This window comes from Streptomyces griseus, from assembly GCF_900460065.1.
Taxonomy (GTDB): domain Bacteria; phylum Actinomycetota; class Actinomycetes; order Streptomycetales; family Streptomycetaceae; genus Streptomyces; species Streptomyces griseus.
The window spans coordinates 1-166,807 of record NZ_UAVD01000009.1 but is presented as its reverse complement, the minus strand read 5'-3'; the positions used below and the strand labels follow the sequence as shown (position 1 = coordinate 166,807).

Sequence of the window (166,807 nt, the reverse complement as noted above, 5' to 3'; positions counted from 1 at the left end):
GGGGGCCTGGGCGACCTCCGGGACCTCGGCTCCGTCAACGCCGACCTGCCCACGGAGTCCCCCGGGGACCTCGGCGACCGGGAGACCGTCGAGGACCTGGGCGACCTCGGGAACCTCAACACCGACGGCGCGGGCCTCACCTCCGCCACGGGCAGCGTGACCGGACGGGAGAACGGCGACTTCGCCACGTCCTTCCCGGACGGCGGCAAAGCCGTCTTCGACCCGGACACGGGGCAGCTCACCAGCATCGCCCCGGACGGATCCAGGGTCACCACCGACCTCACCCACGGGGCCGACGTGACCAACCCGGACGGCTCCGTCTCCTCGCTGGACAACGGCCGGTTCGTCAACTCCTTCCCGGACGGCTCCCGCCACTCCATCGACCCGGACACCGGCCTCGCCACCGTCACCGACCCGCAGGGCAGGACCGAAACGGTCACCCTCGACGAGCTCAACGCGCGCGGGAGCGACGGCAGGCCCGATTTCCTCGACGACCTCCGGGATCTCGGCGAGAACCGCGATCCGGGCAACCTCGGCGAGCTCAACGGGAACCGGGACGCCGCCGGGCCCGGCACCGGCCGGGACCTCGACCTCGAAGCCCTCCGGCAAGTCGGCGGCAGTGGCAGTGGCATCGGGGGCGCGGGCGGGGGCGGCGACGGGGGTACCACCCGGGAGGTCTCCTTCTCCGACCTGGGACTCGGCGCGGCCCAGGGCGGCGCGGCCCCCTCCGCCGGCGGCACCGCCGGGGTCGGCCTCCCGTCCTCGGAGATCCCCGGCCAGGTCGCCCCGCTCTCCGACGGCGCTCCGGCCGGCGCGGCGACCCCCGGCCCCGGCGGCAGCACCCCGGGCGCCCCCGGAGCCCCGGGCATGCCGGGCAGCCCCGGTATGCCGATGGGCGGCGGGATGGGGGGCATGGGCGCGGGCGGCGAGAAGGGCAACGGCGAGCGCGTGCGCGCCGTCCTGGTCGACGCGGCCGAGGAAAGCGAGCGCCGCAACCGGCGTCGGCGCAGCCCGTGGAACCGGCAGGAGGACAACGACACCTTCCTGGCCCCCGCCTCCCGGGTGGCGACCACCGGCGGCGGCAACTCCCCCGAGGAGGAGCCGGATCAGGAGCGCAGGCCCGCCACCTCCGCCGACTACTTGGAGGAGGACGCGGACGTATGGGGAACGGAAGAGGGCGGCACCCCGGCCGTCATCGGCAGATGACGGAACGGCAACTCCACTCGCCGGGACCGGATGTGGCGCCCGGAGCACAGGACCGTACGGTCGTCCGTACGGAGGGGAAGACCGAGGCAGAAGGAGGGGAGCGGGCGTGACGGAACCGCTGGAGAAGCGCCTGGAGAAGGCCATGGCCGAACTGCAGGCTGCCCAGGAGGCGGTCGCTCGCACCGAGCGCGAGCTGCGGACTGCGTCGTTCGCCGCGCTCTCCTCCGACCGCGCGGTCCGGGCCACCGCGGGCCCGCAGGGCGAGCTGAGCGGGATCGAGTTCCTGGAGAACAAGTACCGCGACATGTCACCGCAGGAGCTGGCCGCCAGCGTCCTGGAGGCGGCGAGCGCGGCCCGGCTGAAGATGAACCGCCATGTGATGAAGGCGATGGCACCCTTCGCCGAGCCCAGCAGCAACGTACCGGAGCTGAAGGGGTTCGAGCTGGACTGGGAGCGCATCTTCGGCCCCGAGGTGCTGCGCGAGGACGACGGGGATCCGGCACGGGGCGGCCCGGCCACCCCCGCCTGGCGGGACGCGCTCGGCGACGAGGGAGAGGACTGACGGATGGGACAGCGGTACTACGTCGACCCGCAGCGCATCGAGGCCCTGGCAGGGCAGTTGGAGGAGATCTCCACGCTCACCAGGAGCATGACCGAGGAGTTCCTCGACGAGCTGGCCCCCACGGTCTCGTGGCCCGGCACCAACAGCGAGTTCTCGGAGAAGGCCGGGCCGCAGGAGCAGAAGGAGCGGCAGACCACCAAGGACACCATGCTGTCCATCCGCGACGCGCTGGTGGGCATCACCGACGCCACGGTCAGCAACGTCCGGATGATGAAGGACACCCGGGACCGGAACATCGACGAGATCGAGCACGGCAACAGCCGCCTCGAAACCGATGGATTCGACGGCCCGGGCGGGCATGGCCGCCGCTGAGCCGCGTGTCGCCGGCCGCTCCCGCACGCGACCGGGAGCGGCCGCTTCGCCCTGCCCGCAGTCCCTTCGTGGTGGCCGCCGGTGAGCATCCAGGTATCGCCCGAGGTCAACGCAATGATCTTCATCCTCACGGGGGAGAAGCTCATGGACGCCGACGAGGACCTCGCCTTCGAGAGCCGACGGCCCTACTCCGGCCTCGGGCGCAAACTGGAGCGGCTGTCCTCGCTGATCGACAAGTCGATCCACGACATCGGTGAGTCCATGCCGGACGACCTCGCCACGTCCTACGGCCGGGCGATGGGCATGCTCGTCGACGACGGCGGCAAGAACTACCTGCGCGACTTCGCCGAACAGCTCGACAGGATCGCCGAAGGCCGGCGCAAGACCTCCATGGACATCATGGAGTCCAAGTGGCAGGTCATCGCCGAGATCATCCGGCTGCTCATCGAGATCGCCATCTACCTGGCGATGTCCTTCTTCACCGGCGGAGCCTCCGCGAGCCAGATCATGATGGCCAAGCTCCGCAGCCGCTTCTTCATCCTCACCACGCTCAGCCATCTGCTCCAACGGCTGCACCTGACGCCCTCCCTGACCGAGGCGTTCGCCGAGGCGTTCACCACCTTCGCCGTGCGGCTGGCGATGATGAACTTCGCCCCGGACGGCCGCCGCCCCGACGGGATCGACTGGAGCGACATCGGCAAGGCCGCGGCGTTCGGCGCGGCGGCGGGCCTCTTCACGAGCGTCTTCGACAAGTTCGCGAAGGACATCGTCCGGAGCTTCGACGGCAACTTCCTGAAGACCGGACCGGACTTCAAGAACAACCCCAACCTGCGGGACACCCCGGACATCGACCTGAAGAACAACGGGCCGGCCCCCACCCCCAAGCCCGGCCCCGAGGCCACGCCGGGCCCCGACCGCCCCGGCCCCACCCCGAGCGGCAACGGCCCCACGCCTCCGCCCGGGCCACCGGTCACCTTCCGGGACGGCCCGCTCGCCTTCCGGAACAACCCCGAACTGTGGCGGAACAACCAGCTCCTGCGCCACAACGCGGACCGGCCGGGCGCGCTGGCCGGGCACTACGGGCTGAAGGGAACGGCCGACTTCCTCGCCGCAGGGTCCGGCGAGGCGCTCGCGGAGATCCTCGTGAAGGGGGCCTTCGACGGCGACTGGTCCACCAGTTGGTCGACCTTCGTCGGCGCGGGCATCAGCAGCCAGGTCGAGTCCTCGCTCACCGGCACGGCCCTGAACACTGGCGCCGAACTGCGCCACGCCATGGACAAGTTGCGCAACCAGCCGCCGCCCACGGTCTCCGGCGCCGGCGACTCCGGTACACGGGGTTCCGGGGACTCCTCAGGCTCCGAGGGCCCCGACCGCTCCGGCGGCCCCGCGCGGCAGGACCCCACCGGAGGTATCTCGCCCGCACACGGCGGGCCGCCGCCGGCCGTCCCGCGGACCACCGGCCAGGGAACCCTCCCCGGCAGCGAGCCGCCCCCGTCCGCCGTCGCGCCGGAGCCGCCGCCGTACGTCCCGGTGGACCCGCCGCCGTACTCCCCGGGCCCGATGCCCGTGACCGCCGCCGAGAACGAGCTGTGGCAACAGGTCCACCAAGGCCCCGGAGAGGCGCGCGAGCAGGCGCTGCGCGACCTCGCCGCCCTACGGGGCGGCCTGCCGCCCAGCAGCACCGAGACCGGTGTGCGCGACAGCCTGAACGCCCACCTGGCGCACCGGCCCGAGGTCCGGGTGGTGCCCGTCGGGAACAGCCCATCGGCCCAGCTGGACGCCGAGGAGGTCCGCAGGGCTTTGAAGGGCTTCGGCACACCGGCGACGGTGGACCGGCCGACGGGGGTGGACGCCCCCGTGCCGGGAGGAGCGGGCCCGGCTGTCGGCACCGGCACCGAGGCGCCGGAGCTGACGATCGTGGTCTCGGAGACGCCGCCGCCGGGCGCGGGGTCTCCGGAGGCCGCCGAACTGCTGGACGGCGCCGGGGCCGACCGGGCCGTCGTGCTCGGTCCGCCGGTCGCGCCGGTCGCGTCCGACGTGGCGGGGGAGACCGGGGAGCCGGTACGCAGTGCCGTCGAGCTGACCCGCCAGGGTCCCGGCGACCCGGTCCAGGTCCGTCCGCTCACCGGACCGGGCCCCGATGTGGTGCCGGGCGGCACGGGGGAGACCGCGTTTCCCGACGCCGACGTGCTGCTGCCGCTCGCGGCCGCCCTCGGCCCGCCGCCCGTCGCGCCGGCCCCGTCGCCGGTCGGCTCGGCACCCATGCCTGCCACGTCCGCCGGGCCGACGCCTGCCGTGCCCGTCGCGACGACCGCGCCCACGCCCGTGCCCGCCACGTCGGCGACGCCTGCGCCGACCACGTCGGCCACTGCGCCCCCCGGGGAGAAGCCCGCGGGCAGGGACGGCGGCGCGCCCGCACCGGGCGACCCGGACCCGCTGCCCGTACGGGTGCTTTCGAGCGAGCCGACCCCGGTGACCGGCCCCGAGGGCACGGCGGACATCGAGCCGACGTCGTCCACGGCCACCGAGAACCCCCGAACCGGGCACGACACCCCCGCCGTGTTCACACCGGCCACCCCGTCCGGCCCCTGGACCGGGACGGCCACCGATCTGCACCTGGAGTCGGGGCGCGCCGACGGAACCCATGCCGCCCCCGGTACGAGCACCGGGAACGGCGGGCCCGCCACGGACCAGGCGCCGCCGGGGCGGCCCGGGACCCTGCGGGACTTCCTGCCGGAGGACGCGTGGTGGCGGTTCTACATCGACCCCAAGGACCACGAAGCCGCGCTGGCCGCCTTCCCCGACGACCCCGGCTCCTTCTACGACCACGACCGGTCCCCGGGCTTCCGGGCGGGCATGGTCGAGGCGTACACCCGGTTCCTCGGGGACCCCGACACCGTCGAGGCCCCCATGGACGCCTCCGCGTACCGCACCATGCACGCCCTGGCGACCGGCCACCTCGGCCGGACGATCGGCTGGTCCGGCGACGGCACCACCCAGTTCCCGCTGCGCGGTGACGCCCTCGCTCCCGACGTCTTCGACGAGCGCGTCGGGGGCCGGGCGCTGGTCTACGACATGACCACGCACAACTGGGCCGACCCCCTGCCCTCACCCCGGCCGGTCACCATCCTCACCCGCTTCCTGCACAGCAATCCGGCGCTGGCGACCAACTACACGAAGGCGGCGGCGCCCGGTCTCGTCGACGCGCTGTTCCAGCAGCACTACGCGCGGGTCGGGCGGCCCGACGCCGACGACGCGGCCCGACTCGCCTCCATCGTCCGCACCGTGCGCGCGCTGCATGTGGTCCACCCCTTCCAGGACGGCAATCTCCGCTCCAACGTCCAGATCCTGCTGCCCAGACTCCTCCTGGAGCAGGGCTTCCGGCCCGTCGTGCCCGACACCATGTACAGCCTGTTCCAGGGCGGCCATTCGGTACCGCAGATGGTCGATGCCCTGGTGCGCGACGGGGCGCTGGACACCGTCCGGCCCCGCCCGGCCCCCGCGCAGGACGCCGTGGACCCGCACCTGGAGTCGGGCCGCGGCACCATCGACACCACCGGGGGAGGAGGCCCCACGCCGCCCGAGGGCCGGCAGCCGGTCGTCACCACCCTGAGCGGCCACGCGGTGCCCTTCGCGCAGCTGCGGCGCTGGGTTCCGGAGGGACCACACCAGCCCCGTCCGGGCCGTGCGGTGCGGACGCTGACCATCTCGCAGAGCCCCGCCGAGGACGGTACGGGGCAGAGCGCGGGGCGCCGGGCCCTGCTCGGGCAGGACACCTTCCGCGGCGTGCGCACCACCTCTTCCGAGGGCGCGGCCCCCGGAGCCGGCGAGACCCCGCCCACCCCCCGTACGGTGTTCACCGGACCGCCGACCGCGCTCCCCGGCTCCGGCACAAAGCGGGGCGCCGACTACTTCGCGGGACACGGCACGTCCCGCACCGTCACGCTCGGCACCGACGACCCGGCGCACCCCAGTGTGAAGATCAGCGGGGTACAGCTCGGCGAGGTCCTCAAGTCGTGGGCCCAGGACGGCGATCAGGACCGGCCGCTGGTGCTGTTCTCCTGCGAGACCGGCCGGCAGCCGCAGATCGCCGGACTGCCGGTGGCCCAGCACGTGGCGAACCGCACCGGGCGGCCGGTGTACGCGCCGACCACCGAGGCGGGCACGGCCAAGGACCGGGACGGCAACGTCCGCGCGGTGCTCACCGAAGGCCCGGACGGGCCGGGCCGGTGGCGGCTGTTCACCCCGGAGCCCGGCGGTGCCGAACTGGACGGGCTGGCGCGCGAGGCCGGACTGCACACGGGCCCGGACCCGGCCGACGCCTTCGCCCGGGCCCGAACCCTCCAGCAGATCCGGACGCTGCGCGATGTGCTCGGCACCGATGCCGAACAGCGCCCCGGCGGCCACGAGTCGCTCGCCGCTCTCGCGTACGTGGACGGGCTGCGCTGGGTCGATCAGGGCACGGCGGCCCGGTACGGCGACGGTCGGATGACCCCGGACCTCCTGCGGCGGATGGTCATCGACCGGCGCGGCGCGACGGGTGCCAGGACCGCCGGCACCGAGGCGGCCCCGGCACGCACCGCCACGACCACCCAGAACCCCTCGGCCGACCCCACGCCCGAGGAGTACCGGGAATTCCTGCGCTCCGCAGCCCGGTTGCGGGCCACCGCGGGGCCCGGCACCACGCTCGACGCCCTGTTGCCCCCGCCGCCCCCCGAACTCCCGCCGACCACCCCGGTCTCGCCCCAGGACGTGGCCGGCCTCGCCTACGCGCCCGCCGCGCGGATCACTTGGTCCCTCTCCACCGCGCCGCTGCCCCTCGCCGACCTGGCGCTGAGCCCCGAGGACACCGCGGAACTCCTGCGCCGACGACCCGATCTGGCGCCCGCACGGAGCCGGCCGGAGAGCCTCGCCGAAGGCCTGGCCCTGTTCAGCAAGGACCCGGTGACGCCCGGTCCCGCGAACGCCGTACGCGCGGACGGGCTGGCCTTTCGCCGGTTGCGCACCCCGGGCGGCGGCGACTGCCTCTTCCGGGCGCTGCTCGACAGCGCGCGCAGCCGGCCCGTGCCCCCGGCCTGGGCCGCGCGGAACGTCACCCGCCTCCGCGAACTGCTGCGCGAGCGGCTCACCGGGTCCGAACTGCTCGCCTCGGCCGCCGAGGCGAACCCCGATCCGGTGCTCGCCGTCGTCGACGACCTGCGGATGACCGCCATCGCCGGAGTACGGGACCCGGACGCGCTCGGCCGGATCAACCGGCGCTGGGACCTGATCGCGCAGGCGGTCGTCACCGACGGAGACGGCCGGCGGTGGCGGCGGCTGCTCCGGGACGGCGGCTACCCGCACCTCGCCGAAGTGGCGCCGACCCCCGCCGACGCGCGGCGGCTCGGCACCGACGGGCTGATCCTCGCGGCGGCGGAGCGCCCCGCGCTCTGGGCGTCCCCCTTCGCCGACGTGCTCCCGCAGGCGCTGGCGCACATCCTCGGCCTCGACCTGCGGCTCGTGCAGCCGGACCCGCGGGCTCCGGGGAGCACCTTCGTCACCCCCCTCAACCCGGGTGGCCCGGGAGGGGCCCTGCACCTGTCCTACAACGGGACCGACCACTTCGACGCCCTGGTCCCCGCGTCGGCCCTCCCCGCCCCGGCCTCGGCACCCGCCCCCACCTCGGCACCCGCCCCCGCGCCGGCGACCGAGGACCCGGTCGGCTCCGACGTCTTCGGTCAGTGGCTGCGGAGCATGGGCGGGGTCACCGACCTGGACACCCCCGGCACCCCGGCCCCGGACCGCGGCGATCCCGTGCCGCTGGAGACCCAGCTCGAACGGCACCGCCCCGCGCGGCTGTTGACAGGCGAGGACGCCCGGCCGCCGGGACCCCCGCCGCAGACCGTCACCTTCGACGACGGCGGCCGGCTGCCCACCGTCCTGATCAGCCCGGACGCCGACCCCGGCGACGGGGGACCGGGCCCCCGCACGGCCGCCACCCCCCGCCCGGGCCTCCTGAACGGCGTCGGCGTCCTCACGCTCCGCTCGCCCGATCAGGTGGCCCGGGAGATCCTCGGCAAGCTGCCCGGGAAGCTGCGCGCCCAGTTCGACGAGGCGGAACTGCTGCGCCTGCTCACCGACCAGCCCGGCGCCTTCACCGCCCCCCGGGGGGCCCGTCTCGTGGGCCGGGAGAAGTCCGGCGTCGGCCACGAGATGACCGTGGAAGCCATCCCGTACCACCGCTGGGAACGCTTCTCCGACGTCGACGGCTCCACCGTCCGCGTGGACACCATGCGGCGCGGACAGGCCGGTACGGGCGGCGGGCGCAGTGTGGGCGTCGGACGTCGGGTGGCCGCCGCGCTGGGCATGGGGCCGCCGCTCAACTGGATGCTGAAGATCGGCGTTTCGCTCGGCTGGACCCGCCGGACCGACTACACGCTGGGCACCCAGGCGTACCACCAGTCCGAGTACCGGGCCGTGGACGGCTCGCATCTGCACCTGGACGACGTCCACTACCGGGTGCGGGTGGAGCGGGTCACCGAGGCGCCGAAGACCACCGGGCCGGACACCACCTCGCCCGCCCCCGCCGTCCCCTGGCGGCGCACCCCCGTGCACGCCGCGGCGTTCGCCGTGCGGGACGGGCTGAGCTGGCGGCTGCCGGACGATCTCACCGTTCCCTTCAGTGGGCCCGGGCGGGCGCCCCGGACGCTCACCTTCCCGGACGGCGTCGAGCCGCGGGTCAGTGACACCACCGCACTGCATCTGACGGACCCGCCGGAGGAGGTGGCGCTCGCCATCTCCGGTGCGCGTCCCGGAAGTTCGGCACACCGAACGCTGATCTCCTACGTCCGGCCCGGCCGGCTGCACGGTCTGTTCGGGCGGTTCTCCGGACCGGTCAGCGGGCCCGAACTGACCCGTGGCAGTGGCCGGCACCCGCTCGGGCACCTGGTCGTCGAGCGGTCGATCCCGCACCGGGCCACCCTGGTCACGGAGTCGGTCAAGGCGGAGGTGCGCGACCTCGCCCAGACCACGTACCAGAACCAGCGCGCCCACGTCCGCGACACCCGTTTCGGGGTCCAGGTCACCGCGGGCCCCAACCACACGCTCATCGGCCCGGAGACCGACGTACGCCTCCAGGGCGGCCCGCTCGTCCGCGCGGACCTCAGCACCGGCCGGGGCCACTACCTGGGCAACGACGCGGCCCGCAAGGTCACCGGCCGGGTCCGCAACCACCCGCTCGCGCTCTACCGGGTGGAACGCACCCTGATGGTCCGGGGGGCCGGCGAACCGGCCTCGGCCGCCCGCCCGGTCCGGGTGGTCAGCCTGGACTGGATCTCCACCCAGGACGCGCGCCGACTGGCGGGGTGGGACAGCCGTACACCCGGCGCGACGGGCCCGAACCCGGACGCCGAGCCGCCGGTGCCGTGGTACCTCACCCGCGAGGACCCGGTCCACCTGGGCGGCCAGATCCGCGCCGAGGGGTTCCGGCCGGACCAGCGGCCTCCCGCCCGCCCGGCCCGGGACGGGCAGCCGCTCCCGGCCCCCGCGCCTCAGGACCCCTTGCGGGCCTTCGCGGACTCGGTGCTGGACACGCTCCACCGCTCCTACCCGTCCCTCTTCGTCCCGCCGCTGATGCTGCGGCACCCGCGACTGGCCAAGCTCTGGTACGGCGACGGGCGCCTCCGGACCGCGCTGCACAACGACCGCCAGGTGCGCGAGGCGCTCAACCGGCCCAGCCTGGCGCAGAGTCTGGACGACCTGACGACCACCGGGGTGCCGGTCACCCTCACCGAGGACGGCAAGGTGCGGCGCGGCCACCACACCCTGATCCTGCGGGCACGCCTCACGGACCGGCGGTTCGAGACGACCATGAGCGAACGCTCGCTGCGCAACGCGGTGATCGGCACCGAGGTCTCCGGCCAGGGGCAGCAGGCCTCCACCACCCTCTCCGCCGGTGTCGAACTGGGCATCTCGCCACGCGACCACGACAAGGCGCCGGAGGCCGGACTGCCGCGCCGAACGGGCAACCTCTCGCTCGGCGGCCGTTACGCGAGGACCGACGCCAAGGCCACCCGGAACACCGTCGCGGTCGCCCACGACCAGCTGACGTTCCAGAGCGGAGCCGATCTCTACAGCTACCGGGTGGAGCTGGGCGCCACCTTCGAGGGGCACCGCCGCCCCCGCGGCTGGGCCCGGCTCGCCTCGGTCGGCCTGCTGGGCGCGGGCCTGTTCGTCAGCAAGGTCGAGGAGCGTCCGCTGTTCAGCCGGGGGACGGAGACCGTGGGCCGGGTGGAGCTCGCCGTGCCCGCGGCACACGGCTCCGACCGCTACGCCCCCACCGACCCGCCGGCCACCGGCCCGGCCACCGGCCCGGCGGCGGCCACCTCCACGGCCCCCGCGCCCACCCCCGCGCCGCGCCCCCTGTCCGCCACCGAAGCGGACCAACTGCTCGACGGAACACGCCCGTTGCCCCACGGGCAACCGTCCGAGCGGCAGCTCGTCCGCAGGCTCCTGAGCGCCCCGCACGTGGTCCTCAGCGCCGAGGGAGGCCGGCAGCGCCAGCGGCTCGTCCAGGACACCGCCGACCGGGCCTCCGGCACCTCCTGGCACGTGAGCGCCCCCGGCGCCCCGATACGCACCGCCCTGCGCCGGGCGATGGCCGATCTCAGCATCGCCGGACAACTCGGCCAGTACCTAGGCCCGTTCGGCTCCCGCATCACCGGACTGAGCGGCGCGGGCCCCCTCGCCACCCACTACCTGAAGGCCGCGGTCCGCGGCGAACTCGGCAACGTACGGGTGATGAGCGACCCGAAGCCCGGCAGCCTCGAAGCCACCATCGGCAACGAGCACCGCGTCGCGGGAACCTCCAGCACCGTCTCCCGCACCACCCTGGGCCTCCAGGGCGCCACCATGCCCTTGCAGCAGGCGCCGGGGGAGCAGGCCGTCGTCGGCTCGTACGCGACGGCCCTCCAGTACGCCTGGGGCAAGGGCCGCAGCGCCTCGCAGACCCTCACCCGGGGCCGCAACACCACCCTCGCCTACGCGGGGCGGATGTACCTCGTGGTCGCCGACGCCGTCGAGACCGTCGCGGTTCGCGACCGCTGGACGGCCGCGATGGGGGCGGTCGGCACCCGTCCCGGGGCCGGGATCGGGGCCGCCGCCGGGCGGATCTCGGAGCGCCTCGGGCGGAAGCTCGCGCCGCGCCGGGCCGCCGCAGCGCTCCAGCGCGTCCGCGACGCGGTGATGTTCCACCTGCCGATGCAGGACGCCATCGAAGCCGGGCTCGCGCCGGACGGCCTCGGCGCCACCACACCGGACAACCTCGGCGGCGGCTACCGGCTGCCCCCCTTCCTGCGCGGCCGCCGCTTCCCCTCCCACCCCAGCGGCCAACTCGACGCCGGCCCGGCGGCGCAGCGGCTGATGGGGCAGCTGGAGAGGATCGGCGTCCCCTCGCACGACCGCGAACAGGTCCTCCAACGCCTCTCGCCGGACTTCCTCCGCTCCCATCTGCACGAGCTGACGACCGACGGGATGACCCTGCCGGTCCGCTACCGCGCCTGGTCCCGCCCGCACCACCTGCCGGTCGGCGGCAGCCCCGGGCAGCTCCGGTTCACGCTGACCCCGGTCACGACCACCGTGCAACGGCTCCGCACCGGCTACGAGTTGGAGGACTACCGCACCACCGCCCGGGACGACGCCGCCGGCACCACCCAGGACCGCGGGGCCGACGTGACGCTCAGCGCGAGCCAGCGCGCGGCGGGCAGCGGCGTGCTGGTCGCCAACCCCGCGCTCCAGGGCACCGCAGCCAGGCAGCGGTCGAGCGCCCGCACCGAGACCGCAGGCAGCACCGCGATGCCGAACATCGCCACCACCCAGACGCACGCCGAGATCGTCACCTCCTACACCCTGACCGTCACCATGACGGACGCCTCCGGCGAACCGCTCGGCCCCACCGCCACCGCCCCGGTCGGCAGCCTCGGCGAGATCCTCCCGACGAGCCTGCTCACCCCGGAGGGCGACGGCGCGGCGGGCGCGCTCACCGAACAGGAGATCCCGGAACCGGAACGCGCGGTCACGCTGCTGACCGCTGATCAGGCGCGCCCGGAGGCCGTCGCGAAGTGGCGCCGCCCCACCGTCGGGGAGACCGGAGCCCCCGATCCGGACGTCCTGCTCGTCGACGACCGGATCGGGTCCGGCATCCTCGCCGTGGACGTGCTGGGCGCGGTCAACGTGCACGACGCCCTCACGCTCGCCACCGCGCGCGCCGACGGCTCGCCGGGCGACAGCGACCTCGGCCGACGGCACTCGGGAGCGGTGCTCGCGGAGCGTGTGCGGATGGCCCGTCACACGCCGCTCACGGGCCTCGGCACCGCCCCCGCCGAGGCCCAGCGGGAGGCCGCCGGCCAGGTCGGCCTGACCGCCGGATTCCGCGAGGCCCTCGGCGCGGAGGGTTCGCCGCTGCCCACCCAGGCCTCCGCCCACCTCTTCGGCCAGTCCCACACCGCCGACTCCCGCCTCTACGCGAGGATGCACCGCCGGGGCGCCCGCCTGCTCGCCGTGGAGAACAAGCCGCGGATGGAGGCGATGCGGCGGCGCAAGGCCTCCGACGCACTGGAGAGCGGCATCGTCGACAACGTCGAGGGCGCCGTGAGTTCCTCGCCGATGGCGGGCAACAGCAACGCGGGGGTGACCAACCCCGGCGCCACGGTGCCGATCGGCGGGGCGAACGACGGCACCACGCTCAAGGGCGCCACGGACACCACCCTGGGCACCCACGTCAAGGTCGTCACGGACCGCAGCATGCTCTTCGCGATCCCGGTGAGCTGGCTCTCGGTGGCCGAGGTGGACCACCGGTTCACCGACAGCCGCCCCGCGCGGGCCCTGGGCAAGCCCCGGCGGGGCCCCCGCGCCGCCGAGGCCGAGACCACCGCCCTGGTCTGGCTGCGCGAGGACATCGCCCGCGACCACGGACTCCTGGACGACACCACGTTCCCCGACGAGGCCCGCACCGCCTGGGACGACCAGGCCAAGGCGGCGGCCGACCTCGCCGCCGCCGAGAAGAACTACTACGACGCCCGCGCCAGGGCCCGGGAGGCCTGGCTCGACCTGAGCGCGGACGAGCGGGCCGCGCTCGGTGACGGCCACCCCGACCTGGCCACCGTCCTGCCCCGGTCCATGGACCGGTCCCCGGCCGTCGCCGCCTGGCGGACGGCCCGCGAGGAGGTACGCCGGTGGCGGCGGCACACCGACGCCGCCGCCGCGGACCACCATCGCCTCCACCTCGCCGCGACCCGTCTCACCGCACACCACCAGGGCTCCGTCTCGGCCGAGGTGAAGGACCCGCCGCAGGAGTACACCGCCCCCGACTGGCGCTCCGAGGCGCCGGAGCCGTACACGATCACCGACGCCACCGACTCCGCTCCCCGCACCCTCACCTCGCCGGACGGCGCCACGGTGCGCGACGTCCACGCCGTACCGCACGACGGCGCCTCCTTCTTCCACGCGCTGCTCGCCGTGGCCCGGGACCGTGGACGCCTGCCCCACCTCCTCGGCACCGACCTCGCCGAACGGTTCGCGGCCCGGCCCGCGGATCCGGAGGTCACGGCCGAGGCCGTCGCCGCCGCGCGCGACCGCCTCGCCTGGGCGCTGGCCGACCACGGCAACGAGGATCTGCTCGACGCCCTGGCGCTGGACGCCGCCGACACGTTCACGCGCGACGAACTCGACCTGTCCGGAGTGAGGTTGACCGCCGCGCAGCAGGCGGAGTTCGACGCGTTCGGCCGTCTGCCGCAGACGTTCTGGCCGACGCCCGAACAGCGGGTCGCGCTGGCCGTCGCGGCCCTGTCCCGCCCTTTCGCCGCCGAGCCGCCGGCGGCGGACGCCACGGACCGGGACGCCGGAGAGACGGCCCCGCCCGAGCGCCGCGCAGGCGACCACGGGGGCGCCGACCTCCTGCCCGCGCTCGCCGCCCGGGTCCTGGGCACCCCGCTGACGGTGGTGACGGGGGAGGGCCGCCAGCAGGTCTTCCTCCCGCACGGCGCGGACCCGGCGGCGGTCGACGCGGCCACCGACCCGGTGCTCCTCGCCGAGCAGGGCTTCTTCCACGCCACGCTCCCGGCCGGCACCCCGCCCCCGGTCGCGACGCCACTGCCGACGCCCACGACGACGTCCGCGGCGGGCGGGAGCACAACGGGCGCGGTCGCGACGGGCACGGCGACGCCTCCCGCGAAGCCCCTCACCCACCGCGGCCACACCACCGCCCCCTGGCTGCCGCCCGCCGACGCCACCGTCCCGCGCTACCGTCTGGACCGCGACGGCGTACTCACCGCCCCCGACGGTGCGACCTACACCCAAGGCGCCCCCACCGGCCGGGGCAACGGCTTCTTCGGCGCGCTCTCCACGGCCTTGCGCCAGGCAGCCGCGCAACCCGGCCCGGACCGCCGGGAGGCCTCGCGCCTGCGCACCCGCGCCGACGCATCGCCCGCCCTGCTGATGCGGCTGAACGGCCTGCCCGGCAAACCGGCGGAGCGCGACGCGCTGTTCGCCCCACCCCCCTTGCCCGCCCGCCCGGGCGTTCCCGAACCGAGCCGGGACGCCCGCGACGGCCATCTGCGCCGCCACCTGGCCGAGGCCCCGTGGGGACCGGACGCCGACCGCGCGGTGGCCGAGTGGGCCGCCGCCGCGACCGGTGCCACCGTCACGCTGGTCGAGGAGAACGGCACCGTCCACACCTACGCCGGCCCGTCCCCGGACGCCCCCACCCTCCGGCTCCGTCGCCGCGGCGGCGACCTCGTCCCCCTGCTCCCGCGCACCCCGGCCCCCGCGCCGAAGGCCGGGAGCCCCGCGCGGCCCGATCCGGCCGACGTTCCGCTGCCGCCGTCCCCCACCGGCAGCGGCCTCCCGGCGCCGCCGGATGACGAAGAGGCGTACGAACTGAGCACGTTCTCCGGTGCGGAGCCCCCGTCCCCGGACCGAGCGATCCACCCCGGGGACGGGGACGGGGGAAGGGGTCCGGACTCCGAGGACGGGGACGAGGTCACCCCTCCGGCCTGGGCCGACCCGCGGTGGCTGAGCACGGTGTTCGGCCCCCAGTGGAGCAGGGCGCCGCGCTCCCGGCTCCAGGAGACCTCCGAGGCGCTGTACGCGCTGGTCGAGCGGGCCGCGGGCGGCCGTCCGCTCCGGGCCGGCCTGACCGGCCTCACCCACGAGGTCCTGCACCTGCCGCGCCGGACCCGGGTGAGCCCCCAGGACGTGCTGGACCTCGGAGCGCTGGCGCTGGAGGCGTCGTCGGACGACCTGGAGAGCGCCGAGGACCTCGCCGCGTACTTCATCGACCGTCAGATCGAGACCCGGCGGGACGCCCTGGCCGAGGAGACCCTGCTGCACACCGAGGACCGGAGCCCGGCCGGCCGTGACTTCACCGGGACGGGCCACCGCCCCCCGGAGCCGGACTCCTACCTGGCCGAACGCTCCGGCGCCGTCGACCGGCAGCCCGCGCCGTGGCGCGGCCCGTACGTGATCGTGGCCGAGGAAGCCGACGGCGGCGGCGTCGAGATCGTCACGCCGTGGCGGACCTTCGTGGTCCGCGACCCCGTGGAGATGGCCCGGATCATCTCCTACGACTCCCGGCGCCCGCGCGGCGCGGACATCGTCCTGGTGCTTCCCGAGACGTTCGCCGCGCAGGTCGCCAACCTGGTCTCCGGTACGACCGCCCGCCCCACCTGGTACCCGCGGCGCCCGGTCGAGGTGGCCGACCACCCCACCACCGGCGAGCGCCGCCTGGTAGTCCACCGGAGCCCGGGGGAGACCGGGCCGGACTGGGCCGCGCCGCCACCACCGCGGGACCCCGGACTGACCGGCGCCCGCGACCTCACCAGCGACAGCGACCCGGGCGGCGACTCCGAGAGCGACAGCGACTCCACCGACGACGGGGACGCCGAGTTCGACCGGCTCGCCGACCTGGCCCAGTGGGAACGCCGGATCGACGCCCTGCGCCCCCGGCCCCTGATCACCCGCGACTACCGGGTCGTCGACGAGAGCGGCACCGGAGTCCTGTTCACCGAGCTTCACCCCCGGGCGGTCGGCGAGGTACGGGCAGGGGACGGACCCGACGCGCCCGCCCTGATCCTGCCGCACCAGGACCAGGGGTTCGTCCACACCACCGACCGGCCGCCGCTGCACATCTCCGAGGACCGGACGCTCGCCCTGCACTCGGCCGGCGACGACACCACCGGCAGGAGCCGGCAGGTGTACGCGACCCGGGCGGCGATCGAGCGTTCCGCCGCGCTCCTGGCCGCCACCGGCGCCGGGGTGCGGCTGACGGCCGACACCTCCGTGCGCCTGCTGCTGCCCCGGGAGGACGGTTCCACGGGCGAGCCGCTGTTCCGGGTGGAAGCACGGTTCCTGACCGCGTCCGGCGCCTCCGAGCACGCCTTCACCCGGGACTTCGCCCGGACGGTCGCCGGGGCCGACGCCCCACCGCTCTCCCACCTCGCCTTCCGCGGCCCCGACGGCACCGCCGCCACGGCCCCGGTCAACGGACTGCACGGCCGCGAGGTCACCGGCACCCACCACCTGGCCCAGGCCCTGACGGAGGCCGCCCGGGGCGTTCGCCCGGCCGCCGGCGTCACACCCGACTGGGCGGCCCGCCGGGCGGGTTCGGACCCGCGCTTCACCGGCGGCGTGGTGGGCGCGCCCACCCCGGGCGAGCCGTACGGCCGGGCCCTGAGCCACACGCCGGACAACACGCTGCGCGGGCCGCTGAACGCGGCCGCCGCCCGCACCGGGGTCAACCAGTTCGCCTGGGCGGAGGTCGGCGAGGGCTATCTCATCCAGTCGGTCAGCACCACGAACGACGGCGGGGCGCAGCTGTTCACCCACAACCACGCCAAGCCCGGCGCCCCGGCCGGTCCGCACGCCCCCTACCACTTCGCCCAGGTGGTGCTGGCCAGTGAGGACGGCGCCCACCAGATCACCCTGGAGAACGCGACCCACTCCCGTGCCGACCTCCCGGCGGACCGGCTCGACGACATCGTCGACGACAACCTCGACCGCTACGACGCGGACGAACTCGGCCGACTGGCCCGGGAGACCGACCGGCGGGCCGAGGAGGCGCGGCGCGGTGGCGCCGAAGCGGCGGAGATCGTACGGCTGGAGGGCTTCGCGCACGCGGCCCGGGCGCTGGCCGGCGTACACGAGGCGGAACAGGTCCGCTGGTACTTTGCCGAGGACCGCCCCGAGCACGCGACGGCACAGCGCGAGGTGGACCGGGCCCGCGCCCGCGCCCGGGACGCGGTCCGGGCCGCGGCGCCCGTCACCGACGACAAGGACCTGTGGTTCTTCCGCGCCTACAGCAGGCGCCCGGGGGAGTCGGCGCACGCGGTCAACGCGGCCCTGCTGTCGGAGGGGCCGTCCGCCGTCTCCAACCCGCTCACCACGGTGGTCCTGCACGGACACACGCCCCGCCCGCACCAGCGGACCCTGCGGTTCGCGGAGCAGCGGCACAACCCGGCGTCCGACCAGGACGAGAACCTGGACGCCCTGGCACTGTCGTTGGCCCGGGCGGGCCTGTGGAACAGGGCCAACGGGCTGCCCCTGCCGACGGTCACCGTCACCGGGCACGGCAACCGTTCGCGGGCCAGCGGCCGCAAACGGGCGGAGGCGGTCACCGGCGCGCTCGGCGACCGGCTCGGCCGGCTGCTCAGGACGTTCCAGGAAGGCGCCCCCGGACCGCACGTCACACTCTCGGACTTCCGGCTCACGCAGGACGCGAAGCGGGTCCGGGGCGCCACGGACCCGGACCGGGGACGGGTGGTGACGGTCGACATCGACGACCGCCGCCGGACCCCGGCACCGCGCCCGCACCGCCCCGAACCCCTCGGCGAGCCGACCGAGCCCGGGACACCCGCCCCGCCCCGCCCCGCCTCCGGCCCCGCCCCGGCCACCGGGTCCCCGACGGAACCGCCCGGGAGCGCCGGGTCCGCCCCCGGCCGGGCCGGGTCCCGAACGTCTCGCCGGTCCGTCGGGACGAGCCCCGACCGCGGTGTCGAGGTGCCCGCGTGGGTCCGGGCCCGCATCCGCTACGCCGAGGAGTCCCTCGCCTTCGAACGGCGCCTGGCCGACCACCTCGCCGAGAACGAGGCGGTGACCGAGGAGTTCCGGAAGATGGCCCGCGCCGCGTGGGAGCGGGCCCGGCAGCAGTTCCCGCGCCACCTGGCCACGTTCGGCAGCGAGAACCCGAGCCTGGCCGGTTCCGTCGGCACCGGCAGGCCGGCCCTCCAGCAGGTGCTGCGGAGCGGGAATCTGCGGGAGCTCGTGACCTTCCTGTTCCAGGGCATCTCCAGCGACCTGGTGCCGGAGATGCTCGGCGGACGCGAGGACCAGCACCCGGAGATCGAGGCGGAGCGGCCCAGCCGCCGACAGGCCGAGGGCCGCGCCGAACTGGAGCGGCTCGCCGAGGAGCTCCGGCTGGACGACCGTCTCACCGCGCAGGAGAAGCAGGCGGCGCTCGCCAGGGCCACCAGGGCCCACCTGGTCCGGACCCGCCCGGACGACGTGCGTCCGCCGTTGAGCCGGGCGGAGCGGCTGCTCGCGGTCGACGACCAGGGGCTCACCTGGATGCCGGCGACCTCGGTGTACGACCTCGCGATGAGCTCCGGCTTCCAGGGAGCGTCCGAGGACTCGGGCGGCCTCGTCGCGACCGGCACCGCGGGTTCGACCTACCGCTTCCTGGTGCACGCCGCCCGGATGCGGGACCGGTGGGGCATCGACCTGGACCTCGGGCTGATCCGGGCCGGCATGATCGCCACCTCGATGTCGGCGGGCCACCACTCGTTCCACGAGGTGATGCGCGGCGCCCAGTTGGCGCTCGACGGCCTTCCCGGCCACGACCCGGCACTGGACTACCAGGACAACTGGGGCCGGTACTGGAACGTGTACCCGCTCACCGAGCGGGAACTGCGCGACCACGTCGCCCGGGACGGCCTCTTCCCCGACGAGCACGCCCGGGCCCTGCTCGACACCCGGTGAGGGGGTGTCGGCCCGCCCGGGCGACGACGATGCCCGCTACCCGCGCCCGAGGCGGGAGAAAAGCCCCCGGTGCGCCCAGCCGGTGCGGCGCAGCCCTGTCCAGACACAGCCGGCGGCGACGCAGACGGCAACCACCGCCGCACCGGCCGCGGACGGCAGCGCGGCCATCAGGGCGACCCCCATCAGCACGACGACGAACCCGTCGAACTGCCAGGCGATGACCCGCAGCCCGGAGAGGTCCCCGAACGGCGTGATGACGGGGAGGAGCAGTTCGAGCGGGAGATCCAGCTTCATCTCGCGCAGGAACCTGGCCCCCAGCGCCATGACCACCGACCCGGCGACGAGAAGGGCCGTGCCACCGAGCTGCCCGCTGTGGTGGTCCCACCGGACGAGGACGGCGAAGCCGCCCCCCAGGAGAGCGCCGACCGTCACCGCGACGACGGGCCAGGTCAGTGTGCGGGCCAGGGTTCCGCCCCACCGCTCGCCGAACAGCGGAGCCAGGGTCAGCTCGTCCCGCAGCCCGCGCCACGTCTCGCCGACCCACCCCGAGCCCAGGTACACGCACAGCGCCCCCAGGGCCCACAGCCATGACCCCGGACCCTGGCCCCGCCCGGCCACCCCGTGCGTCAGCACGGCGGAGCCGATCAGCAGGAGCGCCGCGCCCGCGCTCGCGCGCCCGGGTGTCCGCAGCGCCCGGATCGCACCCTGGGCGAGATACCCGCGAAGACGCCCGTCCGGACGGATCAGGGCCGAGGTGAGACCGGACGGCTCCGGCCGGTACAGATCCAGCGCGTGATGGAGTGTCCCGGTCCAGGCGTAGGTCTGGGCCTGGGACGCGCGGGCCGACTCCCGGGCGAGCCGGGCGAGGTCGACGGCGCCGATCGCCCGGAGTGCCGCCGGCCCCAGGACCGCCGCGGTGGCCGCCAGCACTCCGGCGAGGAGCCACAGACCCACTCCGCTGTCCGGAGCCACTCGGCTCACCCCGGCGACCAGCGCGGCCCCGCCGCCGACGGCGGAAGCCACCAGGAGATTGTCGCGCAACGGCCGCACCTGGCCCCAGAGCCACGCGAACGCGGCGAGGGCGCTGAGCCCCACCCCGGACGCCAAGCCCTGCACCGCGGAGTCGAGGTGGTCGAAGAGATCGGTCGCGAGGTAGGCCGCCGCGCAGGCCGACAGCAGTCCGGTCGCACCGACGTACGTCAGCCGGCGCCGTGCGATCGTGCCGAGATAGCGCGTCGGGGGGATGTCCGTGGACATGAACACGTGCAGCAGGAACGGCTGGACCACCACCGGCCCCCAGAACCGCCCGGCGACCTGGGCCCCCCAGCACACCGCCACCGCGAGCGCGCAGACCAGGGGCGCCGCCTCCGTGAGGGAGCCCACGGAGACCGACGCGGGCGAAGTGCTCCGGGCGTGGACCACCGGCACCAGGTAGAACGCGGCGAACAGGGCGACGAGATAGAGGGTGTACGCGTGCCCGCGCACGGTGCCGCGGTCACCTCGGCGGGCGTGACGCTGCCGTACGGCACGGACGCGGTCCGCGGCGTCGGGCCCGGCTGCCGCGAGCGTGTCCACCGTCATCCCAGCTCCACCCGGCCGTCGCGCGCCTCCACCAGGGCGGGTTCATGGGTGGCGACCAGGAAGGCCGTGCCCGCCGCCGCCCGCTCCGTGAGGAGGTCCGCCACCAGTTCGACGCGGTCGCCGTCGAGGTGCCGCTCGGGTTCGTCGAGCAGCACCACGTCCGCGGGGCGCACCAACGTCAGGGCGAGGCTGAAGAGTTGAAGCTGGCCCGAAGAGACCTGGTGGGGGAACCGCTCGCCCAGCGAGGACAGTCCCAGTCGCTCGACGACCTCTTCGGCGGCTTCGGCGGTCGTCGCGCTGTTGCCGTACCAGGACGCGGCGACCAGGGTCACCTGTTCGCGCAGCGTCATGTCACGGGCGAACGGGATGGCGTCGACCAGGGAGGCCATGAGACGCCGGTGCCGCGGCTTGGCCATGTCGGCGGGTTCGCCCCGCACCGAACACGAACCGCCCGTGAGACTCCGGCTGCCCAGGAAGGCCCGCAGGAGGGTCGTCTTCCCCGACCCGTTGCCGCCGGTGAGGCACCAGACCTCGCCCGGCATCACCGCGAACGAGGTCGGCTCCAACAGGGTGACGTCGCCCATGGTGACCGTCGCGCCCTCGGCGGCGAGGATGGGAACAGCGGTCACTTCGCCTCCAGAACCACAAGCATCTCCCGTGAACGAGCAGTGTATGCGTCGCCCGCGTACGATCCGTCGACGGCCGTCACCTCCAAGCCGGCCGCCCGTGCCAGGAGCCGGATCTCCGGCAGCGACGCCCACGTGGCCATCTCGTGGAACGAGGTGAGGGTCGAAGCGCTCTGGACCATGAAGATGCTCATGATGGCCTGGGTCGCGCGGTCCGCGTTCTGAGTGATCGTCACCATCTGCTCGCGGCCCAGGGGATAGGTGACGGTGTGCGCGGCCCCGTCCGCACGGAGGTACTCCACCGGGTCGGTGCAGTCGAGGAAGACCGCGCCTCCCGGCTTGAGATGCCGCCCGATGGCACGGAGGAGCTCGATCTTCTCGTCGTGGCTCTGCGCCAGGAAGAAGGTGTTCTTGGACATGGTGACGACGTCGAAGGCGGAATCGAGCCGGAGGTCCCGGAAATCGGCTTCGACCGTGTCGACCTTGCGCTCACCGCGCCTGCTCTCCAGCAGGTCCAGCGACGGGCGTGAGGCGTCGACGGCCACGACCTGCGCACCGGCGTCGGCGAGAGCGAACGACGACACGCCCGTTCCCGCGCCCAGGTCCAGCACGGTCCGTCCGGCCAGCGGGCGGTGCGACGACACCCACGCCGCGAGTCCGGCGCCCGGGGAGAGCATCGACGAGATCAGGTCGTAGGCGTCAATGGCCGCCGCGTCGTAAACGGTCGGTTCACTCATGGACAGAGCCTTTCTTCACCATCTCATTGGCAACGGCGATGGCGCCGGGGAGATTGAATCCCACCTCGGCCGCCGCGCGATTGCTGGCGCGCACTCCGGTCACCCGTGGTGCGAACGCGATATTCGGACGGAGCCGCAGGGTCTTGAGGTTGCTCTCCACGATCTCGTTGGATCCGGGAAGCGTGTCGGCGATCACGATGGGGCGGTCCGTCACCTGGAGCATCAGCAGAGCGGGCGAATCCGCCCGGCCCTGAGCCAGCCGCATCAGGGTGTCCAGGGTCGCGGGGAACACGATGAAGCACTCGGCCGCGCCGCTCTGCCCGGAATTGACCTCGGCCGGCAGGCTCGGATCATCCCACGCGTCCGTCCACACCTGGCCGTTGGCGAGGTGCCGCAAGGCCTTGACCGTCACGAACTGCGTGGCGGACCGGGATACGGAGACATTCACGACCACGTCGGGATTCAGCTGTCGCAGCCAGTGAATCCACCAGGGAACCAGTGCCGCGCTGATGGATCCCGTCACATGAAGGTGCAACTCCGCACCCTCGAACTGCTCCACGTTCATCCAGCGGTTTCCTTGTGTTCGGACGCGGAGTCGAGCGGGATCCACTCGGATGTCAGAATCGGTTTCATGCGTCTTTCCGGCGGTGCGCTCGGGAAGACGTTCATGAGGAGGAACTGCAGAGCCTGCGCATCGGCCGCCGCCGACGCCCGGCTGGCCGAGAACACCAACTGGTACGGCACGCTCTGCGTCACCCACGTGAATCCGGCCTGGTTCGCGCTCATCACGGAAAGCTGCTGCATGGCGTCGAACAGGGCCTTGGGGCCCCGGCTCGCGGGGTTCCAGATGACCTGCGTCCACCCGTGCGGGACTTCCGGGGTCACGTCGCGCCAGGGGCTCGGCTGCGCGTCACCCGCCTTGGTGTCGCGCACCAGCAGGTGGACGTTCTGGACCCCGGGGTTCGGGGCGAAGAAACGCCAGCCCGGGATGGGCCAGCCCCCGGTGAACTGGCGAAGATCCTGGTTGTAGGAGTCGGGGGTGTTCTGCAGAACGGTCGAGACCAGGTGCGTCGCGACCGCCCCCACGGCCAGTACGCCCACCGCACCACGAATCCGGCTACTTGGCATGTATGAACCTTCGGATGGCGCCTTCGACCTTCTCGGCGTGATGTCTGTATCCAATGACCGACCGGTGTGCCGAGCCGTGGACGACCTCGATACCGGCCCCGATCTTCTTGGCGAACGTCTGCTGCTGTTCGGCGTGCTCGCCCGACGAGATCACCAGGACCTCCGCGACCGCCCCCAGGCTGTCCAGGGCGCCCTCGGTGCTCACCTTCGCGTACTCGCTGATCGAGTTGATGACGTTCCGCGGCGCGAAGGCGAACTGGACGTGGCTGAACTGGGTGTCGGGCGTGTAGCCCGCCTGGCGCTCCACCCCGTTCGGCGCCCACAGGTAGATGCCGGTCACGGCGGCGAAGAGGGAGTGCACCTGGATCTGGAGGAAGTTGCCGAACCTCCGCCGGTCGGACCGGTCCGCGTCGAGCAGTTCGGGGTCGGTGCCGTCGACGACGACGAGCTTGCCGATCCGGTGGGCGAAGCGGGGGTCCTGGACGTAGGAGGCGGCGCTCAGGGAGCCGATCGAGTGGGTCACCACCACGATCTCACCCTTCGCCCCGACCTCTTCGAGGACGGCTTCGAGGATGTCGCCGCTGGAGGCGCGGGACTTCGTGAGGCCGTATCCGGCCCGGTGGTAGCGGACGACCGTGTGGTCCAGGGCCAGGCTCTCCGCGACCCACTCCCACGATTCGAGGGACTGGCCGAGCCCGCACTCCATCACGACGACGGGCCTGCTCCGGTCCGGGCCCCCCGGCGGATGGTTCACGACGTACTCGACGGCGCCGATCTCGCCGTCGAGCCGCATGACGCCCTTGGGGCCGAGCCGCCGCTGTTCGGCGACCTTCCGCTTCTCGCGGGCGATGAGCGCACTCGCGAGGGCCACCCCGCCGGCCGTGCCCAGCACGGCCTTCTCGAACGTTCGCGGTTCGCCCCGGGTGTCCAGCACATGGCCGACCGCTCCGTGGGAACCGAAGAATCCCCAGACGAACCGGGGGAGTTCCATCGTGGCCGCGACACCGACGTGGAACGACTTCACCGCGGCGAGCGCGTAGGAGGCCTGCTTGCGCGGCAGGAGATAGATCAGCGGGAAGGAGCCCTCCCACACGATCGTGCCGACGGTCACCGCTCTGGAGAACCTCGGATAGCGGCGCAGGATCTGTGCGGCCGGCCCGCGGCCGTAGGCCTCGGTCTCCAGGATCTCCGGAAGCGCGTGGCCCTGCACCCAGCTGCTGCCGAAGGCCTTGGAGATTCCCGAGACCGCGTAGCTGAGTGCCGTCTGGAAGTTCACCGCGCGCAGGAAGAGGTCGTCGGACACCTTCTGGTCGGGTATCAGCGCCGTGAGCGCGCGGTACTGCGTGATGACCGCCGTCATCTGGTCGGCGCCGTCCCGGCCGTACGGCGTTCGGATCTCGCTCAGCCGGTTGCACGCGCCGATGACCGCCGACGCCGCGATCTGGAGCTTGCGGTTGCCGCGCCCGAGGGCCAGCCCGGTCGCCGCCGCGAGTGTCACCCCGGCGAGCACTTTCGGGGTACGCGGATGGTCGAGCGTGCGGCCGAGCCGGTGTCGCAGACTTCCCGGAGGGTATTCCTGGGCCGATACGCCTCGGAGATATCCGTCGTCGTCGAAAACGTGCTTGAGGCTCAAGGTCTCGGCAGAAGCGAGAATCTGTCCGATCGCGATCGGCAAGAAGACGCGATCGGCAGCCCTTTGGGCAGCGGTCGTGCTCGCAGCGCGCCGCGTCCCCCGTCGAAATCTCACGAAGCTCTTCAACTTCTTTCCGTTGCGAACTCGAACGTCCCTGTGAGCCAACCGGACGCGCGTGCCGGAGGAGCCGCCCCAGGGCGGACCCCTCCGACACGCGAGTCAGCCCACCATCAGCAGACGAGACAGATGGTGCTGCCCTGGATGACGAACTGGGCCACGGCCGGGGTGGCCATCGCGGGGGTCTCGGCGTCCGAGTGGAAACCCGGAACCGCACCGGCGAGAACACTGTTGGCGAAGTCCTGAGTCGCCATCGACTCCGGCAGTGCTGTGGCCGTCTCCTGCGTTGCAATCGAATCGAGTCGCATTTCGCTGTCCTTCCTCGGAACCTATGCTGAGCGAAAGGGACTTGGCGGTCCCATCTTGCCCATCCCCCGCCGCCAGCTCTGAATTGAACGCGCTATGCACTACGTCGGCCACCCGATCTGCGGGAATCCCGCAAAGCTGGTGATCAACATCGCCGACCCAGCGTAAACAGACGTTCGAGTACCGTCAACACCCCACCCGTCACATGAGTATCAGCTTTACAAGCCTCAAGTCCCGCTGAATTTGGACAAGTTGCCACGCGCCTGTCGGGCGATTTCGTGACGATGCCGGTTTCGACGAACGCCCGGTCGTTCCCCCGGTCCTTCCCGTGTCGGTCGGTGTCCCGGCGCCGGACGCCTCGCATGTGCCGAGGCCCCCGAGCAAGGCCCGCTCCTTGTCCGAGTTTTGTGTGGGCTTGGACCGAGCCCCTGCACGATGAGCGGGAATCCGGAGGCCGGACCGCCGGAAGCCGGGGTCGTACGCGGCCACGCGGGTGTCGACTTGGGGGAGTAGTGCTGTTCCGAATGCTGGGTCCGATGCAGCTCGTCGACAACGGCCGCACGGTGGGACTGGGGGGCATGAAGCAGCGCGCCACACTCGGCTTCCTGCTGCTCCGGGCCAACGAGGTGGTGGCCACCAGCCACCTGCTGAACGTGCTGTGGGGGGTGGACGGCACGCCCACCACGGCACGCAAGATCCTCCAGAACGCGGTGCACGGGCTGCGCGGCGTCCTGTCCGCCACCGGGACCGCCCATGGCCCCGCGCCGGGGCCCACACCCGAACTGCTCACCCAGCCGCCCGGCTACATGATGCGGGTGGATCCCGAACAGGTGGATCTGTATCTGTTCCACCGGTGGGCCGGCCAGGGGCGGGAGCGACTGGCCCGGGGCGACGCCGACGGGGCGTCCGTGCTGCTGAGCGACGCGCTGGCGCTGTGGCGCGGGCCCGTCCTGGCCGACCTGGTGGAGGCGGGCATCCGGTGGCCGGAGCTGGCCGCGGTCCGGAGCGCCCGGCTGGACGCCATGGAGGACTACTTCGACGCCCAGCTCGCCCGCGGGCGCCACCAGGCGATCCTGCCCGAGCTGGAGGAGATGGTGCGCGCCGACCCGCTCAGGGAGCGGTGCTGCGGCCAGTTGGTGCTCGCCCTGTACCGGTGCGGACGGCAGGCGGACGCGCTCGACGCCTACAAGCGGGTACGGGCCGCCCTGGTGGAGAACCTGGGCCTGGAGCCCGGCCGCGGTCTGCAACGGCTCCAGCAGGCGATCCTCGCCCAGGACCCCGCGCTCTCCCTCGCCGGCGCGGAGACGTACGCCCCCCTGACCCCGCCGACGTACCCCGAGCCCGTCCTGGTCGGGCCGGCCGGTGAGCCGGCTGGGCGGTTCGGAGGACCGGTGGCCGCCGCCGAGGACGCGCGGAGCGGTGCGTACGAACTCGACGTCCTGCGCGGTCTGGCCGAGCGGGCCCGGCACCGGGGCGTCCCGCATCTGGTCACGGTCCTCGGGCGGCGCGGCACCGGGAAGAGCGGGCTGCTGCGCGACTTCGGGCGCTCGGTGGGCGTGCGTCCCGGCGAGCAACGCGTGCTCGGCGGGCGGGTCTCCCCGGCCGGAGCCGGCACCCCGCTGGCGGCCCCGCGGCAGATCCTCGCGGCCTACTGCGGCATCGGCCCGGATACGGACGGGGCGACGGCGCGCGCCGTGCTCGCCCGGACCGTCCGGCGGCTGTTCCCCCCGGGGCCGACGTCGGAGCTGCTGCTGTCCCGGCTGGGCCGACTGCTCGTCGCCGACCCCGCCGACGCCCTCCCCACCGCCGCCTTCCCCACCGGGGAGCCGCACCACGCCCGAGTGCTGGGCGCCTGGGCCCAGTTCCTCCGGGAGGCGGCCCAGCACGAGCTGCTGGTGCTGTGCGTCGACGACCTGCACCGAGCCGACGACCCCGTGCTGGACGCCTTCGAGGAGATCGCCGAGGTCCCGACGCCGGGGGCGCTGTTCGTGGTCGCCGCGGCCGGCCCCGAACTGCTGGTCCGCCGCCCCCACTGGGGCGGCGGAAAGAGACATGTCACCACGGTCACCCTGGACCCGCCGGAGCGCGTCACCCGCGAACAGCTCCTGGAGCCGGGCCGGTCGCAGAGGCCGAGGACCGGCCGCGTACCCCACCCGGTCGTGACCCGCCGGTGAGATGCCGCCCCCGAAGGCGTGGAGGAAGGAGTCCGGCGTACGGATTCCGGGGCCGGACGCGGACGGTGTACGGCGCCGTGGCGCGCCGCGCCCCGGTGTGGGTGACCGGTTACCCAGGGATGAGAGTGCGGGAGATTCCCCGATCTATGTTCTCCGTATGAGTCTGAGGAAGGGTTTGGCATGAGGTTCGTGTCCGCTGAGAACACCGCTTACCGGATTCCGATGAAACCGTCATCCCTACGGGATTCCATGTCGCGCTTCGCCACCGGTGTCATCGTGTTGAGCGTGGGCGGTGAGAACATTCACGGAATGACCGCGAACGCGTTCACGTCCGTTTCCCTGGATCCGCCGCAGGTGCTGTGCTGTGTCGCCCGCAGCGCCGTCATGCACAAGGCGCTCATGGCGGAGAAGCACTTCGCCGTGTCGATTCTCGGATCCGAGCAGGAGCAGCTGGCGCGCTACTTCGCCGACAAGAAGAGGCCGCTGGGACCCGAGCAGTACGACGACCTCGCGTGGGAACCGGGCATCAGGACCCGGGCCCCGTTGCTGCACGGGGCGCTGGCATGGCTGGAGTGCGAGCTGTCGGAGCTCCACGACTCCGGTGACCACTCCATCTTCATCGGGAACGTGATCGAGGCGAGCAGCGGCGCCCCGGGACCCGCCCTGGTCTTCTTCGGCGGAGGGTTCCAGCAGACCGGCACAGCCGGCACATGACCGATGCGTGGGGGTGGACGCGTGATGCCGAACGACCAGGGAAGTGACACGGACCGCGGCGACACCACGATGACGACTCTCGGGCAGGACTTCGTACGGGCGCTGAACGAGGGCCTGAAACGATCGGCGGCGGGGCACGCTCCCGCACGCCCGGGACGCCTTTCCCGTACCGCTGAGCTGTCCGACCCCTACGCGGCCGCCGTGCTCAGCCGCTTCCGGGCGTCGCTGACGGCCGTGGTGGGGCCCGCGGGACAGCACGACGCGACCGTCCGCTCCGCGCTGGTGTGCCGCGCCCTGTACCTGTTGGCCGACGCCTTCGGCCTGCCCGCCCCGCCGGAGCCGCCGGGGCCGGCGCCGCTGCCCGCCCGGCAGGAGGCGCTGGTCGGCACCCTGCTCCTGGAGTGCGCCGCCACGGTGGGCCTGGCCGACGGGCCCTGTCCGGGCTCCCGCCGCACGCCGGCCGAACTGGTCCGGATACTGGGCCGGTCCGTGCGGGAGCCCTCCGTCCTCGCCGAGTAGCCCGCACGCCGGCGGCCGAAGAGGCCCCCGGCCCCCTTTCCCGACGCGCCCACGGGCCCGCCGGGACAGCGGCACGAGAAAGCCGGTTCGCCCTCGGACGGCCCACCGGAACCCGCCTCGCCCGCGATTTGTGCGCGCTTTGTGCGGGGCTGGACGACGTGCCCCCACCATGGGTGGTGAACAAGAGACCGGACCGCGCACAGGGTCGTGCGCACACCACGATCCGGTGAGACCTGCGACAAGCCGGCCCGGTGAGTGCGGAATACCGCTGCCAGCCCTTGGGTAAAGATTTCGCGCGCCGCTCCGGGGGGAGCACGGCGATGTTCGGCAGCGAAATTCCACCGTACTTCGAAAGACCTGTGCCGGTTTTCCGGACCGTGAACGGAAATCCTGACTTCAGTATGCGGAACTTTGAAGAAACTTCGTGGAAAGGGGGCGACGGCGATGTTCCGGGTCTTGGGGCATCTGGATGTGTCCGAGGAGGAGGGCGCGTCGGGCGTGCGCGGGCTGCGGCAGAGGGCCGTGCTCGGCTACATCCTGCTCCACCACGGCTCCCCGGTCACGGTGGCCAGGCTGGAGCAGGCACTGTGGCCCTCCGACGCTCCGCCCACCGGCAGGCAGGTGGTATACAACGCGGTGCACGCGCTGCGCAGGGCGGGGCTGCCGTTGGAGAAGCGAGCCGGGGGATACCAGCTCGGCGTCTCCCCCGACCGGCTTGACGCGGTGCGCTTCCAGATGCTGCTGGCCCGGGGGAGGACGGAGCTGGCGAGCGGCCGCTGGGAAGCCGCCTCGCGCGTGCTGCGCGAGGCCCTGTCGCTGTGGCGCGGCCAGGCACTCGCCGACCTGGCCGAACAAGGCCTGTACTGGCGGGAGATGGCCGCGCTCGACGACTCCAGGCTGACCGCGCTGGAGTACCGCGTGGAGGCGGAGTTCCGGATGGGCCGCCACCGCGATGTGCTCGGCGAGCTGGAGGCTGTGGTCGAGGCGGAACCGCTGCGGGAGCGCCTGTGCGGCCAGCTGATGGAGGCTCTCTACCACTCCGGCAGGCAGGCGGACGCGCTGCGGCTGTACCGCCGTACGCGCACCGGCCTCAACGAGCAGCTCGGCCTGGAGCCGAGCCCCGCGCTGCGCGAACTGGAGCACGCGATCCTCAACCACGAACTGCGGCCCGAGCCGGCCTCCCCGGTGGTCCCCGCGCCCCGGGCCCCCGCGGGCCTGCCCGCCCCCGTCTCCGACTCCTTCGCCGCCCCCGTCTCGGCCTCCGCCTCCGTGAGGTCCCTCAGGACGGGCCGGCACGCCGAGTCCGAGCGGCTCGTGAGGGAACACGCCGGCATCGACCCGGACGACTGCGACGAGATCGTGGCGGCCAAGATCCGCTGGGTGGTGCGCCGCGCACTCGACTCCGGCGACCTGGCCACCGTCGTGCGCTGCGGGGTGATCGATCTGCTGGCGGGCGTCCGTAACGACGAGACGCTGCGGGCCGGTTCACTCCTGCTGGACCGGATCTCCCAACTGCACCAGGCCGAAGCCGTCTCCCGCTGATCCTCCCCGCCTCCTTCGCCGCGCCCGGTCCGAGGGGCCACCGGAACACCGGTGGCCCCTCGGCGCGTCACCTCACGGGGCGGGCAGGTAACCGACTTCGGTGAAGAAGTCCAGGTAGGTCTCCAGCAGGTCGCTCCGCACGGGCGGGCAGACGACCGAGGTGTCCGCCAGCGCGGCATCGGCCTTGGAGCAGTCGATGCTCGGGTAGGTGCCGCCCGGCAGCCCCACGAGCCCCACGAACTGGTCGAGCAGCGGCTGCATCGCGTTGGACCGGTCCGAGCGGACCTTGCGGGTCCACGCCGTGAGGTCCAGGTCGTCGATGCGGTGGCCCCGGGCCCGCAGCGCGTCGATGATCTCCCCGAACGTCAACCGCTCCGGGTTCGAGAGGTTGTAGGTGTCACCGGTGCCGGTGAGCCGCCACGCCAGTTGGAGCATCGCGCCGCTGACGTAGTCGGCGGGCGTCGGGTGGAAGTGGCTCTCCAGACTGTCCGGCACGGCCTGCGCCTCCACGATGCCGCGGATACTCAGCCAGACGAAGTCCTGTGTCTGGCAGGCGCCGTTGACCTGATCGCCCGTCACCACGTCGACCCGGTACGACGACACCGGGACACCGCGCTCGCGGGCGATGCCGATGATCTCCTCGCACACCCACTTCGACTGCCGGTAGCCGCTGAGGAGCTGCTCCGGCGGACCGATCGGCGCGTCCTCGGAGAGGCGTACACCCTCCTCCGGCAGGTTCGCGTAGACACCGGTGGACGAGATGTAGTGCACCGGCACCGTGCGGTGCTTCGCCGCGATCCGCAGGATCTCCTCCGTCGCGGTGACGTTGGCCGCCTTCAGCTTCGCGTACGGATAGAGCCAGTTGACATGGGCGCCGATGTGGAACACCACGTCGGCCTCGCGGGCCAGCCGGTCCGCCGTCGCCGCGTCGAGCCCCAGCCCCGGCGCACCGAGGTCGCCCAGGACCACGCGCACCCGGTCCAGTTCGATGCCCGTCCGGTAGTACGCGGAAGCGGCACGGATCTTGGCGTACGCCGCCTCCTCGTCGGCGGCCCGCACCAGGCAGTGCACGGTGGCGGAGGTGGTACGCAGCAGGTCGCGCAGCACGAACGAGCCGATGAAGCCGGTGGCGCCGGTCAGCAGCACCTGCCGCGGATCGTCCGTCCTGTGCACGGTGTCCGCGGCCCGGATGTCGTCGGCCAGCCGCACCTCGGCCGCGAAGTCCACGACCCTGCCGCCGCCCGGTGCGCCCAGCAGTTCGGAGAGCAGCCGGTCGGTGAGGTCGTCGGGCGTGGGGTGGTCGAAGACGAGGGACACGGGCAGCTGCACACCCGTCTCGGCGAGCAGGCCTCCCCGCAGGTCCACGGCGGTCAGCGAGTCGAACCCGAGGTCGCCGAAGTTCTGGCCGGCGGTCACCGAACCGGTGGTGTCGTGGCCGAGCACCGTCGACGTCGTGTCGAGGACGACGCGCAGCACCACTTCGCGCTGCTCGTCGGCGGGCAGTCCGGCCAGCCGGTCCAGGAGCGCACCGCCCGAGGACTGCCGGGCCGCGGCCGTGCGGCGGTTCTGGGTACGGAGCACCTTGCGCATCAGCGCCGGGACGTTCGCGTGCGCGGCGTGCTCGCGGGCCAGTGTCGCGTCGAAGGGCTGGCCGATCACCAGCGACCGGCCCAGCGACAGCGCCGTGTCCAGGATCGCCGTACCGAGCGGTGTGGGGATCTGCCGCATGCCCTCCCGGGCCATCCGGCTCAGGATCACCGGGGTGAGGTGGGCGGAGACGGCACTGGCCTCCTCCCACAGACCCCATTCGATCGAGACGGCGGGCAGCCCGAGCCCGGCACGGTGCTGTGCGAGGCCGTCGAGGAAGCAGTTCGCCGCGGCGTAGTTGCCCTGGCCGGGTCCGCCGACCGTGGCCGCCATCGACGAGAACAGCACGAACGCGTCGAGGTCGAGGTCCTTGGTCAGCTCGTGCAGATGCCAGGCCGCGTCGACCTTCGGCCGCAGCACCGCGTGCAGCTGCTCGGCGGTCATGGTCGCGATCATGCCGTCCTCGGTGATGCCGGCGGTGTGCACGACGGCCTTCAGCGGGTGCTCCAGGCCGCCCAGCAGCGCTTCCAGCGCGTCCCGGTCGGTGGTGTCGCACGCCTCGACGCGCACCTCGGCGCCGAGCGCGGACAACTCCGCGACCAGCTCGGGCGCCCGACCGCTCCTGCTCACCAACAGCAGGTGCTTGACGCCCCGCGCGGTCACCAGGTGCCGGGCGACGACCTTGCCCAGGGCGCCGGTGCCACCGGTGATCAGTACGGTGCCCTCGCCGCCGAGGCGGGGGGCGCGGACCGTCGAGGCAGGGGTCCGCACGAGCCTCGGTACGAACGCCCGGCCGTCCCTGACCGCTATCTGCGGTTCGTTGTCACTGGCCGCGGCGGCCAGCACCGCCGGCAGGCTGTCGCGCGCCGGGGTGTCGGTGTCCACCAGCACGATGCGGCCCGGGTACTCGTTCTGCGCGGACCGCACCAGGCCCCACACCGCCGTCGCCGCAGGGTCCACGGCATCGGTGTGCACGGCGCCGCGGGTGAGGACGACCAGCTTGACGTCCTCACCCAGCAGCAGCCAGCGCTGGAGCAGGTCGAGCGTCCGGCCTGCCGCGTCGTGTGTCACGGCGACCGGACCGTCACCCTCCCGCACCGGCTCGAACAGCAGCGTCTCCGCGTCGTAGGGGAGTTCGTCCTCGACGAAGGCCCACCGCCCCTCCACGGGCGACGGCAGGTTGACCGGCGCCCACTCGACGCCCAGCAGTGCCTCGCGGACCTCGGTGTCCTCCCCCTGGAGGAGGAACGGCCGGGTGCGCAGCGAGTCGACGGTCAGCACCGGCTGTCCCGCGGCGTCCGTGGCGAGGAGCGACGTACCCCCGTCACCGTCCGGCGTCAGCCGGACGTTCAGCGCGCTCGCGCCGACCGCGTGCAGGTGCACGCCGGACCACTCCGACGGCAGACCCGACGTGGCGGCGACGTACGGGCGCAGGGCGGAGACGAGCAGCGCCGGGTGGATGGCGAAGCCGTCGCCCGGCACCGACTCCGGCAGCCGTACCGTCGCGTACAGCGCGGCTCCGTCGCGCCACAGCCCTTCGACGCCCAGGAAAGCGGGGCCGTAGCCGAGCCCGAGGCCGTCCAGCGCGGCATCGACCTCCTCGGCTGTCACGGCGACGGCGCCCGCCGGCGGCCACTCGGCGTCCGCCGGCGGCGCGGCGGCCAGCGCGGTGCTGGTGAGCACGCCGGTCGCGTGCAGGGTCCACGCCCCCTCGGAACCGTCCGGGCGGGACCGGATCACCACCGTGCGGCTGCTGTCGCTCTCCGCGGCCCCGGCGCACACCTGGAGCTGTACGGGAGCGTGCTCGGGGAGCTCGACCTGGCTGTGCACGGTCAGCTGCCGCAGCTGGTTGCAGTCGACCTCGTCGCCCGTGTGGATCGCGAGCTCCAGCAGCGCGGAGCTCGGCAGCACGGTCCTGCCCGCCACCGTGAACTCGGCGAGCCACGGCAGGGTCGTGCGGGTCAGCCGCGCGGTGAACATGACCGAGTCGTCCTCGGTGTGGACGGTTGCCCCGAGCAGCGGGTGCTCGGCGGCGTGCACGCCCGCACCGGCGACGTCGGTCATCGCGCTGCCGGGGTCGAGCCAGAAGCGTTTGCGCTGGAACGCGTAGGTCGGCAGGTCGACCGGCCGGGCGCCGTCGCCGAAGACCGCCGCCCAGTCGGCCGGGTGGCCGTTGACGTACGCCGTGGCGAGCGCGGTGAGCACGGTGGTGACCTCGCCGTTGCCCGAACGCAGCGCGGGGGCGAACGCGTGCCCGGCCGGCGACTGCCGGGCCTGAGCGGTCAGCACCCCGTCCGGGCCGAGTTCGATGAACGTCGTCGTGCCCAGCTCGTCCAGGTGCGTCACCGCGTGGTGGAACCGGACCGCCCGGCGCACCTGCTTGACCCAGTACTCGGGCGTGGAGATCGTCTCGGCGTCGGCGAGCTTGCCGGTGAGCGTGGAGACGATCGGGATCGACGGCGGCTGATAGCTCAGCGTGCGGGCCACGGCGCGGAAGTCGTCCAGCATCGGGTCCATGCGGTGCGAGTGGAACGCGTGGCTCACCACCAGCGCCTTGGTACGGCGGCCCCGCGCGGCGATCGTCGACGCCACCTCCGTGGTCGCGTCGTGGTCACCGGACACCACCACGGAGGCGGGGCCGTTGACCGCGGCGATGCTCACGCTCCCGTCGGCGGGCAGCAGGGCCGTGACCTCGTCCTCGTCCGCCTCGACGGCGATCATCGTGCCGCCGCGCGGCAGCTCGTTCATGAGCCGCGCACGGGCGGCGACGAGCCGGGCGGCGTCACCGAGTCCGAACACGCCGGCGACGTGTGCGGCGGCCAGCTCCCCGATCGAGTGCCCCACCAGGTGGTCGGGGGTGACCCCCCAGTGCTCGAACAGCCGGAACAGCGCGGTCTCCAGGCAGAACAGCGACGTCTGGGTGTACAGCGTCCGGTCGAGCAGCCCCGCCTCGGGTGTGCCCTCCGGGGCGAAGAAGACGGTGCGCAGCGACACCGGAACCCGGTCGCCGAGCGCGCCGTCGACGGCCTCGATCGCGGCGTCGAGCGCCGCGGCGAACACGGGTTGCGCCGCGTACAGCTCACGCCCCATGCCGAACCGCTGCGCACCCTGCCCGGTGAACATCAGGGCGAGCCCGCCCATGCCCGCGACGCCCCTGGCCGTCACGGTGCCGCCCAGCAGCACCGCCCGGTGCGGGAACTGCGTACGGGTCGTGGCCAGGGAGAAGCCGACGTCCGCCGGGCGCAGGTCCGGACGCCGCCCGAGGTGTTCGACGAGCCGGGCCGTCTGCTCCTCCAGCGCCTCGGCGCTCTTGGCGCTGACGGGCAGCGGCACGGACCCGCTGTCCGCGAGGCCCCCCTCCGGCACGCCGGACGCCGGGAGTTCCGGGGCGAAGCCGTCGGGCGCCTGTTCCAGCACCAGGTGCGCGTTGGTGCCGCTGAGGCCGAACGCGGAGACGGCGGCCCGGCGCGGCCGGTCCACCTCGGGCCAGGGCCGGGCCTCGGTGAGCAGCCGGGCGTTGCCCGCCGTCCAGTCGACGTGCGGGGTGGGCTCCTGAACGTGCAGCGTCCGCGGCATGACCCCGTGGCGCAGCGCCATCACCGTCTTGATGATGCCGCCGACGCCCGCGGCGGCCTGCGTGTGGCCGATGTTGGACTTCAGCGACCCCAGCCAGATCGGCCGGTCGGCCGGCCGGTTCTGCCCGTACGTCGCCAGCAGCGCCTGCGCCTCGATCGGGTCGCCCAGCGTGGTGGCCGTGCCGTGCGCCTCCACGAGGTCCACGTCCGACGTCGTCAGCCGGGCGTCGGCGAGCGCCTGCTGGATGACCCGTTCCTGGGCCGGGCCGTTGGGCGCGGTGAGTCCGTTGGACGCGCCGTCGGAGTTCACCGCACTGCCCCGGATGACCGCGTGGATCGTGTGCCCCTTGCGGCGGGCGTCGGAGAGCCGCTCCAGCACGACCATGCCGACGCCCTCGCTCCAGCTCGTCCCCCCGGCGCCTGCGTCGAACGTCCGGCACCGGCCGTCGGCCGAGAGGTTGCCCTGGCGGCTGAACTCCACCCAGCTCTCGATCGAACCGATCACGGTCGAGCCGCCCGCCAGCGCGAACTCGCACTCGTCGTTGCGCAGCGACTGCACGGCGCTGTGCGTGGCGACCAGCGACGACGAGCAGGCCGTGTCGATGGTGACGGCGGGTCCCTCGAGCCCCAGCGAGTAGGCGATCCGGCCGGAGGCGATGCTGCCGACCATGCCGGTGATGACGTACCCGGCCAGCTCCTCGCTCGTGAAGTGGGCACGGTGGAGGTAGGACTGGCCCGCGAGGCCGGCGAACACACCGACCTGACGGCCCTTGAGGGACGCCGGGTCGATCCGGGCGTTCTCGACCGCCTCGTACGCGACCTCCAGCAGCAGCCGCTGCTGCGGGTCCATCGCGAGGGCCTCGCGCTGGTTGATCCGGAAGAACTCGGCGTCGAACCGCGGTGCGGAGCCGATGAACCCGCCGTGCTTGGTGTAGGTCTTGCCGGGCCTGCCCGGATCCGGGTCGTACGTGCCCGCCACGTCCCAGCCGCGGTCGGAGGGGAACTCGGTGATGGCGTCCCGCCCGTTCGCGACGAGGTCCCACAGCTCGTCGGCGCTGGTGACGCCGCCGGGGAACCGCGCGGCCAGGCCGACGATCGCGATGGGCTCGTGCTTCGCGGACTCCAGTTCGTCGACGCGCTGTCTGCTCTTCTTCAGGTCGGCCGTCACCCACTTCAGGTACTCCACGGCCTTCTTCTCATCGGACACGGTGATCACGTTTCCCTTCGTGCGTCGCGACAGGCGTCAGTTGGTGGAGCGTCCGAGCTGGTTGTCGATGAAGTCGAAGATGTCCTCGGCCGACGCGGACGCGAAGTTCTCGTCCTCGCCGTCGGTGTTCTCGTCCGGGTCCTCGGTCCACTTCGCGAGCATCGCCCGCAACCGGTTGGCGACCGCGGCGGCGTGCGGCGACGTCGTGGCCGAGGCGGCGGCGAGGCTGGCCTCCAGCCGGTCCAGATCGGACTGGACCGCCTGGTGCGCCCGGTTCTCCGGGCCGAGCCGTTCGAGCAGGACCTCGGCGAGCGCGGCCGGGGTCGGGTGGTCGAACACGAGCGTCGTGGAGAGATCGAGGCCGGTGGCGGTGAACAGCTGGTTGCGCAGCTCGACCGCGGTCATCGACGTGAACCCGAGGTCGGAGAACGGGTACTCCGCCTCGATCTCCTTCGGGTCGTCGTGCCCGAGCACCTCGGCGATCGCCTCCCGCAGCACCTCCAGCACCACGGCGCCCCGGGCCGCTTCGTCCAGCCCGACGAGCCGGGCGGCGAGCGTCCGGCCGCGCTGCGGCAGCGGCTTCACCAGCCCGCGCAGCACGGCGGGCACCGGGCCGGCCGCCCGGATCGCGGACGGGTCGAGCACGTTCGCCACCACCGCCGGCCGCCCGGCCGTCACGGCGGCGTCGAACAGCTCCTGGCTCCGCTCCGGCCCCCAGGCGACGGCGATCGCGGGCAGACCGGCGGCGTTGCGGTGCCGGGCCAGCGCCTCCAGGTACGCGGCGGTCGCGGCGTCGGCGCCCCGACCGGTGCGCCCGACGGTGCCGGCCATCGAGGAGCTGAGGACGAACGCCACCAGTTCACGGCCCTCGGTGAGCCGGTGCAGGTGCCGGGCCAGGTCGGCCGCAGCACGCACGGTTTTGACCAGGCGCTCGGGCGTGAGCTGCGCGACCAGCTCCTCGGCGCCGGGCTCCGGCACGTGCACGACGGCCGTGACGTCGTGGGCGTCGAGCACCTGCCGCAGTTCCTCCGGGTCGTCGCCGGTCCAGGTGACGACGTCCTTGACGGGCAGGTGGCGGACGAAGGGCGCGTCCCCGGTGGCGAGAACCGTGCCGTGCCAGTCGGGGGCGGGCGCGGACGCGGTGATGCGGGCCAGCCGGGCCACCAGGGTCTCGTGGCCGCGCACGACGACCTGCGGCTCGTCGTCGGGCAGGGCCGCGGGCACCGTTTCCCCGTCGACCAGGACGAACCGCCCGGGCTCCTCGTGCTGTGCGGTGCGCACCAGACCCCAGACGGCCGCCGCGACGGGGTCGGGGTCCTCGGTGTGGACGGCGTCGTGCGTGTGGACCACGAGCGGCCCGGAACGCTCGGACCGCAGGGCGTGCAGCACCGTGGTGAGCACCCCGTCCAGTTCGCCGAACCGCGGTACCTCCAGTACGTCGAACCCGGTCATCCCGGACTTCGCGGACGGCACCCAGGTGAGGTCGAACAGCGCGTGCTGCGCGGCGCTGACCGGTGCCGTGGTGACCTGTTCGGCGGTGAGCACCGGCACGCCGTCCTCGTCCGTCGCGAGGAGACCGCCGTCGAATCGGACGCGCAGGGTCGTCGCCCCCGCACGGTGCAGCCGTACGTTGCGCCAGTGCACGGGCTGCACCGGCACGCCGCCCCGCTGGAGCACGGCGGTGAGCAGCCCCGGGTCGATGCCGTGCTCCGTCGCGTCCTTGGCGGCCTCGGCGTAGAAGGTGTCGCCGTCGCGCCACGCCTGCGTGACGCCGTCCGCGGGGGCGTCGGCCTCGACGGCGTTCGGCGGCCAGGTCAGGCCCGGCGTGTCGGATTCCACCGTGGCGAGCGTGCCGGTGGCGTGGCGCTGCCACGGCGTGTCGTCCGCACGGGAGTGGATCGTGAGGCGCGTGCCGTCGACGGCGACCTGGAGCAGCAGGGCCTCGCCGGACGGCAGGGGCGACTCGACGGTCAGCTCCGCCAGCCCGCCGTCCGCCGCGTGCAGGGCGAGATCGAGCAGGGTCGCCGCGCCGTGCTCGACGTCGGTCACACGGCCGGTGAACAGGACCGTGTCGCTGTCCGCCTGCCGTATCTCACCGCCGAGCAGCGGGTGCCCGCCCGGCAGGAGCCCGAGCCCGGCGGCGTCGACCGGGCCGCCGAGGTCGGTCAGCCAGTAACTCTGCTGCTGGAAGGCGTAGTTCGGCAGCTCCACGGTGTTGCCCGCGGGGAGCACCGGAGACCCGCCGTGCACATAGGCCGTCCCGAGCGCCGTGAGCACGCCGGTGACCTCGGACTGGCCGGTACGGAGCGTCGCGGCGAACGACCCCTTCACGAACTGCTGTGCGGCGGCGCTGAGTACGGGGTCGGGCCCGAGCTCGATGAAGACCGTGCCCTCCGGGAGAGCCGTCACGGCGTGGTGGAAGCGGACGGCCTCACGGATCTGGGTGACCCAGTACTCGGGGTCGGTCATGGCGAGGTGGGTGGCGGCGGTGGGGACGATCGGGATGGTGGGTTCCCCGTAGGTCAGTTGCTCCGCTGTGGTGCGGAAGTCGTCGAGCATCGGTTCCATGTGGTGCGAGTGGAACGCGTGGCTGACGGTGAGTGCTTTGGTGCGGCGGCCCTGGGTGCGGAAGTGCTCGGTGATCCTTTCGGTGGCGTCGGTGTCGCCGGAGATGACGACGGAGGTGGGGCCGTTGACGGCGGCGATGCTCACGCCGTCGGTGATGTGGGGGGTGATTTCCTCTTCGGTGGCTTCGATGGCGGTCATGGTGCCGGTGTGGGGGAGGGCGTCCATGAGGGTGGCGCGGGCGGTGACGAGGCGGGCGGCGTCGGGGAGAGTGAGGATGCCGGCGACGTGGGCGGCGGTGATTTCGCCGATGGAGTGGCCGACCAGGTGGTCCGGCGTGATGCCCCAGGATTCGTAGAGGCGGTAGAGGGCCGTTTCGAGGGCGAAGAGTGCGGGTTGGGTGAGGCGGGTGCGGTCGAGGTCGCCGGTGAAGAACTCGTCCTGGATGCCGAGCGCGGTGAGCGCGGCGTCCAGTGCCTCCCGGAACACCGGGTAGGTCTCGTAGAGCTCGCGGCCCATGCCGGTGCGCTGTGATCCCTGGCCGGTGAACAGGAACGCCAGACCGCCGCTCCCGACCGCACCGCTCGCCAGCACCTCCGTACCGAGCAGCAGCGCCCGGTGGTCGAACCGCGCACGCCCGGCAAGGGTGTGGGCGACATCGGACGCGGCCAGCTCGGGGTGGTCGGCCAGATGCCGCTCCAGCCGGGCGACCTGCGCCGTGAGGGCCTCGGGCGTCCGCGCCGACACCAGGTACGGCACCGGCCCCGGCTGCGCCGCGGACGACTCCTCCACGGGGGAGCCGACGGAATCCGACGGGCCGGGAGAGTCCGGCGCGTGCGCCGGAGGCTCCTCGATGATCAGGTGCGCGTTCGTGCCGGAGATGCCGAAGGACGAGATGCCCGCCCTGCGCGGCCGGTCCCCGGCCGGCCACGGACGGGCCTCCGCCAGAAGCGCCACCGAGCCCGTCGACCAGTCGACCTCGGGCGTCGGTTCGTCGACGTTCAGGGTGCGCGGCAGCAGGTCGTGCTTCATCGCCATCACCATCTTGATGACTCCGGCGACGCCGGCCGCGCCCTGCGTGTGCCCCAGGTTCGACTTGAGCGATCCCATCAGCAGCGGAGACGTGCGGTTCTGCCCGTACGTGGCGAGGACGGCCTGCGCCTCGATCGGGTCGCCGAGCACGGTTCCCGTGCCGTGCGCCTCCAGGGCGTCCACGTCGGCGGGGACGAGGCCGCCGGAGGCGAGCGCCTCCTGGATCACCCGTTCCTGGGCAGGGCCGTTGGGGGCGGTGAGCCCGTTGGAGGCCCCGTCGGAGTTCACCGCGGAGCCGCGGATGACGGCGTGGACGGTGTGCCCGTTGCGCACCGCGTCCGACAGCCGCTCCAGCAGCAGCAGACCCGCGCCCTCGGCGAAGCTGGTGCCGTCCGCGCCGGCGCCGAACGACTTCACCCGGCCGTCCCGCGCGAGACCGCCCTGACGGCTGAACTCGGTGAAGATGTCGGGCTGCGCGATCACCGTGACACCGCCGGCCAACGCCAGGTCGCACTCACCGGACCGCAGCGCCCGCAGCGCGATGTGCGTGGCCATCAGCGAGGAGGAGCACGAGGTGTCGACCGTCAGCGCCGGCCCCTCGAACCCGTACGCGTAGGCGATGCGGCCGGAGGCGACGGCGTTGGAGATGCCCGTCATCACATGGCCCTCCACCTCGTCGAACGCCTGCGGCCCGCGGGGCGCGTAGTCCTGACCGAGCAGCCCGACGTACGTGGCGGTCCTGCTGCCGCGCAGCGCCTTCGGGTTGATGCCCGCGTTCTCGAACAGCTCCCACGACGTCTCCATCAGCACGCGCTGCTGCGGGTCCATCGCCAGCGCTTCCTTGGGCGAGATGCCGAAGAACGCGGCGTCGAAGCGGTCGGCATCGTGCAGGAACCCGCCGGCGCTGATGTAGGAGGTACGAGACCGGGTGCGCTCGGGGTCGTGGAGACCGTCGAGGTCCCACCCCCGGTTCGTCGGGAACCCGGTGATCGCGTCCCGCTCGTCCGCGACGAGCCGCCACAGGTCCTCCGGCGTGCGCACGTCGCCGGGGAGGCGGCAGGCCATGGAGACGATGGCGATCGGCTCGTCGTCGGTCACGACCGCGCGCACGACCGGTGCGGCGGCACTGGCCCCGCCGGTGAGCTTCGACCGCAGGAACGCTGCCATGGCGGCGGCCGTCGGGTGGTCGAAGATGATCGTCGCGGGCAGCCGGACCCCGGTCGCCGCACTCAGGCGGTTGCGCAGCTCCACGGCGGTGAGCGAGTCGAAACCGATCTCCTTGAAGGGAGTCTCGGGGTCGACCGCGTCGCCGCCGCTGTGGCCGAGCGTGTACGCGACGTGCTCCCGCACGATGCCGAGCAGCAGTTCCAGCCGGCCGGCCTCGTCGCGGGCGGCCAGCGCACTCGCCAGGGCGTCGGTGTCCGCGGTCCGGGCGCTCGCGGTCCGCCGCGACGGCGTACGGACGAGGGCCCGCAGCACCGGCGCCACCTCACCGCGCAGCGACGACAGGGTGATCGGCGCGGTGAGCACCGCGGCCTGGCCGAGCGTGAGAGCGGCGTCGAACATCTCGACGCCCTGCGCGGCGCTGATCGCGGGGAAGCCCTCGCGGGCCATCCGGGCCAGGTCGGTCGCCGTGAGGTGCGCGCTCATCGCGCTCGCGTCCTCCCACAGGCCCCACGCCATGGACACCGCGGGCAGCCCCCGCTCACGGCGGTGGTGCGCGAGGGCGTCGAGGTAGGCGTTGGCGGCGGCGTAGTTGCCCTGGCCGGGACCACCCAACGTACCGGCCATCGAGGAGTACAGGACGAACGCGGCGAGGTCGCGGTCCCGGGTCAGCTCGTGCAGGTGCCACGCGGCGTCCGCCTTGTTGCGCAGCACCACGTGCAGCTGCTCGGGCGTCAGGTTGGTGACCATCGCATCGTCCAGCACACCCGCCGTGTGCACGACGCCCGTGAGGTTCTCCACCCCCGCCAGGAGCGCGGCGAGCGCCTCCCGGTCACTGGCGTCGCACGCCGCGACCGTCACCTCGGCGCCCAGCCCGGTGAGCTCCGCCGCCAGCTCCGGGGCGTGCCCGCGCCGACTGGTCAGCAGCAGCCGGCGGACGCCGTGCCGCTCCACCAGGTGCTTCGCGAGGATCGCGCCGAGCGTGCCGGTACCACCGGTGATGAGCACCGTGCCCTCGGGGTCGAGCGGCCGGTCGACGGTGAGGGCGATCTTGCCGGTGTGCTTGGCCTGCCCCATGTACCGGAAGACGGCGGGCGCCTGGGGCACCGGCCAGGCCCGCACCGGCAGCGCGGTGAGCACCTGCCGCTCGAACAGGTCGTACAGCTCGGCGAGCAGCGCCTGGAGGGTGTCCGGGTCGCTGGCGTTGAGGTCGTAGGCGGTGTACGCGACGCCGGTGTGCCGCAGCGCCACCTCGTCGGCGTCCCGGATGTCGGTCTTGCCGATCTCCAGGAAGCGGCCGCCGCGCGGCAGCAGCCGCAGCGAGGCGTCCACGAAGTCGCCCGCGAGCGAGTCCAGCACCACGTCGACACCGCTGCCGCCGGTCTCACGGAGGATGTGCTCCTCGAAGTCCAGCGTGCGGGAGTCGGCGATGTGACGGTCGTCGACGCCCAGCGACCGCAGCACGTCCCACTTCGGCAGGCTGGCCGTCGCGTACACCTCCGCGCCGTAGTGGCGGGCCAGCTGGATCGCCGCCATGCCGACGCCGCCGGTACCGGCGTGGATGAGGACCTTCTCGCCCGCCGACAGTCCGGCGATGTTCTTGAGACCCAGCAGCGCGGTCATCCAGACGATCGGAGCGGTCGCCGCCTGGGTGAACGTCCAGCAGCCCGGCATCGCGTGCAGCGCCCGGTGGTCCCCGACGGCCTGCCGCGAGAACGTCCCCTCCGCGAGACCGAACACCCGGTCGCCCACGGCCATCGTGGTGACGTCCGGCGCGACCTCGATCACGATGCCCGCGACCTCACCGCCGAGCGGCGGCAGCGGGTCGTGCGGGTACATGCCCAGCGCGATCAGCACGTCACGGAAGTTGACGCCGGACGCACGGACCTCCAGTCGCACCTCACCCGGGAGCAGCGGCCGGGACACCCGCTCGTCCGCGGTGATGGCCAGCGTCTCCAGCGTGCCCGCCCCCGTCGACACCAGTTGCCAGGGGCCGTCCGGCACGGGCAGCAGCGCGTCCGTGTCGGGCCGGATCAGCCGGGCGGCCCTGACCTCGTCGCCGCGCACGAGCAGTTGGTTCTCCTCGACGGCGACGGCACCGCCGATCACGGTGGCGTCGAAGCCACCGTCGAGCAGCACGATCCGCCCGGGGTTCTCCGTCTGGGCCGACCTCACCAGACCCCACACCGCCGCCGCGGCCAGGTCCGGCGTGCCGGTGTCCACCGCGTCGTGCGTGTGGACCACGAGAACGTCATCGGTGTCGAGCGCCAGCCATTCCCGCAACGCGGTCAGCACGTACTCGGTGACCTCGTGCAGCTCCCCGCCGCGGGGCACGGACAGCACCTGGTGGGGCGCCTCGGGCGCGTCGACCGGCAGGGTGAGGGGCTGCCAGCTCGGCACGAGCAGCTGTTCGGCGGACGACGTGCGCATCTGGAGCTGATCGGCGCTGACCGGCCGGGTCGCGAGCTGCGCGACCGAGACGACCGGCTGACCGGCGTGGTCCACGGCGTGCAGGGCGAGCCCGCCCTCGCCGGCCGGGGTGATCCGGGCGCGGAGCGCCGTGGCACCCGAGGCGTGCAGCCGTACGCCGTTCCAGGAGAACGGCAGGCTGATGCCGCCGTCGACGGCGTGCTGGTGCGCGTACGCGTGCAGCGCCGAGTCGAGGAGCGCCGGGTGGATACCGAAGGCCGCGTCGTGCACCGCCTCCGGCAGCGCGATCTCGACGAACAGCGCGTCGCCGGACCGCCAGGCGGCGGTCAGCCCCTGGAACGCGGGCCCGTAGCCGAGCCCGATGCGCTCCAGCGCGGGGTACACGTCCTCGATCGGCACGGGCTGCCCCTGGGGCGGCCACGCGAGGGTCTCGGCGGACGCCGCGGTGGTGCTGAGCGTCGCCGTGGCGTGCAGATCCCACGCGCGGTCGCCCGAACGCGAGTGGATGGAGACCGTGTTGTCCTTGAGCGCCACCTGGAGCTGCACGGCCTCGTCGGTGAGGAACAGCGGCGCCGCGATCAGCATCTCGTCGACGGTGTCGAACCCGGCCCGGTCCCCGGCGTGGATCGCCAGCTCGATGAGCGCGGTGCCGGGCACGATCACGTTGCCCATCACCGTGTGATCGGCGAGCCACGGGTGCGAGCTCCGTGAGATCTGCCCGGTGAACAGGGTCGTTTCGCTGTCCACCGCGTGGATCAGGCTGGACAGCAGCGGATGCTCCACCGAGGTCTGGCCGAGCGCCGCGGCGTTCTGGGCGCTCCGGGGGGCCTCCATCCAGTAGCTCTGTCGCTGGAAGGCGTAGCCGGGGAGGTCGCTGAGCTGTGCGCCGTGGGGTGTGGTGAGGGTGCGGCCGTGGACGTAGGCGGCGCCGAGTGCGGTGAGGGCGGTGGTGGTCTCGTCGCGTCCCCGGCGCAGTGCGGCGGTGAAGGTGCCCTCGGCGGATTGCTGGGCCTGTGCGGTGAGGACGCCGTCGGGGCCGAGTTCGATGAAGGTGGTGGTGCCGTGGTTCGCCAGTTCCACCACGGCGTGGTGGAAGCGGACGGCCTCACGGATCTGGGTGACCCAGTAGTCGGGGTCGGTCAGGTCGCTGTCGACGGCCACGGTCGAGACGATGGGGATCCGTGGTGGGGTGTAGGTGAGGGTACGGGCCACGGTGCGGAAGTCGTCGAGCATCGGTTCCATGTGGTGCGAGTGGAAGGCGTGGCTGACGGTGAGTGCTTTGGTGCGGCGTCCCTGGGTGCGGAAGTGCTCGGTGATTCTTTGGGTGGCGTCGGTGTCGCCGGAGATGACGATGGAGCGGGGGCCGTTGACGGCGGCGATGCCGACCGTGTCGTCGAGGTGGGGGGTGATTTCTTCTTCGGTGGCTTCGATGGCGGTCATGGTGCCGGTGTGGGGGAGGGCGTCCATGAGGGTGGCGCGGGCGGTGACGAGGCGGGCTGCGTCGGGGAGGGTGAGGATGCCGGCGACGTGGGCGGCGGTGATTTCGCCGATGGAGTGGCCGACGAGGTGGTCCGGCGTGATGCCCCAGGACTCGTACAGGCGGTAGAGGGCGGTTTCCAGGGCGAAGAGTGCGGGTTGGGTGAGGCGGGTGCGGTCGAGGTCGCCGGTGAAGAACTCGTCCTGGATGCCGAGTGCGGTGAGCGCGGCGTCCAGCGCCTCCCGGAACACCGGGTAGGTCTCGTACAGCTCGCGGCCCATACCCGAGTGCTGTGCACCCTGGCCGGTGAAGAGGTAGGCGAGTCGGCCGGTGCCGACGGCCCCCCGGGTGAGTTCCTCGGTGCCGAGGAGGAGGGCTCGGTGGTCGAACTGGGTGCGGTGGTTGAGGGTGTGGGCGATGTCGGCGGGGGCCAGTTCGGGGTGTTCGGTGAGGTGGTGCTGGAGGGCGGTGATCTGGGCCTGGAGGGCTTGGGGGGTCTTGGCGGAGACGGGGTAGGGGGTGGGTTCGGTGGTGGCCGGGGTGGCCGGGGTGGGGGTGGGTTGTTCGAGGATGAGGTGGGCGTTGGTGCCGGAGATGCCGAAGGAGGAGACGGCGGCGCGGCGGGGTCGGTCGGTGTCCGGCCAGGGCTGGTTTTCGGTGAGCAGGGTGACTGCTCCGGTGGTCCAGTCGACGTGGGGGGTGGGCTGGGAGACGTGGAGGGTTCGGGGCAGGGTGCCGTGGCGCATGGCCATGATCATTTTGATGATGCCGCCGACGCCGGCTGCCGCTTGGGTGTGGCCGATGTTGGACTTGAGGGAGCCGAGGTGCAGGGGGCGGTTGGCGGGTCGGCCCTGGCCGTAGGTGGCGAGGAGGGCCTGGGCCTCGATCGGGTCGCCGAGGGTGGTGCCGGTGCCGTGCGCTTCCACCACGTCCACATCGGACACCGACAGGCGCGCGTTCTTCAGCGCCGACTGGATGACCCGCTCCTGTGACGGCCCGTTGGGCGCGGTCAGTCCGTTGGACGCCCCGTCCTGGTTGACCGCCGAACCCCGGATGACCGCGTGGACGGTGTGCCCGTTGCGCACCGCGTCCGACAGCCGCTCCAGCATCAGCAGCCCGACCCCTTCGCCCCAGATGGTGCCGTCCGCGTCGCCGGAGAACGCCTTGCAGCGCCCGTCGGCCGCGAGCCCCCGCTGCCGGCTGAACTCCACGAACGTCTCCGGCGTCGCCATGACCGCGATGCCGCCGCTCAGCGCGTAGGACACCTCACCCGTACGCAGCGCCTGCACCGCCAGGTGCGTCGCCACCAGCGACGAGGAGCACGCCGTGTCGATCGTCACGGCCGGACCCTCCAGGCCCAGCGTGTAGGAGATGCGACCGGACGCGATCGACCCCGCGTTGCCCGGGCCGATCAGGCCCTCCAGCGCCGCCGGCACCTCGCTGACCCGTGAGGAGTAGTCGTGGTACATCACGCCCGTGTAGACGCCGGTCTTGCTGCCGTGCAACGACTGCGGGGCGATGCCCGCGTCCTCCAGCGTCTCCCATGCCGTCTCCAGCAGCAGCCGGTGCTGCGGATCCATCGCCGTCGCCTCGCGGGGCGAGATCCCGAAGAACTCGGGGTCGAACGCGTCGGCGTCGTGCAGGAACCCGCCCGTGCGCACATAGGTCGTGCCGACCGCCTCCGGGTTCGGATCGTAGATGCCCTCGTTGTCCCAGCCGCGGTTGACCGGGAAGTCCGTCATGCCGTCCCGGCCATCGGCCACCAGCCGCCAGAGGCCCTCCGGGTCCGTCACACCCCCGGGGAACCTGCACGCCATGCCGATGACCGCGATCGGCTCGCTCGCCGCACCCTGCACCTCCTGCAACTCGTGCTGGGCCTGGCGGGTGTCGGCGATCGCCTTCTTGAGGTACTCGCGGAGCTTCGCTTCGTTCGCCATTGCCGGTCAGGCCTTCCTGTTCGATTCGACGAGGCTGAACAGCTCTTCGTCACTCGCTGCGTTGAGATCGGAGTCGTCGGCGGGGGAGGCGGGACCGTCCCCCGTACCGCGCCACTGGGCGAGGAGATCCTCGATGTGCTCGGTGATGAGCGAGTGGTCGTCGGCTTCCACGACGAGCGTCGACAGCAGCGCCGCGACCTCGTCGAGCTTGGCCCGGGCGGCCTTGCGGCCACTGGGCGCGAGCGTGTCGCGCAGGTGCCCGGCCAGCGCCGTCGCCGTGGGGTGGTCGAAGACCAGCGTCGCCGACAGCTGTACGCCGGTGGCCCTGGTGAGCTGGTTGCGCAGCTCCACCGCGGTGAGCGAGTCGAAGCCGAGCTGCTCGAACGCGATGTCCGGAGGGATCGCGCCGGCGTCGTTGTGGCCCAGTACGGCCGCGACCTGCGACCGCACCAGGTCCAGCACCCGGGCCTGCTGCTCCGCCTCGTCGAGACCGACGAGCGAGGCGCCGAACGCCCTGCTGTCCTCCTGCCGCACGGTGGTGGTGGGGGTGCGGCGGGGGATGAGGTTGCGGAGGAGTGGGTGGGTGGTGGGGTTTTTGCTGATGGTGGTGAGGTTGAGGGGGGTGGCGATGGTGGTGGGGGTGTTGAGGCCGAGTGCGGCGTCGAAGAGTGCGGTGCCGTGTTCGGTGGTGATGGGGGTGATGCCGTCGCGGGTGAGGCGGGCGTGGTCGGTGGTGGTGAGGTGTTGGGTGGTGCCGCTGGTGTTGGCCCAGAGTCCCCAGGCGATGGAGGTGGCGGGGAGTCCTTGGGTGTGGCGGTGTTGGGCGAGTGCGTCGAGGTAGGCGTTGGCGGCGGCGTAGTTGGCTTGTCCGGGGTTGCCGAGGGTGCCGGCGAGTGAGGAGTAGAGGACGAAGGCTTTGAGGTTGAGGTGTTGGGTGAGTTCGTGGAGGTGGTGGGCGGTGTCGGTTTTGGTGGCGAGGACGGTGTGGAGTTGTTGGGGGGTGAGGTTGGTGAGGAGTGCGTCGTCGACGATGCCTGCGGTGTGGATGACGGCGGTGAGGTTGGGGGTGTTGGTGATGAGTTGGTGGAGTGCTTCGCGGTTGGTGGTGTCGCAGGCGGTGGTGGTGATGTTGGCGTTGAGGTCGGTGAGGGTGTGGGGGGTTTTGCCTTGTCGGCTGACGAGGATGATGTTTTTGATGTGGTGGGTTTCGATGAGGTGGCGGGTGAGGATGGTGCCGAGGGTGCCGGTGCCGCCGGTGATGAGGACGGTGTCGTCGGGGTGCCAGGTGGGGGGTTGTGGGGTGGGGGTTTTGGTGAGGCGGGGTGCGTGGGTTTTGCCGTTGCGGATGGTGAGTTGGGGTTCGTTGCCGGTGAGGGTGGTGGGGTCGAGGGTGTCGTCGGTGTCGATGAGGGTGATGCGGTCGGGGTGTTCGGTTTGTGCGGTGCGGACGAGTCCCCAGACGGCGGCGGCTGCGAGGTCGGGTGTGGGGGTGTTGACGGCGTTGCGGGTGAGGATGATGAGGTGGTTGTCGGTGGTGTCGGTGAGGTGGGTCTGGAGGGTGGTGAGGATGTGTTCGGTGACGTCGTGGACGTTGCCGGTGGGGACTTCGATGAGGGTGTGTTCGGTGGTTCGGGTCGTGGGGGTGACCTGAGGCCAGGACAACTGGAACAGGCCGTCGGTGGGTGCGGTGAGCTCGGTGCCGACGGGGCGGGTGACGAGGCGCTCGACCGTGATGACGGGGGCGCCGTTCTCGTCGACGGCGTGGAGGCTCAGTCCGTCGCCGGCCTCGGGCGCCAGCCGGACGCGCAGGGTCCCGGCCTCCCTGGTGTGCAGGGTGACGCCGTTCCAGGAGAACGGCAGCGCCAGGGTGTCCGCGGTGGCCGCGGACGGGTGCAGCGCGGCGTCCAGCAGCGCCGGGTGCAGGCCGAAACCGTGCTCCGGAACCCGGACTTCGGCGTAGAGCACCTCACCGTCGCGCCACGCCTGGGTGAGGCCCTGGAACACCGGGCCGTACTCCAGTCCGCGCTGGGTGAGCGTGACGTACAGCTCGTCCACGTCGAGCGGCGAGCCGGTGGGGGGCCAGGTGAATTCCTGGGGTGTGACGGGGGTGGAGCCGAGGGTGCCGGTGGCGTGGAGGGTCCAGTCGGCGTCGGTGCGGGAGTGGATGGTCACGGTGTCGTCGACGACCTTGACCTGGACCTGGAGGGCCTCGGTGAGCAGCATCGGGGCTTCGATGACCAGTTCGTCCAGGGTGCTGAGGCCGGCGAGTTCGCCCGCGTGCAGGGCCAGGTCGACCAGGGCCGTGCCGGGGACGACGACCGTGCCGCGTACCTGGTGGTCCGCGAGCCATGACGACGGTGACAACCGCCCGGTCAGCACCGTGCTCTCACCGTCCGCCAGTCGGAGCAGTCCGCCCAGCAACGGGTGCCCGCTCTCGCCCAGGCCGAGCTCGGTCGCGTTGCCGCCGCCTGTCGGCACCAGCCAGTAGCGCTCGTGCTGGAACGCGTACGTCGGCAGGTCGACCAGATCCCCCTGGGGGGCGGTGATCGTGTGCCCGTGGACGTAGGCGGTGCCGAGTGCGGTGAGAACGGTGGTCGTCTCGTCGCGTCCCCGGCGCAGTGCGGCGGTGAAGGTGCCCTCGGCCGACTGCTGGGCCTGTGCGGTGAGAACGCCGTCGGGGCCGAGCTCGATGAACGTGGTCACGCCACGCGTCTCCAGCTCCTGGACGGCGTGGTGGAAACGGACCGCCGCGCGGACCTGGGTGACCCAGTACTCGGGGTCGGTCAGGTCGCTGTCGACGGCCACGGTCGAGACGACCGGGATCCGCGGTGCGGAGTAGGTGAGGGTACGGGCCACGGCGCGGAAGTCGTCGAGCATCGGATCCATGTGGTGCGAGTGGAACGCGTGGCTGACCGTCAGTTGCTTGGTCTTGCGGTCGGCGAAGTGGGCGGCGATCTTCGCCGTGTTGTCGCCGGAGATGACGATGGAGCGGGGGCCGTTGACGGCGGCGATGCCGACCGTGTCGTCGAGGTGGGGGGTGATTTCTTCTTCGGTGGCTTCGATGGCGGTCATGGTGCCGGTGTGGGGGAGGGCGTCCATGAGGGTGGCGCGGGCGGTGACGAGCTTGGCCGCGTCGGGGAGGGTGAGGATGCCGGCGACGTGGGCGGCGGTGATCTCGCCGATGGAGTGGCCGACCAGGTGGTCGGGGGTGATGCCCCACGACTCGTACAGGCGGTAGAGGGCCGTTTCCAGCGCGAAGAGTGCGGTCTGTGTGTAGAGCGTTCGGTCGAGGAGGCTGGTCTCTCCGAAGAAGACCGTCCGCAGGCTCTGGTCACCGAGGTGGGCGTCCACCGCGTCGATCGCCGCTTCGAGGGCTTCGCGGAACACCGGGTACGTCGCGTGGAGTTCCTGGCCCATGCCGGTGCGCTGTGATCCCTGGCCGGTGAAGAGGAACGCCAGACCGCCGGTGCCGATCGTACCGCTGGCCAGCACCTCGGTGTCGAGGAGGAGGGCTCGGTGGTCGAACTGGGTGCGGTGGTTGAGGGTGTGGGCGATGTCGGCGGGGGCCAGTTCGGGGTGTTCGGTGAGGTGGTGCTGGAGGGCGGTGATCTGGGCCTGGAGTGCTTGGGGGGTCTTGGCGGAGACGGGGTAGGGGATGGGTTCGGTGGTGGCCGGGGTGGCCGGGGTGGGGGTGGGTTGTTCGAGGATGAGGTGGGCGTTGGTGCCGGAGATGCCGAAGGAGGAGACGGCGGCGCGGCGGGGTCGTTCGAGTTCCGGCCAGGGCTGGTTTTCGGTGAGCAGGGTGACTGCTCCGGTGGTCCAGTCGACGTGGGGGGTGGGCTGGGAGACGTGGAGGGTTCGGGGCAGGGTGCCGTGGCGCATGGCCATGATCATTTTGATGATGCCGCCGACGCCGGCTGCCGCTTGGGTGTGGCCGATGTTGGACTTGAGGGAGCCGAGGTGCAGGGGGCGGTTGGCGGGTCGGCCCTGGCCGTAGGTGGCGAGGAGGGCCTGGGCCTCGATCGGGTCGCCGAGGGTGGTTCCGGTGCCGTGCGCCTCCACGACGTCCACATCGGCGGATTCCAGGCGGGCGTTGGCCAGCGCCTGGAGGATGACGCGCTCCTGTGACGGCCCGTTGGGCGCGGTCAGTCCGTTGGACGCCCCGTCCTGGTTGACCGCCGAACCCCGCACGACTCCGAGGATCCGGCGGCCGTTGCGCTCCGCGTCGGACAGCCGCTCCAGCAGGAGCAGGCCGACCCCTTCGGAGATGCCGGTGCCGTCGGCGTCGCCGGAGAACGCCTTGCAACGCCCGTCCGTCGCCAGTCCCCGCTGACGGCTGAACTCCACGAACGGATCCGGCGTCGCCATGATCGTCACACCGCCGGCGAGCGCCAGCGAGCATTCGCCCGACCGCAGCGCCTGGGCGGCAAGGTGTGTGGCCACCAACGAGGAGGAGCACGCGGTGTCGACCGTCATCGACGGCCCTTCCAGGCCGAGCCCGTACGAGACGCGACCGGACGTCACGGCTCCGGCGTTGCCGGTGCCCACCACGTCCTCGTTGCCCTTGGGGGCGGTGGTGAACCGGCTGGCGTAGTCGCGGTACATCGCGCCGGCGAACACACCGGTGTCGCTGCCGCGCAACGAGACCGGGTCGACGCCGGCGCTCTCCAGCGCCTCCCAGGAGGTCTCCAGCAGCAACCGCTGCTGCGGGTCCATCGCGGCGGCCTCGCGCGGGCTGATGCCGAAGAACGCCGGATCGAAGTCGCCCGCGTCGTGCAGGAACCCGCCCACGGCCGAGTAGGTCGTGCCCGCCCGGGAACTCTCCGGGTCGTACACCGCGTCCAGGTCCCAACCACGGTCCGCGGGGAATTCCGAGATGCCCTCCGAACCCGAGACCAGCATGTTCCACAGGTCCTCCGGCGTGTTCACGTCGCCCGGGTACCGGCAGGCCATGCCGACGATCGCGATCGGCTCGTCCGCCGACGCCCGCGCCTCCACCTGGCGGCCGGTCCGCTGCCCCGACAGCTTGCCGTGCAGGAACTCCGCGAGCGCCACGGGCGACGGATGGTCGAACGTCACCGTGGCGGGCAGCCGCAGACCGGTGGCCGCGCCGAGACGGTTGCGCAGCTCCACCGCGGTGAGCGAGTCGAAGCCGAGGCTCTGGAACGCCGTCCCCGCGTCGACCGCGCCCGCGTCCGCGTGCCCCAGGGTCGTCGCCACGTTCTCCAGCACCAGCGTCAGCAGCGACGCCTGGTCCGTCGCGACCACGGTGGTGGTGGGGGTGCGGCGGGGGATGAGGTTGCGGAGGAGTGGGTGGGTGGTGGGGTTTTTGCTGATGGTGGTGAGGTTGAGGGGGGTGGCGATGGTGGTGGGGGTGTTGAGGCCGAGTGCGGCGTCGAAGAGTGCGGTGCCGTGTTCGGTGGTGATGGGGGTGATGCCGTCGCGGGTGAGGCGGGCGTGGTCGGTGGTGGTGAGGTGTTGGGTGGTGCCGCTGGTGTTGGCCCAGAGTCCCCAGGCGATGGAGGTGGCGGGGAGTCCTTGGGTGTGGCGGTGTTGGGCGAGTGCGTCGAGGTAGGCGTTGGCGGCGGCGTAGTTGGCTTGTCCGGGGTTGCCGAGGGTGCCGGCGAGTGAGGAGTAGAGGACGAAGGCTTTGAGGTTGAGGTGTTGGGTGAGTTCGTGGAGGTGGTGGGCGGTGTCGGTTTTGGTGGCGAGGACGGTGTGGAGTTGTTGGGGGGTGAGGTTGGTGAGGAGTGCGTCGTCGACGATGCCTGCGGTGTGGATGACGGCGGTGAGGTTGGGGGTGTTGGTGATGAGTTGGTGGAGTGCTTCGCGGTTGGTGGTGTCGCAGGCGGTGGTGGTGATGTTGGCGTTGAGGTCGGTGAGGGTGTGGGGGGTTTTGCCTTGTCGGCTGACGAGGATGATGTTTTTGATGTGGTGGGTTTCGATGAGGTGGCGGGTGAGGATGGTGCCGAGGGTGCCGGTGCCGCCGGTGATGAGGACGGTGTCGTCGGGGTGCCAGGTGGGGGGTTGTGGGGTGGGGGTTTTGGTGAGGCGGGGTGCGTGGGTTTTGCCGTTGCGGATGGTGAGTTGGGGTTCGTTGCCGGTGAGGGTGGTGGGGTCGAGGGTGTCGTCGGTGTCGATGAGGGTGATGCGGTCGGGGTGTTCGGTTTGTGCGGTGCGGACGAGTCCCCAGACGGCGGCGGCTGCGAGGTCGGGTGTGGGGGTGTTGACGGCGTTGCGGGTGAGGATGATGAGGTGGTTGTCGGTGGTGTCGGTGAGGTGGGTCTGGAGGGTGGTGAGGATGTGTTCGGTGACGTCGTGGACGTTGCCGGTGGGGACTTCGATGAGGGTGTGTTCGGTGGTACGGGTCGTGGGGGTGACCTGAGGCCAGGACAACTGGAACAGGCCGTCCGTACGGGCCGTCAGCTCGGCGCCGACAGGCCGGGTGACCAGACGGTCGACCGTGAGCACCGGCTGACCGGACGGGTCGACGGCGTGCAGTGCGAGCCCCTCGTCCGACGGAGTGATCCGCACGCGCAGCGTCGTCGCGCCGGTCGCGTAGAGAGTGACGCCGTTCCAGGAGAACGGCAGCGCCAGGGTGTCCGCGGTGGCCGCGGACGGGTGCAGCGCGGCGTCCAGCAGCGCCGGGTGCAGGCCGAAACCGTGCTCCGGAACCTCCACCTCCGCGTAGAGCACCTCACCGTCGCGCCACGCACGGGTCAGGCCCTGGAACACCGGGCCGTAGTCGAGACCGAGGTCCGCCAGCATCGCGTAGATGCCGGAGGTGTCGAGCTCCTGACCCTGCGGCCAGGTGAATTCCTGGGGTGTGACGGGGGTGGAGCCGAGGGTGCCGGTGGCGTGGAGGGTCCAGTCGGCGTCGGTGCGGGAGTGGATGGTCACGGTGTCGTCGACGACCTTGACCTGGACCTGGAGGGCCTCGGTGAGCAGCATCGGGGCTTCGATGACCAGTTCGTCCAGGGTGCTGAGGCCGGCGAGTTCGCCCGCGTGCAGGGCCAGGTCGACCAGGGCCGTGCCGGGGACGACGACCGTGCCGCGTACCTGGTGGTCCGCGAGCCATGACGACGGCGACAACCGCCCGGTCAGCACCGTGCTCTCACCGTCCGTGCTCTCACCGTCCGCGAGCCGCAGCAGTCCGCCCAGCAACGGGTGCCCGCTCGCCCCGACGCCGAGGCCGGCCGCGTTGCCGCTGGTACGCGTGAGCCAGTAGCTCTGTCGCTGGAAGGCGTAGCCGGGGAGGTCGCTGAGCTGTGCGCCGTGGGGTGTGGTGAGGGCGCGGCCGTGGACGTAGGCGGTACCGAGTGCGGTGAGGGCAGTGGTGGTCTCGTCGCGTCCCCGGCGCAGCGCGGCGGTGAAGGTGCCCTCGGCCGACTGCTGGGCCTGTGCGGTGAGGACGCCGTCGGGGCCGAGCTCGATGAACGTGGTGACACCGCGGTTCTCCAGTTCCACCACGGCGTGGTGGAAGCGGACCGCCGAGCGGATCTGGGTGACCCAGTACTCGGGGTCGGTCATGGCGAGGTCGGTGGCGACCGTCGGAACGATCGGGATCGACGGCTGCTCGTACGTCAGTTGCTCCGCCGTCACGCGGAAGTCGTCCAGCATCGCGTCCATGTGGTGCGAGTGGAACGCGTGACTGACGGTGAGCTTCTTCGTCCTGCGGTCCGGGAACCGCGCGGCCACGCCGGCGGTGTCGTCGCCGGAGATGACGATCGAGCGGGGGCCGTTGACGGCGGCGATGCCGACCGTGTCGTCGAGGTGGGGGGTGATTTCTTCTTCGGTGGCTTCGATGGCGGTCATGGTGCCGGTGTGGGGGAGGGCGTCCATGAGGGTGGCGCGGGCGGTGACGAGGCGGGCCGCGTCGGGGAGGGTGAGGATGCCGGCGACGTGGGCTGCGGTGATCTCACCGATGGAGTGGCCGACGAGGTGGTCCGGCGTGATGCCCCAGGACTCGTACAGGCGGTAGAGGGCCGTTTCCAGCGCGAAGAGTGCGGGTTGGGTGAGGCGGGTGCGGTCGAGGTCGCCGGTGAAGAACTCGTCCTGGATGCCGAGTGCGGTGAGCGCGGCGTCCAGTGCCTCCCGGAACACCGGGTAGGTCTCGTAGAGCTCGCGGCCCATGCCGGTGCGCTGTGATCCCTGGCCGGTGAAGAGGAACGCCAGACCGCCGGTGCCGATCGTACCGCTGGCCAGCACCTCGGTGTCGAGGAGGAGGGCTCGGTGGTCGAACTGGGTGCGGTGGTTGAGGGTGTGGGCGATGTCGGCGGGGGCCAGGTCGGGGTGTTCGGTGAGGTGGTGCTGGAGGGCGGTGATCTGGGCCTGGAGGGCTTGGGGGGTCTTGGCGGAGACGGGGTAGGGGGTGGGCTCGGTGGTGAGGGGGGTCGCCGGGGCCGCCGGGGTGGGTTCGGTGGTGGCCGGGGTGGCCGGGGTGGGGGTGGGTTGTTCGAGGATGAGGTGGGCGTTGGTGCCGGAGATGCCGAAGGAGGAGACGGCGGCGCGGCGGGGTCGTTCGAGTTCCGGCCAGGGCTGGTTTTCGGTGAGCAGGGTGACTGCTCCGGTGGTCCAGTCGACGTGGGGGGTGGGCTGGGAGACGTGGAGGGTTCGGGGCAGGGTGCCGTGGCGCATGGCCATGATCATTTTGATGATGCCGCCGACGCCGGCCGCTGCCTGGGTGTGGCCGATGTTGGACTTGAGGGAGCCGAGGTGCAGGGGGCGGTTGGCGGGTCGGCCCTGGCCGTAGGTGGCGAGGAGGGCCTGGGCCTCGATCGGGTCGCCGAGGGTGGTTCCGGTGCCGTGCGCCTCCACGACGTCCACATCGGCGGATTCCAGGCGGGCGTTGGCCAGCGCCTGGAGGATGACGCGCTCCTGTGACGGCCCGTTGGGCGCGGTCAGTCCGTTGGACGCCCCGTCCTGGTTGACCGCCGAACCCCGGATGACCGCGTGCACGGTGTGCCCGTTGCGCACCGCGTCCGACAGCCGCTCCAGCACCAGCACCCCGGCGCCCTCGCTCCAGCTCGTACCGTCAGCGTCGGCGCTGAACGGCTTGCTGCGCCCGTCCTGGGCCAGGCCGCGCTGGCGGCTGAACTCCACGAACACGTCCGGGTTCGCCATGACCGTCGCACCACCGGCCAGCGCCAGCGAGACCTCACCGGTACGCAGCGCCTGCGCCGCGAGGTGCGTCGCCGTGATGGAAGAGGAGCACGCCGTGTCGATCGTCACGGCCGGACCCTCCAGGCCCAGCGTGTAGGAGATGCGACCGGAGGCGACCGACGCGGCCGAACTCGTGCTGACGAACCCCTCCATCGCGGCGGCGTACTGGCCGACGCGCGGTGCGTAGTCGTAGTGCATCAGCCCGGTGTAGACACCGGTCCGCGAGCCGCGCAGGGAGGCCGGCGCGATGCCCGTGCCCTCCAGCGCGTGCCAGGCGGTCTCCAGCAGCAACCGGTGCTGCGGGTCCATCGCCGTCGCCTCGCGGGGCGAGATCCCGAAGAACTCGGGGTCGAACGCGTCGGCCTCGTAAAGGAATCCGCCGTGCTTCACGTACGAGGTGCCGGTGCGCTCGGCGTCCGGGTGGTACAGGTCGGGCCAGCCGCGGTCGGCCGGGAACTCGCCGATCGCGTCGACCCCGTCGGCGACCAGCCGCCACAGGTCCTCGGGCGATGTCACACCGCCGGGGAACCGGCAGGCCATGCCCACCACGGCGATCGGGTCGTCGGTCACCGCCGTCGTCGCCACCGCCGCCGCCCGGACGACCCGCGAGCCGGTCAGGGTGACGCGCACGAACTCCGCCAGCGCGTCGGGCGTCGGGTGGTCGAAGATCACCGTGCCCGACAGTTTCGTGCCCGTCGCCGCGCTCAGCTTGTTGCGCAGCTCGATCGACATCAGCGAGTCGAAGCCGAGCGCGCCGAACTGCGCGTCCGCGTCGATCGCGCCCGGATCCGTGTGGCCGAGCACCGCCGCGACGTTCTCGCGCACGACGTCCAGCACCACCGCGCGCTGCTCGTCCTCGGACAGCCCGGTGACCCTGTCGGCGAGATTGCCGGCCGGGACGGCCCGCCGCGTCGTGCGGACCAGCCCGCGCAGCAGCGCGGGCGCCTCGTCGCGGAACGCCGCCAGATTCAGCGGCGACGCGACCAGCGTGGGCACGTCGAGGCCCAGCGCCGTGTCGAGCATCGCGAGGCCGTGCTCGGCGGTGATCGGCAGGAAGCCCTCACGGGCCAGCCGGGCGCGGTCGGCGTCGGACAGCTCCGACGCCATCCCGTCGTCCCACATGCCCCAGGCCAGCGACACCGCCGGCAGCCCCTCACGGTGCCGCAGCCGGGCCAGCGCGTCCAGGTAGGAATTGGCGGCCGCGTAGTTGGCCTGGCCGGCCGTGCCGAACGTACCGGCGACCGACGAGTACAGCACGAACGCCTTCAGATCACGCTCACGTGTCAGGTCGTGCAGGTGCCAGGCTGCGGTCTTGGGACGCAGGACCGCGTCCAGCCGCTGCGGGGTCAGCGTGTCGATCGGGCCGTCGTCCAGGACGCCGGCCGTGTGCACGACCGCGGCCAGGTCCGGAAGCCCGTCGAGCAGTGCCTTCAGCGCCTCTCGGTCCGTGACGTCGCACGCCACGCCGCGTACGTGCGCCATCCCCGGGTCGCGTCCGCTGCGGCTCGCCAGCACGACGTCGCGTACACCGTGACGCTCCACCAGATGCCGTGCCAGCAGTGTGCCGAGGGCGCCACCGGTGATCAGGACCGTGCCGTCCCACGTGGGGGCGGGGCCCCGGCCCGTGCTGCGGGCGAGCCTCGGGGCCAGCACCGCGCCCGCGCGGACGGACACGTGCGGCTCGTCGCCGACGACCGTGGCCAGGTCGACACTGCCGTCGGTGTCCACCAGCACGATCCGGCCGGGGTGCTCGGCCTGGGCCGACCGCACCAGTCCCTCGACCGCCGCGGCCGAGAGGTCGTCGCCGCGCCGGACCACCGCCACGGTCCCGTCGCCCGCCAGCTTCTCCTGCAACGCCGACAGAACCCGCGCCGTCACGTCGTGGACGGTGCCGTCCGGAACGTCGAGCACGGTGTGGGGAACGGGCACCGGGGTGACCGGCACCCACGTCCGCTCGTAGAGGCCGTCGGTGCGGGTGGCGAGCTGGTCCGCGGTCACCGGACGCGTCGCGAGCGACGACACGGTCAGTACGGGCGCGCCCTCGGCGTCGACGGCGTGCACCGCGTTGGTACCGAGGTCCACGCGGACCCGCAGCGCGGTGGCACCGGGGGAGTGCAGCCGAACGCCCTGCCAGGCGAAGGGCAGAGCGAGCCCGTCGGCCGTCGCCGCCAGCGGGTGCAGCGCGGCGTCGAGCAGCGCGGGGTGCACGCCGAAGTCGTGCTTCTCCACCGCGACCTCGGCGAACACGGCCGCCGCGGTGCGCCAGGCAGCGGTGACGTTGCGGAAGGCGGGGCCGTACGCGAGCCCGGCCGCTCCCAGCTCCGCGTACATCTCGGCCACGTCGATCGGCTCCGCGACGGGCGGCCAGGCCAGGTCGGCCCGCGGCACGGTGTCGTTCGACAGGGTGCCGGTGGCGTGGAGGGTCCAGTCGCCGTCGGTGCGGGAGTGGATGGTCACGCTGTCGTCGACGACCTTGACCTGGACCTGGAGGGCCTCGGTGAGCACCATCGGCGCTTCGACGACCAGCTCGTCCAGGGTGGCGAACCCGCTCTCCCCGGCCGCGTGGAGGGAGAGGTCGACCAGTGCGGCGCCGGGCACGATCGCGGTGCCGAGCACGGTGTGGTCGTCCAGCCACGTACCAGGAGTCAGCCTGCCGGTGAACAGGACGGTGTCGCTGTCCGCGGGCCGCACCACACTGCTCAGCAGCGGGTGATCGGTGGGCGTCTGCCCCAGGTCCGTCGCGTCGGCGCTCGTCACGCCCGCCGTGAGCCAGTACCGCTGCCGCTGGAAGGCGTACGACGGCAGCTCGACGCGGTGCGCGTCGCCGTACAGCGCCTGCGCGTCGGGGACCCGGCCGTGGGTGTAGGCGGTACCCAGCGCGGTCAGCGTGCTGGTGACCTCGTCCTGGCTCGACCGCAGCGCCGCCGCGAACACACCGTCGGCGGACTGCTGGGCCTGTGCGGTGAGGACGCCGTCGGGGCCGAGTTCGATGAAGGTGGTGACACCGTGGTTCTCCAGTTCCACCACGGCGTGGTGGAAGCGGACGGCCTCACGGATCTGGGTGACCCAGTAGTCGGGGTCGGTCAGGTCGCTGTCGACGGCCACGGTCGAGACGATGGGGATCCGTGGTGCGGAGTAGCTGAGGGTACGGGCCACGGCGCGGAAGTCGTCGAGCATCGGTTCCATGTGGTGCGAGTGGAAGGCGTGGCTGACGGTGAGTGCTTTGGTGCGGCGTCCCTGGGTGCGGAAGTGCTCGGTGATTCTTTCGGTGGCGTCGGTGTCGCCGGAGATGACGACGGAGGTGGGGCCGTTGACGGCGGCGATGCTCACGCCGTCGGTGATGTGGGGGGTGATTTCTTCTTCGGTGGCTTCGATGGCGGTCATGGTGCCGGTGTGGGGGAGGGCGTCCATGAGGGTGGCGCGGGCGGTGACGAGGCGGGCGGCGTCGGGGAGGGTGAGGATGCCGGCGACGTGGGCGGCGGTGATCTCGCCGATGGAGTGGCCGACGAGGTGGTCGGGGGTGATGCCCCAGGACTCGTAGAGGCGGTAGAGGGCGGTTTCGAGGGCGAAGAGTGCGGGTTGGGTGAGGCGGGTGCGGTCGAGGTCGCCGGTGAAGAACTCGTCCTGGATGCCGAGTGCGGTGAGCGCGGCGTCCAGTGCCTCCCGGAACACCGGGTAGGTCTCGTAGAGCTCGCGGCCCATGCCGGTGCGCTGCGATCCCTGGCCGGTGAACAGGAACGCCAGACCGCCCCGGCCCGCCTGGCCCTCGGCCAGCGTCGCGTCCCCGAGGAGCGCCGCCCGGTGCGTGAACTGGGTGCGCTCGGCGAGGGAGAACCCGACGTCGGCGGGTGACAGCCCGGGGTGCCGGTCGAGGTGGTGCCGCAGCCTGTCGATCTGAGCCCGCAGCGCGTCGGGCGTCCTGGCCGACACCAGGTACGGCACCCGCGCCGCCCCACCGGGCTCCACGGACTCGCCCGGCTCCGCGGGCTCCGCCACCGGCACCGCTTCCAGGACGACGTGCGCGTTCGTGCCGGAGATGCCGAACGACGACACGCCCGCCCGCCGCGGACGCTCCAGCTCCGGCCACGGCCGGGCCTTCGTCAACAGCTCGACGGACCCCGCCGACCAGTCGACGTGCGGGGTCGGCTCGTCCACGTGCAGCGTCCGGGGCAGCACCCCATGACGCATCGCCATGATCATCTTGATGATGCCGCCGACCCCGGCAGCCGCCTGCGTATGGCCGATGTTCGACTTCAACGAGCCCAGCCACAGGGGGGATTCCCGGTCCTGGCCGTAGGTCGCGATGACGGCCTGCGCCTCGATCGGGTCCCCCAGGACCGTCCCGGTGCCGTGCGCCTCCACGACGTCCACGTCCGACGCGGTCAGCCGGGCGGAGGCCAGCGCCTGCCGCATCACCCGCTGCTGTGCCGGCCCGTTCGGCGCGCTGAGCTGGCTGCTCTTGCCGTCCTGGTTGATCGCACTGCCCCGTACGAGACCGAGGACCCGGTAGCCGAGCCGCTCGGCGTCGGACAGCCGCGCCAGCGCCAGCATGCCGACGCCCTCGCTCCAGCCCGTCCCGTTCGCCGCCGCCGCGAACGACTTCGACCGGCCGTCCGGCGACAGGCCGCGCTGCCGGGAGAACTCGATGAAGAACCCCGGCGTCGACATCACGGCGACACCGCCGGCCAGCGCCAGCGAGCACTCGCCCGCACGCAGCGCCTGCACCGCGAGGTGGACACCGACCAGCGACGACGAGCACGCCGTGTCCACCGTGACCGCGGGGCCCTCGAAGCCGAGGGTGTAGGCGATACGGCCCGACGCGACACTGTTCTGATTGCCCGTCAGCAAGAAGCCGTCGGTGCCGTCGACCGACGGGTGCAGCAGGCTCGGACCGTACTCCTGCGACATCACCCCGACGAACACGCCCGTGTCGCTGCCGCGCAGGGAGTCGGGGCGGATCGCCGCGCTCTCCAGCACCTGCCACGCCGACTCCAGGAGCAGCCGCTGCTGCGGGTCCGTCGCCGTCGCCTCACGGGGTGACACACCGAAGAAGTCGGCGTCGAACTCGTCCGCGTCGTAGAGGAATCCGCCCTCACGCGTGTAGGACGTGCCGCTCCGGTCGGGGTCGGTGTCGAACAACGCGTCCAGGTCCCAGCCCCGGTTGGCGGGGAACTCGGAGATCGCGTCCTCGCCGGAGTCGACCAGCCGCCACAGGTCCTCGGGGGACCGCACACCACCGGGGTAGCGGCAGGCCATGCCCACGATCGCGATGGGCTCGTTCTGCGCCGCCTCCAGGTTCTGGAGGGTCCGCTTGGCCTGCTTCAGCTGGGCGGTGACCCGGCCGAGATAATCCCTCAGCTTCTGTTCTTCTGACATTGCCGGAATCTCCCTCAGGCCAGCTCGTTGTCGATCATTGCGAAGAAGTCTTCGTCGGAACGCTGGGTGTCGATCGCGTACTCGACGTCCACCAGCCCCATCAGTTCGTTCAGGGCCGCGACCACGGCCACCCGGTCCTTCTCGAGCGCCTCGGCGTCCGTCGCCGACAGCAGGGCCCGCAGCCGGTCCAGCTCGCCCAGCACGTCCGGGGCCGACTCGGTCCCGTCCCGCACCAGCAGCGACCGCAGATGGCCCGCGATGGCGTCCGGCGTCGGATAGTCGAAGGTGAGCGTGCTCGGCAGCTTCGTGTCCACGAGCCTGCCGAGCCGGGTCCGCAGCTCGACCGCGCTCAGCGAGTCGAACCCCTGCTCCAGGAACCCGCCGTGCGCGGTGATCGCGTCCGCCGAGTCGTGGCCGAGCGTGCCGGCCGCGGTCCTGAGCACCGCGTCGAGCAGGAGCGCGTGCTGCTGGGCCGCGTCCAGTCCGACGAGCTCCGCCGCCAGCGACCGCTTCGGCGCGTTCCGCTTCGGCCCGGACCCGGCGAGCCCCTTGAGCACGGGGATCGAGCCCGTGTCCACGTCCCGCGTTTCGATGCGGGCCGTGACGAGTGCGGGCAGCCCCGCGGAGAGTGCCGCGTCGAAGTGGGCGAGACCCACCTCCGTCGGCATGGGCCTGAGCCCGCGCTGCCCGATGCGCTCCACGTCGGTCGCGGTCATGTGCGACGTCATGCCGCTGGCCTCCGCCCACAGACCCCACGCGGCCGACACCGCGGGCAGGCCCTGCGCATGGCGGTGGTGTGCCAGGGAGTCCTGGAAGCCGTTCGCCGCCCCGTAGTTGGCCTGGCCCGGGTTGCCGACCACGCCCACGGCGGAGGAGAACAGCACGAACGCCGACAGGTCCAGCCCCGAGGTCAGCTCGTGCAAGTTCCACGCGGCGTCGACCTTCGGACGCAGCACCGAGTGCACCCGCTCCGCGGAGAGCGAGGCCACCGTGCCGTCCGCGATCACCCCCGCCGTGTGCACCACGGCCGTCAGCGGGTGCTCCGGCGGGACGGTCGCCAGCAGCGCGGCCAGGTCGTCGGCCTCGGCCGCGTCGCAGGCCGCGAGCCGCACCCGCGCACCCAGCGCGACGAGTTCATCGGCCAGCTCCCGCGCCCCCGGCGCATCGGCGCCCCGACGGCTCGTCAGCACCAGGTGCCGTACGGCGTGCCGTGTCACCAGGTGCTTCGCCACGAGTCCGCCCAGCCCACCGGTTCCCCCGGTGATCAGCACCGTGCCCTCGGGGTCGAGGGCCGGCACCGCCCCGGCGAGGGCCCCCGGCGTCAGCTGTGCCAGCCTCGGTACGAGCACCGCGCCGTCGCGGATCGCGAACTGGGCCTCGCCGCTCGCGACGGCGCCCGCCAGGAGACCGGCGTCGAGGTCGCCGTCCGCGTCCAGCAGCACCAGACGGTCCGGATGCTCCGCCTGTGCGGTGCGGACCAGCCCCCACACCGGGGCGGCCACGAGGTCCGCGACCGCGTCGGCGTCGGCGGGTGCGCCGGTCGCGACCGCGTGGCGCGTGCGCAGGACCAGTGTCGACGCGGTGAACCGCTCGTCGGCCAGCCACTCCCGCAGCAGCTCCGTGACGCGTGCGGTGACACGGTGCGTCTCCGCCACCACGGAGCCCGGCGCCCGCGAGGCCACGTCCAGGACCACGAACTCCGGCACGTCGGCCAGCTCCGCGAAACCCGTCTCGATGTCCGTGACGGCGACCGCGGGCTCGGGGGCCCGCGTGACCGCCGTCTCGGACCAGGTCAGCCGGTACGGAGGTGTCGTGCGCGCCCCGCCCAGCTGATCGGCCGAGACCGGCAGCAGGCGCAGCGAGTCCACGTGCGCCACCGGCAGACCGCCCTCGGTGGCCGCGGTGATCGTGACCGCGTCCTGGCCGGCCGGCGAGATCCGCACCCGCAGCTCCGTGGCGCCCGGAGCGTACAGCCGCACCCCGTTCCACGAGAACGGCAGCCGCACCTGCGGTCCGGTGACCGCGATGCCCACCACCGGGTGCAGCATCGCGTCCAGCAGCGCCGGATGCAGACCGAACTCCTCGGCCCCGGGAGCGTCTTCGTCCAGAGCCACCTCGGCGAAGATCTCCTCGCCCCGCTGCCACACCGCACGCAGACCGCGGAACGCGGGCCCGTAGTCGTACCCCTGGGCCGAAAGCCGGTCGTACAGCTCCTCGACGTCCACCGTCGTGGCGTCCGGGGGCGGCCACGTGCCCGACAGCCGCTCCTCGCGCACGGCCGGTTCCCCGTCCGGCGCGGTCGCGAGCGTGCCGTGGGCGTTGCGCGTCCACTCACCGCCGGCCTCGCGCGAGTACACGCCGACGGTGCGCTGGCCGTCCTCGTCCGCCGGACCGGCCACGACCTGGATCTGCGCGGCGCCGTCCTCGGTGAGGAGCAGCGGCGCCTCCAGCGTCAGCTCGTCCACCGACGCGGCGCCCACCCGGCCCGCCGCGTGCAGCGCCAGCTCCAGGAACCCGGTGCCGGGCAGCAGCGGCCGGCCGAACACCGCGTGGTCCGCGAGCCACCGGTGCACGCCCAGCGACACCCGCCCGGTCAGCACGAGCCCACCGTCGCCGGCCAGCTCCACGGTCGCGCCGAGCAGCGGGTGCCCGGCCTCCTCCAGCCCCGCCGCGCCGACGTCACCGGTCGTCGCCGGTGCGTCGAGCCAGAACCGCCTGCGCTGGAACGGGTACGTCGGCAGCTCGACGGTGCGGCCGGAGACGACGTTCTCCCACGCGACCGTCACCCCGGTGACATGGACGCGGGCGAGGGCGGCGTAGAACTGGTCCAGGCCGCCCTTGTCGCGCCGCAGCGTCCCGGTGATCACCGCTTCGTCGGTGATCTGGTTGAGCCCGACCGCCACCACGGGGTGCGGGCTGATCTCGACGAACGTCGTGCAGCCGTCCGCGAGCGCCGCCCGCACGGTGTCCTCGAACCGCACGGTCTCGCGCAGGTTCTCGTACCAGTAGTCGGCGTTCAGCAGCGTCGTGTCGAGCGGCCGTGTCGTGACTGTCGAGAAGAACGTCAGGCCGGTGGCCCGCGGTTCGACGTCCTTGAGCGCCCGGGCGAGATCGTCGCGCACGGCCTCGACGTGCGAGGAGTGCGAGGCGTAGCTCACCGGGATCGTCTTCGCGCTCACGCCATCGGCGCGGCAGGCGTCGACCATCTCGCGCAGCGCGTCCGCGTCACCGGAGACGATCGTGGCCGACGGGCCGTTGATCGCGGCGACGTCGAGCCGTGCTCCCCAGCGCGTGAGCCGCTCCCGCACGGCGTCGGCGGGCAGCGGCACGGAGGCCATCCCGCCGCCGCCCTCGATCTGCTTGATCGCCCGGCTCCGCAGCGCGACCGTCCTCGCACCGTCCTCGACGGACAGTGCCCCGGCCACCACGGCGGCGGCGATCTCGCCCTGGGAGTGGCCGATCACGGCGTCGGGCCGCACGCCGGCGGACTTCCACAGCTCGGCCAGGGCCACGTTCATCGCCCACAGCGCCGGCTGCACCACATCGACGCGCTCCAGCGACGCACTGTCCGGCTCGCCGCGCAACACATCGGTCAGCGACCAGTCGATGTGCGGCGCGAGACTCTCCGCGCACCGCTCGATCGCCCGCGCGAACACCGGTGAGGTGGCGAGGAGTTCACGCCCCATTCCGGCCCACTGGGCGCCCTGGCCGGGGAAGACGAAGACGGTCCGGCCGCGCGGGGCCACCGTGCCGCGCACGACGGCGGCGGACTCCTCCTCGTCGTCGCGCACCGCGAGCAGTCCGTCGAGGAGCTGCTCGCGGGCGCCCACGACCACCGCGCGGTGGTCGAACGAGGAGCGGGTACGGGTGAGCGAGGCCGCGATGTCCTCGACGCCCGCACCGGGGTCGCCGAGGACCCGCTCGTGCAGCCGTGCGGCCTGCTCGCGCAGCGCGGCAACGGACCCGGCCGACAGCACCCAGGGCACCACCGCCGGGCCGGTCACCGCCTCCGCGGATACCGCGGATACCGCGGCTTCCGCGGCTCCCGCGCCCTCCACCGCGCCGGAGGCCGGGGCGGTCTTTGGCGCCTGCTCCAGGATCAGGTGCGCGTTCGTGCCGCTGATGCCGAACGACGACACGGCGGCCCGGCGCGGCCGGCCGGTTTCGGGCCACGGCGTGTTCCGGGTCAGCACCGAGACGGTGCCCGGCGACCAGTCGACGTGCCGGGACACCTCGTCCACGTGCAGCGTCGCCGGCAGCACGCCGTTCCGCAGCGCGTGCACCATCTTGATCACGCCGGTGACGCCCGCCGCCGCCTGCGTGTGACCGATGTTCGACTTCACCGAACCGAGCAGCAGCGGAACGTCACGCTCCCGGCCGTACGTCGCGAGGAGCGCCTGCGCCTCGATGGGGTCGCCCAGCGTCGTCCCGGTGCCGTGCGCCTCGACCGCGTCCACGTCCGATGGACGCAGCCCCGCGTCGGCCAGCGAGGCACGGATCACCCGCTCCTGCGACGGGCCGTTCGGGGCGGTGAGACCATTGGACGCACCGTCCTGGTTGATCGCCGAACCGCGCACCAGCGCGAGCACGGGGTGCCCGTTGCGGACGGCGTCCGACAGCCGCTCCAGCATCACGACGCCCGCCGCCTCGCCCCACGCGGTGCCGTCGGCGGCGTCCGAGAACGGCTTGCAGCGGCCGTCGCGCGCCAGCCCGCGCTGCCGGGAGAACTCGGTGAACATGCCGGGCGTCGACATGACCGTCACACCACCGGCCAGCGCCAGGTCGCACTCGCCGCGCCGCAGCGACTGCACCGCCAGGTGCATCGACACCAGCGAGGCCGAGCACGCGGTGTCGACGCTGATCGCGGGGCCCTCGAGACCCAGCACATAGGACAGGCGGCCGGACGCGACCGCGGTGAGACCACCGGTCAGCGCGTGCCCGTCGTACTCCTCCGTCGTTTGGTGCAGCCGCGTCCCGTACTCCTGCGGCATCACACCGATGAACACGCCCGTCGGGCTGCCGCGCAGCGAACCCGGCTCGATGCCCGCCCGCTCCACCGCCTCCCACGCCGACTCCAGCAGCAGCCGCTGCTGCGGGTCCATCGCGGTGGCCTCGCGCGGCCCCAGCCCGAAGAACGCGCCGTCGAACTCGTCCGCCCCGTACAGGAAGGCGCCCCGGTCCGTGTACGAGGTGCCGGTCCTCGGCTCGTCGGGTGAGTACAGCGCCTCCAGGTCCCAGCCCCGGTTGGACGGGAAGGGACCGACCGTGTCGACACCGTCGACGGCGATCTGCCACAGCCGCTCCGGCGTGTCCGCGCCACCCGGCCAGCGGCCGGAGGCCGACACGATCGCGATGGGCTCGTCCGACGCCCCGGCCGCGGTGAACTCCTCCTCGGCGTCGCCGCGCGTGAGGTACGCGGCCACCGAGGCGGGCGTCGGATGGTCGTAGGTGAGCGTCGACGTTGTCGGCCGCCCGGTCGCACCGGCGAGCGCCCGGCCGAACTCCACCGCGCCGATCGAGTCGAGGCCCAGCTCCTTGAACGTCGCGTCCACGGGCACCGACGCGGGGGAGGCGTGGCCCAGCACGACCGCGACCGCGCCCCGCACCAGGTCGAGTGCGCGCTCGGGCGTCAGATCGCCGCCGGACCCGGGCCGCTGACCTCCGCCGGCGGGCGCCTGCTCCGGCGCGGGCCGCGGGCCGGGCACGGAGGGCACGACGCCGTCGGCCGCCACATCCAGCCACTGGCGTTCGCGCTGGAAGGCGTAGGAGGGCAGGGCGACACGGCGCACCGGACGGCCGGCGAGCAGGCCCTCCCAGTCCGCCGCCGCCCAGTCCACCGCGCCGCCGCCCACGTGGACACCGGCCAGGGAGGACAGGAACTGGCGCAGACCGCCCCGGTCGCGGCGGAGCGTACCGGTGATCACCGCTTCCCGGCCTTCGAGGATCTGGGTGATGCCGACCCCCAGCACCGGGTGGGCACTGCACTCCACGAACGTCGTGTGACCGTCGGCGAAGGCGGCGCGCACCGCTCGCTCGAACTCGACCGCCTGGCGCAGATTGCCGTACCAGTACTCCGCGTCCAGGACGGAGGTGTCGGGGAGCAGAGCACCCGTCACCGTGGAGTAGAACGCCACGTCCGTCCGGAGCGGCTCGACGTCCGCCGCCGCGCGCAGCACGTCCTCGCGGATGTCCTCGACCAGCGGCGAGTGGGAGGCGTAGTTGATCGGCACCACACGGGCCTTCACCCCGTCGGCGACGTAGGCGCTCTCCAACTCCCGCAACGCGTCGAGCTCACCGGAGACGATCGTCGCGGACGGCCCGTTGACGGCCCCGATGCCCAGGCGGTCCGGCCAGGCCGCGATGTCCTCACGGACCTTCGCGACCGGCAGCGGAACGGACAGCAGACCGCCCGCGCGCGGAATTCGCACCACCTGCTGGGCACGGCGCACGACCAGCGTCGCGGCGTCCCGCAACGACAGCGCGCCGGCGACGTGCGCCGCCGCCATCTCGCCCTGCGAGTGGCCGATGACCGCGTCGGGCCGCACGCCCGCCGCCTGCCACAGCGCGGCGAACGCGACCATGACGGCGAACAGCGCGGGCTGCACCACGTCGTCGCGCTCCAGCGAGGGACTGCCCGGCTCCTCCCGCAACACGTCGACCAGCGACCACCCGACCAGCGGATCGATCACCTCGGCGCACGCGTGGATCTTCGCCGCGAACACCGGTGCGGTGGCGATGAGTTCGGCCGCCATACCCGCCCACTGCGAACCCTGGCCGGGGAAGACCAGCACGGTGCCGCCCGACGGGACGGCCCTGCCCCTCACCAGATCCGCCGACAGGCCGCCGTCCCGCAGCCCGAGCAGCCCTTCGGCGTCCCCGGAGAGCACCGCGGCGCGGTACGGGAAGTGCGTACGGCTGGTGGCCAGCGAGAACGCGATGTCGTCGGAAGCGGGCGCGTCCGGCGCGGCGACCCGCTCGTACAGGCGTCCCGCCTGGTCGCGCAGCCCCTGTTCGGTGCGGGCGGACAGCACCCAGGGCAGCGGACCGCCCGCGGCGGCCGGGCGCGGCTCCCGGGGGCTCCGCTCCGTGCCGGTGAGCACCACGTGGCAGTTCGTGCCGCCGACGCCGAACGACGACACCCCCGCGACGGTCGGCCCGACCTCTTCCAGCTCCTGCTGCACGGAGAGGTTCAGCTCCTCCAGCGGGACGTCCGGGTTCGGCGTCGCGAAGTTCAGGCTCGGCGGCACCGCGCCGTGGTGCAGCGACAGCACCGTCTTCAGCAGACCCGCGATGCCCGCGGCGCCCTCCAGATGGCCGATGTTCGTCTTCACCGAGCCGACCCGCAGGGGCTCGGTCCGCCCCCGGCCGAGGGTCGCGCCGAGCGCGTTCGCCTCGATCGGATCGCCGACCGGCGTCCCCGTGCCGTGCAGCTCGACGTAGCCGACCTCGTCCGGTGCGGTGCCGGCGCGGCGGTGCGCCGCGGTGATGACCGCCTCCTGCGCGCTCCGGCTCGGCGTGGTCAGCGTCGCCGCGGGCCCGTCGTTGTTGACCGCGCTGCCGCGGATCACCGCGTAGACGGTGTCACCGTCCCGGCGCGCCGCTGCGAGCCCCTTGAGGACCAGCACCGCACCGCCCTCGCCCCGCACGTAGCCGTTGGCGCGGGCGTCGAAGGTGAAGCTGCGGCCGTCGGCGCTGAGCGCCCCGAACCGGTCGGCCTCCACCGTGCTCTGCGGCGTGAGGATCAGGTTGACACCGGCGGCGAGAGCGACCTCGGACTCGCCGGAGCGCAGGCTCTGGCACGCCAGGTGCACGGCGACCAGCGACGACGACTGCCCCGTGTCGACGGCGAGGCTGGGCCCGCGCAGACCGAGCACGTACGACAGCCGGTTGGCGAGCAGACCGCGGTTGAGGCCCGTCAGCGAGTGCCGCGACACCACACCCGCCCTCGCCGCGATCGTCGCGTAGTCGGAGGCCATCGACCCCACGAACACCCCGAGATGCTCACCGCGCAGCTCGGCCGGCACGTACCCGGCGTCCTCCAGCGCCTCCCACCCGAGTTCGAGCAGCAGCCGCTGCTGCGGGTCCATCGCCGCCGCCTCCTTCGGCGAGATGCCGAAGAACTCCGCGTCGAAGGCGCCCACCTCGTCGTCCGGGAGGAAGCCGCCCCAGCGCACCGGGACGGCGTCGCCGAACCGGGAGGACTCCGTGATCGCGCTCGTGCCCGACGACAGCAGCCGCCAGAACGACGGCGTGTCCGGCGCGCCCGGCAGGCGACACGACAGGCCGACGACGGCGACGGCATTGCTGGATGCGTGCTCGAAGGTGTTCATGACTTCCCCGCTGTGTAGTGAGGTCAGACAGGTGGTGGGGGTGCGGCGGTCCCGCCTCAGGCCGTGCGCACGGCCGGCGCCGCGTCCGGCTGTACCGCCGGCCGGGAGACGCCGAACGTCTCCGCCAGGTACAGGGCGGTGTGCAGCTGCAGCCGGTTGTCGCCGAGCGGGCGGCCGCGCACCTGCTCGGCCCGCTTGATGCGGTACAGCACGGTGTTCTTGGCGATGTGCAGCCGCTGGGCCACGGTCGCGACGCTGCGGTCGTGGTCGAGGTAGCACTTGAGGGTGGCGCGCAGGGCTCCCGCCGACGGCGAGTCGTCGCCCAGCCCACCGAGCTCACGGCAGACGAAGTCGGCGGCTGCCTGCTCGTCCCGCGCGAGCAGCGCGCCCAGCTCCAGCTCCCGATAGGTGTGTACGCGGGCGTTCGTCGCCGACCGCAGACCGAGCTGGGCCGCGGCCATCGCCTGCTCGTGCGAGGTGCGGAATCCGGCGAGACCCGCGCCCGGCAGACCCACCGCCACCTGCACGGCCGGGTCGGCGGCGAGCAGCGGCGCGAGCTCCTCCGCGTCGCCGTTGGGCCGCAGCCCCCACGCCCACAGCCCGTCGCCGCCCATCGGCACGAGCAGCGTCGACCGGCAGCCCAGCCGGTTCAGCAGCCGGGTCGCCGTCTTCTGCAACTCCTGGGCGCCGGAGCCCCGCTCGGCCCACATGACCAGCGCCACGTGGTTCTGCCGCAGGTCGTAGCAGAGCTTGCGGGCCGCCCGTTCCACGTCCACGGACTCGCCGCGGACCAGGGAGAGCACGACGGCGCGCTGTTCGGCGGCGGGACCGGCGAGCCACCGCTCCCGCTCGGCGGCGAACCGGTCCGACACCACCCGGGACAGCTCGTCCACCGCGTCGAACACCAGGGACGCCGTCCCGGTCATCGCGGCGGTGCGCTCGTCCGGGTCCTCGATCCGCGCGCACGCCGCCAGCACCGCGGACGCGATGCGCCCGTGCGCCGACCGGATCAGGCCGAGCCCGTGCGCGAGATCGCACCCGCGCTCGACCTGGGTGCGCACCAGCGACTCGGCCTCCGCGATCACGGAGGCCGGCAGCCCCGTGCCCCGGTGCAGCCGGTACGCGACGGACAGGGCCACCAGCTCCGGCAGGGCGTCCTGCCCGTCCGGGCAGAGGCCCGCCGAGGTCTGCACGGCCCACGCGGTGGCGTCGTCGCCGCAGTGGGCGGTGACCTCCTGGCGCAGGGCCTCGGAGGTCGCGCCGGCCGTGTGCGCCTCGTCGTGCGGGGGCAGCAGCTGGAGCTGCGCCATCAGAACGTCCTCGCGCCGAGGAAGCCCAGCAGCGTCGCCTCGTCGGCCGTGCGCAGCGCCGCGCACGCCTCACGCAGCCCGGCGTCGAGGCGCTCGATCTGGGCGTCGGTGAGGTCGACCGAGGGCTGCAACCGCAGGGTGTTCGGCGCGCTGGAGGTCGGCAGGACGCGCACGGCGTGCCGGTGCAGCAGGAACCCGCTCACCAAGTAGCCGAAGACACCGCCCGCCTGGGCGCCGGCGACGTTGGGGGAGGCCGAGCCGGACTGGTCGTGCAGCTCCAGGCCGAGCAGCAGACCGCGGCCCCGGACGTCCTTGACCACGTCCGGGAAGTCGGCCCGCACCGATTCGAGCACATCGAGGAGGCGGGCGCCGCGCTCGGTGGCCCTGCGGTAGACCTCGCCACCGTCCCGCTCCATGATCTCCAGGGTCTTCTGCGCGATGAGCGTGGAGAACCCGTCCTTGGCGAACGTCGAACTGTGCAGCAGCTCGAACTCGGGGCGGTAGCGGGACTCCCGTACCAGCAGCACCGACAGCTTCGCCACACCGCCCGCGATGCTCTTGGCCAGCGTGATGTAGTCGCCCTGCAGCCCGAGCTGCGAGGCGGCGAAGAACGCGCCGGTACGGCCGCTGCCGGACTGGATCTCGTCGACCGCCACGGGGCAGTCGAACTCCGCGCTGACCGCGGCGATCTCCTTCGCGAACTCCGGGGCGAGCGGCACGATGCCGCCCTCGCCCTGGATGGGCTCGACGAAGAAGGCGCCGAACACCGGGGCCGCGACCTCGGCGATCTCGACGGTGCCGTCGGTGACGACCGGGTCGAGCACGGTCGCCCGCGCGGCCTCGAAGGCGGGGCGCACCGCGGCGGCGGAGTTCACCGGCAGGAAGCGGGCGTTCGTGGCGAGCGAGGTGAACGGCGTGCGGAACGAGGGGTTGTGCGTGAGCTGGATGCTCGCGGCGAGCTTGCCGTGGAAGCCGCCCTCCAGCGTGAAGAAGACCGGAGCCTTGGACAGCGCGCGCCCGTTGTGCGCCTCGACCTCCGCGAGCAGCGCCTCCAGGTCGCCGGCCCCGTCGCCCCGGCTCGTGATGCCGAGCCGGGTGAGCGTGGCCGCGTCGACGGTCGCCGCGCCGGAGGCGACCGCGGCGCGCGCCTGCTCCGTGTGCTCGGTGACCTGCGCGACGAGCGCCAGCACGCGCATGCCCCGGTCCAGCTCGGCGTGTTTGACGGCGGCCTCGACGGCCTCGGCGCCGGTGTTGGCGAACACGCCGAAGTAGGTGTCGGGGGTGCCGAACTCGCGCCGGGCGATCCGGTTGAGGACCTCGGTCACCTTGTTCGCCTCGGGGCGGCGGGAGAACTGGGAGTGGATCGGCGTCCGCGCGTTCAGCACCTCGGTCGCGTAGGCGACGATCTCGGGGTTGTTGTGGCCGAGCAGCAGCGAACCGTAACCGCAGACGAAGTCGGCGATCTCCGTCTCGGACCCGTCGTGGGCGGCCGCCCAGAGGCTGTTGCCCTCCGCGCGGACGTACGTGGGGTCGAGTCCGATCCCGGAGATGTTCTGGTGGAGGGTGCCGTCCACGAGTTCCTGCGCCTCGGGTGCCATCGTGCCTCATCTCTCGCCGTGGTAGGTCCAGACAGTCTTGAGCGTGCCGTTTCACTCACAGCTAATCCGGATCTAATCCACCCCGATTAGACGGGGATGAGAAATGGGTGAGGCGGAGTGCGCTTGTATGGTCGCGCCCTAGTTCTCTTCAGTTCTCTTCACATGAAGGAGAAATACGTGTCCGAGGACCTCGCATTCTGGAACAAGATTGCCGGCAAGTACGCCGCCCTTTTCAACGCGCACGACACGGAGAACCTCTACGACTTCTACGCCGACGACGCAGCGCTGGTTCTCGAACCGGGCCACGCGCTCCAGAAGAACGAGGAGATGAAGGCCGGCATCAAGCAGTACTTCGCCGATCTGGCCCCCGTCCTGACGGTCGACGTGCAGCACGCCTACCGGGCGGGCGATGTCGCGCTCATGATCGTGAACTACACGCTGTCGACGACCGCGGACGGCGTGACCTCGAAGAAGGAGGGCGTCGCCACGGACGTCGCGATCAGGGACGCGAACGGTGAGTGGCGCTACGGCATCGACAACCACTACGGCACGGAGCTCACCGCCTGAACCGCCCCGCACGAAGAAACGGAGAAGGGACCGGAGCGATCCGGTCCCTTCTCCGTTTGGAGTGCGGAGCGTTGCGTGCGGTGCGGGCGGGTCAGAAGACGGTGGCGGGAACCTTCTGCTCGGTGTCGGCCGAAGCGGCCTCCTCCTCGCGCTGCTGACGGCGTCGCAGGATCGGCCGGACGACGACGAGGAAGAGGAGCAGGCAGAACTGGGGGAACAGGAAGACCACGAGCGCCAGCACGCTGATCAGCGGGGTCTTGGCCTTGAGGTCGTGCAGGCGCTGGAACATCCACATCGCGGTGAACAGGTCGAGCGCGACGATGGCGAGCCAGGCGCCGATCTGGATGTTCTGGATCGCGAAGAACTCGACCAGGCCCTCGTAGTTGGCGAACGGCGCGGTCGTCGACCCGAAGAGGACCTTCACGAGCGCGGGCAGTTCGGTGATGAGGTAGCCCACGGCGCCGGCCAGGGTGGGGACCACGGCGATCGGCACGGTGATCTTCTTGGTCACGTGCCACTGCGGGGCGACGATCATGAGCACCCACATCGGGATGGTGACCGCCTGGAGCGCCGGAATGATGAAGTCGTTGAAGGACATGTTGGAGATCTCCGTTAGAGGTTGACGGACTCGGGTTCGGTCGCACGCTCGGGTGCGGGTGGCACCGGGGGAGCGTCGGACGGGTTGAGGCGGGCCCAGACGATTCCGGCGAGGGTGCCGGCCAGGATGGCGCCGCCCGCGAGGAGCGTGGGTGCGCTGGGCTCGAACGGCGCCTCGCCGGCCAGTGCCTGCACCAGCGAGAGGAGGAAGACGGCGGTGTAGCCGGTGCCGAGCACCCAGACCATGCGGCGGTCGACCCAGCGGCTGAGGAACATGGCGATCAGCGGCAGGAGCTGGAAGGCGTGGAGACCGATGAAGTGCGAGACCCGCAGGTCCCCGCCCTCCGCCGCCCAGAAGATGACCGGAGTGACGTCGTGGTCGATGTCCGCGCCGACGGAGTGGGCGCCCACGACGTCGTTGGACCAGCCGCCCGGCTCCGTGGGGAAGGCCATGTAGATGCCCACGAGGGAGCTGGCCACCAGCAGCCAGGTACCGATTTTCAGCGCGAGCATGACAGGCGGAGCGGCGGCGCGCTTCTTGAGCACCACCGCCACGAGAAGCAGGTTGATCACGACGAGGGTCGTCGCGATGGCGCCCACCGACTCGAAGATCACCGCGTCGAGGACCGTACGGAAGTTGAAGTGGACGGTCGTGCCGCGGAGGGTCTGGAGGTCGAGGAAGAACATCTCGGCCCAGACCGCGATGACGATCCAGTTGCCGAACTTCCTGGCCTTGCGTTCCAGCGAGCCGGACGTCTTCTCCAGCAGATGGACCAGGGCCCCGAGCCACGCCGTGTAGACGATGAACGACAGGCTGAACTTGAGCGGTTTGATCCAGGCCGGCGACTGCCCGTACATCCGGTCGTCGACCACGATCCCGACGGCGTGGAACAGGCTGACCACGACCATCAATCCGGCTGTGATCATGAGTGCCGGATGCCAGCGGACTAAAGCGCGCACGGCCTTGCTCCTTCGTATGGGGTGAGTGCCCGCCAAGGTGGCGTCGGTGCGGCCGGGGGCGGGGCCGGTGCGAACGGCCCGAACCGGGGGCGGCGGCGGTTCGGCGGCTCGCCGGCCGGGCACCTCGAAGCGGCGCCGAGGGCCGTATTCCGGAGCATCCTGCGAAATTGGTTCGCGTTCCCTGGGACGCTCATGCCCACTTCCCTCCGAGAAATGATGTGCGTCGAGCGTATAGAGACAGCTCAGGCACCGTATTGGTACGAGTCCCAAATTCCCGCCCCCGTCTTGTGCCGGGAGCGCAGTGCGCCTGCCGGACACATGCCGTTCACTGGCGGGGCAGGCCGAATTGCGCGACGAGTGAGGAGCAGAACAGTGTCGTCAGCTGTGAAGGATGAGGGGTCGCTCTCTGTGGACGACGTCATCGAGCGGGCACGTGGTCTCGTTCCGCTGCTGCGTGCGAACGCGGAGAAGACCGAGCGGGCCAACGCGGCCGTGCCGGAGAACATCACGGCGCTGCGCGAGGCCGGGCTGTTCCGCATCCCGACCCCGCGGAGCATGGGCGGGCTGGGTCTCGGCCTGCGCGCGGAGGTCGGAGTGGCCGCCGAACTGGCCCGCGGCTGCCCCTCCACGGGGTGGCTCCTGATGGTCAACTCGGCGGGGCGGGGCCTGCTCCAGGGCATGTTCCCGGAGGACGTGGTCGCCGAGATCTACGCAGCCGACCCGGATGTCAGCATCGCCAACGCCGGCGTCGGCGGCGTCGCGGCCAAGGCCGAGGGCGGCTACCGGCTGACCGCCGACACCGCGTTCGCGTCGGGCTGTCTGCACTCCGCGTACACCCTGGTCCTGCTGAACTCCGTCACCGTGGACGGCGAGCCCCAGATGGCGCTCGCCTCGGTCCTGGTGCGCACCGGTGACGCGGAGATCAAGGAGGTGTGGGACGTCGCGGGCATGCGCGGCACCGGCAGCAACACCGTGGTGTCGAAGGACCTGTTCGTGGCGGACAAGCACGTGGCCTACCACGCGATCGACCCGGAGACCGGCGCCCCCGAGGGCATGGGCACCTCGACGCACACCCTCACCGCGTCCGCCAACGTGCTGGCGCCGCTGGTGGGTGCCGCCCAGGGGGCGCTCGACCTGATCAAGGAGTCGTTCGACAAGGGCCGGCCCGTGTTCCACACGACGCACGGCGCCGTCGCCGACTCGCCGGGCGCCCGCGCGTGGCTGGCCGAGGCGACCCACCACATCGACGTGGCGTGGCGGCACCTGTGGCTCGCCGTCGACCAGCTGGAGCCCGCGCTGGAGCAGCACGTGGAACTCTCCGACGAGGAGCGCACCCGGATCCGCATGTACGTCGCGAGCGCGGTCCGCGAGGCCCGCCAGGGCCTGAGCAAGGTCATGGACCTGGGCGGCGCGGGCGGCTTCGCCAGCGCGAACCCGCTCCAGCGCTACTTCCGCGACTTCGAGACCGGCAGCAGGCACTGGACGCTGAACCCGTTCATCGCGCTGGAGGACTACGGCACCGCGCTGCTGGGCCGGGCTCCGCTCGCGACCATCGCCCTCTGACGCCCCGCCCCCCGCCTCCTCCGCGGGGGTGACGTATCGGCAGGCACAGCCCTCGGGCGCTGTGCCTGCTGTGTCGTGTGTGGCCCGAGTTGCCCCAGGGACTTCGTGGCCCCCCTCGGGATCATGGGCGGTGCCCGAAAATGAGCCTCGTGGATAGTTTCGTAATCCACTAGTTAGGTACGCTGGCGCAATGAGCGCACAAACGACTAGTGACCTGGTGGTGCAGTTGCAGCTGCTCGGCCGGGACATCGAACTCGAAGCAGCCAGTCGGCTGGAGGAGATGGGCACATCGCTGCGCGTGGTGAGCGTGTTGATGTGCGCGGACGGCAACGGCAAGACCCAAGGCGAGCTAGCGGAGCTCGCCTGCCTCGACAAGTCCACGATGGTCCACACGCTCGACGCCCTGGAGCGGAGCGGCCTCGCGACGCGCAAGCCGTCGGCGAGGGACCGCAGGGCCCGTGTGGTCGACGTGACCGATGAGGGCCGCAAGCTGATCGCGACGGCCGAGCCCGTGCTGGGCGAACTCTACGAAGCGGTGCTCGGCAGGCTGCCGGAAGCGGACCGCGAGCCGTTCCTGCGCTCGCTCTCCAAGCTGGTCGACGGCCGATCCCCGGAACCGGTCGTGACGGCTGAACGACCCCCCAGGAGGCGCTCGGCACGTTGAGAACCCCCAGGCCAGGAGCGTGCTTGCGGAATAGATCGTCTATTGCGCAACCATCTGCTAATGTTTGCTCACCGACAAACACGCTCCTGACCCCGAGGGATCGAGACCATGGAAAACGCCCGCTCGCGATGGATTGCACTGACAGTCCTCTGCATCGGCACGCTGATGACGATCCTCGACGAAACGATCGTCAACGTGGCCTTACCCGTGATGCGGGAGGAGCTCGGGTTCTCTCAGGGTGGCGTCTCCTGGGTCATCAACGCCTACCTGATCGCCTACGGTGGCCTGCTCATCTTCGCCGGACGGCTCGGCGACCTGATCGGCCACAAGAACGTCCTGCTCCTCGGTGTTTCGCTCTTCACCGTCTCGTCCGTGGTGGCGGGCTTCTCGCAGAACGCGCCCACCCTGGTCGCGGCCCGGTTCGGACAGGGCGCCGGGGCCGCGCTGGTCACCGCGGTGACCCTCGCCATCATCGTGATGATGTTCCAGGATCCCGGTGAGCAGACCAGGGCGATCGGCTTCTACAGCTTCACCTTCGCCGGCGGCGGCGCACTCGGCCTGATCGCCGGTGGTGTGCTGATGCAGCTGACCACCTGGCACTGGCTGTTCTTCATCAACCTGCCGATCGGTGTCGTCAGCGTCATCCTCGGCTGGAAGCTGCTTCCCAGCGGCAAGGGGCTCGGACTCTCCGCCGGCCTCGACGTGTCGGGCGCGGCCCTGCTCGTCTCGTCCGTCTCGCTGCTGGTCTACGGCATCGTCAACGCCGAGCACAACGGCTGGACCGGCATGACGCTCGCCTACCTGGCCGGCTCGGTCATCCTGATGATCGCCTTCGTGATCCGTCAGAAGAAGGCCAAGGCACCCCTGTTCAACCTCAACATCCTGAGCGACCGCGACGTCGCGGGCGCCAACATCGTCCAGTTCCTCGTCTCCGGCGGGCTCTACGGATCGTTCTTCGTGGCCACCCTCTACCTGCAGCAGGTCCTCGGCTACTCGCCGATGGAGATGGCCCTGGCGTTCCTCCCGCTGACGGTGATCACCGCCCTCGGATCGATCGCGCTCAGCCCCTACCTGACCGCGAAGCTGGGCGAGCGGATCGGGCTCATCATCGGCCTCGCGATCTTCGTCGCCGGAGCGCTGTTCCTCGCCCGTACGCCGCTGGAGGCGACGTACGCGATGGACGTACTGCCCTCGATGCTCCTGCTCGGCCTGGGCATCGGTCTCTGCCTGCCGCCCATCATGAGCCTGGCGATGTCCACCGCCAGCGAGGACGAGGTCGGCGTCATCTCCGGCCTGACCAACTCGACCGGACAGGTCGGCGGCGCCCTGTGGGTCGCGATCGTCGCCTCGGCCGCGGGCTCCATCACGGCCTCCCGCATGGACGGAGGCACCAACGAGCGCGAGTCCGTGAACGCCGGTCTGATGTACGGCAGCCTGGTCCTCGCGGGAGCGCTCGTCATCGCGATCGCCGTGGCGGCCTTCGTCATCCGCAAGCGGTCGGTGGACACGCCCACCGACGGTGCCGACGCCAAGGCCACGGTCCACGCGGTCTGACCCCTCCGCACTCCGGAACATCGCGATCTCCTGGTGCTTTCCGCCGCGCGGGACGCACCGGGAGATCCGTTCCGTGTTCGCGCCCCCTGCCCGAAGGCCCTGCCGTCGTGCTCGTGGCGCCCTCGCGGCCCTCTTGAGGCCACCAGAACGTACCGATCGTCCGGTCGGTGAGCGGGGTGCGCGGGCCGATGGAGAACGCCCCGCGACGCGGGGCGCGTGACGGCCCCTCAGGCGGCCGGCCGTCCCGTGGGTGGGGGCGAGTGCCCCTGCCGCGCCCGAAGGCGGCCTACCTGCCCCGTGCGCCCGACCACGCCCGCGCCGACACCCCACCGGCACCCGACCCGCGCCCCGGTCCGACACCCGGCCGGCGTACGACACACGACGCCCCTGGCCCTTCCCGGGCCAGGGGCGTCGTGCTCGTGCCGCGGTCGTCCGCTCAGGCCGCGTCTCCGCAGGCCTCCGCCATGTCCCACTTCTGGGACCAGACCTCCTCCGCCGCGGTGCCCTCGGGGTTGAGCTGCTCCCGTGCCGCCTCTGTCGACAGCTGGGGCAGCACCAGCCGCCAGTAGCGTGTGACGGCGTGCCGCGCGTCCCACTCCGCGCCCGTGCGGTTGAGCGCGTCGATACCGGCGACGACGGCCACGATGGCGAACGCGGTCTCCTCGACGGCCACTTGGGGCGCCAGGCTGCCCTGGTCCCTGGCCACGGTGAGCATCAGCTGGACCCAGTCCTGCCACTGCTCCCACAGCTTGACGTCACTCTGCCAGGTCGGATCGCCGCCGAGGCCGAACCCCGCACGCAGGACCGGGTCGTCGCGCAGACCGCGGGCGAGCACGTGCGAGGTGTCGACGAGAAGTTGCAGCGGTGAGGGGTGGCGCAGCGGGACCCGCCCGGTCAGGCGCAACAGGATCTGTGCCGCGATCTGTTCGACCGCTTCCCCGAGAGCCCTTTTGTTCTTGAAGTGGAAATGCAGCGCACCGTTGCTCACACCGGCCCGTGAACTGATCGTCGCTATGGATGCTTCCGCGTATCCGGCGCTGTCGAAGACCTCCGCGGCTGAGCGGATCAGTTCCTGGCGGGTGAGCAGGGCACGGTGCTGCTTGGCCATGTAGTGCTCCGATGGCAGTGACGAGGCGACCCATACACACGAGAACATCCCACAGACCAACCGCGGGTAACCAGTTGGGAAGTTCCCCCGGATGCGCGGCCTGACCTGATCCTGCCCGTCCGCGCAGCCGCGTCCGGTGCCCGGGGGACGGGTGCCACGGGCGGCGCGTGTGAGGAGCGCGCTCTTGAGCAGTCGCGTGCGCCCTGCAATTCTACTGGTCGTACGGTACGGACAGCAGAGAACACGCTACGAACCGAAAACTTCGGCAGGTAATAGGCCCGCCCGGCACGGTGCCGGCCGGTGCGACAGCCCCCGAGCCCCCCGCCTGTCGCCCGCCGCACGGCATCCGCCGTGCGGCCGGCCCGGAAGAAGCCGGACGCCGAGCAGGGTTTCCCCCGCGAACCCCCCGGCGTCCTTTGGCTGGATCACGAGGAGGCGTCGCCGCCGGGGCGAGGCCGCCGTACACCGGCAGCGGGCCCGGAAGGTGCCGTGCGGACGAGAGGCGCGCCGCGGATCACGCCGGCCGCGCCCCGATGCGGTGGCCGTATTCAACACGGCTTCCCTGGCTGGTTGTTGATGCATTGGAAGGTGAGGTGCTGTTAAGGTACCGGCCCTCCGGTCTGTATTGGCTCAGGTAAAATTAAGTTCAAACCTCGGTAAAAGTCACGTCATGGAGGCGCGAGTTGACCAGGCAAGAGCGTGCACTCCGCACGCGAAGAATGATCCTTGAGGCCGCCGCCGAGATGTTCAACGAGCTCGGTTACGACGCCACCACCATCAGCGGCCTCATTGATCGGATCCAGCTCACCCGCGGTGGTCTCTACTTCCACTTCACCTCGAAAGAGGAGCTGGCGCGTGGCGTGCTCGAAGAGGCGATCTCCCTGGACGGTTTCGTGCCTCAGGCGTTCAAGCTGCAGGAATGGGCTGACCTGGCGCTGTTGCTCGCCCATCGGCTGCCCCGGGAGCCGGTGTTGAGCGCCGGGATCCGGTTGTCCGTCGACATCAAGGCCCGCGAAATGTTCGGCACGCGGTGGCCCGACTGGACCGAGATGGGCAATGAGATCCTCACCGAGGCCAAGGACCGGGGGGAGTTGTTGCCCCATGTCGATCCGTGCGAGACGGCACGGCTGTTCGTCGGTGCGTGGACCGGTGTGCACCTGCTCACGGAGGTGCTGCCCGACGGGGACCTCTCCAAGGAGGTCTCGGGTCTTCTCGCCCTGGTCCTGCCCAATGTGGCCTGCGCCGGCGTCCTGGCGAAACTCGACACGTCGCCGTACCGGGCCGAACGTCTCCTCGTCGCCGCCGGAGTCCCGCAGCCCTCGTGACCGCACCGCCGTATACGGTCTCGCGTCCCGCCCCCTTCTGGAATTCCGGTTCTCTATTGCCGCCCTCCCCTCTTGCTCCGCCCGCCTGCGGCATTTGACGCGTCCTGTTTCCACACCGACTGTTAACGTCCGCGTAGGATCGGGCCTCTCGGCCGCCTCACGTGACTTGCCGTCATAAAGGAGCGTTTCCGCAGTTCGGGCCAGGGATCCTCGGGTCCCCCGGGAGTCGGGGCCTGTAAGGATGCCCGAGTAAGGCTGTATAAAGAAAGCGGATGTCAGGCCTCTTTTGGGGGAAGGAGGCGAGCTCTCAGGCCCGCAGCAGGGCGGGCCGTTCCGCTGCCGGACCGGCGTAGCACGGGGGAATTGTGGACCTGAATGCACGACTGTCCGACGGTACGCGAGGGGCGGTGCCGGAGCAGCCCGCCCTGGACCCCGAGCTCTGCGCCCGGCTGTTCGGCGCCCTGCGGCGCGCCAGTCAGCGCAGCAAGGCCGAGCAGTACGTACACAGCCTCCTGGCGCTGCGGGGGCGCAAGACGCTGCGCAACATCGCGACGCAGTTCGACGGCGCGGCGGCTCAGCAGAGCGTGCACCACTTCATCAGTACGTCGCCGTGGGAGTGGATGCCCATACGGCACGCCCTCGCCCGGCAGGTCCAGCGGACGCTGGCGCCCGAGGCCTGGGTCATCAAGCCCACCGCGATCCCCAAGGTCGGATCGCACTCGATCGGCGTCGACCAGCAGTACCTGCCGCGCCTCGGCCACACCTTCAACGGCCAGCACGCCGTGGGCGCCTGGCTGGCCTCCGACCGCAGTGCGGTGCCCGTCGACTGGCGGCTGCAACTGACCGGTCGCTGGCTGGAGGACGATCCGCTGCGACGGCGGGCCGGCATCCCCGACGACGAGACGGCCGGAACCCTGGAGGCGGGCATACGCAACTCGGTCGCCCAGGTCGTGCTGCCCGGCGGCATGCCCGCCGCACCCGTCGTGGTGGACGTCGACGGCATCGATGCCGTGGCCCTGGCGCGCCATCTGTCCGCCATGGGTCTCGCGTATCTGGTCCGCCTCGATCCCCAGGCCCAACTGTGCTTAGACCGGGCGAAGTTACCGAAGTTCAGTGACCGCGCGCGGACCGCGGGAGAGCTGGTCGCCTCGATGACCCGCTTCCGCCACCGGGTGAACCCGGGCGGCGACCTCACGACGGCGGTCGCGATCCCGGTGGTCGCGCCGGGCGCCTGGGCGGAGGGGATGCTGCTGGTGGGGGAGTGGCGCGATGTCGCGGCGGACATGCGGCTGTGGCTCACCACCGCCGACCCGCCGCCGCTGCCGACCCTGTTGCGGCTGGCCCGGCTCTCCTCGGTGGTGGCCCGCGATTTCGACGCCATCTCGGAAGGCGTCGGGATGACGGACTTCGTGGGGCGGTCGTTCCCGGGCTGGCACCGTCACATCACGCTCTCGTCCGTCGCCCATCTCGTCGCCGTGCAGGTGCGGGGCGAGGTGAACCGGTCTTCCCCGAAGGCCGCTGGGTGAGGTGGACCACAACTACCAACCTACTGTCCGGTAACATGACACTCTCGCCTCCGGACGTGATGGTCGAAGGGCGTCCGCTCCTTAGTGTCTGGACCGACACAGCCAGTATCGCGGGCGCGTGGGCGCCGGAACGGGAGCGTGGGTAGTGCGGTTCAACCTCATCGGACCCTTCGGGATCGTCACCGACAGCGGCCGGGCGTACGCCCCCAAGGCTCCCAAGATCTGCCAGATACTCGCGGTGCTCGCGCTCCAGCCCGGCGAAGCCGTCGCCACCGACACCCTGGTCAGGGAACTGTGGGGCGACAACGCTCCCGGCAACGCGATCAGAACCCTGCAGACGCACGTCTACCACGCACGGCAAATGCTGGAGGAAGCCCAATCCGATTCCCCAGCCCGCGAGTTACTCGTGACCCAGGCGCCCGGCTACCGTCTCGACATCGCCGCCGACGAGGTCGATGTGCACATCTTCGAGCGGCTGGTGCGAGGCGCCCAATGGGAGCTGAACGAAGGGTCCCCGGAGCGGGCCGGAGACTATCTCGACCGAGCGCAGAAGCTGTGGCGCGGACCCATGCTGAGCAACATACCCGTGGGCGCGCGGCTCACCGGGCGTATCGCCCATCTGGAAGAACTCCACATCCGCTTCCTGGAGTTGCGCGTGGAGACCGAGAACCGTCTCGGCCGCTACCGCGAGTTCCTCCCCGAGCTGCGGGCCCTGGTCCACGACTACCCGCTGCACGAGTGGTTCCACGGCCGGCTCATCTCGGCGCTGCACCGTGCCGGACGCAGGGGGGAGGCTCTGGAGGCCTACCAGAACCTCTACGGCATCCTCAAGCGTGAGCTCGGCCTCGAACCGTCCACGGACGTGCAGCGACTGCAGGCCGAGATACTCCACGCGGCCACCCAGGACGCGGTCCAGCTGTGCCCCCGCAGGACCACCGCGCTGCACTCCGCCGCGACCACGCGGTGGGAGCCCGCCGTCGCCAGCTGACGAGGTGCGCTCCTGTCCCGGACGAACTCCGGGACAGCACAGCTGTGCCGTCGGCCGCGACGGGAAGCCGCCACGGGCGAGGAGAGGTCCTGAACGACGAGCTCCTGGTCCGCACGGAGCGCATTCAGGCGCTGACGACCGGGGGTCCCGGCAGGGCGGGCCCGGTCCGCGCCGGCTTTCCGAAGAGTTCCGGAGGAGTTCCGGGAGCGCGTTCCCGCGCCCCGTGACCGAAGCCGCGTTCGGCGGATCCCGCCGCACCCGTACGACAGGGCAGACGGGCGCGTCGCGTGCCGGAGGTCTGCCGGTACGGTGATCGTCTGCCGCGTGGAAGGTCCATGGGTCCGGCCGCCCCGTGCGGGGGAGGCGCCGGTGGCGAGCGATGGGACCGTGATGAGCGAACCGACGAAGCCCGGAGTCGAGGTTCCCAAGGGCGCGCCGCCCACCGAGCTGACGATCCGGGACCTCGTGGTGGGCGACGGCCCCGAGGCGAAGCCCGGCCGGGTCGTCCAGGTCCACTACGTAGGGGTCACGTTCGCCTCCGGGAAGGAGTTCGACTCCTCCTGGGAAGAGAACCGTCCGTTCAAGTTCGCCGTGGGCGGTGGCAGGGCCATCAAGGGCTGGGACCGGGGGATCAGGGGGATGAAGGCCGGCGGGCGCCGCGAGATCATCGTTCCCCCGCGCCTCGGGTACGGCAAGCAGTCGCCCTCCGCGCTGATCCCGGCGGGCTCGACACTGGTCTTCGTCGTGGACCTGCTCACGGTCGCGGGCGGGCCCACCGGGGCCGGGGGACGCGCCCCGTCGGCGTGAACCGCCACGCCTGACCGGGCCGGACCCGCGCGGACGCTCCCGGCGCCACCCGCAGGCCCCCGCACCCGGTAGGCGCACCGGTCGTCGCCCCGCAGCGACGCGTCCGCCACGGCGTGGGGCCCCGGGCGCCCGTGCCGCTCTCCACGATGTCCATGTCCACCCGGATCACGCCGGGCGATCCGGGTGCGGTACGTCCAGGCCACCTCGCGGCCCGGCCCCCCGCGGTGTCGCACTGCGACACCGCGGGGGGCCGGGCCCGAGCGGCCTTCGGCGGGTCCGGGGCGCGCCGAGCGGGCGGCGGGCCCCGACCGCTCGGTCAGACCAGGTCGAAGCGGTCCAGGTCCATGACCTTGCTCCAGGCGGCGACGAAGTCCGTCACGAACTTCTGCCGCGCGTCGTCGCCCGCGTACACCTCGGCGAGGGCGCGGAGCTCCGAGTTGGAGCCGAAGACCAGGTCGGCGCGGGTACCGGTCCACTTGACCTTGCCGGACGCGTCCCGGGCCTCGAACTCGTCCTGCGCCGACGACGTCGACTTCCAGGTGATGCCCAGGTCGAGCAGGTTCACGAAGAAGTCGTTGGTCAGCGTGCCCGGGCGGTCGGTGAGGACGCCGTGCTTCGAGCCACCGGTGTTGGCGCCCAGCACCCGCAGACCGCCGACCAGGACGGTGGTCTCCGGGGCGCTCAGCGTCAGCAGGTTGGCCCGGTCCAGGAGCAGGTACTCGGCGGGCAGCCGGGCCGCCTTGCCGACGTAGTTGCGGAAGCCGTCGTACGCCGGCTCCAGGGCGGCGAAGGACTCGACGTCCGTCTGGTCCTGCGCGGCGTCGACCCGGCCCGGGGTGAACGGGACCTCCACCTCGACACCGGCGTCCTTGGCCGCCTGCTCGACGGCCGCGCCGCCCGCGAGGACGATCAGGTCGGCCAGCGAGACCTGCTTGCCGCCCTTGGCGTCGAAGGACTCCTTGACGCCTTCCAGCGCGCGCAGGACCTGGGCCAGCTCGTCCGGGTCGTTCGCCTCCCAGCCGCGCTGCGGCTCCAGACGGACCCGGGCGCCGTTGGCGCCACCGCGCTTGTCGCTGCCGCGGAAGGACGCGGCCGAGGCCCAGGCGGCCGAGACCAGCTGCGCCACCGTCAGGTCCGTGGCGAGCACCTGCTCCTTGAGCGCGGCGATCTCCGCGGCGTCCAGCGGCTCACCGGTGCGCGCGGGCAGCGGGTCCTGCCACAGCAGCACCTCGGAGGGGACCTCGGGGCCCAGGTAGCGCTGGACCGGGCCCATGTCGCGGTGCGTCAGCTTGTACCAGGCGCGGGCGAAGGCGTCCGCGAACTCTTCCGGGTTCTCGTGGAAGCGGCGCGAGATCTGCTCGTACGCCGGGTCGAAGCGCAGCGACAGGTCGGTGGTGAGCATCTGCGGCTTCTGCTTCTTCGACGCGTCGTGCGCGTCCGGAATGGTCGCCTCCGCGTCCTTGGCGATCCACTGGTGCGCGCCGGCCGGGGACTTGGTCAGCTCGTACTCGTAGGCGAAGAGGTTGTGGAAGAACTCGTTGCCCCACCGCGTCGGCGTGCTGGTCCAGGTCACCTCCAGACCGCTGGTGATGGCGTCGCCGCCCTTGCCCGACCTGTACGAGCTGCGCCAGCCGAGGCCCTGCTCCTCCAGCGGAGCGCCCTCCGGGTCCGCGCCGACGCTCTCGGCCGGGCCCGCGCCGTGCGTCTTGCCGAAGGTGTGGCCACCGGCGATGAGGGCGACGGTCTCCTCGTCGTTCATCGCCATCCGGCGGAAGGTCTCGCGGATGTCGCGGGCGGCGGCGACCGGGTCCGGGTTGCCGTTGGGGCCCTCGGGGTTGACGTAGATCAGACCCATCTGGACCGCGCCGAGCGGGTTCTCCAGCTCACGGTCGCCGGTGTAGCGCTCGTCGTCGAGCCAGGTGGTCTCCGGGCCCCAGTAGACGTCCTCCTCCGACTCCCAGACGTCCTCGCGGCCGCCGGCGAAGCCGAAGGTCTTGAAGCCCATGGTCTCCAGGGCGACGTTGCCGGTGAGGATCAGCAGGTCCGCCCAGGACAGCGCCTGGCCGTACTTCTTCTTGACCGGCCACAGCAGTCGGCGGGCCTTGTCCAGGTTGCCGTTGTCCGGCCAGCTGTTCAGCGGGGCGAACCGCTGCTGACCGGCGCCCGCGCCACCGCGGCCGTCGCTGATGCGGTACGTGCCGGCGCTGTGCCAGGCCATCCGGATCATCAGCGGCCCGTAGTTGCCGAAGTCGGCCGGCCACCAGTCCTGCGAGGTGGTGAGCACCTCGGCGATGTCCCGTTTCACCGCGGGCAGGTCGAGTCCCCGGAACGCGGCCGCGTAGTCGAAGTCCCCGCCGAGCGGGTTCGCCACGGCGGGGTTCTTGGCGAGGATCTTCAGATTGAGGCGGTCCGGCCACCACTGGCGGTTGCCGCCGCCCTGCGTGGGGTGCGGGGCGCGGCCGTGGGCCACGGGGCAGCCGGCCGCCTGCGCGCCGGGCACCTCGGGGACGGCCGTCTCGGGCGAATCCGGGGTGACGGGGTCGAAGACGTGAGACTCGTGGTTCTCGGTCATGGGGCAATCCTTCCGGACCCGGCGGGTCGTGGGGCGCTGAACGGGGGAGGAGGATTCGGTCCGTGCAGAAGGGGCACGAGGTGTGCCGGGTCCCGCCGCGCCCGCCCGAACGTCTCACGGACGGGACCGGCCGGTCCCGGGCGGTGCGACGAGGGCGGCGCTCGGTCGGCGCCGCGCGGTCGACCGACGGTGTCCCACCGCGTTTCTCTGCTGCCGTACCGGATTCTTCCTGTCTCTTGGATGTCGCCGGGATCGATCCTACGATGGACTTCGTCCAAGTCAAGAAGTGCGCTAAAACGATAATGGCCAGGGCGCGACGTCGTCGGATCGGTGGATCCGTCCGGAGCCGCGCGACCCCCGCGAAGCGGAGCAGGTGACGAGATGAGCGACCTCCTTCAACGGCTACGGGGCCGTGGCTGGCGGTTGACCTCGCAGCGGCGTGTCGTCGCGGAGGTCCTCGACGGTGACCATGTGCACCTGACGGCCGACGAGGTGCACCTGCGGGCCGCCGAGAGGCTGCCCGAGATCTCCCGCGCGACCGTCTACAACACGCTGGGGGAGCTCGTCACGCTCGGCGAGGTGGTGGAGGTGTCCACCGTGGGCCGGGCCAAGCGCTACGACCCGAACGCGCGCCGCCCCCACCAGCACCTGGTGTGCTCCGGCTGCGGCGCGGTCCGGGACGTCCACCCGGTCGGGGACGCGCTCGGAGACCTGCCCGAGGCCGAGCGGTTCGGGTTCACCGTCGGCTCGGTGGAGATCACCTACCGGGGCCTGTGCCCGGCCTGCTCCTGAGGGCCCTCAGGAGGCGGCGGACGGCTGCCCGGAGCGGAGCACCAGCAGGGTGATCTCGCTGGGGGCGAAGACGCGGAAGGGCGGCCCCCAGAAGCCGGTGCCGCGGCTGGTGTAGAGGAGGGTGCGAGCGCCGTGGCGGCTGAGGCCGGCGACGGTCGGCTGGTCGATGCGGACCAGATGGTGGAAAGGCCAGATCTGGCCGCCGTGGGTGTGACCGGAGAGCTGGAGATCGATGCCGTGGGCCGCCGCCCGGTCGATGAACTTGGGCTGGTGGGCCAGGAGAAGCACGGGAAGGCCGGGGTCGGCGCCGTCCAGGGCTCCGGCGAGGTGGGCACCGTGGCCCGCAAGACCGGAGGACTCGGCGGTGACGTCGTCCACACCGGCGACCACGAGCGTGTCACCGCCGCGCTCCAGCAGCAGATGGCGGTTGCGCAGCGGCTCCCAGCCCAGCTCGTCCATCAGGTCGACCCAGCCCTGGGCCTCGCTGTAGTACTCGTGGTTGCCGGTGACGTAGACGCGGGCCCGCACCGCCCGCACGGTGCCCAGCGGAGCGGCCTGGGCGCGACGGCGTTCGGCCGTGCCGTCCGCGATGTCGCCGGTGTGGCAGACCAGGTCCGCCTCCAGGGTGTTCACCGTCTCGCAGACCCGCGCCGACCAGCGGGCGCGGTCGAGCGGACCGTAGTGGGTGTCGGTGATCAGGACGACCCGGGTCCCGTCCAACCCGGCACCCAGGCGCGGGAGCCGCACATCCAGGCGGCGCACCCGCGGCACGCGCCGGGCCTCGGCGTACCCCCACGTGAGCAGCGCGGCACCGACGCCGAGGACGGCCCAGGTGACGATGCGCGCCCGGCCCTGCCCGTCACCCACCCCGGCCACGGTCAGGGCGAGCCGCAGCAGGACGCCCAGCAGCACGGACCAGGTGAACAGGACCCAGCTGACGCCCAGCAGCGTGTCACCGACGATCGCGGCCCCGTCCCGCTGGCGCCGGCCGTGGCCACGCACCATCGCGAGCGGCATGGCGGCCAGGCCGAGGGCGAACAGCGCGGTGCCCGTCAGCGTGACGGGGAGCGGCCACCGCTGGCCGGTGTGCAGGAGGACCCAGCACGGCACGGCCCACAGCAGGACGGGGGCGATCAGCGGGACGTAGCGCATCAGCCGCTGGAGCCGGCTCGGCCGCGCCTTTCGCGCCTCACCGGCGGATCGGGTCTCACTTGTCTCCATCACGCTTCCCCTCCTGAGGTTCTGTCCGGCGGATCGCGCCGCGGCGGGGCCCCTACGGCGGCGACCGCACGACGCGGTCGTCGTCCCGGCCGTCGGCCGCGGCAGCCAGATCCACCGCCCTTGCCCCGGCAGGGCTCCCCTTCTCCACCGCCGGAGCCTCCGGGACAGCTCATTGTGCGCCGTCGGGGAGAGCGCCGTCCCTCAGGGCCCGGTGCGTCCCTTCCCGGCCGAGCCCGGGCCCGCCCGATCCGCGCGCCGCCCGGAACCCGCCGAGTCGCCTCCGGTCCCGGCGACCGCCGCGCGGCCGACGGCGGAGGAGAGCCGTCCCGTCGGCACGCCACCCCCGCTGAACACGTAGTATCCGTGGAATGAGTGTGCGCCGACCCAGCCCTGGCCGCCCGCGAACCAAGCCCGCCGACGAGCGGCGCGCCGACCTCATGGACGCGGCCGAGTGGGTGTTCGTCGAGCGGGGTGTCGACGCCGCTCGGATCAATGAGATCACCGAGCGCGCCGGTGTCGCGATCGGCACGTTCTACCTGCACTTCGGCTCCAAGCGCGACCTCATGCTCGCGGTGCGGGCCCGCTTCATCGACCGACTGGTCGAGCGGCAGGACGCGGCGGTGCGGAGCCTGCCCGCCGACGACTGGACCGGACGCCTGGACGCCTGGCTCAGCGACGCGGTGCGCGCTTATGTGGACCATGCCGAACTGCACGATGTGCTCTACGGCCACACTCCGATCAACGCCACCACGGAGATCCAGGTCAGCCCGGAGAACGCGCATGTCGAAGCGTTCCGGCGGCTCATCGCCGAGCGTCCGAACCCGCCCGCGGACGTTCCGAACCCCGCCATGGCGGCGAATCTGATCTACAGCGCCTGGTACGGCGCCACGCACGCGCTGCTGCACCACGAGGCCGAGGACATCGACCGGTTGGCCGACGACCTCATCGCCGACATCACCGACCTCGCGCACCGCTATCTGCGCGCCGACGGCTGAGCCGAGGCGGTTCGGGCGGGCCGAGCTGCCGACGAGCCGCGTGCGGTTCGCCGGCAGCGGAGCGCTCGGGCGCGCGCGGCGTCGGTCAGCCGTCCACCCGGGCGATGCGCCAGTGACGTGCCCGCTCGTACTGTGAGCTCAGACGCGCGAACGCGCCCCCCGTGCGCAGCAGTTCCGCCCGTGTGCCGGCCTCCACGACCCGGCCGCGGTCGAGTGCGACGACGTGGTCCGCGGTGGCCAGGGTGGCGGGGCGGTGGGCGATCACGATCACCGTACGCTCCGGGTCGGAGCCGAGGTTGGCGATGGCCCGGGTGATCGCCGCCTCGTTCTCCGGGTCCAGGGCGGAACCGGCCTCGTCGACGAGGACGATCCGCGCCCGCTTGAGCATCGCCCGTGCGATTGCCACGCGTTGACGCTCGCCGCCCGACAACTGCGCGCCGCCCTCGCCCACCCGGGTGTTCCAGCCGGCGGGCAGCCACTCGATCACCTCGTCGAGCCGTGCGGCGGAGGCCGCCTCCCGCAACTCGTCCCAGGTCGCCCCGGGGCGGGCCAGCCGCAGGTTGTCCTCGATGGTGTCGTCGAACAGATAGACGTCCTGGAAGACGATCGCGATCTCGTCGAGCAAGGCCGTCGGGTCGAGCCGCCGCACGTCGACGCCGCCGACGCGCAGCTCCCCGGAGTCGATGTCGAAGAACCGGGCGATGAGCCGGGTCGCCGTCGTCTTCCCCGAGCCCGACGGTCCGACCAGAGCGGTGGTGGTGCCCGGCCGGCAGTGCAGCGACACCCCCTCCAGGGCGGGGGTGTCGCCGCCCGGGTAGGTGAAGGTGACGTTCGCGAATTCGACGCCCGCGTCGGCGATCGAGCGTACCGGCTCGGCCGGAACCGGCAGCGGGGGAGTGGAGAGCAGCTCCTCGATGCGCGCGATCTGGTTTCGCAACGCGCGCAGGGCGCCGATGAGTTCGATGAGTTGGCCGAGCGGCTCCAGGAAGCGCGCGGCCAGTACGAGCAGCGCGATGGCCCTGGCGACCTCGACGCGCCCGCTGAGCATCAGCTCGGCGGCCAGCGCGAGCACCGCGATGAACCCGGCCATGATCACACCGGTGTAGACGAAGAAGGGCCGCCGCGCCCGGCGCATGCCCTCCCGGTAGGTCTCGCGGTGGTCCTCCAGCGCCGCGCGCATCCGGGGCGTGCCCTCCGTGTGGCCGGCGGCACGCAGGACCGGCTGCGCCTGACCGAGCTCGATGGCCCGACCGGCGACCCCGGCAGCCGCCCGCTCCAGCTCGATCTCGGCGATCTCGGCGATCCGCGCCGCACGTCGCAGGGCCACGTAGGCGACCAGCGCGATCGCGCACAACAGCAGCGCCATCCGCCAGTCGACCGTGAACGTCACGACGACGACCGTCGCGGGCAACAGCGTGGAGGTGATCACGGGGCCGCCGATGGTCACGGCCAGGTGCGCTGCGCTGCCCACGTCGGACGTCACCGCCCGCGCGAGCCGGGCCTTGTGCTCGGCGGTGAACCAGCCCAGCGTCAACGTGCTCACATGGTGCATCAACCGTCGGCGCAGCTGCGCCGCGAGCGTGCCCGCCGCCGCGAAACCCACCGGGGTGGCGACGACGCTCAAGCCCGCGTACAGCACCGCGCCCGCCGCGCCGAGCGCGAGCCACGGCGCGGCGGCGCCGACGTCCGGTTGTGGGCGCACGACGGCGTCCAGGACCGGGACGAGCAGGGCCAGCAGCAGGCCCTGGAGGACCGCCTGCCCGGCGGTGAGCAGCCACAGCCGGGCCAGTAGCTTCGGATTCGGCCAGAGCCGGTACAGGCGGCGGATCACGCGAGCACCCCTTCCTGTGCGGCCCACATCCGGGCGTAGAGTCCGCCGCGCGCGAGCAGTTCTTCGTGGCGGCCCTGCTCGGCCAGCCGCCCGTTCTCCAGTACGAGGATCCGGGCCGCGCCCGCGATCGTGTACAGCCGATGGGCGATCACGATCACCGTCTTGCCCACCGCCAGGTTGGCCAGGGCGTCCTGGACCGCCGACTCGCTGTCGGCGTCCAACGCGGCCGTCGCCTCGTCCAGGACGACGATCGGCGCCCCGGACAGGATCGCCCTCGCGATCGTCAGCCGTTGGCGTTCACCGCCGGAGAGGCTGCCGCCGCCCGCGTCGAGCAGCGTGTCGTAACCGTCGGGCATGTTCTCGATCACTTCGTGGATGTGCGCGGCTGTCGCCGCAGCGCGGACCTCCTCGTCGCCGGCGCCGGGCCGGCCGATGCGGATGTTCTCCGCCACGCTGTCCCGCAACAGGGCGACGTCCTGGAAGACCAGCGACATCGACGCCAGCAGCCTCGCGGACGGGATGGAGCGCACGTCCGCGCCGCCGATCCTGATCGCCCCGTCCGACACCTCGTGGAAGCGCGGCAGCAGACTGGCGAGCGTCGTCTTGCCGGCGCCGGAGGGACCCACGATCGCGGTCACCCGGCCCGGTGGACAGACGGCGCTGATGTCCTCGACCGCGTTGGTCACCCCGTCGTAGGAGAAGGTGACGCGGTCGAACTCGACGCCGTGGCCGTCGGGAGTCTGCGGCTCAGCGGGCTCGGGCAGCGGTGTCCGGGCCAGCAGCCGCTCGATGTTGGCCGCGCCCATCCGGCCCTTGCGCACCCCCTGGGCGGCGGTCACGGCGGGGAGGACGGAGTTGGGCAGCCCGACGGCGACGACCAGGAACGCCACCAGGTCCGCGACGCCGAGCGACCCCCGGTCGACGGAGACCAGCCCGACCGCCGCGACGGCGGTGAGGACGGCCATCTCCGAGCCGAACAGCCGTGAGGCCGCGGAGCTGTGGCGCACCTCGGCGACCCAGGCCGCGAACGCCCGGGTGTGTTCGTCCACGGCGTCGTCGAAGCGGCGCAGGACGCGGCCCCCGGTGCCGAACGTCTTGACCACCTGGATCCCGTCGGCGTACTCGACGCCGGCGGCGCTGATGCGCGCGTCGGCGGCGACCAGCCGGTTCATATGGGTCGTCATGGACCGCATCGAGACGCGGAAGGAGATCCCCATCAGGAGGAGGACGCCCAGCACGACGAGGGCCATGCGGACATCGACGAGGAGCAGATAGCCCAGGGCGACGACCATCACGGTGCCCGCCCCGGTCAACTGCCCGAGGGCGTGCGCGATGACCTCGTGCATCTCCTCCAGGTCACCGGTCATCGCTCGTTTGACCCTGCCCGAGCCCGCCGCGCGAAACCAGCCGAGCGGCAGCCTGCCGAGGTGGGTCACGATCCGTACGCGCACGTCGTGCAGGATCGCCGCGTCGGCGTAGTGCCCCACCCGGGCGGACTGCACGAGCAGGACGAGCCACGCGCAGGCGCCCGCGGCGCCGACGCCGACCCAGGTCCGGATGGCCGTGGGCGACCCCGCGGGGTCGTCGAGCATGAGGCGCGCGATCTCGGCGACGGCGATGTAGGGCACGATGCCCGCCGCCGCGCTCAGGGCCGACAGGATCGCGCAGACGGCGAGACGGGTCCGGATCGGTGCGAGCAAGCGGAGTAACGCGCCGGGTCCGGCCAGCCCCGGAGCCTGCGGTGTTGATCGTTTCATTAGGGTACCCTAACATGCCGACTGAACCTCATTCAATAATGTCCGCACCACCGGGCGACACCACTCGGGACCCCGACCGGAAGGAAGCCTCCTCATGCTCCAGCCGCACCTCGAGCACCCGTCAGCGAGCCGGGGCGCACCCCGCGCCGCTCCTGACCGGCCCCGGACCGCCCTGATCGGCGCCCTCGTCGCGCTCTCGCTCTTAGGCGCGACCGGGTGCGCGGGCGCCGACTCCGGCCCCCGGCGCGAAGCCGGAGCGGGCGGCGTCACCTTCGAGTCCTGCGGCCGCACCGTCGTGCTCGACCGGGCCCCTGAACGGGTGGCGATCACCACGGACGCCATCGCCGACACCCTGTTCGCCCTCGGGGTCGGCGACCGGATCGTCGCCAAGACGCGCGGCGAGTCCGCCCCCGCGCCCGAACTGAAGGAGCGTCTCGCGGCGCTGCCCGGTCTCGGAACGCGCAACCCGAGCGTCGAGGCCCTCGTCGCCGCCGGGCCCGACCTCCTGATCACCGATCAGGTCGAGAAGGTGTCCGGGCGGACGGGAAGCCCGAGCATCGCCGAACTGGAGGGACTGGGCATCGCCACCTATGTGGTCGGCGGCGGATGCGCGGCGGACCTGACCACGGACACCTCCGGGCTGGAGGCCCTCGACACCGATGTCCGCCAACTCGGCGCCGTCTTCGGCGTGGAGACCCGCGCCGAGGCGCTGGCCGACCGGCTGCTGGGCGATCTCGACGACGTACGCAGGCGGATCGCCCGGGAGCCCGGACGCGAGGTCGCCAAGGTCTCCCAGGTCGGCGGCCGGCTCTACGTGACCTCCGGCGGCCTCTCCGACGACGTGCTCGAACGTGCCGGCGGGACCAATGTCTTCGCCGACCTGCCGGGACAGTTCGCCCCGGTCGACCCCGAGCAGATCGTCGCGCGCGACCCCCGGGCCATCGTCGTCGACGACTTCACGGCGACCGCGACGGGCCGGAGGGACGCGATCGCCTTCCTGAAGCGGACCTTCCCCACCGTCGACGCGGTCCGCAACCAGCGGATCCTCGTCATCGACGCGGCCAAGACGGGGGCGCGCGGCAGCACGAGACCGGTGGAGGGCGTCGCCGAGATAGCGCGCTTCCTGCACCCGAACACGTCCCGACCCCACTAGGACCCGCGATGCGCCGGCAGACACCCGCAGACGTCCGAGCGGATACCGCCGGCCGCCGCCCTCCGGGCGGTCGGCGGCCGGTCCGTGGCCGCCGTGGCCGAATCACCTCCCTCCCCGTCGTCATACCGCTGCTGTTCCTCCTCCTGCTCGTCACGGTCTGCGCTGCCGTGGCGGTGGGATCCGTCGGCGTACGGCCGGCGACCGTCCTCGACGTCGTCGCCCATCGTCTGGTCGGCGCCGGGCCGCCCCCCGCCGTCATGGACGACCAGATCGTGTGGAACCTGCGGCTGCCGCGGGTGCTGCTGGCCGCGGTCGTCGGCGCGGGACTCGCCGTCGTCGGCGTCACCCTGCAGGCGACTGTGCGCAACCCGCTCGCCGACCCCTATGTGCTCGGTGTCTCCGCGGGCGCCGGACTGATGGCGGCCGTCGCGATCACCCTCGGATCCGCGGCGGTGGCGGGCCTGTCGACATCGGCCGCGGCCTTCGTCGGAGCGCTCGCGGCGACGGCCGCGGTCCTCGGACTGTCACGCCGGGCCGGCCGTGTCGTCCCGAGCCGTCTGGTCCTCGCCGGGGTGACACTCTCCTACCTGTTCACCGGAGCCACCAGCTTCGTCATCTTCCGCGGCTCCAACGCGGAAGCGGCGCACTCGGTGCTGTTCTGGCTGCTGGGCTCCCTGTCGGAGTCCTCGTGGTCGAACCTGTCGCTGCCGGCGGCGGCCGTGCTGATCGTCGGCCTCTGCCTGATGCCGCGGACCCGGACGCTCAACGCACTCGCGGCCGGTGACGACGCGGCGCTCTCGCTCGGCGTCCCGGTGCACCGTGTCCGCGTCCGCCTCCTGATCACCGCCTCCCTCCTGACCGGCGTCCTCGTCGCCGTGTCCGGCGGGATCGGTTTCGTGGGGCTCGTCGTTCCGCATCTCGTGCGCCTGGTCGTGGGCCCGGACCACCGCCGGCTGCTCCCGACCGCCCTGCTCGTCGGCGCGACGTACCTCGTCGTGGCCGATGCGCTCAGCCGTGTCCTCGTCCGCCCCGAGGAACTGCCCATCGGCATCGTCACCGCCGTGCTCGGGGCGCCGGCCTTCCTGTGGCTGCTACGACGATCGGAGGCGTCATGAGGCTCTCACTGTCGGGCGTGAGCGTCCGGATCGGATCCCACCCGGTCGTCGAGGGGTGCGACCTCACCGTCGGGGACGGCGAACGCGTCGGTCTCGTCGGTCCCAACGGCAGCGGCAAGACCTCGCTGTTGCGCACGGTCCACCGCGCGCTCGACCCGTTCGCCGGCCGCGTCGCGCTCCGCGGCGACGACGTGAAGGCGCTCGGCCAGCGCGAGATCGCACGGCGTGCCGCGCTCGTCGCCCAGGACAGCGCTCCCGACTTCGACTTCACCGTGGAGGAAGTCGTGGCCATGGGGCGCGGGCCGTGGCTCCGGACCTTCGAATCGGCCACCGGCCGGGCAGCCGCGCCGATCGCCGCCGCACTGGAGCGTGTCCGCCTGGCGGACCACCGCACCCGCAGGCTCTCCACGCTGTCCGGCGGCGAGCGACAGCGGGCCCTGGTGGCCCGCGCGCTCGCCCAGGAGAGCCCGCTGCTCCTCCTCGACGAACCGACCAACCACCTCGATGTGTACGCGGCGCTCGAACTGCTGGAACTCGTGCGCGGCCTCGGGCGCGCGACGCTGTGCGTGCTGCACGACCTCAATCTCGCGGCCGCCTACTGCGACCGGCTCTACGTGCTGCACCGCGGGCGGATCGTCGCGGACGGCCCGCCCGCCGAGGTGCTCCACCCCGACCTGGTCCGGACCGTGTTCGGCGTCGCCTGCACCCAGCTGACCCACCCGGTCACCGGCGGCCCGCTCCTCGCCTTCTCACCGCTGCCGGGCGGCCCCCTCCCGGCGCCCGCCGAAGGAGCGGGGCGATGACGCGAGGCCGCCCGGGGCCGCCGGGGGCATCCGGCCCGCGTCCGCCGAGAATCGCGGCCCCGGCCGGGAACAGCCGACCCGGTCGGCGCGGTTGCACCGTTCAAGGGACCGGCGCCTCGCCGGCGGGGGATCACGGAGGCCGCGGGGCCGCCCGCCCCGCCGGGATCCGGCCCCCGGGACCTCGGCAGCACGCCCGCGGCCGGCCCGGACCACGACCCATCTCTGCGGGAGGACCCCTCCATGACCGACCGGCCCCTGACCCTCATGGCCGTGCACGCCCACCCCGACGACGAGGCGACCGGAACCGGAGGGGTCCTGGCGCGGTACGCCGCGGAAGGCATCCGCACGGTTCTCGTGACGTGTACCGACGGCGGCTGCGGTGACGGGCCGGGGGGCGTCAAGCCGGGCGACCCCGGACACGACCCGGCGGCCGTCGCCTCGATGCGCCGAAGGGAGCTGGAGGCGAGCTGCGAGGTCCTCGCGGTCAGCGATCTGGAGACGCTCGACTACGCCGACTCCGGAATGATCGGCTGGCCCAGCAACGAGGCCCCCGGATCCTTCTGGCAGACCCCGGTGGAGGAGGGCGCCGCCCGGCTCGCGGAACTCATGCGGCACTACCGCCCCGATGTCGTCGTCACCTACGACGAGAACGGCTTCTACGGGCACCCCGACCACATCCAGGCCCACCGCATCACGATGGCGGCGCTGGAGATGACCGAGCTGACGCCGAAGGTGTACTGGACGACGATGCCCCACTCGATGCTGCGTCGGTTCGGGGAGGCCATGCGCGAGTTCCACGAGGACCCCTCGCAGCCGGACTCGGAACAGGAGCCGCGGCCGCGGCCCGAGCCGGACCCCGCCGAGGCCGCCGGGGTGACCGAGATCGGTCTGCCCGACGACGAGGTCACCACGTGGGTGGACACCACCGCGTTCAGCGGCCGGAAGTTCGACGCGCTGGCCGCGCACGCGAGTCAGGGCGAGAACATCTTCTTCCTCAGGATGGGCAAGGAGAGGTTCGGCGACCTGATGGGCACGGAGACCTTCGTACGCGTCCGGGACGCCACCGGCACGGCCCTGCCGGAGAAGGACCTCTTCGCCGGGCTCCGCTGATCCGCCCGCGCCCGGGGCCCGGTCCGTCCGCGACCTGGCCCCGCGGCCGGACGTCCGCGCCCTGCCCCGCGGCGGATACCCAAGGCCCGGCGTCCGTTTGCGGAAGTGGACCCCCTTCGTTCATGATCCGTCCGGTGGGAAGCGGGCACCCCGCGAACGGCCGGTGGGCCCGGCCCGAGCCGCGCTGCCGCAGGGCATCTGGCCGGGCCGTCCGCGGTCGTGGACGCCGGGGCACTCCGCGCCCCCGGTTCGGCCCCTGGTGAGAGGAACGGTGCGATGCTCGGCTACTGCCTGGCGGTCGTCCGCCGACTGGCCCTGCCGGCGCTGGCGACCGGCATGGTGCTCGCCGCGGCCATGACCGCGGTGCTGGTGCTGGGCGACGGCACACCGTGGGGAGAGGCCGCTCCACCCGCCCTGGGCGCGGGCGCGGCGGTCGCCGTCACCTTCACCGCCGTACTGACCGTCACCACAGCGGTGGGCGCCGCCCGCACGGCTCGCCGCTACGGGCTCGCGCTCGGTCCCGCGGCCGTGCGCCTGCCCTCCGTCCGCGAAGTGCGGGTCCCCGCCATCGAGGGCAGAACCGCCTTCCAGCTGACGGACGGCGTGCGGCACATGGTCGAGAAGGACCCCGTCCTGCGCGTGGACGAGGTCACCGCGTTCGGACACGGCATCCTGGACCTGACGCTGCGCGGACCCTCGGACACGACGGTCCTCGTGCGTGTCCGCGTCACCACCGGCCCGCAGGAGACGACCGCCGTCGTCGAGGCGCGTCCGGAGGCCTCCTACAAGAAGCTCGACACGGCGGCCTGCTGGGCCCTCGCCCGCGTGGTCGAGGAGCGCGTGGCGCGGTCTCTGCGCGCTGAGACCGGAGACGCCGCACGCTGACTCCGCGCCTCGCCCTCGGGTGAACATCCCGATGCTCCAGGGCGTCCCCGGCGAACCGGAGCGGGCGGACCTTCCCCCCCCCACACACACACACACGCAGACAGCCTGAGCGTGCTCGAAACGTGTGCGGTGCTCCTGAGGGGGCGGTTCCTCGTCCTGAGGCTACGAGGCTACGGTTCGAGCCGCGCGACCCCTCCCGTTTCGAGGGCGGCCCAGAGAGCGCCGTCGGGACCCAGGGTGATGCCGTGCGGCTCGGACGACGGTGACGGCAGACCGTACTCGGTGATCTCGCCGCTACCGGTGATGTGGCCGATGCTGTTGGCTCCCCACTCGGTGAACCAGCAGTCCCCGGTGGAGGCCGCGACGATGGCGTGCGGTTTGGCCGTACGGTCGGGGAGCGGGAACTCCTCGATCGCGCCGTCCACCGTGATCCTACCGATCTGGCCGGCTGCGATCTCGACGAACCACAGGGCGGCGCCGTCGCTGGTGATGCCCACGGGTGCGGCGTTCGGGGTCGGGAGCCGGTGGATGGCGATGTCTCCGCGGACGGTGACGCGGCCGATCGCGTTCGCCTGGTTGAGGGTGAACCACAGGGCCCCGTCAGGGCCCCCGGTGATCGCCGAGGGACAGGCGCCCGTGCGGGGAAGGACGAACTCGGTGATCTCTCCCATGCTGGTGATGCGGCCGATCCGGTCGGTGTTCATCTCCGTGAACCACATCGCGCCGTCCGGACCGGCGGTGATCCCGAAGGGGCCGCTGCCGGACGTCGGCACGGCGAAGGACTCCGTCTCCCCGTCGGCGGTGACGCGGCCGATCCGGTGGTCCTGGGACCGGGTGAACCACATGGCTCCGTCGGGCCCGGGGGCGATGACCGCAGGGCGGCACTCGGGCGCTTCCAGGGAGTATTCGTCGAGTTCGCCGTCGAGGGTGAGGCGCGCGACGTGGCCGCTGCGCGAGAAGGTGAGCCACAGTGCGCTGTCGGGTCCGGCCGCGATGCCGTACGGCCCGGCGTCCTTGTCCGCCACGGACATCTCGCTCACGGCCACAGCGACTCCTTACAGGTGTGGGGGATCAGTCGGCGTTCCCGGCCGAGGCCGTGGCCCGGTCGCGCACCAGGTCGAGAATGATCGCGGCGAGCTCAGCGGGCCGCGTCATGGGGATGTTGTGGTTCGAGTCGATGTCGATCAGCCGGCGCCCGGGGACGGCATCGACGACACCACGCACGTCGCCGCGCCGCGAGGCGTAGAAACCGTCCGCGGCCAGCACGATCGTCATCGGACAGGTGAGGCGGTCGTACACCTCGACACTGGGGAAGACCTCCGCGTCGGGCTCCACGGCGGTGACCGTCACGATCTCCTCGACGGCCGGTCGCCGTACCCACCGGTTGCCGCGGCGCAGGAAGGAGCGCCGGGTGACCTCCTCGACCAGCTCGTGCCGTGCTCCGGCGTTGAGCCAGTCCCCTCCGGCCTCCCGCGCGCACTGCTCGACATGGGCGCGCATCCGGGCCTCGTCCGTTTCCCAGCCGTAGCGGAACATCGTCCGCAACCGGTCCGCCGCCTCCGTGGTCCGTGCGGCGGCATGTCCGGCGAGTGACGCGCTACGGTCATCGAGCACCACGCCGTCCACGACGCAGAGGGCGGCCGGTTCCACGAGGCCACTGGCAGCGGCAGCCGTCACCGCGTACCCGCCGGTGGAGTGGCCCACCAGCACGGGACGGTCCCAGCCCAGCGCGGTGACGACGCGACCGATGTCGCGCCAGTACTGCTCGGGGCCGGTGGAGCCGAGCCGGGTCTGCCCGTGGCCACGCAGGTCGATGGCGACCGGATGACACTCGCTCACCAGACCGGACGCCACATCCGCCCAGGCGGCGGCGTTGTGTCCGCTGCCGTGGACGAGCAGCACCCCCGCCCCGTGGCCGCCGAAGTCCACACCCGACAGGACCCCGTCCACGACGGGCAGTTCGATCTCCGTTCCGATCACCACCACACCCTGACGACCGGAAACCGGGAAGTGCAACTGCTTTTCCCGCAGGAGGCGGACGGGCCCCGGCGGCCCGCCCCTACCGCCGGGGCCTGTCCGCGAAGACCCACCGGTTGCCCGCCAGCGCGTCGTTCCGCTCGGGCAGCGGGCCGCGTCCGTGCAGCCGGGTGAAGTCGAAGGGGGTGCGGACCGACGTGGACCAGCCCTTCCCCGTCAGCTTCCCCGCCGAGTCGGGCCGCGGGCTCAGGTCGAACAGGTCCAGCAGGTCGATGCCGATCTGCTGCCGTGTGGCCGTGTACAGCGGGCTCTCCCGGTACTCCAGCAGATCCTTGTCGAGCTTCACCTCGAAGGCCAGCGCGCTTCCCTCCGTGCTCAGCCGGTCCACCGTGTCGATGAGATACGTCTCGGCCGCGGGCGGCAGATAGAACAGCAGGCCCTCGACCAGCCAGACGCTCGGCGCGGCGGGGTCGAAGCCGGCGGCGGGCAGGGCCCCGGCCCAGTCGGCGCGCAGATCCGTCGGGACCGGTACGCGCGTGGCCCGCGGGGCGGCCGAGAGACCGTCGAGCACCTGGTGCTTGAACGCCAGGACCTCCGCCCGGTCGATCTCGAAGACCACGCAGCCGCCGGAAGGCCACGCCAGCCGGTAGGCACGCGAGTCCAGCCCCGCCCCGAGCAGGACCACCTGGCGGGCGTTCCCCGCGTGCACCGACCGCAGGAGGAAGTCGTCGAGGACCCGTGTCCGCAGCCCGAAGTACCGGGCGAACCGCCCCCACAGCGGGTTCCGGTCCCCGTCCGGGACCTCCCGAAGACGGACCGGCCAGCCCTTGGACGCCGGGGCCCCGAGGACGAAGTGCTCCGCGAAGACGTCCTGCGCCAGGCTGTCGGGGCGATGCGTCTCGATGGCCCGCGCCGCCGCGACCAGGAGAGCGGTCGCACCGACCCCTCCCGCCACACCCTCCGCACCGTCGTTCCGGTGCGCCGTGTCGACCATGTGCACTCCCTTGGATTCGTTGGAGACGACGTACAGCGAGCAGAGCGAAGAAGCGGCGGGCCGGAACCCACCGGGGCGTCATCGAGAGCGTGGGGAGCCGGCCGGGTGGCGAGGGGACCGTGCGACGGGCGTCCGCGACCCGCCGGAATCGAGGGGCATCCGCCGGAACGCACGGCGTCCCCGGGGCCTGTCGTCACACTGCCGTCGTCGCCCGAAGGCCGGGGCAGTGTGACGACAGGGCCTACGGGACGAGGACCGGCTTCACCACACGGCCCGCGTCGCAGTCGCGTTCCGCCTCGTTGATGTCGGCCAGCGGGTAGGTGCGGATCAGCTGGTCGAAGGGGAATTGACCGGCCCGCCACAGCCCGGTCAGCCGGGGGATCAGCAGCGCCGGCACCGCGTCCCCCTCGCAGATGTGGGAGATTCTGCGGCCCCGGTCCAGGGTCCCCGGTTCGAGCGGCAGATCGGTGTGCAGCCGAGCCACCAGCCCCAGCAGGCCGGTCGGGCGCAGCGCCCGCAGCGCGTCGTTGATCAACCGGACGGAACCCGTGGTGTCCAGGGCGTACTGGGCGCCGCCGCCGGTCAGCCGCCGGATGTGGCCGGGAAGTCCGGCCGAGGAGGCGTCCAGCGGGACCGCGCGGAACCGCTCGGCCTGGGCCAGCCGTTCGGGATGCCTGTCGACCGCCACGACGAGGGCCCCGGCGGCCGTGGCCGCCATGACCGCGGCCAGGCCCACCGCCCCGGCGCCGAAGACCGCGACGGTGTCGCCGGGGCCCGCGCCGAAGGAGTTGAGGACCGCCCCGGCGCCGGTGAGGAAGCCGCAGCCGAGCGGACCGAGCAGTTCCAGGGGGAGGGAGGCGTCGACGCGGACGGCATTGCGCGCCGGGACCATCGCGTACTCGGCGAAGGAGGACTGGCCGAACCACCGGGGCGCCAGCGCCTCCCCGGCCCCGTCGGTGAACCGCCCCGGGCTCTCGGAGCGCCCCCCGAAGAGGTTGAGCGCGGCGAACCGGTCGCAGTAGGCGGGGGCCCCGCCCAGGCAGCTCCGGCACCGCCCGCAGGAGTCGAAGCTCAGCACCACGTGGTCACCGGGGGCCAGGCCGGTGTCCGGGCCGCCCGTCTCCACCACCACCCCGGCCCCCTCGTGGCCGAGCACCGCGGGCAGCGGAGAGCGGCCCGCCGAGCGGCGTACGGCGAGATCGGTCCGGCACAGCCCGCAACCCGCGATGCGGACCAGGATCTCGCCTTCGGCCGGCCCCGCGTCCAGGATCACCTCCTCGACGGCGAACGGGGCCTCATAATCGCGCAGTACCGCCGCGCCGAACCTCATCGTCAGACCTCCCGGGGACGGTGGACGACGAACGGTCTCAGGTTCCCGTACAGGCCCCACGGCCCGCCCGCGACACCGACGCCGCTCTCCTTGACACCGGCGAAGGGCTGGGCGAGGGACAGCTCGGCGTGGTGGTTGATCCAGGCCGTCCCGCACTCCAGCCGGTCGGCGACGGCCTCGGCCCGGTCCAGATCGGTCCCCCACACCGAGCCGCCGAGTCCGAACCGGGTGGCGTTGGCCGCCTCGACGGCCTCGTCGAGGCTTCCGTACGACAGCACCGGCAGCACCGGACCGAACTGCTCCTCGGTCACCACCGGGCTGTCGGGCCGGACGTCGGACAGGACGGTCGGGGCGTAGAAGTAGCCCGGCCGGTCCAGCCGGTGGCCGCCGGCCACCGGCTGGGCCCCGTCCGCCAGGGCCCTGGCCGTGCAGCGCTCCACCCGCGCCAGTTGGGCGGCGTTGTTGAGCGGCCCCAGCTCCGTGGCCCGGTCGAGACCGGCTCCGACGACCACGCGCTTCGCCCGCTCCGCCAGGGCCTCGACGACCCGCGCGTGCAGCCGGGCCGGGGCGTAGACCCGCTTGACCGCCATGCAGACCTGCCCGCAGTTGCGGAAAGCCGCCCAGAACAGCCGGTCCGCGATCCGCTCCACGTCCACGTCGTCCAGCAGGACGGCGGCGTCGTTGCCGCCGAGCTCCAGGGTGACCCGGGCGAGACCGGACGCCGCACCCGCCGCCACGGCCCGCCCGGCGGCGACCGAACCGGTGAAGGTCACATGGCGGATCCCCGGATGCGACGCGAGGCAGGCGCCGAGCGGCTCACGCCCGGTGACCGTCGTCAGCACGCCTTCGGGGAGGGCGGCGGACAGGACGGAGCTCAGCAGCCGGGTGGCCAGGGGCGTGTACGGGGAGGGCTTGAGCACCACCGTGTTGCCCGCCGCGAGCGCGGGCGCGAACTTCGCGGAGGCGAGCTGGAGCGGGAAGTTCCACGGGACGATGGCGGCGACGGGCCCGAGCGACCGCCAGCGGACCTCGCTGTGCACCGCCCGCCCGTCGTCGATCGTACGGGTCTCGGGGACGCACGCGGCGAAGTAGCGCAGGCGGGCCGCTGTGCGGGCGACTTCCGCGTACGACTCGGCCAGGGGTTTGCCCTGCTCACGGGTGAGCAGGGGAGCGAGGTCCGCCCCGGCCGCCTCCACGGCGTCGGCCGACGCGAGCAGCGCGGCGCTGCGGGCGGCGGGGTCGGCCCGCCAGCCCGGCCACGCCTCGCGGGCGCGGGCGACCACGGCGTCCAGCTCCTTCGCCTGCTGGTCGGGAACCTCGTCGAAGGGCTCGCCCGTCGCCGGATCGAGGACGGTGAAACGCTCACCGCGGAGTGCGCGACCGGGACGGCGCAGGTGCGGCTCCACGCCGGCGGTCAACTCGCGGCCGGGGCGGCCGCGAACGCCCGGGCGTGCCGGTCCATCTCCGCCCGGAAGGCGGCCACCAGCCGCGGCTGGATCCTCCCGGCGTCGCGGTCGCCCCCTTCGCAGACCGCCCCGCGCACGCCCACGATGTCCGTCCCGATGCGGGTCAGCGTGGCGAGGTCGGCGGCCTTGACACTGCCCGCGAGGGCGGCGAGCAGACCGGCCTCGTGGGCCAGCCGCACGAACTCCGCGCAGCCCTCGGGCGGCACATGGTCGAACAGCCGGGTCCCGTCCTTGATCGCGGTGTCGAGCATGGCCGCGTCGGCTCCCGCGCGGCGGGCGATGTCGGGCAGCGCGAGCGGGTTGACGCAGCCGATCCGGTGGGCGTCCGCGTACCCCGAGGCGACGACGAACGCGTCGGCCCGGAAGTCCTTCACGGCCCGGACGACTCCCCGCATGACGTCGATCGCCTGGTCGGGCGTCGCGCATCCGTAGAGGCCGACCTTGATGTAGGTGGCTCCGGAGACGGCCGCGCCGAGCGCCGCCTGGGCCACTGTGCCGGGCTTGTAGGGCACGTCCCCGACGGTGGCCGACACCGGCTTGTCCGCGGGCACCGCCGCGCGGATCTCCCTGATGACCCACGGGAAGTTGGCGCCGAGCGACCCCTCGTCGGGCTTCTTGACATCGACGATGTCGAGGTGTTCCGCCGCCGTCGCACACGCGAGGGCTTCCTCGACACCGTCCGGGGAGATGAGAAGCAGCAACGTGGATTCCTTCCACCGCGGGTCCACCCGCCGGACGGCGGGTGCGCGGAGCAGCCGGGATCTGGTGCGGTCGGCCCATCCTCGCTGCGCCGCGGGGCGCCCGGCAGGGCGCGAGCGATGGCGAAGGGGGCACTGATCCGACGTGCTCACGCCCCTCGCGACGCGCCGTTCGCCCTCCGTTGCCCCTTGACCGGGCCCGCCGGGCCCGCACCCGGCCCGAGCGGCCCGGCGGGCGGACGCCCCCGGCGCCGGTGGGACATACGCCGGCCGGCTGCTTGATCGTCCCCGGGCCGGGTAGCGAAGCGGTATGACCACTGACAAAGCAGCCACCGCTCCCGGCGGATACGTGCGGCCGGAGCTCGACGTGCGGGCGCTGACCGAGGTGCTCGACGGCGAGTACGCCGAGGTCCGCGACCTGGTCCGGGCCAACCTGGTGACGCACCTCCCGGTTCTCGAGGAGGCCGACGAGCTCGACGTCGACGCCTTCCGCGAGCGGGTGCGCGAACGCGTCGTCGAGATGGCGGCCACGGGCCAGACCGGCATGGGATTCCCGCAACGCTACGGCGGAGGCGGCGACATCGGGGCGTCCATCGCCGCGTTCGAGACGCTCGCCTTCGGCGACCTGTCGGTCCTCGTGAAGGTCGGCGTGCAGTTCGGGCTCTTCGGGGGAGCGATCCTGCACCTGGGCACCGAACGCCACCACGACGCCTATCTGCCCGACCTGATCACCGGGAAGCTGATGGGCTGCTTCGCGATGACCGAGACCGGGCACGGATCCAACGTGCAGGCGCTCGGCACCGTCGCACGGTACGACGCGGACGCCCGGGAGTTCGTCATCACCACCGAGGGCGACCAGGCGCGCAAGGACTACATCGGCAACGCGGCCCGCCACGGGGAACTGGCCGTGGTCTTCGCGCAGCTGGAGGTGGGCGGGACCGCCGAGGGCGTGCACGCGTTCGTCGTGCCGATCCGGACCGCCGGCGAGGTGGCGCCCGGCGTCCGCATCGAGGACGACGGCCGCAAGATGGGCCTCAACGGGGTGGACAACGGCCGCATCCGGTTCGACGGTGTGCGGGTGCCGCGCGAGGCGCTGCTCAACCGGTTCGCCGACGTCACCCCCGAAGGCGTCTACAAGAGCACGATCGACAACCCCGACCGCCGCTTCTTCACCATGCTCGGCACCCTGGTCCAGGGCCGGGTCAGCGTCGGCGGAGCCGGGGTCAACGCCGCCAAGGTCGCCCTCGCCGTCGCCACGAAGTACGCCCTGCGGCGCCGCCAGTTCGCGACGGGCTCCCAGGGGGAGGAGCAACTGCTCCTCGACTACGGCCTGCACCAGCGCCGCCTGCTGCCGCTCATCGCGCAGAGTTACGCACTGCACTTCGCCCAGGACGTCCTGCGCGCGCAGCTGCACGACGTCTTCTCCGGCCTGGAGGACGACCCGGGGGCCCGGCGCCGGCTGGAGGCCCGGGCCGCCGGGACCAAGGCGCTCGGCACCTGGCACGCCACCCGGGCGATCCAGGAGTGCCGCGAGGCGTGCGGCGGCGCCGGCTATCTCGCCGTCAACCGGTTCGCCGCCCTCAAGGCCGACAGCGACATCTTCACCACCTTCGAGGGCGACAACCACGTCCTGCTGCAACTCGTCGCCAAGGGGCTGCTCACCGACTACGCGAGCGAGTTCGAGGATCTGGACCAGCTCGGCATGGTCCGCCACGTCACCAGCCTCGCCGTCGAGACGGTCATCGAGAAGACATCGGCCCACAAGCTGCTCGAACGGGTGCGTGATCTGCTGCCCGGGGGAGACGAGTGGGACCAGGAGGCCGGGCTGCTGGACTCGGAGTACCAGCTGGCCATGTTCCGCTACCGCGAGGAGCACATGCTCGCCGGGGCGGCCCGCAGGCTCAAGCGCGGCATCGACCAGAAGGGCGACCCCGGCACCGTCTTCTCGCAGGTGCAGGACCACGTCATCGCCGTCGCCCGCGCACACGTGGAGCGGCTGGTGCTGGAGGCGTTCGTCGACAAGATGCGCGCGCTGCCCGAGGGCGGCAACAAGGTCGCCCTGGGCCTGCTGTGCGACCTCTTCGCCCTCTCGACGATCGAGGCGGACCGGGCGTGGTTCATGGAGCACGGCCGGCTGACCGTCCAGCGGTCCAAGGCGATCACCCGGGAGGTGAACGACCTCTGCCGCAAGGTCCGGCCCCTGGCGGGCGACCTGGTCGACGCCTGGGGCATCCCGCCCGAGCTGCTGCGCGCCCCGGACCTGGTGGGGTGACCCGGGGCGCTCCGGGATCAGCCGGTGAACAACTGGGTCGCCTTGCGGACCAGTTCGTACAGCCCGTAGGCGAGCGGAGCGCCCACCCACAGCCAGGTGAGGACGATCAGGGGCCGCCGGTCCCTCACCTCAGGCGGACTCTGCCCGCTGTCGTCGTGCACGGGGCGCTCCCTTCTCCGCCGGCTCGGCCGGTACGGCGTCGAGGTGGTGGGACGGGTGCACCGGGCGGACCAGCTCGTTGGCCACGAAGCCGACCGCGAGCAGGGCCATCATGATGAGGAGGGACGTCCCGTACAGATCCGCGCCGTGCTTCCCCGCCGCCTCCTGGCGGTCGGCGATCCAGTTCACGATCAGCGGCCCGAGGACGCCCGCGGTGGACCAGGCGGTGAGCAGACGTCCATGGATCGCGCCGACCTGATAGGTCCCGAAAAGATCCTTGAGGTAGGCGGGAATCGTGGCGAAGCCGCCCCCGTAGAAGGAGAGGACGACCAGCGCGCACAGGACGAACAGAGGCTTGGAGGAGCTTCCCACCAGCGCGATCAGCGCGTACATGAGCGTGCCCGCGCCGAGATAGACGCGGTAGATGTTCTTCCGCCCGATCAGGTCGGAGGCGGAGGACCAGCCGATGCGGCCGGCCATGTTGGCCGCGGACAGCAGGGCGACGAACCCGGCGGCGGCGGTCACCGACACGGGGGCGGAGGTGTCCACGAAGAAGTCCGTGATCATCGGCGCGGCCTTCTCCAGGATGCCGATGCCGGCGGTGACGTTCATGCAGAGAACGATCCACAGCAGCCAGAACTGCGGGGTGCGGAGCGCCCGGCGCGCCGACACCTGAGGCCCCTCCGGTGTCGCGGGCCGGCCGCCCGTCGGCTCCTCGGCGCGCGGGCGCGGGACCCGCACCAGCACCACGCCGAGCAGCATGAAGACGGCGTAGACCAGCCCGTGGACGAGGAAGGCGAGCGCGATGCCGGAGCCGTCGCCGCCGAAGGACTCCAGCATCTGCGCCGACCAGGGCGAGGCGATCAGCGCGCCGCCGCCGAACCCCATGATGGCGATACCGGTGGCCATGCCGGGACGGTCGGGGAACCACTTGATGAGCGTCGACACGGGTGAGATGTAGCCGATGCCGAGCCCGATGCCTCCGACGAAGCCGTACCCGAGGACGATCAGCCAGAACTGGCCCGTCGCGGCGCCGAGCGCGGAGAGCAGGAACCCGGAGGAGAAGCAGACGAGGGCCACGGTCATGGCCCATCGGGGCCCGCGGCGCTCGACGAGCGTGCCGCCGAAGGCGGCGGAGAGGCCGAGCATGACGATGCCGAGCTGGAAGGGCAGCGCGCTCTGGGTGCCGCTCAGACCGAGCGCGTCCTCCAGCGGCGGCTTGAACACGGACCAGGCGTAGGCCTGGCCGATGGAGAGGTGGATCGAGAGGGCGGCGGGCGGCACCAGCCAGCGACTCCAGCCCACGGGGGCGATGGGGGGACTCATGGGTCCCTCACCGTAGTGAGCGGGAAACCTTTTGAGAAGGTCGTTGACAAATCTTCACCGTGTCCGGCTCGCGTGGCGGTGCGGTGTCCGGGCCGCTCGCCGGGAGGCACGGCTACTCCCGCGAGGTCGCCGCGAGCACCAGTTCCACACAGTGCGCCTCCAGCCGCTCGCGCGGTACGTCGAGCGTGCCGTGCAACCACCCCGCGAAGAGGTTCGCCAGGGCGCCGACCAGGGCGTGCGCGGCCATGCGGCGGTCGATGTCGTCCCCGGTCCCGGCGAGTTGGCCGCCGACGAGGTCGGTGAACACGGGCATGAGCCGGTGGCTGTGGGCTCCGAGGGCCGGGTCGGCGAAGGGTTCCAGGAGCAGCAGGCGGCCCTTGTGCGGCGCGTCCAGAACCAGGGCGACGAAGGCGGACACCACGGCCCCGGCCCGGATGTCGCGCTGCGGGTCGCTGAGCGCCACGGCCTCCTCCAGGGCGCCCCTGGCCTCGTCGGCGACCCGCTCGAAGGCGGCGAGGAGCAGGTCGTCGCGGCCGGTGAAGCTCTCGTAGAAGTAGCGGTCGGTCAGGCGTGCCTCCCGGCAGACGGACCGGACCGTGACAGCCGCGCATCCCTCCTCGCCGGCCAGGCGCTCGGCCACGTCCAGGAGGACCTGCCGACGGGCGGCGCGACGATCGGCGAGCTTGGTGCCGCCCCAGCTCCGTTCCGCCAACTCCGTTGCCTCCGTTGCTCGTCGACCAATTGGCGACAGGTGTCCGCACATTCTAGCCTGATGACGGATGTCCTCAGATTGCCCTCGGTGCAACCGGCAGGGCGAACCCATCAACGCACCGTCACGAGCAGCGCCATGCACAGCGCCACGTGCGGCGTCCCGAACAGCGCGGCCCCGCACCGGAATTCCTCAGCGGAGGTACACGTGACACCGTCGGCCCACGAACCCGACCCCATCGACCCGAGAACGGCCGAACCTCTCGGCCCCGACACCCTCACCTGGCGCTGGTTCGGCGACTGGAGAGGCCTCCTCCTGGCCCCCTGGGCCGGATCGATGCAGAACATGCACCCCGAACTGGGCGCGGGCGTCGCCGAGCACTCACGCTTCTTCGAGGAGCGCTGGGAGCGCCTCTTCCGCTCGCTGTATCCGATCGGGGGAGTGGTCTACGACGGCCCGCTCGCCGCCCGGACGGCCCGCGAGGTGCGCGGCTACCACGCCTCGATCGGCGGGGTGGACGAACGCGGCCGGCCCTACCACGCGCTCAACCCGGGCACCTTCTACTGGGCGCACGCCACGTTCTTCATGCTGACCGTGCAGGTGGCCGAGCGGTTCGGCGGCGGTCTCACCGAAGCGCAGCGGCACACACTCTTCGACGAGCACGTCCGCTGGTACGCGCTGTACGGCCTCTCGATGAAGCCCGTTCCCCGCAGCTGGGAGGAGTTCCAACGGTACTGGGACCACATGTGCGCCGACGTCCTGGAGGACAACCGGCCCACCCGGGACGTGCTGAACATGCGCCGCATCGCCAAGCCGCCCCTCCTGCGGCTGCTGCCCACCCCGCTGTGGGCCCTCGTCCGCGTCCCGATCGTCCGGCTGACCCTGTGGATCACGGTCGGCCTGTATCCGCAGGCCGTACGCGACCGGCTCGGGCTTCGCTGGACACCCCGCGACGAACGGCTGCTCGGCCTCCTGGGCCGGCTGGTGCACCACGCCTGGCGACGCGTTCCCGAGCGCCACCGCTTCCACCCGCGCGCCCGCGCCGGCTGGGACCGCGAGCGGGGCCGCCCGGCGCCGGGACCGGTGGAGACGCCGGCCCGGAACCTGCCGCCCGAGGAGTGGCGCGGCCCCCAGCACTACGTGCCGGAAGCCGGCCGCCCCGGGCGGGCCGGTGCCGCGCCGGGCCCCGCGTCGGCGGGTGCCGCGGAGCGTGGCGGAACGCCTCAGTAGGCCGTGCTGAGTTCCCAGAAGCGGAAGACGGTCGAGGTGTCCAGGCAGTTCTGCAGGCCCCGGACGTTCTCGTGGGCGACGGCGTACTGCTTTCCCTGCCAGAGCGGCAGGATCGGCAGCTGCCGCGCCACGATGTCCTGCAGTTTCATGTACTCCTGCCGGGTGTTCGCGCGATCCGTCATGGACGAGGTCCGCGGGATGATCCGGTCCACGATCTCCTCGTTGTCGTAGTTGTTCGACAGGACGTTGCCCTCGCCGAAGAAGGGCTGGGTGAAGTTGTCCGGGTCGGGGTAGTCCGGCACCCAGCCCTTGACGTAGATGCCGTACTTCCCCTCGGCGATGCCCCTCTCGTACTCGTCGAAGGGGACGGACCTCATGCGGGCGTCGAACAGCCCGCTCCGGTTCAGCTGATCCGCGATGGTGTCCAGGGCCTCGTCGGTCGCCGGCCCGTACCGGCTGGGGGTGGACCAGAGGGTGAGTCCCACCTTCTCCGTCACACCCGCTTTCCGCAGCGCCGCCTTCGCCTGTTGCGGCTTCGGGCTGTCCCCGTAGGTGTCGAAGAAGGAGGTGCCGTGGCCGGTGATGCCGCCCGGGATGATCGAGTAGAGCGGTGCCGCCGTGGACTGGTAGACCTCGCTGACCAGGGAGTGGCGGTCGACGAGGTAGGCGATGGCCTTCCGGACGGCGAGCTTGCCGACGACCGGGTCGTCGACGTTGAAGACCAGGTGCTGGACTTCGGCGCTGTTGCCCTGGACCACCTCGATGCCGTCCTTCTCCGCGGTGGAGGAGGTGTCCAGGTCGGCTATCGCCTTGGCGCTGAGGCCGCGGTAGGCGATGTCGACGTCGCCCTTCTCCAGAGCCGACTGGAGGGCCTGCTGGTCACCCCGGAAGAACTCCAGGGTCACACCCGCGTTCTTCACCTCGGCGGTGCCCTGATAGCCCGGGTAGACCGAGAAGACCGCTTTTCTCTTGTCGATGGAGTTCAGCTCGTAGGGACCCGAACCGACCGCCTTGCCGCCTTCGAGCAGGCTGTCCTCGGGGTAGACCTGGCGGTCCACTATGGAACCGCCCCCCGAGGCGATCTTGCTGGGGAACGTCGCGTCGGGCACCTTGAGGCGGAAGACGACGGTCCGGTCGTCCGGGGTGCTGATCGACGCGATCGTGGAGAGCAGCGGCGCGGGGCCCGCCGGGTCGTTGATCCTGATCGTCCGGTCGAAGGAGTGCTTGACGTCCGCCGACGTGAGGCTGTTGCCGTTGCTGAACTTCAGCTCGTCGCGCAAGGTGCAGGTGTACGTCTTGCTGCCGTCGGAGAACGCGCACTTCTCGGCGGCCTCCGGCACGGGAGTGGACGCTCCGGGCGGGAAGCTCAGCAGGGACTGGAAGACGTTGTTGAACAGCAGCCAGGACCCCGGGTCGTAGCCCGAGGCCGGATCCGTGGCGAGGATGTCGTCGGACATCCCGACGGTCATCGCGTTCTCGGAGTCCTGGGGGCTGCATGCCGTCGATAACAGCGCCGCCACACCCCCGACGATCAGGATGCTCGGCCACCTCGTGCGAACCTTCACAGAACGTTCCTCATGCTCTCGGTCGGCCGTGTGGGGGGTGTCCCGGACAGCCGGATCAGGTCGGAAACGAAAAAGCGAACACCGCGACCGCGCAGCACGATCGGCCCGACCGGGCTCGACAGCGGACCGGCGGACTGTCCGGACTCGGTATTCGTCAGGAACTCTTCACGTGCTGACTGACCGCCAAATGCTCGTCGGTGAACTGCACTTGGGAGGTCGATATCAATCCCCGTGGTGATGTTGGCAATCTACTTGTACGCCGCGGTGCGCGCTGCCGCATCGCAAGAGAAAAATCTTCCTTCGGCAGTCCGCGAACACCCTGGGCTCACCTTTGTGACCTGGGCTGTCCGGGTACCTCAGCTATTCACCCGTTCAAGCGGGACGCTTCCTACCTCTGTACAACCTGTCGGGGTATACGAACAGATGGAGGGGCCATGGGCGTACGCCGGAATCCCCGGACCGGGCGCCCCATTCCGGACCGGCGATGAATCTCCGCATGCGGTCATGAGGAGCAATTCGGCGGTGTCGGCGTTCCCCGGCCCGTACGTCGGGGAGGCACGCCGTACGGCTCGGGGCCGGCGGGAAGACGGACGCGGAACCGGCGGGTGGGCCGGCGGCCCTCCTCGTCGAGGACGGTCTCCGCCCGGGAGCCGCCGTGAGCGGCGCCGACCGTCACCCGCTTCGCTCCGCCGCACCACCCTGCGGCTAGTTTGGGTGCAGCACAGGTGAGCGGGCCCGTGGTGCACGGACGCACGGGGGACGGGAGGTCGGGAAGAGTGTCGCTGCGCGGAGGTGATCCGGTCGAGATCGGCGGTTATCCGCTGGAGGAGCGGCTCGGTTCGGGCGGCATGGGCACGGTCTTCCTGGCCCGTACGAGCTCGGGCCGGCCGGTCGCGATCAAGCTGATCCATCAGCAGTTCGCGGGGGACGACGAGTTCCGCATCCGTTTCCGGCAGGAGGTGGCTGCCGCCCGACGGGTGAGCGGCGCGTTCACCGCCGCCGTCGTCGACGCCGCCCCCGAGGCCGAGCAGCCGTGGATGGCGACGGCCTACATCGAGGGGCCCACGCTCACGCAGCGCATCGCCGAGGGGGGTCCGCTGGGCGGAGCGGAGCTGCGACGCCTCGCCATCGGACTGGCGGAGGCGCTGCGCGACATCCACCGGGTGGGCGTCGTCCACCGTGACCTGAAGCCCTCGAACGTCGTCCTCTCGGCCGAGGGGCCCCGCGTCATCGACTTCGGCATCTCGCGGGCGGTGGACCAGCAGACGCTGACGATGACCGGGCGGGTCATCGGCACACCGCCCTTCATGTCGCCCGAGCAGTTGCAGGCGCCGCGCGGTGTGGGACCGCGGTCCGACGTCTTCTCGCTGGGAACGCTCCTGGTGTACGCGGCGACCGGCCACGGTCCCTTCGACGCGGACAGCCCCTATATGACGGCCTACCAGGTGGTGCACGAGGAGCCGTCGTTGGACGCCGTCCCGGAGGCGCTGCGAGCGGTCGTCGAACCGTGCCTGGACAAGGAGCCCGAGGGGCGCCCCTCGGCGGACGAACTCCTCGTGCTGCTGCGGGACCTGCCCGCCGAACTCGGCGGGACCCGGGCCGGTGCTCCGGGCGCGGGCCGCACCCGCGACATGAACACGCAGGCCCACCTCGCGACGGGGGGCGCCGCCCCGGCGGCCTCCGGCACGGAGGGTGCCGGGGCGCAGGCGGGTGCCCGTCCGCGCCGCCGCCGTCGGCCCGTACTCGCCGCGGCGGTCGCGGTGGCCGCGATCGGCGGCGGGGTCGCCGCGCTGACGACGGGCGCCTTCGACGGTGGCGGCGGCGCGGGCCCCGGTGGCGCGGGCGCCGGGCAGAGCACCGCGGCGTTGGCGGGCGCGCTTCCGGACGGGTTCGCGCCGTGGCACGGGACGGTGCCGGGCGGTCGCGAGGACATCCCCGACGAACTGCGGTGCGTCGTGCGGGGCGACGCGCTGTTCTGCGGGGGCGGCGGCGTCGTCGCGACCCGTATCAGGGCACACGACGGGTCCCGGGTGTGGACCGTGAAAAGCCCCGGCGTCCCCGCCCAGGGCGTGCACCTGGTGGGCGCCACCGACGACACGGTGCTCGGGTACCGCATCGCCGCCCAGGACGACCCCGAGAGCCCGCGCAGCGAGGTGGTCGCCCTCGACGCCGACAGCGGCCGGGAGCTGTGGTCCGCACCGTCCGGCGGCCAGTCGACGGCCGTCACGGGCCGGACCATGGACGCCGTCGTGGTCGGCACCGCCGTCGTGACGGTCGACGACTCCAACTCCCGCTTCGAGGCCCGGGACGCCCACAGCGGCGAGGTCCGCTGGACGACGCCGTTCCCCGCCGGCACGCAGTGCGCCCCCGTGCCGCTCGGGTCCCGGCTCCTCGCGATGTGCGCGGCCGACGCGGAGGTGGACGACCTGCGGGTGAGCCGTCCCACCCTGCGTACGCTCGCCCTCCCCTCCGGTACCCCGGGCAGGCCCGTCACCGTCGACGGCCCGGTGGTACCGGTGGGCGCCGCCCGCGGCGGGCTCGTCCTCCTCTCGAAGCACTACGAGGGACCGGCGCCGGCCGGGTACGACGGAGTGGCGCGGTTCGACCCGGACGCGCGGAAGGTCACGTACGCACGGTTCGACAAGGTGTACGAGGGCACGTCGGGCATGGCGGACGGCACGGTCTACGTGAGCGGGCAGGCCGGTCTCGTCACGGCGCTCGACTCCGCGACGGGGCGCCGGAAGTGGTCGCGTCAGACCGGCGTGGAGGGTGCTTCGGGCCCCGCGGCGGGAGCGGGTGCGCTGTTCTTCAGCTCGGCCACCGGCCGGGTCGTCGCGCTCTCGCCGAAGGACGGCGAACCGCTGTGGGCGACCGACCCCCGGATCGACGCGCTCACGGGCGAGCAGGACGCGAGCCCTCGAGTGGCCGTCGCGGGGGGCGCGGTGTTCGTGGCCGCGGCCGACAACACCCTCTTCGCCTTCGACGCGCGGAGGCCGCCGGGGTCGGGCTGACCCCGGCGGCCTCCCCGCCCGCCCCTCCCCTGTGGGGGCGGGCGTCAGGCCCGGCGCAGCACCGTGGCCTCGGTGCCCCAGCCGAGCGCGATCGTCCGGTCGACACTCCATCCCGAGCGCCCCGCGAGCGCGGCGAGCGCGGCGGAGTCGCGCAGCGGACTGCCGGTCGCGGTGTACGCGTGCAGAGCCGCCTCGGCCGCGTGCGGGCTCAGCCCGTCGGGGCGGGAGGCCTCGACGAGCACAGCGGTCCCGGTCCATTCGGCCAGCCGCGTGAGGAGCGCCACGGCCTCCTCGTCGGTGCGGTGGGCGAGAGCCTTCGCGGCGACGGCGACATCGGCGGGGCCGGCCGTCCAGTCGATCCGGTCCGGTGCCGTGAGATGCCCGCGCAGGACCTCGGCCGGGACGGACTCCTCCGCGATCCGCAGCCGGGGCCGCCGCCCGGCGTCGTCGAGAGCGGCGACCACCGAGGCGCTGCCGGGACCGGTCAGAAGACAGGTCCCGACGTCCGCCCAGAGGGGGTCGGCCGTCAGACCGGTCAGCAGGAAGACCAACTGCTCGCACTCCTCGACCAGCTCGGCGTAGCGGTCGGCGTCGTGCGTCACCGTGTCGTGCAGGGTGGCGCCCGCGGCGAGCCGCCAGGGGGACGTGCCGTCCCGGACCGCGGGAGCCAGGTGCGTGAGAGCCAGCAGCAGTTCGGCCTCGTGGCCGGTGTACTCCTCCCGCTCGTGGTCGTCCAGGAGCTCCTCGCCCGCCGGGCCCAGGCGCAGCCCGGCCCCGCCGTCCGCGCCGACGACCACGTCGTACGCGGCGAGCAGCGGAAGCAGTACGCCGATCCCGGTCCCGGACACGCCCAGCCGGGCCGCGAGCGCGTCGGCGGAGAGCCCCGGCGCGTCGGCCACCGCGTCGACGACGCCGAGTCGCAGTGCGGCGCGGGCCACCAGCCACGGCAGCGGCGACGGGATCTCGGCAGGGCCCTGCGCGGCGGCGTCGGCGGTGTCCGGCGCCTCGGCTGCGGCGGCCTCCTCCCGGTGCCAGTAACCCGTGATGTTCAGCCGGTCCTTGGGGAGCTTCCGCTCCCGCTGGAGATACCGGCGTACCGGCAGCAGCGCCCGGCTCTCCGCCGCCGCCCAGACGTACCCCTCGCCCGCCGGCACCGGCAGGGCGCGCACGGCGGCGTCCAGCGCCGCGGCGTCGCCCGGCTCGGCGACCACCCAGGTGATCGTGTCGCCGTCGCGCAGCACCGGCTCCTGGCGTGCCGCCTCGTCCGGGACGGTGACCAGGACGTGCGCCGGGGCGTCGAGGGGACGTTCGTCGAGGAAGCGGCCGATCGCGGGCAGCGCCGTCTCGTCCCCGATGAGGAGGATCCAGTCCAGCCGTTCCGGCAGCCGGAGCGACGACTTGGGCCCCACGAACCACAGCTCGTCGCCCTCCCGTGCCGACGCCGACCAGGCCTCCGCGGGCCCCTCGCCGTGCACCACGAAGTCGAGGTGGAGCTCTCCCGCCCGGTGGTCCACCCGCCGGGGCGTGTAGTCGCGGGTCAGCCGGTGCTCGGCCGGCGTCCACTCGATGCCGTGCGGCAACTGGGCCGGGAGCGCCGCCCGGACGTCCCCGTCGGCGGCCAGGATCAGCTTGATGTGGTCGTCGAACCCGGGCGCGGTGAAGCCGGGGTGGTCGATCCCGTCACGGGTGAACGCCGCGAGCTCCTCGCCGCCGAGGACGACGCGCCGCATCCGGGGGGTGACCTCCTCGACGCGGCGCACGGTGACCCGGCGCAGGACGAGGGGGTGCGTCGTGTACGCACGCTGGGCGGCCATCAGGAGAACTGCTTCTCGATGATGTCGAGGAGGGCCATCGACTCGTCGTAGTCGCCGCGCAGCACCCAGTGCGGCAGGTCGTAGGCCCGGTTCGCCCTGAAGGCGGGCAGCGCGCCGTAGACGGGGTTCTTCTTGAGGGTGGCGACGTCCGTCGTGTCGGCGTTGAAGCCCATCACGAACACGGACGGCTGGGTGATCGTCTGGCCCACCTTCTCCGTCGACAGCTCGAACATGTCACCGCCCTGCCCGTACACCTTGAAGCCGCCGTCGGCGAAGACCGGCGCCGGCTCGATGCCGACCTTCTTCAGCTCGGTGGGCAGGCCCACGCTCTCCACCAGGCCGAAGGCGGTGCCGTCGCCGGTGAAGGTCAGGAAGGAGACCGGGCCGGCCGGCGGCCGGATCGCCTTCTTCACCTCGCCGATCCGCTTGTCGTAGGCGGCCAGGTGCTTGTCGTAGACGTCGGCCTTGCCGAACACGTCGCCGGCGAGGAAGGAGAACTGGGCCCGCCAGTCGCCGAGCTTCTTGCCCACCAGCACGGTGGGGGCGATGTCGGTGAGCTCGTCGTACACCTTCTCCGCCTGGAACAGCGGGAAGCCGATGCCGCCACCGACGATGAGGTCGGGCTCCAGGGCGAGGATCGCCTCCAGGTCGAAGCCGTCGACGCTCCACGGCAGGAAGGTCGTCCCGTCCGCCTTCGCCTCCTTCGCCCAGTTCGGCGAGAACTCGCCCTTGCTCTCGGCGTCCTCGGGGATGGTGGCCCGCACCGGCACATCGAGGTCGTAGAGGTACCCGGCGAGGGCGTGGTTCAGCACGACCACCTTCTTGGGCTCGGTCGGCACCTCCACCTTGCCGTAGTCGGTCGTGACCGTTCGGGTCTTCGCGGCGGAGGCCTTGTCCCCGTCGCCCGACGGGTCGGCGGCCGAGCAGCCGGTGAGGGCCAGCGCGGCGACGACCGCGACGGCGAGAAGGCGGGCAGGAGCAAACATGGGACCTCATGTGGCTGGGTAGGCTCGGAGATTCGAGCTGTTGGTAAGGTGAGGCTAACCTCGCTGGTTCCGCTGCGTCGATCCGCGTACGACATCGCCAGTGACGGACACGACGCGTCGCACAACGGGAGGCACGCTTGCCGACGACATCGCTCGGCACGGTGGTCGCCGAGAACGCCATCCGCTTTCTGGGGCACGACACGCATCGGCACGACGCGCCGCACCTCATCTACCTGGTGACCGGCAGCGCCCGCCTGTCCGCCGACGGCGAGGAGTGGCGGCTCGGCCGGCACGAGGCCCTCTGGCTCGCTCCGCGCGTGCCGCACGCGCTGCGGATCGACCCGGGCGGCATGGCACTCGGCCCCCTCCTCGACCCCGCTGACCAGCCACGACGCCGGGTCCAGCCGCTCGGAGCGGTCCCCGCGATCGTGGAGGTCATGACCACCACACTGGGCGCGGCGCCGTCCACCCCGGAGCAGGTCGAGCCCTTCCGCCAGGAACTGGGGCGGGTCCTGAGGGGCATCTCCCGGCAGTACTTCCCGGTCGTGCTGCCCGTCCACCCCGCGGTGCGCGCACTCGCCCGCGAGGCCCTGCGCGCCCCCTCCCTCACCCTGGAACGGCTCGCCGAACGGCACCGGATGAGCCCCCGCCAGGTGCAGCGCGTCATCCTCGACGAGACCGGACTGCCCTTCACACGGTGGCGCAACCGGGCCAGGATGAACGCCGCCGTCGAACACCTCCGCGGCGGAGGCGAGCTGACGGCCGCGGCCAGGGCGGCCGGCTATGCGACCCGGGCCGGACTGCTGCGCGCGCTGAGCCGCGAGTCCGGGGTGCCCGTGAGCGCGCTCACCACGGACGCGCTGGGGGCGCTCGGCGGCCGCTGAGCCGGGAGCCGGGCCGCTCCAGCGGTCCACGTACGTCGATCACACACGGCACTCCGGCCTGTCCGGGTGGCGGGTTGCACAGGGAGAACAGATGGCACAGGCGCTCGCGCCGACGACCGCGCCACCACCGGCCGCGCCGTCGAGGTCGTCACGTCGCAGGACCCGTCGGCTCCTCGGCCTGGGCGTCGCCCTCGGCACGCTCCTGGTGGCGGTGGTCCTCAGCGTCGCGATCGGCTCGGCGATGCTCCCCCTCGACGTGGTGTGGCAGGCGCTGACCGCCCCCGACGGCTCCGCCTCGCACGCCACGATCAGCGGCGCCCGCGTGGACCGCACGCTGCTCGGCATCGTCGTCGGCGCGTCCCTCGGGGTCGCGGGGGCGCTCATCCAGGCGCTCACCCGCAATCCGCTCGCCGACCCCGGTGTCCTCGGCGTCAACGCCGGCGCGAGCTTCGCCGTCACCCTGGCCGTCGCCGCCTTCGGCGTCACCCGCATCGACCAGTACCTGCCCTTCGCCTTCGCCGGCGCCGTCGTCGGCTCGGCGGTCGTCTACCTCGCCGCGAGCGGCGGACGGGGCGGACCCACACCGCTGCGCCTCACCCTGGTCGGGGTCGCCTTCTCGGCGGTGCTGCTCGGCATCTCCCAGACCCTCGCCCTGATCGACACGGACACCTTCGACCGCATGCGGTTCTGGGGAGCCGGCACCATCACCGACCGCCCGACCGGCACCGCCGCCGACATCGCGCCCTTCGTGCTGGCCGGACTGCTGGCCGCCGCCCTCTGCGCCCGCCCGCTCAACGCGATCGCGCTCGGCGACGACGCGGGGCGGGCCGTCGGGCTGCGGGTCGGCGCGACCCGGTGCGGTGTGGTGGTCGCGGTGGCCCTGCTGTGCGGTTCGGCGACGGCCGCCGCGGGCCCGCTGATGTTCGTCGGCCTCATGGTCCCGCACGCCGTGCGCCGGCTCACCGGGCCCGACTGGCGCTGGATCCTGGTCTACTCCGCCGTCCTCGCCCCGGCGATCGTGCTGTTCGCCGATGTGCTGGGCCGACTGATCGTCATTCCGTCCGAACTCCAGGTCGGCGTCATGATGCCGCTCATCGGAGCGCCCGTACTGATCCTGCTGGTGCGCGGAAACCGGGTGAGGCAACTGTGAGCGGGACCTTCGTCCTCCGGGCGGGGTCGCTGAGCCTGCGGGCGTCGCGCCGCGGAGTCCTCGTGTGCGGGCTGCTGTCGGCCGCGCTGCTCGCCCTGGCCCTGTGGGCCTTCACCCTCGGCAGCTACGCGCTGAGCCTCGGCGACCTCGCCGCCGTCGTGTCGGGCACCGCCGGCAACGGCGTCCGCACCGTCGTCCTGGAATGGCGGGCGCCGCGCATCGTCGCCGCCGTGGTGTTCGGGGCCGCCCTCGCTCTGGGCGGCGCGGTCTTCCAGTCCCTGACCCGCAACCCGCTCGGCAGCCCCGACGTCATCGGCTTCACCACCGGCTCCTACACCGGCGTCGTCCTCACCCTGCTCGCGGGCGCGAGCAGTTACTCGGCGCTCGCGGCGGGCGCCCTCGCCGGCGGACTCGTTACCGCACTCGCCGTGTATCTGCTGTCGTTCCGGCGGGGCGTCCGGGGCTTCCGGCTCATCATCGTGGGGATCGCGGTCGGCGCGCTGCTCTCCTCGGTCAACACGTGGTTCTCCGTGAAGGCCGACGTGGACACCGCGCTGCGGGCCGCGGTGTGGGGCGCCGGCTCGCTCAGCGCCATCGGCTGGCCCGCCGTCCTGATGGCCTCCGTCCTGGTGGCCGTGGTCGCCCTGGCCGCCCCGGTGGCACAGCGCCGGATGCGCTGGCTCGAACTGGGCGACGACACGGCGGCGATGCTGGGCGTACGCGTCGAGCGGACGAAACTGCTGCTGGTCGTCCTCGGCGTGACCGCCACGGCCGCGGTGACCGCCGCGGCCGGCCCCATCGCCTTCGTGGCCCTGGCGGCGCCGCAGATCGCCCGCCGCCTCACCGGGCGCGGAACCTCCGTCGACCTCGCCGGATCGGCGCTCGTCGGCGCGCTGCTGCTGCTCGGCGCCGACATCGCGGCGCAGCACGCGATCGGGGGAGTGGTGCTGCCGACCGGCGCGGTCACCGTGTGCGTCGGCGGGGCGTACCTCCTGGTGCTGCTGGTCCGGGAGTCCCGGCGGGGATTCTAGATCCGCCGGTCCGGGCGTGAACCTACAATGGTCTCCCGTGCGCGCGAAGGCGCACGGGGCGCGGGGACGTGGGGACGGGGTATGCGACGGCTCGGAGAGCTCGAGGCCGAGATCATGGACTGCCTGTGGAAGTGGGACCGGCCGGCGACGGTCCGTGAGGTGGTCGACGACATCAACCTCCGCCGCCAGGCCGCCTACACGACCGTGATGACCGTGGCCACCATCCTCTACAACAAGGGGTGGCTGACCCGGCGGAAGCAGGGGCAGGCGTGGCTCTACACGCCGGTCCGCAGCCGCGAGGCCTACTCCGCGGCCCTGATGGAGGACGCCCTCGGGGCGAGCCGGGACCGGTCGGCGGCCCTCGTGCACTTCGTGGAGCGGATGACGGACGAGGAGGTCGCCGCGCTCCGCGAGGCGCTGCGCGCGACGGGCCGCGGCGGCGAGCTGTGAACGCCGCGCCCTTCTTCCTCGGTTACGCCGCGGCCGTCGGCGTCCTCGCCCCGCCCGCGCTGCTCCGCAGCAACTGGCCCCAGCGGTCACCGCTGCTGGCGGTCGCCGTCTGGTTCGCGCTGGCGGCGTCCTTCTCCGTCTGCGTCGCCCTGGCCGCCCTGCACCTCACCACTCCGGGCGCCCACCTGCACGGCATCCTCTACTCCTGCCGCTCGGCCCTGGGTCTCGGCCCGTCCGGCGGCGGCCTCCTGCCGGGCCTGGGGCTCGCCGCGGTCGGCGTCCTGGTCGTGGCCCACCTCGCCGGCTTCGCCGAGCACACCGTGCGGGCGTACGCCGCCCGTGCCCGGCACCGCGAGATCCTCGACAAGGTCGGCCGACGGTCGGCCTGTTCCCGGGCCACCGTGGTGGAGCACGCCGAGCCCGCCGCCTACTGCCTGCCCGGACGCCGCCCGAGGATCGTCCTCAGCAGCGGGGCCGTCCGCCTGCTGTCCGGCGGCGAACTCGACGCCGTCGTCGAACACGAGCGGGCCCACATCCGCGGCCGCCACCACCTCGTCCTCGCGGTCGCCCACGCCTTCGCCCGGGTCTTCCCCGGCGTGCCGCTCACCCGCCATCTCCAGCAGCAGGTTCCCCTGCTGCTGGAGATGGCCGCCGACGACCACGCGCTGCGCCGCTGCCCGCGCGGGGCGCTGGCCGCCGCCATGTACACCCTCGCGGCGGGCGAGGCGCCGAACGGGGCCCTGGCGGCGGGCGGGCGGACGGCCCTGGTCCGCCTCCGGCGCGTGCTGGCCCCGGCGCACCGGGCCCATCCCGCCCTGCGGTGCGCGGTCGGCACCGGCGCCCTGATCACGCCCGTCCTGCCCGTACTGCTGACCTGCCACGCCGGTCTAGGGTGACACCCGCCGGCCGGCCGCGAACAGGCCGGCCGGCGCCTCAGATCCGTACGCCCCACATGAACGGCATCCCGCTGCGGGCCATCGACTCGTACCGCACCTGCGCGCCGGGCTTCGGCGCGTGGAGTATCTGGCCGTTCCCGGCGTAGAAGCCCACATGGCTCAGGTCGGTGCGCATGATGACGAGGTCGCCGGGCTTCAGCGCGCCGATCGAGTTGATCCGGGTGCCGGCGTTGGCCTGGGCCTGCGACGTACGGGGCAGGGAGACATCGGCCTGCTGGAACGCCCAGGAGGTCAGACCCGAGCAGTCGAAGGACCCGGGCCCGGTCGCTCCCCACACGTACGGCATGCCGACCCGGCTCTTGGCCGCGTTGAACGCCGCGGCCGTACGCCCGGACGCACTGGCCTCGTTGCCCAGCTCGACCCGCTCGCTCGCCCGGTTGGCCCGCTCCTCCTTGGCGACCCGCTCGGCCCGCTCCTCGGCCGTGAGGGTGTTGAGGAGCCGCTGCGCCTCGGCCAGCTTGCCCTGGATCTCCTTCTTCTTGCTGCCCAGCTCCTTGCGGGTCTCCTGGAGGCTGCCGAGCTTCTCCGCCGCCTGGGCGCGCTGCTGTTGCAGGGCGCGCTGCTGCGAGAGGAACCGCTGGAGCGTGTCCGACTGCCGGGCGCTGAGCCGGTCGAGGCCCGACGCCTGGTCCAGGTAGGCGTCGGGATCGGTCGAGAGCAGCAGCTGGAGGGAGGGATCGAGACCACCGCTGCGGTACTGGGCCGTGGCCGCCGAACCGAGCTGCTGCCGCAGCTCGTTGAGCGCCGCCTGCTTGCGGACGACCTCCTCGTGGAGGTTGTCCGCCTCCTTCTGCAGCTTCCCGGCGGATTCCTTCGCCCCGTTGTACTTCTCGGTGGCCTGGGTGGCCTGCTCGTACAGCCGGTCGACCTGTGCCTGGACACCCTTCTTGTTGGGGTCCGGCAGCGGATCGGCCGAGGCCGACTGCGCGGAGAGCGCGACCGTCACCGCCGCGGTCGCGGTGAGCACGGACGTGTATCCGTGACTGGGCTGCTTGGGACGACGGTGGGACGCCACTGAGGCGAGCTCCTTCTTCCTCGGCCGCTGCGCGACGGTCCACGGACCGTCAAGTACCGCTCAGGGATCGCGGCTTCAGCGACACCTCCACCGGTGACCCGGGCGGGCGACCGGCCGTTCGGAGGCCGAGCCACGCATACTAATCAACTTAGTGGCCCACATCCAAGCGCGGTCGACGGGGCGCCCCTCTCCACCCGGGCACGCCGTGACCTGCTCAGTCGCCGAGGATCCGCTCCCACAGCAGTCCGTCCCGCCAGTTCCCGTCGAGGAAGATCGCCGAGTGCGCGACGCCGTACGGGGTGAACCCGTTGCGGCGCAGCACCCGTTGCGAGGGCAGGTTCTCCAGGTTGGTGGACGCCTCGGCGCGGTGCAGGCCGAGCTCCTCCCTCATCACCCGGAGCACGAGGGCGACGGCGTTCCCCGCGTGCCCTTGATTCTGGGCGACGGTCGCTGTCCAGTAGCCGACGGAACCCCGGCGCAGATGCGGCTGCGGCAGGATGCCCCCCACGGTGACCTGCCCGATCACCTGGCCGTCGGCGAGCACCACACCCGGCCAGACCGTGCCGGCCCGGTACCCGGCCAGCAGGCCCTCGATCCGCTCCGCCTGCCCCTGCGGGGTGAAGTAGTCGGCCGGCTGGGCCGGTTCCCACGGCCGGAAGGCCTCGGCGTCACGTACCCGGTGCGCCGCGATCGGGGCGGCGTCGGTCGGCTCTATCAGGCGGATTCCGGTACGGCTGGTCATGGGCCGGTCCTCGTCGCGGTGCGTCGGATGGGACCGCCAACGCTATGCGAAGACGTCCGGGGCCCCTTGGCCGGAGGTGGGGACATCGATGGCGAGGTGACCGTCGCCGTCCGGCCGGGAGACGGCGCCGGGGTTCAGTCGTGCGGCCAGAGAGTCCAGCACGCGGGCGGTCAGCGAGGCGTCCGGTACGGCGGTGCCTTCGGGAGGGAGGAAGTCCTCGGCCTCGCGCGGGGGATGGCCCCCGAGGTAGCGGGCCGCGTCCTTGCCGACGACCCAACAGGCGAGGGAGACCTGCGCGAGCCCGGGGGTCGTGCGCCTCACCCGGACATGGGCGCGGAGAGTGAAGTCATCCCCGCCGAACGACACGGTGGTGGTGAATTCCCGCCCGCGGGGGAAGCGTTGGAGCAGCTCGACCACGGCGGGTCCCACCACTGCCCGGGCCATGGGCTCCGCGTACACCGGGTCCTCCTCGTCGGGTGTCCTCCAGCATGCCGTACGCACGCGTGCCGGAGAACACCTCGACGGGCCCCGGCCGGGACCGTCGTGACGTCGGAGCGGTTCAGGGGACCTTCACCCAGTCGAGGGTGCGCTCCACCGCCCTCTTCCAGCCCGCGTAGCCCTCCGTGCGCTGCTCCTCGGACCACTGGGGCGACCAGCGCTTCGACTCGTGCCACTGGGTGCGCAGCTCGTCGGTGTTCTGCCAGAAGCCGGTGGCGAGCCCCGCCGCGTAGGCGGCGCCGAGAGCGGTCGTCTCGGCGACGACGGGACGGCTGACCGGGACGCCGAGGACGTCGGACTGGATCTGCATGCAGAGGTCGTTGGCGGTGACCCCGCCGTCGACCTTGAGCACGTCCAGGTGGACCCCGGAGTCCTGCTCCATGGCCTCGACCACGTCGCGGCTCTGGTAGCAGATGGCTTCCAGCGTGGCCCGTGCCAGGTGGGCGCCGTCGTTGTACCTGGCGAGGCCGACGATCGCGCCGCGGGCGTCGGACCGCCAGTACGGCGCGAACAGACCGGAGAACGCGGGCACGAAGTACATGCCGCCGTTGTCCTCGACGCTCCGGGCCAGCTCCTCGCTCTCGGGCGCCGACTTGATGATCTTCATCTGGTCGCGCAGCCACTGCACCGCCGACCCGGTGACGGCGATGGACCCCTCCAGCGCGTAGACCACCGGACTGTCGCCGAACTGGTAGGCCACCGTGGTGAGGAGCCCGTGCTCCGAGCGGACCAGCTCGGTGCCGGTGTTGAGCACCAGGAAGTTGCCGGTCCCGTAGGTGTTCTTGGCCTCGCCGGGCTCGAAGCAGACCTGGCCGACCGTGGCCGCCTGCTGGTCGCCGAGGACGCCCCCGATGGGGATGGCGGCGCTCAGCGGCCGGGAGGTACGGGTGGACCCGTAGGCCTCCGGATGCGACGAGGGGTTGATCTTCGGGAGCATCGCCCGGGGGATGCCGAAGAAGCCCAGGAGTTCCTCGTCCCAGTCGAGCGTCTCCAGGTTCATCAGCATGGTGCGGCTCGCGTTGGTCACGTCGGTGGCGTGGATACCGCCGTTCGGGCCGCCGGTCAGGTTCCACAGGACCCAGGCGTCCGTGTTGCCGAAGATCGCGTGACCGGCCTCGGCCGCCTCCCGTACGCCGTCGACGTTCTCCAGGATCCACTGGATCTTGCCGCCGGAGAAGTACGTCGCCGGCGGCAGCCCGGCCTTGCGGCGGATGACCTCGCCCTGCCCCGTGCGTTCGAGGTTCGCCGCGATGGCGTCCGTACGGGTGTCCTGCCACACGATGGCGTTGTAGTAGGGCCGCCCGTTGCGCGGGTCCCAGACCACCGTGGTCTCGCGCTGGTTGGTGATCCCGATCGCCACCAGGTCGCTCGGCGAGAGGCCGCCGTGTCGCAGGGCGTTCTGCATCACCGAGTTGGTGCGCTCCCAGATCTCCACGGGATCGTGCTCCACCCAGCCGGAGCGGGGCAGGATCTGCTCGTGCTCCAGTTGGTGCTTGGCGACCTCGTTGCCGCCGTGATCGAAGATCATGAACCGGGTGCTGGTGGTCCCCTGGTCCACCGCGCCGATGAATTCCGCCATGATGTGTCGCCTCTCCGGCCGGTGTCGTCAGGCCTCGGACGCCGGGACGCGTCCCGGCGGTTCGGGTTCGGCGGACGGCAGGAAGCGTCCGATGAAGGCCTTGTAGAGACCCGCGCCCAGCAGGCCGCCGACCAGCGGGCCGATGATGGGCACCCAGAAGTAGAGGTTCCCGTACTGGTCCCGCCACGCGCCGCCGTAACCGGTGAGGAAGCTCGCCAGCCGGGGGCCGAAGTCGCGGGCCGGGTTGATCGCGTAACCCGCGTTGGTGCCCCAGGCCATGCCGATCGCGACCACGACCAGGCCGATGATGAACGGGCCCAGGTTGGAGCCGGGCGGGGTGTTGAGCATGTCCGTGATGGCCATGATCAGGAGCAGCAGGATCGCGGTGCCGATGACCTGGTCGCGGAACGCTCCCCACTCGTGGACCGGCAGCGCCGGGTTGCCGTTGGCCGGCAGGGTGGAGAACACGGTCTGCGTCTTGATGGTGTGTCCGGGGTCGGCCTTCGCCAGCGCCTCGCTGTAGTTCCACCGGACGAGGAGCGCGGCCACGAAGGCGCCGGCCGTCTGCGCCAGCGCGTACGGAGCCACCTTCCGCCACGGGAACCCCTTGAACGCGGCCAGGGAGAGCGTCACCGCGGGATTGAGGTGGGCCCCGCTCAGCCGCGCGGCCACGTAGACGCCGAGCGTGACGCCCAGCCCCCAGGCCCACGCGATGCTGTCGTGGTCACCGAGTCCACCGGCGGGGTCCGTCAGGGCTCCGCCCGCCGCCACTTGGGCGACGACGCCGCATCCGAAGAGGATGAGGATCATCGTGCCCGCGAACTCGGCGGACAGTTCGCCGAGCAGTCCGGACCTCTTACGTAGTTCAGCCATGGGAGCTCGCCCTCCGCCGACGGCGCCGGCTGTCGACAATCCGAGCAGTGTCAGCAGGCTAAGACGTTTCACGAAAGAGGGCATATCGGGGCGCTTCGGGCAGTGTGTCAGGGGTGCCCGTACCCGTGGACCGATCGGGTGAGAGAGGGAAGCGGCCCGGCCGGCTGACGGCCGCCGCCCGGGCCCACGACGCGGACGCCGTGGCCCGGGCGGCGTGCTCCAGCGCCGGGCGAGGGCGCCCTATCGGACCGGGGAGAGCCCCGCCCGCTCCAGGCAGGCCGCGACCGCCGCCGTCTCCGCCTCGTCCAGACGGCGCATCGGTGAGCTCATCGCATGGGTGTCGATGACGCCCAGCAGCATCAGGGCCGTCTTGAACGCCCCCAGCCCCGCGGCCGTCGCCGAAGCCGTGCCGGGGCGGGCCGCGCGGACGATGTCGAACAGCCCGACGAGCCGGTCCTGCTCGGTCCTGGCGGCGTCCCAGTCGCCCTTCACGGCCGCCTCGTGCAGCCGCACATAGCCGTGCGGGTCCACGTTGCCCAGGCCGGGCACGGAACCGTCGGCGCCGCTCAGCATCATCGCGTCGACCACCAGCTCGTGGCCCGTGAGCACCGAGAACCCCGGAAGGCCGCGGGCCCCGATGGCCAGCCGCCGGAACGAGCCGTCGTCCCCGCTGGAGTCCTTCACCCCGGCGAGCACCCCGTCCGCCGCGAGCGGCAGCAGGAGCTCCGGGTCCAGCTTGCTGTGGACGCAGACCGGTACGTCGTACGCCAGGAGCGGCAGGTCCACGGCCGCAGCGAGCTCCCGGAAGTGCCGGTCGATCTCGGTGACATGGGTGCGGGTGTAGAAGGGCGCGGTGGCCACGACCGCGTCGGCGCCCCGGGCGGCCGCCGCGCGGGCCCGCTCGGCGGCCCGGTCGGTGGTGGTCTCGATGGCCCCGACGAGGACCGGGACCTGGCCGGCCGCCGTCGCCGTGATCACCTCGATGACCTCGTCCTGCCGGCTCGGCGTCAGATAGGCGGTCTCGCCCGAACTGCCCAGGGCGAACAGGCCGTTGACGCCACCGTCGAGGAGGTGGCCGACGACCCGCTCCAGGGAGGCGCGGTCGAGCTCGCCGTCGGCGGTGAGCGGGGTCACGACGGGCGGGATCACTCCGGAGTACGCGGAGGAGGGGGCGGTCATGCGGTGCTCCTTGCGGGCGGTACGGGGGTCCGGGTCTCCGAGGGGGAGGCGGAGTTCTGGGGGTGGACGCAGTGCCAGCGGTGTTCGGCGGGGCCGAACGTGGTCACGGGGAAGACCTCGGCGCAGGCGTCGTCGGCCTTCCAGCAGCGGGTGCGGAACGGGCAGCCGCTCGGCGGGTTGGTGGCGGAGGGCACCGGACCCGTGAGCACGATGCGCTCCGTCGCCTCCAGCAGGCTGGGCGTGGCGGAGAGCAGCGCCTCGGTGTACGGGTGCTGGGGGGAGCCCGCCACATCGGCGGCCCGGCCCTCCTCGACGATGCGGCCGAGGTAGAGCACGGCGATGCGGTCGGCGAGGTAGCGCACGGTCTGGATGTCGTGGCTGATGAAGACCATGCCCAGGCCGAGCCGTTCGCGCAGGTCGACCAGGAGGTTGAGCACCTGGGCGCGTACGGAGACGTCGAGCGCGGAGGTCGGTTCGTCGGCGACGATCAGCTCGGGTTCGAGGGCCAGGGCGCGGGCGATGGCGACGCGCTGGCGCTGGCCTCCGGAGAGCTGACCGGGCAGGGCTGCGAGGGTGTGGCCGGGCAGCCCGACCAGGTCGAGCAGCTCCTCCACCCGGGCCTCGCGCGCCTCCCTCGTTCCGCGGCGGTGCACGTCCAGCGGGTCGCGGAGGATCTGGCGGACCGTGAGGCGGGGGTTGAGGGCGGTCGCGGGGTCCTGGAAGACGACGCCGACGGCCGAACCGAAGTCGTCGCGCCGCTCGGCGCCGGACATCTTCCACAGGTCGCGCCCGTGGAAGAGGACCTCGCCCTCGGTGGGCTTCTGGAGTCCGGTCAGCACGCGGGCGAGCGTGGACTTGCCGCAGCCGGACTCTCCGACCAGGCCCACGATCTCGCCGCGCCCGACCTTCAGTGAGGCGTCGGTGAGCGCGTGGACGGCATCGCGGGAGAAGATCCCGCCACTGCGTGCCTTGTGGCGTACGTGGACGCCGTCGAGCCTGATCACAGGGCGCTTCCTTCCCGTACCCCGGCGGTCGTCCTGGCCGGGTGGTGGCAGGCGAAGCCGTGGTCGTCCGTGGTGCCGCGCGGGGTGAGCGCGGGTGTCGTGGTGCGGCAGAGGTCGGTGGCGGCTCCGCAGCGCCCGGCGAAGCGGCACCCCTCGCCGAAGCCCTGGGGCGCGGGCACGACGCCCCGGATCTGGTGGAGCCGGTCCGCGCCGGCCTCCAGGGAGACGACGGAACCGAGGAGGCCGCGGCTGTAGTGGTGGGCGGGCCCGGTGAGGACGGACCGGGTGTCGCCGACCTCGGCGAGCCGCCCCGCGTACATCACGGCGACCCGGTGGGAGAGGTCGCCGACCAGGGCGAGGTCGTGGGAGACCAGGACCATGGCGAAGCCGAGCTCGTCGCGGAGCCGGATGAGGAGTTCGACGACCTGGGCCTGGACGGTGACGTCGAGGGCGGTGGTCGGCTCGTCCGCGATCAGCAGGCGCGGGCTGCGGGAGAGCGCCATGGCGATGAGGACCCGCTGGCGCTGTCCGCCGGAGAGTTCGTGCGGATAGCTGCGCAGGGTGCGTTCGGGGGAGAGGCCGACGAGTTCGAGCAGCTCGGCGGGGGTCTTCGTACCGCCGCGCGAGGTCAGTTGCCTGAGCTGGGTGCCGACGAGCACGGAGGGGTTGAGGGAGGAGAGCGCGTCCTGGTAGACCATCGCGATCTCGGGGCCCATCAGGGCGCGGCGCTCCTTGGGCGGGAGCTTCAGCAGGTCCCGGCCCCGGTAGAGGATCTCGCCGCTGACCTCGGCGTTGCGGGCGAGGAGGCCCATGACGGCGAGGCTGGTGATGGACTTGCCGCAGCCGGACTCGCCGACCAGACCGAGGGTCTCGCCCTCGTGCACGGTGAAGTCGAGCCGGTCGACGACGGGGATGTCGCCGTAGCGGTCGGGGAAGCGGATCGCCAGGTCGCGGACGACGAGGAGCTCCTCCGCGTCCTCGCGGACCGGGGTGACGGCCGGCTCGGTGGCGCTGATGTGCCGGGCCAGCTTGGCGAGGGCGGCGTCGATGTCGACGGTGGCGGCGGCCTCGACCGGGTCGGGCGCCGTGGTGGCGTCGGGCGCGGGGGAGGTGCGGGCGCTCCTGGGCGCGGCCGAGGCGTCGGTGAGTCCCTCGGAGAGGATGTTGAGGGCCAGGACGGTGATCAGGAGGGCCAGACCGGGGAAGAAGGTGGCCCACCAGCCGCCGGCCAGGAGGATCTGCCGGCCGTAGGCGAGGACGCTGCCCCAGCTGGGGTCGGGGTCCTGCACGCCGGCCCCGATGAAGGAGAGGCTGGCCTCGAAGATGATCGCCTCGGCGACCATGACGGTGGCGAACACCATCACCGGCGCCATGCAGTTGACGGCGACGTGGCGGAGCACGATGTACCCGCGCCGGGCGCCGATGACCTTCTCGGCCGCGACGTAGTCCTCGCCGTACTGCGCGAGCACGTTGGCCCGGACGACGCGGGCGAGCGAGGGGGTGTAGACGAAGGCGATGGTGAAGATGATCACCGGCACGCTGGTGCCGAACACGGCGACCAGGACGGCCGCGAGGGCGATCGGCGGGAACGACATCACCACGTCGAGCGTCCGCATGACGGACTCGTCGCCGAGCCTGCGGGAGGTGGCGGCGAGCGAGCCGAGCACGGCCCCGGCGATCAACGCGACGGCGGTCGCCCCGAGGCCGATGACCAGGGAGTAGCGCGATCCGTGCACCACGCGGGCGAAGACGTCGCGGCCGGCCCGGTCGGTGCCGAACCAGTGGTCGGCGCTCGGGGCCTGGACCGGGGTGCCGGTGGTCAGCGGGTCCTGGGTGAGCAGGGGGGCGAGTACGGCGCCGAGGATCACGAGGACCAGCACCCCGAGGGCGACGCGGGAGGTGACCGGCAGGGCGCGGAAGGCGATGCCCGGTCGGGAGAGCTTCTTGGCCAGACGGCCCGTGGCGAACATGTCACACCGTCCTGATGCGCGGATTGACCAGCAGGTAGAGCAGGTCGACGACGACGTTGACCACCAGGAAGGCGATGGCGATGGTCAGCACGGTGCCCTGGACCAGGGCGACGTCGCCGCCGGTGACACCTTCGAGGATGAGTTTGCCCATGCCGGGCAGGTCGAAGATCGCTTCGATGACCACGGCGCCGCTGAGCAGGTAGCCGACCTTGACGCCGAGCACGGTGAGCGGGGTGACCAGCGCGTTGCGCAGCACCGAGCGGATCACCAGGAACACCGGCAGTCCGTTGCCCCGGGCGGTGCGTACGTAGTCGCGGTCCAGTTCGGCGACCATCGAGGTGCGGACGAGCCGGGCGAGCGACGCGGCGACCGGCACCGCGAGTGAAACGGCGGGCAGGGCCATGGTCGTGAGCCAGCCGCTGAAGGAGTCGGCGGGGTTGGTGTACCCGCCGGTCGGGAAGATCCGGGTGTTCAGCGCGAACTGCTGGATGAGCAGGACGCCGAGCCAGAACGAGGGAATGGCGACCCCGGCCATGGACAGCACCCGGAACAGCTGGTCGGGCCACCGGTCGCGGTACATCGCGCCCAGGACACCGCCGATGACGGCGAGCGTGACCGCGAGGAACAGCCCGAGGAAGGTCAGTTGGAGGGTGAGCGGGAACGCTGCCGTGATCCGGTCGATCACGGGCTGGCTCGGTGGGACGGTCATCCCGAGGTCGAAGTGGAGCAGTTGGCCGAGGAAGTCGAAGTAGCGGACCGGCAACGGGTCGTTGAGCCCGTTGGCCTCCGCGAAGGCTTCCCTGGCCTCAGGTCCGGCGCTCTCCCCGAGCGCGTTGTAGGCCGGGTCGGCCGGCGAGAACTGCAGCACCACGAAGACCAGCAGTGCGATGCCGAGAATCATCACCGGCATCATCGCGACGCGGCGCAGCGCGAGCCGGAGAAAAGCAACCATCGTCGGGTTCCTTGCGATCGGGCGGAGGGCGGGTCAGGGCCGCCCGGGTCCCGCCCTCACACCGCCGCGGTCGCCCGTGGTGGGCGGGCGGCGGTGTGACGACGGGGCCCGGCAGGCGGCGGCCCGGACCGGGTGGACGTCAGGCGCGGCCGACGTCCACGAAGGACAGGCCCGTGGTGGGCAGCGGCTTGAAGCCGGGGAGCGCCTTGTCGTTCCAGGCGGTGGGCAGCTTGCGGTGCAGGATCGGGTAGAGCGCGGCCTCGTCGGCGACCAGATCGGTGATCTCGCCCCACAGTTGCTTGCGCGTCGCCTCGTCGGCCGCCCGGGCGGCCTTGTCGAGGAGCTGCTTGACCTTCTTGTACGCGGGGGAGCCGGCCCACGCGTAGCGCTTCTCGGGCCAGAAGCCGTAGTAGAACCAGCGCATCAGGAGGTCGACGTCGTTGCCGAAGACCGAGGGGTCGCCCGGGGCCACCATGACCTCGAAGTCCCCGCCGTCGACCTTGGCGTACTGGGCGGCGGACTGGGCGATGTCCAAGGTGGCCTCGATGCCGGCCGCGGCCCAGCTCTCCTTGAGCAGCGGGGCGATGTCCTTGACCCACCCGGTGTCCGTGGTGAGCACGGTGAACTTCAGCTTGCCCACGCCCGCGTCGGCCAGCAGCTTCTTCGCCTTCGCCACGTCGTGGGTGTAGGCGGTGGCGGCCTTGTGGTAGTCGGGGTGGGTGGTGGGGACGTAGCCGGTGGCGGCCGTCGCGTTGCCGACCATCGCGGTCTTGATGATCTTCTCGGTGTCCAGGGCGTAGTGCAGGGCCTGGCGCACCCGCTTGTCGGCGAAGCGCTTGTCCGCCGTGTTGAACATCAGGAAGAGAAGGCCGAAGGACTGCACGGACTCGGTCTTCGCGGTGGCGGAGAGCCGCTGGACGTCGATGTACGGGACGTCCTCGATCGCCTGGACGCGGCCGGACTCCATGGCGCTGACGCGGGCCGACTGGTCGGACATCAGGCGCCAGACCATCTTCTGGGCCTTCGCCGGGTGCGGGCCGTTGTACTTCGCGTACTTCTCGAAGACGATCTTGTCCTCGCGGGTCGCCTCGACGAACCGGTACGGCCCCGAGCCGACGGGCTTGGCGTCGAAGCCCTTGACGTCCGCCTCGACGATCTTCTTGGGCACGATCCGGGCGACGGCTATCCGGGAGGGGAAGAGTGCGAAGGCGTGCCGGAGCTTGAACTCGACGGTCTTCGCGTCGACCGCCGTGACCGTGTCGATGAACGGCACGAACTGCGCCATCAGCGACGCGTTCTTCTCGTCGAGGATGCGCTCGAAGCTGAAGACGACGTCCTCGGCGGTGACCGGTGAGCCGTCGTGGAAGGTCGCGCCGTCGCGCAGGGTGGCGCGGTAGGTGGTGGCGTTGATCTTCTTCGGCATCTCGGTGGCCAGCGCGGGGCGTGCCACGAGTGTTGCGGGATCGAGATCTACGAGCCCCTCGAAGATGTGCATATTGGCGGCGTACGGGGTGGCGCCCGACGTGATCATCGGGTCGAAACCGGTCGAGAGGGGGTACGACAGACCCGCCTCGATGGTGCCGTTGCCGTCGCCCTTCGCGGCCGCTCCGTCGGCGGTCGAGGAGGGCCCGCCGCAAGCCGAAAGGCCTGCCGTGATGGCGGCTGCCGCGCCGAGGGCACTGGTGTAACGCAGGAAGGTGCGGCGCTCGACGCCGGCTGGCCTCAGCTCGGGCACGGGTCCTCCAAAGGACGTTGGTGAGGAATGGGTGGAGAACGGATTTTCGAAGGCTATCGGGACGCCTGATCGGCGAGAGCGTCAGACGTCAGATGTCTGATGCCTTGATAGCGTGGGAACGTAGCTCGACAATCGAGAGGGGTCAAGAGGTGGGGAGTTCACCTATGTCCGGCGCGAGACCCGGTCGCACCCTGTTGCGGCAGGAGGTCGTCGAGGGCATCAAGCGGTACATCCTCGACGAACGGCTGCGCCCGGGCGACCCGTTGCCGACGGAACCGGCCCTGTGCGAGACGCTCGGCGCCAGCCGTTCCAGCGTCCGGGAGGCCGTCAAGATCCTTGCCGCGCTCGACATCGTCGAAGTCCGTCACGGCCACGGGACGTACGTCGGCCGGCTGAGCCTGTCGGCGCTGGTGGAGAGCCTCACCTTCCGGGGGCTGCTCTCGCCCGACGACGACTTCCAGGTGATGGCCGACCTCGTCGACGTGCGCGAGCTTTTCGAACGGGGCATGGCCGACCGGATCATCTCCTCGCTGGACGCCGAGGAGCTGGACCGGCTGGACAGTCTGGTGGCGACCATGCGCGAGACCGGCGTGGGCGACGGGCACGGCTTCGTCGCGGCGGACCGCGCCTTCCACGCGCTGCTCGTGGCGCCGCTCGGCAACGATCTGATCGGCCAGCTCTCGATGGCCTTCTGGGACGTCTACACGATCGTCGCGCCGCATCTGCAGGGGTTCACGCACGCCGACGAGGCCGAGACCGTCGCCGCCCACCAGAACATCGTGGACGCGGCCCGCGAGGGCGACGTCCCCGCGTTCCTGAAGGCGCTCGGCGAGCACTACGCCCCGGTCAGACGCCGGATCGCGGAGGCCAGGGCGCGCGGGGAGAGCGAGGGCTGATCGCGGCCGGCGCGCTCGCGCCCGGCCCTTCGCGGTGGGAGCGCGGGGCGGCCCGGCCCTTGACGGGCGGCCCCGCGGCTCCCTACGGTCTGGTTTGCCATCAGGACATCTGACGTCTTCTGTCCTGTCGCTTTCCTCATCCCTCCAGGAGGGCACCGCCATGCCGTCGGCCGATCTCACGCTCGCGGAATGCCGCGCCTACCGGCCCGAACTGCCGCTTCCCGACGGCTTCGACGCCTTCTGGTCCGACACCCTGGACGAGCGGGCCCCCGGCGGCGCACCGGACCGGCGACCCCGGTTCGACGAGGTCGACAGCGGGCTGGTGCAGGTCCGCGCTTACGACGTGAGCGTCCCGGGCCACGACGGCCGTCCCGTACGGGGATGGCTGCGCATGCCCGCCGGGGCCACCGGGCCGCTCGGCTGCGTCGTGGAGTTCCTCGGGTACGGGCGCGGCCGGGGCCTGGCCCACGAGCAGCTGATGTGGGCCTGCGCCGGATACGCGCACCTGGTCATGGACACCCGCGGCCAGGGCTGGTCCTCGGCGACCGGCGACACCCCCGACACCGACCCCGGCTCCGCCGGGTCCGTGCCGGGCTTCCTGACCCGGGGCGTCGAGAGTCCCGCGACGCACTACTACCGGCGGGTGTTCACCGACGCGGTCCGCTGCGTGCGGGCGATGCGCGAGCACCCCGAGGTCGATCCCGCCCGCATCGTGGTGACCGGGGTCAGCCAGGGCGGGGGCATCGCGCTGGCCGTGGCCGGGCTCGTGCCGGGGCTCGCCGGAGTGATGCCGGACGTGCCGTTCCTGTGCAACATCCCCCGCGCCGCGCGGATCGCCGCGACGCCCCCGTACACCGAGATCGCCGCCTACCTCCGGCTCCACCGCGACCGCGTCGAGCCGGTGTTCCACACCCTGTCGTACTTCGACGGGGCCCACCACGCCACCCGGGCCACCGCCCCCGCGCTGTTCTCCATCGCGATGGCGGACGACATCTGTCCACCCTCCACCTGCTTCACGGCCTACAACCGGTACGCGGGCCCCAAGGACGTGCGCGTCTACGAGTTCAACGGGCACGAGGGCGGCGCCGAACACCACCGGGCCGAACAACTGGCCTGGGTGCGCGCCCTGTTCGCGGGCCTCCCGGCCGACCGGACCGACCGCGCCTGACCGGTCGCGTCCGACCACGGAACGCTCCGTCCGCACGTCTCCCCTCATGAGAAGAGAGATCGCCCATGCAGCGCAGAGTCACCGTCGCCATGCTGTCCGCCGCCCTCCTGGTGGCCACCACCGCCGGCACCGCCCACGGCGCACCGGCCGCCGCCCCCGGTGAGCTGACCTCCCAGGACATCGCGACCCAGGGCGTCGGCTCCCCCCACTACCGCATCCCCGCGCTCACCACCTCCGTCCGGGGCACGCTGATCGCCGCCTACGACACCCGCCCCACGCTCGGCGACCTCCCCGGCAACCTCGGCGTCGTCGTACGGCGCAGCACCGACGGAGGCGCCACCTGGGAGAGCCAGCAGGTCGTCCGCAAGGAAGCGGCCCCCAAGGGATTCGGCGACCCCAGCCTCCTCGTCGACCGCACGACCGGCCGGATCTTCGTCTTCTACGCGGGCTCCGTGAACCAGGGCTTCTTCGGCTCGGGCACCGGCAACGACGAGAGCGACCCGAACATCCTCCAGGCCGACTACAGCTACTCGGACGACGACGGCGTCACCTGGACCCACCGCCGCATCACGAAGCAGATCAAGAACCCCGCCTGGGCCGGTATGTTCGCGGCCTCCGGCGAAGGAATCCAGGTGCGCCACGGCGCGTACGAGGGGCGGCTGATCCAGCAGTACGCCATCCGGAACAACGGAGCCAACTACGCCGTCAGCGCCTACAGCGACGACCACGGAGCGACCTGGAAGACGGGCACCCCGGTCGGTCCCGGCGGCGACGAGAACAAGACCGTCGAGCTCAGCGACGGCCGGATCATGCTCAACAACCGCTCCGCGCCCTACCGGACCGTCGCGTACTCCAGCGACGGCGGCGTCACCTACACACCGTTCGTCCAGGACACCGACCTCCCCGACCCGGCGAACAACGGCTCGGTCATCCGCTACGCCCCCGACGTCCCCGCCTCCCACCCCCAGGCATCCTGGCTGCTGTTCAGCAACACCGACAGCACCGCGCGCAAGAACCTGACCGTGAAGATGTCCTGCGACAACGGCAGGACCTGGCCGATCCGCAAGGTCGTCGACCCGGGCAGCGCCGCCTACTCGACGCTGACCCGGCTGCCGGACGGCCGGCTCGGGCTGCTCTACGAGCGCGCCGACTACCGGCACATCACCTACTCCTCCTTCGACCTGAAGTGGCTCGGCGGCACCTGCGCGGACATCACCATCACGCCCCCGGCCACGCTGAGGGCCGGGACCACCGCCGAGGTGACCGTACGCGTCGTCAACCGGATGGACGTCACGCGCAGCGCGGGCACGCTCGACCTGGCCGTACCCGCCGGCTGGAGCACGAGGCAGGTGGCGTTCCCGGCGGTCCGGCCCGGCCAGGGAGCGAACATCAAGGTCCCGGTCACGATCCCGGCGGGCGCGACCGGCGACGCCCGCCTGACGGTGACCTACAAGGCCGACGGCAAGCAGGCCTCGGGCAGCCGGTCGGTGACCGTGACCCCGTAACCGCCCCCGGACGGGTGCCGCTCCAGACGGGCGCGGATGCCGTCGAAGTGGGCGCGCATCGCCGAGGCCGCCCGGACCCCGTCGCCCGCCGCCACCGCCACGACGATCTCGTGGTGCTGGCGGCAGGTGGTGCCGGGGTCCTGGTGGCCGTCGTCCGTACTGGTGCGCACCCGGTCCATCGCCGCCCAGAAAGCGTCCAGCACCTCACTGAGCAGGTGGTTGTCGAGCGAGGCGTAGAGCGCCAGGTGGAAGGCGCGGTCGGTCGCCCGGGCGACCCGGCCGTCCCGGGCCGCCTCGGCCTCCATCGTGGCGACCAGACTCCGCAGCACCGCCAGGTCCCCGGCGGGGATGCCGGCGCTGACGGCGCCGACCAGGCCGGTCTCCAGCGCCTCGCGCACCTTCATCAGCTCCAGCAGCCCCGGCTCGCCCCGACCGTGGCGCACGACCGCCCGGAAGGCCAGCCCCTCGGCGAAGGGCGTCAGCGAGAGCGAGCCGACGAAGGTGCCGAAGCCCCGCCGGATCTCCACGACGTTCACGGCCTGCAACGCCTTGAGCGCCTCGCGCACCGAGACCCGCCCGGCGGCGAACAGCTCCATCAGCTCCGGTTCGGTGGGGAGCGGATCGCCCGGGCCGAGCGCCCGGTCGAGGATCAGTTCCTTGATCCTGCGCTCGATGTCCTGCGCCATGGTGGGGCGGGCCACAACCGTCCTCCTGGGGGTGTCGTCGGCCGCCGCGGCCTCTTGACCGGCCGCCGGGGCATCGGCTTAAGCTAAGCCAGACGTAAGACATCTTACGTCTCATGTCCTGGTCTCGTCCTCCCTTCCGGGCGAAAGGCGAAAGACCGGCGTCCCGAGCGAGCTGGAGCTCTCCCACCATGTCCCTGACCGCACCGCTGCGCGGCGTCGTACCGCCGGTCTGCACTCCGCTCGACGACCGGGGCGAGGTCGACACGGCCTCCCTCGCCCGGCTCGTCGGCCACCTCGTCGACGGCGGCGTGCACGCCCTGTTCGCCCTCGGTTCGACCAGCGAGGTCGCCTACCTGACGGACGACCGGCGGGCCACCGCCCTGAAGACCGTCGTCACCGCCGCCGCCGGTCGGGTCCCCGTCCTGGCCGGGGTCATCGACACCACGACCCCCCGGGTGCTCGCCCACGCCCGGACCGCCGCGGAGCTGGGCGCCGACGCCCTCGTCGCGACGGCGCCCTTCTACACCCGCACCCACCCCAACGAGATCGCCGGGCACTTCCGCAGGCTGCGGGCGGACGTCGACCTGCCGCTGTTCGCCTACGACATCCCGGTCGCCGTGCACTCCAAGCTCTCCGCCACCCTGATCCGCGAACTGGCCGAGGACGGCACCCTGGCCGGCCTCAAGGACAGCAGCGGCGACGAGGGCGGTCTGCGCAGGCTCCTCGTCGAACTGGGCGGACGCGGGGGCAGGGACCGGGGTCCGGCACCGCACTTCACCGTGCTGACCGGCTCCGAACTCACCGTGGACGCGGCCCTGCTGGCCGGAGCCGACGGCGTCGTCCCCGGGCTCGGCAACGTCGATCCGGCCGGCTACGTACGGCTGTACGACGCCGCGCGGGCGGGGGACTGGACGCTCGCCGCCCGGGAACAGGAGCGGCTCGTCGAGCTGTTCGCCCTGGTCGACGCCGGCCCCGAGCAGGAGATGGGCCGCAGCTCGTCCGCGCTCGGATCCTTCAAGGAGGCGCTGCGGCTGCTCGGCGTCATCGACCGCGGCGCGACCGCCTTCCCGCAGATCCCGCTGTCCGCCGCGTCCGCCGCCTCCGTCGCGGAGCGGCTGCGCGGCGCCGGTCTGCCGCCGGTCCGATGAGCGGGCGGACGACCGGAGCCGTGGTCATCGGCCTCGACCTCGGGGGCACGAAGATCGCGGCGGCCCTCTTCGCCCCCGACGGGGAGGTGCTGGTCCGGCGCACCCGGGCCACCCCCGCCCGGGAGGGCGCCGCCGCCGTGCTCGACGCGCTCGCCGCGGCGGCGGCCGAGGTCGACCCCGAGGGACTGGCCTCCCTGATCGGCGTCGCCGCCGCCGGGGTCGTCGACCCCCGCAGCGGCAGGGTCACCAGCGCCACCGACTCCATCCGGGGCTGGGCCGGCACCGCGCTCGGCGCCGGCCTCGCGGACCGTACGGGCCTGCCCGTGGCCTGCGACAACGACGTGCGCGCCACGGCGGGACCCGAACTCGCCGCCCTGACCGGCCACCGCGGTTCGCTGCTGTACGCGGCCGTCGGCACCGGTGTGGGAGGCGCCCTCGCCGTCGACGGGCGGATGCTGCACGGCGCCGCCGGCATCGCCGGCCACCTCGGCCATCTGCCCAGCGCCGAGGCGGCCGGACTGCCCTGCACCTGCGGCGCCACCGGACACCTGGAGGTCATCGCCTCCGGTCCGGGCATCGCCGCCCACTACGCACGGCTCACCGGCAGCCCGCCGGACCGGCTCGAAACGGTCGCCGCCCGCGCCGCCGGAGGCGACCGGGCCGCCGTACGGGCCATCACCACCGGCGCGGCGGCGGCCGGCCGGGTCCTCGGCGGCCTGGCCAACGCCCTCGGCCCCGACCGGGTCGTCGTCGGCGGGGGAGTCCCCCGGATCGGCGCGCTGTACCACGACGCGCTGGCCGCGGCCTTCGCCGCCGAACTGATGCCGCCCCTGCGGGGACTCCTCCCCGAACCCCCGCTGCACGGCGGGGACGCCGCCGTACGCGGCGCCGCGGCCCTGCCCGCCACCCTTCCCCTCCACCGTCCGGGAGCCCACCGATGAACGCACAGAACCTGGCCGCCACCCTCCGGGGCCGGCTGATCGTCTCCTGCCAGGCGCCCCCCGGGGACCCGATGCGGGAGACCGGCACCCTCGTCCGCCTCGCGCTCGCCGCAGCCGCCGGCGGCGGCGCCGCGATCCGCGCCAACGAACCGGAGGTCGTCGCGGCCATCGCGGCGGCGGTGGACCTGCCGGTCATCGGCCTGTGGAAGGACGGCGACACCGGGGTGTACATCACCCCGACCGTCCGGCACGCCCTGGCCGTCGCCGCCTCGGGCGCCGCCGTGGTCGCCGCCGACGCCACCGACCGGCCGCGCCCGGACGGCTCCACCTTCGCCGAACTCGTCGCCGCCGTGCACGGAGCGGGCGCCCTCGTCATGGCCGACGTCGCCACCCTCGCCGAGGGGATCACCGCCGCCGGACAGGGCGCGGACTTCGTCTCCACCACCCTGTCCGGCTATGTGCCGGGGACCGTGCAGCAGACCGGACCGGATCTCGACCTGGTGGCCTCCCTGGCGGCCGCGATCTCCGTACCCGTCGTCGCCGAAGGGCGCGTCAACACCCCCGAGGAGGCGGCCGAGGCGCTCGCCCGCGGCGCCCACAGCGTCGTGGTCGGCACCGCCATCACCGCACCCACCGCGCTGACGTCCCGCTTCGCCGACGCACTGGCGCGCACACCTGCCGACGGCACGGGCGGACCCGCCCGGGGCTGAACCGGCAGACGGCGACGCACCGGTCGCGCCCCACCCCGCCCCGGGGCGCGACCACCGGTCCGCGACGCTGTCCGGCACCGGACCACGGTGTTCCATCCGGCCGGACGCCACGGGCCGCGCGCTCAGGAGCGGGTGGCGGTTCCGCAGCCCTCGTCCTCGGTCTCCCGCATGCGCTCCTCCATCGTCGTGCTCCGGTCGTACGGGTCGACCTCGGCGCCGTCACCCGCCGCGGCGTCGGTGCGCTCGGCGAGGAACGCGGGGGTCAGATAGCCGGTGTAGGTGTCGCACCCGCCGTTGGTGGTGTCGATGCGGTAGGAGACGAGGGAGAACGTCCCCGGCTCGGTCACGATCTTCGACGGGTCGTCCCAGCTCATCACCACCTCGCGGCGCACGATGGTGCGTGCCACCTCGTCGCTGTCCCCCTCGGCGCGTACGACCGGGTAGACGTAGGTGATGTCGGTGGACACCTCCAGCGCACCCCGCTCGCCCTCCCGGAAGGTGACCCGACCGCGCGTCTTGACCACGTCCCCGGCCGGCCGCACATCGGAGGACCGGAAGCGGCTGAACAGCAGGAGCGGATCGTTCTCACGGTCGGGCGCGCCGAACGCCTTCCCGAGGAAGCTCCGCACGTCCGACTGGTGCGGGTTGATCAGCGCGATGGCCCTGTCCGGCCGCTCGCCGCGCAGCACGGCGGGGTCGAGGCTGGACGCGGCGAGGAAGTCCCTGGTCCTCGTGAGCGCCTGGGCGACCTCGGTCCTGCTCATCCAGCCGGTCGCCCGCGCCTCCGGCAGATGGATGCCCGCCGCCCCGTCGCCCCATCGCGCGGCCGGCGACCCCCTGAACGGCTCGTCCAGGGTGGGAGGGCGTTCCGCGGCCTCCCGCGCGGGCGCACCGGTGGGGCGCTCCGACTCCGCGGCCAGGGGCGTGGCGTTCGCACCGTCGCCCTCGTCGAACCAACTGCCGATCCCCCAGGGGCCGACGGCCACGACCACGACGGCGACGGCGGCAGCCACACCGAGGGCGGCCCAGCCCCTGCCCCCGCGCCGCCGGGCCGGCGTGTGCGTCCGCCACCCCGCGGGCGGGCCGGACTCCTCCCGGAGGCGCCGCGCCACCATCCGGGCCCGCGCCGACGGCTCCTCGGGCGCCCCCCGGCCCCCGGCCTCGGCGTCCTTCAGGAAACGCTCCCACTCCTCGTCCGGTACGGACGCCCCGCCCTTGCTCAACCCGCCGCTCCCGTCGTGTGTGTGGCGCTCGGTCCCTCCCCAGGTCCGGGCGCTGTACGGGGCATCATCACACGGGCCGCCGACACGCTGGGGCGAGCGGCCCCGTCACCGTCCGGCGGCCCCGACGCGCAGTCCGTCCATGACGAAATCCAGCAGCCGGCCGGCCCTCGGCTCCCAGTCCTCGCGCGGATCGAGCTGCCAGAGACCGGCGATGGCGAGGAAGAAGTCGTCCGGGGTCACCCCGGGGCGGACGGCGCCGGCCTCCTCGCAGGCGCGGAGCAGCGTTCCGGCCGCTTCCATGACCGGGGTGGGGCCCGGCTTGGCGGGGCCGCCCGGTGCGCTGGTGACCAGCCGGATCGCGTCCGCGAGTCCCGCCTTGGTCATGGCGAAGCGGGCGAGGCGGTCCATCCACTCGCGCAGGGCCCGTTCGGGCGGCCGGGTCCGGAGCAACTCGCCCGCGGCGTCGGCGACCTGCTGCATCTCGTAGCGGTAGACCTCCAGGACGAGGGCCTCCCGGTGCGGGAAGTTGCGGTAGAACGTGCCCTGCCCGACGCCCGCCTTCCTGGCGATCGTGCTCAGCGGGGCGTCCGCGCGCAGCGTCAGCTCGACCATGGCCACGCGCAGGATGCGCTCGCGATTGCGCTGCGCGTCGAGACGCAGGGGCGCGTCCTTCTTCGGCTGGGACACGGATCCTCCTCGCGGGCTCGTGGCCGAAACCCGTCCTTGTTAACCGGACAGCTGTCCGTTACGTTTTTTTCCGTGAGCGGACAACAGTCCGGTTAGGGCTACCTTAGCGCCGGTCGCGTTCGCCGGCCGCCGGATCGGCCGGTCCCGGCCGGCGGTCCGATACCTCGTCACCAGAGACCGGAGAAGGCTGAACATGGCCCCAGCGACCTCGTCGACGTCCAGTGCGATCACCCTGAACATCAACGGCGAGAAGCACCACCTGCCCATCGACCACCGCACCACCCTGCTCGACGCCCTGCGCGAGCGCCTCGACCTCACCGGCACCAAGAAGGGCTGCGACCAGGGACAGTGCGGCGCCTGCACCGTCCTGGTCGACCGGCGACGCGTCGTCTCCTGCCTCAGCCTCGCGGTCGCGGCCGAGGGACGCGAGATCACCACCATCGAAGGCGTGGCCGAGGGCGACGAACTGCACCCCGTCCAGCAGGCCTTCCTCGACCTCGACGGCTACCAGTGCGGCTACTGCACACCCGGCCAGATCTGCTCGGCCATCGCCGTCATCGAGGAACACGCGGCCGGCTGGCCGAGCGCCGTCACCGACGACCCCGGACCCGAGGCGGGACCGCCACCGCTGACGCCCGACGAGATCCGGGAGCGCATGAGCGGCAACCTGTGCCGCTGCGGCGCCTACGTCTCGATCGTCCGGGCCGTCGCCCGCGCCGCGGAGTCCCACGCCGAGCACCGGGCGGAAGCCGCGAAGGGGACCGCCGCATGAGGGAGTTCGGCTACCAGCGCGCCCACGACGTCACCGGTGCCCTCGCGCTCCTCGCCGCCGACCCGGACGCGCGGTTCCTCGGCGGCGGCACCAACCTCGTCGACCTGATGAAGTCCGGCGTGGAGCGCCCCGCCCGCCTCGTCGACGTCCGGGATCTCCCCCTGGACCGCGTCGAGCCCACGGCGGACGGCGGTCTGCGGATCGGCGCGACCGTCACCAACAGCGATCTCGCCGCCCACCCCGAAGTCCGCCGTCGCTACCCGGCGCTGGCCCAGGCCGTGCTGGCCGGAGCCTCCGGGCAGCTGCGCAACATGGCGACCGTGGGCGGCAACCTCCTCCAGCGCACCCGCTGCGGCTACTTCACCGACGTCTCCAAGCCCTGCAACAAGCGCGTCCCCGGCAGCGGCTGCCCCGCCGTCACCGGCGAACACCACAACCACGCCGTCCTCGGCGCCTCCGGCCACTGTGTGGCCGTGCACCCCTCCGACATGGGCGTGGCGCTGACGGCCTTCGACGCGGTGGTCTCCTACGCGAGCGCCGACGGGCCCGGCGAGACGCCGCTCACCGACTTCTACCTCCCCGTGGGCGACACCCCGCACCGGGAGACGGCCCTGCCGCCCGGTGCCCTGATCACCCATGTCAGCCTGCCCGCCGCGCCCGTCGCCGCCCGCTCCCGCTACCGCAAGGTGCGCGAACGCGCCTCCTACGCCTTCGCCATCGGCTCCGTCGCCGCGGCCCTCACCGTCGAGGACGGCCTCGTACGCGAAGCGCGCCTGGCGCTCGGAGCCGTCGCCTCCCGGCCCTGGCGTGCCCGTGCGGCGGAAGCCGTCCTGGCCGGCGCCCCGGCCGACGGCGCGACCTTCGCCGCCGCGGCGGACGCCGAACTGGCCGCCGCCCGGCCGCTGCCCGACAACGGATACAAGGTGACCCTCATGCGCAACCTCGTGGTCTCCGTACTCACCGAACTCGCCGGGAGGGACGCCCGATGACCACCACCACGCCGGGACCCCGGGCCGTGCGCGGAGCCGTCGGCGTCGCCCACACCCGCGTCGAGGGCCGCGACAAGGTCACCGGCGCCGCCCGCTACGCGGGCGAGATCCCGCACCCGGACCTGGCCCACGGCTGGCTCGTGCTGTCCACGGTCGCGCGCGGCCGGATCCTCGACGTGGACACCGCCCCCGTCCTCGGCATGCCGGGCGTGCTCACCGTGCTGCACCACGGCAACGCCCCCCGCCTGAACCTCGACTACGTCGGCATGCTCGGCACCCCGCCGGACCCGACCTGCGCCGTCTTCCAGCACGACGGGGTGCCGTTCGCCGGCTGGCCGGTCGCGCTCGTCGTGGCCGAGACCTCCGAGGAGGCCCGGGAGGCCGCCGAAGCGCTCGTCGTGACGTACGAGCGGGAGCCCCACGACACCGCGCTCGTCGCAGGCCACCCGGACGCCTACCCCGCCGCGAGCCACATGCCGGCCGAGACGGAGAAGGGCGACCTGGAGGAACGGCTGGCCGCGTCCGCCCACGTGGTGGACGCGCGGTACACCACCCCCGAAGAGCAGCACAGCATGATGGAGCCGCACGCGGCGACGGCCCGCTGGGACGGCGGCCGGCTGGAGGTCGTCGACTCCAACCAGGGCGCCGTCTGGGTCCAGTCCGAGCTGGCCGCGATGTTCTCGCTGGACGCCTCCTCGGTGCGGGTCCGCTCCGAACACATCGGGGGCGGCTTCGGGAGCAAGGGCCTGCGCGCCCACCAGGTGTCCGCCGTCATGGCCGCCACCGCTCTGGGGCGCCCGGTGCGCGTGGTGCTGACCCGGCGGCAGACGTTCACCCTGGGCGGCTACCGAAGCCCCACCACCCAGCGGATCAGGCTCGGCGCGGCCCCCGACGGCCGGCTGCTGGCCCTGGAACACCTCTCGTTGAACCAGACGTCGAGGGTGTACGAGTTCGTCGAGCCCAGCGCGGGCGTGGCCCGGGTGATGTACGACGCCGAGGCGCACCGCACCGCCAACCACGTCGTACGGCTCGACGTGCCGTCCCCGACCTGGATGCGCGCACCGGGGGAGGCCCCGGGGTCGTTCGCGATCGAGGCGGCCCTCGACGAACTCGCGACGCGCGCCGGTGTCGACCCGATCGAACTGCGCCTGCGCAACGAGCCGGAGGTGGGCCCCGTCTCGGGGCTCCCGTTCGGCAGCCGCAACCTGGCGGCCTGCTTCCGCGAGGGCGCGCGCAGGTTCGGCTGGGCGGACCGCGATCCGCGTCCCGGCACCCGCCGCGACGGACGCTGGCTGCTGGGCACCGGCACGGCGGCGGCCTCCTTCGGCGCCGGGGCCGCCCCGTCCACCGCCCTGGTCACGGCGGAGGCGGACGGTTCGTTCACCGTACGGATCACCGCCGCCGACATCGGCACCGGAGCCCGCACGGCGCTCACCCTGATCGCCGCCGACGCGCTGGAGACCGCGCCCGACCGCGTCCGGGTCCGCATCGGCGACAGCGACTTCGGCCACGCGATGATCGCCGGCGGTTCCATGGGCACCCGCTCCTGGGCCTGGGCGGTCACGGCCGCCGCGGCCGAACTGAGGGAGCGGCTCGCGGTGACCACGGCCGTGCCCCCGGAGGGCATCACGGTGCGGTCCGACACCACCGCCGCGCTCGGGGCCCTCGCGCGCAAGGAACGGCACTCCTACGGGGCGCAGTTCGCCGAGGTCGCCGTCGACACCGCCACCGGCGAGGTCCGGGTGCGCCGCATGCTGGGCGTCTTCGCGGCCGGCCGCATCGTCAATCCGCTCACCGCCCGCAACCAGCTCGTCGGCGGGATGACCTGGGGCATCTCCATGGCCCTGCACGAGGAGGCGGTCCGCGACCGCGACAGCGGCGGCCACTACGCCCCCGATCTCGCCGGCTACCACGTGGCCACCCACGCCGACGTCCCGGACATCGAGGCGGACTGGGTGGACGACCACGACCCGGACGACCCGGTCGGCATCAAGGGCATCGGGGAGATCGGCATCGTGGGCGCGGCGGCGGCCGTCGCCAACGCCGTCTGGCACGCCACCGGCGTCCGCCACCGGGACCTCCCGATCCGCCCCGACCGGATCCTCGCGGCGACGGCGCCGGACCCCGCCGGGGGAGCGGCGGATGCTTGACATCGCCGGCGAGCTGCACCGATGGATGGCGCAGGGCCGGGAGTTCGCCGTCGGCACCGTCGTCTCCGTCGACGGCAGCGCGCCGCGCGGCCCCGGTGCGGCGCTCGCCGTGGACAGCGACGGCACGGCGATCGGGTCGGTCTCCGGCGGCTGCGTGGAGGGCGCGGTCTACGAGCTGTGCGCGCGGGCGCTCCGGGACGGCGAGACCGTGCGCGAACAGTTCGGCTACAGCGACGAGGACGCCTTCGCGGTCGGGCTGACCTGCGGTGGGGTCATCGACATCATGGTCACACCGGTCCGCGCCGACTCACCGGAACGCGCGGTGCTGGCGGCCTCGCTGTCCGCCGCGGTCTCCGGCACCGCGGCGGCCCTCGCCCGGGTGGTGAGCGGCCCGGACGGTCTCCCGGGACGGGCGCTGCTCGTGCGCGGCGACGGCAGCCGCGAGGGCGGGCTCGGCGGGAGCCCGGAGCTGGACCGCACGGCGGCGGCGGAGGCCTTCGCACTGCTGGAGGCCGGGCGGACCGGCACCGTCCGGCTCTCCGAGGACGGGACGCACTGCCCCGGCGGCCTGACCCTGCTCGTCGAGAGCAGCGTGCCGGCGCCCCGCATGATCGTCTTCGGCGCGGTGGACTTCGCGGCGGCCCTGGTGCGGGCCGGGAAGTTCCTGGGCCACCACGTGACGGTGTGCGACGCCCGGCCCGTCTTCGCCACCCCGGCCCGGTTCCCCGAGGCCGACGAGGTCGTCGTCGACTGGCCCCACCGCTATCTCCGGCGCACCGCCACCGACGGGCGCACGGTGCTGTGCGTGCTGACGCACGAGGCCCGGTTCGATGTGCCGCTGCTCACGGAGGCGCTGCGGCTGCCCGTCGCGTTCGTCGGCGCGATGGGATCCCGCCGCACCCACGAGGACCGCACGCGGCGGCTGCGCGAGGCGGGTCTGAGCGACCGTGAGCTGGACCGGCTGCGGTCGCCCATCGGCCTGGACCTCGGGGCCCGTACGCCGGAGGAGACGGCGCTCTCCATCGCGGCGGAGATCGTCTCGGCCCGGCGCGGCGGTACGGGGCTGCCGCTGACCGGGGGAGCGGAGCCCATCCACCGGGAGCCCGGCCCGGAACAGCGGCTCGTCAGCCGGCTCTGAGGCCGCCGCGAATCCGGTCGACGACGGCCGAGACGAGCTCGTCGAACTGCTCGTCCGGCGTGGGAAGCGGCGTTGCGGCGGCCTCCCTGAGGGTGGGGATGTCCAGGTCGGCGTGGTCGGTGAGCCAGGCGTCGGGGACGAGCGCGGTCCGGTCGGCCCCGGCCCGGGCGGCGGGCCCGTCGACCACCAGCGCGAAGGACAGCACGAGCAGGGACAGCTGACGGTGCGCCGCGAGCGCCGCCGGGAGATCCAGGCCGATGTCCCGCAGCAGCCGCAGGAACCGGTCCAGGTTGAGCAGGCGTCCCGGGTGCACCGAGGCCGGGGGCGTGTCCTCGTCCAGGGAGATCAGCAGGGCGCGGGGCCAACGGCGGTAGAGCGCGCGCAGCGAGCCCGCGTAGTCGGCGACGGACTCCTCCCAGGCCGCGGGGGAGAGCGGGGGCGGGTTCCACGAGGTCAGCATCAGGTCGACGGCCAGCGCGACGACTTCCTCGCGGTCTTCGACGTAGTTGTACAACGCCCGCACGGTCACGCCCAGTTCGGCCGCGAGGGCTCGCATCGTGAGGGACGGGAACCCTTGTGAGCCCGCCATCTCCAGGGCCTTGGCGGCGATGATCCCGCGCGTGAGGACGGGACGGCCCTTGCGTGTGGCGGGTCGGCGGCGAGGCGTGGCAGGCATGGCGACAGCGTACGGCCACCTTGAACTTCACACATGTTGACTTTAGTGGCCGGTGACGCCAGGCTGGCCGTGTCGCGGGCCGCTGGGTCCTGTCGCCGAACTGCCGTCGTCGCCCGGAGGGCAGGCGGCAGTTCGACGACAGGACCAGGTCCTTTCCCTGCTCTCGCCCCGCGGGCGCCCACGTGTGTCCACCGAGCCCGGAGGCCGATTCCCGTATGCCTGCTCCGAAGTCCCGCCGCCTGCCGCCGCTGAGCGGCGTGCTGGTGCTCGTGATGGCCTCCACGGGCCTGGTCGTCGTCGACCTGACGATCGTGGCCATCGGGGCACCGCTGATCAGCGCCGACATCGCGGACGGGGCCTCGGTCGAGTCCGTGGTGGTGACGTACATGGTCGCCATGGGCGCGCTCACCCAGGTCGTGGGAAGCCTGTCGGACCGCTGGGGCCGACGGCCCCTGTTCCTCGCCGGGATCGCCGTGTTCACCCTGGCCTCGCTGGCCGCGACCCTGGCGCCGGATCTGCTGTGGCTCAACGTCGCCCGGGTGCTCCAGGGGGCCGGGGCCGCCGCGATCATGGTGAACGGCATTCCGCTGCTCTCCGACCGCTACGAGGGCGAGGAACGCGACCTCGCGATCGGCGCCTGGGGCTCGTTCGCGACCGCGGCCGGCCTGCTCGCGCCGACTCTCGGCGGGGTGCTGGCCGAGACCTTCGGCTGGCGGGCGGTCTTCGCGGTCAACCTGCCCCTCGGGGTGGCCGCCTGGGCGCTGGCCGTACGCGTGCTGCCCCGCTCCCGGGGGGCGTCGCGGGGCGGACGCACGGACTGGCTCGGCAGCGTGCTGCTCATGGCCGGTCTCGGCGCGGCGACGCTGCTGATGCTCCGTAGCGGCGACACGCCCTGGTCCGGGCGGGAGACCGCCCTGCTGCTCACCGCCTGCGCGGCGCTGACCGCCTTCCTGGCCGTCCAGTTCACGGCGCCCGCGCCGACGCTGGAACCCCGGATGTTCGGCAGTCCCGCGTTCTCCGGCGCGATGCTGGCCGTGTTCCTCTCCCGCGCCCTGACCATCGGCGGCTCGGTCTACCTGGTGCTGTACTTCTCCGACGGCCTCGGCCTGGGCCCGACGGCGGCGGGCCTGCTGATGACCCCGATCTTCCTTGCCCAGATCGTCATGGGCATGGTCGGTTCCAAGCTCATCGGCGACCGGCCCCCCGGCCTGGTGATCGGCTCCGGCTACGCGCTCAAGGGCGTCGGCCTGGCCGCGCTGGCCCTGGTGATCACCCCCGACACCCCCGGGTGGGCGCTGGTTCCGCCGCTGCTCGCCTGGGGGGCGGGCGGCGGGATCGCCGGCGCACCCGTCATGGCGGTCGCCGTACGGGTCACGGCCCCCGAACGCGTCGGCATGGTCGCGGGAACGGTCTCCACCCTCGCCTCGCTCGGCGCCGGTGTCGGCACCGCGGCGCTCGGCGCCGTCTTCGCCCTCTCCGGAGGGGCGACCGCCCGGGCGGTCACCGACGGCACCCGGGCCGTACTGGGCGTGTCCGCGGCGCTCGCCGTCGTCGCCGTGCTCACCACCGTCACGCTTCTCGGGCCGCGCCGCGTCCCCGCCGGCGGTGCCGTCGCCGTCCCGACGCCGGAGGAGGGCGGCGAGCCCGCACCCGCCGGCAGGTGAGAACCACGGGGCGCCCCGCTACCCGGCCTCCTGCCTCCGCACCATCTCGGCGATCCAGTCCGGTGCGTACGGGGATGTGCAGCCCGCCGAGGTCGGATAGTCCTTGAGCACCTCCAGCCGCTCACCGATGCCGACGGCGCGGGCGCGGAGGCCGGGATGGTCGATGCCGATCCGGGCCAGACAGTGGTTCATCGCCCACTGCAGACGGTCCGGGGCGTCCTTCATCCCGGCCTCGATGACATCCAGCAGCCCCGGGAGGTCGAGCCCCTCGGGCTTCTTCGCGACACGCTCGGTGGTGAGCGCCCACCCGGCGCTCGCGACCGCGGGGTCCGGATCGGCGGACCAGGCCACCCGCAGCTCCTCGGCGTGCGGGCTCTTTTTCACGACGTGGTTCACGAGCCAGTCGTGCACCTTGGGCGCGCGGGCCTCGCGCACCATGCGGTCCAGCGTGTCGCGCCCGAACGCCTTCGGCCGGCAGATCAGGAGGGCCAGCAGTCTCGCCGCGGTGTCGTCCGTCCCCCACAGCCGGACCGCGAGCTCCTGCTGCGTCCTGAGCCGTTTCGCGACGGCCCGCAGCCTGCCGAGGTTCACCCCGTGGTCGTCGCCGTGCCTCTCGTTCACCGCACGGACCCGCGGGTCATCCAGCTCGGCCAGCTCGGCCATGACCTCCGCCACCGTCGCGCCGGCCGGACTCCCTGTCCCCACCGCGGTCTCCTTCCCGACTGTCCCCCGGCGCCGCTGTCCCGCTCGCCGCCGGTGCGCCGGGACGGCAGACTCAGCGTACGACGGCCCGACGAACGGCGGACCGCGGGTTTGGCGGAGCCGTACGGGGTCACTCCGGTACAGCGGCGCCGAGCCACCGAGCACCGGACCGCCCGGTGACGGAACCGGGCTCCGCCCCGCCGGCGAGGAGACGCGAACCGCTCGACGGTGGAACGACGGCCGACCGCACAGGAGGACACGATGCGAGGGGTACGGCTCTTTGAGGGCGAGGACGGCCCCGTGACGCCCGGGACCCCGGCGGACGCCCCCGCCCCGGCTCCACCGGTGGCCGGGGCCGCGCCGCGCCCGGGCCGGGTCGTGCGGCTCCCCGGGGTCTACCGCCCGCAGACGGACACGCTGCTGCTGGCCCTGGCCATGCGCCGTGAGGGAATCGGCCCGGGCACGGACCTGCTGGACCTCTGCACCGGCAGCGGCGCGCTGGCCCTGCACGCCGCCCGGCTCGGCGCCCGCGTCACCGCGGTCGACATCAGCCGCCGGGCCGTGGCGTCCGCGCGGCTCAACACCGCGCTCGCCCGCCTGCCCGTCACCGTACGCAGGGGCGACCTGCTCAGGGCCCTGCCGGGCCACACGTTCGACGCCGTCGTCAGCAATCCCCCCTACGTTCCGGCCCCGGGCCTGTCGCTGCCGCGGTACGGGCCCGGCCGCTCCTGGGACGCGGGCCCCGACGGCCGGGTGATCCTCGACCGCATCTGTGACGACGCCTCCGCCGCGCTCCGTCCCGGCGGCCTGCTCCTGTTGGTGCAGTCGGGACTGAGCCGCCCCGAGGAGACGGTCGGCCGACTGTCCGCGGGCGGTTTCGCCGTCTCCGTGACCGACCGGGTCACGATCCCCTTCGGGCCGGTCACCCGCCGCCGGGCCGCCTGGCTGCGGGACCGGGGCCTGCTGCGGGACCGGCTGGACAGGGAGGAACTGGTGGTGATCCGTGGCCGGAAGAAATGAGAGACCCCGCCGCGTGACGGTGAACCGGGACGGCCCGGTCCTGGTGGAAGGGCCGGTCGAGGTCGTCGGCGACGACGGCACGACCACCCGCTCCGACCGTTTCGTCGTCGCGATCTGCACCTGCCGCCGCAGCCGCGCCTACCCCTGGTGCGACACGAGCCACCGCCGCCGCAAGCCCGCCGGGCCCTCGGAGAGCCGCCCGGACGGCCGACAGCCCCAGGAGGGCGAGGAGGACCCCGATGACGACGACCCCGGCAGCCGACCCCGTTGACGGCGCCGGCCCCGCGGCGTCCCCCGTGCTCCCTCCCGCGCGCGGACCTCTGAGCGAGGGCGTCCTCGCCGTGCTGGCGGGCGGCGGAACCCGGCTGCCCGACACCCGCGCGGTCCACCGCTCCGACGCGTACGGGGACGACCTCCAGCTGCTCCTGTACGTCCTGTACGAGCTCCACTACCGGGGGTTCGCGGGGGTGGACGAGCGCCTGGAATGGGATCCCGCGCTGCTCGGCGTGCGCGCGGCGGCCGAGGACGTCTTCCTGGACGCGCTGCGCCGCGACGGCGGCTCGGGCAGGACCGACGTGGCGGAGGCGGTGGACACGCTCCAGCTGGAGCCGGTGGGGGACGACGGCCGGGGGGTGAGCCACCACCTCCAGCGGGAGGGGGAGCTGTGGCAACTGCGTGAATACGCGGCCGTGCGCTCCCTGTACCACCTCAAGGAAGCCGATCCGCACCTGTGGGTGGTGCCCAGGCTCCGGGGCCGGGCGAAGGCGGCGATGGTCGCCGTCGAGTTCGACGAATTCGGGGCGGGGCGGGCGGAGGACGTCCACGCGCGGCTGTTCGCCGACCTGATGACCGACCTCGGCCTCGACGCCCGGTACGGCCATTACCTCGACGTCGCGCCCGCCCAGGCCCTGGCCACCGTCAACATGATGTCCCTCTTCGGCCTGCACCGGCGGCTGCGCGGCGCGCTCGTCGGGCACTTCGCCGCCGTGGAGATCACCTCGTCCCCCGGATCGAGGAGGCTGGCCCGGGCCCTGCGCCGCGCGGGCGCGGGCCCCGCCGCCCAACGCTTCTACGACGAGCACGTGGAGGCCGACGCGGTCCACGAACAGGTGGTGCGCCACGAGGTGATCGACGGCCTGCTGGAGGACGAGCCCGGCCTCGCGGCCGACATCGTGCTGGGCATCGAGGCGACCGGGCACCTGGAGGATCTCCTCGGGGACCACCTGCTGGCCGCGTGGCGCGAGGGCCGCTCGGCGCTGCGCGCCCCGCTGACGCGGCCCTGAGCAGGGAGCGTCCCGGCCGGTTCCGGACCCGTCAGGCCGCTTTCTGGAGCACACCGTCGCGCACGCGCTCGCAGGACTGGCTGAGCAGCCGCGACACGTGCATCTGCGAGATGCCCAGCTGTTCGGCGATCCGGGACTGGGTCATGTCCCGGAAGTAGCGGAGGTACAGGATGGTCCGCTCCCGCTCCGGAAGCCCCCGCAGCCCCGGCTTGACGGCCTCGCGGTCGATGGCGACGTCCAGCGCCCCGTCGCAGGAGCCCAGCCGGTCGGCCAGGGGCGAGCCGCCCTCGACGCCCGCGGGCCCGGCGTCCAGGGAGAGGGCGCTGTAGCTCTCCAGGGCCTCCAGGCCCAGCAGCACGTCCTCCTCCCCGAGCCCGGTGGCCGAGGCGATGTCGGCGCAGGTCGGGGCGGCGCCCCCGCTGCTCTGCGCCAGTTCGCGCCGGGCCACCCGCACCCGGTTGCGGAGGTCCTGGACGCGGCGCGGGACATGGACGTCCCAGGTGTGGTCGCGGAAGTGCCGCTTCAGTTCCCCGGTGACGGTGGGCACCGCATAGCTCTCGAAGGCCTTGCCCCGATCCGGGTCGTAGCGGTCCACCGCCTTGACGAGCCCCATCGCGGCCACCTGCCGGAGGTCGTCCATGGCTTCGCCCCGGTCGCGGAAGCGGGTGGCGATCCGGTGGGCCATCGGGAGCCAGGCGCAGATCGTCTCGTCGCGCAGCGCGTCCCGCTCGGGCCCCGGAGGAAGCGCCCGGAGTCGCTGGAAGGCCCGGTCGGGCGGGGCGGCGTCGGTGGGCCGGTCGGGCCGGGGGGCGGGTGCTGCCCGCATGGCGGTCACTCCTCGTCGACGATGCGTTCGGGTCGCCGCGGGAAGCCGCTGGGCCGGACAGATGCGGCCCGGAATCCCACGGGCGCGCCTCTTGTCCGAAGCACAAAAAGGCACATACCCGTGGAAAATATGACTAAACGTGGACGGGCTGCCGTACGCGGCCCGGGGCGCCCGGGAACATGACCGCCGTGGCCTTCGTCCGCCCCGAACGGGCCCGCGTCGACGTGGTCGAGCGGGTCGGCGACGTCCCGCGTCAGGCTTCGCGCCCCTGGATGTCCGCCTCGTCCGTGACATGCACGGCCGCTTCCTCGGCCGAGGCGGCGCCGCCGTCGATGCCCACGTCCTCGGCGAAGACGTCGTTCCCCCGCCCGGTCGCGTCGTCCGCGCCACTGAGCCGGCCGGCCCGCGGCTCGACGGTGGACCCTTCCCGCGGTTCCCCGTCGCCCTCGGCGAGGTCGCCGATGCCGTCGCCGGCGGGCGGCTCCACGTCGTCGACCTCCTGGGCGAGCCGCTGGTCCAGTGATTCGCCGCGGCGCTCCTCCGCCCCGGTCGTACCGAACTTGTCCACCCCCAGGGGACGTTCGGGCGGGCTGTAGCCCTCTTCCAACTGGTCGTCCAGATCCCGTTCGTCGAGCGTGTTCTCCAGGTCGAGCTCGTCGTTCGGGGGCATCGGGCCGTCGTCGTCCTGCGGCTGGTACACATCGTCGCCGCGTGCGTCTGCGGGCATGTCCTGCTCCTCCGTCGTGCGGGCGGGCGCTGCGGCCCGGATGGTGCCGGCCGTCAGCGTCCGAGGGCCTTGCGGAGCTGTTCCTTGTTCATGGAGGAGCGCCCGTCGATGTTCTTCTTCCTCGCCTCCGCGTACAGCTGGTCCCTCGTGGGGCCCTGCGCTCCCTTGTGGGAGCGTTCGCCGCCGCGCTCGTAGGCGGACTTCCTGTCCTGCGTCGACGTCCTGCTCGCCGTCCTCGACTCGCCGGACCGGGCGCGCTCCTTGTTGACGGTTCGGGCCGCGATCTCCTTCGCGCGGGCCTTCGACGCGCCCCGCTCCTCCTGGCTCTCCTTGATGTGCTCGTACTGCCGTTCACGCTTCTTGTTGGATCCGGCCGGCATGACGCGCTCCTGACTCCGTCTCGGGGGACGATCCCCGCGTTACCCGTACGGAATCCACTAAACAGCGCGTCCTGGGGTCCCGCTCCCGGGCGCGTGCAACGGAGTAGCGCCCCTGAAGGTCGGCGGGCGGCGCCGAAGGCTGCTTTCCCAACCGGTCGGCGCCTGATCTCCGCGTACGCCGGATACCTGCACCTGGAGTACCCCCGCTGCAGAGGCCAAACATGACCCGGCCGACGTCCGGACCCACCTCTCCGTCCTCAGGTCACGGGCGGGGTCGCAGGCCGGGGCCGCCGGGGGGAGGCGGGGCGCCGGAGACGCTGCCGACCAACTGCGCACAGAGGTCGCGCAGTTTCACGTTGCGGTGCTGCGACGCGGTGCGCAGGGTCCGGAGCGCCTCCTCCGGGCCGCAGCGGCGCTGGTTCATGACGATCCCGGCCGCCTGGTCGATGACGGCGCGTGACTGGAGGGCGGCCTCCAGGTCGGCGGTGAAGGTCCGGGTGTCCGAGAGCCGCTGGGCGAGCGCGACGGCCCCCGTCGCCTGGGCGGCGAGCGCGCGCAGCCCGCTCAGATCGGCGTCCGCGAACCCGTTCTCCTTGGGCGAGTAGAGGTTCAGGGCGCCCGCCGTGTGGGAGTGGGCCGCGATCGGCAGGGACAGCGACGACCGGGTCCCGGCGGCGGCGGCGAAGGCCGGGTAGCCGTTCCACCGGACCTCCTCCTGCATGTCGGTCACACTCACCTCGTGCCCCTCGCGCAGCGCCTCCAGGCAGGGGCCGTCGTCCTGCCCGTACTGGGCCTCGTCCAGCGGCAGCGCGCTGATGCCCGCGCTGGCCACGGTGAGGGGGCGGTTCTCACGCTCCAGAGTCACCCCGCACCCGTCGGCCGTGGGGGACATGAGCAGGGCGCTCCGGGCCAGCGCCCGGAGGAACTCGTCCAGCGTGTCCGTCTCCAGCAGGAGGGAGACAAGGTCGGGCGGCCCCGGTGTGAGCACTCCGTCATCGGTCATGTTCGCTCCCTTCCGGGTCTGAACCCTGGGACCAGCATGGCACTGTACGGTCCCGGCCGCGCCACTCCCCCCGGCCACCGGACCCGCCCCGCATCCGCCGCCGCCGGACAGGTGTCGAGCGCCCGCGAACGGGCATACGCGTCTCACGCAGGTCAGGAAGCGGCCGCGCACTCAGCCCTGCTTCCCTGGAGTGCCCATGCTGCTCAGCTATCACCTCGACGCCGCCCACCTGGTCGTGGAACTCGGTGAGGTGGTCGACCTCGACAACGAGGCGGCGATCGAGCGCGAGATCGTCCGCCTGCTCCCGTGCTGCGGGCCCCGGGCGATCATCGTGGACCTCCACACCCCCCTGCTCACCCCCCGGGCCCTGGGGCTCCTCCTGCGGGTACGGGGCCAGGCCGCGGACCGCGGTGTCTCGATGGCGGTGGTGGCCGGGTACGAGACGGCCCGCGAGGTCCTGAGCGCCGCCGGCCTCCACCGCACCCTGCGGGTCGCCCCCACCCTCCCGGGCGCGGAATTCCGCAACCGGGGGTGCCGGCCGGAGCGCGAGACGACCCGGAAGGGAGAGCCGGGCGACCGGCGGAGCGCCCCGCCCGCCGACGGGGCCGCGCGGCGGGTGCTCGGCCCGTACGCCGACACCTCCCGGCCCCGTTTCCCCGGCGTGCGCTGACGGCCGGGCCGGTGGCCGGAAAGTGACGGGGGATCGGCTCCGGGAGCTGGACTCCCGCTGAGGCGCGGTCCCGACGTGGCGCGGCGAATTCCGGTCGTGTCGGCCCGGCTTCACGACGCCGGGCCGACCGCGCCGGACGAGAGGGCATAATGAAGCGCTGGAGGTCAGGAAACGGCCCTTGAGAATTCTTCCTGCCTCCGTGGAGTTTCCCGTGAACATCAGTCCTCGTGGCCGCGCCGCCCTCAGTGCCCCGGTCCTGCCTCCTGCCGCCGCCGCTTCGGGCGCCGCGCACCCGTCCGTACGGGCACCCCGCCGCCGGCCACCCGGGACGAAGTCCCGCCCCTCGGGCGCCCCACCGACGGCCCTTCTCCTCGCGGCCGTCGGCGTGCCCGCCCCCCAGCGGCCGTCCCGCGGAGACGTCTGACCTCCTCCTCACCGCCCCACGCCCGGAGCCCGCTCGGCGCCGGTGCGTAGGTGGCGGCTGCCCCGTCCCGGCGGCCCGGACCGCGCCGCTCAGCTCTGCCCCGCCCCTCTCAGCGGCGGGTCACCGCCCAGAACGAGATGAACATGACTGACAGGCCCGTGGCCGAGGCGCCGGACACGACCGCGCTGCTCCTGGATACGACGTCGCTGGACGAGTTCCTGCACGCCCTCGCACGCAGCGCCCTCGCCCTGGTGGAGGAGGCGGACGGCTGCGGCATCACGCTGGAGCGGCTCGGGCGTCCCGTCACCGTGTCCAGCGTGGGGGCCAGCGCCACCAAGCTGGACGAGGCCCAGTACGGGCAGGACGACGGCCCCTGCCTCCAGGCGATGCGCACCGGCCGCGAGGTCAGCGTGCCCGACACCCTGCGGGAGAGCCGCTGGGCCGACTACCCCGCCTACGCCGCCGTCTGCGGAGCCCGCTCGTCGCTGTCGTTGCCGATCGCGCCGCACAGCCACACGGCCGGGGCCCTCAACCTGTACGCACCCGTCCCGCACGCCTTCGACGCGGTCGACCTGACGGCGCTCAGGCTGCTCACCGCACAGGCCACCGGGGCCATCGCCCTGGCCCAGCGCATCGCGGACACCGAGGAGTTCGCCGCGGACCTGGAGGCCGCCCTGCGCTCCCGCACCGTCATCGACCAGGCGATCGGCGTGGTCGTCGGACAGCAGCGCTGCACCCCGGAGAAGGCGTTCGACGTCCTGCGCACCGCATCGCAGCACCGCAACATCAAACTGCGCGAACTCTGCGCCGAGCTGATATCCAGCATCACCGGCGAGGTCCCGCCCGAGGGGCGCATCCAGCCCCGGGGCTGACCGAGGTCCCCGGGCGCCCGTCCCACGCGACCGAGACGCCCCCACGGGCGCGGCGCACCCGGGTGAGCCGTGTCTCACCCGGGCTCCACGACTTGTCTATGCAACGAGTTGCATAGAAGGATCGCCGTATGGCCCTCGACCACGCGATCCTCGTCTCCCTGCTGGAGAAGCCCGGCTCCGGCTACGAGCTGGCCCGGCGGTTCGAGCGGTCCATCGGATACTTCTGGACCGCCACCCACCAGCAGATCTACCGCGTGCTGGGCCGCATGGTGGCCGACGGCCTCCTCCTGGTCCGCGAGGTGGAGCAGCAGGGCCGCCCGGACAAGAAGGAGTACTCCGTCGCCGGGCCCGGCCGCGCCGCCCTCGCCGCGTGGCTGCACAAGCCGATCGAGCCGGAGAGCCTGCGGCACGATCTCGCCGTGAAGATCCGGGGCGCGGCCTTCGACGACCCGGCCGCCCTGATCGACGAGGTCGAGCGCCACCGGCAGGCGCACCGCGACCGGCTCGCGCACTACCTCGCCGGGGAACTCCGCGACTTCACCGGGCCCGACGCCCCCGCGCCGCAGGACGCCGGCCAGGAACTCCAGCACGTCGTGCTGCGGGGCGGTATCGCGTACGAGCGCATGACGATCGCCTGGCTCGACGACGTGCTCGCCACGCTCCACCGGCTCGAAGCCGCGGGCCCCGGCGCCTGAACGGCGCGCCGCCCGCCACCTCCGTACCACCGACGAAACCCTCACCCTCCCGGAAGGCACCCGCCATGGCCGACTCCGCGTCGCTCCTGTTCAACCCGCGCACCTACGACCCCGAGCACTTCGACCCGGAGACCCGCAGGCTGCTCCGCGCCACCGTGGACTGGTTCGAGGCGCGCGGCAAGCGCCGGCTGATCGAGGACTACCGTTCCCGCGCCTGGCTCGGGGACTTCCTCGACTTCGCGGCGAAGGAGGGCCTGTTCGCCACCTTCCTCACCCCGACGGCCGCGGGGAAGGGGCGGGACCGGCGCTGGGACACCGCCCGGATCGCCGCCCTCAACGAGATCTTCGGCTTCTACGGCCTCGACTACTGGTACGCCTGGCAGGTGACCGTCCTCGGTCTCGGTCCGGTCTGGCAGAGCGACAACGCCGAGGCCCGTGCGCGGGCGGCCGAACTCCTCTCCCAGGGGGAGGTGTTCGCCTTTGGCCTCTCCGAGAAGACCCACGGCGCCGACATCTACTCCACCGACATGCTGCTGGAGCCGGACGGCGAGGCCGACGGCGGCTTCAGGGCCTTTGGCTCCAAGTACTACATCGGCAACGGCAACGCCGCCGGTCTCGTCTCCGTCTTCGGCCGCCGCACGGACGTCGAGGGCCCCGACGGCTACGTCTTCTTCGCGGCCGACAGCCGCCACGAGGCGTACCACCTGGTGAAGAACGTCGTCGACTCCTCCAAGTACGTCAGCGAGTTCCGCCTCGACGGCTACCCGGTGGCGCCCGCCGACATCCTGCACACCGGCCGCGCCGCCTTCGACGCCGCGCTCAACACCGTCAACGTCGGCAAGTTCAACCTCTGCACCGCCTCGATCGGCATCTGCGAGCACGCGATGTACGAGGCCGTCACCCACGCGAGCAACCGCATCCTCTACGGCCGCCCCGTCACCGCCTTCCCGCACGTGCGCCGCGAGCTGACCGACGCCTACGTCCGGCTCGTCGGGATGAAGCTGTTCAGCGACCGCGCGGTCGACTACTTCCGCTCCGCCGGGCCCGAGGACCGCCGCTACCTCCTCTTCAACCCGATGACGAAGATGAAGGTGACCACGGAGGGCGAGAAGGTCATCGACCTCATGTGGGACGTCATCGCCGCCAAGGGCTTCGAGAAGGACACCTACTTCGCCCAGGCCGCCGTCGAGATCCGGGGCCTGCCGAAGCTGGAGGGCACGGTCCACGTGAACCTCGCGCTGATCCTGAAGTTCCTGCGGAACCACCTGCTGGACCCGGTCGACTTCCCGGCCGTCCCGACGCGCCTGGACGCCGCCGACGACGCGTTCCTCTTCCGCCAGGGACCGGCGCGCGGCCTCGGTTCCGTACGCTTCCACGACTGGCGCCCCGCCTTCGACGCGTACGCCGAGGTGCCGAACGTCGCCCGCTTCCGCGAGCAGGCCGACGCCCTGTGCGCGTTCGTCGAGACGGCCGCCCCCGACGAGGAGCAGAGCCGCGACCTCGACCTCCTCCTCGCCGTCGGTCAGCTGTTCGCGCTCGTCGTCCACGGCCAGCTGATCCTGGAGCAGGCCCGGCTGACCGGCCTGGACGAGGAACTGCTCGACGAACTGTTCGCCGTGCTCGTCCGCGACTTCTCCGCGCACGCCGTCGAGCTGCACGGCAAGGACTCCGCCACCGGGGACCAGCAGAGCTGGGCGCTCGGCGCGGTGCGCCGCCCCGTCGTCGACGCGGCCCGTTCGGCGCGGATCTGGGAGCGCGTCGAGGCGCTGTCGGGGGCGTACGAGATGGCGGAGTAGCCCCCCGGCGGGGTCGGCGGGGCCGGGGCCCCCTCCGTTTGCGGGGTGGTGGACATCGCGTTTGAGTGGGAGGGCCCCCTCGCCTTCCCTGGAGCTGACATGTCGATGGCGTTCGGTTCACCCCTCGGTCCGTCCGATCCGTTCAGTGACCTGTTGAACCGGTTCTTCGGCATGTCGCCGGCCTCCTCGCCGCCGGCCATGCAGCGCGTCCCGATCGGGCGGCTGCTGACGGAGTCCTCCCATGAACTGCTGGGCCGGGCCACCCGCCGCGCGGCCGAGGACGGAACGGCGGACCTCGACACCGAGCACCTGCTGTGGGCGGCGACCCGGGTCGAGCCCTCGCGCGGGCTGCTGTCCCGGGCGGGGGTCGACCCCGACGACCTCGCCGCACGGCTCGACGAGGTGCTGCCCCGGGAGTCCGGCGAACCGTCCGCCGAGCCCGGTCTCACCCCGGCGGCCAAGCGGACCCTCACCGCCGCCTACGCGCGATCGCAGGCCGCGGGGGTGTCCTACATCGGCCCCGAGCACATCCTGGGCGCGCTCGTCGACGACGCGGACTCCGGGGCCTCCCGCTTCCTGCGCGCGGACGACCTGGACGTGGGGAAACTGCGCGGCGCCGCGGACCGGGCGGCGGGCGCGGACGGGGCCTCCGGCGGAGTGAAGCAGCCCTCGGAGACCCTGGACGAGTTCGGCAGGGACCTGACGGAGGAGGCGAAGGCCGGGAGGCTCGACCCCGTCGTCGGACGGGCCGACGAGATCGAGCAGACCATCGAGATCCTCTCCCGGCGCTCCAAGAACAACCCCGTCCTCATCGGCGAGCCCGGTGTCGGCAAGACCGCCATCGTGGAGGGCCTCGCCCAGAGCATCGTCGCCGGCGAGGTGCCCGACACCCTCAAGGACAAGCGGGTCGTCTCGCTCGACCTGTCCGGCATGGTCGCCGGAGCCCAGTACCGGGGCCAGTTCGAGGAGCGGCTGAAGAAGGTCATCGAGGACGTGCAGAAGGCCGAAGGGGAGATCATCCTCTTCATCGACGAACTCCACACCGTCGTCGGCGCGGGCGCCACGGGCGAGGGTTCGATGGACGCGGGCAACATGCTCAAGCCCGCCCTCGCCCGCGGCGAGCTCCACGTGGTGGGCGCGACGACCATCGACGAGTACCGCAAGCACATCGAGAAGGACGCCGCCCTGGAGCGCCGCTTCCAGCCCGTCCTGATCCCGGAGCCGACCGTCCAGGAGACCGTGCAGATCCTCGAAGGGCTGCGGGACGCCTACGAGGCCCACCACCAGGTCCGCTTCGCCGACGGCGCCCTGACATCGGCGGCCGAGCTGTCCGACCGCTACATCAGCGACCGCTTCCTGCCCGACAAGGCCATCGACCTGGTGGACCAGGCCGGGGCCCGGGTACGGCTGCGCAGCGCCAACCGCTCCACCGAGGTCGTCAGCCGCGAGGACCGCCTCGCCAAGCTGCGGCGCGAGAAGGACGAGGCCGTCGCGGGCGAGGAGTTCGAGAAGGCCTCCGGGCTGAAGCGGCAGATCGCCGAGGTGGAGGGGGAGCTCGCCGGGATCGAGGAGCGCCGGGAGGGCGTCGTCTCGGTCACGGCCGCCGACATCGCCGACATCGTCTCCCGCCGCACCGGCATCCCGGTCTCCCAGCTCACCGCCGGCGAGAAGGAGAGGCTCCTCAAGCTGGAGGAGGAGATGCACGCCCGGATCGTCGGCCAGGACGAGGCGGTCACCGCGGTCTCCGAAGCCGTACGGCGCAACCGCGCGGGCATGGGCGACCCGAACAGGCCCGTCGGCTCGTTCCTCTTCCTCGGGCCCACCGGCGTCGGCAAGACCGAACTCGCCAAGACCCTGGCCGAGCTGCTGTTCGGCGCCGACGACCGCATGGTCCGGTTCGACATGAGCGAGTTCCAGGAGAAGCACACGGTCGCCCGGCTCGTCGGAGCACCGCCCGGATACGTCGGTTACGACGAGGCCGGCCAGCTGACCGAGAAGGTGCGGCGCAACCCCTACAGCGTGGTGCTGTTCGACGAGGTCGAGAAGGCGCACCCCGACGTCTTCAACACGCTGCTCCAGATCCTCGACGACGGCCGGCTCACCGACGGACAGGGCCGAACCGTCGACTTCCGCCACTGCGTCGTCATCATGACGTCCAACATCGGCGCCCACCGCATCCTCGCCCACCAGGGCGACGCCGCCGATCTCAAGGACGAGCTGATGGAGGACCTGCGGGGGAGGTTCCTGCCCGAGTTCCTCAACCGCATCGACGACATCATCGTCTTCCACAGCCTCACCGAAGACGATCTGTCCGAGATCGTCGACCACCTCCTGGACCGCAGCAAGCACCGCGTCCACGCCCAGAACATGACCCTGGAGGTCACCGAGGCGGCGAAGAAGCTCCTGGTCGCCCACGGCTACCAGCCGGAGTTCGGCGCGCGTCCCCTGCGCCGCACGATCCAGACCGAACTGGACAACCGCGTGGCCTCCCTGCTGCTCGGCGGCGAGGCCGACCCCGGGGACACGATCGTCGCCGACGTGGTCGACGACTCCCTGCACTGCACCATCCGCAAGGGCGACGGCGCCCCGAAGGCCCCCGAGGCCGCCGCGGCGACCGCCGCTCCCGACGGCGAGGAGTGACGATGACCCATCACCACAAGTCGAACGAAGAGGTCGAGGGCGACCCCGACACCGGTCACGGCCGCGGGATGCCGCGCCGCCCCGACGAGAGGCGACTCGACGAACGCCTGGAGGAGGACCGCGAGGACGTGGGCCTGCCCCCGGACCAGGACAAGTAACCGCCCCGAACACCGTGAACGACCGGGACGGCCCCCTGCCGCAGGGGGCCGTCCCGGTCGTCGTGCGCTCAGCCGGCGGCCGGGACGACGGTCACCTTGAGGTGCTTCATGATGGGCTGGTCGCTCTGGGTGCTGTAGTCGCCCAGCGCGCACAGTACGTTCATCTCCGGCATGTAGCCGGCCGCGCAGCCGCGCGGGATGTCGTACGGGATCGCCGTGTAGCCGGTCAGGAAGCGACTGCTGCCGTCCTTGGCCGTGCTCGTGATGTCGACGGGACCCATGTCGGCGATGCCGCGCTCGCGCATGTCGGCCCGGTTCATGAAGACCAGCGTGCGCAGGTTCTTGACGCCCCGGTAGCGGTCGTTGTCGGAGTAGATCGTGGTGTTCCACTGGTCGTGCGACCGCATCGTGCCGAGCGCCAGGGTGCCGGGCTCGGGCACGATGTCGGGCAGGGCGGCCGAGGAGAACTCGGCGCGGCCCGACGGTGTCAGGAAGACCAGTTCACGGGCGGGCTGCTTGATACGGAAGCCGAGGGGCAGCCGGACCCGGCGGTTGAAGTCCTCGAAACCCTCCAGCGCCTCGGCCATCGTGTCCCGGATCCGGTCGTAGTCCTCGACGTACCAGTCCCAGGGCGTCTCGCTGTCCGGCAGGGCGGCGCGCGCCATCCCGGCGACGATGGCCGGCTCGGAGAGCAGGTGCGGGGAGGCGGGGCGCTTCATCCCGACGGAGAGGTGCACCATGCTCATCGAGTCCTCGACCGAGGTGCTCTGCACACCCCTGCGCTGATGGTCCTTCTCCGTGCGGCCGAGGCACGGCAGGATGAGCGCCGCGCGGCCGTGCACGACATGACTGCGGTTCAGCTTGGTGCTCACCTGAACGGTGAGGTCGCAGGAGCGCAGCGCCGCGTACGTGGCCGCGGTGTCGGGCGCGGCGAGCGCGAAGTTGCCGCCCATCCCGACGAACACCTTCACCGTGCCCTCCCGCATCGCCCGGATCGTACGGACCGTGTCCAGGCCGTGTTCGCGGGGCGGGTCGATCCCGCAGGCATCGGCCAGCCGGTCCAGGAACGCGTCGGTGGGGCGGTGGTCGATGCCGCAGGTGCGGTTGCCCTGGACGTTGCTGTGGCCGCGCACGGGGGAGGGGCCCGCACCCTCCCGGCCGAGATTGCCGCGCAGCAGCAGGAGGTTGACGATCTCGCGGACGGTGTCGACGCCGTGCTCGTGCTGGGTGAGGCCCAGGCACCAGCTGACGATGGAGCGGTCGGCCTCCCCGTACACCCGCGCCGCCTCGAGGATGTCGTCGCGGCTCAGACCGGACTGGCGCTCCAACTCCTCCCAGGGCGTGGCCTCGCACAGCGCCCGGTACTCCTCGAAGCCGGCGGTGTGGCGGTCGATGAACGCGACGTCCAGGGCCTTGGGGTCACTGGCCGACTTCTCCAGGACCGCCTTGGCCATGCCGCGCAGCAGCGCCATGTCGCCGCCGATGCGCGGCTGGAGGTTCAGCGTGCTGGTCCTCGTGGTCCTGAACAGCGCCATGTCCGTGAACTCGTGCGGAACGATGGTGCGGGTGGCCGCCGCCTCGACCAGCGGGTTGACGTGCACGATCCGGGCGCCGCGACGGTCGGCCTCGGCGAGGGCGGTGAGCATCCGGGGTGCGTTCGACGCGGCGTTGACACCCAGGATGAACAGGGCGTCCGCGGACTCCCAGTCCTTGAGGTCGACCGTCCCCTTTCCGGTGCCGAGGGACGCCCGCAGGGCCCGCCCGCTGGCCTCGTGGCACATGTTGGAGCAGTCCGGCAGATTGTTCGTGCCCAGTTCGCGGGCCATCAGCTGGTAGAGGAAGGTGGCCTCGTTCCCGAGCCGCCCGGAGGTGTAGTACGCCGCCCGGTTCGGGCTGTCGAGCCCGCGCAGGGTGGCTCCGACCAGCTCGAACGCGTCCTTCCAACTGATCGGCACGTAGTGGTCGGACGCGGCGTCGTACACCATCGGCTCGGTCAGCCGGCCCTGGTTCTCCAGGTCGTAGTCGCTCCACCCGGCCAGCTCGGTCACCGCGTGCGCGGCGAAGAAGTCGCGGTCCACGCGCTTGCGGGTCATCTCCCACGTGACGTGCTTGATGCCGTTCTCGCAGATGTCCAGGTGCAGGCCCTTGGTGTCGTCCGGCCACGCGCACCCGGGGCAGTCGAAGCCGCCGTTCTCGTGGTTCATCCGCATGATGGCCCGTGGACCGTCCACCAGCGCGCGTTCCTCCAGCAGGAAGCGCGTCACACTCCTCGCCGCTCCCCAGCCGGCCGCCGGGTGGCGGTAGGGCCGGAACTCCGGATCGTCCTCGGGGACGGGACCGACCCGGGGCTCCAGGGGCTCCTGTGCTTCGTCGTCGATGCTCACGACACTTCCACCTTCCCACCCGCGGGTACGACGGACCGGACGGTGCGGCGGCGCGAAACGGGTCCTTCCGGGCAGGCTATGTCCGGTGATTCCGGGCTGCCACTCGGCTCGGGGGCGTGTTCCGGGGGCGGGGGACGAACCGTCAGGACCCCGGAAGGGTCAGCCGCCGGGTGACGCGCAGCGCCGAATCCAGCAACCGTGCCCTGACCTCGGTGGTCCGGTACATCCGGTCCGACCGGAAGGAGATGCCGATCGCCCCGACCCGGTCACCGCTGTACACGGGAGCCGCCGCGCACGTCGTGCCGCGCGCGTACTCCCCCCGGTCCAGCGAGAGCGGGCCCGCGGGGGCGGAGTCGAGCTGCCGCAGCAGTTCCTCCCGGGAGGTGATGGTGCGGGGGGTGAGGCCGGTCAGCGAGTGCCGGGAGAGGTAGTTGGCGCGGGCCTCCTCGTCC

103 protein-coding genes and 1 pseudogene are annotated in these 166,807 nt (G+C 72.6%); 51 read left to right on the top strand and 53 right to left on the bottom strand.

The genetic code is table 11. The annotated features are described in order from the left end of the window. The 4 genes and pseudogenes from DTB53_RS05480 to DTB53_RS05465 form a co-directional block, all read left to right on the top strand. Positions 1-1,206, top strand: a pseudogene (locus DTB53_RS05480) (AAWKG family protein); the annotation flags it as partial. A gap of 106 nt (positions 1,207-1,312) precedes the next feature. Next, positions 1,313-1,768: a YbaB/EbfC family nucleoid-associated protein gene (locus tag DTB53_RS05475; protein WP_003970673.1), complete on the top strand. Its 456-nt coding sequence runs from the start codon at positions 1,313-1,315 to the stop codon at positions 1,766-1,768. 3 nt (positions 1,769-1,771) lie between these two features. Further along, positions 1,772-2,140, top strand: coding sequence for a hypothetical protein (locus DTB53_RS05470; protein ID WP_012381882.1), 369 nt, complete (start codon positions 1,772-1,774; stop codon positions 2,138-2,140). 114 nt (positions 2,141-2,254) lie between these two features. Then, entirely contained in the window at positions 2,255-19,147 is a 16,893-nt protein-coding gene (locus tag DTB53_RS05465; RefSeq protein WP_012381883.1) for a hypothetical protein, read from the top strand. 36 nt (positions 19,148-19,183) lie between these two features. Here DTB53_RS05465 and DTB53_RS05460 read toward each other — a convergent pair whose 3' ends face one another. The 7 genes from DTB53_RS05460 to DTB53_RS05430 all read right to left on the bottom strand — a co-directional run bounded on the left by DTB53_RS05460 (position 19,184) and on the right by DTB53_RS05430 (position 25,277). Next, positions 19,184-20,728: a hypothetical protein gene (locus tag DTB53_RS05460; RefSeq protein ID WP_012381884.1), complete on the bottom strand. Its 1,545-nt coding sequence runs from the start codon at positions 20,726-20,728 to the stop codon at positions 19,184-19,186. After that, complete coding sequence (locus DTB53_RS05455; protein WP_012381885.1) at positions 20,725-21,357, bottom strand: ABC transporter ATP-binding protein; 633 nt, start codon at positions 21,355-21,357, stop codon at positions 20,725-20,727. The genes DTB53_RS05460 and DTB53_RS05455 overlap by 4 nt, the downstream gene beginning before the upstream one ends. Then, complete coding sequence (locus DTB53_RS05450) at positions 21,354-22,091, bottom strand: class I SAM-dependent methyltransferase (protein ID WP_012381886.1); 738 nt, start codon at positions 22,089-22,091, stop codon at positions 21,354-21,356. The genes DTB53_RS05455 and DTB53_RS05450 overlap by 4 nt, the downstream gene beginning before the upstream one ends. Then, positions 22,084-22,656 (bottom strand): CypD family RiPP peptide-cysteine decarboxylase, encoded by a 573-nt coding sequence (locus DTB53_RS05445; RefSeq protein ID WP_003970679.1) that lies wholly within the window; start codon positions 22,654-22,656, stop codon positions 22,084-22,086. Before DTB53_RS05445 ends, DTB53_RS05450 begins: the two co-directional genes overlap by 8 nt. Then, entirely contained in the window at positions 22,653-23,219 is a 567-nt protein-coding gene (locus DTB53_RS05440; RefSeq protein ID WP_003970680.1) for a hypothetical protein, read from the bottom strand. The genes DTB53_RS05445 and DTB53_RS05440 overlap by 4 nt, the downstream gene beginning before the upstream one ends. Next, on the bottom strand, positions 23,209-24,717 hold the full coding sequence (locus DTB53_RS36790; protein WP_148235529.1) for an alpha/beta fold hydrolase: 1,509 nt from the start codon (positions 24,715-24,717) through the stop codon (positions 23,209-23,211). The genes DTB53_RS05440 and DTB53_RS36790 overlap by 11 nt, the downstream gene beginning before the upstream one ends. Positions 24,718-25,082: 365 nt before the next feature. Next, the gene (locus DTB53_RS05430) at positions 25,083-25,277 is read right to left on the bottom strand and encodes a cypemycin family RiPP (RefSeq protein WP_003970682.1); all 195 of its coding nucleotides are present in this window, start codon (positions 25,275-25,277) and stop codon (positions 25,083-25,085) included. Between the two features lie 534 nt (positions 25,278-25,811). Here DTB53_RS05430 and DTB53_RS05425 point away from each other — a divergent pair. From DTB53_RS05425 to DTB53_RS05410, 4 genes are all read left to right on the top strand, one after another. Further along, positions 25,812-27,449 carry an ATP-binding protein gene (locus tag DTB53_RS05425; RefSeq protein WP_236586343.1) on the top strand — a complete coding sequence of 546 codons (1,638 nt, stop codon included), beginning with the start codon at positions 25,812-25,814 and terminating at the stop codon, positions 27,447-27,449. Positions 27,450-27,671: 222 nt separating this feature from the next. Continuing rightward, positions 27,672-28,163, top strand: coding sequence for a flavin reductase family protein (locus DTB53_RS05420; RefSeq protein ID WP_256090983.1), 492 nt, complete (start codon positions 27,672-27,674; stop codon positions 28,161-28,163). A 24-nt stretch (positions 28,164-28,187) separates the two neighbouring features. After that, positions 28,188-28,682, top strand: coding sequence for a hypothetical protein (locus tag DTB53_RS05415; RefSeq protein ID WP_003970685.1), 495 nt, complete (start codon positions 28,188-28,190; stop codon positions 28,680-28,682). A gap of 444 nt (positions 28,683-29,126) precedes the next feature. Next, positions 29,127-30,224 (top strand): AfsR/SARP family transcriptional regulator, encoded by a 1,098-nt coding sequence (locus DTB53_RS05410; protein ID WP_012381890.1) that lies wholly within the window; start codon positions 29,127-29,129, stop codon positions 30,222-30,224. A 72-nt stretch (positions 30,225-30,296) separates the two neighbouring features. On the opposite strand, the gene DTB53_RS05405 is transcribed toward DTB53_RS05410, so the two are convergent. The 6 genes from DTB53_RS05405 to DTB53_RS05380 are packed head-to-tail and all read right to left on the bottom strand — an operon-like array spanning position 30,297 to position 72,974. After that, positions 30,297-36,602: a type I polyketide synthase gene (locus tag DTB53_RS05405; RefSeq protein ID WP_012381891.1), complete on the bottom strand. Its 6,306-nt coding sequence runs from the start codon at positions 36,600-36,602 to the stop codon at positions 30,297-30,299. Between the two features lie 27 nt (positions 36,603-36,629). Beyond that, complete coding sequence (locus tag DTB53_RS05400; protein ID WP_012381892.1) at positions 36,630-47,198, bottom strand: type I polyketide synthase; 10,569 nt, start codon at positions 47,196-47,198, stop codon at positions 36,630-36,632. Positions 47,199-47,204: 6 nt separating this feature from the next. Continuing rightward, positions 47,205-61,736, bottom strand: a complete 14,532-nt coding sequence (locus DTB53_RS05395) for a type I polyketide synthase (protein WP_012381893.1) — start codon at positions 61,734-61,736, stop codon at positions 47,205-47,207. A gap of 14 nt (positions 61,737-61,750) precedes the next feature. Then, positions 61,751-70,066, bottom strand: a complete 8,316-nt coding sequence (locus DTB53_RS05390) for a type I polyketide synthase (RefSeq protein ID WP_012381894.1) — start codon at positions 70,064-70,066, stop codon at positions 61,751-61,753. A 56-nt stretch (positions 70,067-70,122) separates the two neighbouring features. Further along, the gene (locus DTB53_RS05385) at positions 70,123-71,376 is read right to left on the bottom strand and encodes a PucR family transcriptional regulator (protein ID WP_003970691.1); all 1,254 of its coding nucleotides are present in this window, start codon (positions 71,374-71,376) and stop codon (positions 70,123-70,125) included. Further along, positions 71,376-72,974 (bottom strand): aminotransferase class III-fold pyridoxal phosphate-dependent enzyme, encoded by a 1,599-nt coding sequence (locus tag DTB53_RS05380; protein WP_012381895.1) that lies wholly within the window; start codon positions 72,972-72,974, stop codon positions 71,376-71,378. The genes DTB53_RS05385 and DTB53_RS05380 overlap by 1 nt, the downstream gene beginning before the upstream one ends. A gap of 177 nt (positions 72,975-73,151) precedes the next feature. On the opposite strand from DTB53_RS05380, the gene DTB53_RS05375 reads away from it, so the two are divergent. After that, the gene (locus DTB53_RS05375) at positions 73,152-73,541 is read left to right on the top strand and encodes a YybH family protein (protein WP_003970693.1); all 390 of its coding nucleotides are present in this window, start codon (positions 73,152-73,154) and stop codon (positions 73,539-73,541) included. A 91-nt stretch (positions 73,542-73,632) separates the two neighbouring features. Here DTB53_RS05375 and DTB53_RS05370 read toward each other — a convergent pair whose 3' ends face one another. Both DTB53_RS05370 and DTB53_RS05365 read right to left on the bottom strand, forming a co-directional pair. Continuing rightward, complete coding sequence (locus DTB53_RS05370) at positions 73,633-74,139, bottom strand: abscisic acid-deficient protein Aba4 family protein (RefSeq protein WP_003970694.1); 507 nt, start codon at positions 74,137-74,139, stop codon at positions 73,633-73,635. Between the two features lie 14 nt (positions 74,140-74,153). Further along, positions 74,154-75,098, bottom strand: a complete 945-nt coding sequence (locus DTB53_RS05365; RefSeq protein ID WP_012381897.1) for a hypothetical protein — start codon at positions 75,096-75,098, stop codon at positions 74,154-74,156. 408 nt (positions 75,099-75,506) lie between these two features. Here DTB53_RS05365 and DTB53_RS05360 point away from each other — a divergent pair, with 408 nt between their 5' ends. From DTB53_RS05360 to DTB53_RS05350, 3 genes are all read left to right on the top strand, one after another. After that, on the top strand, positions 75,507-76,661 hold the full coding sequence (locus DTB53_RS05360; protein WP_234345433.1) for an acyl-CoA dehydrogenase family protein: 1,155 nt from the start codon (positions 75,507-75,509) through the stop codon (positions 76,659-76,661). A gap of 190 nt (positions 76,662-76,851) precedes the next feature. Beyond that, a complete protein-coding gene (locus DTB53_RS05355; RefSeq protein ID WP_003970697.1) occupies positions 76,852-77,325 on the top strand; it encodes a MarR family winged helix-turn-helix transcriptional regulator in 474 nt (157 codons plus the stop codon). A 108-nt stretch (positions 77,326-77,433) separates the two neighbouring features. Continuing rightward, positions 77,434-78,879 (top strand): MFS transporter, encoded by a 1,446-nt coding sequence (locus tag DTB53_RS05350; protein WP_012381899.1) that lies wholly within the window; start codon positions 77,434-77,436, stop codon positions 78,877-78,879. Between the two features lie 436 nt (positions 78,880-79,315). Here DTB53_RS05350 and DTB53_RS05345 read toward each other — a convergent pair whose 3' ends face one another. After that, positions 79,316-79,987 (bottom strand): ScbR family autoregulator-binding transcription factor, encoded by a 672-nt coding sequence (locus DTB53_RS05345; protein WP_003970699.1) that lies wholly within the window; start codon positions 79,985-79,987, stop codon positions 79,316-79,318. Between the two features lie 683 nt (positions 79,988-80,670). Here DTB53_RS05345 and DTB53_RS05340 point away from each other — a divergent pair. The 4 genes from DTB53_RS05340 to DTB53_RS05325 all read left to right on the top strand — a co-directional run bounded on the left by DTB53_RS05340 (position 80,671) and on the right by DTB53_RS05325 (position 84,633). Further along, entirely contained in the window at positions 80,671-81,312 is a 642-nt protein-coding gene (locus DTB53_RS05340) for a ScbR family autoregulator-binding transcription factor (protein WP_003970700.1), read from the top strand. 407 nt (positions 81,313-81,719) lie between these two features. Further along, positions 81,720-82,838, top strand: coding sequence for an IS701 family transposase (locus DTB53_RS05335; protein ID WP_012381900.1), 1,119 nt, complete (start codon positions 81,720-81,722; stop codon positions 82,836-82,838). 145 nt (positions 82,839-82,983) lie between these two features. Further along, complete coding sequence (locus tag DTB53_RS05330) at positions 82,984-83,826, top strand: AfsR/SARP family transcriptional regulator (protein ID WP_012381901.1); 843 nt, start codon at positions 82,984-82,986, stop codon at positions 83,824-83,826. A 390-nt stretch (positions 83,827-84,216) separates the two neighbouring features. Beyond that, positions 84,217-84,633, top strand: coding sequence for an FKBP-type peptidyl-prolyl cis-trans isomerase (locus DTB53_RS05325; protein WP_042497660.1), 417 nt, complete (start codon positions 84,217-84,219; stop codon positions 84,631-84,633). Positions 84,634-84,949: 316 nt separating this feature from the next. Here the strand turns inward: DTB53_RS05325 and katG are convergent, their stop codons facing one another. Further along, positions 84,950-87,205 (bottom strand): catalase/peroxidase HPI, encoded by a 2,256-nt coding sequence (gene katG / locus DTB53_RS05320; protein ID WP_012381903.1) that lies wholly within the window; start codon positions 87,203-87,205, stop codon positions 84,950-84,952. Between the two features lie 381 nt (positions 87,206-87,586). Between katG and DTB53_RS05315 the strand changes: the two genes are divergently transcribed. Then, positions 87,587-87,997: a Fur family transcriptional regulator gene (locus DTB53_RS05315; protein WP_003970705.1), complete on the top strand. Its 411-nt coding sequence runs from the start codon at positions 87,587-87,589 to the stop codon at positions 87,995-87,997. Between the two features lie 6 nt (positions 87,998-88,003). On the opposite strand, the gene DTB53_RS05310 is transcribed toward DTB53_RS05315, so the two are convergent. Next, on the bottom strand, positions 88,004-89,218 hold the full coding sequence (locus tag DTB53_RS05310; protein ID WP_012381904.1) for a metallophosphoesterase: 1,215 nt from the start codon (positions 89,216-89,218) through the stop codon (positions 88,004-88,006). Between the two features lie 368 nt (positions 89,219-89,586). On the opposite strand from DTB53_RS05310, the gene DTB53_RS05305 reads away from it, so the two are divergent. Then, on the top strand, positions 89,587-90,213 hold the full coding sequence (locus DTB53_RS05305; RefSeq protein WP_003970707.1) for a TetR/AcrR family transcriptional regulator: 627 nt from the start codon (positions 89,587-89,589) through the stop codon (positions 90,211-90,213). 85 nt (positions 90,214-90,298) lie between these two features. Here DTB53_RS05305 and DTB53_RS05300 read toward each other — a convergent pair whose 3' ends face one another. Both DTB53_RS05300 and DTB53_RS05295 read right to left on the bottom strand, forming a co-directional pair. Further along, positions 90,299-92,044 (bottom strand): ABC transporter ATP-binding protein, encoded by a 1,746-nt coding sequence (locus DTB53_RS05300; RefSeq protein WP_012381905.1) that lies wholly within the window; start codon positions 92,042-92,044, stop codon positions 90,299-90,301. After that, complete coding sequence (locus DTB53_RS05295; protein ID WP_012381906.1) at positions 92,041-93,801, bottom strand: ABC transporter ATP-binding protein; 1,761 nt, start codon at positions 93,799-93,801, stop codon at positions 92,041-92,043. The genes DTB53_RS05300 and DTB53_RS05295 overlap by 4 nt, the downstream gene beginning before the upstream one ends. Positions 93,802-93,895: 94 nt before the next feature. On the opposite strand from DTB53_RS05295, the gene DTB53_RS05290 reads away from it, so the two are divergent. From DTB53_RS05290 to DTB53_RS05270, 5 genes are all read left to right on the top strand, one after another. Next, positions 93,896-94,954: an ABC transporter substrate-binding protein gene (locus DTB53_RS05290; protein ID WP_012381907.1), complete on the top strand. Its 1,059-nt coding sequence runs from the start codon at positions 93,896-93,898 to the stop codon at positions 94,952-94,954. 8 nt (positions 94,955-94,962) lie between these two features. Beyond that, positions 94,963-96,069, top strand: coding sequence for a FecCD family ABC transporter permease (locus tag DTB53_RS05285; RefSeq protein ID WP_012381908.1), 1,107 nt, complete (start codon positions 94,963-94,965; stop codon positions 96,067-96,069). Next, positions 96,066-96,872 carry an ABC transporter ATP-binding protein gene (locus tag DTB53_RS05280; RefSeq protein ID WP_012381909.1) on the top strand — a complete coding sequence of 269 codons (807 nt, stop codon included), beginning with the start codon at positions 96,066-96,068 and terminating at the stop codon, positions 96,870-96,872. Before DTB53_RS05285 ends, DTB53_RS05280 begins: the two co-directional genes overlap by 4 nt. A 240-nt stretch (positions 96,873-97,112) precedes the next feature. Next, on the top strand, positions 97,113-97,982 hold the full coding sequence (locus DTB53_RS05275; protein WP_012381910.1) for a PIG-L family deacetylase: 870 nt from the start codon (positions 97,113-97,115) through the stop codon (positions 97,980-97,982). A 276-nt stretch (positions 97,983-98,258) separates the two neighbouring features. Further along, positions 98,259-98,867 (top strand): hypothetical protein, encoded by a 609-nt coding sequence (locus DTB53_RS05270; RefSeq protein ID WP_003970709.1) that lies wholly within the window; start codon positions 98,259-98,261, stop codon positions 98,865-98,867. Positions 98,868-99,037: 170 nt separating this feature from the next. On the opposite strand, the gene DTB53_RS05265 is transcribed toward DTB53_RS05270, so the two are convergent. From DTB53_RS05265 to DTB53_RS05240, 6 genes are all read right to left on the bottom strand, one after another. Beyond that, entirely contained in the window at positions 99,038-99,913 is an 876-nt protein-coding gene (locus DTB53_RS05265) for a Vgb family protein (RefSeq protein ID WP_012381912.1), read from the bottom strand. A gap of 25 nt (positions 99,914-99,938) precedes the next feature. Beyond that, positions 99,939-100,847: an alpha/beta fold hydrolase gene (locus tag DTB53_RS05260; protein WP_042498907.1), complete on the bottom strand. Its 909-nt coding sequence runs from the start codon at positions 100,845-100,847 to the stop codon at positions 99,939-99,941. Between the two features lie 79 nt (positions 100,848-100,926). After that, positions 100,927-101,838: a class I SAM-dependent methyltransferase gene (locus tag DTB53_RS05255; RefSeq protein WP_012381914.1), complete on the bottom strand. Its 912-nt coding sequence runs from the start codon at positions 101,836-101,838 to the stop codon at positions 100,927-100,929. A gap of 241 nt (positions 101,839-102,079) precedes the next feature. Continuing rightward, a complete protein-coding gene (locus DTB53_RS05250; protein ID WP_012381915.1) occupies positions 102,080-103,168 on the bottom strand; it encodes an NAD(P)-dependent alcohol dehydrogenase in 1,089 nt (362 codons plus the stop codon). 2 nt (positions 103,169-103,170) lie between these two features. Continuing rightward, a complete protein-coding gene (locus DTB53_RS05245) occupies positions 103,171-104,574 on the bottom strand; it encodes an aldehyde dehydrogenase family protein (protein WP_042497666.1) in 1,404 nt (467 codons plus the stop codon). An 8-nt stretch (positions 104,575-104,582) separates the two neighbouring features. Further along, positions 104,583-105,335: a (5-formylfuran-3-yl)methyl phosphate synthase gene (locus DTB53_RS05240; RefSeq protein ID WP_012381917.1), complete on the bottom strand. Its 753-nt coding sequence runs from the start codon at positions 105,333-105,335 to the stop codon at positions 104,583-104,585. A gap of 307 nt (positions 105,336-105,642) precedes the next feature. On the opposite strand from DTB53_RS05240, the gene DTB53_RS05235 reads away from it, so the two are divergent. Next, the gene (locus tag DTB53_RS05235) at positions 105,643-107,604 is read left to right on the top strand and encodes an acyl-CoA dehydrogenase family protein (protein ID WP_012381918.1); all 1,962 of its coding nucleotides are present in this window, start codon (positions 105,643-105,645) and stop codon (positions 107,602-107,604) included. 17 nt (positions 107,605-107,621) lie between these two features. Here the strand turns inward: DTB53_RS05235 and DTB53_RS38105 are convergent, their stop codons facing one another. From DTB53_RS38105 to DTB53_RS05225, 3 genes are all read right to left on the bottom strand, one after another. Continuing rightward, the gene (locus DTB53_RS38105; RefSeq protein ID WP_003970717.1) at positions 107,622-107,765 is read right to left on the bottom strand and encodes an MFS transporter small subunit; all 144 of its coding nucleotides are present in this window, start codon (positions 107,763-107,765) and stop codon (positions 107,622-107,624) included. Then, entirely contained in the window at positions 107,734-109,089 is a 1,356-nt protein-coding gene (locus tag DTB53_RS05230) for an OFA family MFS transporter (protein ID WP_012381919.1), read from the bottom strand. Before DTB53_RS05230 ends, DTB53_RS38105 begins: the two co-directional genes overlap by 32 nt. Before the next feature lie 112 nt (positions 109,090-109,201). Then, entirely contained in the window at positions 109,202-109,801 is a 600-nt protein-coding gene (locus DTB53_RS05225; protein ID WP_003970719.1) for a TetR/AcrR family transcriptional regulator, read from the bottom strand. Positions 109,802-110,005: 204 nt separating this feature from the next. Between DTB53_RS05225 and DTB53_RS05220 the strand changes: the two genes are divergently transcribed. Then, the gene (locus DTB53_RS05220; RefSeq protein WP_236586251.1) at positions 110,006-111,028 is read left to right on the top strand and encodes an oxygenase MpaB family protein; all 1,023 of its coding nucleotides are present in this window, start codon (positions 110,006-110,008) and stop codon (positions 111,026-111,028) included. Here the strand turns inward: DTB53_RS05220 and DTB53_RS05215 are convergent. Continuing rightward, positions 111,022-112,593, bottom strand: coding sequence for an ABC transporter substrate-binding protein (locus tag DTB53_RS05215; protein ID WP_012381922.1), 1,572 nt, complete (start codon positions 112,591-112,593; stop codon positions 111,022-111,024). The two genes, DTB53_RS05220 and DTB53_RS05215, sit on opposite strands and share 7 nt — an antisense overlap. Before the next feature lie 776 nt (positions 112,594-113,369). Here DTB53_RS05215 and DTB53_RS05210 point away from each other — a divergent pair. Beyond that, complete coding sequence (locus DTB53_RS05210; protein WP_042497669.1) at positions 113,370-115,604, top strand: serine/threonine-protein kinase; 2,235 nt, start codon at positions 113,370-113,372, stop codon at positions 115,602-115,604. Positions 115,605-115,648: 44 nt separating this feature from the next. Here DTB53_RS05210 and DTB53_RS05205 read toward each other — a convergent pair whose 3' ends face one another. After that, on the bottom strand, positions 115,649-117,418 hold the full coding sequence (locus DTB53_RS05205; RefSeq protein ID WP_012381924.1) for a siderophore-interacting protein: 1,770 nt from the start codon (positions 117,416-117,418) through the stop codon (positions 115,649-115,651). Beyond that, positions 117,418-118,404 (bottom strand): ABC transporter substrate-binding protein, encoded by a 987-nt coding sequence (locus tag DTB53_RS05200; RefSeq protein WP_003970724.1) that lies wholly within the window; start codon positions 118,402-118,404, stop codon positions 117,418-117,420. The genes DTB53_RS05205 and DTB53_RS05200 overlap by 1 nt, the downstream gene beginning before the upstream one ends. A 137-nt stretch (positions 118,405-118,541) precedes the next feature. Here DTB53_RS05200 and DTB53_RS05195 point away from each other — a divergent pair, with 137 nt between their 5' ends. From DTB53_RS05195 to DTB53_RS05175, 5 genes are all read left to right on the top strand, one after another. Further along, positions 118,542-119,288, top strand: coding sequence for a helix-turn-helix domain-containing protein (locus DTB53_RS05195; RefSeq protein ID WP_030704780.1), 747 nt, complete (start codon positions 118,542-118,544; stop codon positions 119,286-119,288). 91 nt (positions 119,289-119,379) lie between these two features. Next, a complete protein-coding gene (locus DTB53_RS05190) occupies positions 119,380-120,438 on the top strand; it encodes an iron chelate uptake ABC transporter family permease subunit (protein WP_012381926.1) in 1,059 nt (352 codons plus the stop codon). Then, on the top strand, positions 120,435-121,469 hold the full coding sequence (locus DTB53_RS05185; RefSeq protein ID WP_012381927.1) for a FecCD family ABC transporter permease: 1,035 nt from the start codon (positions 120,435-120,437) through the stop codon (positions 121,467-121,469). Before DTB53_RS05190 ends, DTB53_RS05185 begins: the two co-directional genes overlap by 4 nt. A gap of 81 nt (positions 121,470-121,550) precedes the next feature. Beyond that, positions 121,551-121,919, top strand: coding sequence for a BlaI/MecI/CopY family transcriptional regulator (locus DTB53_RS05180; RefSeq protein ID WP_003970728.1), 369 nt, complete (start codon positions 121,551-121,553; stop codon positions 121,917-121,919). Further along, positions 121,916-122,815, top strand: coding sequence for a M56 family metallopeptidase (locus DTB53_RS05175; protein WP_012381928.1), 900 nt, complete (start codon positions 121,916-121,918; stop codon positions 122,813-122,815). The genes DTB53_RS05180 and DTB53_RS05175 overlap by 4 nt, the downstream gene beginning before the upstream one ends. A 37-nt stretch (positions 122,816-122,852) precedes the next feature. Here DTB53_RS05175 and DTB53_RS05170 read toward each other — a convergent pair whose 3' ends face one another. The 10 genes from DTB53_RS05170 to DTB53_RS05125 form a co-directional block, all read right to left on the bottom strand. Continuing rightward, complete coding sequence (locus DTB53_RS05170; protein ID WP_003970729.1) at positions 122,853-123,890, bottom strand: C40 family peptidase; 1,038 nt, start codon at positions 123,888-123,890, stop codon at positions 122,853-122,855. A 214-nt stretch (positions 123,891-124,104) separates the two neighbouring features. Continuing rightward, positions 124,105-124,632 (bottom strand): GNAT family N-acetyltransferase, encoded by a 528-nt coding sequence (locus DTB53_RS05165; protein ID WP_012381929.1) that lies wholly within the window; start codon positions 124,630-124,632, stop codon positions 124,105-124,107. Between the two features lie 42 nt (positions 124,633-124,674). Continuing rightward, entirely contained in the window at positions 124,675-125,091 is a 417-nt protein-coding gene (locus tag DTB53_RS05160; RefSeq protein WP_106431731.1) for a hypothetical protein, read from the bottom strand. 100 nt (positions 125,092-125,191) lie between these two features. Next, complete coding sequence (gene glpK, locus DTB53_RS05155; RefSeq protein WP_012381931.1) at positions 125,192-126,709, bottom strand: glycerol kinase GlpK; 1,518 nt, start codon at positions 126,707-126,709, stop codon at positions 125,192-125,194. 27 nt (positions 126,710-126,736) lie between these two features. After that, entirely contained in the window at positions 126,737-127,582 is an 846-nt protein-coding gene (locus DTB53_RS05150; RefSeq protein ID WP_012381932.1) for an MIP/aquaporin family protein, read from the bottom strand. 240 nt (positions 127,583-127,822) lie between these two features. Further along, positions 127,823-128,761, bottom strand: a complete 939-nt coding sequence (locus DTB53_RS05145) for a dihydrodipicolinate synthase family protein (RefSeq protein WP_003970734.1) — start codon at positions 128,759-128,761, stop codon at positions 127,823-127,825. Beyond that, positions 128,758-129,765, bottom strand: a complete 1,008-nt coding sequence (locus tag DTB53_RS05140) for an ABC transporter ATP-binding protein (protein ID WP_012381933.1) — start codon at positions 129,763-129,765, stop codon at positions 128,758-128,760. The genes DTB53_RS05145 and DTB53_RS05140 overlap by 4 nt, the downstream gene beginning before the upstream one ends. Beyond that, complete coding sequence (locus tag DTB53_RS05135) at positions 129,762-131,735, bottom strand: dipeptide/oligopeptide/nickel ABC transporter permease/ATP-binding protein (protein ID WP_003970736.1); 1,974 nt, start codon at positions 131,733-131,735, stop codon at positions 129,762-129,764. The genes DTB53_RS05140 and DTB53_RS05135 overlap by 4 nt, the downstream gene beginning before the upstream one ends. Before the next feature lies 1 nt (position 131,736). After that, positions 131,737-132,687, bottom strand: a complete 951-nt coding sequence (locus tag DTB53_RS05130) for an ABC transporter permease (protein ID WP_012381934.1) — start codon at positions 132,685-132,687, stop codon at positions 131,737-131,739. A gap of 139 nt (positions 132,688-132,826) precedes the next feature. Next, entirely contained in the window at positions 132,827-134,422 is a 1,596-nt protein-coding gene (locus DTB53_RS05125; RefSeq protein WP_003970738.1) for an ABC transporter substrate-binding protein, read from the bottom strand. A 164-nt stretch (positions 134,423-134,586) separates the two neighbouring features. Between DTB53_RS05125 and DTB53_RS05120 the strand changes: the two genes are divergently transcribed. The 3 genes from DTB53_RS05120 (at position 134,587) to DTB53_RS05110 (ending at position 137,991) form a co-directional block, all read left to right on the top strand. Then, positions 134,587-135,318 carry a FadR/GntR family transcriptional regulator gene (locus DTB53_RS05120; RefSeq protein ID WP_012381935.1) on the top strand — a complete coding sequence of 244 codons (732 nt, stop codon included), beginning with the start codon at positions 134,587-134,589 and terminating at the stop codon, positions 135,316-135,318. A gap of 160 nt (positions 135,319-135,478) precedes the next feature. Then, positions 135,479-136,486 carry an acetylxylan esterase gene (locus DTB53_RS05115; protein WP_012381936.1) on the top strand — a complete coding sequence of 336 codons (1,008 nt, stop codon included), beginning with the start codon at positions 135,479-135,481 and terminating at the stop codon, positions 136,484-136,486. A 65-nt stretch (positions 136,487-136,551) separates the two neighbouring features. Continuing rightward, positions 136,552-137,991: a sialidase family protein gene (locus tag DTB53_RS05110; RefSeq protein WP_012381937.1), complete on the top strand. Its 1,440-nt coding sequence runs from the start codon at positions 136,552-136,554 to the stop codon at positions 137,989-137,991. On the opposite strand, the gene DTB53_RS05105 is transcribed toward DTB53_RS05110, so the two are convergent. Further along, a complete protein-coding gene (locus DTB53_RS05105) occupies positions 137,934-138,692 on the bottom strand; it encodes a FadR/GntR family transcriptional regulator (RefSeq protein ID WP_003970742.1) in 759 nt (252 codons plus the stop codon). The genes DTB53_RS05110 and DTB53_RS05105 overlap by 58 nt on opposite strands. A 173-nt stretch (positions 138,693-138,865) precedes the next feature. On the opposite strand from DTB53_RS05105, the gene DTB53_RS05100 reads away from it, so the two are divergent. Genes DTB53_RS05100 through DTB53_RS05090 form a run of 3 tightly spaced genes read left to right on the top strand, consistent with a single transcriptional unit; the run spans position 138,866 to position 141,476 of the window. Beyond that, positions 138,866-139,825 carry a dihydrodipicolinate synthase family protein gene (locus DTB53_RS05100; RefSeq protein ID WP_012381938.1) on the top strand — a complete coding sequence of 320 codons (960 nt, stop codon included), beginning with the start codon at positions 138,866-138,868 and terminating at the stop codon, positions 139,823-139,825. Beyond that, positions 139,822-140,766, top strand: a complete 945-nt coding sequence (locus tag DTB53_RS05095; RefSeq protein WP_012381939.1) for an ROK family protein — start codon at positions 139,822-139,824, stop codon at positions 140,764-140,766. Before DTB53_RS05100 ends, DTB53_RS05095 begins: the two co-directional genes overlap by 4 nt. Further along, positions 140,763-141,476 (top strand): N-acetylmannosamine-6-phosphate 2-epimerase, encoded by a 714-nt coding sequence (locus DTB53_RS05090; RefSeq protein WP_012381940.1) that lies wholly within the window; start codon positions 140,763-140,765, stop codon positions 141,474-141,476. Before DTB53_RS05095 ends, DTB53_RS05090 begins: the two co-directional genes overlap by 4 nt. A 122-nt stretch (positions 141,477-141,598) precedes the next feature. On the opposite strand, the gene DTB53_RS05085 is transcribed toward DTB53_RS05090, so the two are convergent. Both DTB53_RS05085 and DTB53_RS05080 read right to left on the bottom strand, forming a co-directional pair. After that, on the bottom strand, positions 141,599-142,699 hold the full coding sequence (locus DTB53_RS05085) for a hypothetical protein (RefSeq protein ID WP_012381941.1): 1,101 nt from the start codon (positions 142,697-142,699) through the stop codon (positions 141,599-141,601). A gap of 105 nt (positions 142,700-142,804) precedes the next feature. Continuing rightward, the gene (locus DTB53_RS05080) at positions 142,805-143,386 is read right to left on the bottom strand and encodes a TetR/AcrR family transcriptional regulator (RefSeq protein WP_012381942.1); all 582 of its coding nucleotides are present in this window, start codon (positions 143,384-143,386) and stop codon (positions 142,805-142,807) included. A 193-nt stretch (positions 143,387-143,579) separates the two neighbouring features. Between DTB53_RS05080 and DTB53_RS05075 the strand changes: the two genes are divergently transcribed. The 4 genes from DTB53_RS05075 to DTB53_RS05060 are packed head-to-tail and all read left to right on the top strand — an operon-like array spanning position 143,580 to position 148,435. Further along, on the top strand, positions 143,580-144,158 hold the full coding sequence (locus DTB53_RS05075; protein WP_012381943.1) for a (2Fe-2S)-binding protein: 579 nt from the start codon (positions 143,580-143,582) through the stop codon (positions 144,156-144,158). Then, entirely contained in the window at positions 144,155-145,147 is a 993-nt protein-coding gene (locus DTB53_RS05070; RefSeq protein WP_012381944.1) for an FAD binding domain-containing protein, read from the top strand. Before DTB53_RS05075 ends, DTB53_RS05070 begins: the two co-directional genes overlap by 4 nt. Further along, entirely contained in the window at positions 145,144-147,297 is a 2,154-nt protein-coding gene (locus tag DTB53_RS05065; protein WP_003970750.1) for a xanthine dehydrogenase family protein molybdopterin-binding subunit, read from the top strand. Before DTB53_RS05070 ends, DTB53_RS05065 begins: the two co-directional genes overlap by 4 nt. Beyond that, on the top strand, positions 147,290-148,435 hold the full coding sequence (locus DTB53_RS05060) for an XdhC family protein (RefSeq protein WP_012381945.1): 1,146 nt from the start codon (positions 147,290-147,292) through the stop codon (positions 148,433-148,435). The genes DTB53_RS05065 and DTB53_RS05060 overlap by 8 nt, the downstream gene beginning before the upstream one ends. On the opposite strand, the gene DTB53_RS05055 is transcribed toward DTB53_RS05060, so the two are convergent. Next, the gene (locus DTB53_RS05055; RefSeq protein WP_003970752.1) at positions 148,422-149,111 is read right to left on the bottom strand and encodes a TetR/AcrR family transcriptional regulator; all 690 of its coding nucleotides are present in this window, start codon (positions 149,109-149,111) and stop codon (positions 148,422-148,424) included. The two genes, DTB53_RS05060 and DTB53_RS05055, sit on opposite strands and share 14 nt — an antisense overlap. A gap of 215 nt (positions 149,112-149,326) precedes the next feature. On the opposite strand from DTB53_RS05055, the gene DTB53_RS05050 reads away from it, so the two are divergent. After that, positions 149,327-150,775 carry an MFS transporter gene (locus DTB53_RS05050; protein ID WP_012381946.1) on the top strand — a complete coding sequence of 483 codons (1,449 nt, stop codon included), beginning with the start codon at positions 149,327-149,329 and terminating at the stop codon, positions 150,773-150,775. Between the two features lie 18 nt (positions 150,776-150,793). On the opposite strand, the gene DTB53_RS05045 is transcribed toward DTB53_RS05050, so the two are convergent. Next, a complete protein-coding gene (locus DTB53_RS05045) occupies positions 150,794-151,480 on the bottom strand; it encodes a DNA alkylation repair protein (protein WP_012381947.1) in 687 nt (228 codons plus the stop codon). Between the two features lie 258 nt (positions 151,481-151,738). Here DTB53_RS05045 and DTB53_RS05040 point away from each other — a divergent pair, with 258 nt between their 5' ends. From DTB53_RS05040 to DTB53_RS05030, 3 genes are read left to right on the top strand one after another with little or no spacing between them, the layout of a single operon-like run. Continuing rightward, positions 151,739-152,497, top strand: coding sequence for a HemK2/MTQ2 family protein methyltransferase (locus DTB53_RS05040; RefSeq protein WP_012381948.1), 759 nt, complete (start codon positions 151,739-151,741; stop codon positions 152,495-152,497). A 13-nt stretch (positions 152,498-152,510) separates the two neighbouring features. Then, positions 152,511-152,768, top strand: coding sequence for a CDGSH iron-sulfur domain-containing protein (locus tag DTB53_RS05035; RefSeq protein WP_003970756.1), 258 nt, complete (start codon positions 152,511-152,513; stop codon positions 152,766-152,768). Further along, positions 152,737-153,780 (top strand): iron-containing redox enzyme family protein, encoded by a 1,044-nt coding sequence (locus DTB53_RS05030; RefSeq protein ID WP_042497677.1) that lies wholly within the window; start codon positions 152,737-152,739, stop codon positions 153,778-153,780. Before DTB53_RS05035 ends, DTB53_RS05030 begins: the two co-directional genes overlap by 32 nt. A 31-nt stretch (positions 153,781-153,811) precedes the next feature. Here the strand turns inward: DTB53_RS05030 and DTB53_RS05025 are convergent, their stop codons facing one another. The 4 genes from DTB53_RS05025 to DTB53_RS05010 form a co-directional block, all read right to left on the bottom strand. Continuing rightward, positions 153,812-154,606: a SigB/SigF/SigG family RNA polymerase sigma factor gene (locus tag DTB53_RS05025; protein WP_012381950.1), complete on the bottom strand. Its 795-nt coding sequence runs from the start codon at positions 154,604-154,606 to the stop codon at positions 153,812-153,814. Between the two features lie 253 nt (positions 154,607-154,859). Continuing rightward, a complete protein-coding gene (locus tag DTB53_RS05020; protein ID WP_012381951.1) occupies positions 154,860-155,333 on the bottom strand; it encodes a DUF5709 domain-containing protein in 474 nt (157 codons plus the stop codon). A 53-nt stretch (positions 155,334-155,386) separates the two neighbouring features. Next, positions 155,387-155,713, bottom strand: a complete 327-nt coding sequence (locus DTB53_RS05015; RefSeq protein ID WP_003970760.1) for a hypothetical protein — start codon at positions 155,711-155,713, stop codon at positions 155,387-155,389. A gap of 262 nt (positions 155,714-155,975) precedes the next feature. After that, positions 155,976-156,716 carry a GAF and ANTAR domain-containing protein gene (locus DTB53_RS05010; protein ID WP_012381952.1) on the bottom strand — a complete coding sequence of 247 codons (741 nt, stop codon included), beginning with the start codon at positions 156,714-156,716 and terminating at the stop codon, positions 155,976-155,978. Between the two features lie 196 nt (positions 156,717-156,912). On the opposite strand from DTB53_RS05010, the gene DTB53_RS05005 reads away from it, so the two are divergent. The 6 genes from DTB53_RS05005 to DTB53_RS36785 all read left to right on the top strand — a co-directional run bounded on the left by DTB53_RS05005 (position 156,913) and on the right by DTB53_RS36785 (position 163,971). Beyond that, positions 156,913-157,386, top strand: a complete 474-nt coding sequence (locus DTB53_RS05005) for an STAS domain-containing protein (RefSeq protein WP_042497682.1) — start codon at positions 156,913-156,915, stop codon at positions 157,384-157,386. Positions 157,387-157,953: 567 nt separating this feature from the next. Then, positions 157,954-158,682 (top strand): GAF and ANTAR domain-containing protein, encoded by a 729-nt coding sequence (locus DTB53_RS05000; protein ID WP_003970763.1) that lies wholly within the window; start codon positions 157,954-157,956, stop codon positions 158,680-158,682. Between the two features lie 128 nt (positions 158,683-158,810). Beyond that, entirely contained in the window at positions 158,811-159,377 is a 567-nt protein-coding gene (locus DTB53_RS04995) for a PadR family transcriptional regulator (RefSeq protein ID WP_012381955.1), read from the top strand. A gap of 65 nt (positions 159,378-159,442) precedes the next feature. Next, positions 159,443-161,173 carry an acyl-CoA dehydrogenase family protein gene (locus tag DTB53_RS04990; protein WP_012381956.1) on the top strand — a complete coding sequence of 577 codons (1,731 nt, stop codon included), beginning with the start codon at positions 159,443-159,445 and terminating at the stop codon, positions 161,171-161,173. A 99-nt stretch (positions 161,174-161,272) separates the two neighbouring features. Next, on the top strand, positions 161,273-163,813 hold the full coding sequence (locus tag DTB53_RS04985; protein ID WP_012381957.1) for an ATP-dependent Clp protease ATP-binding subunit: 2,541 nt from the start codon (positions 161,273-161,275) through the stop codon (positions 163,811-163,813). A gap of 2 nt (positions 163,814-163,815) precedes the next feature. After that, positions 163,816-163,971: a hypothetical protein gene (locus DTB53_RS36785; RefSeq protein WP_003970767.1), complete on the top strand. Its 156-nt coding sequence runs from the start codon at positions 163,816-163,818 to the stop codon at positions 163,969-163,971. A gap of 68 nt (positions 163,972-164,039) precedes the next feature. On the opposite strand, the gene DTB53_RS04980 is transcribed toward DTB53_RS36785, so the two are convergent. Both DTB53_RS04980 and DTB53_RS04975 read right to left on the bottom strand, forming a co-directional pair. Then, positions 164,040-166,355, bottom strand: coding sequence for an FdhF/YdeP family oxidoreductase (locus tag DTB53_RS04980; protein WP_012381958.1), 2,316 nt, complete (start codon positions 166,353-166,355; stop codon positions 164,040-164,042). Positions 166,356-166,497: 142 nt separating this feature from the next. After that, on the bottom strand, positions 166,498-166,807 hold a 310-nt coding region (locus tag DTB53_RS04975; protein WP_218568188.1), incomplete at its 5' end, for an IclR family transcriptional regulator domain-containing protein.

Bases quoted from the DNA above. Each gene is read 5' to 3' on its own strand.
- DTB53_RS05470 (WP_012381882.1), top strand. From the start codon at position 1,772: ATGGGACAGCGGTACTACGTCGACCCGCAGCGCATCGAGGCCCTGGCA.
- DTB53_RS05465 (WP_012381883.1), top strand. From the start codon at position 2,255: ATGATCTTCATCCTCACGGGGGAGAAGCTCATGGACGCCGACGAGGAC.
- DTB53_RS05460 (WP_012381884.1), bottom strand. From the start codon at position 20,728: ATGACGGTGGACACGCTCGCGGCAGCCGGGCCCGACGCCGCGGACCGC.
- DTB53_RS05450 (WP_012381886.1), bottom strand. From the start codon at position 22,091: ATGAGTGAACCGACCGTTTACGACGCGGCGGCCATTGACGCCTACGAC.
- DTB53_RS05445 (WP_003970679.1), bottom strand. From the start codon at position 22,656: ATGAACGTGGAGCAGTTCGAGGGTGCGGAGTTGCACCTTCATGTGACG.
- DTB53_RS05440 (WP_003970680.1), bottom strand. From the start codon at position 23,219: ATGCCAAGTAGCCGGATTCGTGGTGCGGTGGGCGTACTGGCCGTGGGG.
- DTB53_RS05430 (WP_003970682.1), bottom strand. From the start codon at position 25,277: ATGCGACTCGATTCGATTGCAACGCAGGAGACGGCCACAGCACTGCCG.
- DTB53_RS05425 (WP_236586343.1), top strand. From the start codon at position 25,812: ATGCAGCTCGTCGACAACGGCCGCACGGTGGGACTGGGGGGCATGAAG.
- DTB53_RS05420 (WP_256090983.1), top strand. From the start codon at position 27,672: ATGAAACCGTCATCCCTACGGGATTCCATGTCGCGCTTCGCCACCGGT.
- DTB53_RS05415 (WP_003970685.1), top strand. From the start codon at position 28,188: ATGCCGAACGACCAGGGAAGTGACACGGACCGCGGCGACACCACGATG.
- DTB53_RS05410 (WP_012381890.1), top strand. From the start codon at position 29,127: ATGTTCCGGGTCTTGGGGCATCTGGATGTGTCCGAGGAGGAGGGCGCG.
- DTB53_RS05400 (WP_012381892.1), bottom strand. From the start codon at position 47,198: ATGGCGAACGAAGCGAAGCTCCGCGAGTACCTCAAGAAGGCGATCGCC.
- DTB53_RS05395 (WP_012381893.1), bottom strand. From the start codon at position 61,736: ATGTCAGAAGAACAGAAGCTGAGGGATTATCTCGGCCGGGTCACCGCC.
- DTB53_RS05390 (WP_012381894.1), bottom strand. From the start codon at position 70,066: ATGAACACCTTCGAGCACGCATCCAGCAATGCCGTCGCCGTCGTCGGC.
- DTB53_RS05385 (WP_003970691.1), bottom strand. From the start codon at position 71,376: ATGGCGCAGCTCCAGCTGCTGCCCCCGCACGACGAGGCGCACACGGCC.
- DTB53_RS05380 (WP_012381895.1), bottom strand. From the start codon at position 72,974: ATGGCACCCGAGGCGCAGGAACTCGTGGACGGCACCCTCCACCAGAAC.
- DTB53_RS05370 (WP_003970694.1), bottom strand. From the start codon at position 74,139: ATGTCCTTCAACGACTTCATCATTCCGGCGCTCCAGGCGGTCACCATC.
- DTB53_RS05355 (WP_003970697.1), top strand. From the start codon at position 76,852: ATGAGCGCACAAACGACTAGTGACCTGGTGGTGCAGTTGCAGCTGCTC.
- DTB53_RS05350 (WP_012381899.1), top strand. From the start codon at position 77,434: ATGGAAAACGCCCGCTCGCGATGGATTGCACTGACAGTCCTCTGCATC.
- DTB53_RS05345 (WP_003970699.1), bottom strand. From the start codon at position 79,987: ATGGCCAAGCAGCACCGTGCCCTGCTCACCCGCCAGGAACTGATCCGC.
- DTB53_RS05325 (WP_042497660.1), top strand. From the start codon at position 84,217: ATGAGCGAACCGACGAAGCCCGGAGTCGAGGTTCCCAAGGGCGCGCCG.
- katG (WP_012381903.1), bottom strand. From the start codon at position 87,205: ATGACCGAGAACCACGAGTCTCACGTCTTCGACCCCGTCACCCCGGAT.
- DTB53_RS05315 (WP_003970705.1), top strand. From the start codon at position 87,587: ATGAGCGACCTCCTTCAACGGCTACGGGGCCGTGGCTGGCGGTTGACC.
- DTB53_RS05310 (WP_012381904.1), bottom strand. From the start codon at position 89,218: ATGGAGACAAGTGAGACCCGATCCGCCGGTGAGGCGCGAAAGGCGCGG.
- DTB53_RS05305 (WP_003970707.1), top strand. From the start codon at position 89,587: ATGAGTGTGCGCCGACCCAGCCCTGGCCGCCCGCGAACCAAGCCCGCC.
- DTB53_RS05295 (WP_012381906.1), bottom strand. From the start codon at position 93,801: ATGAAACGATCAACACCGCAGGCTCCGGGGCTGGCCGGACCCGGCGCG.
- DTB53_RS05290 (WP_012381907.1), top strand. From the start codon at position 93,896: ATGCTCCAGCCGCACCTCGAGCACCCGTCAGCGAGCCGGGGCGCACCC.
- DTB53_RS05285 (WP_012381908.1), top strand. From the start codon at position 94,963: ATGCGCCGGCAGACACCCGCAGACGTCCGAGCGGATACCGCCGGCCGC.
- DTB53_RS05280 (WP_012381909.1), top strand. From the start codon at position 96,066: ATGAGGCTCTCACTGTCGGGCGTGAGCGTCCGGATCGGATCCCACCCG.
- DTB53_RS05275 (WP_012381910.1), top strand. From the start codon at position 97,113: ATGACCGACCGGCCCCTGACCCTCATGGCCGTGCACGCCCACCCCGAC.
- DTB53_RS05270 (WP_003970709.1), top strand. From the start codon at position 98,259: ATGCTCGGCTACTGCCTGGCGGTCGTCCGCCGACTGGCCCTGCCGGCG.
- DTB53_RS05255 (WP_012381914.1), bottom strand. From the start codon at position 101,838: ATGGTCGACACGGCGCACCGGAACGACGGTGCGGAGGGTGTGGCGGGA.
- DTB53_RS05250 (WP_012381915.1), bottom strand. From the start codon at position 103,168: ATGAGGTTCGGCGCGGCGGTACTGCGCGATTATGAGGCCCCGTTCGCC.
- DTB53_RS05235 (WP_012381918.1), top strand. From the start codon at position 105,643: ATGACCACTGACAAAGCAGCCACCGCTCCCGGCGGATACGTGCGGCCG.
- DTB53_RS05230 (WP_012381919.1), bottom strand. From the start codon at position 109,089: ATGAGTCCCCCCATCGCCCCCGTGGGCTGGAGTCGCTGGCTGGTGCCG.
- DTB53_RS05205 (WP_012381924.1), bottom strand. From the start codon at position 117,418: ATGGCCGCCCAGCGTGCGTACACGACGCACCCCCTCGTCCTGCGCCGG.
- DTB53_RS05200 (WP_003970724.1), bottom strand. From the start codon at position 118,404: ATGTTTGCTCCTGCCCGCCTTCTCGCCGTCGCGGTCGTCGCCGCGCTG.
- DTB53_RS05190 (WP_012381926.1), top strand. From the start codon at position 119,380: ATGGCACAGGCGCTCGCGCCGACGACCGCGCCACCACCGGCCGCGCCG.
- DTB53_RS05180 (WP_003970728.1), top strand. From the start codon at position 121,551: ATGCGACGGCTCGGAGAGCTCGAGGCCGAGATCATGGACTGCCTGTGG.
- DTB53_RS05165 (WP_012381929.1), bottom strand. From the start codon at position 124,632: ATGACCAGCCGTACCGGAATCCGCCTGATAGAGCCGACCGACGCCGCC.
- glpK (WP_012381931.1), bottom strand. From the start codon at position 126,709: ATGGCGGAATTCATCGGCGCGGTGGACCAGGGGACCACCAGCACCCGG.
- DTB53_RS05150 (WP_012381932.1), bottom strand. From the start codon at position 127,582: ATGGCTGAACTACGTAAGAGGTCCGGACTGCTCGGCGAACTGTCCGCC.
- DTB53_RS05145 (WP_003970734.1), bottom strand. From the start codon at position 128,761: ATGACCGCCCCCTCCTCCGCGTACTCCGGAGTGATCCCGCCCGTCGTG.
- DTB53_RS05135 (WP_003970736.1), bottom strand. From the start codon at position 131,735: ATGTTCGCCACGGGCCGTCTGGCCAAGAAGCTCTCCCGACCGGGCATC.
- DTB53_RS05130 (WP_012381934.1), bottom strand. From the start codon at position 132,687: ATGGTTGCTTTTCTCCGGCTCGCGCTGCGCCGCGTCGCGATGATGCCG.
- DTB53_RS05120 (WP_012381935.1), top strand. From the start codon at position 134,587: ATGTCCGGCGCGAGACCCGGTCGCACCCTGTTGCGGCAGGAGGTCGTC.
- DTB53_RS05115 (WP_012381936.1), top strand. From the start codon at position 135,479: ATGCCGTCGGCCGATCTCACGCTCGCGGAATGCCGCGCCTACCGGCCC.
- DTB53_RS05110 (WP_012381937.1), top strand. From the start codon at position 136,552: ATGCAGCGCAGAGTCACCGTCGCCATGCTGTCCGCCGCCCTCCTGGTG.
- DTB53_RS05100 (WP_012381938.1), top strand. From the start codon at position 138,866: ATGTCCCTGACCGCACCGCTGCGCGGCGTCGTACCGCCGGTCTGCACT.
- DTB53_RS05095 (WP_012381939.1), top strand. From the start codon at position 139,822: ATGAGCGGGCGGACGACCGGAGCCGTGGTCATCGGCCTCGACCTCGGG.
- DTB53_RS05090 (WP_012381940.1), top strand. From the start codon at position 140,763: ATGAACGCACAGAACCTGGCCGCCACCCTCCGGGGCCGGCTGATCGTC.
- DTB53_RS05075 (WP_012381943.1), top strand. From the start codon at position 143,580: ATGGCCCCAGCGACCTCGTCGACGTCCAGTGCGATCACCCTGAACATC.
- DTB53_RS05070 (WP_012381944.1), top strand. From the start codon at position 144,155: ATGAGGGAGTTCGGCTACCAGCGCGCCCACGACGTCACCGGTGCCCTC.
- DTB53_RS05065 (WP_003970750.1), top strand. From the start codon at position 145,144: ATGACCACCACCACGCCGGGACCCCGGGCCGTGCGCGGAGCCGTCGGC.
- DTB53_RS05060 (WP_012381945.1), top strand. From the start codon at position 147,290: ATGCTTGACATCGCCGGCGAGCTGCACCGATGGATGGCGCAGGGCCGG.
- DTB53_RS05055 (WP_003970752.1), bottom strand. From the start codon at position 149,111: ATGCCTGCCACGCCTCGCCGCCGACCCGCCACACGCAAGGGCCGTCCC.
- DTB53_RS05050 (WP_012381946.1), top strand. From the start codon at position 149,327: ATGCCTGCTCCGAAGTCCCGCCGCCTGCCGCCGCTGAGCGGCGTGCTG.
- DTB53_RS05040 (WP_012381948.1), top strand. From the start codon at position 151,739: ATGCGAGGGGTACGGCTCTTTGAGGGCGAGGACGGCCCCGTGACGCCC.
- DTB53_RS05030 (WP_042497677.1), top strand. From the start codon at position 152,737: ATGACGACGACCCCGGCAGCCGACCCCGTTGACGGCGCCGGCCCCGCG.
- DTB53_RS05025 (WP_012381950.1), bottom strand. From the start codon at position 154,606: ATGCGGGCAGCACCCGCCCCCCGGCCCGACCGGCCCACCGACGCCGCC.
- DTB53_RS05020 (WP_012381951.1), bottom strand. From the start codon at position 155,333: ATGCCCGCAGACGCACGCGGCGACGATGTGTACCAGCCGCAGGACGAC.
- DTB53_RS05015 (WP_003970760.1), bottom strand. From the start codon at position 155,713: ATGCCGGCCGGATCCAACAAGAAGCGTGAACGGCAGTACGAGCACATC.
- DTB53_RS05010 (WP_012381952.1), bottom strand. From the start codon at position 156,716: ATGACCGATGACGGAGTGCTCACACCGGGGCCGCCCGACCTTGTCTCC.
- DTB53_RS05005 (WP_042497682.1), top strand. From the start codon at position 156,913: ATGCTGCTCAGCTATCACCTCGACGCCGCCCACCTGGTCGTGGAACTC.
- DTB53_RS05000 (WP_003970763.1), top strand. From the start codon at position 157,954: ATGACTGACAGGCCCGTGGCCGAGGCGCCGGACACGACCGCGCTGCTC.
- DTB53_RS04995 (WP_012381955.1), top strand. From the start codon at position 158,811: ATGGCCCTCGACCACGCGATCCTCGTCTCCCTGCTGGAGAAGCCCGGC.
- DTB53_RS04990 (WP_012381956.1), top strand. From the start codon at position 159,443: ATGGCCGACTCCGCGTCGCTCCTGTTCAACCCGCGCACCTACGACCCC.
- DTB53_RS04985 (WP_012381957.1), top strand. From the start codon at position 161,273: ATGTCGATGGCGTTCGGTTCACCCCTCGGTCCGTCCGATCCGTTCAGT.
- DTB53_RS36785 (WP_003970767.1), top strand. From the start codon at position 163,816: ATGACCCATCACCACAAGTCGAACGAAGAGGTCGAGGGCGACCCCGAC.